The organism is Chryseobacterium sp. Mn2064, assembly GCF_049319685.1.
Taxonomy (GTDB): domain Bacteria; phylum Bacteroidota; class Bacteroidia; order Flavobacteriales; family Weeksellaceae; genus Chryseobacterium.
This window is the reverse complement of the sequence record NZ_JBMOUE010000006.1, coordinates 57,672-266,096: the sequence shown is the minus strand read 5'-3', so window position 1 is coordinate 266,096 and position 208,425 is coordinate 57,672. Positions and strand designations below refer to the sequence as shown.

Genomic DNA, 208,425 nt, shown 5'->3' with positions numbered 1-208,425 from the left:
GTGCGGCAAAGATAACAACTTATAGCAACGCAAAACAAGTTTATTTAACATAAAATTCATCTTGAAGTAATATTAATTCCTTAAACAGCTGATAAACAAAATGAAAAATTTCATATAAAACCTATATTCAAAGTATTTATATAAAGGAGAAAAATAGTAATCAGTATTTAATAGTGATTATTTAGGGTGTTCCTCTTTATAGATTGTACTTAAAAACTCAGCATAAGACTTCTCCAGGCCGATAATATCTCCAGATTTGAGATTCAAACCACCTACACCTGATGTGTCGGACTTAACTTTTAGAGCGGAAATCTGAAAATAGACATTATCATCTCCTGCTTTAGGCTGAATTTTTATTGTAGAACCTAATAATTTCTTTGTAGAGATAGTATATACTTCTCCTGGAACCATTTTTAATCTGAAAAAGGATCTTGGTGGAACGTTGTAGTCTTTTCTGTTAATGCTGATCTTCTGATCTTTTTCTGAGGAAGCAAATATATACATCTCTCCGTGCTGGGCATCCAATTTTTCTTTAGGAGTATAGTATAAAGCAATTTTATAATTGGAAGGATTGAATGGCTGGGGAGTTCCATCGATGTTTTCGAAAGGTTTTAAGGTAAAAGTATTTGCCCCAATTTCTTTCGCCTTTTTATAAATCATTGAGAATACAAGAGCGTCATCTTTAGAAAACCCCTGTACTTCAGCTTCTCCTAAATAGACAGCCTCTGAAGATGATTCTCCTTTTCTATAAAAGAATTTGTCTGAGTTGTCATTCGTTTTCTCAACCTTACTCAGGTATACATTCTGTGCGCTCCAAAGCTGGGTACCTATTAAGGAAAGTATAATTGCTATATTCTTCATATATATTAATGTTGTGAGAGGATATCAACGCATTCTTCAAGGCTGTTTTCCCAATGTTTCGGTTCTATCTTGTAAGCTTGTTCTATTTTATCTAAAGACATTGTACTTCTGACAGGTCTTTTAGCCGGGGTTGGATATTGCTCTGTTGTTAATGGGTTCAGTTGAATTGAAGATTTGGAGAATTCTGCAATTTTTTTGGCAAACTCGAACCATGTAGTTTCGGGGTAGTTTGAAAAATGGAAGATTCCATACGATTTCACTGGGGCCTGAATGATGTCCATTATTGCTTCTGCAAGATCGTTAGCATTGGTGGGTTGCCCGAACTGGTCTGCTACAATTCCCAATTCTGTTTTTTGGGAGAACAGATTCAACATTGTTTTAACAAAATTCTTGTTGAATTCAGAGTAAAGCCAAGAAGTTCTCAAAATAATCGTGTGAGGATTTATTTCCAGGGCAAGCTCTTCTCCTTTTCTTTTAGACTCTCCATATACTCCTATTGGATTGGTAAAATCATCTTCAGCATAAGGCAGGTTGGTGGTTCCATCAAAAACATAATCTGTGGAAACATGAATAAGTGTTGATTTATAATCTGCAGCAGCCTGTGCCAGGTGAGCGACTCCCTCTGCGTTTACCGCAAAAGCTTTTTCTTTTTCAGTTTCTGCAAGGTCTACCGCTGTATAGGCAGAGGCATTGATACAGTAATCGGGCTTGTTATCATAAAAGAAATCATTAACCTGCTCTTCGTTGGTAACATCTAATATGGAAGAGTCTGTAAATATAAACTCATATTGATGTTCAAAGTCCGGAGCAATTTTTCTGATACAGTTTCCTAACTGTCCGTTACTTCCTATTACTGCTATTTTTTTCATTTAAATATTATTAATTTTAATTATCAAAATCTTCTTTATGAAACGATGATCATTAAGAATTTTTTGCATTTTGGGATCTTAGAAATTTTACTCTTGCCTGGAAATCCTTCTGGATTAAATCTACGTAGAATTTATCGAATATCTGCTTTATATCTTCAGGATGAACTTCTGATTTTCTTGTTTTAACATTGAAATAAATAACAGTTACCCAAAGTACAGCGTGAATGGTTTTCTCATCTAAACTTTTCATCAGAATTTCCACTTTAGCGGTTCTGTCCTGTACATCGATGGTTTTGCTACTGATCACCACCTGGGTATTGTATCTTACTTCTTTTATATAAGCAATCTCATTTTGAATTGCAATCCAGGTACAGCCAGTCTGCTTAGTATATTCTTCATAGGTAAATCCGTAAAATGTTTCTACATGATCTTCTCTTGCATTGAACATATAATCCAGATATTTTACATTATTCAAATGTCCGATCGGATCACAATCACTAAACCTAACTTTTACCGTTGTTGATACTTCTTTTTCCATTCCGCAAAAATAAAAAAACCACCTCTAAAAGAGGTGGTTAGTTTTATAAATCTTTGTTAATTTGCTGAAATTACTGAATTCCTAATTCTTTCTTTACAGCTGGTGTAGCATCTGCTCCCGCTTTGTAAAGGAACGCAGGTGAATTTGCATCCATAACGTATTCGTAACCGTTAGCTTTAGATACTTTATCTACAGCATCGTTTAGTTTTTTCTCAATTGGTCCAAAAGCTACTTCTTGTTTCGCTTGTAGATCTTTTTGAGCTTTATCTTGCATTTGAGCTATTTCTTCCTGAATTTTTTGTAATTCAGCTTCTCTAGCTTTGTTTTCGTCTGCAGTTTTCTTGGGAGCTTCTTCAGTATATTGCTTTAATTTAGCTTGTCCAGCGTCAGCTTTTTTCTTGATTTCTGCTTGTTTTGTATCTAAGAATGTTTTAAGATCAGCATCTGCTTTCTTTTTCTCCGGCATTGCATTAAGAACTCCTATTACATCTAAAGTAGCAATTTTTTGAGCTTTTGCCATACCTACCGATACAACCATCATTACTGCTGCAAATAATACACTTAATTTTTTCATAACTGGTAAAATAAATAATTTAATTTGTTTTTAGATTTTAAATTTAAGTAAAAGTTAATTGATAAAAAATTACTTTTTACTTTTAGTGGTTTTATCTTTCTTTTCGGTTCCTTTAAGCAGGATTGTTAATACTTTTTCTGTATAATCATATTTTCCCTGAAGAAAAATAACACTAATGTTATTGCTTTTATCAAGAACCATGCCCAATCCATTTTTTTCCGCCATGGTTTTGATGGCTCCCCAGATCTGATCCTGGAACGGAACAACAAGATTTGTTCTCAGTTTGGTAATCTCACCATTGGAACCAAATCTTAGGCTGGTAGTGGTTTTGATATTTTTATCAAGATCAACAACTTCTTTTTCTCTAAGTTTAAGCTGATCTCCTATTAATAATACTTTTTCACTTTCAAAAGCAGCTTTCTTACGTTCGTATTCTGACTGCAGGTTCTGAAGTTCCGACTGCCAGGTATCAATTTGTGAATTGAGTCTTGCTTCTGCTTCTTTGTACTGAGGCATTTTGTTCAAGATCTCATTAGTATCCACTACTCCTATTTTCTGGGCATTGCTGAATCCAAAAATAAGAAGCATTACGAATGTGAAAGTTACTTTAAAGTTTTTCATGTTTATCATTATAATGTTTGGTTCATCAAGAAGTGGGTTTTTCCACCAGATTTCTCTCCTGAAATTGTTTTATCAAGTCCAAATGCGAAGTCAAATCCGATCAATCCAAATGCTCCCATGTATACTCTTACTCCGACCCCTACCGATCTTTTCAGCTGGAATGGGCTATAAGAACTCCATGAATTCCATACGTTACCACCTTCTGCAAATGTCAATGCATAGATTTTAGCTGTCTGGCTCATTGAAATCGGGTATCTCAATTCTAAAGTAAATCTGTTATAGATTGTTCCCCCTCCGGTTTGCGTAATATCTTCCGGCTGACCTCCTTCTGTACTTGCATTTTCATACCCTCTTAAAGGAACCAATTCTCTACCATCATATCTACCACCGAAAAGTCCGGTTCCCCCCATATAGAATCTTTCAAAAGGCGGAGCTCCCAAGTTGCTGTTATATCCGTCCATGAATCCCATCTCTGCAGATGATCTCAATACAAGTTTTCCTACGATCTCATTATAAACGTCGGCTTTGAACTTGATTTTGTAGAATTCCATCCACTTATATTTGTCAAGTGGAGACATGTTAGCATAGTCTTTTTTCTTAAACAGTGAATATGGAGGTGTCAGTTTTGCTGATAATTCCACATTGGATCCCATTGTCGGGAAGATAGGGTCAATACCCGCTGAGTTTCTGCTCAATCCAAGGTTGATACTAAAGTTATTGGCAGTACCATTATTTTCTGTTGTATTTCCAAACTGGAAAGGATAGTTGTTGAAGTCATACTTCTGGAACTGAAGTCCTGTGTACAGTGAGAAATAATCATCCGGCCAGTTCAATAATCTGTTTAAACCAGCTGATGCGGAGAAAATATTAAGCTTCTGTGCCGTACCGTAAGAATCTGTATACCTAACCCTAGAGTTATTTAAACTTACAGAAAGTGCAGTAGCTCTTGTTCCGAATAACCATGGTTCAGTAAATGAAACACCATAGTTCTGGAAGTATTGTCCTGCCTGAACCTGAACAGAGAAGGTTTGCCCGTCTCCTTGCGGCACTGGTTTGAAGTCTTTAAACTTAAGGAAGTTTCTCAAAGAGAAGTTATTGAACGTAAGACCAAGGGTTCCGATAAAGCTGTTACCACCGTAACCTGCCTGTAACTGTACCTGAGAAGATCCTTTTTCAACAAGCTTCCAGTTGATATCTACCGTATTATCCTGTTGGTTTGGCTGGATATCCTGACCTACCTGTTGTGGATCAAAGAACTGCATCCCTGCCAAATCAAAATAGGTTCTTTTGATTTCAGTTTTCTTGAATAATTCTCCCGGTTTTGTTCTTAGTGCTCTAAGAATTACGTGGTCATGGGTTGTTGTGTTCCCTTGCCATGTTACTTTATTCCAGGTAGCTTGTTCACCTTCGTTGATTCTTACTTCAAGGTTTACAGCATTCCCGTTCACCGATTTTTCAACAGGTGTAACATTGGAGAAAAGGTATCCGTTGTTCATATACACGGATTTGATATCTGAATCATCTTCTTTACCACCGTCTTCACCAACTTTTTTGTTGAATCCTACTGCATCGTAGATATCTCCTTTCTTATATCCTAATAGTCTCTGTAAATATTCCGTAGCGTATACAGTATTTCCGGTAAACGTAATGTCTCCGATGTAATATTGTTTACCCTCGTTAAGTTTTACATTGATCTCGTAGTTGTTTCTTTTGTTTCTCCACACAGAATCTGAAACGATTTTCGCGTCTCTATATCCCAGGGAGTTATAGTAGTTGATAAGACTCTGTTTATCTTCCTGATATTTATCTTCAATGAATTTTGAAGACTTCAAGATTCCTCCGATCCCAAAACGTTTCTGTTTGGTTTCTTTAAAAGCTTTATTTCTAAGCTTTTTGTCTGAAACAGTTTCGTTTCCTTCGAACTCAATATGATCGATTTTGATTCTTTTACCTTTATCTACATTGATTGTCCAGTCTACTAAAGAAGGATCTCCAGCATTTACTTTATCTTCAATAGTGATTTTAGCATCTGCAAAACCTTTTTTGATATAGTCTTTCGGAACATTGGCTTTAAGACTTGAAACCAAGTTCTGAGTGATCTTTGTTCCCGGCTTCAGATTGTTGTCTTTTGCCAGTTTTTCATTTTTAGATTTACCGATTCCTTTTCCTTTGAATTTAACTTCTCCAAGTTCTTTAAGGTCTTCCAGGTAAAATTTCAAAACGACAGTTTGACCTTCAATGCTTTGAACATAAACTTCCACTTCAGAAAAGGATTGGGTATCCCAAAGCTTTTTCACAGCATTGCTGATTTTCTGTCCCGGAATGTCTACGCTCTCTCCTTTGGTCAAGCCTGTAAATCTTAAGATCTGAGCTGGTGTATATTTTTTTACCCCATCTACAACGATGTCTTTAAGTGTATAAGTGCCTGCCTCATTTCCTGCGTGTACAGCATTATTTACTTTTGTGCTGTCTTGTGGAGTTACTTGTCCATAAAAATGTGCAGAAGCAGCAAACATAATGATGGGTAATAGTCTAAACTTCATTTTATCGAGTCTTTCTTTTCTTTAAATTTATTGGCCTTGTATCTGCTCGCCGGTGAGTCCGTATCTTCTTTCTTTGTTTTGATAATCAACAATACATTGGAAGAAAATATCTTTAGTGAAATCCGGCCATAGAATATTTAAAAACTGTAATTCTGCATAAGCAATCTGCCAAAGAAGGAAGTTACTGATTCTAATCTCTCCACTGGTTCTGATCAACAGATCCACAGGAGGAAAATCTTTGGTGTAAAGGTAGTCTTCGAATAATTTTTCGTCAATATTTTCTACGTCTACTTTTCCTTCTTTTACATCGGAACTTATATTCTTTACGGCATTTAAAATTTCATTCTGAGAGCCGTAGCTTATTGCCAATACAAGGTTTCCTTTTGTGTTTTCTTTTGTAAGCTCTACCACACGTTCCAATTGTTCTCTTACTAAAGTGGGCAATTTTTCCAGATTTCCTATAACGTGCATCCTTAATCCTTTGCTGAAAATTTCTTCTGCTTCAAGCAGTAGAGTTTCTACAAGCAAATTCATAAGGGTATTCACTTCTTCTGTTGGACGGCTCCAATTTTCTGAAGAGAATGTATACAGTGTTAAATAGGGGATATGAATCTCATTACAGGCATTAATGGCATTTCTTACTGCATTAATGGCATTTTTGTGACCGAAACTTCTTTCTTCGCCACGAGATTTTGCCCATCTTCCATTACCATCCATAATGATGGCTACGTGTTTTGGTAAATTCTCAGAATTTATTTTTTCTTTAATCAACGACATATTATTCACAATAACATGGAGGTCTTCCGAACGAATATGTCAGGCCTAGACTGAAAGTATTCATCCAGTCATTAGATCTGTCATCTCCAATATTTCTCTTTTTAATAAACTCTTTTTCTCTTTCCTGAGATACTGCATAATAATTTCCTGACTGCAGTAAAGATCCACCTGTAGCGGGGTCTAAAATATCTGCATTAAAAGATGTTTTTACATCTTTGGAAAGAATTTTGCTGTGATCCAACTGATCCGTCAGGGTATATCTAAATGTTGCTTCTGCAAATATAGCCCACGAATGGTTGAATTTATATTTTAAACCTACACCAAAAGGGATATGCATGGTTATTTTTTTCCCTAATGAGTAGCTGGCAGTAGTATTAAAGTCCAATTCATTGATAGGAGCCATTGCTACCCCATCAGCATCCCTTCTAAAGTCATTGACTAAAGTAGCTTTGGGTGCATCAAACATTAAAGCACCAATACCTCCAAAAATGTAAGGGCTCAACATACTTATCTGCTCATTATTCACAGGGAAAAAGTTATATTCAAACATTAAGCTTGTCTCATATACATTGTTTTTCCCGTATGAGTTTCTATTTCTTCTATAGTCTTCTTTTGCCGCTTTATCACTAAACTGGACTTGGTTGTAGCCTACATCCAATCTAATGGTTTGGTGCGGATTAAAATTAAATCTGTATAACAATCCTCCATAAAATGGGATGCCCCAATCTGACACTCTGTTTAAATCCAACGGCTTCTGTAAAATATAATTTGTCCTTCCTACATCTCCCACTAGGTTACTCATACCTAGACGAACCCCCAATTCGTTTCTTTGTGCTTTAACACTTACCACTCCAAGGAAGGCAAGGAAGCTAAACAATAATTTTTTATTCATAAAAGAATATGGATTTATGGTTATTTTAAAATTTAATTTTTGCAAATATAAAACATTTTTATATTAATGATAATCTTAATGTTTAGTTAAAAATAAACAAAAAAACATAATTTGTTATAAAGTAAACGGCAAAGTGTCAAAAATATTCTTTTTTTCATACTATGAAAATACATGAAGTATGAAAAAACCCCCATTAAATGAGGGTTTAATGCTTTATTTTTTATTGAAGAATCTCTGAATTCTGTTTCTGACTCTGATCAATAGAGGCTCTTTATAATTTTTATCTTCATCAAAATAGCCATAGCCATATCCGTAACCATATCCGTAACCGTAGCCATAACCATATCCCTGTTTTGTATTGTAATCATTATAAATAAGTCCAAAATGACTGATTTCATCATTATGATATTTCTCTGTAATCATTTTCAGCATATACTTTTCTGTATACTCATGACGTACCACGTAGATGTTAGCATCCGAATGTTTCATAAGTTCATAAGAATCCGCTACTAAACCTACTGGTGGTGAATCTATAATAATGAAGTCATATTTCTCTTTCAACTCTTCGATGAATTTAATGTTTCTCTGGCTCATTAAAAGTTCTGAAGGGTTTGGCGGAATAGGTCCTGAAGTCGCCACATCAAGATTTGGGATTTTTGTTTTGTTGATAATCTGATCTATGTTTACTTCTCCTGTAAGATAGTTGGATATACCATATTTATTATCAATATTAAAATCTCCAAAGATCTTAGGTTTTCTAAGGTCCATTCCAAGAAGAATTGTTTTTTTATCACTTAATCCTATTACTGAAGCCAGGTTGATGGAAATATAGGTTTTCCCTTCTCCCCCAATGGATGATGTGATGAGGATTACTTTTCCTTTTTCATCTTCATTAGTCATCAAGAACCTCATATTGGCTCTTATTCCTCTGAATGCTTCTGATACGGATGATTTTGGCTGCTCCAACACCGTAAGCATATTTTCGTTACTGTTGTTTCCGATTACTCCAAGAAGAGGAATTTTGGTTGCGCTCAGTAATTCTTTGATGTTTCTGATCTTATTATCCAATACTTCTCCTATCAGAATAAATAATAACGGTAATAGAAGCATCCCTGAAATAATGGCTGTTTTTGCCAGTTTAACATTAGGACCAATAGGGCCTTGTCCTAAATTCTTCGCCGGGTCAATGACTGTAATATCAGATTTATTGGTTGCAACATTCATTTGGGTTTCGTTCTGTCTTCCCAATAGACTGTTGTAAGTAGCTTCAATCATATTATAGCCTCTTTCGGCGTCAAGATATCTTCTTTCCTTATCCGGGAATGTGGCCAGATCTGAATTGGCTGTTGCTACTTCATGATCAATTTTGCCGATCTCATCATTATATTTGGTATAATAGTTTCTCAAGCTGTTTGATGATCCCATTTTTGCCTCATTGATAAGTCTGTTGATCTCCTTCATCGGCTCTGAGCTAGGCTTATAGATGGAAGCCATTTCCTGTCTTTTAGCATACAAAGCTTTAAGTTCTGTAACAGTAGCTGTAAAAAAGCCATCTTCAAAACCAGCTGCATTGGTAGCGATCATTTTATCAAAATTCTGAGACTGCAGGGTATTTCTGATATTATTCAGCGAGCTTAGTTTGCTTAGGATATCCGCTTTTCTTGCTTCAAGATCCTTGATTTTATCTAAAGCTCTTTCGTCTCTGTTTTTGATATTATACAGTTTTTCTGATGTTTTTAAATAATTCAGAACGGCTGCACTGGAATCCAGTTTTTTACGGATATTATCAAGATTTCCTTGTAAATAAGCTTCTGTATTTTTGTTAACAGTATTCTTATCTTCAAGTCTTTTTTTCTGTAATTCATTTACCGATTTATTCAGGAAGTTTACCGTGTTGTTTAGGTTAAATCCTTTTTTGGTAATGATCATAATGGTAGAGATTTCTTTATCAAATTCTACTCCTATGGTTGAAACGATATCATTAACAGTTTGGTTTACAGAACCTAAACTGATAATAATATTGCTTAATTTAATATTAGTGGCTTCCGGGTTTGCTACGAGCTTAAATCTCAGATTGGGAGAAGTATACCACTCGTTAACCTTAATAATTTTGTTGGCAGGTCTGTGATAAGCATTAATATTCTGAAACCCTTCAACTTCGTAGCTATAAAGATTGGTAGACTGCCCTTCTTCCGGTAATACTACCTCATAAGAATTGTTTCCTTTCGGTAATAAAGTAATAGGATAATTGATCTGCTGAAGGTGCTTTTTATCAATTTCAAGAAAGATGGGTGAATCACTCTTATCCAAATAAGTAGATTTGATAACTCCTTTGGTAGAATAATTAACAAAAAGGTCTAGTTCTTTCACCAAAAATTCATTGTGAGACCTTGAAAGAAGCATTTTCTTCAGGTAGATTCCATCCTGATTTCCGCCCTGTCCCCAGATAAAGTTGATCGACTGGTTTGGGGTAAAATAGCTGGAAGTATTGTTGGAAATACTCAACGAGAGATTTGAGGCATATATGCTTTGTGCATAATATTTACTGTATACCCAAGAAATGGAATACCCAATAAACAGCATGAAAACAAACCAATACCAGTTCTTAAGTATTCTTCTTAAAAAATGCTCGATATCAAACAATGCAAACGTGCCAAACTTTTCTTTCTGAGCATCGTTTTTTGCTACTTGCGTGTCTTTTCCTGGAATCATGATTAAAGATTTTTAAGAAGTAAATAAATAGACAACGCTGTAGTAATTGCAGAAACTCCTGTAACCAGAGTCTGAATAGGGTCTTTTCCGAATCCGTTTAAGCTTTTCGCTCTTGTGTTCAGGTAAATCTCGTCTCCGTTTTGTACGTAATAGTAAGGAGAATTCATCAGATCTTCACGGGTAAGGTCTATTTTGGCTATTTTGATTCCTTCAGGAAGTTTTCTGTGGATAACAATCTCTTTTTTATCGATGGTTCTGTTCAGTCCTCCATTAATAGCTAATGCTTCGGTAATGGTAAGTGTATTTTTATGAGCAACTTTTTCACCGGAAAGGCCTGTAGTTTCAACATCTCCAAGGATATAGTAGGTAATACCGTCTGTATTCAGTCTTACTTCAGATTTACCTTCCTGGAAGTTTTCATTTACTTTTTCCTGTATTTCTTTTGTAACATCGTCCAGGGTTCTTCCTTCTGCCTTGATGTATCCTATTCCAAAAACGTTGATTTCACCATTGGTGTCAACTTTCAAGCCATTAAAATAGAAGTTGATATTTCCCCCTCTCATCCCAGCCGACGATCCTGCACCAGAAGCGGCTGTACTCATCACCCCATTAGAGCTTGACCCTCCAGAGGTGTTGTAAGATGAATAAAATTGTGCAGCATCTCCTTTGGGAGTTGTGACAATATTAAGGTTAAGGATATCATTTTTGGTAATCCTGTAGACGGGAATATTGTAGGGAACAAGACCCTCTTCGTTAATCACCAGGCTTTCACTTGGCTGCAAGTACCTTACATCCTTTGTTGTGATACATGAGGTAATTAAAAAAGGGAATATTAAAAATAAATACTTAAAGTTCTTCATCATATTTGAATATTGTTTACAAAAGTAATATTTAATTGTTAATTTTTGTTATTTCTTAATTTATATAGCAAATCTGGCAGATAAGCACCAGAAAAACCTAATGTAATAACTACCAATAATAATAAATTAATATCAATGTGTCTTAAATAATAGGCAATTCCTACAATCATCAGATAATAAAGGATGATATAAAAAGTAGACCTTCTATGAGTAAGGTCAAGTTTCAGCAATTTGTGATGGATGTGATTCTTATCCGCATCAAATGGAGATTTCTTATTATAAAGCCTTACTATAATAACATTCAGGGTATCTACAATCGGAAGAATAAGGATTGCTACTGCAACTACCGGTGCCGACTGTAAATGATATCTGGGTACATTCATCAATTTTTTATCAATAAAAATATCAATAAAACAAATAGAGGTAAAAGCCAGCAAAAAGCCCAACAGCATAGAACCCGTGTCTCCCATAAATATTTTATTAGTTCTGTAGTTTGAAAGGTTATAGTACAGAAAGGCCAATACCGTTCCTATAATGATTACGGAAAGTACAACCAAAGGGTAATTATATTCTCCCAAACGATAATAGCTGATCCCAAACAGAGCACTGCAAATTACAGAATATCCCCCTGCAAGACCATCTATCCCATCAATAAGGTTAAATGCATTGATCAGAATAATAAAGGTAACAATACTAAATACTACACTCACAAAATATCCCAGCTCATAGACTCCGAATATCCCAAAAAGACTCCTGATTCTTATATCTGAGCCGATCACAACGAGGGAAGATACCAGGATCTGAGCAACAAGCTTTTTATAAGCCCGCATCACAACAATGTCGTCCATTACTCCTACATACAGCAGAATAATAAGCGATGCAAATAAAAACTTATACAGATCAAAAAGTTCGTAGGCAAAAATAGACGTACATATTCCTATGGAGTAAAAAATAGCAATTCCTCCCAGATTGGGAATTTTTCTAAGGTGCGAACTTCTTATTCCAGGTTCATCCATAAGATTCTTTCTTCTTGAAATCTTTACGATGGTAGGAACGGAGAAAAAAGTAATTAAAAAGGAGAATACAAAACCTAAACCTATTTTTATATAGAAAATAGGTATCCCCGATGCGCTTAAGAACAATTCAAAATTTTTCATTCTTTTCTTATCCAGTACTTGTTCTCTTCAAAAAAAGACTGTGCAGCCATATAAAAGAACAGGCTCATCATCATTTTCTATTGGCCGAAACAATAGCACTTACATTTGTGTTTATATTAATTTTCTTATCAGTTTTTTCTGCCCCGCAAAAAATAAGAGATAAAAAATCTTTTTCTTCAAGGGCAAAGATAAAAGATAATTCTTACCAAAACGATTATACGTCAATATATCTTGAATTTTTATCTGTCTTTCTTTCATAAAAACAGCCAGCTCCTCAGACATTTTATAGAACAATTCTTCATTTTTCACAAAGGCTATATATGCCAGAAAGGAATATACTCCTTCAAAAATCTGAAAATTTTTCAGTTCTGCTTTTTTGTAGGAATATTGAGATTTCTCAAAACTGAGCTCAACGTCTTTTACGGCTTTAAGCATATCAAGACCTTTCTCTGTATGTGTTTTTGTGATAGAATCTGTACGTTCAAAGTATTGATAATGGAAATTCTGTGTCTGAGCAACAGCATCACATTCCAATAAAAGTTGGGGGATCAGTTGAATATCTTCAAAATGAACCCCTCTTTTAAACCTTTTATGATCAAAAAGTTCTTTCTTAAATAATTTGTTGCATGCGAAATAGCTTACATCAGAAAAAACAGAAAAAAGCTCATCAAGAGCAATTTTCTCAGGCATATTGGGAAGCTGAGTCAGTTTTTGAGTTACCTTTCCTTTTTCATCTACTTTCTGAATATTGCAGATTACCATTTTGGTCTGATACTTTTCTGCCAGAAGATACATTTCTTCAAACATAGTTTCTTGTACGTAGTCATCACTGTCTACAAAACCAATATAATCTCCGGTAGCATGGTCTATTCCAAAGTTACGGGCATCGCTCAAACCTCCGTTTTCTTTAGAAAAGGCTTTTATTTTCTCAGGATATTTCTGTTCAAAATGTTTGATAATTTCATCAGATTGGTCTTTGCTTCCATCATTCACTACAAGAATTTCGATATCCTGAAGGCTTTGGTTAACCAGAGAGTCCAGGCATTTTGTCAAATAATTTTCGACATTATAAACGGGAACAATGATGGAAACTTTTGAGGGAACGTTTGTCATACATTAAAATTTCGTCAATCTTGCATTCAACCAGCCTTTTTTCGCATCATCAAAATCTCGTCTTGAGCAGGGAATGCAATTATCTATATTTTCATCATCACCAAAATACCACAAATTACTGAAAGTATCACGCTTGAATGCATGTTGTCTGTCATCTATCAGAACATAAAACACTTCATAGTGTCTTTCTTTAGGATGTGATTGCTGGATATTAATTCCTTCAATCAAATACCAGAGCATTTGTGCAAGAAGCTGATGGTTTAACTGGTTTTCAGAATAAATATTATAATTAAAAATTCCTACAGATTTTAGATTTTCGCTCAGTCCTATTTCTTTCATGTAAGCACAGACTTCTCTCCTATTCAATCCGTTTACCTGTGGATTCATGGAAAAAGGTTCGCTAAAGCTTTCAATCGCATCACAATTTACAGTAACCAGTTCTGCTTTTCTGAAGAAAGGTTCTGTTTTTTCGGTAGAATTCATCATTTCAGCCAAACGGATGATATCAAATTCCACTTCTTTGATGAGCCTTACCGAATCCATTTCGTTTAAATGTTTCTGATATCCCAAGTGATGGTAATTTTTAATGGAGAAATTCTTCGCTCCAAAAATTTTACTTAAAAAAGTATGTTCATTGATGGTTTCTCCCTGTTGAAGAGAGATAATATTGCTGATTTGTGTATAGTTAATGCTTTTCTGATGAAAATTCAGTGCAGAAAAAAGGGAGAAAGCAAAATCATTGGAGCCACCAATAATCACCGGAAGGGCTCTTTTGTAATGACACGCAGAAAGAACTTCCTGCAAAATATAGTGAGTATCCTGAACCGATCTTCCTGATACCAAATCGCCTAGGTCTACAATGGGAATTTCAAAGTCCAGCTGCGAAAGCTTGTAAAATTCGGTTCTTACGGATGTGAAATCCTGTACTTCTGCATCTCCGCCAGCACCTCTGTAATCGGATATAAAAAGGAGCACAATACTGTCTTCTTTAATATCTTTTGTAATGCGGTTCCCTATCTGCCAGCTTTCTGACTTGAAATTTCTTGGTGAAATAATAAAGTCTTCAAAATCCATATTTTTATTTGAAATGTGATGATTGATTAATTACTTGATATAACAAACATACAAAAAAAGCCTTCCAGGAAGAAGACTTTTGGAAAGATATAGAGTTTTTTCTAAATTACTTTTTTGTAAACTTTGAAACAGATTTTCCTTTTTCAGATTGAAGACCAATAAAATACACCCCAGAATGTAAACTCGTCACATCAATTTTCCCTTCTGACAATTGAGCTTTCGAATGCATTATTTTTCTGCCATTCAGATCATAAATATCATAACTCAGTATTTTTTCATTGGATACGAAATTTAGAAAATCTTTAGCAGGATTTGGGTACAGCTTAGCACTCTTGAATTCTACTTCTGAAGTTTTCAGACTGTTTGTATTAAAGAAGTATTTACGGGCTGTCCCCACATATTGTGTTTGCCAGTTGTACCAAATTGAATAAACCCCGAATAATACGATAGAATTCCCATATAACTCAAATCCTTGACTATATACAGTCTTGTTAAGCATTTGTGGAGTAATAATTTTACCATTAAGGCCAAAAGAATTGTCCAAATCACCATTTTCATCCATCTTTAAAGCATAAGTATTGTACCAACCCGTTCCGGAGATCATAAATGTATTATCCGGCAGACGCACAACTTTTGAAGGAGTTGAATCTGACTGCACAGGAGTGACGCTTATTCCAGTATTCTTAAATGTGGTATCCAAAGTTCCGTTGGCATTCAGTCGATAGCTAATTAAGCCAAAACAATTATTTCCATTGCAAATACTTCCGGAAGTGAATCCTAAGATTTTTCCATTATCCAGAAACATCAAATGAGCGCTGCCATCTACATTCTGACCAACTGAATACAGGAAAGTGCCTGCTGTTCCAAAAGAAGTGTCAAAGCTTCCGTCAGACTGAAGTTTTGTAACAACAATTCTCTGATCACTTACCGCAACCATTTTTTGACCTACCATAAAGATTTCATTATTGTTCTTGACTACTACTTTTCGGTATCGATAAGTAAAGCCTAAAGCCAATGTTCCTCCGTTTCCGAAAGAAGAATCCTGAGTACCATCTGGTAAAAAGCGAACAAGGCTGTAGTCTGATCCTGAATTGGAAGTCGTATATTTCAGAAGGTAGATTCTCCCATTCTGATCGATATCCATATCAGCATAGGAGGCAGACTGAGTATAAGGAGTAAAGCTGCTTATAAAATTTCCGTTTTCATCTATTTTTTGTATTCCTCCAAATCCTATATCCATGATGATATAATTACCATCACCTGCAGGTTTTATACGCCCATAGTTTTTCTGAGAAAACAGTTTATATCCGGTTCCATTGGAAAACGAAGTATCTAAAACACCATTGGAAGTAAAACGGGCAATAAAATTAACCCCTACTGCTAGAACCTTTCCGTCAGGAAGTTGTGTTGTCGCTTGAATTTGCAGCCCTCCAGACATTTGGCTTCCATTATAAAAAGCAAAGTCGGTAGATCCATTGTTTAAGCCATAAGAGGTATCCAGCAGGTTTTCCTGGGCAAAGGTATTGAAAGTGATGAAAAGCCCTAAAATAGATAGAATTTTATACATAAACTCAATTTTAAAATGATGTTTCAGATATTATATTAGTTTTTAAGCCGTCAAAGTTAAAAATTTAATGATCAATCACACGATGAATACATATATTCTTCGCAATAGTTTTGTATTTCCAATAGCTTTATAAAAAACAAATCCGCCTCACAAAGTATGTAAGACGGACTTTTATTTTAATTCGTGTATTTGCCGATTAGCATTTTCCGAATGACTGGCTGATAATTGTAATTCCTCCTATAATGATTGTAACTCTGATTCCTGTTGGAATTCCCCAAGTTGTACATATAGACAAACATGCCTGACCAGCAGTTCCGTTTGGAATACTCAACGGGATGCTGAAACAGTATTTACCAAAACCTAATGGTAGGTTGATGCAAACTTTGTTGTTTTCAACGGTAATGGAGATACATTCTGCTGTTACAAGAAGATATCCTGCGCTTGCATTTGCAAGACTTAAGTCTGAATCTGCACCTGATGAACGACGGTTTGCCTGACTGTCTTCGTGAGATCTTTTTGCTGCTTCTAATGCGTGCGAAATTGCTTCTTCGCTAAATTTAAATTCTGCCATGATTTTTTTAGTTTTGTTTCTTACTCGTTTGGCTTTTCAGAATCCGCCTCGTTTTTAAAGTGGTTTCTGAGCTCCACCTTTTGTAATATTACGATGTAAAACTACAGAATTAAAACACTGTAAATCACAGTTTTAGTACTGAATTTTATATTTAGGTATTTATACTTAAAGCCAAGTGATAGCCGAGTACAGAGAACAATAAATCTCTTTAATGTGAATTTAATTAACGTTTAGCAGAATCATTTTCGTTTTTATTGTAATGATTGCCAATAAAAAAAGCACAGATTCAATCTGTGCTTTCTATTTTATAAAATGCTATTTACTTTTTTGCTGCAGGCTTCTTTGCAGCGGTAGTAGCTTTTTTAGTTGTTGTTGTTTTCTTTGCAGCGGTTGTCTTTTTGGCTGCAGGCTTTTTCTTCTCTGCAAAAGCCTTAGGATCCTGATCTGTGATCCATTTTTTAACCTCATCAAGAGAAATTTCTTTCAACTCTTCTCCTTCATATTTGGTATCATCGGCTTTCTTCGGGATTTTGAACATTGCTTTTCCAAATTTGATGAAAGGCCCCCATCTTCCGTTTTCGATGGAAATTTTTTCTTTTTCCCATTGTTGGATGTATCGGTTGGCTTCTTTTTCAAGTTTGGCGTCAATAAGTTCGTTGATATCACTCTGAGAAAGGTTTTCAAAGTCATATCTCTTCGGAACGTTTACAAAAATATCTTTGTATTTGATGAATGGTCCGAATCTTCCTGATCCTTTTGTTACAGGTTCTCCTTTGTACGTAGCAATTGGCGCATCAGCAATTTTCTTCTCATTGATAATTTCTTCAGCACGTTTCTGATCTACAGAAAGAGGATCTTCTCCTTTAGGAATACTGATATAGGTTTCTCCCCACTTCACATAAGGTCCGAATCTACCTACTCCTACGGAAACCGACTGTCCGTCAACTTCATTAAGATCAAAAGGCAATTTGAACAATTCTAAAGCTTCTTCAAAAGTAATGGTAGCAATGTTCTGCCCTGCCATTAATGATGCAAAGATCGGCTTTTCATCATCATCTGTTTCTCCTATCTGGATCATCGCTCCGAATCTTCCGATTCTGGCATGAACATTTTTACCAGTTTTTGGATCTACTCCTAAAAGTCTGTCTCCTGTTGCACGGTCTGCATTTTCTTCTACATCTTCAATTCTCGGGTGGAACTTTGAGTAGAAATTTGTCATCATTTCTTTCCATTTCTGATCTCCGCTTGCAATTTCGTCAAAGCTTTCTTCTACTCTTGCGGTGAAACCATAATCAAGGATTTCTCTGAAATTATCTGTAAGGAAGTCATTTACTACTTCCCCTATATCTGTAGGAACGAATTTATTTTTATCGCCTCCAAATTTTTCTTCAAGAACTACTTTTTTGATCTTATCTTTTACCAAAGACATTTTGATCACTTCACGGGTATGAGGTTCAATCTCACGTTTATCCACATATTCTCTGTTCTGAATAGTCTGAATAGTTGGTGCATAAGTAGATGGTCTACCAATTCCCAGCTCTTCCAGCTTTCTCACCAATCCGGCTTCCGTGTATCTTGCACTTGGTCTTGTGAATTTTTCAGTAGCTGTAATGGTTTTATAACTTAAAACTTCCCCAACTTTTACTTTTGGCAATAGTTTTTCGTTGTTTTCTTCATCATCCTCTTCGGTTTTTACGATCCCGTAAGCTTTAAGGAATCCATCGAATATGATCACTTCTCCCTGCGCTTCAAAATGATGTGGCAATGTAGCATTACCAATCTCAATGACTGTTTTCTCAATTTTAGCATTAGCCATCTGAGAAGCCAGTGTTCTTCTGTATATAAGCTGATAAAGTTTATTCAACTGTGCATCTCCTATACTTTTCACTCCGAAATCTGTTGGACGGATCGCTTCGTGAGCTTCCTGTGCCGATGCAGATTTTGTTGTATAATTTCTTGGAGCTGAGTATTCTGTTCCGTATTCTGAGATGATTTGTTTTTTAGCGCCTTCAATGGCTTCCTGAGAAAGGTTTACGGAGTCTGTTCTCATATAGGTAATAAACCCTTCTTCGTAAAGCCTTTGAGCCAAACGCATGGTGTTGGTTACATTATATCCTAATCTGGAAGACGCTTCCTGCTGCAATGTAGAGGTTGTAAAAGGCGCTGAAGCAGAACGTGTACCTGGTTTGGTTTCAACATTCAGAACTTTAAATTCTGTAGTTTTGGCCTGTTCAAGGAATTTTTCTGCATCCTGCTCTTTTTCGAAGTCTTTTTTAAGTTTGGCAGCAATTTCCTGCTCGGTTTTATTTAAGAAGATTCCGTCAAGTTTAAAGCTTGCTTTTGGTGTAAAATCACGGATTTCTTTTTCTCTTTCAACAATGAGTCGTACTGCAACAGATTGTACTCTTCCTGCGGAAAGTCCTGGTTTTACTTTCTTCCATAATACGGGAGACATTTCAAAACCTACAATTCTGTCCAGCACTCTTCTTGCCTGCTGAGCATTCACTAAGTTCTGATCTATATCTCTTGGATTGTCGATTGCTTTTAGAATGGCGTTTTTGGTAATCTCATGAAAAACAATTCTTTTTCTGTTTTCCGGCTTCAGTTTCAATTCATCTGCTAAGTGCCATGCAATAGCTTCTCCCTCGCGGTCTTCATCGGAAGCCAACCATACCATTTCTGCTTTCTTTACGGCAGCCTTCAGTTCGGTTACCAATTTCTTTTTGTCTGCTGAAACTTCGTAATCAGGACTGAATGTAGTAAGATCTATCCCCATTCCTTTTTTAGGCAAATCACGGATATGTCCGAAACTGGATTTCACTTCAAAATCCTTTCCTAAATATTTCTGAATAGTTTTTGCTTTGGCCGGGGACTCTACGATTACTAAATTTTTCGACATTCTAAAATTTTTGCAAAAGTAAAGCTTTTTTATTATATACTTTTTGTTAAACGTTTTTAATTTAATAATCAAACGAGATTACATCTGCTTACAACTCCTGTTATATAAGGAACCAACCCCTTTGTAATGTAGCTTTTAGCCAATTATATGATGATATTTATAGAATGATATAGAATTTTTCATCAACCATAATAGATGCAGGAAATATGCTATCTTATAAAAAAGCCGAATAAGACTTCTTATCCGGCTTTTAGCAACGACTTTTATGGTTTATTTTTTTAAAATTTTCACAATCGCTTCAGAATTATTTATTCTTATAACATACATTCCTGCACTTAAGGAGGAAAGCTCTGTCTGGTTGTTGATAAATCTTCCAGATTTTACAAGTTGCCCCAGAACATTAAAAATTTGAAAATTGTAATCTTTATTTTCAGTAGCTCGGATGTAGAGAATATCAGAAAAAGGACTCGGATACAGAGTTATTTCGTTTTTACTCACTTTAGATTTCACATTTTCTTTGATCAATTGAGGGCGACTAGACGTTGTCAAAATTGATAGTGCCGGGCCTTCTTCATTACCATTGGCGTCATACTTTATCTTCACACATCTACATCCCGTTCCGAAGTAAGGATCATTGTTATCGTGAAATACTATTATTCTATTGGTATTAGAAGCCGCATCAAAAAGCATATTAATAGGTCTTCCAATATAATTTGAATTTAACGCAGCCGTCCATACGGCAGGATACTGAAAATTGAGCACATTAAATGTTCCCTGTGCATTCTGATTGCCCGTTACACTTCTGAACCCCCTTGAGCCGGAATCGGGGTAATTTCCTATAGAATATGCTGAATTATTAAAGATATATCCTACTGTAGCATTGGCAGAATTTCTCACTCTTGTTCCTAAAAAATCAGTAGCAATACTGTATGATGTTGCTATATTTTTATCTTTCTTATACCATGGTGTCTGTCCGAAATCAGCTCCTGAAACCAGAGCTGCGCTTGTAAGATCCGGAACTCTCCAGCCTTCCGGGCAAGGATCAAAAGGAGATTTCTTCCCTCCTCTTCCCCATCGGTCTAAAGCAAGATTGGGTTCTTCCGCCAGCCAATCTGTTCCATTGGTATAATTGGGGGTTGTACTGTTAAAAGAAGAAAATGTACTAGGGATCATATACACCAAAGGATTTTTAACGGAATAGGATAGAATTTTAGAGATCTTGTCTATTGTTTTATCATTGCTCAAAACGTTGGATGCCGCAGCATAGGTATTGTAAGGTATAATATAACTCCCCGGCAAAGTATTGTATGCAGAAGAAGTTAATGTAACATAAGACACAGCTCCATTAGCGGCAGTATTTCCGAGAAACATGTTGAACGAGCTTCTGTCATCTACATTCTGAAAGGTAGGAATAGGGTCTTTTCTTCCCCATTGATAGTGCAAGCCTCCAGAAGCCCGTATTTTTGAAAGTTCATCTACTGTAGGAGCCAGAGGATTGGCAACATTCGGAAAAACATCTAATGCTCCAAGATCTCTATCCATAAATGTAGTCTGTAACAAAACATCTGCCTTAGGAACATAGTTCACATAATTTACGGCTGCAGATACCGGAAGCTCTGTAGTATAGGTATAAGATCCTATCGACGAATCTGTCACCCAAATATGCCAGCTCCAATATATAGGAGAAGATATACTTTCATTATGTAATGTTACCACTGCATTTCCACTTTGGTTGGGAGCAATTTCTACGGATATCCTGGAACTGCTGATATCCTGAAGAGATAAAGGAGACGGATTCAGTACTGAAATTTTACTGATAAGGTTTACATTTGTTGTCCAAAGGACATTCGCTTTTAAATTATTAAAACTGGAAGGGTTTAATATATCTGTATTATTTAACAACTGGCTTTGTACAGAAAATGCCTTACTGGTTGGAATTTCAATGGTGGTAGCTGTTCCGCTTTTAACGATCTGATAAGTATTCGGATTATTGAAACCTTCTTTGTATTCGGTGACTGCCGGCAAATACTCTGTGGGAAAATCATAATCATTAATCGTGTATAGTGGATCTTTTATACATCTGCAGCCGTTGGCATCTGAAGTATACATCCCGGACATAGGAAAGTAGTAATAACGTCCTTTAATGTTAGGGTAATTAGCATCCGGGATATCAGGTTGTCCTTTATCAGGAATCATGGAAAGTCCTCTTACCGTAACAGCGGGAGAAGTATCAAACAGCCGGGCCAAGGTAGCCGTCCATAATGCAATATGATGCTGATCACTATACTGCCCTAAATGAGCACCTCTTATAAGCTGTCCATTTCCGGGAAAGATTCCCATATTATAACCCCCGATTGACGAAAGATCAAAACCAAGATTAGGATAAATTCTAAACCCTGTCATAAAAGAAGGAATTCCAGTGTCAGTAGGTTTTATAATATGATATTTATTGGTTTCAAAAACATTCCTCGCCATGTTTGTTTTAACCCCGAAAGGCGAAAAGTCTATTCTTATATCATCTACATACGAGGGAGAAGCCAGATTGGCAACAAGCATAGAAGGAATTCGCCATCCATTTGGGCAGGGATCATAAGGAGATTTGTCTCTATAAGGTTTTGCTTTATCGTCGGTATTGTAAACGGTCTCTACCTTTCCTTGTGCATTATCTGACCAAAGATTCAACTCGGAAAGTCTGTTATTGGGTAATGTTAACGATTTACCAAACCAATTCACAGGTAGATTGACATTATTGTTATAATAAGCCTGCCCAGAATTATCATCTTTATTAACATAAATAAGACTCAAAGGATTTTTCACAGAAAGCCTGATATTATTAGTAACCTCCGCAGCGGAAAGCAGAACAAATTTCCTGAGATCATCAATACTTACAGCATTGGTCATATTTTTTGCTCCTCTATGTCTTACTCTTCCTATAGTTCCTGAAGCTTCATAAAAATCGTTTCCTCGGGTGACTAAGGGCGGAATAGGATCTTTGCGTCCCCACTGATAAAGAAGGCCAATACTTCTATTCCAATCTGCTGAAGTGATAGATGCTGAAAGTGCTCCAAGATTTCTATCCATCCATTTCCAGTCTGAATCCGGAATGACTTCTATGGTACCATCCGATCTCATTCTTTTGATGTTGCTAAAACTTTTATAAGAAACTCCATTGGTAGGATCATCCGTCACCCAGATGTGCCAACTCCAATAGATTTCTCCATCTACCCGTAAAGCAATGACTGCGTTTCCTTTTTTTGCTTTATTAATAGGAACTTTTATCTTCGCATCCTGTCCGGTTCCTTGCATTTCCAGACTGTAATTTGCTCCAGATCTGATAAGCCCATGAGTATCTTCCCAGAGCACATCTGCCGTTACCGCGCCAGCCGGGATACCATTTCCGTTGAGGAATCCTCCTCCTTCCCACATAGCATACGCTTTTCTTACAGGAACCCATAAACCGCTGCTATTTTGGTTTGGATCGAAAATATAACTATTAGGGGCTTTTTTCCAATCTACAAGAACGAGATTGGTATGGACAATTTTGCTCAGAGAGTCTTTCTGGTTGTGATTGAACTCTTCGTTGATACATTCCACTGAGGGAAATTTCTCTTTCAATAAGATGTTACTTTTAAAACAAATTCCCGTCAACACTAGGCATAAAAATACCGCAATTTTTTCAACTAACTGTCTCATTTTTTGTGGTTTTGGGTGTTTCCACATCAACAACAACTTTTAAGCCCTTCTCAATTAAATCAAATGGGTGTTTAAAGCGCAAAAGCATTAGATTTTCATCCAAATAAGACAAAAATCCTATAAAAAAGACAGCCTAAAAAAGCTATACTGAAATTTATTCAAAAGAATACACTTATGGAAGAATATGATTTTTATAACGTTCTATCGAAAATCTTCCCGCATTGATATTATTAAACAATCCAAAGACAATAAAGTTAAAGACAAACAGGGAAATAATAAATGCATAAATCATGTTTCTGGTTCTGTCTGCAACAACATACATCGCATTAGGAATAATGATATAAGAGAAACCGATAAAAGCTCCTGCAAGTCTTGACGAGAATATCGGGTTATTTCTGAAAATAAAGTACAAACAAACTCCTATAACAGCGTAATTTCTGTGGTACTCGTAGTAGGGATAAAACTCTTTCATCTTATTGTCAAAAACAAAAAGGAAAAAGGTAAGAATAGCCATCATTACTTCCGGAATTCCTATTCCTCCGTTTAATCGCTGCACACTTTCATTCATATATCCGTTGAACCCTTCAACAAGTGAACTATCGGCTACCATCCCATCCAGGAAGCTACCAAAAACCCTATAGATTTCAAATGGAGACAGGAAAACAGAACCTATGATCATGATCAGCATAATCGTTTTGTTCAGAGGAACCCGGGCCAGCCAGTACATGGGTAAAAAAAGATAACATACACTATGAATTCCTGATCCTATGAAAATGAAAAAGAGATAATGCCAGAATTTCCGTTCTTTTATATACCGTATCGCAAAATACACAATAAATGTTCCTAAGTTCTGTCTTATCTGCCCACTTTCACCAATGAAAAAGTTGGGAATAAACATAAACAGGGTAAAGGTAAAAGGATAAAAGGTATTATCTTCGGTATATTCTACTTTAAAGATCATGGCAAAGATAGCAATGACGAGCGTCACCATATAAAAAGGTGCATCAAAGACATTGAGCAGTATCTTATTGATTAAAGTATACAGCCACTCCACATCAAGATACTCCGTACCTTCCATATGAAGCATCTTCATAAAAATCGTGTAATAGCTTTTGGTATCAGAATAAATGTAAATTCCTTTATAACTTCCGTAATCCGGACCTACGTCATCCCTCAATCCTACGATAATAATGAAATATACGGCCAAAAACCAAAACCACTTTTTATCTACTTTTTTGCCAAAAACCTCCTGAATACTGAAAAACAGCATATAGACAATCGCAATTAGATAATATGGGTGTAATAAACTCATGCTAAATCTCTGATGTATTTTTAAACTGATGACAGGCTATGATAATTCCTGTAAGAATTAAAGGCAAGAACAGTCTTGCTTCCCAAAAAAGCCCCACTAAGGTAATCATTAGAAGGTATGGTATGGAAAAAAAAAGATATTTTCTAAAAACATCTCGGTTCTCCTCATCCACACAAAGCCTGTATATAAAATAGATCACCACAACAGCAAAGAGAAGCCCCGCCAGGTTGAATGGGCTGGAAAAGTTTCTATTGATATAAAAACCTTCCACAAAAGTAGTTTCTTCCTGCTTAAGCAAAACCCTTAATCCCAAATAAGGAACAATAAAGGCAATCACCAGAGGTATTATTTTCCATACGACCTGAAATTTTCCTTTCTTAAAATCATTAAAACTGAAAAATACCGCAGCGAAGAATGCAATATTAATACACGCGGTTTCTCTTACCAAAGTAGAAGCTGCTATAAGAACCACTAAAGAGTAAAGAAATATATTTTTTTGAGTATGTAAATATTTGAGTGTAAAAAGAACACCTGTAAGATAGCAAAACAGAGCTATAGTATCACAGTTGGTGGGAGCATATTGCGTAATCACAATAAAGAAAATGCTTAAAAGATGAATAACTCTCCTAGCATTAAGATTCAAAATAAAACCTGAGGCTTTACATTTAAATATGGCGTTAAGAACTAAGGAACACAAAATAAAGAACACACTGTTCATAAGAAAAAGCCCATGATAAAATGGAGTTCCGTTCTTGGAAAGAAAATCTTTAAAAAAAGAAAAAGGACCGTTGATCAGGTGATACATAATCTCCGTCATCTGTACGCTAAGGTAATTGGGAATCACTCTGTAAGCGTATACAGACGTGAACAAAAAGTCCGGGGTTTTCTCCGATGTCTTTAATCTGGTATAAGAAGATTCAAAACCATAATAAGACATTGCAAACAGCAGAAGCGGAAGTACTATTACAAATAGAAATCCGTTTATTTTTTCATCATTTCTTTTCAACATATCTAAAACAGATTCTTATTTTCTTAATAATAATTGTGGTTTAAAATACATTTCGTTAAAGGGGAACTTTTGCAAAAGTAGAGTTTTTTTTCATTCTGCCTAGAATATTTTATTGATTTTCAGCCAAAACTTATCGCCTAACTATTTTGAACTAATTCTTAAAAATTTAAATTTGCAGACTTGATTTAAATGCAATGCATCGCTTTTTTATATTTTTATATTATCTGATTTCCAAAAACAAAATCCTTTCTGTATTTACAGCATTGGGAATTGCTGCCGTATGTATTTTCTTTGCTTCGAAGATCAATTTTGAAGAGGATATCAATCAGATTATTCCTAAAAATGAAAAATCGGATCTTACGGCGAAAGTGCTTAAACAGCTCAATTTCTCGGATAAGATCATCGTTATCATAGAAAATAAATCGCGCGAAGACAGTTATCAGCTTTCCGAAACGGCGGATACTTTTCTGCAGAAAATAGAACCTCTAAAAAAATACATTGGCTCTGTTCAGGGAAAAGTAAATGATAATGAAATCTCGGAAACGTTTGATTTTGTCAGCCAGAATCTACCACTATTCCTCAACCCAAACGATTATAAGGAGATTGAGAGAAAGCTCCAGAAAGACAGTATTGCCAAACAAGTAGAGAGTAACTACATTTCCCTGGTATCTCCTACTAGTCTGGTGACTAAGGAATTCATCAAAAAAGATCCTCTTGGACTTACCTTCATGGGAATCAAAAAACTGAATGCACTCAACATCAGCAAAGATTTCAAACTGGAAGACAGCTACATCGTTACAAAAGACGGAAAAAACCTTTTACTTTTCATCGATCCAAAAAATAAAAGTAACGACACCAAAGCCAACGAAGCTTTTGTAGATCAACTCAATACGATAAAAGACAATATTAATAAACAGTTTAAAGGAAAAACGGAGATCAGTTATTTCGGTTCTCCGGTAATTGCCGTTGCCAATGCTAAACAGATCAAAAAAGATATTCAAAATACAGTTGTTATCTCTATGACGGTTCTTTTGATACTTCTTATCTATTATTTCCGAAATTTCTTCACTCCTGTTATTGTTTTCCTTCCCACAGTTTTCTCCGTATTGCTGGCTTTATTGATTTTATACTTTATTAAAGATAAGATCTCTGCTATTTCATTAAGTGTGGGAGCCATTCTTATCGGTATTACCATAGACTATGCCCTGCATATTCTTACCCATTACAAGCATAACAACAATATTGAAGAACTTTACAAAGAAATCACACAACCGATTGTTTTAAGTAGTGCCACTACAGCAGTTTCGTTTCTATGTCTGGTTTTTGTACGTTCCGAAGCTTTAAAAGATCTGGGACTTTTTGCCGCTATTACAGTTATCCTGTCTTCAGTTACAGCTTTGATTATTGTTCCCCAACTTTATACTCCCAAAGAAAAAGGAGAACACATAAATACCAATTTCATTGATACAATAGGATCATATCCTTACGAAAAAAACAAACCCCTGATTATCGGATGTTCTATTATCATTCTTGCCTGTCTGTTTGGATTTCGACATGTGGGTTTCAATGAAGATATCGGTGATCTGAATTATATTCCCAAAGAAATGAAGATCAGTGAAGCCAAATTACAGAAGCTTTCTGATATTACTTCAAAATCGATCTATACTATTTCTTATGGAAATTCTGAGGAAGAAGCTTTGTCCAGAAACTCACAATTGAGTAGCTTTCTCGAAAAAGAGAAACAGGAAGGTAAAATTTTAAGTTATAACTCTATCGGCAGTATTGTTCTTTCAGAAAAAGATCAGCAGAAGAAAATAGAGGAATGGAAGAATTTCTGGGACAATCAGAAAAAAAGCCAGACGATGTACGAGCTTGTGAGCAACGGCAGCAAATTTGGTTTCAATGGTTCCGCATTTGATAACTTTAATGATATTTTAAATAAAAACTACACTTCATTAAGCCTGAAAGACTATCAAAAGGTAAAAGCCCTTCAGATTTCTGAATTCCTCAGCAATGAAAATGGTTTCTATACCGTATCAAATGTCGTGAAAGTAGACGAAAACAAAAGAGATACCTTCATCAAAGATATTGAAAAGAAGCACGATGCTCTGGCGATTGACCGACAGCAGATGAACGAAAACTTTTTAGGTCTTCTGAAAAGAGATTTCAACACGCTGATTAATTATTCTCTTCTGGCTATTATTTTAACCATTATTGTCTTCTTCAGAAACTTTGAATTGACGGTTCTTACCATGTTTCCCATTGTTTTAACGGGAGTTGTAACGGCCGGAATTCTTTATTTTCTGGGATTGGAATTGAATATTTTCAGTACTGTAGTTTGTACATTGGTTTTCGGAGTTGGGGACGATTTCAGTATCTTCCTTACGCAAGCCATGCAAAAGGAACATACAACAGGGAAAAATGAACTTCCTACCTACAGGACGTCTATAATTCTAGCTGTATTCACAACCATTCTTTCCATTGGATCTCTGATCTTTGCGAAACATCCTGCGCTCCATTCTCTAGCCTTAGTTGCTTTAATTGGAATGTTCTCCGTTATCATTATTACCTCTACGCTTTACCCGTTTTGGTTCAGATTACTGATTACCAACCGCGCCAAAAAAGGACTTTCTCCTATTACGTTCAGACTTTTTGTACAGGCTATATTTTCATTCCTCTATTATGGATTGGGCGGATTAATATTTTCTGCTTTTGGAAGTATTTTTGTGAAGAAATCTCAGGGAGGAACTCTCAATATTATTAAGCTGATTCTTGCTAAGTTCCTAACCTCCGTATTGTACACCAATCCTTTTGTGAAGAAAAGGGTGATTAAAAATCCGGCCGAAGACTTTAGTAAACCTGCTGTTATCATTGCCAATCACACTTCTTTCCTTGATACCTTGGCTATTGCTATGGCTACTCATAAAATCATCTATCTGGTTAATGATTGGGTATATGACTCTCCTATTTTTGGAAAATTGGTAAGAGCGCTTGGCTTTTATCCGGTTTCACAGGGAATTGAAAACGGAATGGATCAACTGAAAGAGAAAATTGCACAGGGATATTCTCTGGTAGTTTTTCCGGAAGCGGAGCGTTCTTATACTAATGATGTAAAAAGATTCCATAAAGGGGCCTTCTATATTGCAGAACAATTTGATCTGGATGTACTTCCTATATATATTCATGGAAATTCTGAAGTATTACCTAAAGGAGATTTTATCATTTACAACGGAAGCATTACAGTAAAAGTAGGTAACAGAATCAGTAAAGATGATCTTAGTTTTGGAAAGAACTATTCTGAAAGGACTAAAAAGATCAATGCCTACTTCAGAGAAGAATTTGCTAAACTCAGAGAAGAGTTGGAGGATGAAAATTATTTTAAAAACAAATTATTCCTCAGCGTCCTATATAAAGACAGCGATGTTGTACAGGAAGTTAAAAATGATTTCAACACCAATAAGTCGGTGTATTTCGAACTCAACAAGCACATCCCAGCGGATGCCAATATTCTTCACATTGCAGATGACTATGGACAAAAAGATGTTTTGCTCACTTTATACCAAGCCGGCAGAAAGATTTTTTCATGGATAAAAGATGACGAAAAGAGAGCAGCCGCCGCACACAGCTATCTGGTAAAAAGGAGAAAAATTCATTATATAAAAGACCTTTCTGAAGTGAACAAAAAGATTGATGTTCTTTTGGTTTCAGATGACAACTTTACTCTCAATAACCTTCAGAGCCTTCCAGAAACCATTATTTTTATAAATACTAAAAATGCAGGGCTGGATCATGAAAATTATACATTAAATTGGAGTTCAGAATCACTTAAAATATTTAAAACTCCATAATAAATATGAAAAACATATTTTTGTAAACGCTAAAGAAAAACTAATGAAGAAAAATATACTTATCATATATTATTCACAAACCGGTCAACTCGAAGATATCGTGAGAAATATAGCCCAACCTTTTGAAGCTCAAAAGGAAGAATACGATGTCACTTATTATAACATTAAGCTTAAGGAAGATTTTCCTTACCCATGGCCTGGTGATGTTTTTTTTGATACTTTCCCGGAGTCTTATTTACAGATTCCCAAAGAGATCTTTCCCCCTTCAGAAGACATTCTGAACAAAAAATACGACCTCATCCTGTTTGGATATCAGGTGTGGTTTCTTACCCCATCTATCCCGATTATTTCTTTCCTGAAAAGTGATTATGCAGAAAAGATCCTTAAAGATACTCCTGTAGTCACCATTTCCGGAACAAGAAATATGTGGATGCTTTCCCAGGAAAAATTAAAGGTTTATTTAAGAGATCTTAAAGCCCAACTTGTAGGAAATATAGCATTGGTAGACCGACATGATAATTATACCAGTGTATTAACGATTGTCAGATGGCTTACTAAAGGACAAAAAGAAAAAAGAGGACTGCTACCCGCTGCGGGAGTTTCTGATGAAGAAATTGCAGGTTCAGTAAAGTATGGTACGATCATTGAAAAACATTTTAGAAACAATGATCTGAATAATTTACAGCCAGATCTTGTAAAAAACGGAGCTGTGGAAATACGTGCCTTTTTGGTACGTGTAGAGAAGGTAGGGAACAAGATTTTCACCATATGGTCTAATCTGATTATCAATAAAAAAGAGAAACGTCCATTGCTGATAAAATTCTTTACGGTATATTTGATGGCAGCGATATGGATTATCTCACCTGTCGTCTTGGTATTACACCTGCTTACAACCCCTATATTTTGGTTTAAAAGACAAAAACAAAAACGATATTTACAAGGAATTAATTTAAAATAGAATGTACGACGTATTTATAACAAAGGCTTCAAAATTTTTACCCAATGAGCCGGTATCGAATGCTGAAATGGAGACTTATCTTGGCCTTATCAATGACGCACCTTCTAAAGCAAAATCACTTATTTTAAGAAACAATAAAATTACGACAAGATATTACGCTTTAGATACAGAAGGAAACCCTACGCATTCCAATGCGCAGCTTACAGCAAAAGCAATAGAAGGACTTTTTGATGAAAATTTCAAAAAGGAAGATATGAAATTACTATCTGTAGGAACTACATCTCCGGACCAGATCCAGCCGTCACACGCTTCTATGGTTCACGGTGAATTGAACATCGGAAAATCTATTGAGATTAATACCTCCACAGGACTCTGCAACTCTGGAATGAATGCTCTGAACTACGGATTTCTTTCCGTAAAAGCAGGAGTACAGGAAAATGCAGTTTGCGCAGGTTCTGAAAGAATGTCTGCATGGATGACTGCTGACAAATTCAACCATGAGGCAGAAAATTTAAAATTACTGGAAGAAAGACCGATCATTGCCTTCAAAAGAGAATTCCTGAGATGGATGCTTTCGGATGGTTCAGGAGCTTTCTTATTAGAAAATAAACCAAGAGAAAACAGTACTTCTCTGAAAATAGAATTTATCGACTTCTACTCTTACGCTCATGAAATTGAGGCTTGTATGTACGCAGGCTGCGATAAGCAGGAAGACGGAAGTTTAAAATCATGGGCAGATTATCCTTCAGACGAATGGTTGAAGCAGTCTATCTTTGCTATTAAACAGGATACTAAAATCCTTGACAAATATATTCTGGTAAAAGGTGCTGAAAGTTTAAGATCGTCTTTTGACAAACACAACCTGGATCCAGAAAAAATAGATCATGTTTTAGCCCATATCTCTTCTGGTTACTTTAAAGAAGGTTTGAAAGAAGAATTTGCTAAAAAAGGCATGGACTTCCCTGCTGAAAAATGGTTCTATAATCTTTCTGAAGTAGGAAATATCGGTGCAGGCTCTATCTTTGTAGCACTGGAAGAACTGATGAACTCCGGAAAGTTAAAAACAGGAGAAAAAGTACTTCTTTGTGTTCCTGAAAGTGGAAGATTTGCTTATTCTTGTGCTCTATTAACTGTTTGCTAATGGAAAACAGACTGCCAACATCCGATAAAGATTTTGTACAAAGTCTTATCCCGCAAAGAGCACCCTTTGTAATGGTACATGAGCTCACAGAATATTCTGAAAGCCATCTGATCTCAGGTTTCGAAATACAAGAAGATAATCTTTTTGTTCAGGACGGATCTTTTCAGGCTTCCGGATTGATTGAGCATCAGGCACAGAGCGTGGCTCTTCATACTGGATACAAATATTATTTACTGGGAAAAGATGCTCCCACAGGATATATTGGAGCCATCAAATCTTTTGAAGCTGAAATATTACCCAAAACAGGAGATCTGTTGAAATCTGAAGTCACCATCCTTAATGAAGTAATGGGCGTAACACTTGTAGACATTGTTACCAAACTGAACGGAGAAGTGATTGCAAAATCTCAAATGAAAACTGCTGTAAAATAACTGGAAATGGAAATCAAGGAAGAAAACATCATCAATATACATAACTTTTTACCTCATCGCGATCCGATGCTGATGGCAGACTATATTCTGGAACTGACCCAGGAAAAAGTGGTGACTTCCTTTGAAATAAAAGAAGATAATATTTTTGTTCACAATGGTGAATTTGCAGAAGCCGGATTAATTGAAAATCTCGCACAAACCTGCTCTTCTATCCTTGGGCAAAGTTTCTTCGAAAACCCTGAAGCAGATACCAAAGTAATAGGCTTCATTACCAATATCAAGAAGATTGAAGTTTTTGGCCTTCCTAAGGTGAATGACAAGATCATTTCCAAAGCTTCACTCATCTCCCAGTTTGAAAATATCTGCCACATTTTCTGCGAAACCTTCCATAATGAAGAATTATTGATCCGGGCAGAAATTAACCTGTTTATTCAGGAAGTGAAATCGTAAAATGAAAATAAAATAATGAAAAAGCTGTACGTTTTGTACAGCTTTTTTATTATTTATCACCCCACAAATCTTCCCCATAATGCATCTGCACGTTCGAAGACTTTGGGTGAGGTTTCCTGAATAGCATCGTTAAATGAAGAATAGTTTCCGGAGCTGCAGTGAATCACTTTTTTCATTCTACCATTCTCTACCTCTGATACCAATCCTACATGCCCTATTTCTTTACCGGCCCCATACACCACAATACATCCTACTTCAGGAACAGTAAGTCGATCGAATATCCCTGTATTCCTGTTAATATCATCAACCATTGAATCTGTATAAATCCATCCTCCTGGCTGGTAAAAAGGGATTTTGGTTTTTCGCGACAGTCCAAGTACCCAACAGACAAAACCGCTGCAGTCACATTTTCCGTCTTTAGTAGGAAGATGGTATTTTTCATCCATACCGCCTGCACCCAATTTATATATGATTTTTTTCCCAATGACAGATTTTGCTTTTTTTATGATATCATCAGCTGTAAGTTTCTCAGAAAATTTAAACTTATTGACAGGGATATCCTCAAGATTTGGAATATAAATTAGCTGTCCTTCAAAAATCATATCTGCATTTGTGATGATTGAATTATGAGCTAAGATAAATTGAACAGGTATCTTATACTTTTTTGAAATTTTACCGAGCATATCGCCCTTTTTTACTTTGTAATACATGACTTTAGTTTTTAAATGATTAGTTTTTTTCAGTAATATTATGTGCTTTAATATAGCTTTGGGCCTGACTTTCCTGAAGGTTTTTTATCTCACTGTTAAGCCATCTGTATACGTCTTCATATTCCTTATCCTGCACCGCAACACTAAAGCGTAATTTAGCTTCGTTGATCAGGTATTTTGAATGGATCCTTGCTTCTTCCCGTAGTTCAAATTTTCTTTTAAATCCTTTCTGATTCATATACAATAAAAGAACAGAGGAGATAGAGGGTAATAAAAAGATGCAAACTGTCATCATGAGCTTTACTTCAGCGCAGATATACTCTTCAAGAATTTTCTGCAACCCTATAAGAATCGTAGTAAGAAATCCCATCACCGTTATAAGTACATAAAGACAATTATGTATTTTGCCAAATCGATCAGATTCTCTGTCATAACTTTTATAGTATTTGTCATACACGTGATTAATAAAAGTAACAGTCTGGTCTTTTACTCCCTGTGTAAACCATACATCGCTATGCTTTTCGGGCTTTTTCTTTTTTGAAGTAGAATCCATCATTGTTAGTTTATACTACAAATCTAGGAGGTCTTTACATACGAAGAAATTACCCTTAATCGTGATTTTTATTTCGAATCAAACAATCACAAAAACAATTTTAACAACTGAAAATCAACAATATAAACTCAAAAACAAAATAACAAACGTCTATTATTTCACGTGAAACATTTTAAAAATCCGTGAAACAATGATCATTAAAGAGAAATATATTCAACAATAAAAAAGCGGAACATTTCTGTTCCGCTTTACCTATTATTAAAATTAAAATATTAATACCCGAAGATCTCCTCAAGAGACACTTCCTGGAATTCACCCATCTTGTTGATAGATTCCATATTCAGGTTTTCTTTTTTACCGATGATTGCTGTATTGTACTGTACAGGTTTAACCTCTGTATTGTAGAATCCTGTAAGCTGTGGTAATGTCAGTCCCTGGATCTCAGAATAAATATCTTTTCTGATGTCATAATCTACCCCCAGTTTTTTCAATGCCAATTGATTGAAGAAAATGTTTGTTCTGTTGATTCTGTTGGAAGCAATTTGTTTCAATGCAGAACCTCTAGCATTCTCGAACTGTGCAGGAATCTGTGGTAATGACACCATAAGATCATTCATTGCATTCACTGCCAGAGGAAGCTTGTTAGACTGTGTTCCGATATAGTTGGTAATGTAATTAGCATGGCCTTTCTCTGAAGCGTTACCATAAGAAACATAAGCCGTATAAGCTAATGATTTACTTTCTCTGATCTCCTGGAAAACGATAGAAGATAAACCTCTTCCGAAATATTCATTGAAAACATTAGCTTTTCCAAAGTTGCTAAGGTTTACAGTGCTTCCCTTTGCTACTTTAGACATTTCCATCTGAACCATATCATAGTTTGTGAAATACACTTTACCTGTTGTAGACGGCTCTGCAAATTCTTTCGCTTTTGCAGGCTGAAGACTTGTATTGGTAATAAAAGGTTTCACTGCTTTCTCTAAACCAGCCTGATCCTGTCCGTAAAGGAATACCTGGTAAGGATATTGATTCAGAGTTTTTACTTTCTTCATCAATTCTGCTACATCAATGCTTTCAAGACGTTGCTTGGACACAATATCCGTCATTCTTGAATCTTTCCCATATTTAGCATAATTGGAAAGAGCAGCCATAATTCTTACTTTATCTCTCTTAGCAGAAGCTCGGGCTTCCAGAATAGTTTTCACTGTCTGTGAGTAGATCGCTTTATCTGCTTTTACGTTGGTCATCCAGTGGTTCATCAGCTCTACTCCTTTCTTCATATTGCTTTCAAGACCACTTAATGTAATGATCATTTGATCATTAGATGTTCTTACATTGTAGCTGATTCCTAATTGGAAGAATTCTTCTTTCAGTTGCTCCGGAGTATACTTATCGGTTCCTAAATATTCAAAAGCGATTCCTGCTATAGAAAGTTCTTTATCATTATCCGTTCCGAATGGGAAAATATAGCTTACCTGGGCAATTTGATTATATTTATTTTTTACAAAGCTTACCGTTTTGTCTTTCACCTTTGAAGTCTGAATGGCTGTATTATAGTCAATAAACTCAGGTTTTGTTTCAGGTACTTTTGTATTCAGAATATCTTTAAGGAAAGGAGACTGAGCCTCTCTATTCAGTTTAATAGGGGTAATTCCCGGGTTTTCTACACGAACAAGTTTGTCATTTACTCCTTTTTCTTTGTATACAACCACATAATTGTTTTTGAAGAAATCGTTAGCAAACTTTACTACATCCGCTTTGGTGATCTTTTCATACTGATTGATCTCGTCTAACTCCTGCTCCCATGTTCTTCCTTTAATATAAGAATCATAAAGCTCGGTAGCCAATCCATCAGCAGTTTCCCAACCTTTCATGCGCTGAACTTTTTTATCATTAACGATCGCTTTCAGCATCCAGTCTGGGAATTCTCCTTTTTTAACAAGATCAAGCTGATCCATCAACAATTTCTTGGCTTCATCAAAGCTTTGTCCTTCTTTTGGAGTGATGACCAAAGAAAATGATCCGTACATTTTGAAAGGAGACTCATACGCTCCTGCGCCAAGAGCTTTTTGTTTCTGATTGATATTAAGGTCAATTAATCCCGCGTCTCCTCTGTTGCTTAAAATTTCAGCAACAACATCTGCTAATCTCGCATCTTGACTTCCATAAGAGTCTGTTCTCCAGGCAATAGTCATTCTTGGAGTAGAAGGACTTTTTACCGTTCTGGTTACAACCTGTGTCATCGGCTCTTCTGTAACCATCTTTTTCATTGGAAGCTCTTTATATTTGAAAGCTCCGAAATACTGATCAACTAATTTTATAGTTTTATCAAAATCAAGATCTCCAACCAATACAACGGCCATATTATTAGGCACATAATAGGTATCAAAATATTTGTGGATGGCAACCATTGAAGGGCTCTTCAAATGCTCTGAAGTACCAATAGTTGTTTGCTGTCCGTTTGGATGTTTTGGAAAAAGAGCTTCCATCAAAGCATAGTTTACAAGACGTCCGTCATTATCCTGTGCTCTGTTGTACTCTTCATATACTGCCTCCAACTCTGTGTGGAAAAGACGCAATACCAACTCTGAAAAACGTTCCTTTTCAACTCTAAGCCATTTTTCCAGCTCATTGGAAGGAATATTGTTTTTATAAACGGTTTCATCCAGCCAAGTGTGGGCATTCGTTCCTGTAGCTCCCAATGAAGAGATCGCTTTGTCATATTCATTGGCAATAGCATACTTGGATGCTTCCTGAGAAACTTCATCAATTTTCTTGTAAAGCTCTTTCTTTTTCGCCGGATTTTTTTCTGCTTTATGCTGTTCGTAAAGATCTGAAATCTGCTGAAGCAAAACTTTTTCCTTTGCCCAATCCTGAGTTCCCAGATGTGAAGTTCCTTTAAAAACCATATGCTCCAGGTAGTGAGCCAATCCCGTATTATCACTTGGATCGTTGTTTGATCCCGTTCTTACCGGAATATAGGTCTGAATTCTCGGAGCATCTTCATTTTTAGCCAGATAGACCTTCAGTCCGTTTTTTAGTGTGTATACTCTTACTCCGGCTTGGTCATTCTTTACCGTTTCATAGGTATAGCCTTGAGCATCAGTCAGTTTTTGTGTATCAAATTTCTGAGCCATAGCCATTATTGCACAGAAAAGCGAAACAGAAATAAAAAACTTCTTCATAGTTGTTATTTGTTAGTTATTCTTATCCAATTTCTTTCAACCATTAGTCTTATAATACAGACACTTGTTACAGCACTTTTGTTACAAGCAGATATAATAAGTCTTAAGGATGCTTTTTAAGATACTTTTACCTCCAATTAGTTAAACCATCCCCTACAAATGGGGAAAAATAAAATCCTTGTGGGTACTATACATTCAAAAATATATTCTGCATCCTCTCTATCTCACGGTAATAACTCCCTCATATTTAATATGATTTACATATAATGTATTTTCACTATTTTAGCCACCTGATTAAAAAGAATCAACACAGGTGAACTATTTTTCATCTGGAATCTAAAAAAACGACCATTATTTAGATGAAAAAGCAAGACCTACCCCAAGACGAAAGCAACCTGAAATCCGCCAACATGACAGAAGTTCTGTATGTAACGGATGAGAACGACAACTATACGACAGCAAACAGTACAGGCTGGGATGCCAAAAAAGCTGCGTTGGATGAATCCATGGAACTTATCTATGAAAGGATTGAGGAGGCAAACAACAATGTTGCCCAAAACAAAGTAAGCCCTATCGTTTATTTTATGGAGCTGAACAAGATGGATCTTGGTGTGTTGGCTTCTTATGTAGGAATGTGGCAATGGAGAGTAAAAAGACACTTTAAACCCTCAATATTTAAAACACTAAGCGAAACCCAACTGAAAAAATATGCTGATGCATTCGGGATTTCGGTCAACGAATTAAAAAACTTCGACGGGAAATAATGGGATAAGGCATATTATAATGTCCAATTTCATTATACCCATGAAAAAGATACAAGCTAACAATGAAATTAAACTTTGAACACCATCAGACTGCGCATTGCGAAAACGGTGTTGCTTCCAATCTATTGCTTAATAAAGGCTTAAAGCTGAGCGAACCCATGATCTTCGGAATTGGTTCAGGATTGTTTTTTGTCTATCTCCCTTTTTTAAAGGTGAATTTCGCTCCGGGCTTTAGCTATCGTCCGATGCCAGGGGCTATTTTCAGCAAAGCAGCCAAAAGATTAGGTATTACAATCAAAAGAGAGAAATTCTCAAATCCTCAGGATGCTCAAAAGGCTCTTGAGAGAAATCTAGAACAAAATATCCCTACAGGACTTCAGGTAGGCGTTTTTAACCTTACTTATTTTCCTGAAGAATATAAATTCCACTTCAATGCCCACAACCTTGTTGTATATGGTAAAGAAGACGGAAAATTCCTTATCAGTGATCCTGTAATGGATTACACCACGACATTGACGGAAGCTGAGCTGGAAAAAGTAAGATATGCCAAAGGAGCACTTCCTCCAAAAGGTCATATGTACTATCCTGTTTATATTCCTGAAAATGTTAATCTTGAAGAAGCCATCAAAAAGGGAATCAAAGACACTTGTAAAAACATGCTGGCTCCTGTACCTCTTATTGGGGTAAAAGCCATGAGATGGGTCGCCAAAAGCATCCCGAAATGGGCAGAAAAGAAAGGTACAAAAGTGACGAATCATTATCTGGGACAGCTCATCAGAATGCAGGAAGAGATTGGAACCGGCGGTGGCGGATTCAGATTTATCTATGGTGCATTTCTTCAGGAAGCTTCTGTTATTCTGAACAATGATGAATTAAAAGAACTGTCAAAAGAAATTACCTCTATTGGTGACCTTTGGAGAGATTTTGCCGTAGACATTGCCAGAGTGTATAAAAACAGAAACTCAAAAAGCAATATCTATAACGAACTTTCAAAAACGATGCTGCACATTGCAGACCTGGAAGAAGCTTTCTATAAAAAACTGAGAAAAGCGATCTGATATGGCGGAGAATATGATTGAAATTAAAAACCTATATAAGAAATACAAAAATTCTGATGATTTTTCGGTAAACGATATTTCTCTGAATATCAGCAAAAACGAAATCTACGGAATTCTTGGACCCAACGGAGCTGGAAAAACAACACTTATTTCTATGCTTTCGGGATTAATAAAACCTACCTCAGGACAATTTACCATCAATGGTTTATCTCCGCAGAAAGACGGTTTCAAAATCAGACAGATTATTGGGATTGTTCCTCAGGAATATGCTTTATACCCAACCCTTACTGCTAAAGAAAACCTGATGTTTTTTGGAAGCCTGTATGGTTTAAAACACAATCAGCTCAAAAAAGCAATTGATCATTCTCTGGAAATCATGGGACTTTCAAAATTTGCCAACAAGCAGGTAGGACAATTTTCAGGAGGGATGAAGCGCAGATGCAACCTCATCGCCGGTACCCTTCACAATCCTAAAGTTCTCTTTTTGGATGAACCAACTGTAGGTGTGGATGTTCAGTCTAAAAAAGCCATTATCGACTATCTTTTGGATTTAAATAAACAGGGAACCTGCATTATTTATACTTCCCATCACCTTTCTGAGGCGGAAGAATTCTGTACAAAAATCGCAATCATTGATCATGGAAAAATTCATGCTGTGGGAACCCCGGAAGAACTGGTTTCTCAGATTGCCAATGCCGAAAACCTTGAAGATGTTTTTATTTCATTAACCGGAAAAGAATTAAGAGATGTTGTTGTATAAATTGTGGAGAAGTTTTATTAAGGAAATCCTTTTACTCAAAAGGGACATCGGGGGAATTGTCATTATTTTTGTCATGCCTTTACTTCTGATTGTCACCATCACCCTTATTCAGGATTCAACCTTTAAAAATCTTGAAGGATCAAAAATTCCTATCATTTTTATTGATCAGGACAAATCTGAAGTTTCAAAAAATATAAAAGCTGAGCTTGAAAACAGCAAAACATTTCAACTGCTGACCAATTTCAATGAAAAATCTGCGCAGGAAGCGGTTTTTGCAGGAGACTATCAAATGGCGATCGTCATTCCTGAAAATCTTACTAAAAACCTGAATTCCAATATTGATTCTAAAGTTCAGACCATTGTAAGTTCTTTCGGATTGGAAGGAGATTCAACAAAAGCAAAAACAGAAGCTCCCAAAGCAAAAGAAATCCATTTATATTTTGATCCAGCCACCAACGCAGGGTTCAAAAATTCGGTGATGAACTCTGTTAACAAAATGGTTTTTCAAATCGAAAATAAAAAGATTTACAAAGCTTTCCAGGATCAGTTGGGAACTACTGAAAATCTTGATGAAAATAAAAACCTGATCAGCTTTAAAGAAATCACTCCTAAGAAAGGAGAAATGGACGTTATGCCGAATTCCGTTCAGCATAACGTTCCGGCTTGGACGCTGTTTGCGATATTCTTCATCGTAGTACCACTTTCTATTAATCTGGTAAAAGAAAAAAGCCAGGGAACAAGTGTAAGAGCAAGAATAAGCCCTACTCCATATTTTGTGCATATTTTGGGGAAAACATTTACCTATCTTATCATCTGTATCATTCAGTTTTTACTGATGGTTGCTGTAGGTGTTTATCTTTTCCCTTATATGGATCTTCCGGCTTTTGATGTATCGGGAAAAATGTTCCAGCTTATAACCGTAACTTTATTTGCCGGTTTAGCAGCTATAGGATTTGGAGTATTATTAGGAACTATTGCAGACACACAGGAGCAGTCAGCGCCATTTGGAGCTACTTCTGTAGTTGTTCTGGCAGCCATTGGCGGAATATGGGTTCCCGTATTCTTAATGCCGGAGTTCATGCAGACCGTAGCTAAATTCTCACCTATGAACTGGGGGCTGAATGCTTATTACGATATTATTTTAAGGAATAGCGGTATTGGAGGAATAGCTAAAGAACTGATATTCTTACTACTATTTTACCTTGCCACTGTTTCCATTTCCATTTTTTATGAAAGAAAACAAAATGCAGTCTAAAGAAAATAGATTAACCTGTACCGAAGAAGTAAGAGTACGATTCAATGAGACAGATCCTCTGGGAATTGTCTGGCATGGACATTATATTGTTTATTTTGAAGATGGTAGAGAAGCTTTCGGACGTCAGCATGGTCTCACCTATCTCGATATTCAGAATGCCGGATATGTAACACCTATTGTAAAAAGTACGTGTGAACATTTTCTTCCTTTAAAATATGGAGAAACCTTTAACATTGTAACCACTTTTGTGAACTCTGTTTCCGCAAAACTGATCTACAGATATGAACTCTTCAACCAGGAAGGAAAACTGGTATGCAGCGGTGAAACGATACAGGTATTCCTTGACAGTAACGGCGGGCTATGCCTTTACAATCCGGAATTTTTTCAAAAATGGAAAGATAAAATGGAACTATCATGAAGAAGGAAATCTTTATCACAGACTATAATTGTGTAACTCCATTGGGTTTCAATGTTGAAGCCAACTGGAAGGCTCTTTCAGAAGGAAAATCGGGAGTTGCTCTCCATAAGATCATAGACAATCAGGACGCTTTTTATGCTTCTATGATTGATTCTGAAAAACTGAATGAGGAATTCAACAGATTCTTTACTCAAAACGATAATGAGAGCTTTACAAGACTGGAAAAAATGCTGCTTTTAAGTTTACAGCCTTTGATCGATAAACATAAACCTTCAGAAAATACGGCTTTTATCCTTTCAACAACAAAAGGAAATATCAGCCTGTTAAAGAAACAGTCTGAATTACCGGAAGGCGTTTATTTATCAAAACTAGCAGAGAAAATAGCTCACTTTTTTGGATTCAAAACAAAACCTGTCGTAGTTTCCAATGCCTGTGTATCGGGAGTAATGGCGATAGCAGTAGCTAAGAATATGATTCTAGCCGGAAGGTATAAAGATGCTTTTGTTATTGCCGGAGACGAACTTTCTGAGTTTGTCATCTCGGGATTCAATTCCTTTCAGGCGATAGGATCGGGACCTTGCAAACCTTATGATAAAAATAGGAACGGAATTAATATTGGTGAAGCGGCAGCCGCAGCTTACATTACTGCTGAACCTTCTGAAAATGAAGCAACGATTTTTAAAGTTCTGGGAGATTCTGCCGTTAATGATGCCAACCATATTTCCGGACCATCAAGAACTGGAGACGGATTATACGCCAGCATCAAAAATGCAATGATTGAAGCTCAGGTTTCTTCTGAACAGATTGATTTTATCTCTGCCCACGGAACCGCTACCCTATATAATGACGAAATGGAAGCCATCGCATTCAACAGAATGGAACTTCAACATATTCCTCTCAACAGTATGAAAGGATATTATGGACATTGTCTAGGGGCTTCAGGGCTTCTTGAGAGTATTATTTCAATGGAAAGTGCTCTTTACAACACTTTACTTCCTTCTAAAAACTTTGAAGAAACAGGAGTATCCCAACCGTTGAATATCATTAAAGAAAACCAAACAGCTTCTATCAGATATATTCTGAAAACAGCATCTGGCTTTGGTGGATGTAACGCTGCTATTGTATTGGAAAAATGCTAAAATGAACACCATGAAGAAAACCGCTACCGTTACCATAGAACATTCAAAAATAACAGTCGATGGAGCTCTTATTTTCGAAAGCCCAAGCGAAACCTTTCAGGAATTTGCCAAAGAAGCCTATAAAAATTTAGAGCTCAATTATCCAAAATTTCATAAAATGGATAGCCTGAGCAAACTGGCCTTCCTTGCTGCTGAAACAATTTTAAAAAATGATGACCATAGCAGAACAGCTATCGTTTTTGCCAACAAATCATCCAGTCTCGATACCGATTTCAAATATCAGGAAAGCATCAATGACAAGGAAAACTTTTATCCAAGTCCTGCAGTCTTTGTTTATACATTACCTAATATTTGTGTAGGAGAAATCAGCATTAAACATAAAATGCAGACAGAAAACGCGTTCTTTGTTTTAGATGAATTGGATGAAGAATTTCTAAACAATTATTCTGAGCAAATTCTCCAGTCCGGAAAAGCAGACCAAGTGTTATGCGGCTGGGTTGAATTATATCAGGAAAATTACAAAGCTTTTGTATATTTGCTAACCTTATAAAAATGTAACGATCTAACAATGTAAAAATGTAACAATTTTAGATATTGCTAAACTGTTGCATCAATACATTGGTAAATTAATTAAATTATGGAAAACTTAAAAACAGAATTGAAGCACAAAATTATTGAAGTACTAAACCTTGAAGACGTTTCTATAGAAGAAATCAAAGATACTGATCCATTATTTGGTGGTGGATTAGGATTGGATTCTATTGACGCTTTAGAGCTTATCGTTCTTCTTGACAAAGACTACGGAATAAAATTAGCTGATCCTAAAAAAGGAAAGGAAATCTTCCAGTCTATCGACACGATGGCTAAATTCATCGAAGACAACAGAACGAAATAAATCAATATAAAAATCTAACAGTGTAGCAATGTAGCAATTATTGTCGATTGTTAGGTTGATACATTGTTATATTATTTAACTACAATGAGTCAAAAAATTGCCATAACAGGAATGGGCATCATTTCCTCCATCGGAAACAACGTGGAGGAAAATTTTATTTCTCTCCAATCCGGAAAACACGGAATTTCAGATATTCAAATGTTTGAAACCCGTCATGCCGGAACCATTAAAACAGGTGAGATAAAATTATCTAATGAAGAACTTGTACAGAAACTTCAACTTAACGAAGACAACAATGTCACAAGAACTTCTTTATTAGGAATGGCAGCCGCAAAAGAAGCGGTAGAAAGTGCCGGAATTTCGGATATCAACAGCTGCAGAACCGGTCTGATCTCTTCTACCAGTGTAGGCGGGATGGATGTCACTGAAAAATATTTCTACTCTTACGAAGATTTTCCTGAAAAGCAAAAATATATTGACGCTCACGATGCCGGAAATTCCTCATTGGCCATTGCTGATTATTTAGGATTAAAAGGTATGGTTTCTACCATTAGTACCGCCTGTTCTTCTGCAGCCAACGCGATTATGATGGGTGCCAAATTGATTAAAAACGGAGTTTTGGATCGCGTCATCGTTGGAGGAACAGATTCTCTTTCCAAATTTACACTCAATGGGTTCAATACCCTGATGATTTTGACCGATTCTTACAACACTCCTTTCGACAACGACAGAAAAGGGCTCAACCTTGGTGAAGCAGCCGCTTTCCTGGTACTTGAATCTGAAGAAATCGTAAAAAAAGAAAACAAAAAAGTCTTAGCTTATCTTTCCGGGTATGGAAATGCTAATGACGCGCATCACCAAACGGCCTCTTCTGAGAACGGACAAGGAGCATTTTTAGCGATGCAGCAAGCATTAAAAATCTCCGGATTGGCTAAAGAGGATATCGATTATATCAATGTTCATGGGACGGCAACTCCCAATAATGATTTATCAGAAGGTATTGCCATGATCAGGATCTTTGGAGAAAACCAGGTTCCTGAATTCAGCTCTACAAAAGCATTCACCGGACATACTCTTGCCGCAGCAGCCGGAATTGAAGCTGTGTTTTCAATTTTAGCGATGCAGCACAGTCTTATCTTCCCCAATTTGAATTTCAAAACGAAAATGGAAGAATTTGATTTAACGCCGGTTACCCAACTGAAAGACAAGAACATCAACCATGTACTTTCCAATTCATTTGGTTTCGGCGGAAACTGTTCAACCTTAATTTTCTCAAAGTCATGAGTGCAGTATACATCAACAGTGCAGCCTGTATCTCGGCACAGGACACTTTAAATGACCATATTCTTCAGAATCTTAGCCCTGAAAACTCTTTATCAATCATAAAGGCTATAGAACCCAATTACAAACAATTCATTCCTCCTGCAATGATCAGAAGAATGTCTAAAACGGTAAAAATGAGTTCTGTAGCTTCAACTTATGCTTTGAAAGAAGCAGGTATTGAAAAACCGGACGCCATTATTGTAGGAACCGGAATGGGTTGTTCTCAGGATTCTGAAAAGTTTCTGAAAAATGTGATTGACAATCATGAGGAGTTTTTAACACCTACTTATTTTATTCAGTCAACCCACAATACGGTAGCTGGGCAGATTGCATTAGGACTACAGTGCCATGCGTACAATTTCACTTATGTAAATACTTCTTCCTCTCTCGAATTCTCGTTTCTGGATGCTCAGCTTCAGATTAATGACGGAGAAGCTTACAATGTTCTTGTAGGTTCTACCGATGAGCAAACCGATAGAACAATGGAGCTTTACAGGTTAAATAATACCATTAAAAAAGAAGAAAACCTTCCTGTCAACTATCTGAACTCTGCAACAGCAGGAGTCGTTTGGGGAGAAGGAGCTAGTTTCTTTGTTGTAGGAAAAGATAAAACAGAAAATACCTACGCCCAACTTACTAACATCAAAATAACCAACAGGTTAGAAGTACATGAAATAACAGGTTTTATACAGGATTTTTTAGCCAAGAATAATCTTACAGCCAATGATATTGATGCCGTTATCTTAGGATTCAGCGGAGATTCAGAATCGGATGTTTATTATACTCAAGCGATGGAATTATTGCCTAACTCTTCACATTTGTACTTCAAGCATTTAAGTGGAGAATTTAACACCGCGAGTGGTTTTTCTACTTTTATGGCATGTCATATTCTTAAAGACCAGCAAATTCCTGAAATTATGATGATTAACGCTGAAAAGAAAAATGAAGTAAAAAATGTACTTCTTTACAATCATCTGGCTGGAAATGATCACAGTTTAGTATTATTGGAAAAAGCCTAATTAGCAATTTCATATCTTTAAACAACTTAAAAAATAATTGTGAAACATTATTCATTCATCCTGTTTTATCTTTTCTGTAACGTTTTTATCTATGCGTTTCAGGGGAGTTTTTGGGTGTATCTTTTTTGTTTCTTTGCTTTTTCCGCAGTGGTAGTTTGGGGTGCTTTTGCTATTGAATTGAGATATTTTGTCAACAGCATTACCCATAAACAAACGAGAACTAAAGAAATCGCTCTCACTTTTGATGACGGACCTACTGAGTTCACCCCTTTATTTTTAGACCTACTGAAAGAACATCAGGTAAAAGCAACCTTTTTCTGTATCGGGAAACAAATTGAAAAATTTCCTGAAACATTTCAAAGGATCATTACAGAAGGTCATACTATTGGTAACCACACTTTCTCTCATTCCAATTCAACCGGTTTTTTATCGGCTTCAAAAATGACTGAAGAAATTGAGAAATGTGATACTATCATCCAGCAAACAGGCAATATAAAAACGGATCTGTACCGTCCACCTTTTGGAGTTACCAATCCCAATATTGCCAGAGCCATAAAAAATACTCATAAACAAAGTATAGGCTGGAATGTACGTTCTTTAGACACGGTTATAGATGATGAAAGAAAAATCTATAAAAGGATTACCACGCGTCTGAAAAAAGGAAGCATTGTTCTTCTTCACGACACCTCTCAGAAGACCTATAATGTTCTGGCAGATTTATTAGTATTTTTGACAGATCAAAAGTACTCGACCTTTACGGTTGATTCAATTACAAATTCTAAGAAAAATGATTAAAAATATTGCTTTCGGAGCATTTTTATTAGTTTCAGGCTTATTTTTTGCCCAAAATACGGCAATGTCTGGAGCAGAGGCTAAGGCTTTTGTCACTAAAGTTTCCTCAGAAACCAAAGAGATTAAAACCTTGCAGAGTGATTTCACCCAAACAAAAAAAATGGATTTCCTGGATAAAAGCATCGTGACGTACGGCAAAATGTCTTTGCAGACTCCTAATATGCTAAGCTGGAAATACACCAAACCTTATCAGTACAGTATTGTTTTTAAAAGCAACAAAATCTTCATCAATGATCAGGGTAAAAAGTCATCGGTAGATGCTAAAAGCAAGACCTTCGAAAAGATCAATAAACTGATTGTCGGAAGCTCCAACGGAACCATGTTCAATGATCCTGAGTTTACGGTTACCTATTTCAAAAACGGGAATTTTAACGTGGCAAAATTTGTCCCGAAAACCTCTCAGCTGTTGAAATACATCAAACAAATCGAGTTGTATTTTCCTAAAAACCAATCCACCGTTTCACAGGTAAATATGACGGAAGCTTCCGGAGATACAACCAATATTGTTTTCAAAAACACCAAGATCAATGCGTCAATTCCTGCGTCAGAATTTACTTTATAGCCTTCTATTGGTATTGGCAGTTTCCTGTAAAAGTTACCAGCTTACAGGGGTAAAACCTGTTTCAACGACTGAAAAAACTGTTGAAAACCTTTACTTTTCTTCCCATGAAGATTATGTTTATAAGTGCCAGATGGATATTTATAACAATCATGTAAGCGGTATTCTGATCATCAAAAAAATAAGTGAGACCACTCATCGAGTTGCATTAACCTCTGATTTCGGAAATAAACTGATTGATTTTGAAGTTTCAGACCATGATTTTAAACTGAACTATGTACTTCCTGATCTGGATAAAAAGATTGTCATCAATTTTCTTAAAAATGATTTCCAGCAGCTTTTAAAAAGACAATATCCTGTAAGTGAAAGTTTTGAGAATGAAAACGCCAAAGTTTATCTTTCAAAAATTGATAAAAAAGGATATTATTTATTCTTCAGCAAAGAAGATCATTTACTGAAACAGATTGTTTATACAAAAAATAATAAGGAAAAAATCGATTTTACTTTTGATGCAAAAAAGCATATCTTCGCAGATAGCTTAAACCTACAGCACAGGGATTTTAAGATCAATATAAAACTATTTCAAATAACCGAAACGGAATAAATTCCACATGAAGAAAATATATTTCTTGCTTTTCGCACTCATCTCTGGTTTGTCTTTTGCACAGGTAACATTCAACCCGGGAATCAGGGTAGGTGCTAATATTTCACATCTTTCTGATGGTCCTGCTCAGGATTATTGGTATTATAATGACAGCCAGGGATATCATTATATCAACAATGTATATGATATTAAATCAAAGGTTGATTTTTATGTAGGTTTTCAGGCGAATATTCGTTTTGCAAAATTCTACGCCCTTCAACCGGAGGTCTATTATACCCGTCAGGGGGGTAAGCTTGAAAGCAAAACCCCGGGAATTGATTCTAAAACAGTAAGTCTTTCTTATGTAGGTGCAGCCGTTGTTAATAAATTTTATATTGATAAATTTAACCTTCACTTCGGCCCCACTTTGGAGATTTTGACAGACCATAAAGAGATTGATCACCCTACAGATGCAGATCTTGGGTTATTATTTGGTGCTGGATACGACATTACAAAGAATATTGGTGTAGAAGCCAGAGTAAAAAAAGGATTTGTACATATTTTCAATGATCATACGAATGTAACATTCCAGGCAGGAGTTTATTATACATTTAATCTAAAAAAATAAAAGCATGCAAAGCATTCTTACAGATTTTTACACTTTAACATCGCATGAGAAAGCTGAAGACGGAAAGTTTACGGCTTACATTCATTTAAATAAAGACCATGACATCTTCAAGGGTCACTTTCCGGGAAATCCTGTTACTCCAGGAGTTTGTATGATGCAGATCATTAAAGAACTTACGGAAGAATTTCTAGGTACAAAATTGTTTCTGAAGGCAGCGTCGAATGTAAAATTCATGGCGATTATCAATCCTTTTGAAACACCAGATCTGGTACTTCAACTTGATATTGATGAGAATGGTGAAGATGTTAAAGTAAAGAATACTACATCTTTTGGCGAGACTATTGCATTGAAATTGTCTGTAAGCTATAAAAAAATACCATCATGAAACTTATCTTATCATTCGTAGCAGCATTTATTTTTTTATTTCAATCTGATATTGAAACGCTGAGAAACAGCTATGCCAAGGCCAATGAGTCTAATGCCAATACCCAAACCTTTATTGAAACAGCAGAAAAACAATCCGGTTCGGATGCGGTTACTTTAGGGTATAAAGCAGCGGCAAAGATCATGGAAGCAAAAATTGCCAAAAGCAATAGAAAATCTCTTGTGAAAACCGGAGCTACAAGCCTGGAAGGGATTATTAAAAGTAATCCTAATAATGCTGAACTTCGTTTGATCAGATTAAGTGTTCAGGAAAACATTCCTAAAATTGTAGGCTACCGTGGCAGTCTGAAAGATGATAAAGCATTCCTTCTGAATAATTACAGCAAGCAGAATGCAGCATTAAAAAATTATATTAAAAGGTTTGCTATGCAATCCAAAACTATTACAGAGGCTGAAAGAGCCACTTTAAAATAAAACAATGTCTCTTGCTGAAGTACAAAATGCAATTTCTGAAACGAAAATCTGTGTTTTAATCCCTACTTATAATAACGAGAAAACTCTGAAAAGAGTGATTGACGGTGCTCTTGATTACACCGCAAGTATCATTGTGGTGAATGATGGCTCAACTGATTCTACCCCGCAAATTCTTTCTCAATATCCGCAAATAACAGTCATTACCTTACCGGAGAACCGAGGGAAAGGAAATGGCCTTAAAACGGGATTCAGAAAGGCAAAAGAATTGGGCTATGATTATGCCATTACAATAGATTCTGACGGTCAGCACTACCCAGATGATCTTCCTGTATTTGTGGAAGCTTTGATGCAGGAAACAGAAGATGTACTTCTGATCGGTAACAGAAATATGTCTCAGGACGGAATTCCGAAAAAAAGCAGTTTTGGAAACAGGTTTTCCAATTTTTGGTTCTGGTTCGAAACGGGAATCAAGTTGGATGATACCCAATCCGGATACAGACTTTACCCTTTACATAAAATACCGAAGAAATATTTCACACCCAAATTTGAGTTTGAGATAGAAATCATTGTAAGAACTGCATGGAGACATGTTCCTGTAAAGAATGTTCCGATAAAGGTTTTATATGATCCGGCAGAGCGGGTTTCCCATTTCAGGCCTTTTAAAGATTTTACAAGGATCAGTATTCTGAATACTATTTTAGTAACAATTACTTTACTGTACATTATTCCGAGAAACTTTGTGAATAACTTCAAAAAAAAAAGCTTTAAAAGATTCATAAAGGAAGATGTGCTGGAAAGTGACGGTAGTAATCGTACCAAAGCATTTTCTATTGCTTTAGGCGTATTTATCGGGCTTTCTCCTTTTTGGGGATTTCAGACGCTTCTTGTGATCAGTCTTTCCGTTCTTTTCAAACTGAATAAAGTACTTTCATTTGTGGCATCCAATGTGAGCCTTCCCCCTTTTATTCCTTTCATTATTGCGGCTTCTTTATTTTTAGGAGCTCCCTTTGTACATGGCGACAGTAATATTCTCAGCCAGGATTTGAATTTTGAACTTATCAAAAACAATCTTCTGCAATATATTATAGGAAGCTTTATCCTAAGTACAACTTTATCGGCATTATCCGGTATTGCTATTTTTCTTTTTCTGAATAAGGTAAGTCCTGAGAATAATTAATTAAAATCTTATAAAAAAGGCCCTGAAACAAAATGCTTCAGAACCTTTAAAACTAATTATTATTACTCTTTATTATTTCGAAACTATAATCTTCTGAGTATAGTCAATCGAGTTGTTGTTAACTTTTACAATATAAGCTCCATTGATAAGGTTGGCAGCACTAATTGTAGTTTGTTTGTTAAGGTTAATGCTCTCCTGTGAAATAAGCTTACCTGTGAAATCATAAATAGAAACAGTTGTAATTCCTGATAAGTTCACATTCGATGGCGTTTGAATAGTAAATTCATTTCTTACAGGATTCGGATAAATTGAGATTCCTTTAGAATTCTTAACTTCATTCACAGCCAGTACTTGACAATCAGAAGGTACAGTAAAATCTTCAACCTGATCACTCATTTCCGCTAAAGGTTGGTTAGCTCCAAAAGCTAAACCATTAAGAGCTCCTGCCGATGCATTTACTCCTAATCCTCTCTTAGCAAATGTATTCCAGATAAGACATTTGTTAGCACCATTAGTACTTGCCTGATCAGCTGCTAAAATAGCATCTCTACCCTGTACAAAGGTTGGATTACATGGTTGAAGTTTAAGAGCATCCATTACTAATTGTAATACTTTAGCACTACCACTGTTAGGATCAGCTAATACGTTGCTGTTATATCCATATTTTTCTACATATTTCCAGTTAAGATCCCAAAGCATTGAAGCCCAAATAAATCCGATACTGTGAACGTCTGGTACAGTTACTGCAATTCCTGAAATACTTGTACTGATTTTCATCCCGTTTGTTCTGCCATACGTATAGTTATTAACAGAGAAATCTGGGGAATATTTTGCTGGTCTTATACCCAAACCTGTAGTTGATTGTCCGGAAACATAAGTTCCCATTCCTCTTGCAATATCAGAAGTATCACCAGGTCTGGTGGTCATCATCAAAGCAAAGAAATCAGACCATCCTTCTCCCATCTGTTCATTAGATGAAATATAAGAAAGACAAGAGCTGCCAGTTCCGGTAAGTCGGTTAGTAATACCGTGGCCATACTCATGGCTGATTACTCCATTATCTAAACTTGCATCTTTATAAACAGCATCTGTTTTCAATGAAGCATTTCCAACAATACCATTTGTTAAATCATTCACTAAGAACTGCCCTTCTGATAAACCAACCATAATGGTAGGAATCGTAATTGTAGCATCTGTTCCTCCTAATCCAACAGGCGTATTACTAGCCGGGTGATATTGTATTACTCCTACAGCACCTGCATTTTGTAAATTCTTAGTTTTTACTGCAAAAGCACATCCTGCAGCAGTCACAACAGCAATTTTTCCTGTAAGACTTCCTGCAGCCACAGCAGTACAAGCATCGGCCGGTACAGAAAGAGCCAGGTCACCTGTTACAGGAGCACTTCCCATAATCTGCGGACCAAAATTGGCCGTAGCAGCTGCAGGAGTTCTTGCGATGTATGTTGATGGTGAATTATAGTAAAGATATCTTGCATTGGTAGGTGAAAAAAGGAACATCTGCATTCTACCACTTGTTCCTTCTACTCCAGGATTAAAGTTGGCATTATTAAGACCACTACCATCTCTTGATTCGGAAAGAACAGGGTCGTTTCCTACTCCTCCATTTCCAAAATTATTGGTCTGATAATTTCTTGCTGATTCTGTAAATCCGAATTTATAGAAAACATCATGCATTTTATTCGTATTATAGAATAAATTGGTTACCGCTGCTGAAGTATAAGTAGTATGTGCAGCCGTTATATCCAATGGAAAGTCAAATGCTCTGTTTGCACCTCCATCTGGAGAAAACTGTGGCAAATTGGTATTCGCTTCATCGGTATAAGCAAAAGCATTGTTCCCTCTTGTTATTGTATAATGGTTGGTACCATCAGAATGCCAACCTTCCGGAGACGCTGTAAGATCCCAAGGATTGGTAAGTAATGTTCGGCCTCCAAAAGTTGGAGCTTCAGTAGGAAAAGCAAATACATTATAAGTAGCGTTATCCGGAGATAAAACAAAATTTGCCTGATTTTTTAATACCGAAGTATTTACATTTTGAGGTAAAGTTGCTGCTGGAAGAGATAGATCACTCAAAGAATTTCTAAAAGTCTGATGAACATAAGCATCTTCATGGAAGTCGCAAGAAAGTGTTGTATTTTCCTGATATAGAACAGATCCATCTTCTGCATTTACAATGGTACTCCACACATTGCTTGTTCCTTTTTCTTCTATATTAACCTGATAAGCTAACAGCAGTTCTCCTCCTTTTGCAAAGTAAACCGGATTGGATTGGATTGGAGATTCTTTTCCATCAACGTTTTTTACAGTAGACTGCCCGTTCAGTTTTTGAATTGTCTGTGCTATTAAAGCATCTTTTCTTCCACTTTCTTTCCCTTTAATTGCAGAAGGATACACCTTAACGAATGTATCTGCAAAGCTTAATACTTTTCCTTCTCTGATTAAAACATTAGCAGAACTTCCAAAAACAGGAATACCATTAATAGTCTGCTGTATTCCCACAACATCTCCTTTCAGACTCGCTGAAGGGTCTACATTGATGATTTTAAAAGATTTCAGTTCCGGATTGATTCTTTGAAATGCACTCTGGCTGGAATTAACGTAATCTTTAATTGCCTGCTCGTATTTTTGTGCTGAAAGCGCACCTACGCTAAATAGTGAACAAAACAACAAAAGCTTAACACTAAGTCGAATTTTTTTCATAGTTTTCTTTTTATCAAATATTAATATCCATTTTTCAGTTAGTAGAGAAATAATCAAAAATGTTACACTATTTCATGAAAATTATCTAAAATGAATATCATATCAATTAAAAAAATCTATTTAACATTGAAATTTAAAAAAACTACAAATAGCTAAATTTCTATTTATGAATAAATTAAACTATATCATCTAAACTGATGATTATTTATAAACAACGTCGGCAAAAGATAAAGGTCCCATCAAAACAGTGACAAATATGGCAAGAATCACCAAAGCCAGCTGCGTGATATGATAAATCTTTTCCCGATCTTCTTCTTTGATTTCAAAAGTAAATTTGATGCTATCCGGTTTTCTGATAATAAGCCATATAAAAATTAGGATAATGAGATTAAGCAATATGGGCAAAAAGAGAAAAATTTTACTACCATAACTGTCTTTATTGTTACCATAACTGTGGATAGGGATAATATCAGGCACCTTACTGTATACCGTACACAGATATATAGAATAACAGATAATAATAACAAAAGGAATGCTAAAAAGCAGCTTTATATGTTTAGGAATCATTTCAATTTATTTACGGTTTTCTTCAGGTACTTTTCTACGTTTTTCTTGTCGGGAACTGTAGTAATTTCCTTAGTAAGAGATTTCTCAAATTCGGTTTTGGCTTTGGAATATTCTTTTTTATTAAAGTAATATTTTCCTGTCATGTAATACGTTTTCCAAAAATCTGGATTTAAAGACTTGTAATGGGGCAGAAAATCATCGGTAAGAATCTCTCTGTTATCAATAGCATCTTCCAGTTGTGTATTAAGATTTCGATACTCCTGATAATTTCTAAATTCCTGAGAATCTGCAAAAGGATCTCTCTCAACATTCAGTCCCGATTTTGAAAAGTCATTAGGCTGTAAACCATTATCAGAAAAGATCTTATTAAGATCATAACATACAAATTCGCCCAACTGATAAGGATTTGAAGAAACCCAAACCAACTTTTTCTCAGGAGAAAAAATAACAGCATGATGAGCCAGAAGCTGGTTCAGCGCTTTTTCGTTGCCATACCCAATCTTTTCATCCTTTAATCCTGATCTGTTTCTTAAAATAGATGCCATTTTCTCAGGATTCAGTTTCGGTTCTTGCTGCAAAAGCTCCTGAAGTTTTTCATATCGGTATTCAGAATGACTTTCTTCTTTATGTTTCTGATTTCGTTTATCTTCTTTATAGGGCTCAGACTGGAAATGGTTCGTACAAAATATTTTACTCGTGTTTTCTACTCTATACACACCGAAATTCTTAGGCGATACTTCAATGATTACTGCATTTTTATCTGCTGCACTGCCTACAAGAATAGATTCTGAAACAAAAACCTTTCTTTTTTTAGCAATAGCAATAGCTTCTTCTATATTTCCGGCATATTGTAAAATTTCTCTTGTTACAAGGGAAATAGGCGTTTTGGCTGTTAAAGGAATCTTTGATTTTCCGGCATTGATGGTCACTGTAATCCCTTTTTTATTCATTCCGGATACCACGCCGATCATTCCCGGCCAACTTACAGACATATACGGAATTCCTCCTTCCGGCTCTACAAATTCTACCAGTTTATTTTGCGCAAAATCATCACCCACATAAAAATCGAAATTCCTTCCGATCAGCAGATCACCATCTTCCGTGTTTTCGTTCCAAACTGCTAATGAAGAACATCCTACCATTGCTAAATCCTGCATGGCATGTCCAATATCATGAGCCCCATGGAGATAAAGATTTCTTAAATATTTAGGCGCAATAAAATCGTACTGGTCAGATGAATATTGTGCTAAACCATATAATTCTGCCTGATAATCTTCTCTTACATTCAGATACATTTTTCTGTTGTACCATTTCAAAAAGCCTCTTAACAGCTTTTGCTTGAATTTTGAAGGAACAAAACCTTCTACTTTTGAAAAGAAAATTCCTTCCTGCTTCTGCATCAGACTTTGTGTCAGTGCCCCATTATTATATCCTAGCTGTAGAGGATTTCCTTTAATGTAAAGTTCCCAAAGCTGTTGCTTGTTCTTGGTAAGAAAATTCTGTCGGTAGCTAAACGTTGAGTCATTAATTTTACTGACTGTTGGTACTTCAAGAGTATATTTTTTTACCTCAGGAATATGATGAACAGATTTAGAAACTCCACACGAGAGTAATATCAGAGAGCAAAATGAGTAAAGAACGAATCTTTTATGATATAAATAATTGGTTTTAGTTTTTTTCACTGGGATGGTGTTAAATCATTTCTCTCAATCGGTTATCAATCGTGTCTTTTCCTAAAATTTCTGCACAGGTATTGAAGGCCCCGATGGTTACCCCTAAAATTCCGTGCATATTCACAGTCTGCCCGGTAAGGAACAGATTATCAATTTTGGTGCGTGGAGAAACCATTGTTTTAAGAGGATTTTCTGAACTTTTCATGTAACCGTACATATTTCCATCAAAATTACCGATATAATCCCGATAAGACAGTGGAGAGGATGTATAAATATTTTTGATCGCATGTCTGAGATTAGGAATTCTCTTCTCAAGAGCTTCAATCATTTTTTCGGTTTTTTCAAATTTAAATTTCTCATATGCTTCTCCTCTTTCGTGTTCATTAGCAACTGTATTGAACGTATTTGCCCATTCTTTAACCTCATCAAAATCCATATAAGAGATAGCGGTAAGGCTTTCTGCAAATCCAGGATGATGTTTTGATGCTGTGGAAGATAGCATATAGGTTTCCGGCCACAACTTTTTATTATATTGGAAGGCATTCCAAACCAATTCTTCGGATGAATAATGGTAAATATTATAGTTGAAATTGGGTAAACTCTCAGGTTTTAAAACCAAATAAATACTGAAACACGAAGAAACCGGTTTCCAGCTCATTACTCTGTTCAGAAAAGATTTTTTCAGTCTTTCTTCTCCAATTAATCTGATGGTCGAACGGATCTCAATATTTGAAATAAACTGTTGGGCTGAATATATTTTTCCAGTCTTTGTTTTTACAGAGGTCAATGTATTGTTTTCATTAAATACAAATTCTGAAACCTCGGAATGTTTGTGTACTTCTGCCCCATATTTTCTAAGCTTTCGAATCAGCAGTTTGGAAATTTGACTTCCTCCTTTTACACACTTGTAAGCACTTTGAATATAAGAATTTACCGTTAAAGCATGAACATAAAAAGGTACATTTTCCGAATCTCCGGCGTACAGAAAATTGGATCCTAATAAAACGGATTGCAGTTTTTTATTGTGGGTAACAGATTCTATGAATCGCTTTGTATTGAGGTGAAGAATCTCTTCGTTGTAGTTATCATGTCCTACTACATTATATCTTGGAAACTGGCTGCAGACGTATTGTATTTCTTCACAATAGTTCTCAAGATTTTCTTTTTCTTCAGGGAAATATTTTGTAAGCTGCTCTACAAAGTTCTGATATCCCTGTGCATGAGGATATTCTATTTCATCACCTTCAAAGCTTACCCTATCGTAGCCGTCATCGTCCATTTTCTGAAGTTCCAGATCGTCCATAATCTCCAGATAAGAGAAAAAGCGGTTCAGGTTCTGCCCTTTTGAAAGGCCTCCCAAATAATGAACTCCGGTATCGAAAATAAGTTTGTCACGGGAAAAGGTTTGAAGATTACCGCCATACTGGTTATTTTTTTCCAACACGCACACCTTCATGCCTTCTTTCGCCAAAACAAGAGCCGAAACAAGACCTCCCAATCCGCTGCCGATTACAAGTATGTCATAGTCTTTCTTCAAAAGTGGTTGTGTTTTATTAAGAGATTCTGAACTTAAGAGATCTGAAAATTATTCTGATATCCGCACAAACGGAAATATTATTTAGGCAATACCATTTGGTGGTCTTAAATTCTGTGGAAATCTTAATGGTTTTTAGCTTTTTCGTTAGTTTTTCGGGGTAAAAATAGAAAAATTAATCAATATCATCCCAAAAATCGAAATAATTAAACCATTGAAGCGGATATTTTTTGATCATTGCCTCCAGATTCTGAACATAAGACTGCAGCAATCCTTGGGAATCTCTGTTTTTAATATTCTGTGCTACTCTTGCATATAAGTGATAATGGAGATTATCTTCTTTCATCACATATACATACACAACGGGAACACCTAATCTTGAAGCGATAAGAAAAGGTCCCGCAGGAAATTTTGCACTTTTCCCCAGCAACTCAGCCTCAAGAGACTTAGATCCTTCAAAATAACGGTCTCCAGTAAAGCAGATCAGCTCATTGTTTGATAAAGCCTGATTGATCTCGAAAATGTGAGACACGTCGTCTTTTACATAAATGAATTTGATATTGCTTTTTTTAACGGATACGCTTTCCAGATATTCTTTAATTACGGTTACTTCCTGATCTGTGGTTACCAGGTTGATCTGGCAGTCGAAATCGATATCGGCAAAAAAATGTTCTGCCACTTCAAAATTTCCGATGTGAGCACTGATGAGAACCCCGCCTTTTTTGGCTGCCAAAAGATTTCTGAGATTTTCAATACCGTCAAATTCGTAGGTATATTTTTCTCTCAATCCTGCAGAAATAGCGGTTTTGTCTATAAGGACTTTTCCGAAGGTAAAATAGCTTTTAAAGATGGAAGCTTTTGCTTTCCAGTAGTTATAGTTGAGCCTTTTTTGGAAGTAATAAAGGATATACTGGTTACTCTTCTTCTGAAACAGCGAGTAATAGGCGGCTACAAAGTAAAGCACACCATATGAACTTCTGATGCCGATATTTCTAATACACCAGACGAATATTCTGTATCCTAATACCGTCCCTTTAGATTTACCTTTCCATTTGTTCATAAATACAATTTATCAATATACCAATGTAACAATCTCTTCTGGCATCTTCATGACGCTGTAATGATCATTACATTGGTACATTTTATAGAATTAAGATTTATTCAATAACTAAGCATTTTTTTCAGCAATCTTATTTTCAATCGTTGTGTAGAAATCGTCGAATGTCACCATTTTCTTGAAATCGGCCTCCCCTAATTTCACTCCGAAATTGGATTCAATCACCACCACCATGTCGATATAGTCCAGGCTGTCTAAACCTAATGTTTTTTTAAGGTTAGCCTCATTGCTGATTTCGTCTCCGTCTACTTCGAATTCATTGACCAGAAAATCGTTAACGATGGCCACAATTTTTTCCCTTTCCATGTTTTTAATCAAATTTTTTAACTATTAATGCAGAATTGGTTCCCCCAAACCCAAAAGAATTCGACAAAAATACATCAATTTTTTGATTTTTTGTTTTCGGGACCAAATTTATCTTTTGAGCCTCATTATCAGGGTTTTCCAAGTTGATATTGGGTGCTACAAAATCGTTCTGCATCATCAGAATAGAGTAGATAACTTCACTTGCGCCAGCCATCCAACATTCATGTCCTGTCATAGATTTGGTAGAACTTACGGGAACTTCGCTTCCGAAGATCTCGTAAATGGCTTTGGCTTCATTGGTATCTCCAATTGGGGTAGACGTTGCGTGAGCATTGATATAATCGATGTCCGAAGCCTTTAATCCTGACTGCTTCAAGGCTCTGTCCATTGCCAATGCCGGCCCGTCTACATTAGGAGTAGAAATGTGTCCTCCGTTTGAAGAGAAACCATAACCGATAATTTCCGCAATAATAGGCACTCCCCTTCTTTGGGCAGATTCTAAACTTTCAACGATCAGGGTTGCAGCTCCACCACTGGGAATCAGTCCGTCTCGATCTGAGTCAAAAGGTCTTGAAGCCTTTGTTGGTTCATCTTCTCTGGCGGAGAATACTCCTAATCCGTCAAAGCTTGCCATGGAATATTTGTTGGTTTCCTGAGCTCCACCGCAGATAATCATATCCTGAAAACCATTCTTGATCATCATATAGGCAAGTCCTAAGGAATGTGAACCGCTTGCACAGGCAGCACTAATCGTAAGATTGATCCCTTTCAGCTTAAAAATGGTGGAAAGGTTCATCGTTACTGTTGAATTCATTGACTTGAAGATCGCTCCCGATCCCATCAATGTTGTATCTTTTTTTTCTCTTGCTATATCAATAGACTCTACTACTGCTTTGGAAACACTGTCATTTCCGTATAAGATTCCTACTTCATGAGAATCTAAAAATTCTTCATCCAGATTGGCCTGTTTTAAAGCATCAATGGTTGCCAGATAAGCATATTCGCTTTCTTCCCCCATACTGATACGCTGACGTCTGTTTAAAAGATTTTTAAGCTCCGGCTTTGGAACAACTCCTGTCAGGCCTGATCTGAAACCAAATTCTTTTCTTTCTTCGTCTAAAACAATACCGGATTTTCCTTGATATAGGGATTCCCTGACCTCTTCTAAAGACGTCCCGATGCAGGAATAAATTCCCATTCCGGTAATTACAACCCTATTTTCCATATTATGAATAAATTCCTCCGTTAATGTTGATCACTTCTCCTGTAATATAGGACGATTTTCTAGAGGCTAAAAATGCAACCAGATCTGCCACTTCTTCTGCTTCTCCGAATCGGTTGGCAGGAATCATTGCCTTCAGTTCATCTTCATTGAAATCCTGGGTCATATCTGTTTTAATGAAACCTGGAGCCACAGCATTTACGGTAACATTTCTTTTGGCTACTTCCTGTGCAAGAGCTTTTGTTGCTCCTACCAAAGCTCCTTTTGCTGCAGAATAATTGGTCTGACCTGCCGTCCCTTTTACTCCGGAAACGGAAACCATATTGATGATTCTTCCGTATTTGTTGCGAAGCAGTTTTTGGATAAAGAAGTTGGTTACATTGAAGAACCCGTCAAGGCTCGTATTAATTACGTTATTCCAGTCTTCTTTCTGCATCCACATAAAAAGACCGTCTCTAGTGATTCCGGCATTATTAACAATCACTTCTACTACAGCATCAGGGTTATTTTCCTGCCATGCTGTTAAAACACTTTGTGTTTCTTCTGTATTTCCTACATCAAATTTAAGAATTTCTCCTGTAGCACCTAATTCTTCCACTTTAGCCAACGTTTCTTTAGCTGCCGTTTCATTTGAAGCGTAGTTGATGAGGATGTGATAGTTTTTTTCTTCAGCCAGTTTTATACAGATTGCCCTTCCGATTCCTCTGGAGCCCCCTGTTACAATTGCACATTTCATGCGTTAGTGTTTATATCGTTTTTAGTTTTTTTAAGTTTGGTTTGTTGCCCTTCTTAATAGATAGACAATTTATAGCTGCTAATAATTACAGCGCTTTTAAAAATTTCTTCACTTCCTCCAAATATGGATACATTACCATATCGTCTGAGAAGGCAGGAATAATTTTTCTGATCTCATCATACAACTCTTTGGTAGATGATGAAACCTTATCCTGGAATCCAAGATATTCAATAGCCTGAATAATGGTAATGGCTTCAATAGACAATACTTCAAAAGCATTTTCTATTACTTTTCTGCAGATTACCGCAGCATTGGTTCCCATACTAACGATATCCTGATTATCATTATTGTTTGGAATACTGTGAACATACATTGGATTTGACAGCATTTGGCTTTCTGCCGTAGTGGAAGTTGCCGTAAACTGTACTCCCTGCATCCCGAAATTGAAACCTAATTTACCTAAATTCACAAATGGAGGCAAAATTTCGTTGATTTTAGCATTCAGAAGATAGTTCAGCTGTCTTTCCGCAAGCATCGTCAGCTTAGTTACTACAATCTTAAGTTTATCCATTTCTAAAGAGATATAGTCTCCATGGAAGTTTCCTCCGTGATAAACATGTTGGTCTTCAACATTGATAATTGGGTTATCATTCGCAGAATTGATCTCATTTTCAAGAACTTTTTCTGTATATTCTAATGTATCCAGAACCGGTCCTAAAATCTGTGGAACACATCTTAAAGAGTAATATTCCTGTACTTTTTCCTTGAATACTTTTTCCTGTTCTTCAAAGTGAGTATAAAGGTGGTCTGCTCTTTTTCTGATCAGTTTACTGTCTGCCAGATGAGCGCGCATTCTTTCTGCTACTTTCTGCTGACCGTAATGTTTTTTTGTTCCATTCAAAGCTTCTGATAAGTGATCATCATAAGCCTGAACGATTTCATTGATCGCACAGGAAAGTCTGATAGAAATATCTGTAAGCTGATTTGCTTTATAAGCATTTACAATACCAATTCCTGACATCACCGAAGTTCCGTTCATTAAAGCAAGCCCTTCACGGATTTCTACTTTTATCGGTTCAAGCCCTTCGGTTTCAAAAACCTCTTTAGTAGATTTTCTTTCTCCTTTATAGAAAACTTCTCCTTCTCCAATTAGAACTAAAGCAAGATGTGCCAGCTGAACAAGATCACCGCTTGCGCCTACTCCTCCATGCTCAAAGATCAATGGTGTAATATCTCTGTTGATCAGTTCCTTTAAAAGGTAGATAACAGATTCATGAACTCCTGAATTTCCTAATGACAGAGTATTCAGTCTTGCCAACATACAGGCTTTCACTTCCTGTGGAGGCAATGGATTTCCGATTCCTGAAGAATGGCTTCTGATTAGATTATACTGAAGCTGATGGGTATCTTCGTCGCTGATCTTGAATTGGGCCATCGGTCCAAAACCGGTATTCACACCGTATATTACTTTATTTTTTGAAAATTCCTTTAAAAACTGAAAACTTACATTCACTCTTGACAAAAGTGATTCATCCAGTTCTATTTTTTCATTCTCAATGATAATTTTCTGAAAGTCTTTCAGCTCTAAAAAGTTATTTATTTTCATCAATTAAAAGTAATAGTTGATAATTTTGTAAAATATTAATTATTTGTCACTAATTTTGCGGCAAAGATAAAAGTTATTATTAAAATAAAAAATCAAAGATGATCAAAGAATTTGTTGACGTTCTTGTAATCGGAGCTGGACCTTCCGGATGCGTGTCTTCTTCCTACTTAAAGAAGAATAATGTCAGCGTTAAAGTTGTCGAAAAGACAAAATTTCCAAGACTGGTAGTCGGAGAAAGCTTAATTCCAAGAGTAATGGACCACTTTGATGAGGCCGGGTTGTTCCCTGCTTTAGACAAAATGGGCTTTGAAAAAAAATTAGGTGCACGTTTCCTTCGTGGCGATGAAGTCTGCATTTTTGATTTCAGCAACAAATTCGGGGAAGGCTGGGACTGGACCTGGCAGGTTCCGAGAGCTGATTTTGATAATACACTGGCTCAAGAGGTCATCAACAAAGGAGTAGATCTCGAATTTGAAACTGAAGTTATTGATATTACATTCGAAGGTACAGATTCTATAACAACGGTAAAAACAAAAGATGGAGAAACAAAAGAAATCCATGCCAAGTTTGTAATAGATTCCAGTGGTTACGGAAGAGTTTTACCACGCCTTTTAAATCTTGAAAAGCCTTCAAAACTGTCTCCACACTCTGCTATTTTCTCTCATGTACATGATATTAACAGAGAGCCGGGAGAAGAAGGAACTTTGATTTCTTTTGATATCATCGAAACTGAAGTCTGGCTCTGGGTAATTCCTTTTTCTAATGGAAATACAAGCTTAGGAATTGTAGGTCCAACAGAATATATTGATAAATTATCGGAAAACGGAGATACTGCAGAAGCCCTGAGAAAAGCGATTTCTCTTTCCGACTATTATGTAAAGCGTTTTGGAAATGTAGATTTCCTTTTTGAGCCTAAGCACCTTAAAGATTATTCTTGTTCTGTAAAAAGCTTATTTGGTGACGGATTTGCTCTTACAGGCAATGCTTCGGAATTCCTTGATCCTGTATTTTCTTCGGGAATGGCTTTTGCCACAGAATCGGGAATGTTGGCTGCAAAACTGGCTTTAAGACAGCTTAATGGCGAAAAAATAGACTGGCAAACTGAATATACAGACTATATTTTGTACGGAGTAGATGTTTTCACAACGTATGTAAAAGAATGGTATACGGGTAATCTTCAGGAATTATTCTTCCATCAGCCGGAAAACCCGGATGTCAAGAAAAAAATCTGTGCTGTATTGGCAGGTTATGTATGGAATAAAGATAATCCTTTTGTGAAAAAACATGATACAGTGATTAAAAATCTGGCTAACCTGATTAAACTTGAAAAGCAGGAACAGCAGAATTAATGATAAAAAAAACGGTCTGAAATTCAGACCGTTTTTTGTTTTATTTTTTCAAAGCATCTTTAATGTCTTTCCCTAATTTTTTCCCGGTAACTTCATACGCAGCAGCTATTCTTCCGTATTCCCAGTCAAACTCTTTGTTTCCTTTGTTTCCTTCCACTTTGTCAGCCTGTAGCTTTGCAACTACTTTTGAAGGATCCTCTGTTTCTACAAATGTAAGGGTTGCTGATAATTTCCCCGGTTGAGAGCCTATCATTCCACCGTACCACCCGGCATAGATCCACTTCGCATCTACAATAAGTGTATATTTCGTTTGGACATCTTTTTTGAAAACAATTTTTTTATTCTTTTCATTGATCCCCTTCAGAAAATAATCTCCAAATTCTGAAGATTTGAAATTTTCCCATTGAGATTTCCAGCCTTCCCAAACAGCAGGGCTTTTCTTTTTAACAATATCTTCTTTTCGGTTTTCAAGATATTGTTTTTCTGTAAGATTTTTCTCGTGGTAAGTAGCATTCTCAAATATAAACTGAACATTCACTTCGCTCTGATCTTTCAGAAAGTCAAAATTTCCGGATTCATGGTTAATTTGATTTTGAGCAAAAGCTACTGTTGTAATTGCCGTAAATACCAGCAAAAATAATTTCTTCATGGTTGTCGTATTTTTTTAAAATTTTAAAGTTGCAAATATAGATGAAAAGCCTCTCTTCAGAGATCCCAGGAACTATTTTTCAGGATAATATTTTATTTTAAAGCTCATATACTGGCTTTCTTTGTTTAATATCCCATTATTTATCAGCAAACCAGCCTATCTCAAATCTACAAATGTGATCGGCTTTCTACTGTTGGGATGAAAAACTGTTTTAGATAAAATATCAAAATCAATCACTTCAATTTTCGGACTTACTCTCAGCTTTGCCCGGAAGTGATCTCGGACTTCGTTCACAAAGTTTTCGTTATCACTTGCTGTGCTTACCCTGATAATAATTTCATCCAATCCTATTTCATTAGACTGAATAACAATCTGATAACACAAAATAGTATTGAAGTCGTTCAAAATATCATTCATTGCGGGTGGATACAGAGTCGTGCCTTTGTATTTGATCATCTGTTGCTTTCTCCCTACCACAGGTCCCAACCTCATCGTATTTCTACCGCATTGACAGGGTTCATAGTGCGCTTTTACTAAATCTCCGGTTTTAAATCTCAACAACGGAATCGCTTCCACCCCTAAAGTAGTGATTGTCAACTCTCCGTCTTCACCTTCTTTTACAGGATTTCCATTATCATCCAAAATTTCTGTAATGATCAATTCAGGATGATGATGCCCTCCGACCTGGAACTCACATTCTGTAAATGCAGTACTCATCTCCGTAGAGGCATAGGTCGAGAAAAGCTTGATATTCCACTTCTCTTTGATCTTCTGTGAAAGAATATTATCTGTAAAATCCTGATTTTTGATGCTTTCTCCAATACATACAGCCCCATACACGCTGGAATTTTTATAATCCAAACCATGTTTCTCTGCAAAATCAATCATTTTCAGGAGGAAAGATGGAACGGTAATCAGATATTTCGGTTTATATCTGAAGATAGAATCCCACTGCAATTCGGGAATTCCAGCCCCCATTCTTACAACACTTGCCCCCATTTTTCTTAAGCCCAGGAAGTAAGCAAGCCCTGCCATGAATCTTTTATCAATTGTTGTGATCATCTGTACCACATCACCTTTCTGAATCCCTGCACAGGCAAAAGATATTGCTTCATTGTAGGCAAGCCTTTCAAGATCCTCGTCAGACAATCCGAAGGTAACCGGATCACCCAAAGTTCCGGAGGTGGTACTGTAATCTACAATTTTATCCGGCGTTATACAGAAAAAATCATGATTGTATTGCTGTAAATCGTTTTTTGTGGTTGTAGGTATCGTCTGCAGATCTTCCAGAGTGTGAATATCTTCAATGCAGATATTATTTTCTCGGAAAAGCTTCTGATAAAAAGGTGAATTGTTTTCAAGATAAACCAAAAGTTTCTGAAGCTGTATTTCCTGAAACCTTTTTATTTCCTGAAGGTCTGATCTTTCAATTGAAGGATAAAAGTCCAATGGTTTTTATTTTTAAAGGACAAATTTATTTAATTAAAATGAAAAGATTTAAAGATTCATATGTTAAAAGATGATTTATCGCTGAAATGTAAAAATCTGGGTATTGATATTTCCTGCTGTATTCGTTAAGACGACCTTTAAAGTATGAGCACCCGAGCCTTTTGGGCATTTTTCATCAAACTGATAGACAAAATCGTCTTTTACGCGGGCAAAACGAAGCCATTTCCCATCGAGTTCTGCACGGAATAACACGATATCTCCTATTTTGGTATTGCCTTTAAGACGTATAGAGCTGCTGTTAATCTGCGCATTTTCTTTCCAACTGGCAGAAACAGACGGCAGAGTGTTATCAACAAAGAGTTTTGCAGTACCCAATCTGTTGAACTGAGCTTCTACTCTATCTCCGATCCATTTTCCTTTTACGGTGTTAACATCGTTTCCATAATTAACTTCTATCACTACTTTATCTTTTTCATCAGTATTCAGTTTTCTAGTGGGTTTTATTTTTAAAGTATACTCATTTTGCACCGGAATATAGGGACTTTCCAGTACAATCGCATGGGAAGCAGAATTCATTTCAGCATCTGTTTTTTCGTACATTTTGAAATTTATGGCATCGTAGACTGCATTTTTATCCAAATTAATTTCAGCATTTTCAGTCGTAATGGTTTTAGCTTCGTTGGGAATTACCGTATTATTTGAAGAAGAAACCTTCTCAACCCTATTATTGAGCTGTACTTTTGTGGTTAAACGACTCGTATTTCCATTAATATCTTTCAAAACAATTTCTATATTATGAACCTCATCGTCATCAAGATTGATAATTCCTGATAAGCTGGGAATACTATATCCCTGAAGCTTCATTCCCGGCAATGTCGACAAATGCTGAATTCCTACTTTATCTCTGATGAATTTTGAATAATCTATACAACCATTGATGTAGCGGGTATCATCATAACTTATCTTATCAATAGAGAATCCATATATCAGCTTACCGTCCATCAATAATTCTGTATGGTAAATTCCGAGATTAAATCCTTGGTCGGCTTTATCTACGGCTTTGATTGCAAAGCTTATCATTGGCGAATTGACTTTAACAATATCAGCGGAATATACACTCCCCGTTTTTTTAACAGCGATTCCGTTCGCTCCAGGCTCATAGGTACTGAAACGTCTGTCATACCAATAAAGACCACTGATGATCGGCGCAATATGATCTGGAATAGAAAATCCAAAAAGTAGCGGATTGAGGCATTCTTCAGTTTTGGCATCTCTTATTTCAAAATGAAGATGTGGCCCGGCTGATCCCCCAGTATTTCCACTTAAAGCAATCAATTGTCCTTTCGAAACAGGAAACTGATTGGGTGAAAAAGTGATATCCTGTTCCCATTTTTCATCTTTATATTGTTTTTCTTTCACATATTCATCCAGCTTATCAAAATATTTATTTAAATGAGCGTAGACTGTAGTATAACCATTTGGATGAGTAATGTAAATGGCATTCCCAAAGCCATACCGTTCTATTTTTATGCGGCTTACATAGCCTTCTGCCGCCGCAAGAACAGGTAGATTTTCCTGGCTATTTGTTCTCAGATCCAATCCCATATGAAAGTGATTGGTACGGACTGCTCCAAAGTTGGCTGCCAGCTGCATAGGAATATTCAAAGGATTCCGAAAGTAGTTTTGGGGATAATTATTTTGAGCCTGAATCATGAAATAATGAACAATACAGACAATAAGTAGTATTTTAGGGAAAATTTTCATACAGCATTTGGGTTTGTTTAGTTCTATTTAAATATACGAGATTTTAAGTAATAGTACTCTTTTTCATCCTTTATATTTAGAGGGCTAAACAAAATTTCATCAATCGACTTACCCAATCGAATAAATAATCAAAGTACTAAAACAGATAAATAGTTTAAGGCAAAATAGTAGGGTCATTATAAAAAGTGAACTATTTTTAATGATTAAAACCATGAAACTTATAAAATTTGTTTTAATATTGATGTAAAAATCGTGGTATAAAATACACTCAATTCCCATCCACGATTCATTTTCACCTTATTTTTCCTATATATTTCTGAAATTGAAGTTTTTAATAGAATATATCAAAATAAAACATATATTATAAACCGACAAATTTTAGTAAATTTGCAGACTTAATTAATCAACGATATTGAGATATTACAATGAGCCAATTTAAAGAATACAAAAACCTCAACCTTATTGACGTAGCAGAAAATGTAGCGGAATTCTGGAAACAGAATAAAACTTTCAATAAGAGTGTTGAGATTCGTGAGGGGCAACCTGAGTTTGTTTTTTATGAAGGTCCGCCTTCAGCAAACGGTATGCCTGGAATTCACCACGTAATGGCCAGAGCGTTGAAGGATATTTTCTGTCGTTATCAAACCCAAAACGGGAAACAGGTTTTCCGTAAAGCGGGTTGGGATACACACGGACTTCCTGTAGAGCTGGGCGTAGAAAAAGAATTAGGAATCACTAAAGAAGATATTGGCAAAAAAATTTCTATTGAAGATTATAACAAAGCTTGTCGTGAAGCAGTAATGCGTTACACTGATGTTTGGAACAACCTTACAGAGAAAATCGGATATTGGGTAGATCTTGAAGATCCGTATATCACGTACAAGTCAAAATATATGGAGACCGTTTGGTGGTTATTGAAGCAACTCTACAACAAAGATTTGCTGTATAAAGGCTATACTATCCAACCATATTCACCAAAAGCCGGAACAGGACTTTCTTCTGCAGAATTAAATATGCCGGGAACCTATCATGATGTTTCTGATACAACGGTTGTAGCGCAGTTTAAAGTGAAAAAAGACTCTTCTGCTCTGTTCAATGATGTAAACGGGGATGTACATATCCTTGCATGGACGACCACTCCATGGACGTTGCCATCCAACACAGCACTTACAGTAGGAAGAGATATTGAATATGTTTTGGTAAAAACATTCAACCAATATACATTTGAACCTATAACGGTTGTTTTATCAAGCGTTCTTTTACCTAAAGTATTCGGTAAAAAATATGCAGAAGGTACAGATGAAGATTTTGCTAACTATACTCCAGAAACCAAAGTAATTCCATTCAGAATTTTAAAAGAATTTACGGGTGAAAAACTTGTTGAGACAAGATACGAACAATTAGTACCTTGGTTTACACCGAATGATAATCCTGAAAATGCTTTCAGAGTAATCTTAGGTGATTTCGTTACTACAGAAGATGGTACAGGTATCGTACATACAGCTCCTACTTTTGGTGCTGATGATGCGAGAGTTTCTAAAATGGCTCAACCTGAGATTCCTCCAATGTTGGTAAAGGATGAAAGCGATAATCTTGTTCCATTGGTAGATTTACAAGGTAAATTTATCCAGGGAGCCAATGTTCCTGAATTATTTTCAGGAAAATATATCAAAAACGAATATTACGATGAAGGAACTGCTCCTGAGAAGTCTTGGGATGTAGAACTTGCCATATTGTTGAAAACGGAGAACAAAGCTTTCAAAGTAGAAAAATATGTCCACTCTTATCCACACTGTTGGAGAACAGACAAACCAGTACTTTACTATCCGCTGGATTCATGGTTTGTAAAAATGACCGCTGTAAAAGACCGATTGGTAGATCTGAATAAAGAGATCAACTGGAAGCCAAAATCTACAGGAGAAGGCCGTTTTGCCAACTGGTTGGAGAATGTAAACGACTGGAACCTTTCGCGTTCAAGATATTGGGGAATTCCGTTACCAATCTGGAGAACAGAAGATTTGAAAGAAGAAAAAATCATCGGTTCTGTAGAAGAATTATACAACGAAATCGAAAAATCTATTGAAGCCGGATTCATGAAAGAAAATCCGTTCAAAGGTTTTATCATCGGAAATATGTCTGAAGAGAATTATTCTCTGGTTGATTTACACAAAAATATCGTAGACCAGATTATCATTGTTTCAGATTCCGGAAAAACAATGAAGCGTGAAAGCGACTTGATCGACGTTTGGTTCGATTCAGGTTCTATGCCGTATGCTCAATTGCATTATCCTTTCGAGAACAAGGAAATGATTGACAACAAAAAGGCATTCCCTGCAGATTTCATCGCAGAAGGTGTTGATCAGACCCGTGGATGGTTCTACACACTTCATGCCATCGGAACTGCTGTTTTTGACTCTGTTGCTTATAAAAATGTAATGAGTAACGGACTTGTTTTGGATAAAAACGGTCTGAAAATGTCAAAATCTAAAGGAAACGCTGTAGATCCATTCGAAACGCTTTCAGTATACGGACCGGATGCTACTCGTTGGTATATGATCTCTAACGCAAACCCTTGGGAAAACCTGAAATTTGACATTGAAGGAATTGATGAAGTAAGAAGAAAGTTCTTCGGAACACTATATAACACCTATTCATTCTTTGCTTTATATGCGAATGTTGACGGATTCAACTATTCTGAAAAAGAAGTGGAAAACCGTCCGGAAATCGACAGATGGATCCTTTCTGAACTTAATCTTCTAATCAAGGAAGTGAAAGCGTTCTATGAAGACTATGAACCAACAAGAGTAGCAAGAGCCATCAGTAACTTCGTGAACGACAACTTGAGTAACTGGTACGTAAGATTATGCAGAAGACGTTTCTGGAAAGGAGATTATTCTGATGATAAAATCTCTGCTTACCAAACTCTATATACTTGTTTGGAAACTGTTGCCAAATTATCTGCGCCAATCGCTCCGTTCTTTATGGATCAGTTGTATCAGGATTTAAATAAAGTAACAGGAAAAGATAAAGTAGAATCTGTACACTTAACAGATTTCCCTGTTGCTGATGAAAGCTTAATCGATCAGGATTTGGTTGAAAAAACTCACCTGGCTCAGACTATTACAAGTTTAGTATTGTCTATTAGACGTGCGGAAAGCTTAAAAGTAAGACAGCCGCTTCAAAGAGTACTAATTCCTGTTTTAGATAAGAAAACTGAAGAGCAGATTGCTTCCGTTTCTGAATTAATTAAACAAGAAGTAAACGTAAAAGAAATTCAGTTAATCAATGCTGAAGAAGCATCACATTTAATTGTAAAACAGATAAAGCCTAACTTCAAAGCGCTTGGTCCTAAATTAGGAAAAGATATGAAAGTTGTAGGTGCAGAGATTACAAATCTGAATACAGAACAGATTTCCGCTCTTGAAAAAGAAGGAAAATTGGATATTCAGGGATACGAGATTACACCAGATGATGTTGAAATCTCTACAAAAGATATCCCGGGATGGACGGTAACTTCCGATGGAAAAACAACTGTGGCATTAGATTTGACGTTAACCGATGAGTTAAAATCTGAAGGTATCGCCAGAGAATTTATCAACAGAATTCAAAACTTGAGAAAAGATAAGGATTTCGAGCTTACAGACAGGATCAATATCTCAATAGAAGAAAACTCACCTTTTATTGAAGATATTAAGAAAAATGAGGAATATATTTCTTCCGAAGTCTTGTCAAGTAAAATAGAAATTGTATCTTCACTTTCAAATTTTAACGAAATCGAAATAGATGAGGTTAATTTTAAGATAAATGTTGAAAAAAATTAACATGTAGTTATTATATTTCAAATTCCATTTCATAATTTTATTAAAAAAGAGAAAGAATATGTCAGACGAAAGAGTTAGATACAGCGATGCTGATTTACAGGAATTTAGAGCGATCATTAAAGAAAAAATAGAAAAAGCGGAGAAAGATCTTCAGCTGATCAGAGAAAGTTTCATCAATGACCAAAATAATGGTACTGATGATACTTCACCTACTTTTAAAGCATTTGAAGAAGGTGCAGAAACTTTGAGCAAAGAGCAGAACTCCATTCTTGCCGGAAGACAGGAAAAATTCGTACGTGATCTGAAAAATGCTTTAATCAGAATCGAAAACAAGACTTACGGTGTGTGTAGAGTAACAGGGAAACTGATTCCAAAGGAAAGACTTTTGGCCGTTCCTCATGCTACCCTAAGCATCGAAGCGAAAAACATGCAGAAATAACCGCAAGGTTTGTAAAGATAATATTGGGTTTATATTGTATTGAAGAATACTTTATAAACCTAATTTTTAATGTATACCCATGAGCGAATTATTAATCTTAGGACTTATTATCGCAGTCATTCTTTTGTTTTTCAACAGAGAAGCCCTCAAAAACAGGTTTTTTCCTGAAAAACAGAAGAATTATACGATTGACGATAAGTTTAATTCTGATAAACGCGACCGGGAAAAAGAAATAGACAGACTTTTGAGTAAGATGGGCAAAAACGGAATCAACGATCTTTCTGAAAAAGACAGAAAAAGACTTGACGAGCTGTCCAAAATGTAATTTTTAAATATAAGAAATGGAATCTATCATAGTACATCCCAAAAATTCTATGGAGCTAAGCGCATTGAAAAGCGTTTTGAAAGAAATGAATATTAAATTCGAAAAGGCACATGTAAAAAGTTCGTATAACGGGCAAAAAGTGATCAAGAAGGCAACCGATAATAAAAATGTAAGAGCGACAAAACCTTCAAAACCTAAAGGAGAGTAATGAAAAAGATTCTAGCCATCACATTTTTGGTATTGTTAATTGACCAGGCTTCAAAAATTTATATTAAAACGCATTTCAATCTGGATGACAGTGTTACTGTTTTTCCCGGCTTTAAACTGACTTTTGTAGAAAACCCAGGAATGGCTTACGGGTTTCATTTCGGAGGAATTATTGGAAAATATTTCCTTGTTATCCTAAGGGTTTTCCTTATTGGCGGGATGGTTTATATGTTTAAAAAGTGGTTAAAAGAAGGCGCGTCCAACTATCTTTTGATTCCCATGGCAATTATTTTCGCAGGAGCTATCGGAAATCTTATTGACGGGATGTTCTATGGAATGATCTTCGACAGCGGAACAATATATGATCCAAGTATTGACCGTTGGATTGGTTATGGCGGAATTTCTAAAATGGTTCCTTTTGGACATGGATATTCTACTTTCATGAAAGGATGTGTGGTAGATATGCTTCACTTCCCGCTTGTAGACTGGAATGTTCCTGAAAGTTGGCCCATCATTGGAGGAAAGCATATTGAATTCTTCAAATATATTTTCAACGTAGCAGATTCTGCTATTACAGTTGGAGCTGCTTTCTTGTTGATATTCAGAAAAAAAGCATTCCCGAACGGGCTTGAATTTTAACAGATGTATTTTCGGATGAGAAAAACAATCAAAAATATTTTTAAATTTTTCCTGCTTCTTCTGGTTGCAGGAATTATTTTTATCGCCTGGGCCAATTACAGCATTAAAAAAGAAAGTGCGGCTGATGTATCTTATAATATTGCTGATGTACCGGAAGCAAAAACCGCTTTATTGCTGGGAACAGGAAAACTCCTGAGTAACGGATCCCCGAATGCTTATTTCTATAACAGAATAAAAGCAGCTGCAGATCTGTTCAAAAGCGGAAAAATTCAGTACATCATCGTAAGCGGTGATAACAGTACCCAAGATTATAATGAGCCGGAAGATATGCAACTGGCCTTGGTTCAGAACGGGATTCCACAGGATAGAATTATCCTTGACCATGCTGGATTCAGAACATTAGATTCTGTGGTAAGAGCAAAAGATATTTTCGGACAAACGAAGATTGTCATTATTTCACAAAAGTTTCATAATGAAAGAGCCGTTTTTCTGGCGAAACAGAATGGTATGGATGCCTTTGGTTATAATGCAGAAGATGTGAATAAATATGCAGGTTTAAAGACTAATTTGAGAGAGTATCTGGCAAAGGCTAAAGTATATTGGGATCTTATCCTTGGTGTACAGCCAAAATTTGGAGGGGAAAAGATTTTAATTCCTTAGTATTAAAAACAAATACAATCATAAAAAATGAGTGTCTTCACGTATCACTTAGTAAAAACAGATTACTTTTCTGCACTCAGAATTCTTTTTTCTTCACCAAAGTCAAGAAATATCCCAGGGTTAATTCACGCAGAAATCATGACGGTGATGACTTTAGGCTCTCCTATTTTTTCACCTTCCCGAATGCTAATAAGACAAATCGCTGTATTCGCACAATGGGAAGATGAAAGTGATATCGAAAATTTTTTAGCGAAAGACAACTTAGGAAAAATTTTATCTAAAGGTTGGCACACAAGATTAACTTTTATGAGAAAATGGGGAAAATTCAACAAGTTTGAAATTCCTGATGAAACCGCAGAATTTGAAAATCCGAATTCGCCAGTGGTTGCAGTCACCATTGCCAGAATGAAATTTTTGGAAATTCCCAGATTTATTCATTGGGGAAGACCGGTTGAAAAATTGGTTCGAGACCACCCTGCAACAACTTTGTCTTTGGCCTCCATCAAATTCCCAAATACCGTTTCCACTTTTTCAATTTGGAAAAATCAAAAAGAAATGACCGATATGGTTCATGGACATAGCAAAGTTCCAAAACCAAAAAGGCACACCAATGCAATGAAAGAAAGAGATAGAAAAGACTTTCATTTCGAATTTACAACTTTGCGCTTTAAACCTATTTCAGAATTTGGGGAATGGAATGGGCAACGCAACCTTATTCCATCTCTCAAAACCAACTAAAATGGGATTTGCTTATCCGATACAAAAGTTCCAGGATTGGTTTACTCAGCAATGGGTAATTCTGCGGGGAAGAAAAATTAAGCCTGCAAATTCTCTCTGGCTGATGGGGCCTTTTGGTAATTTGAATCCGATGAGTGAGAGTTTTATTCATCAATTTGCCGAAAAAGAAAATCTAATTGTAGAAAAAGGCTCAGGAGTAAAAGGTATTATTCCTTCCATGCTAAAGCTTAACTTATCTGAAAATGAGTTCTCAAATTTATCCAAAAATGTAATTGATTTCTACGAAAACACCTCAAATTATACCTTAAATTTTTCTATAAAATGGAATCCCTATTTCAAATTTTTTGGAATTTTAATTAATAAATTATTCAGTAATAGAATTAACCAACTGAATATTCCTACGAAAAATATTGACGGTTCAGAATCTCTAAAAAGCGAAATCATCAACCTCACCGACCCCAAGACCAATGAAATAAAATACACGTTTTGGTATCGTTCTAGTGAATCGACCGGGCAAGTTATCTATTCCGGAGTTTACGGTATCAGCAATTTACCTTCAGGAAAAACTTGTGTAAAAGCTGTATTTCCTTTACCCAATGGGAATGCAACAGTGTTGATGCTTCCTAGTGTAGGAAAAAACGGAGAACTGATTTTAGATTCTTCAGGAAAAAAATTTGGAGATGCTGGTTTTTACTTTTTACTTAAAGATTCCAAAGGTGAATATTGGTCACAATTTATACGTTCTTTTCGTGATTGTCTCATTATAGGTTCCGAAAATGACATTATATTAGCAGAACAAGCTTTAACTCTGTGGCATTTCAGGGTTCTTACTTTTATCTATACAATTGAATTAAAGAAATAGGTTTATTGATGAAGAATTTTCATGAGAGAAAATTTATATGAACCGGCAAAAATTTTTGAAAGATATAAGTTCTAAATTTTCACTATTTTTGCAGAAATATTTTTATTAAATGTCAAGAATTCTTACCGGCATTCAAGCCACCGGAACACCCCATCTTGGAAATTTATTGGGGGCAATTATTCCCGCTATCGAACTTTCTAAGCAGGAAGGAAATGAATCATTTTTATTTATTGCAAATCTTCATACGCTTACACAGATTAAAGATGCGCAAACGTTAAGACAAAATACCTACGAAATTGCTGCGGCTTGGCTTGCTTGTGGATTAGATACTGAAAAAACATTCTTCTACAGACAAAGTGATATCGCTGAAACCTGTGAACTATCTTGGCATTTATCATGTTTTTTTCCTTATCAAAGATTAACGCTGGCTCATTCATTTAAAGATAAAGCAGACCGTCTTCAGGATGTGAATGCAGGGTTATTCACATATCCTATCTTAATGGCTGCGGATATTTTACTGTATGATGCAGAGATTGTACCTGTAGGAAAAGATCAGCTTCAGCATTTGGAATTTGCAAGAGACGTTGCTTCACGATTTAATAATCAGATGGGTGAAATTCTTGTATTGCCACAGTCTGAACTTCAGGAGGATACCAAATACGTACCTGGAATAGATGGCCAGAAGATGTCTAAATCCAGAGGAAATATCATTAATATTTTCTTACCGGAAAAGGAACTGAAAAAACAGGTAATGAGTATCGAATCGGATTCTAAGTCTTTGGAAGAACCAAAAGATCCTGAAACGGATAAAACATTTAAGATTTTTGAACTGATTGCGACACCAGAACAAACAGAGGAGTTAAGAGCAAAATATCTTGCCGGAAACTTTGGATATGGTCATGCTAAAAAGGAATTGCTGGATCTTATCCTTACCCGTTTTACTAAAGAAAGAGAAGTATTCTCTTACTATATGAATAACCTTGATGAGTTAGAAGCAAAGCTACAGGAAGGCGCTGAAAAAACCAGACCTATTGCTTCGGAAACTCTTAAAAGAGTAAGAACAAGCTTAGGATTTTAATTCTAAACTTCAGATATAAAAGAACCGGCTGCCTCAATATTGAGGCAGCCGGTTCTTTTTCTACCAATGCATGCATGCTTTTTACTCAGATCTTATTTTTCTCTACCATAAAGTAGTGCATGTTATCTTCAAACTTATAAGTAACCTCCCAGCCTGGATATTGTTTAATAATCGTTTTAATGATCGACAATCCAAGACCTGTAGAAGTATGATCTGAAGCCTGTTTATAAAAGCGGGTAAAGATCTTAGATTCATCCAGAGAGACAGGTGTTCCGCTATTTTGGAAAGTTATTCTGTTATTCTCTATCAAAATGTTAAGAGTTCCTTCTTCATTATTATATTTGATGGCGTTTTTAAGAAGGTTAGAAAGAAGAATATCTGCCAAATCCTGGTTAAAGTCTGCGATAAACATTCCTTTTTCTATGATATTCACCTTTACTTTTTTAAATTCAATGAAATCGTCATAGTTTTGAACCAAACTTGTAATCACAGTATTAAAATCAATTCCGGAGGTTTTATTAAACTGACTGTTTTCTATTTTGGAAAGCATCAGCAAAGATTTGTTGAGGCCTACCATTCTTCTCAGATCGTTTTTTACTTCGGTAAGAAAATTCAGGCTTTTTTTGTCAAGATTGTCATTCTGGATAAGAAGATCAATTTTATTAATGACAATAGCCAATGGGGTTTGAAGTTCATGAGAAGCGTTTTCTATAAACTGTTTCTGCTGATAAAAAACAAGCTCATTACGCTCTATCATTTCGTTGATTTCTTTATTCAGTTCTTCAAATTCTGTGATGGAATATTTTTGCTCTTCCTGTGAAAAAGGGATTCCAAACTGATATTTTTTAAGTTTTTCAAGGATAACGTAGAACGGTCTCATGGCTTTATTCAAGAGGTAGCCATTAACGGCAACAATGCTTATTACCAAAAGAATGTAAAGAACAATCAAAGCTGTTGTAAGGTCATAGATTAGCTCGTCTTCTTCTACCGTTGATGTTCTTATGACCAATCTCTGGCGGTTCTTATACTGATCGATAAAGTCGGCCTCAAGAACTCTGTATGGTTGGTCTTTATCATCATATTCCATATAAAACATCTTATCGTAAAGCCTGCTTCTATTTTGGTATTCTTTTTCTGTAATAGGATTGATTTTAAATTCATTAAACCCAAAATCATTATTTTTCAACAATTGAGGATTCAGGTAAACCGCTTTTATAATCTGTATTTTTCTATCTCTGAGGCCATCGTCCACATTATCATGTACTTCATCCAGAATATAGGCATAAAATAACCCGGCCCAAACTGCAATAATGAGCAGAAGGATCATGATCAGGTACTTTATGGTGTAATATTTTAAGGAAACTTTCATCAGACAAATTTATATCCTATTCCGTAAACCGCCTGAAAGTCGGCTTCTGCATTGAGTGTTTTCAGTTTTTTACGAAGATTTTTGATTTGTGAGTAAATAAAATCCAGACTGTCTGCCTGATCAATGTAATCTCCCCAAATAGCTTCGGCTAGAGTGGTTTTCTGCAGTGTTTTTTCGGGATGGATCACGAAATAATATAAAAGATCGTATTCTTTACGATTGAGAACAAGTTCTTCTTTTCCTACCATCACCTTTCTATGATCCGGATCAATGCTTATGTTTTTATACTTAAGAATATTTTCTCCGTCCTGATGATTTCTTCTGATCACAGATTTTATCCTGGCCATAAGTTCTGCCAAATGAAAAGGTTTAGCAAGATAATCGTCTGCACCAATCTCCAGACCTGCAACTTTATCATCCACGGAATCTTTTGCGGAAAGAATAATAACAGGATCTTTTTTGTGCATCTTTTTGATTTCTCTGAGCAGATCTATTCCATTACCATCTGGCAGCATAATATCGAGGAGAATGCAGTCATATTCATAGGAAATAACCTTATCAAGCCCAGAATTATAATCTGGAGCATATTCTACGATAAAATGTTCTGCTTCCAGAAATTTCTGTACAGTGTCTTTTAATTCTGGTTCATCTTCTACTATTAAAATCTTCATATTTTGGTATTATTACTGTACTGAATACTAAATCTCCTATCAAATATAGGAATAATAAGAAGGAAAAAAGAAGGAAATACTTACGAAAACATGATCAATAAGAGCGTGATATGATACATCACACTTAGAATATCAATGATTCGTAAGTACCCTTCTGTGTTAGTATTTTCAATTCTTTTCATACTACTCAACCGTTTTCATATGATGACCATTGGCATCAAAAATGAAGCAGATTCCATTCATCAAAGAAATTTTATAGGCATTGTATTTCTTTTCAATAGATTCAACTACACTGCATGGGTGATGTTTTGTGATAAAAGACACAATATTCTTTCTAATCTCTGTGGAGGATTTTTTACCTCCGCTATTTTTTATTAAATTCCAGTTGACCATACTATTATTATTTGGTGTTAATGGGTAATGATTGATGTATTAGTCATCAATTTTTTTAAAATTTCCGTTTCTGTCAAACTCCAGCTCCAATCCGTTGGAAAGTTCTGCTTTGTAAGACCATCTCTTTTTTTCTACTTTGATGATGTAAGTATTGGGGAAATTTCTTGTGCTATAGTTTTTGATGGATACGGGAATAAAACCATATGGTAATTTCTGATGTTTACCATCCACTTCTTTCCAGTTTCCACTGCTGTCAAACTCCATTTTCATTCCGTTGCTCAGATAGACTTTATATTCGTCGATACCATAGATTTCCCTGTCTTCAATGGCTGAAGCAACAGGAATTCCTTTAAAATGGAAAGCAAGGAAGTTTTTAACGTTTTTGGGAAGCTGATTAGGATTAATTGCTCTATCTTGAGCGGCAATAAACCCACTAATCAATAAAAACATAATCATTAATACTCCGGTGATCTTCTTTGCATTTTTCATACTTTTCTATTTTCTGTTGTTATTATGAAGCAAAGTTGGGAATCAATTTGGGAAAGAATTGGGAAAGAATTTTTATAAAAACAGGTAAAGGTTAATTTGACCACAGATTGCCGCAGATGAGTACAGATGTTTGTGTTGATTTTTGAAATGTATTATAAACAGAAAAGCCACTAAGAGTATCTTAATGGCTTGTGTATTTTTTATAATCGAATATTATTATAAATATTCTTTAATCTGCTGAAGATGAGTGATGGCTTTTAATCCTTCTTTCTGTTTATCTTCTTTATAAACGTCAAAGAAGATTGCATCCATACCAAAATCTGTGGCTCCCATAGCATCAGCAATCCAATCATCCCCAATCAGGATGCTTTCTTCTTTTTTAGCTTCAGAAAGGCCAAGGGAATATTCGAAAATTTTTGGGTTGGGTTTTCTTACTCCAACAGCATCTGCACTCGTGATGGTTTTAAAATAAGGAGCAATGCCTGAAAGTGTACATTTTCTCTCCGTTACTTCCTGAAAACCATTGGAAATAATATGAAGCGTATAGTTTTTGGCTTTTAAATATTCCAAAACATCTTCTGCTCCTTCTACCAGCTCGTTATGGCTTACAATATTGTCGAGGAAATTTTCTTCAAAATAAAGAGACAATTCTTTATTATCTATTCCAAAATGTTGAAAAGTATCATAAAAACGGTGTTCTCTTAAATATTCTTTTCCGATAATTCCATCTCTGATTTTCTCCCAAAGTTCTTCGTTGATATCGTGGTAAACAGAATGAAATTCTTCAAAGTCGATATTATACTTGGAAGCGATATCCTGCTTTTCAAAAAGTTCTTTAATGGTAAGGTACGCATTTCTGCGGTGATCCCAGAGCGTATTGTCGAGATCAAAAAAAATGTGCTGCATCTTCATACAGCACAAAGTTAATAATTTTAATTTTTTAAAATAGGATAATTTTTGCTCTTGCTTTTCACAACCTCAAGGCTTTTGGAAAAATTCAGCAAAAAATCAATTGTTTGTTTCTTAGGTTTCAAAGTTTTCACTTTTAAAGAATCATTTTTTTTCATAGGCGAAGTATGTTTTCCTTAAAACGTGAAATTTTACGAAATATTATCTATCTGGTTAAGATTATATTATTTTCGTCCATGATTTTTCTCAGGTTAATGAGCGCATACCTTACTCTGCCCAATGTGGTATTGATACTCATATCGGTGTGATCTGCAATCTCTTTGAAGCTTAAACCGTCGAAAAATCTAAGTTTAATCACCTCCTGTTGATTTTGTGGCAAGTATTGCAACATCTTCAAAAGATCTTCCTGAATCTGGTTAGATACAAGCTGATCTTCAATATTTTCTGAAGGTTCTCTGATCAGATCAAAAATGGAATATTCACTGGTTTCAAAAGTAGTTTCTGAAACTTTCACATTTTTGGCTTTGGATCTGAAATGGTCAATGATTAGATTGTGGGAAATTCTTTTGGCCCAAAGAATAAATTTTCCTTCTTCGTTGTAACGGCCTTCTTTCAGCATTACAATAATCTTCATGAAAGTGTCCTGAAAGATATCGTTGGCTAAGTCTTCATCATTAATTTTGTAAAAAATGAATGTAAACAGTTCTCTCTGGTGTCGGTGAATAAGGGTTGACAATGCACCCTCGTCTCCTTTTTGGTAAAGGGAAATTAGTAAACTATCCGATTTTGATTTCATAACTCTTCTCAATATAACATTTGTAGACAGCCTTTCTACCAGATATTCTATCTGGGCCTGCTGTATAAACAAAACAGTTCAAAGTAGAGTTACTTCAATAGGCGGTACAATTATTATGATGTAAATATAATAATTTTTTAATAACTGTTAACCTATTATTAAATTTTCACAAGAAAAATTTAAAGAAAATCACTTAAACATATCGTGAATGAATACGGTAGGGATATTTAATGTAAAATTAATATTTAAACCTTTCATCTCTTTTCCGTTCAAACGGGTGTCTCCTATAGGGAAAGCATACCCTCCTGTAAGGTCTAACATCCCAAAAAGAGTCACTCCTATTTTCGGAGCAATATATTTATTAGTTCCTTCTGCACCAGCCAGAAAATAGTAAGAATGGTAGAAATCTACATCTTTTTGAAAATTCAGCAGGATATCTGCCTGCAATTTGGGCATAATAGCAAACTTCGAATCTGCTGAACCCATCAAAGCGGAGGCTCCTACTCTGTAAATTACGTCGTCATTTTTAAGAAAAAGCAATTTGCCCCCTACTTCCCCAAAACTTTGATTCTGGTACGTATATCCTACACTGATCATTTTATGCATCGTATACTGAGCTTTTGCGGCGGTACTCAGAAAAAATAAGGTAAGGATAGCAACTACAGTTCGAAAATTCATCATCTTTTTAATTTATTATAGTGTAAAATTAAAAAAAACTGCCTTATCAGAAGATAAAGCAGTCCATTTATTCTTAAAAGAAAAAATTAAATTCCAAAAGCGGCTTTAATTTCCTCTACTTTGTCTAGTTTCTCCCAAGTGAAGAACTCAAGGTTTTTTAGCGTCAATTCTTTTTTATGACCTTTATTGAAGGTTTTATCAGCAATATAATGCTCTTTACCCATATGTCCGTAAGAAGCGGTTTCCTGATAGATAGGATTTCTCAGTTTCAGGTTCTGCTCAATAGCGTATGGTCTTAAATCGAAAATTGAAGACACTTTCTTAGCAATATCTCCATCATGAAGATCTACTTTTGATGTTCCGTACGTATTGATGTATAAACCACAAGGTTCTGCGACTCCAATGGCGTAAGAAACCTGTACCAAAACTTCATCAGCTACTCCTGCCGCAACAAGGTTTTTAGCGATATGTCTTGTTGCATAAGCAGCACTTCTATCTACTTTTGAAGGATCTTTTCCAGAGAAAGCACCACCACCGTGAGCTCCTTTACCACCGTAAGTATCTACGATAATTTTTCTACCAGTAAGACCTGTATCTCCGTGAGGTCCTCCAATTACGAATTTACCTGTAGGATTGATATGGTATTTGATCTGATCATTGAATAAAGCTTTGATCTCCTCTGTTTGCTGTGCCACAACTCTAGGAACAAGGATGTTTTTGATGTCCTCACGAATTTTGTTCAACATCTCTTCTTCAGTTCCAAAATCATCATGCTGAGTAGAAACTACGATAGAGTCAATTCTGATAGGTTTGTGATCATCAGAATATTCGATAGTCACCTGGCTTTTCGCATCAGGACGAAGGTAAGGAATTTCCTTATTTTCTCTTCTGATCGCAGAAAGCTCTTTAAGGATCGTATGAGCAAGATCTAAAGCCAATGGCATGTAGTTCGCTGTTTCGTTGGTAGCATACCCGAACATCATCCCCTGGTCTCCTGCACCTTGTGCATTCGCTTTTGCTTCAAAAGACTCATCATTTACAGCTCTGTCCACCCCTTGGTTGATATCAGGAGACTGCTCATGGATAGCAGAGATTACTCCGCACGAATCCCCGTTGAACATGTACTCTCCTTTTGTATACCCTATCCCATTGATTACTTCTCTGGCAATGGTTTGTACATCAAGGTAAGCATCAGACTTTACCTCTCCAGCCAATACCACCTGTCCTGTCGTTACCAATGTTTCACAAGCAACTTTTGAATCCTTATCGTACGCTAAAAAATGATCAATTAATGCATCGGAAATCTGATCGGCAATTTTATCCGGATGTCCTTCTGAAACGGATTCAGATGTAAATAAATAAGACATATTATTCTTTGTTTAGATTTAAAAAATTAATGTTGAAGAAAAAATATGAATAAAAATTGCCCAGAAAAAAGAATACTGTTTTAGCATTTTTTTATAGAGGTTGCAATCAGGTCAAATTTTTCCTCGTAATAAACGTAGCAAATTTAAGTACTATTTTTTTAATACTCAAAGATTTTGTTTATTAATTATAATATTATTTAAATTAATGATTTCTATCACTTTAAAGCCTCTTTACTATTGAGGTTTTATGCTCACAAACTCCTTTGGACTTACATGATAATTCAGTTTAAGCTCTAAAGAATTTTTAATAGAATGAGACAATTCATCAATAATTTTCTGTTTAAAGGTCGGTTTATAATAAATAATACTGATCTCTCTGTAAGGGAAAGGCTTCTTGAATCTGAATACATTTTTCTTTTGCTCTTCAGATAACTGACTTAGCGCAAGCTCCGGTAAAATACTGATTCCTCCTACTTTATCTACCATATGAACCAATGTTTGAATATTGGAAGCCAAGAAATCTAAGTTTTTAGGTTTCAATGTATTTTCTTTCAGGTGACAGATATTTTCAAACTGGTTTCTAAGACAGTTTCCTTCTTCAAGCAACCATACTTTTTCTACGTTCAGTTCTTCAGGAATAATGTAAGCATTCTTTTTATTAGCTTCAGTATTAGAACTATAGATCATCAATTCTTCATTAAATAAGAAGTCCTGATAAAACTCGTCTGCTGTATCATAAGGCGTTGAGATAATTCCCGCATCCAGTTCTCCTGCTTTTAAAGCTTTAATAATATTATCCGTTGTCATTTCTTTTACATTCATCTGAATCTTCGGATTTTCCTCAAGGAATTTGAAGATCTCAGTAGGCAGAATGAAAGAGGAAACGGTTGGAATAATTCCTAAGTTTAAGGTTCCTCCAAGAATATTATTCAATAGGTTTGCTTTATTTTTCAACTCATTGACAGATTCGATGATTACCTTGGCCTGATCAATGATCTGAAGACCCACATCTGTGGTACGAATCGGGTGCGTTGTTCTGTCGAACACCTTCACATCCAGTTCATCCTCAAATTTCTGTATCATGGCACTTAACGTAGGTTGTGTAATGAAGCACGCCTGAGCTGCTTTACCAAAATGTTTATACTTATCAACAGCGATAAGATACTCCAGTTGCTGAATGTTCATTTGATTAATATTATCTATTACAAAGATATAACGTTTTTGCTATTACCAATTAAAAATTCAAGTAAATTTGATATTCATTACCTTTACACTTGGATTTAGAAAAACAAAAACATTTATACAAATCATCAACGATATGGATTCTAAAAAATTAACGTTAAGTAACGGCGCACCTTATTATGAGCATCAGGATTCCCAGACGGTAGGACCAAGAGGCCCGGTATTGTTGCAGGACTTTATTCTTCAGGAAAACCTTGCACATTTCGTTAGGGAAAGAATCCCTGAAAGGATTGTGCACGCCAAAGGAAGTGGTGCTTATGGAACTTTTACCGTAACACATGACATCAGCCAGTATACCAAAGCCCAACTTTTTTCCAAAGTTGGAAACTCGTGCAGAATGTTTGCAAGATTTTCTACAGTAGGAGGTGAAAAAGGGAGTGCAGATACCGCAAGAGACCCAAGAGGTTTTGCCTTAAAATTCTACACAGAAGATGGAAACTGGGATCTTGTAGGAAACAATACTCCTGTATTCTTTATTAAGGATGCAAAAAAATTCCCGGACTTTATCCACACTCAAAAGAGAGTGCCTAAAACCAATCTAAAAAGTGCTACTATGATGTGGGATTTCTGGAGTTTAAATCCTGAATCTCTTCATCAGGTTCTTATATTAATGTCAGACAGAGGAACACCTTACGGTTACAGACATATGCATGGCTTCGGGTCTCATACCTTCTCTATGATTAATGATAAAAATGAAAGAGTATGGGTGAAGTTTCATTTCAAAACAAAACAGGGAGTGAAAAACTTTACTGATGAAGAAGCTGTAAAAATGGCAGGAGAAAATCCTGATTTTGCGCAGGAAGATCTTTGCAATGCCATAGAAAATGGAGATTTCCCAAAATGGACTCTCTATATTCAGGTAATGACTGAAGAGCAGGCAAAAGATTTCAGATGGAATCCTTTTGATGTAACCAAAGTATGGTTCCACGATGACTTCCCATTGATTGAAGTAGGAGAAATGGAGCTGAATGAAGTTCCTGTGAACTACTTTGCCCATGTTGAACAATCTACTTTCTCACCAAGCAGCCTGATTAACGGAATCAGTTTCTCTCCGGATAAGATGCTTCAGGGAAGATTATTCTCCTATCCGGATGCACACCGATACAGAGTGGGAGTCAATGCACACCAACTGGAAGTGAACAGATGCCCTTTTGCTGTTAATAATTATCAAAGAGACGGCTTCATGGCAGATTCAAGTCACTATCAGGACAAGCCGAACTACCATCCAAATAGTTTTGATGATATCAAACCTGATTCTTCTTACAAAAACTATGAATATGAATTAGACAGTGCTCATGTGGCCAGCTACAACAGAAACGATAACGACAGTGATCATTATACTCAGCCGGGGCTTCTTTACTCTAAAGCAATGAATGCAGAAGAAAGAAATCATCTTATTCAAAATATTGTAGGGAGTATGAAAGGCATCACAGGACCGAAAAAGGATGAGATTATCAACCGACAGCTGTGTCACTTTTTCCGCGCCAATATTGAACTTGGCATGAAAGTGGCTTCTCAATTAAATGTGAATATTGATGCAAATATGATGAACCATTCTAAATAATCATATTGAATGATAAATAAAAAAAAAGGAAAAAAAAATAATATTTTTTCCTTTTTTTTGTAAAAAATTCATAATTTGCAAAGGATGATATTTTAAAGTGGAAAAATGAGTTACGACAACATATTATTAAATAAAGAAGATAAATTATCTATCATTACCATTAACAGGCCTGAAAGCTTAAACGCCCTAAATGCCAAGACCATTCAGGAAATCAGTGCAGCATTGGACGAGCTTAATTCCGACCATTCATGCAGAGTAATTATCCTTACAGGTAGTGGAGAAAAATCTTTTGTAGCTGGAGCTGATATTAAAGAATTCAGTGATTTCGGACAAGAAAAAGCTGAAGAACTGGCCAGAAACGGACAAAATACGTTGTTCAACAAAATTGAAACACTTTCTAAACCTGTCATTGCAGCCGTTAACGGTTTTGCATTAGGAGGAGGTTTAGAGCTTGCTATGGCATGCCACATCAGATATGCATCAGAGAACGCCAGATTGGGGCTTCCGGAAGTAACTTTGGGATTGATCCCAGGATACGGAGGTACACAAAGGCTTCCTAAGCTTGTCGGTAAAGGTATTGCCAACGAAATGATCTTCTCTGCCAAAATGATCCCTGCTCAAAAAGCAAAAGAGATCGGTTTGGTAAATGAAGTATACCCTATAGAAGAACTATTAACAAAAACGAAAGAATTAGCGAACACTATTGCCTACAATTCGCCAATGGCAATATCAAAAGCGATTAACGCTGTGAATTTATCTGATACGGATAAAGGTTTTGAGACTGAAATTAAATATTTCGGAGAACTTTTTGACATGGCAGATAAGAAAGAAGGAGTTACTGCGTTTCTAGAGAAGAGAAAGCCTAACTTCTAATCTTTCAAAAAAGATTTTAATCCAAATTATTTCGAAAAACTAATGCTGCGGTATGAATAAGTTTGACAAAGCTTATCTAAAAATGGCCCAAGAATGGGCAAAACTCTCCTACTGTAAGAGAAAACAGGTGGGAGCTCTTATCGTGAAAGATAGGATGATTATTTCGGATGGTTACAACGGAACTCCTTCGGGATTCGAAAACTGCTGTGAAGATGGAGATGGGAAAACACACTGGTATGTATTACATGCTGAAGCCAATGCTATATTAAAGCTGGCGGCTTCTACACAATCTGCAAAGGGCGCAACGTTATATTTAACGCTATCGCCATGTAAGGAATGCAGCAAGCTGATTCTGCAGGCTGGTATTACAAGACTGGTGTACATTAATGAGTATTCGGACGATGACGGGATATCGTTCCTTAGAAACCATAATATTGAGATAGAACAAATATCGGACTGTGAACTAAAAAAATAAGCACAAATGACTTGGGATGAAAAGATCAAAGATTTTGAAATATTTCTTCGTTTCGAAAGGAATTTTTCAGAAAACACTCTCGACGCCTACGTTCGGGACATTAAAAAATTAAAAGATTACGCAAAAGAGGATCTGGAGAACGTCGGTCCAGACTCTATTGGTTACGAAAACCTGCAGGAATACATTTTCAATCTTTCCAAACAGAAATTCAGTGAGAGATCACAAGCAAGATGGATATCTTCCATTAAAGCATTTTTCAAATTTCTGCTTGAAGATGAATATCGTGAAGACAATCCTGCGGCATTACTTGAAGGCCCTAAATTAGGATTATACTTACCTGATACTCTAAGCCTGCCAGATATCAATAAAATTATTGCTGCTATTGAGGTTGATACAGATCTCGGAAAAAGAAATCAAAGCATTATTGAAGTGCTTTATGGTTGTGGACTCCGTGTGTCTGAGCTTATCGATCTGAAGATATCCAATATCAATTTCAAAGAGCAATACATCAAGGTAAACGGTAAAGGAAATAAAACCCGTTTTGTTCCTTTGGCAGATTATACCGCTGAATTACTGGAAAGCTATATCAAGGAAGTACGTTCTAAGGGAAAAATCAATAAGAAATATGAAGATACTCTGTTCTTGAACAGCCGTGGAACTTCCATGTCCAGAGTTATCGTCTTTCTTATCATTAAAGAACTTACAGATAAGGCAGGGGTCAATAAGAAGATATCTCCACATACATTCAGGCATTCTTTTGCCACGCATTTACTGCAAAATGGGGCAGATCTTCGTTATATTCAGGAGATGTTGGGGCATTCCAGCATCACTACAACGGAAATCTACACCCATCTTAAAACAGAAGAGTTGCGGGATGTTATTTTGAGTTATCACCCGAGAAACGTTAATATTGCTCAATGAGCATAAGTTCCATCTGACCTTTCACAACATAATTATAAACAGATGAAATTGTTGAAATATTGCCCAAGCTGTGGCAAAGAAACTTTACATTGGGACGGCGAAAAAAAATGGAGCTGCCCTGAATGCGGATTTACACTGTACAACAACGTGGCAGGCGCAGTAGCGGTTGTCATCAGATGTGGAGATGAAATTTATCTTACCAGAAGAAACCGAGATCCTAAAAAAGGAAAACTCGATCTGGCCGGAGGTTTTGTTGATCCTAAAGAAAGTGCGGAAGAAACCTGCAAAAGAGAGCTTTTTGAAGAACTACAGCTGAATATCGATATTTCCCATCTGAAATACCTTACAAGCCTTCCCAATATCTATCAATACAAAGAGATTGATTATAATACGATTGATCTTTTTTATGAATATAATGTTTCGGAAAAATTTGAGGTAAATCTTGAACTGTCAGAGATTTCAGAAGCCATATGGATCCCTTTACAGGAACTTAACCTGGAAGACATCGCTTTTGATTCTCAGAAAAGGTTTTTTGAACATTATTTAAAAAAATAATTTTTGTAATAAATACTCCCGCAAGTCTCAAGATTTTGCGGGAGTTTTTTTATGGTCAGAAAACAATTTTCCCACAAATTTCACAATCATGATAGAGTTTTATAAAACGTAACTATACAATTGGTGAAACTTGTGGGAAAGTCTTTTTTAAACTTAGTAGGTTTTAGATTTCAGCATTTCTTCAAGATATTGAGTCAGAAGTGTTCTTTCTGCATCTGTAAGTTTAGCTTCATCATGATAAACAATGTAGCCGGGTAAAGGCATTGTTTTATGTTTAAGAGCTTCAATAGATCGATCGAGTATATTCTCCTTTAATTCCTTATTATAGGTTCCCCAAATAGAAAAGTTGAGATGTTCCCTTCCTTCATTCACATGGCTTTTTACAGACCAGGAAATTGGAGCGATAAAGGCATATTTAGGATATACAGTTTCGTTGGAATGACAGTCATAACAGGCATTTTTAAGCATTGTTCTGATCTTATCCGGGGTTTTCTTTGAATCTACAAAATTCACAGAAGAATCAACCGGTTTGTTCACCCGGTCAATAGGAATAAACTGAATGATAGCAAAAGCTACTAAAGTCCAGAATATTATTTTTTTAGCCGTCTTCATATTTTTATTTTACTGGAGTAAGAACTGCAGTATTGGATTTTATTTCCGTTTTCACATTCTGCTTCACCGTCTCAGTTTCTGCAGAAGTGGTAGCAGGTGGCACAGCAGAAGCGGTTGTTCCTTTAGGATTATCAAGACTTCTTGTATCTTTTAAGTCCCATTCTTCCCTGGTTTCCCATAATCCTCTTACAATAACTTTTTTATAGAAAATATAAGCATCTTCGGCAAAAACTTCATTGGCAAAATCTGCTTCGTCCCAATACTTATTTTCGTTGTTATCCACTAATATTCTTACCACATATTCTTGCGGCTTCAGAATATCGAATTTAACTTTATTACCCTTCGTATACTTTTGGTAAACTGCCTTATCAGAAGAATCAAGCAACTGAATCCAATAGCTGGAAGTAGGTGCATTGGTTAATGTAAATTCGAGGCTTCCAAACTGGTCTATCTTCGCCACGTCAAAATCAAAACGTTTCGACTGGGTATTTTTCGTAAAGAAAGAAGATACCGTCTCTTTAGGAATAGTAAGCTGGTAATTTTTTCCGCTTACGAAATCAGACTGGATTAAAATCTTGTACGGGTTGGTTTCAGAAATCCTTGCTTTAAATGGTATTGTATTGATACTGTCTCCTTTAATGTTCAACGTCCATTTAGAAGGATCAATTTTATCAATCATATAATCGGATGATATTCTGAACTCCGAATTGGGAGCCAATGAAGCACCGTCATTATCACTTACGATGTCCATTGCATTTTTCTTATTGTATTTGTACTGCAGGGAAACATTATAAATACTGTCTTTTTTAAGACCGAGATTGTGACTGAATACAAGCTTCTCATTCACTGTTTGCCCTACATCACTTTTTACTGCATCAAACCAGATTCTTACTGAGTCTGATTTCGGAGTATGTGTAATTTTAACATCTTTGATTTTATCATTCAGTGACTGAACTTTTACATCTTCAGGATGTCCTTCAAACAACATTAAAACTCCTCCTGCAATTTCTTTCATCTCTGAATACTTTACCGCTTTTTTAGAAGGATACACCTTTAAATTAAGACCTGAGATCGATTTATCAATATTGATAGCTTCTTTTTGAAACCCAACTTTTTCTTTACCGGGATCATATACAGAATTACCATTATCATCGTCAAAAGCAATAATTTTATATTTTCCTGGTGACAGATAATTCAATTCGTAATATCCATCCTCGTCTACTTTTGTAATATAATAAGGTTTCTGTCTGTAATTGATGGTATCTTTCACCTGATATAGGCCAACAACCAGCTTATTTTCATTACTTCCGGTCTTCTTTTTAATCTCCATTGCATCTTTTACCTCACCACTTACATAGAGATCATCAAGTTTATCTCCTGTAGAGAAAGCAAAATTGAAATAACGAAGAATATTAGATTCGTTGTTATCTACAATAGAATTCCCAAAGTTGAAATTATACGTTGTATTGGCCTGAAGAGTATCTGCCCATTGGATCAAAATAAACTTATTGGCAATATTGGACGGAAGAATTCTCTTGATATTCTTGATGGGTGGAGAAATGATCAGGTTTTTGTTGATATCTTTCAATGTAATATATTCATCAAAATCCAAACGGAGCTCGTGAATATCTCTTTTTACATTAATTCTTGTGGTATCAATGTTTGAACTTAAAAACCTTGGTGCTAATGTATCTTTTGGTCCACCCACAGGCGATCCTACCCTTGCACATGAGTGTACAAGAAAGCAGATAACGAATAATAAAAGAAACCTTTTCATGAAAATGTTTAAGCAAAAATAAACATTATTCTCCAAAAACTTCCTGTCCGGAATTTAAAGTATCTTTATTATCATTCATCACCGTATGAAGCTTATCTTTCTGTAACGGGAAATTTTCAAATAATCCTGATAGGGCAAGTGCTGTATATACTTTATTCGAATACTTGTTTCCAATGGCAACAATGGTAACTTTCGATTTCAAAAGGTGAGCAAATACTGAGTTTGTACCATGCCACCAACCATTGTGGTATGTTAGCTTTTCACCATTATCGAAAATCTTCATTCTGAATCCTAATCCATAATTATTCATCCCCATTTTTTCATTGCTGTATGGTGCAAATACCATTTGCATCAGTTCCGGCTTTAAGAAATTCCTGGAGAACATTGCTTTTGAGAAATTATACAGATCTCTTGGTGTAGTATAAACGTTTTTATCACCATAAATAAGATCTAATCTATCCAACGGATACAATTTGCTTCCTCCATAATAGAACGACTGTGCTGCGGTTGGAATATCTTTTTCCTGGAAAATGTAAGTATTGTTCATTTTCAATGGTGTAAAAACCATTTCTTTCATCGCCTGAGGAAATGGGGTTTTGGTAACCTTCTCAATTAACAAAGCCAATAAAGCAAAGTTTGTATTACAATACATAAATCCCGTATCTGTATCTCTTGCCAAATCCGGTTTGTATTTAACAATCATATTCAGGATATCCTCATTGGTCAAAAACGGTTTTGAAAGTTCCGCCGGAGCGGGCTGTATTTTTGTGATGAAATATTCATATTTAGGAAGACCACTTCTTTGATCGAGTAAAGTCTGAACGGTAACATTAGGATAAGGAAATCCTGGAAAATACTGCGTAAGATGATCAGACATCTTTATTTTGCCAGCTTCAACCAACTTCATCATCGCCATTGCCGTAAGTGTCTTTGAAACTGATGCAACATGCAATGGAGTATTCTTATTTATTGGCATCTGATTGCCCTCTCTTCCAAATCCTCTGTAATTTTCATACAGAATTTCATCTCCTTTAGCCACAAGAATACCTCCACTCAGATCTCCAGCATCCCAGATCTTTTTGTAATACTGATCTATGTAATTAACTGTTGCCTGCTTATTCAAAAGTTCGCCATCTGCTTTAGTAAAAATATTTCCCAAATCTACATTTCCATAATTGGGAAGATTAGTCGTATTTTCGGCTGAAGCTTCTTTTGCTTCAGCCTTTTTTTTGCAGGAAAACAGGGATAAAATTACAGTTAAAATAAGTACCAGGTTGCTCGTCTTCATGAGATTCAAAAATGAGTGGCAATTTAGTAAAACTCAAAAATAAATAGTAAATATGAAGGAATATTATGAATTATTTAACATAAAAATTTGAAAGAGTCAAATAATAAAAAGGTAAAAGTTTCAAAATCTCAAGAAATAATTAAATCTTTATAAAAACAAAGAGAGACAAACTGCCCTAAGGTCAATTTGTCTCTTTATACTTTAGCTTCTAAACCTCGACAGATTTAGGCTATCAATTTGTTCCTATTGCATTTAGCAATACGAGGCAACAATCTTATCTACAATAAACTGAGCAAGTTTTTCCTTACTTTGATGTGTCCAACCTGCAATATGAGGAGTAACAATGGCATTTTCTGAGTGAAGAAGATAGTTTAGATCCTCATTTTCGGTTTCTATGTTTTCAAAGGAAGACTTTTCGTATTCCAAAACATCCAGACAGACCGCTTTTACCTTACCGGATTTCATTGCTTCTACTAAACTTCTAGTTTCCACATTCTTTCCTCTCGCTGTATTTACAAAATAGAAGTCATTTTTCATCTCAGAAATAAACCTTTCATCGATAAGATAATGCGTTTCTGAAGTAAGAGGAATATGCAAACTTAGAACCTCAGCTGATTCTTTTAATTCGTCTAATGTAACCTGTGTTGCAAATTCATCAGAAAGTCCAGGAAGAATATCATGGAAAATGACTTTACATCCGAAGCCAGAAAGCCTTTTAGCGGTAGCTTTCCCCATATTTCCATAACCTATCAATCCTACTGTTTTGCCTAACAATTCGTTCCCTCTGTTTTCTTCACGTTTCCAGATCCCGTTTTTCACTTCTTGAGAGGCAATAAAAAGTCTGTTCATTACGATCAGTAATATTCCTATAACGTGCTCTGCTACTGAATCTCTGTTTCCTTCCGGAGAGTTGATTAATTGAATTCGCAGTTTTTCAGCAACAGGAATATCAATATTTTCCATTCCGGCGCCTACTCTGGCAATGAACTTCAGGTTTTTCCCCTTTTCAAGAAAGTTTTTATCCAAAGGAATTCTACTTCTGATAATGATTCCGTCGTATTGGTGAATTTTATCACAAACCTCATCATAGGATGATGTAAAATCCTCTTCCAATATAAAGTTCTTAGCTAAAAGCTGCTCTGTAATAAGTGGGTGATTTTTATCTAAAAGAAGTATTTTCATAGTTTAAACACAAATGACACTAATAATTTCACAAATAACACCATCTTCATTTTCAGAGAAAGGCGTTCCTAATTTTACTTTATGGATATAAAAATAAAATGCTTTTAATTTGGATATTACCGTATTAAAAGCATTTCAAAGTCTTATTTCTTATCCTTTTTAGAAGTTTGTGGTTCTTCCTGTGGTTCCTGGAATAATTTCTTAAGCTCTACGGATTCCAAAGGTTTCATTCTTCCTGAAAGAATTAATGAAAGTTCTTTTCTACGGAAGGCTGCTGCAAACCTTTCTTTTTCTTCGTCCGTTTCTGGAATCATTTCCGGAATAGGAATCGGGCGGTTAAATTCATCTACTGCAACGAAGGTATAAATTCCTGCATTGGTATGAATTTTCTTCTGATTGATAGGATCATCCAACCATACATCTACATACACTTCCATAGAAGTAGAGAATGCTCTGGAAACTTTGGATTCTAGCACCACTACTCCACCTTCCGGAATGGGATGATTGAAGGAAACATGGTTTACAGACGCTGTTACCACTCTTCTTTCACAGTGTCTTGCTGCAGAGATAGAAGCACAACGATCCATTTTTGCTAAAAGTTCACCTCCAAAAAGGTTTCTTAAAGAATTGGTTTCGTTCGGAAGAACGATATTCGTCATAATAGTCAGAGATTCTGACGCCGTTTTTATTTTTTTTGCCATTGAGTCTTAGTGTTGATTGGAGCGGCCGGTGTTGTTTTTATTTCTTTTCCGGCAGGTTTTACAAGTGAATCTTTTTTCAGAGAGTCTGAAACGGAAGCTTCTGGTGAATGCACCATTAGTTTTACCGTATCTTTTACAATTCTGTGAGTAGAGGTCTGAACAGAAACCTTATCGAAAGATTTTTTACCGAAAAGAAGTTCCTGTTGGGTAAAAGCAAGGTATAAAATTCCTACAACCGGTATAAGCAGTAGGAAAACCCAAAGAATGATCTTCTTGAATTTATAATCTTTCTCGCTGTTTACAGAGGCATTTACCTTTTCTCCGTTATTGATATCCGAGAATCTGATCTCTTCCAAACCATAAAAGTCAGGCCCTCCGGATTCTATTCTTTTACCTTTAAAATGGGTATTTCCTTCTTCAATATAAACAGTTCCCAGGTTTTGTATTTCAAGAACCTGTTCTGCCTGAAGCTTTTTCTTCCAAAAATCGGTCTGGATTTTCAGATCACTTTTGGAGGCTTCTAAAGACATTTGTTTTTGTGCAGCAATAAAAGCCGCAATATTTTCTGCCTGTACCTCGTAGTCTATAGAAAACTCGATCTGACTTGCCGGTGGCAGGATACTTCCGTTTTCGGAATTGATAATTGCCTTAGAATTTTTCAGAGAAAACACACCAAAGCCTGGAACCGTAGCTGTTCCAAATTGTTTTAAATATTCTAAAATGTATGCTGAAATATTCATTTGGTGGCAAATTTATAACTTTTTCATGACTTTTTAAGATATTTAACGGATATAAAAAAAGACTGCCAGAGCAGCCTTTTGATTATTCTGTACTAAAACAGGAATACCATTATTTAAACTTCTTTTTTTCAACTTAACTGTTAATAAAGAGCAAGATGAATGTAATAAAAAGTAAAAGGTTGAATTCCTGCATTTATCTTATCATTATTATTGAATTTTCCAACTCACTCCCACCATAAAATTGGTTCCTGCCTGAGCAAAATAATACGCCTGGCTGCCATCTACCGCTCCATTATTCACATATTTTTTATTGAAAATATTGTTCACTAATAATTTCAAGGCGATATCATTGTTTGCAATTTTAAACTGATACTGTGCATTAAAATCGGTCAGGAAATAATCTTTAAGCTGAAGGTTTTTATCTTCCGTATTATCCAGATATTGTTTCCCAACATATTGGTTCATCAGGGCAAACTGGAAGTTTCTGGTTGGATTATATTTCACACTCAGATTCACAATTACATTGGGCGAGAATGAGATCTGTGTATTTCCTAAGCTCTGAGGAACGGTTCCATTCTGAATATTAAAGTCCTGGTTTCTGTTCTGGCTTAATGTCAAGTTCCCAGACACTTCCCATTGTTTTGAAAGTTTTGCTAATGCACCGATTTCAACTCCTCTCCTATAGCTTTTTCCTGAGTTGGTTCTAATGAATGCTCCAACGTTATTAAGCGTACCATTTAAAACCAATTGATTAACATAATACATATAGTAAAGGTTCGCCGTTACGGATACAATCCCAAATTGCTTCTCCAATCCTGCTTCAAAGTCGTGAAGTTTTTCTGGTTTAATGTCATTATTAGACATGATATCGTCTCTATTAGGTTCGCGGTGGGCATGTGCATAGGATAAGAATACTTTACCTCCATCAATTCTGTAATTTACCCCAGCTTTTGGATTAAAAAACAACCAGTTTTTATCCAGGTTAGCTCCTTCTTTATCACCAGCCATAAGGATTTTGGTGTTGTAGGTAATATTTCTAAGCTGCAAATCTCCGAAAAACTCAAAATTATCTACTCTCAATAAAGCCTTTGCAAAGCCTGAAACTTCATTTTTCACAGAACGGTTTCTGTAGTATTCGCTTTCATCAATTTGTGGATAAAACACTCCGGTAACGTTTCCAAAATGTCTACCGTAATACTGGTTGGCTACTGCTCCGAAATTGATATCTAAGTTTTCAAATTTCCCGTATAGAGTTGAAACTACTCCATAGAAGTCATTATTCAGCCATTTTTTTCGGATAAAGTCAGAAGACTTAATGGTCAACCCGTTTTCAATAATATCAGGAAGATTATATCTTGAAAAAGCATTATCCTGTTTATAATTTTCATAATATCCTTTTCCTTTGGTATAGTGAAAAGTTGTTTCCAAATTCCATCGGTCGTTGAACTTCTGTTCCCATAATAACTGATAGTGATTCTGTCTGTAATTATCGGTTTCATTATTATAAAAACCAACAATATTCTCCCAGTTAGCATCATAAATAGCACCAGAACCATTGAACTTTGGATCGGTTTCCCATCTTTCTTTGGTTACTCCACCCCAAGCCTGATACGTTTTTTCTTTTCCACCAAAAGCCATTAGCCTAAGCTTTGTTTTTCCTTCTTCGAAAAGTGCTGTAAAATTATACGAATGAAGATCTGAGGAAGCTCTGTCTATATAACCATCAGAGTGAATTCTTGTATATCTTCCCATTACAGAAAGACGGTTTTTCCAGAATTTTCCGGAACCAATCTCAGCAGCATATTTGTAGGTATTAAAAGAACCGTAGCTGTCATCTGTTTTGAAATAGAATTTATCTTCCGGATCTTTGGAAATAACATTGACACTTGCTCCAAAAGCAGAAACCCCATTATTAGAAGTTCCGACTCCTCTCTGAATGACAATCTGGGATGCTGAACTCGTTAAATCCGGAACGTTCACAAAAAATGTACCCTGACTTTCCGAATCATTGTACGGAACACCATTCATCATTACATTAATAGAAGACCCCGAAACTCCACGAATTCGGAATCCCGTATATCCGACTCCGTTTCCGGCATCTGAGGTAGAAATAATGGAGGTTTGATTTTTCAAAAGAATGGGAAGATCCTGCCCCAGGTTCTTTCCATCTAAATCTTTCTGAACATTGATAATTTCCTTGGCAACAGGAAGTCGTTTGGTAAAGCTGACCGCTTCAATTTCTCTGATTTTCAGAGAATCTTTATTTTGAGCCTGGATAAAGGCTATAGAGCCTATACTAAGCCCTAAAAAAAATAATCCTTTCATTCTATAAATCTTTGACATTTAATGAATAAAAGGGGATCGATAAGATATTATACAGTGTTGGCTCTCATGGAACCACGTCCCTAAACAGCATTACCTGTTCCAGGTTCATTGGGTATAATCTCAGCCTGTTAAAGCACCCCTTTATTTCAGGTGCAAAATTACAAAAAATATATCAAATGTAAGGTTCTGGTTTAAAAGCTGATTAAGATCAGGAAATCTGCTTTTCAATACCTTTAGTATGTTTTGTTATTGGCGTCAATATAATAGTAGTTTTTACCATCTTTGGTAACTTCAAACATTTTTCCGAGCTTCCAACTGAAATTTCTTTTAATATTGGCATATTCAAAAGGAATGATGATCTTGTTGTTGACATCAATTACTCCAAAACGGTCATTATTGGATGCTACAATCATGGGATTACTCACATCGTCACCTTCCATAATATAAAGATATTGATACTGAGGATAAATTTTAAACTGTCTGTAATCAGCAGCATTCACAAAGGTGGCTTTCTCAATGATACCGTAAAAGCCATTTAAAATATAAGCCTGGAATAGCTGTTGTTTGTATTCTCCAAACTTACATTTTCCGAGATCTGCATCTTTAAACTGATATACTCTTTTCCCGGATTGATCTATTCTATAGGAAATCATGTTCTTTTCTACGGTAGCATAATCGGCGGTTCCGAATTTTCTGACTTTCTCGTTGGGAGAGTTCAGCAAATTACAGTCTTCATAAAAAAATACGGCAATATGATACTCTGGTTGGATAATGAATTTTCCGTTTTGGTTGACATAGCCGAATTCATCTCCTTTCTTCTTGGGAATGAGCAAAGGGAGATCTTTATTGATTATTACAAGATCCGGATTAGGTTTTACAACGCCTGTCGCTTTTCGCACTGTAATTTTAGCAGTGCCTTTAGCCGGATTTTTTTTCACCGCTTTTGTCTGCGAGAAAACGAAAATCGAAATAAAAACACATAAAACATTGAGTATATTTTTCATATTCACCATTTGCCTGCAAAATTACAGCCAAAAATAGAAATTATCAAATTCATATTTATAAACAATCTAAATAATTTCATTCTTATAAAATAGTAAAATTTTGTAAATTTGGGGAAACATTTTGAATTGTTTAATAATTTAAAAATACTTTTAAATAAAGTGTAGATTATCCTGGCTTTACTCCGGTTCATGTTGCCAATTAAAATACGAAAACTCAAAATGTTATTAAATTGTATTTTATTCATACCGGTAAAGAAGTCGCCATACTATAACTTATTTTAATCTGCCTTTAAAATTGAAAGACTTCTATTATGAATATTTATAAGGATTACATCAAGGAAATTGAGGAAAGAAAAACCCAAGGGCTACATCCAAAGCCAATCGATGGTGCTGAATTACTAAGCGAAATCATTACGCAGATCAAAGATTCCGGTAATGAACATCGAGCAGATTCTCTTAACTTTTTTATTTACAACACGCTGCCGGGAACGACAAGTGCTGCGGGAGTAAAGGCTACATTTTTAAAAGAAATTATCCTTGGTGAATCCGTAGTAGAAGAAATCTCCCCTGCTTTTGCGTTTGAATTATTATCTCACATGAAAGGAGGGCCTTCTATTGGAGTTCTTCTTGATCTGGCTTTAGGAAATAATGCTGCTATTGCAAAAGAAGCTGCAAACGTTCTTAAAACTCAGGTTTTCCTTTATGAAGCAGATACCAACCGTCTTAAAGAAGCTTATGAAAGCGGTAATGAAATTGCAAAAGAAATTCTTGAAAGCTATGCACAGGCTGAGTTTTTCACTAAACTTCCTGAGGTTGCAGAAGAAATAAAAGTAGTTACTTTCATCGCTGGTGAAGGTGACATTTCTACAGATTTACTTTCTCCTGGTAACCAGGCTCACTCAAGATCTGACCGTGAACTTCACGGGAAGTGTATGATTACTCCTGAAGCTCAGGAAGAAATCAAAGCTTTACAGGCTCAGCACCCGGATGCAAGCGTTATGCTGATCGCTGAAAAAGGAACAATGGGAGTGGGGTCATCAAGAATGTCAGGAGTAAACAACGTTGCTCTTTGGACAGGTAGACAAGCAAGCCCATATGTACCATTCGTAAACTTTGCTCCAATTGTAGGAGGAACCAATGGTATTTCTCCAATCTTCCTTACTACAGTTGACGTTACCGGAGGTATTGGTATCGACCTTAAAAACTGGGTGAAAAAAGTAGACGAAAACGGAAACGCTGTTCGTAACGAAGCTGGCGAAGTAGTTCTTGAGGAAGCTTATTCTGTAGCTACAGGAACTGTTTTAACAATCAATACAAAAGAAAAAAAATTATATAACGGAGACCAGGAATTAATCGACCTTGCGAAGTCTTTCACTCCTCAAAAGATGGAATTCATCAAAGCAGGAGGATCTTACGCAATCGTATTTGGTAAAAAATTACAGACTTTTGCTGCTCAGGTATTGGGCGTTGAAGCACCAGTTGTATTTGCTCCGTCAAAAGAAATTTCTCACGAAGGACAAGGTCTTACGGCTGTAGAAAAAATCTTTAACAGAAATGCTGTTGGAACCACTCCAGGAAAAGTATTACATGCTGGATCAGACGTTCGTGTACAGGTTAACATTGTAGGATCACAGGACACAACAGGTCTTATGACTTCTCAGGAACTTGAATCTATGGCTGCTACTGTGATTTCTCCAATCGTTGACGGTGCATACCAGTCAGGATGTCACACGGCTTCTGTTTGGGATAAAAAAGCTCAGGCTAACATCCCTAAGCTAATGAAATTCATGAACGAATTCGGTCTAATCACTGCCCGTGATCCTAAAGGGGAATACCACGCAATGACAGACGTTATTCACAAAGTTCTTAACGATATTACCGTAGACGAGTGGGCAATCATCATTGGTGGTGACTCTCACACAAGAATGTCTAAAGGGGTTGCTTTCGGTGCCGATTCCGGAACGGTTGCTCTTGCATTAGCTACAGGTGAGGCTTCTATGCCAATCCCTGAATCTGTAAAGGTAACTTTCAAAGGAGAGATGAAAGAACACATGGATTTCCGTGATGTTGTACATGCTACACAAGCTCAGATGTTGAAGCAATTTGGAGGAGAGAACGTATTCCAGGGAAGAATCATTGAGGTTCACATCGGAACACTTCCTGCTGACCAAGCATTCACATTTACAGACTGGACTGCTGAAATGAAAGCTAAAGCTTCTATCAATATTTCAGAAGACAATACATTGATCGAATCATTGGAAATTGCAAAAAGCAGAATCCAAATCATGATTGACAAAGGTATGGACAACCACAATAAGGTTCTTCAGGGATTAATTGATAAAGCAGATAAGAGAATTGCTGAAATCAGATCAGGTGAAAAACCAGGTTTAACTCCGGATGCTAATGCTAAATATTATGCTGAAGTAGTTGTTGACCTTGACGTGATCGTAGAGCCTATGATTGCTGACCCGGATGTAAACAACGAAGATGTTTCTAAAAGATATACTCACGATACCATTAGAGACCTTTCCTACTATGGAGGAGAGAAAAAAGTAGACCTTGGTTTCGTAGGATCTTGTATGGTTCACAAAGGTGACCTTAAGATCGTTTCTCAAATGCTTAGAAACCTTGAAAAACAAAACGGTAAAGTAGAGTTTAGCGCACCGCTTGTAGTGGCTGCACCAACTTATAACATCATCGACGAACTAAAAGCGGAAGGTGACTGGGAACTGTTAGAAAAATATTCAGCATTTGAATTTAATGACAACGCTCCTAAAGGTGAAGCTCGTACAGAATACCAAAATGTAATGTACCTTGAGCGTCCTGGATGTAACCTTTGTATGGGTAACCAGGAGAAAGCTGCAAAAGGAGACACTGTATTGGCTACTTCTACCCGTCTTTTCCAAGGAAGAGTAGTGGAAGATTCTGAACGTAAAAAAGGAGAATCTCTATTGGCGTCAACTCCGGTTGTTGTACTTTCAGCGATTATCGGACGTATTCCTAATATTGACGAATATAAAGCAGCTGTTGAAGGAATTGATCTGACAACTTTTGTACCTTCTATTAAAGAGTTGACAAGCACAAGCGCTCACTAATACAATTCATAAATAAGTCGCAAGACTTTTGAAAATAATATAATTGAAAGATTTTAGTCCTTTAGGATTTAAAATCTTTCTTTTTTTGTTTAGAATGTTTCTATTTTAAGTGAAATACGATTTTTTTTCGATAAAATCACAAAAAAAGAATCTATTTTTTCTTAAATTGAAAGTTATAAAATCTCTTGGTTTTCTAATCAAAATAAGCCCTATTGATAGATTATAGGAACGTTTTTTGATGTATATAAATGATTATTCTCTTTATGAAATTCAAAGAGAGAGATACATTAACGGAAAAAAGAACTAAACTAAAATAAAATATGACTTTTGATATTGATATGATCAAAAAGGTGTATGAACGTTACCCAGAAAGAATTGCAGCCGCAAGACAAATCGTGGGAAAACCGCTTACACTTTCAGAAAAAATTCTTTACACCCACCTTTGGGAAGGGAATGCTACACAAGCACATGAAAGAGGAAACTCTTATGTAGACTTTGCTCCGGACAGAGTAGCGATGCAGGATGCAACAGCGCAAATGGCATTATTACAATTTATGCAGGCAGGAAAGGCAAAAGTAGCTGTTCCTTCAACCGCTCACGCAGATCACCTGATTCAGGCGAAAGTAGGAGCAGACAAAGATTTACAGGAAGGTATCAACAAAAACTCTGAGGTATTCAACTTCCTAAGCTCCGTATGTGATAAATACGGGATCGGATTCTGGAAACCGGGAGCTGGTATCATTCACCAGGTTGTATTGGAAAATTATGCCTTCCCAGGAGGAATGATGATTGGAACAGACTCTCACACTGTAAATGCAGGAGGTCTTGGAATGGTTGCCATTGGTGTAGGAGGTGCTGATGCAGTAGATGTAATGGCCGGAATGGCATGGGAACTTAAAATGCCTAAACTTATCGGAGTAAAATTAACCGGTAAAATGAACGGATGGACTTCTGCAAAAGATGTGATCTTAAAAGTTGCAGGAATCCTTACCGTAAAAGGAGGTACAGGATGTATCGTTGAATATTTCGGTGAAGGAGCAGAATCTCTTTCTGCCACCGGAAAAGGTACAATCTGTAACATGGGTGCTGAAATTGGTGCTACCACTTCTACCTTCGGATATGATGATTCTATGAGAAGATATCTTTCTGCAACCGGAAGACAGGATGTAGTAGACGCTGCTGATAAAATTGCTGAACATTTAACAGGTGATGCTGAAGTATATGCAAACCCTGAACAATATTTCGACCAATTAATTGAGATCAACCTTTCTGAACTAACACCTCACTTAAACGGACCTTTCACTCCGGACTTGGCAACACCCGTTGCAGAATTCAGAGCTAAAGCTGAAGCTAACGGATGGCCGCTTGAAGTTGAATGGGCTCTAATCGGTTCTTGTACCAACTCTTCTTACGAAGACTTATCAAGAGCAGCTTCTATCGTGGAAGACGCTGTTGCAAAAGGGGTAAAACCAAAAGCAATACTAGGAATCAACCCAGGTTCTGAGCAGGTGAAATTCACAGCAGAAAGAGACGGTTTCCTTGATTCTTTCAGAAAATTTGAAAATGCAAGAATCTTTACCAATGCTTGTGGACCTTGTATCGGACAATGGGACAGAGAAGGCGCTGAAAAAGGAGAGAAAAATTCAATTATTCACTCTTTCAACAGAAACTTTGCAAAAAGAGCTGACGGTAACCCAAATACCCACGCATTTGTAGCTTCTCCTGAAATGGTAGCCGCTGTAGCTATCTCAGGAAGATTAGACTTCAACCCGATTACAGATACTTTAACAAACGAAGCTGGTGAGCAGGTAAAACTTGACGAACCTAGAGGTTTCGAGCTTCCGTCTAAAGGATTTGCGGTAGACGATAACGGTTATCAGGCTCCATCTGAAGATGGTTCCAGCGTTGTGGTAAACGTAAGCCCAACTTCAGACAGACTTCAGTTATTGGAAGAGTTCCCGGCTTGGGATGGTAAAAATATTGAAGGAGCTAAGGTCTTGATCAAAGCTTTCGGAAAATGTACTACCGACCACATCTCTATGGCTGGTCCTTGGTTGAAATACAGAGGTCACCTTGATAATATTTCCAACAATATGTTGATTGGAGCTGTTAATGCTTACAATATGGAAACCAATAAGGTGAAAAACGAACTTACTGGTGAATATGGTGAAGTTCCGGCTGTACAGAGAGCTTACAAAGCGGCAGGCGTTCCAACTATTGTTGTAGGAGACCAGAACTACGGGGAAGGTTCTTCAAGAGAGCACGCGGCAATGGAGCCTAGACATCTTGGTGTAAAAGCTGTATTGGTAAAATCATTTGCAAGAATCCATGAGACCAACCTTAAAAAACAAGGAATGCTTGGAATCACTTTTGCTAATGAAGCAGATTATGATAAAATTCAGGAAGATGACACGGTTAACTTCTTAGATCTTGATCAGTTTGCTCCCGGAAAACAATTGACATTAGAATTTGTTCACGCAGACGGAACTAAAGATATCATCATCGCAAACCATACTTACAACGATCAGCAGATCGATTGGTTTAAGGCTGGTTCTGCTCTGAACCTGATTAAACAACAGGAAAAATAAGATTAATTGTTAGATCGATTAATACATAAAGGCGGCTTCAGTAGAAGTCGTCTTTTTTTGGAATAATACACCCTAAACAATTGTTCTATTTCTATTTTAGTCTTCCCAAAAGATTAGCTCTATAACTTTCTCCGATAGGAATTTCATGTTCAGGGAGTATGACTTTTTTGGTTCCAATACTTTTTATTTTATCAAGATTGACAATAAAAGACTTATGAATTCTTACAAATTGCTCTGAAAGCTGATTTTCCATCGATTTCAATGTATCTAAAACAATGTATTCTTCCGCTACAGTTCGGATATTCACATAATCTTTGATACTTTCAATATAAAGAATATCATTAAAGTCAATACGATGCTGCTGCCCGGAAGATTTAACAAAAAAGTGGGTATTTTCCTCTTCCTGAAAAGAAAAGCGCTCTTTAGCCTTCAAGGCACTTTTCTGAAAGCGTTCAAAAGATATAGGTTTCAGCAGATAATCAATAACATTATGCTCATAGCCTTCCAATGCATATTCCGAATAAGCTGTTGTCAGAATATATTTCTGTTTAACTCCCACAATCTTCATAAAATTGATTCCCGTAAGATCCGGCATCTGAATATCCAGAAAGATAAGATCCGAGTCGTTATTCTGAATATATTCTAAAGCCTCAATGGGATTCTCTGTAGAAAAAACCAATTCTAAAAAGGGAATCTTCTCCACATAATGCTCAAGAAGAGATAGAGCAAGCGGTTCGTCGTCAACAATAATGCATTTAATTTTATTCATTCCTTAAATCAATTTTCAAATCTACAATAAATTCAGTTTCTGAATCTGTTATAGTAAGCTCATGCTTTGGATACAGTATTTCCAGACGCTTTTTAACATTGCGGATACCAATCCCTGAAACAGTATCTTTTTCTCTGTTCTTTTTAAAGTTTAAAAGATAAAAATGCAGAATTCTATTCTCGTCAGAAATCATCATTTTAAAACCTTTCCCCCTAAAATCACCATGCTTAAAGGCATTCTCAACAAATGGAACAAGAATCATAGGAGAAATACTAAGCTGGGGATTATTTATCTTTTTCTCAATGATCAATAGTTCAGGTTCCCTGATTCGAAGCTTTTCAAGGCCAATTAAGCTGTCAATATATCCAATTTCCTTATCCAATGGAATCATATCCCGTTCCAGGTCTTTTGTACTGTATCTCAACAACTGGCTCAATTCTTCAATAGCAGGTAATGCTTTATCAGATTTTTGATAAACAAGCGAATAAATGTTATTAAGAGTATTGAAAATAAAGTGAGGATTGATCTGCGTTTTCAAAGCCTTCAGTTCTGCATTTTTCTTCTCCTCTACTAATTGTAACCTTTCTTCATTCAGAGAAGAATATATATTGAACAAACAAAAAACAGTACTTATAAATATAGACGTTAAACTGTTGTAAATATTATCAAAAAAGTAATATCCAAAATTCGTTCCTTCAGGATAGTTGCTTATACCTCCAAAATAAGGCAGCAAAACCTCATCTGTAAAATATCTTATCACTACAAAACAGGTTACGCTTATAGAAAAACCTATAATGGTTTTATAAAGTTTATTGATATCAAAAAAACGGGGAACAATAATAAAGAAGTTAAAATAAAAGCAAACTAAACTGGTCAGCAAATAGGTAAATTTAAACTCAATATGCTGTATGTCGTACACAAAATGAGGAACAATAATTGTCCCTACCAAAAACATGGCCCAGTAGAAAATATGGAGGAAAATCAATTGTTTTTGTTTCATAACACAAAAATAATTTTTCCAACGTATCCAGCACCCTGTTTTCGACAAACCCGGCAATTTTATCGATGAAAATAAATTCGAAGGGTAAATAATCCGCTTTGTCTAAAGGCTATTTTGAGATAACGCGACCAACAATACCTTTGCTTCAGAAAAGAAATCGATCATTATAATAATTCATCAAAAACAAAAACCATGAAAACCATTATTTATATTTTCTTACTTTGTCTTCCAACTTTTATTTTAGCACAAAAACAACCTTCAGAGTATTTCAAAAATCCAAAAACTAAGGTATTAGTGGTAGGCTCTTTCCACTTCGATTATCCTAATCTGGATGCTATCAAAATAAAAAAAGAAGATCAGGTTGATGTTTTATCTCCTAAAACGGCTCAGGAAGTAACGGAGCTTGTAGAATACATCAAACAATTCAAGCCAACAAAAATTGCCATCGAGGCATGGCCGGAATGGAATGCCAATGAAAAGCTAAAAGAATACAATAAAGGGAAATACAGAGATCAGAGGGATGAGCGTTTTCAACTGGCTATCCGTATTGCTAGCGAAATGAAGATCAATGAAATTTCAAGTATTGATGCCGGATCTATTTTGGAAGATCTTCAGGAAAAATTTGGTAAAACAGATTCTCTATTTTTTAAGAAAATCTCGCAGGATTACGATTTTAAAAGTGAAGACCCGGTTGCCCAGCAATTTGTTACCTTCTTTAAAAGTTCTGATCCAAAAAACTTCACTTCCTTGCTGAAAACATTTCAGTATATGAACAGTAAAGAAAGTCATCTTTATGGCTATGGAGCCTACCTGAGCGGAGATTTTAAACTGAGAGAACACGATGGTGCAGATATGCTTGCGCTGTATTGGTATAACAGAAATCTAAGAATGTTTCGCAATATTCAGAATATTCCTCACACTGCGGAAGACAGAATCCTTGTGATTGCCGGAAATGGCCATGCCGCAGTATTACGACAACTTTTTACCTATTCAGCAGAATATGATTTTGTAGAGTTTTCATCCCTGAAAGAATAAAATTATATAGATACTGTAACAAAATTCGATTTTGGGTGTCTAACTAAATAGAAGTAAAAAAACATTATGAGAAAAACTATATTCGCTTTATCACTCTTGAGTTCTATCTTTGCCTTCTCTCAGGAAAAGCAGAATAACACTCCTAAAGAGAAACAAATTGAAGGTGTTGTCATCACCAAAACTAAAAAAGCCGTTGAACAAAAGGCAGACCGTACTATTTTCGATTTTTCTGAACAACCTCAACTGAATAACGGAAACGTTCTGGAAGGAATTAAAAAACTTCCGGGACTTGTTGCAACCGATATTGCAGGAATGATGTATCAGGGAAAAGTGCTGGAAGTATACCTTAACGGAAGACCTTTAAACATCACGTCTAACGACCTGAATTCTTTTCTTGAAGGGATGCCTGCCAATTCTGTAGAAAGAATAGAAGTGATCACCCAGCCAGGTGCAGAATTTCCTGCTACTTCCGGAGGTGCGATCATGAATATTATTACGAATAAAAATGCTAATAAATACTTAACAGCAACGTATTCCGGAAACTATTCTTTTACCAATTATGATAAATACAGAAGCAGAACTACCAATTCTGTGAATTTAAATGCAAGAAATAAATATTTTGGTTGGCAGCTAAATGTAGGCCAGAATTATCGTGAAAGTATGCTTAACGGGCAACAGGATGAGCTTTTAAACAGTCATACGGATAGATATGGGCGCGGCTATTTTGCAAAATCAGGATTGACCTTTGATTTAGGACAAGATAGATTGTTATTAAACTACGATATCTATCACAACAATAACGACAACTACACACTAAGTAACGGCCACGGAGATCTACCTTTCAACAGAGATCTGAACGATTTAAGAGAAGCTTTTTATACGTCTTCGGATGTAGCTCATACAAATAATTTGAGACAGGAGGCTGTTGTAACGTATCAAAAACGTTTTGCTGACAAATCACAAAAACTGGATTTCCAATTTGGATATACAAGGTCTGACAGCAAATTTTCGCAGGACAACTTCTTTCAGGATGGTAATTTCGCACAAAGTCCATACTTACCCATCAATAGCGAACAGAGTGGTTTAAAAGACATTCTGAACAATAAATCGGTGATGAATATTGCCAACTTTAAAGTAGATTATGCTCAGCCTATCAAGCTTCTGGACGGAGGTAAAGTAAGTTTTGGTGGATTATATGAAAGACAGGATTATGATACGGAAAGTTTTGGATTAACGAACCTTAAGTATCAAAGACAAACCGCTTCTACTTATTTGGAGTTTCAGGCTAAACTGAAAAAGTTTGATTTCACATTAGGTTCCCGAGCGGAAAACTACGATATCTCAGGGATAACAAGATTTATTAAGGATAAAAAAGTGGTGGAAGCTGATTTAATTCCTTTTAATAAGTTTAAACTTTTCCCGAACGCAAGTATCCAGTATAACATGATGAGTCAGGTTAATGTTTCTGCGAATTATAACCGAAAAATCAGTTTGCCAAGTATTTCTGCCTTAAACCCGAATAACGTAACATTTGCAGGGCCAAGTACACAGGTAAATGGTAACCCGAATCTACAGCCTACAATTTTCGATAATTATGAAGTAAAAATTTCAGCTTTTGATTATGCATTTATTGGGTACAGCGTAAGTTCAGCAACCAATCAGGTAGCACAAATTATCAGAAAAGACGGAAGAAAGCTCTTCAATGAGCAGGTGAATATCTCTAATATGAAAATTCACAATTTCAACGTTGGATTACCGATTCCTTTTATGGTTTTCAGCAAACCTTTAAGTGAGATCATGAAATTTAATTTTAACCCTGATAAGATTAACTTCATGTATTTATATGCCGGTTATCAGAAGCATGAAATTGACAATTTGAATAATAAAGGTTTTTGGATCTTTAATATCATGACTCAAATTATTTTACCTAAAGATATAAAACTAACAGCCAACTACAGTTATTTGACTCCAAAGGCAGGCTATTTTTACTTCACTGCAGAGAAACCATTCAACAACTCGTTTGATCTTACACTAACGAAGAAGTTTATGAACAACCGTTTGACGCTTTCTGTTTTTGCTAATGATATTTTCAACGGTCAGGTAATGCAGGTAGTTTCTAATCCGCCACAAGGAACGCCTGTGATGATCAGCAGTAAGTATGATACGAGAAACTTCGGAATTTCTATCAACTATAAAATTCCAACGAAGAACAAACTGGCAAAAGAGGATTCAAGTATCCTAAACCAGACTAAAAAAGAAGATAATGGCGGCGTAATGCAACAGGGACAATAATCTTTCTTTATTATAAAATAGAACAGGCGGTAAAATAATTACCGTCTGTTTTGTATTGATGAATCTATTCTTATTAAATATTTTAAAAATCTATCGTCTGAAATCTCCAGTTCATGGTATCTACCAAAGTCAGCTGATTTAAATATACCGGAAGACTTGTAATAATTTTTAATGCTTGCAGAGCCATCATACTTCCTATTATTCCTGGCAGGGTGCCTAAAACGCCCAGACTGTCACAATCCGGAAGATCTTCTTCAAAAGGAGGTTCCGGGAAGATATCTCTAAGGTTTTTGCTTCCGTTATGGTTGAATACAGCGATCTGTCCTGAAAATCCGAGAATACTGCCGTATACCAAGGTTTTGTTAAGTTTCACACAGGTATCATTTACCAAATATCTTGTTGAAAAATTATCAGAACCATCAATGATAACATCGTACGTAGACAGAATATTCTCTGCATTTGATTCGTTTATCTTTTCTTCAATCGCAACAAATTTCACCTGATGATTGAGATTTTGCACAAATTTCTCTGCACTTTTCACTTTGGATATTCCTACACTATTTTCGGTATGAATAATCTGTCTGTTTAGATTATGAAGTTCTACAAGATCGAAATCGGCAACTCCTAACATTCCTACTCCTGCTGCGGACAAGTATTGTATAACAGGACTTCCCAGCCCTCCAGCTCCTATAACCAATACTTTTGAAGCTATGATTTTCTTTTGTCCCTCCAATCCTATTTCTTCAATAAATATCTGACGGCTGTACCTTGATAGATCGTCTGCTTTTCCCATTCTTTCCGTTCAATTTAAAAACCACTGTACACAGAATCCCAATCTTTCATTACCGGGTCATATCCTGATTGTCTGATCATCATTTTGATCTCTTCCATACTTCTTTCATCACTGGTTTCAAACTGTTCCAGAGATTCTTTATCTACAGCATATCCTCCGGGATTGGTTTTGGATCCGGCACTCATTGCAGTAGCTCCTAAAGACACGATATTATTTCTAAACACTTCGTTTTCTCTGGTAGAGATTGATATTTCAAGATCTTCATTCCAGATTCTGTAAGCACAGATCAATTGAAGCAGATCTTTGTCTTCCATAATGAAATTGGGTTCAATAATACCTTCTGCAGGTCTGAGCCTTGGAAACGAAACCGAAAATTTACTTTTCCAATACTGTTTTTGAAGGTAATCAATATGAAGCGCATTAAAAAAACTATCTACACGCCAATCTTCCAGCCCGAGCAAAACTCCCAGTCCTATTTTATGGATGCCTGCTTTTCCTATCCTATCCGGAGTATCTAAACGGAAGTGAAAATTAGATTTCTTTCCTTTCGGATGATATTCTTTATAGACCTCTTCATGATAAGTTTCCTGATACACCAAAACAGAATGTACTCCTTCCTGATGAAGAAGGCTGTATTCCTCTTCCATTAAAGGTTGTACTTCTATAGAGATATTGGAAAAGTGAGGTTTAAGCATCCGAACTGCATTTTGAAAGTAAGGAACACCAACTATTTTATTAGCCTCTCCACTTACCAACAGAACATGGTTTACCCCCATTGATTTCAAGACTGAAGCTTCAATCATGAGCTCTGTATCAGAAAGGGTTTTTCTCTTTAAATGATTATCCAAGCTGAATCCACAGTACGTACAGATATTCTGACATTCATTACTGAGATATAAAGGAGCATACAGTTGAATGGTCTTTCCGAAGCGTTTTTGTGTCAGTGATCGGGTCATTTTTGCCATCAGTTCCAGTTCCTGTGAAGCAGCTGGGGAAAGCAGGTTCAAAAAGTCTTCTATTGTTTTATTTTTTTTCTGAAGGCTGTTATGAACTTCTGATAAACTTACTTTATCGACCCTATTTTTTATTTCATTCCAGTCGTATTTTTCAAAAACGTCTTTAAAGCTGTTCATTTTTCTGGTTTTATTCGAATAAAAATGAAGTAAGCGGACTGGATGCTTCGGCATGATTGGCAATTGCTCCTAATCCTGATTCAAAAGCCCTTCTTCCGGCAATAACTCCTTCTTTGAAAGCAATAGCCATATTAACCGGATTTCCGGCCACAGCAATTGCGGTATTAACAAGAACGGCGTCAGCCCCCATTTCCATAGCTTTAGCAGCATCAGACGGGGCTCCAATTCCAGCATCTACTACCACAGGCACGTTACTCTGACTGATAATTATTTCTAGAAAGTCTAAAGTTCTCAATCCCTTATTTGTCCCAATGGGAGCTCCTAATGGCATTACAACTGCTGTCCCTGCATCTTCGAGACGTTTACACAATACAGGGTCTGCATGAATGTAAGGCATCACCACAAATCCTAATTTAGCAAGTTCTTCTGTCGCGTAAAGGGTTTCTATCGGATCGGGAAGTAAATATTTAGGATCTGGGTGAATTTCCAGTTTTACCCAGTTGGTTTCGAGGGCTTCTCTGGCCAATTGTGCTGCCAATACAGCTTCTTTTGCCGTTCTGGCTCCAGAAGTATTGGGTAAAAGGTGCACGTTTGTTTCTCGTAAAGAATCCAGCAAATCATCTTCTGCTGATTGTGCATCGATTCTTTTGAGTGCCATTGTTACCATATCTGTTCCTGAAGCGATAACAGATGAGGTCATATCTCTAAGACTTCCGAATTTTCCTGTCCCCAAAAACAGTCTGGATTCAAAAGTTCTTCCTGCTATAACTAATTGTTGATTATTCATATCATTGCTTTTTTTAAATCATTAATAATGGATGGCTTCTTTGTTATTTCTCCGGAAATGGAAGCTCCATAGATCCCGATTTCTTGTAAAATGTGAAGGTCTTCAAGGGTAACGCTGCCTATTGCAAAAATCTTGGGAATCACTATTGAACGTTCTTTTAGACTCTCAATGATAGATTGATAGCCTTCAAATCCTAAAACAGGGCTCAATTTTTCTTTGGTATTGGTAAATCTCAACGGTCCAAGTCCGATATAATCACAGGATTCGTTGATCCTTTGAATAACATCATCAAGCGTGTTGGCTGTACCTCCGATAATTTTGTTTTCACCCAGGATCATTCTTGCCTGTTCAATAGGAGTATCGTCCAAACCGAGGTGAACACCATCCGCATCAATGTTTTTTGCCAACTGAACATGATCGTTGATAATGCATACCGACTGATATTCTGCACAAAGTTTTTTTGATATTTCACAAAGGACGGCTAGTTCATGCTCAGGAGCATTTTTCCATCGGACCTGTATCCATTGTATTCCATGATCTAGAGCTTTGCGGATATTAGTTTCCTGTTCCTGTTGTGTGTTTCCCTGTGATATGTATTGTAATTTTTCCATATGCCTATGAATGTAGAATTACTTTTTAATTTCTATTTTTATCTTTTTCGGCTGATCTATAAATGATGTTCTTCCTACATTCTCTAAAAACCCGTAAGGCATCTTCATTTTCCCAGATTGCTCCCAGTAAAGCGACTCCGTCGGCACCAGCATCTAGAACCATCTCTATATTATCAGAAGCAATTCCTCCCAACGCTATTAATTTCACATCAGAGTTTTCTTTATGGTTTACACTCTCCATAACCGTTGAGTTTTCGCCATATCCTTTTTTAGAAATACTGGGAAAGAACGGGCTTATAAAAGCATATTCCCATTCTTTTCCCAATGTATTGTAGGTTGTAATATCATGTACAGAAGTTGAAAGAATGTTTTCCCCCACAAATCTTCTGCATATTCCCTCCTGTCGATCCGGCTCTCTAAAGTGAAATCTTGAAATACCATACCTTTCCCCCAATTCATGATGGTTATGAAGAACCAATTGAGGATAAAATGAAGCATCAATCTTATCGATAAAACGAATCATTTCATGTCGGCTTATTCCAGGTTTTCTGATATGGAGCAAATCCAGACCTTCCTGAAACAATTGATTGATAATCTCTGCTTCATAGGAAACGATCTTCTCAGGAGTGATGACAAGGATCATATATAGATTTCTTTTCCTTTTTCAATGAATTCCTGTGACTTATCCAGCATTCCTTTTTCTGCAGATTCACGAATTTCCTGTGTAATTTTCATTGAACAGAATTTAGGACCGCACATTGAGCAGAAATGTGCAATTTTAGCACCGTCAGCAGGAAGGGTTTCATCATGGTATGATCTTGCTGTATCCGGATCTAAGGAAAGATTAAACTGGTCTTCCCATCTGAATTCAAATCTTGCTTTACTCAATGCATTATCCCTGTACTGTGCTCCCGGATGTCCTTTTGCCAAATCCGCAGCATGAGCTGCCAGCTTATAAGTAATAACTCCAACTTTTACATCTTCTTTATTCGGAAGACCCAAATGTTCTTTCGGGGTTACATAGCAAAGCATCGCACATCCGAACCATCCGATCATGGCAGCTCCAATTCCGGAGGTAATGTGATCATATCCAGGAGCGATATCCGTTGTCAAAGGGCCTAATGTATAGAAAGGAGCTTCATGACATTCTTCCAATTGTTTTTCCATATTTTCTTTGATCATATGCATTGGAACGTGGCCAGGACCTTCAATCATCACCTGTACGTTATGTTTCCAGGCGATTTTTGTCAGTTCGCCTAAAGTTTCCAGTTCTGCAAATTGAGCCGCATCATTGGCATCTGCAATAGAACCGGGACGAAGACCGTCTCCTAACGAGAAAGCCACGTCATATTTTTTCATGATCTCACAGATTTCTTCGAAATGGGTGTACAAAAAGCTTTCTTTATGATGAAACAAGCACCATTTTGCCATGATAGATCCTCCTCTTGATACAATTCCTGTTACTCTATTGGCTGTCAAATGAATATAACGCAATAAAACACCGGCATGGATCGTGAAATAAGACACTCCCTGCTCCGCCTGTTCAATCAGCGTATCTCTGAATATTTCCCATGTAAGATCTTCAGGAACTCCTTTTACTTTTTCCAAAGCCTGATAAATAGGAACGGTACCAATGGGAACAGGACTATTTCTAATGATCCATTCTCTTGTTTCATGAATATTCTTTCCGGTTGAGAGATCCATAATCGTATCTGCTCCCCATCGGCAAGCCCACACCGCTTTTTCAACTTCTTCTTCAATACTGGATGAAACAGCACTGTTTCCGATATTGGCATTAATTTTTACTAAAAAGTTTCGCCCAATAATCATGGGTTCGCTTTCCGGGTGATTGATATTGTTTGGAATAATGGCTCTTCCGGCAGCAATTTCGTCTCTTACAAACTCCGGAGTAATTTTTCCTTTTGGAGTGTTAGCACCAAAGCTGTGCCCGGCATGTTGGAATGCCATTTCCTTTGAAACGGTGCCCAACTGTTCTATTTTTTGATTTTCTCTGATAGCCACATATTCCATCTCAGGGGTAATGATTCCCTGTTTTGCATAATAAAGCTGGGTAAGTTCTTTACCTTCCTGTGCTACTTTTGGCTTGTGGTCATATGAAAAACGCAGTTCATCAAGGCGGGAATCTGCTAAACGGGCCTTTCCATATTCCGAAGTGATTCCTTCCAGGATATTGACGTCATTTCTGTCAAGAATCCATTGTTCTCTGATTCTTGGAAGCCCTCTCTGGATATCAATTTCTGCATTTACGTCTGTATAAGGTCCTGAGGTGTCATAAATGGTCACCGGAGCATTATTTTCAAAACTTCCATTGGTAAGCTTGGTTGGGCTAAGCTGTATTTCACGCATTGCTACATTGATTGGGTGAATTTTTCCTTCAACGTAGATTTTCTTTGAGTTCGGAAATGGCGAACATGTAATTGAATGAGCCATAGATATTGGTATTAAGTATGAGAATTAACCGCCCTGAGTGGCAGTAATGATTAAAACTGAATCTTTGTCGTTAAGGATGGTTTCTGCCCAGGCAGACAGCGGAATAATACGATTGTTAAGAGCGACAGCAATTCCCTTCTTCTTTCCGGGAAGTTCAATAGCTAATAATGCTTCCAGATTTTCAGGAAGTACATCGAATGTTTTTCGGGTGTGGTTGATTATAAGTTCCATTCCTAATGATTTATATACACTTTAGGAATGGCCATTATTGTACAATAGAATGCACAGCAAAAGTCATCTGCTTTTCCCTACGCTGGTATGATCCAGATCAGGTTCAAAGGGTAAAGTCTCAGTCTGTTGGTAACAGACACCCCTAAAGTCTGGGACGAAGTTAGACATTTTTTCAGAATGGGCAAAATCTGAAAATGATTTTAAACAAAAAGCCCATTTCAATTTCAGAAACGGGCATTATTGATATTTAAACCAAAGAATATTTTAGTAAAAAAGCTTTAAGCGGCCATTATTATATTGGTTGGTCCAAGACAATTCTTTTGTAGAACTTACCTGTCCAGAGTAATCAAACTCTTTTATAATTTGCTTTTGAAAATTATTTTTAGATAATGACAAATAAAAATAATCTGTAAAAATTCCAAGATTTTTAAATGGATTTTGAGCCCCATCAAAATTACTAAACTGTAATTCCTGAGTTGTCTTAAAGACCATACTGTTATGTCTTTCTACCCTAACCGCTTTTTCTAAGTTTCCCACACTGTTATAAGTGAATTTCTCTAGAAATGTTAAAACATAATCATCCGGATCTGTAGAATCATAAGGCAAATTTGGGAATTCTGTCAAAATTTCTATAAGCCTTCCTGAGGTATCATAAGTATATGTCAAATGCTTTTCCTGTTGGATATTATAAGTTGAAGGAATGACAGATTTTATGATTCTTCCAAGATTATCAAAATCAAATTTTCTTTCATTCAATTGAACATTAAATGATGGATCAGAGCTATAATCATCTATGACAGCAGTATTTCCTGTATAAGTTACTTTAGTATAAATCAGATTCGTAAAATGATTCAGTCCTCCTGAAGCTCCTGACGACAGTACAACACCTCCATTTTTCTTAGTAACTCTACCTTGAGAATCATATTCGAACATATAATTTTGTTCCAATCCATTAAAGACAGGTGACAAAACAGGATAATTCCACGATATTTTACTTGTATTTTCAGTAATCGTCTGTTCTGAATGATCAACTGGCAATTCATCATTGTCTGAACAAGATGCCATAGCCAGCAACGTGGCTAATAAAAGTGATTTGAATTTCATGGTATAGTTTTATGATATGTTATTCTTCACAAGCTCTCCAGATCGCGTCATTCTGCGGAACAGGAGCTATGATCTCAATATTTTCTTTGGTAACGGGATGAACAAATTCCAGTTTTCTTGCATGAAGATTGATTCCTCCGTCAGGATTGGACCTTGGAGCTCCATATTTCAGATCTCCTTTAATGGGCACTCCTGTTTTAGATAGTTGTGCACGAATCTGATGATGTCTTCCGGTTTCAAGGTCGATTTCGAGAAGAAGATAATTATCCAGTGTTTTAATCACATGATAGGTAAGAATAGCTTCTTTTGCTCCTTCTGTAGCTTTAGGGAAAACGATCGCCTTATTATTCTTTTCGTTTTTCTTCAGATAATGCACCAATCTTTGAGTTTGCGGAATCATCTCTTTCCCTACAACCGCCCAGTAAGTCTTCTTTACTTCACGGTTTTTCACCATTTGAGTAAGGCGGGAAAGTGCTTTGGATGTTTTAGCATAGATAACCAACCCAGAAGTCGGGCGGTCTATACGATGAACCAAGCCGAGAAAAACATTTCCCGGCTTAGCATCTCTTATTTTAATAAAGTTTTTGATCGATTCTAATAGTGATTCATCGCCGGTTTTATCGCCCTGTACAAGCTGACCAACCTTTTTGTTAATCACCATAAGATGGTTGTCTTCATATATGATCTGCTCCTTCATACGCTTCCTGCCTATCTTTTTCTATTTGACATTGAGAGGATAATTCCACCCAGAAGACCGATCGTTTTCACGGATGAAAGCTTTGAATCTTCAGGTAAAAAAGCTCCAAATACACAAACGGCAGCAGCAGCATACATAGCATACACAAAATTTCTATTGGTAAGCAAAGGTGCCTGAATAAAGAAACTTGCTCCTATCAAAACATAGAAAACTTTTCTTGAAAGTAAATGATTGATATCCTCGGAAAATAAATTGAACCACCCCACCGCAAGACAAATTAATGCGGCAATGGATAAAATTCCCTGGATAGATTGTTGTTGATTTTGCATTGATTAATAACTTTCGTTTTCGTTCGGAAATTCCACGCTCTTTACATCTTTTACATATTGAGCAACAGCCCCTGTAATTTCTGTGTAAAGATCAAGATATCTTCTCAAAAATTTCGGACTGAAACCTTTGTTCATTCCTACCATATCATGATATACTAAAACCTGTCCGTCGCAGTCTGCCCCCGCACCAATTCCAATAGTTGGAATAGAGATGCTTTCCGTTACTTTTTTAGCCAATTCTGCCGGAATTTTCTCTAAAACAACAGAGAAACAGCCTAATTCTTCCAAAAGTTGTGCATCAGCGATCAGTTTTTCAGCTTCTGCTTCATCTTTAGCTCTTACTTTATATGTTCCGAATTTGTAAATAGACTGTGGTGTTAATCCTAAATGTCCCATTACCGGAATTCCTGCATTAATGATCTTCTTGATAGATTTGGAGATCTCTTTACCTCCTTCAATCTTCACTGCATGAGCGCCTCCTTCCTTCATCATTCTTACGGCAGATTCCAGAGCTTTTTCAGGATTACTCTGATAAGTTCCGAAAGGTAAATCTGCTATAACCAAGGCCCTGTCAGTACCTCTCACAACACTTTGAACATGATAGATCATTTGGTCCAGAGTAATAGGTAATGTAGTTTCAAAACCTGCCATTACATTTGCTGCAGAATCCCCAATCAAAATAGCATCTACTCCACCTGCATCTACCATTTTTGCTGTGGTAAAATCATAGGCAGTAAGCATTGTAATTTTTTCCTTGTCGAATTTCATTTTACGCAAGGTTTCAGTCGTAACTTTTTTAATTTCAGAGTGAACAGACATAATTTATCTATTTTTAAAAGTTAAAAAGTCGGCCTGTAGCCGACTTAAATTTTTATATGATTTTTATAAAACTACGTGACCGAGTTTCATGAGTTTATCGTGATTTAGAATCTTGATATTTCTTCCGTCTACTTCAATCAGGCTATCCTGTTTGAATTCTGAGATCAGTCGGATGGCACTTTCTGTAGCAGTACCGATGATGTTGGCAATTTCTTCTCTTGTTAAAGAAATTTTGATAAATCCTTCAGGATCTACTCCCAGCTTCTGTTCTAAAAGCAAAAGGATTTCCGCCAGTCTTTCTCTTACTGTTTTCTGAGCTAAGAAAGTAATAGTGTTGGAAGATTCTCCCAATTCGTACGAAATTTTCTGAAGCATTACGAAAGACAGCTGTGGATCTACCTCCAAAAGATACATGAATATATCTGCAGGTAAGAATACGCACTCAATGTCTGTCATAGCTTCTGCTTTGGCCTGGAAATTTTCCCCGCAAAGCAAAGAACGATAGCCGATGATATCCCCTTCTTTGATAAATCTTAAAATCTGGTCTTTCCCGAAGGCACCCGATTTCGAAAGTTTAGCGGCTCCTTTTTCAAGAACAAACACTCCTTTCGGAGTTTCTCCATCCTCAAAAATAGTATCGTGTTTCTGAAAACTCAATCTTTTTTTACCGTTAATATATTTTTCAAAATCTGCGCTAGAAAGTCTTTCCTTAAATGATTTATCATTAAAAACTCTGGCGAACCTCTCTTCAATTGCTATCTGTTGTTCCTGCGGCATTTTATATGATATTTATCACAAAAATAGAACTTTTTAACACGATAAACAAAAAAAATTGTTATAATTTTGTAGTTCAATATTTTATGGGGTGAGCGAGAACTGTTTTCATTGTGGTCAAGGTATCGAAAAAGAGAGAATTTTATTTGACGAAAAGACTTTCTGTTGTAATGGATGTAAATCTGTTTATGAGATTCTGAATTTAAATAATTTAAGTAATTTTTACGAACTGAATAAAGGAGCCGGAATTCGTCCTGGTGATGAGAATTCTACTCAGTTTGATTATTTGGACACACCGGAGATCTTTGAAAAAGTTACAGATTTCTCGGAAGGAAACACCAGTCTTGTTACGTTTAAAATTCCTGTAATTCACTGTTCTTCTTGCATCTGGCTATTGGAAAGCCTTCATACGTTGAATGAACATATCAAATATTCTCAGGTTAACTTCACCAGAAAGACCTTACAGGTTTCATTCAATCATAACGATCTAAAATTAAGCGAACTAGCTAATTTTTTAACCAACCTGGGTTACAAACCTGTCATCAGTCTTGAAACTGCTGAAAAAAATGTTGATCATCTGGATAAATCACTTCTTGTAAAATTTGCCATTGCAGGTTTTGCTTTTGGAAACGGAATGTTTCTGGCATTCCCGGAGTATGTAGGAGGTGAAGATTACTGGATGGAACATTATAAAGGGCTCTTCAGAACATTGATGTTCCTATTAGCCTGCCCTGTTGTTTTCTACTCTGCTTCAGACTATTATAAATCTGCATGGTACGGTTTAAAAAATAAAATTGTTAATATTGATGTTCCTATTGTACTGGGAATATTCGTTCTTTTCGGAAGAAGTATCTATGAGGTAGTTACAGATTACGGTCCGGGATACTTTGATACACTTTGCGGGCTTCTTTTCTTCATGCTGATGGGGAAAATATTCCAGAAAAGAACATACAGTGCCCTTTCTTATGACAGAGACTACAAATCATTCTACCCTATTGCTGTTACGAAAGTAGATTTTGAAGGAAAACAGGACAACATTCTTCTTTCGGAAGTAAAAGTAGGTGACAGAATCTTAGTAAGAAACCAGGAAATCATCCCGGTAGATGCCATTTTGATTAACGGAGAAGGAAATATCGACAACAGTTTCATCACTGGAGAAAGTGAAAGCATCAGCAAACAGCCTGGTGATAAAATATTTGCAGGAGGAAAACAGATTGGCTCTTCTTTGGAACTGGAAGTGATCAAGGATGTTGACCAGAGCTACCTCACCCAGTTATGGAATAAAGAAGCGTTTAAGAAACACGAAACGGGGCTTGACACCCTTACCAACAACATCAGTAAATATTTCACCTTCATTATTTTAGGCATTGCAGTAGCTTCTGCAATCTACTGGTCATTTATCGATCTTGAGAAAATGTTCCAGGTTATTTCCGCCATTTTGATCATTGCCTGCCCATGTGCGCTTGCATTGTCTGCACCATTTACTTTCGGGCACATTATGAGGATTTTAGGTCGAAATAAGTTCTACGTAAAAGATACTTTAACGATTGAAAAAATCGCTAAACTGGATACGATTGTTTTTGATAAAACAGGGACTATTACCCACCGAAAAAAATCCAATATCAAATACGAAGGAGCAGAAATTAACGAATTTGATTTACTGAATATCAAAACGTTATTAAAAAACTCAAACCACCCGCTTTCAAAATCGTTATATGAATTCATTGAAGTAAGTGATGATTATTACCCAGTGGAGAAATTCGTAGAGACTTCCGGAAAGGGATACGAAGCTCAGGTAAGAGGTAATCTTTACAAAATCGGTTCCGCACGTTACAACAACCAGGAACCTAAAAATCTTGAAACAGCCGTTTACATCAGTAAAAATGATCAGTTTGTAGGAAAATTCATCTTTAAAAATGAATATCGTCCGAAACTGAAAGAGCTTTTCAACAAAATTTCCAACTACAAAGTTTTCATTCTGAGTGGAGACAATTCTTCGGAAGAAAACCAGCTTAAAGAGCTTATTCCAAACTATAAAGGAATGGCCTTCAACCAAAGCCCGGAAGACAAACTGAATTACATTAAAAACCTTCAGGATCAGCACATGAGAGTCGCCATGCTTGGTGACGGACTGAATGATGCAGGAGCGTTAAAACAGAGTAATGTAGGTATTGCCATTGCAGACGACACCAACAGTTTTACGCCATCTTCTGACGTGATTATGAATGGAGAAAAGGTAGTGACTCTGGACAATTATCTGAATGTTTGTAAGGGTTCTATCACTATTGTGAAAATGACATTTATAATCAGTTTTCTTTACAACATCATCGGGTTAAGTTACGCTGTTACAGGACATATGCATCCTCTTTTTGCTGCGATCATCATGCCAGCGAGTTCAATTACCGTGGTAACCTTTACGACAGTTTCAACCTGGATTTTGGGACGTAAATATTTCAAAAAACAAGCTTAAACGCCCTTATTTAGACTGATTTTAAATTAGCTGAAATCGGCATTTCGTGATGAATGTCATTATTTTTCACTAAATTTGAACCCCGAAAATAGGTTAATTTTGTTGTCCAATGGATATTCTATATTTAATGATCCTCTGCAGTGTTTCTTTAGCTGCGATTTTCTTGGTCGTATTTATAGTGTATGCCCGAAAAGGACAGTTTGAAGATGATGAATCTCCTGCTGTCAGAATCCTTTTTGATGATGGAAAAATCAAAGAAAAAGATGAAAGCGGCGACAAAACTAAAGACGAAAAAGAAATAGGAGAAAATAATAAAAATTGAGAAAAATAGTGAATAGTTGATATGGAAACACAAAAGTTTAGTTATGACAATAGTATTGTCCGTGCGTTCCTTTATGCGACCTTAGTTTTCGGTCTCATAGGATTTACGTTCGGGCTTACGGCGGCATTAATGCTTTTCTACCCGGAATTACCTGAATTCTTCTTCGGGACAGATGATACAACCATTAAAAGTTTGGCATCTGGTAATATTCAAGGGTTAATAAACACTCATGGTGCATTTGGTTTTGGTAGAATCAGAATGTTGCACACCAATACAGTAATCTTTGCATTCGTTTGTAACATCGTTTACACGGGTATTTATTACTCATTACAAAGATTATTAAAAACAAGAATGTACAGTGATACATTATCTTGGTTACATTTCTGGACTTGGCAGTTTATGATCGTTGCTACGTTCGTTACATTCTTTATGGGGATCAATACCTCTAAAGAATATGCTGAACACGAGTGGCCGATCGACATATTGATTGCTTTCTCATGGATCATTTTCGGGATCAATATGTTCCTGACTATTTCAAAAAGAAGAGTGAGACACCTTTATGTAGCAATTTGGTTCTACATCGGTACTTGGATTGCGGTAGCAATGCTTCACATCTTCAACAACCTTGAAGTACCTTTATCTTTCACAGGCTGGAAATCTTATTCAGCATATGCAGGGGTAAAAGATGCAATTGTACAGTGGTGGTACGGGCACAATGCGGTAGCATTCGTATTGACAACACCGGTTCTTGGTTTAATGTATTACTTCCTTCCGAAGGCTGCAGACAGACCGGTATTCTCTTATAAACTGTCTATTATTCACTTCTGGTCATTAATTTTCGTATATATCTGGGCTGGTCCTCACCACCTTCAGTATACAGCTCTTCCAGCTTGGGCTCAGGCGGTAGGAACAGGTTTCTCTATCATGCTTATTGCACCATCTTGGGGAGGTATGTTAAATGGTCTTCTTACACTAAGAGGAGCTTGGGATAAAGTAAGAGAAAATCCTATCCTTAAGTTCTTCGTAGTAGCTGTTACTTGTTATGGTATGGCAACGTTTGAAGGTCCGCTTTTAGCAACTAAAAACATCAACAAAATTGGTCACTTTACAGACTGGGTTATCGGTCACGTACACTTAGGAGCTCTTGGATGGAATGGTTTCATGGCATTCGGGGTTATCTATTACCTAATACCAATTATGTGGAGAACAAAACTTTGGTCTGTAAAATTAGCTAACTGGCACTTCTGGTTAGGAACTCTAGGAATTATTTTCTATGCAGTACCAATGTATATTTCAGGATTCACACAAGGATTAATGTGGAAGCAGTTCAACCCAGACGGAACCCTATTATGGAAAAACTGGTTGGATACTGTAACAGCTATTATCCCTTACTTCAAAATGAGATTCGTAGGAGGTTTATTCTATATCTCAGGAGCAATCCTAATGATTGTAAACGTAATCGCTACAGTAAGAAAAGGATCATTCCAAAAAGAAGTTCCTGCTGAGGCTCCTGCGTTGGCAAACATCAGTAAAAACAGAAAAGAAGGAGAAGGTACTCACCTTTGGCTGGAAAGAACTCCGGTATTACTAGGTATTTTATCTTTCTTCACCATTTCAATCGGTAGTTCCATTGAAATTATCCCTACACTATCTCTTAAGAAAAGTGTACCTACCATTTCTGCGGTAAAACCTTATTCACCGCTTGAACTTGAAGGTAGAGATATCTATATCCGTGAAGGATGTAACGCTTGTCACTCTCAAATGGTAAGACCGTTCAGAGATGAGATCGTAAGATTCAACGGTAAAAACGGACAATACTCTAAAGCTGGAGAATTCGTATATGACAGACCATTCCTATGGGGTTCTAAGAGAACAGGACCGGATTTACATAGAGAAGGAGGCAAAAACCCAAGTTCTTGGCACTACAAGCACATGTATAACCCAAGATCTACTTCTGCAGGTTCTATCATGCCACGTTACCCTTGGTTGATCGCTACTGATTTAGACAGAACTAAAATGGTAGACAAAATGAAGTTGATGAAGAATGTATTTGATGTACCTTACACTAAGGCTCAAATTGATTCTGCAGACAAATGGGCAAACAACCAGTCAGCGAAAATTGTAAAAGATATCTTCTCTGAAGCAAATGACTTGAAAGAGGCATATGCTAAAAAACCTCAGGGAGAACTAGAGAAAAAAGAAATTGTAGCTCTTATTTCTTATCTTCAGAGACTGGGAACTGATATCAAGACAACTGAAATCAAAACAGCAAGTAATAACTAAAAACATTAAAAGGTTCATATGATTCCTCAGAACTTTAAAGATATATTATCCAATACAGAAAATGCTGGTCTCTACCAGACCCTGGCTCTAATTTTCTTTATGCTGTTCTTCGTAGCTCTAGTGATCTATGTTTTTAGCAGACCTAAAAAATATTACAAAGAGGAAGAAGAAGCACCACTTGGGGATGATGAAGATGACAATTTTAATTTAAAAAATTAAACTATTTTTATGAAACAAAGAACACCTGTTATCGTAAACATCTTAATAATAATAGGACTTTTAATAGTTTTTTATTATTTATTTGTACAGAGCTACGCGTTCCTAGGTTCGCCTTACTTCTGGGGAACAGTTGTGATCGCTGGTATCTTAGCTTACATTCACAGTGCTATTGGAGATTTGATTGAAAACAACAAATTCAAAAAATTATCTCCGGAAGAAAAAGCAGCGTATTTGGCTGAAAAGAAAGTTCCTTTCTTAAAAAGAATGTATGATGCAGCATTCAAAAAGCAATCTGAAACTGAGGAGAAAGATATCCTTATCGACCACGGTTTCGACGGAATTATGGAGTTGGATAACCAATTACCGAAATGGTGGGTAGGTTTATTCTATTTTGGGACTGCTTTTTGTATTGTATATATCGCAGCGTTCTCTTTCACAGATTTCGCTCACCCGCTAAGCGAATATGATAAAGAATATAAAGAACAACTTGCAAGTATCGACAAGTATATGAAAGAACAACCTCCTGTAACTATTGAGTCAGCTAAATATTCTGCTGATAATATCGCTGCAGGTGAAGAGATCTTCAAAACAACTTGTATTTCTTGTCACTCTGAAGGAGGAAGAGGAGGTATCGGACCAAACCTTACCGATAACTACTGGCACAACCAACCTGAGAAAACATTGTTCAAAAACGTATTCCACGTTGTAGAAAATGGTGTAGCAGGAACTGCAATGCAGGCTTGGGGTAAAAATGGGGTTTTAACAGGAGCTGATATCCAAAATGTAGCAGCATATGTTTACCACATCAACCAGGAACAGAAACCAATTACTCCGGCTCAGGGAGGTGCTCCACCATATGGTGAAGAAGCTCACTGGGAAAAAGAATAATTTAAAATTAGAAAATATATGAAAAAAACATAATTTGTTATTACCTTAAAAATAGTAACGAATTATGTTTTTTCTTTTTTAAAACCTATACAGATATGTCAGACATAGAAGAAATAGAAGTACGCGGTGGACAGGGACAGGTTCTGGACCCTGAGACTTACAGAGATTCTATTGGGACAATGGAGCAATCCGGAAAAAGAAGATGGGTGTTTCCAAGAAAACCAAAAGGGAAATACACCAACTACAGAAACATTGTAAGCTACCTTCTACTCATTATTTACTTTTCATTACCGTTCATCAAAATCAATGGTAACCCGTTATTATTATTCAATGTAATAGACAGAGAATTTTTCATCTTTGGGCAGCCATTCTATCCACAAGACTTTTTTATCCTTACTTTAGGAGCTATTGCATCCTTAATCTTTATTATCGTTTTTACGATTGCATTCGGAAGAATTTTCTGCGGGTGGATTTGCCCTCAGACAATTTTTATGGAATCGATCTTCCGTAAAATCGAATATTTGATTGAAGGAGACAGAAATAAGCAAATGAAGCTGGACAGACAGGAGTGGAACAGTGAAAAGATCTGGAAAAGAAGCTTAAAATGGACTGTTTACATTGTCATTTCATTGATCATTACTCACTTTATGTTCATGTATATTGTGGGGTATGAAGAAGTATTTAAAATTGTTTCCGAAGGACCATTTACCCATCCTACCAATTTTATCGTAATGATTCTTCTTACCGGAGCATTCTATTTTGTATTTGCATGGTTCAGAGAGCAGGTTTGTACATTAGTTTGTCCTTACGGTAGACTTCAGGGAGTATTGATAGACAAAGATACCATCAACGTATTTTACGATTTCAAAAGAGGAGAAGGAAGATCCAAATGGAGAAAAGGAGAAGATAGAAAAGCAGCAGGAAAAGGAGACTGTATCGACTGTCATCAATGTGTAGTCGTATGTCCAACAGGAATTGACATCAGAGACGGCCAACAGCTTGAATGTATCAACTGTACCGCTTGTATTGATGCCTGTGATGAAGTGATGGAAAAAGTAGGTCTTCCAAAAGGATTGGTAAGATATGCTTCCGAGAACGAAATTGAACAGCAAACACCATTTAAGTTTACGGGAAGAATGAAAGGATTCTCTATATTCTTACTGCTTCTTGTAGGATTCCTTGGGTACTTGTTATACAGCCGTGGTGAAATGGAAGCTAAATTCATTAAACCAGCCGGAAGTACATTCTTTGTGAGAGATAATAAGATTATCAATACTTATAACTATACCTTCCTGAATAAAACCAACGAAAAGAAAATTGTTACCATTAAGGTAATCAGCCCTTCTCACGGTGAGATCACATATAGTGCATCAAGCAAAATTCAGGTAGACAGAGATAAAATTTCAAAGGGAACCATCAATATCAGCTTCCCTGAAGATGAAATGAAACTCTCTAAACAAAATATTACTATTGGTGTTTACGATATGAAAGGCAAACTGATAGATTCTTATCAAACCTATTTCGAAGGACCATTTAAACTACAATTTTAATTTAATAAGATGAAGAACTTTAGTTGGGGACACGGCGTTGTAATTGCATTATTAGCATTTATAGTTTTTATATTATCCATGATGTTTCTTTTCCCGAACGGACAGAAAAACTCGGAAATGGTTACCGACAATTATTATGAAGAAGAGCTGAAGTATCAGGATGTAATTGATGCTAAAAAGAAAGCCGATGATCTTCAGGAGAAACCTGTTTACAGCCAGGATAAAAACGGAATAAAAATCACTTTTCCAAAAGAGTACGATAACTCTAATACTACGGTAAAATTTGTTTTGAACAGAACCGACGATCAGAATTTAGATATTAAAAAATCTGTACAGCTTGATGCCTCAAAGTCATTTGTAATCCCTTCTCAGATACTGAAAGTTGGAAATTACACACTAAGACTTACATGGACAAAAGACAAAACAGACTATAGAATGGATTATGATGTGATATGGAAATAGGACTTGTTATATCGGCTATTGCTTTAGGCTTTGCTTCCGGCTTTCACTGTATCGGAATGTGTGGTCCTATTGCTTTATCGATGGGATTAACAAAAAAACAGGCTGCCAATTTCTATCTTCAAAATCTTACCTACCAATTTGGCAGAATTTTCACTTATGCCTTATTGGGTGGCATTTTGGGGATCATAGGACAAGGGTTTGAAATGGCAGGATTTCAGCAGTATTTGACCATTACAGCAGGGATTCTATTGATCATTATGGCAGTTTTTTCTTTTGGTGGAAAAGATTTTGCCTCAAAGATTCCATTTTTGTCTAAGTTTCTTTACAGTGTAAAAATGAATTTAGGAAAGTTACTTCAGAAAGCGGATTACCGTTCCAGATTCACAACAGGCCTACTGAATGGTTTTCTACCATGCGGAATGGTTTATATGGCTCTTACCGCCAGTCTCGCAGGAGGAGGAGTATGGCAGGGAGCTTTATACATGGCATTATTTGGTTTGGGAACCTTACCATTCATGTTTGCCATTGTTTTGGCTGGAAATCTAATGAATCAGGCTTTCAGAGTAAAAGTTTTGAAAGCAGTTCCAGTGATTATGATCATTCTGGGTGGATTATTTATTTTAAGAGGAATGGAGCTTGGAATACCCTATGTTTCTCCAAAAGCTGAAGCAATGACAATCTCTAAGGATAATCAAGGCGGTTCTATGAACCATTCCAATAATAACTGTCATTAGAAGCTCACTATAGAATATTGAATTTCAACAATTATGACAATTGTTTGTAATAGTTAATCGCTTTTTGTTTAAGTTCACTGGTTGACCACTCTTCCCACTCTCCTGTATAGGGATCGTAGCCACATTTTAACGGTTTAGAAACGTCAAGGGAATCTGCATTCATTTCAGATCGCTCGGTAAAAGCACGGCAGTCTGTACATATATACCGGAATTCACAGTCTTTGCAAACGGCAATTTTATCTTTTGTAACCTCCCAATATTGTTTGAAATTCTTTTCCTGAAGAGCTTCATTTAAGGTTATATCTTTTATATTACCAAAGCTTTCAGGCATTGCAGGACAGTTTTTTATATTCCCATGGATGTCGATTGCCATTTTCTTATTAAGGCAGGAATTGTGATTTCTAGCTTCTAAAAACTTGGGAAGATTGGTTTGAAAATGATTAGAAGATATTCCCCCACAAAAACTAAAATTGGTATATTTTTTTTGAGAGAAAGTGACTTCACAGTATTTCTTCTTTGATCTCATATTCATTTTAGGAGGACAATTAAACAAAAACAAAGAAGTAAGTCTTTTAAATTTCAGACTGATGTCCGCAATAAGATTTTCAGAGATACGATTCGAGTACTGAGAAATGATTTCAACTGAATGAATAATAGTATGATCAAAAAGCAATCTTATTTCTTCAAAATCTTCCGGCTCTAAACCTTCATAGCACACCAATGCAACAAATTTACAGCCAAGTTTTTCAACCTGAGGAATTGTATTTCTCAGAGAAGCCAATTCATTTTTTTTAAATTCAATAATTAGATTTGATACTCTATCCGGGTTTTGATACCGTAAGTCTAAGTCGACAAACATATCAAATTCTTCTCCTGTACAGTAAAAGCCGTATTCTTCCAGAACTAGAAACTCCAGATATTCATCTATTACTGCCTTATTTTCTTTACCATATTCTTTATAAATGGAACCAAGACTCTCTTTTTGATTCAGTCTTTCTATAATTTCTGTTAAAGAATTGGGGATAAAATCCGACTTTTCGCGCTGTATGTCACTGATAATAGATTGGGTATACCCTTTTGTAACAATACAGTTGGTAAAGACTCTAAAATAATCGTGCTTCATTTTTCAATTCTTAAAATAGGCTTGTAGAAGGTAGTAACATCTAATTTTCGGGTATGGTAATGACTTGATGTAATTTTTCGTTCGGAAGTTTTACTTGCTTTTATCTGCTTAAATTCCAGCTCTTGAAAGATTAGAGGGAGTTCGCTATGACTGGCCTCAATTTCTTTTATAATATCGTCAAGTTTATTTTTCTGTTTCATAGTCGCTATTCAAATGTAACGCAATTTCTTTCTCTAAGTGATAATTACAGGGATAAGATACCATATCAAATTGTCCAACCGGATTCACTTCTAAAAAATAAAACTGATGATCTGTAGAGTACATGAGATCAATAGATCCACTTTCTAAAGAAACCCTTTTCATAAGCTGATCAATCATATTTTCAATAGATTCCGGGAGTTTAAAAGGAACCGTTCTATTCGGCAAATCATTATTATATCTCCTAAAATCGACTTGGGTTTTAAGGTCTCCCTGTGAGAGTATTGCCATACTCCAGCATTTCCCAAGAAGATAAAAAGTCCTTATCTCGAACTTCTTTTCAATATATTCCTGAATTAAAGAAGTACTGAAACTTTTTATACGATCCTTTTGCAGGATTTTTGTATAAGAATCTATTTTTATATCGTCAATACCTCCTACAAAACTCGGCGTAATGGGCTTCGTGATGGCTTTCTTATATTTTTTGTCCTTCAGTACCTTATTATCTATATAAAATTCCGGGATCTTCAGTCCGACCTCCTTAGCAATATCATTGACAATCAATTTATTGACATTCGCTTTACTAAAGGAATTAATCTGTCTTTTTTTTGATAATTTATATTGAAGATATTCATGTAAAACGCCCTTATTATGAGACAAATAGGAATTAAATTTGGAGATTCCCAATTTTTCGAAGTTCCCTATAGAAATAAAACCTCTTCTATACCAGACGGCCTGTATGTCATCTACATCAACAGTGATATTTGTAAGCTTGATCCATGTTTTTGAATCTACAACCGACATTTCACATTCGTCTGTATCATTGATTCTTATCCAGTTTATTTGAAATGAATCCAGCCAATCAATAACGATATTGGTTGACATATCATGTTCGTCCGAAATTATTAGTATCATATATAAAAAAGACTACCAAAATGGTAGTCAATTAATTTTAAAGTGATTATCTTAACACCCTGACCAGCACTCAGTACCTAGTAAATGTCCATCCTCGTCGTAAGTATATAAAACAGAGTCAGCACCTCCAGTTGAACGTGTTGTCTGGCGGATAACTCTTTTACCTCCAGCAATGCTTTTCATTGATTCTCTTGAAATTTTTTTGTTTTTGATTTCAGCTTGGAAACCCGATAGTGATTTTAAATTTTTCATAGTAATTTTTATTATTTAGAATAAGCCATTAAGAAAATTAAATATTTCAACAAATTCATTACAATCATGCAGCCGCGACAATTACATTAATCGCAAATTAAATACAGTTTGAATAAATAATACTCAACACTTATTCCGTTTCTTTTTCAAATGTATAAATAAATTCTACAAACCAATACAATTTAACAAAATTTAACATTTTGATTATGAATAATTTATTGAATAAAAATCAATAAAATTGAATAAAAAATAAAATATTAAAAAAAATATTAACTCATTACTTCAAAATAAATAAAAATAATTCCATATCTATACAACGTAAGTAAAACACTTTTTAGTGTCTTAAAGTAATTTTTAAGTCAAAAAAAACTCAATTTTCTTGAAAAATTAACGAAAAAACTTCTCTCAGAAACTTAAAAATCCTATCCAAAAAACCAAAATTATGATGGTTCAATTAGAAAAAGATCATTTTCTACACAGGTAACGTATCAGAACTACAATTTTACATACTTATCCGTCAGAAAGTATATCTTTGCTTTTTTATCAGAATGAGAACCGTGAAGAATACTATTGTCTTATTATTAATAAGCCTTTTTATACTGCAATCATGCAGCATCAATTCAGAAATCATCTATCATAAAGATTCTTCCTCTACTTCCGTCACAGATATCGATACAAGGGAATTCATGGCTGAAATGATGGCTATGACACCAGATTCGTTGCAACAGAAAGAGTTTGGTGAAATAGAAAAAATCCCAACAACATGGACGAGCATGTATGATCTTGCTAAGAAAGAGGGAAAATTAAAGACAGAAAATCCTGATTCTGTAAAGATTATGCAGAAGATCTTTATGAAATCAACCAAAGACGGGAATAAACTGGCAGGCTTTTCTTTTAAACTGGAAAATTTCAACCCTGAAGATTATCTGCTTCTGAAAAATTTTACAAAAACGGAAAAAATTCCTTTAGATCAGAATATTTATAACCATTGGGACGGGAAAACCCTCACGATTGATACAGACAATTTTAATCTTAAAAGCATTGAAGAAGCCATCCGCGCCAAAACCTCAAAAGAAGAGGCTGAAAAAATGGCTGGTATGATGATGATGTTTTTTAAAAATATTGGTACTACTGTAAGGTTTGAAAACACTATAAAATCAATTTCCGGAAAGCATGATTGGGTGAAGCAGATCGATGATCATACCATAAGGATAGATTACGACCTGAAAGCCATTTATAATCAAGATACAAAGCTAAAAAAAGCTGATAAAAAGGTTATCATTGTTACAGAATAAAAAAGTAAACCCCATCGGAATCCGATGGGGTTTTATAATAGCTAAATTGATATTCAAATTAGTTGATAACTTCGAATCTCGCGTATTCTGCAATTTTCTTAGGAAGTTTGATTCCTTCCGCTGTTTGATTATTCTCAAGCAAAGCTGCAATAATTCTTGGTAATGCCATAGCAGAACCATTTAATGTATGAACCAATTGGGATTTACCATCTCCTTTGTAACGGCACTTTAATCTATTAGCCTGGAAGGTCTCAAAGTTTGATACAGAACTTACTTCTAACCACATTTCCTGAGCAGCGCTCCATACTTCAAAATCATACGTCATTGCAGATGCAAAACCAGTATCCCCTCCACAAAGTCTCAATACTCTGAATGGAAGCTCAAGATCTGTAAGAATCTCCTTGATATGCTCTACCATTTCTTCTAAAACAGCGTAAGAGTTTTCTGGCTTCTCAATTCTTACGATTTCCACTTTTTCAAACTGGTGAAGACGGTTCAATCCTCTTACGTGAGCACCATAGCTTCCCGCTTCTCTTCTGTAGCATTGAGAAAAAGCAGTATTTTTAATCGGAAGATCTTTTTCATCCAACAATACATCACGGTAAAGGTTGGTAACAGGAACTTCAGCAGTAGGGATCAGATATAATTTATCTTCGTTGATATAATACATTTGCCCTTCTTTGTCAGGTAATTGTCCTGTTCCGAATCCTGATGCTTCATTCACAACGTGAGGAGGGTTTACTTCCGTATATCCTTTCTCTACGTTTTTATCTAAGAAATACTGAACCAAAGCTCTCTGAAGCCTTGCTCCTTTTCCTAAATAAACAGGGAACCCGGCACCGGCAATCTTCACTCCTAGTTCAAAATCGATCAGGTTATATTTTTTTGCCAGCTCCCAGTGAGGAATTGCTCCTTCACCAAGACCTTCTACAGGATGAGACTGGAAGATAATCTCGTTGTCATCCGCAGAAGCACCGCTTTTTACCAATTCGTTTGGAATGTTTGGAAGTTGATACAGAATATTCAGTAAATCATTTTCTTTAACTTCCAGTTGAGATTTCAATTCTGAACTCGACTCTTTGTACTGTGCTGTTTTAGATTTTGCAGATTCCGCTTCTTCTTTCTTTCCTTCTTTCATCAAAAGTCCAATTTCTTTGGAGATTTTGTTGATCTCGGAAAGCTGGGAATCTAGCTCAAACTGGATTCTTTTTCTTTCGTCGTCAGCAGCGATTGCTTCGTCTACCAACTCAAGATTTTTGAATTGTCTTTTCTTAAGACCTTCTAAAACGCGTTCCTTATTGTCGCGTAAAAAATTGACTTGTAACATTTTATTTAGATGTTAAATATTAGAAAGTTAGCTTCATATAAGCCAACAATTATACAAATTTAAAATTATTTTATGATAGTAACGTTATTTATCGAATTTGGTTGATCTGCTCCTTTGGTAAATACAGCAGTTCCGTCATACAATACTTTCGAAACCTGAAATAAAGTAGGAGTATTACGATACTGAATTTCCAGTGTACCGGTAACATTATCACTTGCGTTAGTACTTTTTACAAAAGTAATCTGCATTCTGGAAAAATAAGAGGTTCCTGTCCCGGGATTATCAGGGCTGATGGAGTCCATTCTTATTCTTTTGGCACCACCAATATATTCCATATAAAACAAGGAGTCTGCTGTTACTTTCAAAGGAATCGAAACCGGAGATACATCTTTAGTTCCAAACAAATCGTTGACTGAATAGCTTGTAAAAGAACCTTTTTTCTTAGCGTTTAACAAATCCTGGCCAGCACTGTCTTTCATATAAATGTTCATGATCTGATCAATTCTCTGTAAAGAATCGTCCTCACTTTTGCAACTGATAACTGCAAAAAACACAATAAGTAACCCCCAAAAATATCTCATCATGCTACAAAGGTAAAATATTAATCTTTAGACCGCTTCTATTTCTCAAAATATTTCTGATACCACAATTCAAAAGTGACCAATTGCCAGATTTTCACCCAGTCGTACTCATGTTCCTGATGTTTCCACCATTCGTCAATAGTTTGGGAGTTGAAAAAATCTCTCTTTTTTAAACTTTCTAAATTTAACGTGATAAAATCTCTGACTCTTTTTTCATTCTTAAGAAAGTGATGAACGGGAAATGAAAAGCCTTTTTTCGGCATATTTAAAATTTCCGAAGGAAGGTATTTTTCTGCCGTTTTTCTCAGCAAGGGTTTGTTTTCAACTCCGTTAAATCTTATATTTTCAGGCAAAGCAGCCACATAATCAATAAGTTTATTGCTTAAATAAGGGTAACGGAACTCTACTCCGTACTTCATGGCGCTCAGATCATCCCTGAACACGTGATGTGAAGACAGCGAATATTTCATATCATATTCAAAATATCCTGTATAACTTTTGGTTTCTGAAGTATGATAAAGGGAAAGATCTGTAGTAATTTGGTTATAAATTTCAGGTTTCAGAACATCTTTCACCTGGAGTGACATCATACTGATTTGGCTCTGACGGAAAAAATCAAACATATTATCTTGTGAAAAATAGTTTTTAACTCTCAGAGAAAATGAATCTTTTGTAAAAATAAGAGGTTTTAAAAAGTTAAAGTTTCTCATCAGAAGCCATCTTTTCAATTTTAAAGTATGAGAATATCCGGCAAAAAGTTCATCGGCTCCATTTCCACTTAACACGACTTTAAATTCATGATCCTGCGCAAATTTTGCGGCATTAATGAGTACTTCAAAGCTGCTGTAAGGTTCTTCAAAATGTTGAATATTTTCTTTCAGATTTTCTAACGCTTCACCATCATTTACTTCTTTTATCTGGTGTTTTACTCCAAAATGTCTGGCTGCTAAAGAGGCTTTTTCAACTTCTTCTTCCGAAAAAGGATAAGATATAGTGTATGTATTTACATTTTCGCTAAACGGAGTGGCTTTTGCAGTAATAAGGGTAGAATCTATCCCTCCGCTCATCATAACGGCTACAGGAACGTCCGCATAAAGCTGTTCTGATATGCTCTCTGCTAATAATTCATCAATTTTTTTGACGGCATCTTCTTCAGAGATACTTTCCTTACTTTCTTCAGGCAGATTCCAGAATTTTTCCTTTGCTATTGTATGATCTTTTAAGTCAATCGTCATAAAAGACGCTGGTTCCAGCGAAAATATATTCTGAAAACAAGTATAAGGAGATAATGTTGTCTGAAAAAGGAAATTGGTATAAATGCCGTTCCAATTAATCTCCGGTTTTACCCATTCATTTTTAAGAATGCCTTTTATTTCGGAAGCCCAAACCAATCCTGCATCGCTTTGATGGTAGAAAAGAGGCTTCATCCCTACTCTATCTCTGCTTAAAATAATTTTCTGTTGAGCAAGATCCACAATGCAAATAGCAAACATACCATCTAACTTGGCAAATACAGAACTTCCCCATTCCTGATAGGCTTTTAGAATGACTTCGGTATCGGAATTACCTCGAAAAGAATATCCTAATGCTTCAAGATCCTTTCTTATATTTCGGAAATTATAAATTTCTCCATTGAAAGTAATAATGATTTTCTCGTTTTCTGAGAGCATCGGCTGGTGCCCCTTTTCAGAAAGTTCAACAATCGATAGTCTTCTGAATCCCAGAGCAATTTCTGTATCTTCGTCTTTTATCACAGGAAATTGTTCTTTAATCTTGCGAGTAGAATCCTTCCCAGAAAAAGAATCACCATTATTTTTGTTGTAAAGCCAGAATCCTTCATCATCCGGGCCACGGTGCTTGAGGGAATGATTCATTTCCATAATATTTTTGGAAGAAATACTTTTATGAAATGAATAATAACCGCTGATTCCGCACATAATAAAAATTAATAGAACTGTAAAAATAAGGAATATCTTTTTTGATAAAAAGATTTTTCACATCCATGGAGAAATCGTTCTTAATAAAGACATGTGAAACAAAATAATTTTCACAACACTCAACTTCGAATAAATGGGTTACTTCTTTAAAAACTTAGATTTCAGAAGTTCTATTTCTTCTTTTGAAACCATAAAATCTTTTAAATGAAAAGCTGTAGAGCGATAAAACTTATAAAATAAGAGAAAAGCTGAAACCAGGTAAGAGGAAGTAGTAGCAAGACATGTCCCTAAAATTCCCCATCGAGGTATGGCAATAAAAGAGAAAACAACAGTAACAATAAGGCCTACGATTGATTTTACATTAAGAATTCTCAGTTCCCGAACTCCTGAAAAATAATGCCCAACCATATCACTTACTGCAATGGCAAAAATGCCGGGAGACAGAAGAAGCATAATTTCTTTGGTATCCCTGAATTCTTTCCCGAAGATTATTTCATACACCTGCGATGGAATAATAATGATTCCCAATACAAAACCTATCATCAGAAAAAAAGTCAGCTTGAGTGAAGATTTTGTTTTTTCCACGGATTCCTCCTTGCTTTTGCTATTGACTACATCGGAATATAAAACAACGGCAATACTTCGGGTAATTGTCCAAATGGCTTCTGAAAAAGTAACGCCAATGGAAAAAATCCCTACGCTGGCTATACCTTCAAAATGTTCAAGAAAGTAAAAAGAAAGTCTATAATTAAGAAACTGGATAAAGGCACTTAGCTGAGTTTTCCAGCCGTATTCAAACATGTTAATGGCTACTTCTTTAGAAAAGGAGATCTCAGAAATAGTACATTTTTTAATAATCTGAAAAAAACTTGTTATAAAAAGCAGGGCAAGGCAAGCGATCTGAGCAAGAAAATATACTGAAACATCTTTTTGCTTAAATACATACACCAATAACCCTATAAAAATAATATGGACAAGCTGCTGTAAAACGGTATAAAGATTAAACCTTTTAATATCCTGTGTTCCAATGAATAAACTCACATTGGTAGACAGGAGGGACGAAAAAACAGAAATACCAATAAGGTAGACCAGATATTCCCCTTGAATGGATGCCCAACTGAATAAAAAAGGAACCAAAAGACCAATGAAAAGTGACCAAAGATAGGAATAGAGTACTATTTTTTCAATTTTAAATCTTGAAGCAAAGTAAGAAGTACTGCTTCCAGAAAAAATATTGCTGAAAAAGCTTACTGCCGCTGCATTTGCTATCACAATAGAGATCGTTCCCTTCCCTTCACTTCCCCACATATTAGTCGTATAGATCACCAACCCGAAACTTAAGATCAGGATGAGAAAACGTGAAATGAAAGTTTTAATAATAGTAAGCTGCATTTATTTATCAATAGATCTATTTACAAAACCAATAAAGAAGTTCCTGATGAGAGTCCAATTGTACCTTTCTTTAAATTCTGTGATGGCATTAATGGCATGAGAACGGTATAATTCCGGATTTCTTGTGTAGTTGATCACTATTTCAGCAATATGATCTGCATTTCTGGGATCCACAAGATTTACAAATGAGAGTTTTCCCATATGCTCTCTTATTCCCTTCAAATCGGAATATACAACAGGTTTGCCTACTCCCATAAAGTAAAACAGTTTTATCGGCAATGAATGATTGTTCTCAAAGTTGATTTCCCGGAGATCAAAGCAAAGATCTGCATCTGCAAAAACTTCTGTAAATTTTTCAAAAGAAGTAGGTTTTCTGATATCAATCTCTGCAAAGGTATTTTCATTGAGTAATTTTGAAAAATACACTTCATCGCTTTTCTCTTTTGTGGAACCTACAATAATGACTTTTATTTTAAGTTCAGGAGATTTTTCATGGATTTTACGAATAGCGTTGAAAAAATTTCCAATCCCTTTATCCTTTGAAATTTGTCCCGTGTAACAGAGAGAAATAGTTCCGGGTTCGAGGGGCTTTATATTTTCTTTTATATAAACCGGATCCGGATAGTAAGGAAGAATCATTTGTTTTTTTAAGCCAAATAGGTAAGCCAATGGAAATTTCTTGGTAGATTCACCAAAAATAAAGTGAGTACTTAAAAAACCTGCATATATCTGAATCAGTGAGAATTTTATTGCCTGAAAAATTTTATTTGGAAAACGATATTCTTTCATCATTGACATGGAAGGATACCATTCTGTAATATCATAGATACAACTGATTTTTTTCTCTTTCACAAAGTCCTTCACAGCCACTACAGCCAAAGGTTCGGAACAAATGATACAATCGGGCAGAAAATTCATACAAACGTCCTGAAACGTCTCCGTTTTCTTTTGTATACTTTCTTCCAGTACCGCGTAAGATTCTATCTTTATGCCTTCAATAGCTCCTTTATAATCTTCGTACAGGCTGCAAATTTTCACTTCATACCCGGAGTTTTTAAGAGCCTTCGCCTGATGATGGAAAATCCGGTCATCATTATAATTGTGGGAAGTGGTTAAAAAAAGTACTTTAGGCATTAGCTTTCATTCGAGTCTTTACAAAGATACATTAAAACAAAAAAGTGGAAAACAGGTTTCCACTTTATGATGTACAAGCTTTATCAGCTCATTAGTATTTATTTTATAGAAGCCGCCCAGCTCTTATCTAAAGGAAGAAGGAAGTGACTCAAGAAGTCCAGATATGTATTTTTGGAAAAGTCAAAAACCTGAATATCTCTGGAGATTTCTCCGTTTCTCAATTTTGTTTTGAAGTCGATCAGTTTCAACGTTTTTACGTCTCCGTTTTCTACGAAGCTTGCCTTCATTCTGTCGAAAAGTCCCAGTTGGTACTCTTCATCAATTTCTCTCATTATTTTTCCTAAAGCATCAATGCTGCATCCTGAAGCCATTTCTTTTTCTTCATCTACACAAACCACAATAAACTGGTTCTTTTCGATTTTAAAAGAGGAAGAAAGAGGTTTCCCATGAGCTGCCCACGTTGCAAGGAAGTCAAATAGTTTTTCTGTGATTGCTTTTGCTTCTTTAGTTTCGAAAGGTCTTGAAGCAGGATATATAATGACTCTGTAGTCGCTGGTTTCTACAATATTAGATTCTTCGATTTTCATAATGTAATTATTTATTTACCAAGGAAATATACAATCATTTCTTTCTTCGAGATAGGATCCGGGAGTTTCTTGATGATGATTGTACGACCTTATATTTTAAGAAACAAAATTACGCAATTTTCCCGAGTTTGAGATCATTGTATTTTTGACTCAATGCATAAAGCATCATCATGAAAATCGGAAAAATAAACGGTAAGAAAAATCTTAACACTGCAGACTGCGGAAAGAATAAGAATTTGATATAAAGATTTATCACAAAAAGAACGGAGATCATCCTTGTCCATTTATCTTTTGAACTCCAGAAAATAACAGCGGTCATTATAATAACTGACAGTGTTACTTTTTTAAAGTAAAGAATTTTTGGATAAAGAATCTGCAGGTAATCATTCAAAGTGACTTTTACCGGATGAGCTGAAATAATAGGTCTTCTGTCTATAAAAGTATCATAAAAGACATCTTTCCAGCCTGGGTAATGATAGAATTTAATGATTACAAGATACATCAACAAAAGAACGCCTCCCTGTGCGATGAGGATAAAGTTGATTTTTTTTTTTTCAAAGTATTGAAATACAAATACTGCAATAAGGTAAGTAAGTGTAAATGTAATATAATCCGGACGGATGAAAGTAATCACCAATAAAAGCAAAAACATCGTCCATAGGCTCCATTTCTTTAGTAGGCCTAAGAGGAGAATCAGAATAAACATAAAGATAAACATATCCGGCATTGAAACTCTTGCCATATACGTTATAGGGGGTAAAGCTAAGGTTGCAATTGTAACGATAGGAGCAAGCCAGTATTTTTTTTGGAAAATAGTTTTAACGGTATAAAAGATGAGTAATCCTGATAGGAAATAAGAAATAAGACTGATCAGTAAAACCGACATGGGAGGAGTAATTCCCATCTTATACAAAGCTGTAATCGTTAAGATATAGCCTATTTTTATCTGATAATAAGGCAATTGTTCTGTAAAAGCCTGAGTATTTTTTTCGAAATACTGCCTTGGAATATCCTGGGGCTTTTTTCCGATAATGTCTGCATAATGATCTGCAGGTGCTTCTTTTTGTATGGAAGTGTAAGTAAGTATGCGAACTTTATCTGGGGAATCTGGAAATTCAGAAGTAAAAATACTTCCTAAATATCCGGGCATATCCCAATCGTATATTCTATTCTTATAGTTCCATGAGGTCAGAAATATAAGGACAGATAATACAAAGAAGAAGGAGATCCCCCATTTTAGTTTCATAGTGGGTAAAGATTGTGTCTATAAATCTTCTGCTTCCGCAAGAAGTTCTACAATATCCTTTACGGCAACTTCTGTATTTTTATTAAAGTGTTTTACACCATCTGTCATCATCGTATTACAGAAAGGACATCCGGTTGCAATCACTTTAGGTTCAAAAGACAAAGCTTCTTCTGTTCTTTCGATATTGATGTCTTTGTTTCCTTTTTCGGGTTCTTTAAACATCTGTGCTCCTCCTGCTCCACAACAAAGTCCGTTGGTTCTGCAACGCTTCATTTCTACGAGCTCAGCATCAAGCTTTTCAAGTAACATTCTTGGAGCTTCGTATTCGTCATTGGCACGTCCCAGGTAGCAAGGATCATGAAAAGTGATTTTTTTCCCTTTGAAAGCTCCGCCTTCAATTTTCAGCCTTCCTTCTTCCATAAGGGTTTTAAGGAACTGCGTATGGTGTACTACATCAAAGTGTCCTCCTAAGCTTGGATATTCGTTTTTTAAAGTATTGAAACAGTGCGGGCAAGCCGTTACGATTTTCTTTACTTCGTAAGCATTCAGGACTTCAATATTGGTAAGGGCCATCATTTGGAAAACAAACTCGTTTCCGGCTCTTTTTGCAGGATCTCCCGTACAGCTTTCTTCCTGTCCCAGAACGGCAAATTCAACGCCTATTTTATTTAATATCTTGCAAAATGCCTTTGTAATTTTTTTAGCACGGTCGTCAAAACTTCCAGCACATCCCACCCAAAATAAAACTTCGGGAGCTTTTCCTTCGGCAGCGTATTCTGCCATTGTTTTTATATTGAAATCCATTTCTTTTTCAATTTGAAAATGTGAGAATTTGGAAATTTGAAAGTGATACAGACTCTAATCAATTTCAAATTTTCAAATCGATTAATTATCTAGTTTTCCGTTGCCCAGTTCAGACGGTCAGCCTGGTTGTACTGCCAAGGAGCAGCATTGTTTTCCACGTTGGTCATCATCAGGTTCAATTCCTGTGGTGCTGCAGATTGCTCCATCACCAGGAATCTTCTCATTTCAAAAATAATGGAAAGCGGGTCTAGCAATACCGGGCAGGCATCTGTACACGCATTACAGGTTGTACATGCCCAAAGTTCTTCTTTTGTGATATAATCGTTCAGTAGTTTCTTACCGTCATCCACAAATTTACCATTCTTATCGATGTTTCTTCCTACTTCTTCAAGTCTGTCTCTGGTTTTCATCAGGATCAATCTCGGAGAAAGTTTTTTACCAGTAATATTAGCCGGGCAAACAGAAGTACAACGTCCACATTCTGTACATGAATAGGCATTGAGTAACTGTACCTGATTCAGGTCAAATATATCTTCTGCACCAAATTTTGAAGGAACATCAGCTTCTGCACCTTCAGCCGGAGCGGCATAAGGGTCTGCATTAGGATCCATCATCAGTTTGATTTCTTTGGTTACAGAATCAAGGTTATTGAATTTTCCTTTTTTATCAAGATTCGCATACCAAGTGCTTGGAAACGCAAGAATAATATGCAAATGTTTTGAGTAATAGAGATAGTTCATGAAGAAAAGGATTCCTACAAAGTGGAACCACCAGGCTCCTTTTTCGGTAAAGAAAAGGAATCCATCTCCAAAATTATTGAAAACAGGACCTAAAATGGCAGAACTGATTGGGAAACTTCCTACCTCATGAAGTAATCCTCTCTGCTGCAAAACCCAGTCAGCAGCATTCATTTTGAAGAAAGCCATCATTAAGGCAAATTCTATAATAAGAATCCAGTTGGCATCATGTTTTGGCCATCCGAAAAGTTCTTTCATGGTTAATCTCTTAACACCATAAAAGTTTCTTCTGATGAAAAATACAACAACTCCAATTACGACAAGAAGTGCTAGCACTTCCAATGTTGCTGTAAAGAAGCTGTAAAAACTGTGTCCGAAGACAGACGATAGAAAACGGTGTGTTCCGAAAAGTCCATCAACAATAATTTCAATAAGTTCTATATTGATAATAATAAAACCTACATATACAAATACGTGCAGAATACCGGCAACAGGACGTTTCACCATCTTGCTCTGCCCCATAGCCACTCTTGCCATGGTGCTCCAACGTTCAGATTTTCTGTCGCTTCTATCTATTTCGTGGCCTAGTCTGATATTTCTGTAAATTTTCAGTAAGCTCTTGCCAAACAGGCCAAAGCCGGCTACTAATAAAATCAGGAAAATAATGTTATCGATGTACTGCATAAGGGGTATTAGTCTTTATTGTTTTTACCGAAAACAGAGAAATTGATATATCTCTTAGGATGAGCTTTCATATCTTCGATCAGGGAATTCAGGTTAGAAGACGCTGAGTTCAGATTATTATAAAGCTGCTCATCCTTCATTAGTTTACCTAAACTTCCTTCTCCTTTATCTATTCCGCCAATTACCTGATTCAGTTTTCCTACGGTAGCATCCAGATTAGCAATTGTTGCGTTTAATTGTTTTGTATCGATGCTTTGTGCAAGATTCCCATATTTATCCAGTGTTACTTTTCCGCTCTGCATGGTAAGACTTGCATCATCCAGTACTTTCTGAAGTTTCGGATCATTGTGCCCTACCAGGTTATTTACGCTTGCCGCAGTTGTTTGTAATGCTCCAACGGTTTTATTAAGATTGGATAACAAAGCTTTAATTTCTGCTCTGTTTTGGGCATCTACAAGCATATTGGCATTGGTCATCAGGGAATCTACTCTATGAAGAACAACCTGTAACTGATCTTTTACGGGTCCAACCTGAGAAGAAAGGCTTCCTAATGTTCCAAGTTTAAAAGCACCTTTCAAGGTATCACCGTCTTTTGCAGTCGCTCCACCATAGGTAAGATTTACTCTCATCTCTTTTCCGGACATTAAGCCTGGTTCAAAAATTTCTAATGTAGAGTTTTTTGAAAATTCGAATTTATTATCAACCGTAATTTTCACTACGAAACTGATTTTACCGTCTTTTGCAGTTTGAGGGATAATCTTATCAACCTGCCCTACTTTAAGACCATTAATAGAAACTGCTGAAGACTGTGCCAGCCCTTCAACATTCTCATATTTTGCGTAAAATATATTATCGGTAGTAAAAAGGCTTTTCCCTTTCATGAATTGAAACAATACCACAAAGCCTACGACAGCTAGCAGTGCAATCACACCAGCTTTTAATTCTTTACTGAACTTCACTTGCTAAATTTTTTCTAATAAGCAAATATAGTACATTTTAAATAAATCTTTTCCCTTATTGCTCTGCGTTAAATACAAAAAAAAGCGACAAATAAATTTGTCGCTTTTTTATATCAATAAAATGATTTCTTATTGTTGTTGATTTCCGATTTTATTCCAGATTTCAATTCTGAAATCCTCGATATCGGCATTGTCCTGAAGGCTCTTCATCCAAGCCTGACCGAACATCCCTGCATTTCTTTGAGTAATAGACTCTGTGAACTGCTTAAGATCTCCAGGTTGTTTGTTTACTGTTTCTGATTTTTTGATCAGTACATAAACTCCTGTACCTCCTTCAATAGGGTTAGAAAGTTTTCCTTTTGCAACTCCAAATGCAGCTCCTGCTACTTTAGGCTCCATAGATCCTGCTACTGAAGGGTTCAATAAGTTAACCTGAGCAGTTTGTTTTGTTGATGCAAATAATTTAGCAACCTGATCTAAGTTTGAAGCTTTCGCTGCTGTAATTTTATCAGAGATCTGCTTAGCTGCCAATTTATTTTTAACAATTACTTCAATCTGATCTCTTACAGATTCCGGATCAGCAAGACCTGCGTCCTGTTTTCCGTTCATGTACACTACAATTTTGTCTCCTGTACCTTCTACAGTGAAAAGTTCTGTATCTCCTTTTGATCTTTTCTTATCGAAAGCCCAAGTTAGGATTTCAGCATCTTTTTCAGTACCTAAGCCTTGAAGCTGACCTTCAAATCTTTTTGCTGCTTTAGGATTGGTGAACTGGTAGTTATCTTTCTTAGCAATATTCACGAAATCGTTGAAAGATTTCCCTTGAACCTGCTGAATGAATTTTCTAGATTTTTTATCTACTTCCGCTTCGGTTGCATCTGAAGGTTTGATTGCTTTCACTAGGTTAGCAACTTTATAACCCATAGATCCTGATTTCTTATCTTCAATATTGATGATATGATAACCGAACTGAGTTTCTACTACCCCTGTAGCTCCTTTAGGATTGTTAGCAAGGTAAGTAAGGAATTCCGGTACGAAAGGAGTTTCCGGAGTTGTCCAACCTAAGCTACCTCCTTGTGCTGCAGAATTAGGGTCGTTAGAAAGCTTAAGGAATTCTGTAAATTTCGCTGGAGTAGCTTTTACAATAGCTCCGATAGAGTCTGCCAATTTCTTAGCCTCCTCTTTAGATCTTGTTACTCCTTGCCCTGCAGGGCTTCCTTTGAAAGCGATAAGGATATGTCTTGATAATGTAGAGTCAGAAGTCTTTTTATTTAAAAGTTTAGAAACTACATAGAAATCTTGTTCTTTGTAAGGACCGAAAGTCTGCCCGATTGCTGCAGTAGCAATTTGACCTTGTATCGTTGCCGGCAATTGATTAGGCGTCATATACTGAGGGTTGAATGGCATATCAGAATTTGCCATTACAAACATCGAATCGTTTTTCGTATTCTGGAAGTTTTCTGCACCTCCGCTAGCATCTGTACCCCCTGAGTATAATTTTGTAATTTCTTTCAATGCTGCTGCATCATCTGCTGCACTAGGCTTAGACGGGAAAAATACAATTCCTAAGTTTCTGCTAGGCTCAGCTTTGAACATTACAGGGTGCTTCTTGATGTAATCAGCAAGATCTTGTGTAGTAACATTGATCTTTGTTTTCTGAAGATAAGCAGCATAATCCACTTTCACAAAGTCGATATCAGCCAACTGATCTCTCTGCTTCATCAATTCTTCCCCTTCTTTTTTACCGGTTGTAATACCTGCTGAAATATTGGTAAACACCTGTCTTGCCATTAGTCTGTACTCTACGGTTTTTCTTGTTTTCAACCATTGAGCATATCCTTGAGGATTGGTGTTCTGTAATGTTTCAATTTCTTTTTTAAGCTCTTGAGTTTTAAAATTACCTTTCTCATCAAAGAACTGTTGATTCTGAGCAAACATCTGATCATACTGGATCTGACTCCAGAAGTAATCGTCTGTCATTTCAAAGCCCAGTTTCTCAAACTGTTGCTTGATAAGTTTAGATTGTACAAGTAACTGCCAAGCCTGCTCCTCAAGTCCGTTTTTTGGACGACCTTGCTGTTCAGCCTGTTGCTGCAACACGAAAAGCTGATCATTGAACTCTTCGCGGGTGATTTTCTCACCATTTACTTTTCCTAAAACGTCAGGATTTTTACCAAAAACCTTGTCGATACTATCTGGGTTCACCAAGAACGCCAAAAGCGCTAAGGCTATTACTCCCATTAAAAGCCAAGGCTTACTCCTAATCTGTCCTAAAATTGCCATTTTATAAATTATAGTTTTTTATCAGTTTGCGAAAATACACATTTTTAAGAAATTACAGAAGCAGAAGTTCTTTATTTTAATTTTTATTCGTAAAGATTATTCAAAAAAGGAAATTTTGACCGTATTTTTCGCTAAAAAACAAATGGCATAAGTATTGCGCGTTTTATAATATCATAATATGCTACACGTTTTCAGAGCATATTTATAGAAAATCACTTTAACGATTAAAAACGAAAATGACAATTTGTCATCCGATTGACTATGACAGAATTTGAAGATATGAGTTTAGAAGAAATGATCAGCGACGGATTTGATATCGTAGCTGAAGAAATCAATCTTTCGGACTTCTCGGAAACTGATAAAAATTCCGAACAGAAAATATTCCCTATACTTCCTGTAAGAAATATGGTAATGTTCCCTAATGTGGTGATTCCCATTACTGCGGGAAGAAAAACATCCATACAACTTCTTGAGGAAGCCCAAAAGAATGGCGATTTTATTGGAATTGTAAGCCAGAAGAATTCAGATCTGGAACAACCTACAGAAAAAGACCTTTACCTTACCGGAACTCTTGCAAAAATCATCAAGATCATCAAGTTACCGGAAGGAAATATTACAGCCATCACAAAAGGCTTTCATAGATTTAAGATTAAAAAAATAACTGAAGTACAACCTTATTTCAGAGCGGAAATATCAAAATTAAAAGACAGCAGACCTAAAAACCAGGAGGAATATGAAGCATTGCTGGATAATATCAAAGATCTTGCATTAAAGATCATTGAGCTGGATCCTAATATTCCTAATGCGGCCAATTTTGCTATCAAAAACATCAACAACAATGATGATCTTCTGAACTTCATCTGCACCAACGCCAATTTCTCATCTGAAGTTAAGCAAAGACTTCTTGAGGAAAAAAGCCTGATGGAGAGAGCCAACAAATGTTATGAAATGATGCATGAGGACTTCAGAAAGCTGGAACTTAGAAACCAGATTCATCAGAAGACTTCAAAAGATCTTGATAAACAGCAGAGAGAATACTTTCTGAACCAACAGATCAGAACGATTCAGGAAGAGCTGGGCGGAGGACCCGAAAGTGATGTAGAAGATTTTATTGCTAAAGCGAAGACAAAACAATGGAGCCAGGAAGTGGAAGATCATTTCCAGAAAGAAATAGGAAGATTACAACGCCAAAATCCTAATTCTCCGGATTATAACGTTCAGAGAAATTATTTGGATTTCTTTACAGATCTTCCATGGGAAACCTATACCAAAGATATTTTTGATATTGCTAAAGCTGAGAAAGTTTTAGACAAAGCTCATTTCGGACTTGAGGATATCAAGAAAAGAATTCTGGAACACATGGCTGTTTTGAAATTGAAAAACAACATGAAGTCTCCTATTTTATTATTGGTAGGTCCTCCGGGAGTTGGTAAAACGTCTTTAGGAAAGTCGATTGCAGATGCATTAGGCAGAAAGTATGTAAGATTATCTTTAGGAGGTCTGCATGACGAGAGCGAAATCCGTGGACACAGAAAAACGTACATTGGTGCGATGGCCGGAAGAATCCTGCAATCCATCAAAAAATCGGGAACTTCCAACCCTGTCATTGTATTGGATGAGATCGACAAGATAGGACAAGGTCTTCATGGGGATCCTAGCTCTGCGCTATTAGAAGTTCTTGATCCTGAACAAAATAAATCTTTCTACGACAATTTCCTTGAGATGGGCTACGACCTGTCGAAAGTGATGTTCATCGCAACAGCCAATTCGCTTTCTACAATACAGACTCCGCTTTTAGACAGAACGGAAATTATTCAGATCGCTGGATATACCTTGGAGGAAAAAATTGAAATCGCTAAGAGACATTTGATCAAAAAGCAACAGGAAGAGAATGGTTTGGATACTAAATCTTTCAAACTTGGAAATGCTGAACTCAAGCATATTATAGAAGCCCACACGTCAGAAAGCGGCGTAAGAACCCTTGAGAAAAGAATCGCTTCTATTGCAAGATGGGTAGCTCTCCAAACAGCTTTGGAAAAAGAATATGATTCTAAAATCTCACTGGAAAAAGTAGATGAAATTCTTGGAGTTCCAAGACCGAAAAGCTTATCTGAGATCACCGGAGTTCCTGGTGTAGTAACAGGTCTTGCCTGGACGAGCGTAGGAGGAGACATTCTTTACATTGAAAGTATTTTAAGCAACGGTAAAGGATCTTTAACCATGACAGGTAACCTTGGTACTGTGATGAAAGAGTCTGCAACAATCGCTTTGGAATATATTAAAGCAAGACACGACGAACTGGGTATTCCACAGGAAGAACTGGATAAGAAAAATATTCACGTCCATGTACCTGAAGGAGCAACACCTAAAGATGGTCCGTCAGCGGGTATTGCTATGCTTACCTCAATGGTTTCTTCTTTCAAAAATAAAAAAGTAAAACCCCATCTTGCGATGACCGGGGAAATTACATTAAGAGGAAAAGTACTTCCTGTAGGAGGTATTAAAGAAAAGCTTCTTGCAGCTACCAGAGCAGGAATCAAAGATGTTATTCTTTGTGAGGCCAACAGAAAAGATGTAGAAGAAATTAAAAAAGATTATCTAAAAAATCTAAAAGTACACTACGCTAATAGAATGGAAGAAGTGATTGACATCGCCATTGAAAAATAAACAACTTATAACATATTAACTTCTCAATAAGGAAACACGTTCTGGTCACCGGGACGTGTTTCTGTTTTATACCCGATCCTCTACTGAGATGGATGGAATGAAATTTGATGTCCTGAAAGAAAACTCAATACGGATTGAATAAAAAATTCCTCAATTCGATGGGTTTTCTTATTTTTATTCCATCCACAGATTTAAATTATGAATTTTCTTAGACTTCCTTTCCTTGTCAAGCTTACGCTCGTTGTAATTTCCATTATTGGACTTGGCTACCTTCTGGCATTAGGACAGAGTATTCTGGCACCGTTTTTCCTTGCATTCCTGATGGCAATGCTTTTTCTACCGGCCGCCACTTTTATGGAAAGGACCCTAAGATTTCCAAGATCGATGTCTACCATGACTTCGGTTTTCATCATGCTGGTTATTTTAAGCGGAATCATATATTTCTTCACCAATCAACTTTCGGATTTCAGTAAGGACCTCCCTCACCTGAAAGATCAGTTTACTACTGTATTTAGTGGGTTACAACATTGGGTATCAAAGACATTCAATGTTAAAGTTGATGAACAGGTGGATTACATCAACCAGGGACTGAATAAATTACTTTCTTCTTCAGGGGCTATTTTAGGATTTACTTTTGGAATTTTTTCAACCGGATTTGGCTTCATCATCTTCTTTACCCTGTTTTTTATCTTTATTTTGAATTACAGAAGACTTTTGAACAATTTTATCGTTACCGTTTTCAATGAAAGACATAAAGCAAGTGTACAGGAGGCAGTCAACGAGATTCGCATCATGACCAAAAAGTACATTTTCGGACTTTTTCTTCAGGTAATCATTGTATCTATCCTTACTTCTATTCTTTTAACTATTTTAGGGGTGAAATATGCTATTCTTTTAGCAGTGCTTACGGGTTTATTAAATGTCATTCCTTATCTGGGAATTTTTATTTCACTTTTAATATCCTGTTTTATAGCATTTGCAACATCCACTCCCTCAACATGCATTTATGTAGCGATGGGCTATATTGCGGTTCATGCGGTGGATGGAAATATCGTTCTTCCATTTGTTGTGGGATCAAAAGTAAAGATCAATGCTTTGTTTTCTTTTATAGGAATTCTTTTGGGAGAACATCTTTGGGGAATTGCAGGAATGTTTCTGTGCATTCCGGCTATTGCAATCATCAAAATTATCTGTGAAAGAGTGGATGACCTGAAACCTTGGGGGAAACTACTCGGAGAGGAACAAAAACCCAACAAAAAGAAAAAAAGTTATAAAATTTCTAAGAATATCACTCTGAAAGAGATGGATTAAGCAGGAACCTATCCTATGTAAAAATTAAAAATATTTACAATAAAAAAGACCGTCTTTTTCAGGACGGTCTTTTTATTATTTACTAAGGAAGCGCACAGTAAGGGCTCATTCCGTTCGGGCAAGTTTCTGTACACGGAATATAAGATTGGTTATCCGGGCAGTATCCTAAATCAGGGCCAGGATTACCTCCACCGGTACCTCCACCTCCTAGGCAAGGATCACCAGGTGGAATTTTACATGGGCAGCCAACAGGGCCAATATCGCATAAACCAATACCTACTCCTCCCTGAATCTCTTTTAAATGAGAGCGATCTAATTTTTTAAGATTTTTCAACATGCTATTTATAATTTTAGTTTGATTTTCTAAGATAGATAAAAAAATTACTCAAAAACCAACATTAACCTACCATTAACGTTAATTACGTATTTTTTATAAAAAATCAATCAACGAATCCTATTTTTATTTTACATTTGATATAAAATCATCAATCATGAAAATAGTAAAATTCATTTTATGTTTACTTTTCGGACTTATGTTTATCAATGCAGGATTAAACAAGTTCTTTAACTATATGCCGATGGAAAAACCTACTCCGGAGCAGATGAAACTGTTCACGGCTTTTAGCGAGATCAGCTGGCTAATGCCATTGGTGGGTACTGTAGAAGTAATTGGCGGACTATTATTTATCTTCCCTAAAACAAGAGCATTGGGCGCTATCGTTATTTTACCTGTCATGGTAGGAATTGTTACCCATGTTTTCACTATGGATAAATCTCCAATGGGAATGAGTATTGCCGGAATTATGTTCCTTATTAATCTCTGGATATTAATTGACAATAGAGAGAAATACAAACATTTAGTTTCATAAGGCAGCAGGTGATAGGTTGCAGCGTCTACAATCTATCACCTGTTGGCTATTTCCTACACAAAAGCACTAAATCCTGTAATCGATCGTCCTACAATGAGCGAGTTGATTTCTTTTGTTCCTTCGTAAGAATAAATGGCTTCGGCATCTGCAACGAATCTGGCCACATCATATTCCAGTAGAATTCCGTTACCGCCCATTACTTCTCTCGCTCTGGAAACAATATCTCTTGTTCTTAATGTACAAAATACTTTAGCCAGAGAAGCGTGTTCGTCTTTTAAAATTCCTTCATCCTGCATTTCAGACAATCTGAAAACCATGGTTTGCATTGCAGTAAGATTGGATAGCATTTCTACCAGATGCCCCTGAATCATCTGAAAAGAAGCAATAGGTCTCCCAAACTGTTCTCTGTTTCGGGTATAGTTAAGAGCACTTTCATAAGCTCCTCTTGCACATCCTGTGGCCATCCAGGCAACTCCGGCACGCGTCATTCGAAGCACTTTTCCTGTATCTTTAAAAGAATTGGCATTCTGCAAACGATTTTCCTCGGTAACGATACAGTCTTTTAAAGTAATAAGACCATTCTGTACAATTCTCAACGCCATTTTCCCCTTTATTTTTTCCACAGAGAATCCAGGATTATCTTTTTCTACAATAAAACCTTTCACTTCCCCGCTATCCAAATCTCTTGCCCAAACAATAATAAGATCTGCAAAGGTTGCGTTACCAATCCATTTTTTCTGACCGTTAAGAACCCATCCTTCCGGAGTTTTTTTACAGGTTACCGTAAGACCACCTGCGGCTCCTGATCCTACTTCTGGTTCCGTAAGTCCAAAAGCTCCAATTTTTTCAAATTTCTGCATCTGAGGCAGCCATTTTTGTTTCTGTTCTTCTGAGCCACAGATATAAATAGAACCCATTGCCAACCCGGACTGAACTCCAAAAAAAGTAGCAATAGACGCATCCACTCTGGCCATCTCCATAGCAATAACTCCTTCCATAAGAAAAGGCATTCCCGGACATCCGTATCCTTCGTACGTAACCCCGCAGATATTCAGTTTTTGGAATTTTGGGATTAGTTCGAATGGAAATTCGTCACGAAGCCAATAGTGATTAACCAAAGGCTTAACTTCTTTTTCCATAAAAGCTCTTACCTGGAGTTGAATTTCCCTCTGTTCGGGAGTAAGGGTGTGATAGATATCGTAAAAATCTCCGTCAATAGGAGGCAGTTCTCTCTTTTTCTTTTCCGGATTAAGCATTTTCATAAGTCCGGAAAGTTGCTTATCATCCAATTTTGAAAAATTCTGCATCAGTTTGGGCAGGTCTACTTTTGAAGAAATGGTGCTCAGCTGATCAAAATCTATGGATCTGAATAGTTCTATTGCATTTCTGATTTTGGAGAAAGTATTTGACATAAGCTATATTGTGATTTTGGTTTGTAAAAGATAAGCAAAAATTACTCCGAAAATAAAAGGGAAACAAGCGTTCTATTTTACAAAATACTCAATTTCAAAACGATACTATAGAAAATTTCGTTTACAAGTTTTTTACTTTCAATATTCAAGCGTTACAAAAGATCCTGTCAGAACTTTGGTTCAAGCAAAAAATAAAAAATCAACGCTATGAAAACCACTTACATTAAATTATCACTATCAGCAGTTATTTTACTAGGAATTTATTCATGTAAAAAAGGAGAAGTTTCAGCTACTGAACTTGCAAATTATGCGACTACAGATTCTGCAGCAGTAGTAGTATCCGATAGTATTTCTTCTGTTGCCAGTATGAAAGTGAAAGACAAGCAATTTATTAAAACGGCAGACGTCAATATGGAGGTGAAGGATGTATATAATGCCACCATTGCTATTGAAAAATCGGTGCAGGAACTGGGTGGTTTTGTTACGAACAGCAACTTAAAAAGCAATGTACTTTCTGAAGACAGCTACAATACCTCTGATCAGGAAGCGGTTCTGATCAAAAAATATCAGACTGAAAACGCCATGCAGGTTCGCATTCCTACCGAAAAATTAGGAGAATTGCTTACAGCAATCAATAGCCATAAATTATTTCTCAATTCAAGATCCGTCAATGCTGAGGACGTAACTGCCAATATCAAATATTCTGAGCTGGAAGGAAAAAGAAACCAAAAAACGTCAGAAAACATCAGTAAGCTGAAGATCAATAAAGACAAAGTAAAGCTGGATGATGAAAATATGGGAGAAAGTAATCTTCAGAAATTACAAAGCATGAACATGACAGATGATCTCAAATACAGCACTATTGACATTTACATTAAAGAACCAAAGCTACGCATTGCAGAAATTCCGGTCACCAACACAACAAGCATTGATAATAAATACAAATACAACTTCATCTACGATGCAAAAGATGCTTTTGTATATGGTTTCTACCTGATCCAGAGAATCATAGTAGGTCTCATCAACATCTGGCCGATCTTACTAATCGCTGCTGCAGTTGTTTATTTCCTGAGAAAAAGAAGAATAATCAAACCTCGATCTTCTAACGCCAAAGAATAAAAACTATCCTAACTAATTAGTTATCATCATAATTTTAGATTTTACAACCTCCTGTTTATAGGAGGTTTTTATTTTTTTGAAAAAAAACTGTAACGATTGTAACCCCTGTTTTACCTACTGTTTAAAAGAACAGAAAATCAAAAAAATTAATACTATGAAAAATTTAGTAAAACTTGGATTCGTAGCATTATTATCTGTAAGCACGATGACAGCAAAAGCACAGAATACAGAGATCGCTAAAGGCAACAGCCTTCTTTGGGAAGTTTCCGGAAACGGTCTCTCTAAGCCTTCTTATATTACCGGAACTTTTCATATCTTATGCAGTAAAGATTTTGAGATAAAACCGAAAGTATTGAAAGCTCTTGAGAAATCTGACAACTTTGTCATGGAAATCAATTATACAGATCCTGCTGAAATGACGTCGCTACAAAAAATGTTTCAGGCAGATAAAAAGATATCGGATCAGCTTTCTCCCGAAGAAGCTAAAGAATTGAATACCATTCTTGCCAACTACGGAACAGATTTGAAAAGTGTAGACTCTTCAAGTCCTCAGACACTTTATTCTCTGCTTTCCACCAAAGCTATTCCTTGTCCTAAAACTGAAATAAAGCTTTATGAAATGGAACTTCTGCAGAAAGCAATTAAAGATAAGAAAAGTATCAAAGGACTGGAGAAAGTGGAAGATCAGATGAAAGCCATTAATAAAGCTTATGATCTGAAAAGCACAATTGCTCAGCTGAAAATGGACAAGGAATATGAGATATTATTCAAACAGATGATAGACGCTTTCAAAAATGAAAATGCACAGTCACTTTATAGCCTTTTCAAAGATGAAAGATTTATGAATGCTCAACAGGAAAAAGCAATGCTTACTGACAGAAATCAAAGCTGGGTAAAAATAATGCCGGAAATGATGAAAAAGGAAGGTTCTTTCTTTGCCGTGGGAGGATCTCATCTTATGGGTGAAAACGGAATTATCCCTCTTCTTCAGGCAAAAGGTTACACCGTAAAACCTGTAACAAGTTTATAATCACAATCAAACCAGGAAACTATTGTGAGCAATCCAACTGAAACTGCTTTTTTAAAGCTTATCAACCAACACAAGGGCATTTTATATAAAGCCTCGCGAATCTATGCAGATTCTGTAGAGGACCGAGAAGACCTGCAGCAGGAGATTCTTATCCAGCTTTGGAAATCCTATCAGAACTTTAAGGGAAACAGTGAATTTTCTACCTGGATGTATCGGGTTGCCATCAATACGGCGATAACCTATTTGAAAAAAGAAAAGCAGAGATCCAATCATCATAAAGGTGTTCCCTCACACTTTGAAGTACAACAGGAAGACTATAATACTACCAAGGACACTCAATTGGAAATATTCTACAATGCCATTCAGGAACTCAATTCCTTGGAAAAAGCCGTCATATTTTATTTCATGGAAGGAATGTCACACAAAGAGATTGGAAACAATTTAGGACTTAGCGAAGGCAATGCCCGAGTAAAACTCAACAGAACAAAAGAAAAAATACAGCAAATCATAAAAAAATCAGGTTATGAATTTTGATCAATTAAAAGAACAGTGGAATAAAGAAGACAGCAACGTCCATATTCCTGATACCATACAGCAATTAAAAGAAAGCAAACATCCCATAGAAAAGATCCGGAAGAATATGAAAAAAGAATTTCCGATGCAGATTGTAGCCATTATTCTGATCGCTTTTTTCCCTCTTCAGTTTCAATTTCCTTCTTCACAATACATCATTTACTATGTGTCTTATACCATGATGGTGGTTATTTCATCATATTATCTGTTTGGATTCTATAAATTCTACAAGCAGACCGAATTCTATACAGGAAACACCAAACACAGCCTTTGGAAGATATACCACGAACTGAGACTTAATATGGAAAGATATCAGTCTTTCGGATTTTTATTACTCCCTCATTTTCTCGTAACAATTGGTCTCTACATTTATAACATAATGGAAAAGCAGGGAAAATCATTAACAGCACTCAATTCTTCTCTGCAACTGGGGTTAATCATTGCAGTACTAATAGGAACTTTAACAATTATTACAAGCATCGTACTTTGGACAAAATATATCTATGGTGCCAGTGCCAAACAATTGGAAAACATCCTGAATGAAATAGATGAATAATATCTAATATCCATCGCCAAATCCTATTTACAACATCTCAGATGAACTCTGAGGTGTTGTTTTTTTAAAAAAATGTTATTTATTGTCTCCAAATTGATATGAGGTTTTATTTTTCCTTAAATTTGCAAATCAGAAATAAATCGTTATGGATTTTTTGAAATTCTGATCCAACTTATAAATATTCTGAACCCATAAATTCCCGAAATATGCTATCAAAAATAAATCCTATACAAACCAACAGCTGGAAAGCTCTTGATGAACATTTTGCAGGAAACGACTTTGATCTTAGAAGCCTTTTCCAATATAACCCGAACCGTTTTGAAGAATTTTCTTTACAAAAGGACAATTATCTTTTTGACTATTCTAAAAATTTAATTGATAGCAGAACGAAGGAACTTCTATTACAACTGGCTGAAGAATCTCAGCTGAAAGATGCCATTTCTAAAATGTTCTCCGGTGACAAAATCAACGAAACCGAAGGAAGAGCTGTTCTACATACAGCTTTAAGAGATTTCTCCGACCGTGAAATTATAGTGGATGGTGAAAACATCAAACCACAGATTAAGAAAGTTCTTGACCATATGAAGTCTTTTTCTGAAAAAGTAATTTCAGGAGAACACAAAGGTTTCAGCGGAAAAGAGATTACTGATGTGGTAAACATCGGAATTGGAGGTTCGGATCTGGGACCAGTAATGGTTTGCTCTGCTTTAAAGCATTTTAAAACAAGACTAGATGTTCATTTCGTTTCCAATGTAGACGGAAATCATATTGCTGAAGTTGTTAAAAACTTAAATCCGGAAACCACTTTATTCATTATTGCTTCTAAAACGTTTACCACTCAGGAAACAATGACGAATGCCAATTCTGCAAAAGATTGGTTCCTTAAAGCCGGAAACCAGGAAGATGTAGCCAAACACTTCGTAGCTTTATCCACTAATATTCAGGAAGTTAAAAAGTTCGGAATCGCAGAAGAAAACATTTTCGAATTCTGGGATTGGGTAGGTGGAAGATACTCTCTTTGGAGTGCTATCGGACTAAGCATCGTACTTTCTGTAGGATATGAAAACTTCGAGCAGCTTCTAAGAGGTGCTTTCGATACTGACCAGCATTTCCAAAACACAGAGTTTTCTGAAAACATTCCTGTATTAATGGGGCTTTTAGGAATTTGGTACCGTAATTTCTATGCAGCCACTACCTATGCAATCTTACCTTATTCTCAATATCTGGACAGATTTGCCGCTTATCTTCAGCAAGGAGATATGGAAAGTAATGGGAAATGTGTAGACAGAAACGGAGAATTTGTAGAATACGAAACAGGACCTATCATCTGGGGAGAACCTGGTACCAACGGACAGCACGCGTTCTATCAATTGATTCACCAAGGAACAGAATTGATTCCTGCTGACTTTATTGCTTATACAAAAAGTCCGAACAAAGTTTCGGATCACCAGGATAAATTATTAGCTAACTTTTTCGCTCAGACTGAAGCACTTGCCTTCGGAAAACTGGAAGAAGAAGTAGAAGAAGAGCTTAGAAATGCAGGAAAGTCTGATGAAGAGATAGACCGATTGATCAATTTCAAGGTCTTCCACGGAAACACACCTACTAACTCTATATTATTCAAAGAATTAACTCCATTCTCATTAGGACAGCTTATCGCTTTATATGAGCACAAAATCTTTGTACAAGGGGTAATCTGGAATATTTTCAGTTTTGACCAATTTGGAGTGGAATTAGGAAAAGTTTTAGCCAATAAAATTCTTCCGGAATTGGAGAATAATGACACAATTAGCTCTCATGACAGTTCTACCAACGGGTTGATCAATTACTATAAGAAGTTTAAATAGTAAATAAAAAAGAAAGTAAAAGTAAATCTAATAAAAGTAATAAAAAGTAAAAATGGCAGAAATTCTTGACGGACTTAAAGTATCCAAGGAAATAAAAGCAGAGATCAAGGCGGAAGTGGAAAAAATCCTTGAAAGCAAAAGAAGAGCTCCGCATTTGGTGGCAATTCTTGTTGGAAACAACGGAGCTAGCAAGGCTTATGTAAACGCTAAAGTGAAAGACTGTGAGGAAGTAGGATTTCAATCCAGTTTAATTAAATTTCCAAGTACAGTTTCAGAATCTGAATTGCTGGAAAAAATTGACGAGTTGAACAAATCTAAAGCCGTTGACGGATTTATCGTTCAGTTACCTCTACCAGACCAAATTGATCAGGAAAAAATCATCAATGCAATTGACCCAAGAAAAGACGTGGATGGTTTCCACCCTGAAAACTTTGGAAAAATGGCATTGGAAATGGACACTTTCTTACCAGCTACTCCTTTCGGAATCTTAACGTTATTAGAAAGATATAACATTGAAACCAAAGGAAAAGACTGTGTAATCATCGGAAGAAGTAAAATTGTAGGAAGACCAATGAGTATTTTGATGGGAAGAAAAGATTTCCCAGGAAACTCTACGGTAACTCTTACACACTCGTATACAAAAGACATCGAAGAATATACAAAAAAGGCAGACATCGTAATTACAGCATTGGGAGATCCTCACTTCTTAAAAGGAGATATGATTAAAGATGGCTCAGTAATTGTTGACGTAGGAATCACAAGAGTAGACGATGACTCTCCAAAAGGATATTACCTTGCAGGTGACGTAGATTTCGAGAGCTGTGCCGCTAAAGCAGGCTGGATCACGCCGGTACCTGGAGGAGTAGGTCCAATGACCAGAGCAATGTTGATGAAAAACACCATCATCGCTTACAAAACTTCGGTCTATAACGACTAATTTTAAAATGAATAAAGAAGAAGATATTTTATTAAAAGAAGGTAAAATGCTCCCCGTAATGGAGCATTTTTACACTTTACAGGGAGAAGGAGCACACACCGGAAAAGCCGCCTATTTTATCCGTTTAGGAGGATGCGATGTAGGATGCCACTGGTGTGACGTAAAAGAAAGCTGGGACCCGAAGCTTCACCCATTAATGAATACTGAAGAGATTGCAGAGACGGCAGCAAAACACTGCAAAACCATTGTTCTTACAGGAGGAGAACCTCTGATGTGGAATCTGGATATCCTCACCGCCAAATTGAAAGAGCTAGGATGTACCGTTCATATCGAAACATCAGGAGCTTACCCTATAAGCGGGCAATTGGACTGGATCACCCTTTCTCCAAAGAAAACAGGACTTCCTAAAGAAGAAATTTATCAAAAGGCCAATGAGTTGAAAATGATCATCTTCAATCAGCATGATTTCACCTTTGCTCAGGAGCAGGCAGCAAAAGTTTCTGAAAACTGTAAACTGTACCTTCAGAGTGAATGGAGCAAAAGAAATGATATGTATCCTAAAATTACGGACTTCATCCTGGAACATCCTGAATGGCAGGCTTCAGTTCAGACTCATAAATATCTGAATATCCCGTAAAAATATGTACCTTAGCTCGCTGTTTCTTTAAAACACCGATAGATGCAGAGAATTCGATACTCTAGATACCTGAAATCGATCATTATTTTGCTTGACCTTATGGTTATTGCATCTATCTTTATATTCTTTTTTATAAGCAGAAATGAAAATTTAAAATACCACAAAGAAACCTGGTATCAGAATGTTTTTTCGCTGATTTTACTGTTTTTGTTCTGGGTGCTTCTCAGCGGTAGGACAAAAATATACAATATCCCGAGAAACCTTACCTATACCCTGTTTCTGGAAAGGCTTTTAATTCACTTCCTGTTCTTTATACTGGGAGTGCTGCTTATAGGAAAGGTGAGCAACAACGTTTTCTTCAACTCAGATATTTACTGGCTTTCGTTCTATCTTTTGGTTTTTATTTTTCTCGCAAAGTCACTTATTTATTTTGCGATCAAATATCTCCGATCACTCGGGATCAACCATCGAAATGTAATGTTTCTGGGAGATAACGATTCTACGGAGATTCTGAAAAATATATTTAAAGACCGTAAAGATTACGGATACAGGATATTTGAATATGAAAACCCGGAAATTAAAGTACCCGACTTAGTCAGTTTTTGGAAAAAGAACGGAATCCACACTTTGTTTTTATCTACAGAAAATTCTTACGACGAAAAAACAGAAACGGAATTATTCAAACTGGCAGAAGACAATAAAGTTCATGTCTCATTGATCCCGAGTATTACACAGAGCGATTTTTTCCTTTATGATCTCGGTTACATACAGACACAACCTGTTCTCAGCCAGGCCAGATATTCATTGGATTATTATTCCAACTTTCTAATGAAGAGAACATTCGATCTTTTCTTCTCCATCTTTGTTTTGGTATTTATCTGCTCGTGGGTATTTCCAATTATAGCTCTATGTATTAAACTGACCTCTAAGGGACCTGTTTTCTTTTTACAGAAGAGATACGGTTTTCATGAAGAAGTATTTAGCTGCATTAAATTCCGGACCATGGTGGTAAATGACGAATCTGCAACAAAAACCACTTCAGAAAATGATTCAAGAATTACCAATATTGGTAAATTTTTAAGAAAAACCAGCCTCGATGAGCTTCCTCAGTTTATCAATGTACTGAAAGGAGAAATGTCTGTAGTGGGTCCTCGCCCTCATATGCTGGCGGTTGATAATTATTACAAACCAAAAATCGGAAGATATAGCTTAAGAAGTATGGTAAGCCCGGGGATTACAGGACTTGCACAGGTAAGCGGTCTTCGCGGTGACTTTGGAGATGTGGAAGTAGAAATGAAAAAAAGAGTATTGGCCGATGCCTTTTATGTAAGGAACTGGAGTTTTGTACTGGATCTGGTGATTATTTTAAAAACCGTTCTATTGGTAATAGGTGGGGATAAGAATGCAAAATAAAAACGGAAGGTAAAAATTAAAGACAGGAAAATTTTAACATTATTCCGCCCTTCAGTCTCATCTTCAACCCTAGCCTAATTCAATAAAAAAGTCTAATTTAGCAGTATGTTAAAAAAGTTTTTCACAGCAGTAGGGGAATACATGATCCTTTTAGGAAAATCCCTGCAGAAACCCCAAAAAATGAGGGTTTTTTGGAAGCTGTTCATGAGAGAAATTAATGATTTGGGAGTAAATTCTTTCGGACTTGTAGTCTTCACTTCAATATTCGTGGGGGCTGTAGTGGCGATCCAGATGTTCAATAATTTTGATGCATCTTCGTTTCCCATTCCTCCATCATTTGTAGGGTATGCAACAAAAGCAGTCCTTGTACTGGAATTTGCCCCTACTATTATCAGTTTGATTCTAGCAGGTAAAGTAGGATCTTATATTGCTTCCAGTATTGGAACAATGAGGGTTTCCGAGCAGATTGACGCCCTCGATATTATGGGGGTAAACTCACCCAACTTCCTGATTTTCCCTAAAATTATCGCCTGTATGCTTTTTAATCCTCTCTTGATTGCCATCAGTATTGTGTTTGGTATTGCAGGAGGTTACATTGCAGGGATATTAACCGGCAACTGGACTACAAACGACTATATCACGGGTATTCAAATGTATATGCCTAACTTGTTTATTTATTATGCATTTACCAAAACCACCGTTTTTGCATTTATTATTGCAACGGTCCCTTCTTATTTCGGGTATTCTGTAAAAGGAGGATCTCTTGAGGTAGGTAGAGCCAGTACACAGGCTGTGGTATGGACAATGGTATTTATTATCATTTCTGAATTAATTCTAACCCAATTAATATTAAGCTAATGATTGAGGTAAAAGATCTTAAGAAAAGTTTTGATGATGTTGAAGTACTTAAGGGAATATCAACATCATTTGATAAAGGAAAAGTAAACTTAATCATTGGGCAAAGTGGTTCAGGGAAAACCGTATTTCTAAAAAGTCTCCTGAATGTTTATATGCCTTCATCCGGAGAAATCCTATTTGATGGCAGGGATATCAACACGATGACCAGAGATGAGAAGCAGCACCTCCGTTCAGAAATCGGAACCGTATTTCAGGGAAGTGCCTTATTTGATTCATTAACAGTGGAAGAAAACATTATGTTTCCACTGGATATGTTTACCAACCTTACCTATAGAGAAAAGAAAAAAAGAGTGTTTGAGGTGATAGGAAGAGTTCACTTAGACAAAGCAGATAAAAAATACCCTTCAGAAATTTCCGGAGGAATGCAAAAAAGGGTTGCCATTGCAAGAGCCATTGTAAACAATCCTAAATATCTGTTCTGTGACGAGCCCAACTCAGGTCTTGACCCTTACACGTCTAAAGTAATTGATGATCTTCTGTACGAAATCACGAAAGAATATAACACCACAACCATCATCAATACACACGATATGAACTCCGTGATGACGATTGGCGAGAAAATTGTATACCTGAGACTAGGAATCAAAGAATGGGAAGGTAACAAAGACATTTTGATTACTGCAGGCAATAAAAATCTGATTGATTTCGTTTATTCTTCAGAACTATTTAAAGAGCTGCGAGAATATTTACTTGAGAATAATAAAACGATTGAAAATACAATTACAAAAATAGACGATAATGAAAAAGGTACTTAGTGTAGCGTTAATAGGGTTTTCAATGTGGGCTTCAGCCCAGATTTCTCTGGCAGGTAAAGCCAACCTGATATTTCCGACAGGTTCTCCTTCATGGTCAAATATTAAAGGGACTGTGAACGATGCCATCAGCGGATCAGGAAAAAACAATGTAGGTTTCAACGTGGGACTTTCTTTGAAAGTTGGTCTTCCTACCTCACTGTTTGTAATGCCGGAAGTTTATTATACTCATTTTAAGAATGAGTTCACAACGGAGAATACTACTTTCGATGTTAAAAGCAATCGTATTGATGTTCCTGTTTTATTAGGATATAACCTTTTAGGCAATATGTTAGGCGTTTTTGTAGGTCCGGTTGGAAGTTTTAACCTGAGCAAAGACAATACCTACAATGATTTCAAGGAAAATGCTAAAAATAATTTTACGGTAGGGTATCAATTTGGTGCTCAACTTGAAATTAAAAAGCTTATTCTTAATGCAAGATATGAAGGAGCTTTTAGTAAAGATGAAAGAAACTTCATCAATAGAGTTTCTGGTTCGGAAATCAGATACGATAACAGACCTAACCTGTTTATGGTAGGTTTGGGATACAAATTCTAATCCACACTATCGAAAATAACAACTATAAAACCCTGAGATCTAGATCTGAGGGTTTTTATTTTGACTTTCAAGCTCTGCCTGACGTTTTGCAATTTCGGCAGCCTGCTTTTCAAGCTCTTCTTTGTCTTTTTGCAGTTGTTTGAATTCTTTTCTTTTCTGTTCTTCTTTTATCGCACTTCCTTTACTTACATATCCTACCATTCCGCCGATGATAAGACCAATTCCAACTCCAGCCATCACTCCCATAATATGAGACATGGTAATTTTTTCAACGGTAAAGTCAGTCGTCAGGTAAAAAAGTAATGCAGATACTGCTAAGAGAATAAGTCCTGTGATTGATAAACTCTTCATAATATTGTGTTTAGGTGTTTACATAAAAAAGCCTTACCAAATTTACTAAAAATTTAATAAGGCCTTACTCAAGATTAAAATTCTAATTATATTTTTCCTCCCGCAGCCTTATAATACTCTAATGCTTTCGGTAGATCTTTGTTGATATCAGAGATTCTGGTTTCCGGATTCGGGTGAGTAGACAGGAATTCCGGCTGTCTTGATCCTGAAGATGAAGCTTCCATTCTGTTCCAGAAAGGAATGGCCGCTCTTGGATCATATCCTGCCATAGACATTAGGTAAAGCCCCATTTCATCTGCTTCTGACTCCTGACCTCTTCCATATTTTAACAAAGCAACCTGAGAACCGATAGGGTATACTTTTTGGAAAACACTAGCCCACTGTGCATTCGAAATAGCCCCTCCAAGCAAAGCTCCTCCATACTGAGCCATCATAGCCTGAGAAATTCTTTCGTTACCATGTCCTGCCAATGCGTGAGAAACCTCGTGTCCCAATACTACTGCAAGTCCGTTATCATCTTTTGTAACAGGTAAAATTCCTGTATAAACGGCTACTTTACCTCCCGGCATACACCATGCATTTAGCTCATTGCTTTGCAGAAGATTAAATTCCCAGCTATAATTCGCAAGGTCCGCAGATCTTCCAATATTCTGATAATATCTTTCTGCAGCACTTTTAATTCTGTTTCCTACATTTACCACTCTCTTTGCATCTGCTGTGCCGGTAATCACTTTACCTTTAGACAATGTCGTCTTATACTCCTGAGCAGACATTGTTAAAATTTCTGAATTGTTGGCCAGCTGTAATGAGGACCTTCCCGTAATCGGGTTGGTAGTACAGGCAGTGACCGATAGAGCAATTGCTCCAATTCCTAATAGATGTGTAAATTTCATACGTTTGAGTGTTAATAATTCAACTTTAACAATTTTTATTCCAAAATAATCAAGAAAGGATATATTTGCATACATTTTGCTATTTAAATTTAATAATTATTTCAGTTATGAAAAAGTATATTCCCATTCTGATGTTTTTTGGATTTCTGTTCTTTTTTCAGAGCTGTGCCTCTCAGAGCTCAGCAGATCCAAAGATAGTGAACGCGTTAATAGATTCTCAGGAGTTTACCTTCCATGCGGAAAGAGCGAACCCTACCAACTATGACGTAATCAATGTATTGGGCTCTATGCCCAACGCTACCTCTACAAGGATGCTGAACCTGGACGGAAGCTATACGATAGATGTAAGCAAGAATAATCTGGATGTGACTTTGCCTTATTTTGGAAGATTGTTCAATGCAACATATGGAAACACAGCGAATAACAGCTACAGATTTACTTCAAAAGATTTTACCATCAATAAGTCTCAAAATAAAAAAGGAAAATGGATCTTAAGAATTAAGCCGAATGATGTGAGAAATGTAGATGAAATTATTATTGAAATCTTCAAAAACGGTAAAGCATTTGTTTCTATGAAAAGCAATGACAGACAACCGATTAGCTATGATGGGTATATTTCAAAAAGTGAGGTAAAACAGGAGAAGGAAAAACCTTAACCTTTATTTCTATCAGATAAAAATTTTTCAACAAATAATTTTGCTTCAGTACTTGGATTGGAAACCATTTCTGAAGCATTTTTTTTGTGCATAAAGTAAGCTTCTTCTACCTCATTATTCCTTTTCATTAAAGAAAGAACATATTCCTGCACCCAGTATTCAAACCGTTTCTCTGCCTGCTGAACGCGGACTTCTTCAAAACGGCCGGTTTTCTTTTTCAGATCAATAAATTCCGAAATTTTATCATAAATATCTTTCAGGCCTTCATTGTGTAAGGCTGAGCCCAGTAAAACGGGTATTTTCCACTCTTTTTCTTTGGGAGGAATAAAATCCAAAGCTCTTTTTAGCTCAAGTCTTGTATTTTTAGCTTTTTGAAGATTATCCTGATCAACTTTATTGATGAAAATAAGATCTACCATTTCCATGATGCCTCTTTTTATCCCCTGAAGTTCATCACCGCCTCCAATGATTTTCAGAAACAGGAAAACATCTGTAATATCGGCTACAAGAACCTCAGACTGTCCTACTCCTACTGTCTCAATAAGAATATAGTCGTATCCTGCGGCTTCACAGATCATCATCGTTTCAAAAGTTGTATTGGCCACACCTCCTAAAAATCCTGAACTTGGAGAAGGGCGAATGAAAGCGTTTTCCTCTTTAGCCAGTTCCTCCATTCTGGTTTTATCTCCTAAAATGCTTCCTTTATTGATGGAAGAGCTGGGATCAATGGCGAGAACAGCTACTTTTTTACCTTCTTTAATAGCCAATCTTCCGAAACTTTCTATAAAAGTAGATTTTCCAGCTCCGGGAACTCCTGTTACTCCTACCCTTACAGAATTTCCGGTAAGCGGCATTATTTTTTTGAGAAGTTCTTCTGCCTGTATTCTATGTTCTGCTTTTTTACTTTCAACCAATGTAATAGCTTTTGCAATCAGGCGTTTGTTTCCTGATTGTATTCCTTCTATTAGCTCTTCTGTAGAAAATTTCATTGATTCAAAAGTAATAATTAAAATGGGAATGGTCAATAGCCAGAATCCAATGAATAAATAAAATGTTTATGTAGAAAATTATCATTTTATTATAGGGTATAATTTTAATTTTATTTCTTCTAAATTAAAACTGCAACCGCCTGTATCAAGGGCTTTAGGAATTTATTACATTTGTTATATAGCAAAAATAAGAAACATGAAAAAACTCTTCGCTGCGGCATCGTTTACAGCCATTCTGTTGGTATCCTGTACACCGAAGGCAAGCACCTCTTCTGCAACTCCAGGGACTATAACATCTACTGCAGAGCAAATTGCTCAGGGAAAAACAATTTTTGAAAACTCTTGCGGAAGATGCCACAAACTACCGGATCCGGCCTCCCACAATCCTGTACAATGGGTAGGAATTATGAATTCCATGGCTCCAAAAGCGAAACTGACAGATGAGCAGCATCAGTGGGTTTACGACTATATTGTTTCTGCAAAGAAATAATCATCAACAAAACAAAATATGGGTATGAAAAAATTAATCTTAAGCGGCTTTGCAGCATCTGCCTTTTTGGTTTCCTGCGGGCCTAAAAGTACGGCAGTAACAGGGCCAAAGTATACCTCATCCGAGCAATTGGCTCAGGGAAAAACGATCTTTGAAAATTCCTGTGCAAAATGCCACAAATTACCAGAACCTACGAAGCATGACAACCAGGGATGGATCAACACTTTAAGCAGAATGGCTCCTAAAGCTAAGCTTAATGATGAGCAGCATCAAATGGTGTATGATTATCTGATCTCTGTGAACAAAAAATAAGCTTTCTAAGGAAAGCTTATTTCTTTTAATTTTCAATAAGTTTAAACTGATTAGTCAGTTTTTTTTACCGTTCTTGTTCTGGTTACTTTTGCTTTAACCAATTTTTCTCTGTCTTCAATGATTTCAAGTGCTGCACGGTTGTAAGCAAATTTTTTAGCTTCTTTAAGGGTTACCAAAGCCTGCTTGTATTCAAATTTTCTTTCTTGCAGAAGAGACAGGCAGTTCAATATTTCCGACTTATCAATCCCTTTGAGTTGTAAGGCAAACTCAATTAGTTTTTCTGCTTCTTTGTAATCTTCGTTACTCAAAAGACATTCAATATAATATTTGGGGGTATTGACATTTCCGATATTGCTCTGCATGGCTTCATCGAAGTATTTTTTTGCGGTTTCATAATCCTTTAATTCCTCTGAATACACTCTTCCCATCAGGCAAAGACTATCTGCATCTTCAGGTTCATAGGATAAAGCATAATTGAGCGCATCCATACATTCAGAAAGATTGAATGAGAAATAGTCCAGCGCTTCAAAATAATATTTACTTTTAGTTAAGGTCATTTTCGTAATTTTTTAATTCATTTTTCAGGACATTTCTCTGTTTTTTGAAAGACCTGTCTACATAATTTTTCTTAAAATCTGTACCGGAAAATGTTCTCACAGGATTTCCCCTCTGTACCCTCAGATGGTGGTTCCAGGTTTCCTTCATCTTCTCTTCCAATGCCTGAATATAACCTGCCATTAACCTTTCTTTTAATCTGATAACAGACAGTCTTTTATTCTCCAATTGTGAACGGGAGTCCTGTACAAAGACAGATTCTTTACTCGGAATATGGGTTGCCCGCACGGCAGTATTTACTTTATTAACGTTCTGCCCACCACTTCCCTGGCTTCTGACTGCCTGAAATTGGATGTCTTTTTCGTTGAATTCAATTTTTTTTATATGTTCAAGTTCAAAGATTCCAATAAACCAGTTGCTCCTTTTATGAAGTTTTCTGAATGTACTTTTGCCTATCCAGCAAATACTTCCCAGCCAGTTCTGTAAGAAATCCGGAACTTCTTTTCCTTTTAAAAGCAGGGTTACTGATTTTAATGTTAGATTTTCATCACCATTTTCGCGGTGGATGATTTCGTATTCTATATTATTGTGTTTCGCTTCTTCAAGAAAGGTCTTCAGCACTTTGGCTGTCACCCACTGGCATTCTAAAGGCCCTCTTCCCGAAGTGATCTGTATTAATTTTTCCATGTTATTTTGGGATTTTGCTTAATAAGGGATTTCCTACCGGATCTATTCCCTTCTGTAATAATTCTTTTGCAGCCATTACTGCCCAACACTTATCGCTGGAGTGGATATTTCTGTAGAATGAAAGTAAAACATCGGGCTTTACCACTGTAAATCCGTTTGCTTCGATGGTTTCGAGATCATTCTTCTCAAAAAAATCGATTGTTATTCTATGAAATTTACCATTCTCCAGTTCTACTGTTTTTTCATATCTGCGAAAGTTTTCCTGGCTTGGCAGATGATCGTAGCGCGTCCAGACTTTCTGAAAGCCTTCTTCCTGCAAGGTCATCACAACCGTAGTGACGTTTTCTTTTTTTACAAAAACATCAATATCTTTATGATCATGAGCGTGTTTATATTCAGTATGTCCTTTTTCAGACATAAAATGCCACGCCCAACCTCCTGATATGATGACATTATCTTTTAATTGATTTAAAATTTCAAGTCCCAGCCTGATTCTGAATTCCGGCCAGACTTCTCCGTATCTTTTTATATTATGTGGTGCTCCCATTTTTTGATTCTTTATATTATCGATCCATTCTTACAATTCTCGGTTGAAATGTTCCCAGAATGTCTACCAGTTCACTTTGAGCATTCATCACTTCATGAATGTCTTTGTAGGCCATGGGTGCTTCTTCTGCATTTCCGCCCATTAAAGTGACATTCTTCAGTTTGAGCTCTTTCTTGATATCATGCTGAGTGAAAAGGCTTCTGCATTCTCCTCTTGAGTGTGCTCTACCCGCCCCATGTGAAGCGGAGTTCAATGAATCCGGATTTCCTTTTCCGCGAACGATAAATCCTTTTGCGGTCATCGATCCGGGGATCATTCCCAATTCATTTTCATTGGCAGGTGTAGCTCCTTTGCGGTGAACAATCACTTCTTTTCCGTTGTGAATTTCTTTCCAGGCAAAATTGTGATGGTTTTCTATTCTGGCTTTTACTCTTCCCCCGACTGCTTTTACAAGTCTCCTGTGAATATCATCATGACATGCTGAAGCATAATCTCCTGCAAGATTCATGGCTGTCCAGTATTCCAGGCCGAGATGAGTATTCAGATCTAGCCATGCGAAATTTTGTGCTTCTTTAGGCAACGGACACTGTTCTGTAGCCATTCTTGAATAGTACTGGGCAATTTCAGCTCCCAATCCTCTTGAACCGCTATGTGAAAGAATACCCAGATATTTACCTTTTGGTAATCCTATCTGCTCGTCTTGTTCTGTGATTTCCACTTCTCCGAATTCCACGAAATGATTTCCTCCTCCTGAGGAGCCCATCTGCTTGATAGCTTTTCCTTTTAGTCTTCTCAGAATAGGAATCATATCGAACGTATCCCTATCGAAAATCTCATGATCTATATGAGATTTGTGCGTTTCATACATTCCGAATTTTGTGTGCTCGGCAATAGCTTTCTCATATTTATCTCTTGCTCCTTCAAGATATGAAATAGGTGTATCCAAAATACTAAGGCTCATTCTGCAGCCGATATCCATGCCCACTCCGTAAGGAATCACGGCATTTTCTACGGCAAGAACACCTCCGATCGGAAGCCCGTAACCGCTGTGCGCATCGGGCATCAAAGCGCCCTGCATTGAAATTGGAAGTTTCAAGGCGGTGTACAGTTGATTTTTAGCTTCCTCTGAAATATTGTTTCCAAAAATCTGAAATGACGCACGGTTTGCATTAAGCATTCTTTTCTCGGTTTTCTTGGATAAAAGCAAAGCTTCTGCGATTTGTCCAAAGGTTAAATCCTTTTCGAATTGCTCCGGATTCAACAAAATTTCTTTCAAAAGAGATTTTACATGGTGTATATTTTTGGTTGCAAAATTTCTTTTCATGACTTCCAGTGCTACATTGATACTTTGATTGTTTGGATAGCCTAATTTTAATATATCTTTTCCTTTTAGTTTTAAATTTCCCATTGTTTTTGTTTTAAATAATAGTGGACTCACAAGTCCAAAAAGCTTTCTGCAATTTCTGTTGCAGACATTGCGCAGGAGCTATATTTCCTGCTTGTGATAAGATCAGTATCTTCTCTTTTGGTTTGCCATGCGTAAGATTTACCATAAATAGTTTTATGAATAATCCCTGCAACTTTGTATTGCCCTAAATAAGCCTCAAGCTCTGCAGTTTCCTTTTCCAATTCAAAGTCTACAGGTTTATAATGAGTAATCATATTGGGTCTTATTCTTAAGATAAATCTCCATGGTTCAATAAATTTGTAGTAAGTATCTTCCCTTTTTCTGATAGGACAGTATTCATCTTCTCTTAAAAAGTACTGCCTTTCTCTGGCTGTAAGTACAAATTTTGTATCGGTCCAGGAGGTGAAAGAAATACGTTTAAGCTTCTGGTCTTTTTCTACATACATTCTTCTTCCCAATTTTCTTTTTTTCTTTTTCAGAAACTGGCGGCTTTCGGAATACATATACGTATTGATCTTCTTTAAAACTTCATCAAAGAATTCTCCATCTTTGGATCTCATCACATCATCTCTTACAACAAAGAACCTTACAAATCCTCTTTGATAAGGATTTTCTAAAGGAATCCAAGGAATATTTATTTTTATATTCCTCAGTTCTTCACTACGCCGATATCTTTTTATTATCTGCTTTATTACATCTTTTTTTATCGTTCTTTTTCTGCTTCTCACACTTCTAAGGAGGAAAAGCAAAAGGTTATTATTTTCCATATAAGACACAAGACGTCAGTTACAAGATCCAAGGTTATGGATTTGTTCTGCATCTTATCTCAACTAATTTGTTAGTTGAATGGTTTAACAATGGACACTAATAACATGAGGATAAAACCTCATCTACCATGCCCTTAAAACACTAAAAAGATTTCGGGGGAAACTAAATTTGAGTTTGAAATATTGCGCAATAAAAAACCCGAAATCTCTACGACTTCGGGTTTTGATATTTCGATATACTGTTATTCTATGAGTGTACCAAACCACGAAGCCTCGCCTTTGCAAAAGGCAATCCTACTGTTGAATGTAGATTAAATTTGAACATTGCTTCGTTGTTTTTAAATGGTTAAACTTGATTTTCAGATGCAAATATATAAAATTTTCTGATAATCAAAATATTTTTTTCACTTAAGGTGAATAATGCTGAGGAAAACAGCGTCAAAATGCGCTTTTACTTTTTCAATATCAGCAGTGACTTTGGAAATCTGTATATTTTGTTCTTTTTTACTTAACCCCATACAAGAGCAATGATAAAAAAGAAGCCTACATAAAGAATAATCTTCTTTGTAGGCTTTATATTATTTTTAAAATTCATGGGTTGTGCTTTATTCTCTGGATTGAAATTAAAGCTTTTTTAGTTTTATTTTCCTAAAAATCTTTCCAGAATTTCTACTGCACATTTAGGAAGGTTGGTACCAGGGCCGAAAATAAAGTCTGCTCCATTTGCATAGAGGAATTCATAATCCTGCTGTGGAATAACGCCTCCTACAACGATCGTAATATCATCTGCACCGAGTTTTTTCAATTCTTCTACGACTTGAGGAACCAGCGTTTTATGTCCTGCAGCCAGGGAAGATACTCCTAAGATGTGGATATCGTTTTCAATAGCCTGTTTGGCTACTTCTTCCGGAGTTTGAAACAAAGGAGCAACATCTACGTCAAATCCCATATCTGCAAAGGCGGTAGCCACTACTTTTGCGCCTCTGTCGTGTCCATCCTGGCCCATTTTAGCCACCATTATCCTTGGGCGGCGTCCTTCTTCTTCTTCAAACTTTTGAGTAAGATTAAGGGCTTTTTCAAAGTATTCATTTTTACCTGCATTCATGGCGTATACTCCAGAGATGGTTTTGATGTTTGCTTTATATCTTCCAAAGGTTTCTTCCATAGCATCGCTCATTTCACCAAGAGTCACTCTTCTTCTTGCGGCTTCAATACACAGTGCCAGAAGATTTCCTTTTCCTGTTTTTGCACTTTCACGGATTTCGTTTAGAATTTGTACTACGGCTTCAGAATTTCTTCCTGCTTTTATCGTATTCAGTCTTTCGATCTGTTTTCTGCGAACTTCTGTATTATCAATATCAAGAATTTCTATTGCTTCCTGTTTTAAAGAAGATTTGAAAGAATTTACCCCAATAATGAATTCTTCTCCACTATCGATCTTTGCCTGCTTTTTTGCGGCGGCTTCCTCGATTCTCATTTTTGGAATTCCAGCTTCGATCGCTTTTGTCATTCCCCCTTCCTGTTCTACTTCATCAATATACCTCATCGCTTCTTCAATCATCTGTTGCGTAAGGCTTTCTACGAGATTACTTCCTCCCATTGGATCTACTACATCACAGATTCCGCTTTCCTGCTGAAGAATAATCTGCGTATTTCTTGCAATTTTTGCAGAATAGTCTGTTGGAAGGGCAATCGCTTCATCCAAAGCGTTGGTATGCAACGACTGCGTTCCTCCTAATGCGGAAGATAGTGCTTCGATGGCTGTTCTTGTGATATTATTGAAAGGTTCCTGTTCTGTCAGAGACCATCCTGAAGTTTGTGAATGGGTTCTTAAGGCAAGGGATTTTGGATTTTGCGGATTAAACTGTTTTAAAAGGTTAGCCCAAATATATCTTGCGGCACGCATTTTAGCGATTTCCATGAAGTGATTCATCCCGATTGCCCAGAAGAATGATAGTCTTGGAGCAAAATCGTCAACGTTCATTCCTGCTTTAATTCCTGTTCTTACATATTCAAGACCGTCTGCTAATGTATAGGCCATTTCCAGTACGGGGGTGGCTCCAGCTTCCTGCATATGGTATCCTGAAATAGAAATAGAGTTGAACTTCGGAATATTCTGTGAAGTGTATTCGAAAATATCTGCAATAATCTTCATGGAAGGGGCTGGCGGATAGATGTACGTATTCCTCACCATAAATTCTTTCAGAATATCGTTTTGAATGGTTCCTGAAAGAAGCTCCTGCTTTACTCCCTGTTCTTCAGCTGCAACGATATAAAAAGACAAAATAGGAAGTACGGCCCCGTTCATCGTCATGGAAACAGAAATCTGATCTAGAGGAATCTCATTGAAAAGAATCTTCATATCTTCAACAGAATCGATGGCTACTCCGGCTTTTCCTACATCTCCTACAACTCTTCCATGGTCTGAATCATATCCTCGGTGGGTAGCGAGGTCAAATGCTACGGAGAGTCCTTTTTGACCTGCAGCAAGGTTTCTTCTGTAAAAGGCATTGGATTCTTCTGCAGTGGAGAAACCGGCATATTGGCGGATCGTCCATGGTTTTTGTACATACATTGTAGAATACGGCCCTCTGAGGTAGGGTTCAATTCCTGGAGAAGTCTGTGTTAAAGATTCGTCTTTTACATCTTTTTTGTCATAGGATGATTTGAGTTCAAGTCCGTCTTTCTCAAAGTTATAGATTTCTCTCTCTTGAGGTAACACTTTAAAATCCGGAGTTTTCACAGAAATTGTTTTTCGCATTCCAATTATTTTTGTCCCCGTAAAGTTAATTTTTTTGAACGAAACACAAAATATCCGTTAACATTCAGTTTTTCTGATGTTTATTACACAAAAAAGGCCGGACAAATGCCCGGCCTTCTGTTATTTGTATAAGGTTTACTTATTTTTTGATAAGCTTAGTATTGTAAGTGTCTTTCTCGTCTTTGATTGTCACTACATACATTCCTTTGATTAAAGAAGCAACGTTAATTCTTCCCTCAATTTTACCTTCCTGAACTAGTCTTCCGTCAGCAGTGTAGATTTTGTAATCTGCCTTTCCTTTAAGGTTTCTTACTTCTACGAAAGTGTCCGCAGGGTTAGGATAAATAGATACTTCTGATGCTTTTGGACCTTGTGCTTCGTTTACTGCAAGGTTAGTATCTGTAATTTTTACAGAGAAATCTTTAAATGATCCCTGTGAAATTACTCCACCTCCCTGTACAGGAACTGAAGGGCTACCACATGGACCAGTAGCAGCATTAAAGAAAGTATTCGCAACTCTCATTCTCAATAGTTTATCTCCAGCATATGCAGTAGTAGGAACAGTGAATACCATAGTACCTGTATACTGCCCATTTGAAGGAGGAACAGTTGTCTTAGAACCTACTTTTTCAGAAGCTTCAAAAACTCCGTTTCTGTTAAAGTCAATCCATACTTCCATTCTATCGTTATAACCTGCTGTGTTACCAACATTGAAATAAGATAATGTATACTGAGTTCCTTTTGTTAAGTTAACAATTTTAGTTACATCTTCTGTAAAGTCCTGATAAGTACTGAAGATAGTCTTATATGTCAATTGAGAATATGCTAAGTTCGCCAAGTTTAATTGAGCCAAACCACTGTTAAAGCTAAAGCTTGCAAAACTGTTTCCACCTGTTGTCATTAGACAATAGTCTGAACCAGTTCTCAATCCTTTTGTTTTAAAAGCATACATTGAAGAGAATGCACCTGATACACTGTTTACAACAGCGGCAACTTGCGTTTCATAGCTTGTTTCGTCTTCGAGACCTGATATTAACACAGAATTTGTAGGACTTGTTGTATTCTGCCAGTTTGTCTCCCCTGCTTTTCTGTAGTTAATTGAATAAGTAGCTCCCGGTACACTATTCCAAGATAGTCTGGCGGAAGTTCTGAATATCTCTTTATCCTGAGCAAAAACTCCGAGAGGTGCTGCTGTAGAAGATGTTGGCGCTGTTGCAACATTCACTTGAGGAGATACTGCATAGAATATATTGCCCACAGCCGATATTCTTAATTTTATATTTCCAGTTAATCCGGATGGCATCTGTGCAGTATAGCTTCCAGTATTGGGAGTAGAAGCAACAAGTTCTGTCCATGATGATCCATTAGTAAGATCGGTAGTATACTCAATCTTTACATTAGATACATTATAAGGTGCTGCATTTGTATTAGCAACATCCCATAATATAGTATTGGAGGCATTATTGTAAAGCACAGTAGAAATTGTAATACCATTAAATTTAAATGGTCCATCATTCCCTACTGTAACTGTTGTTTCAGCAGATACCAACATTGGTTTATCTACATTCTCATCTCTAACAGTTACCGCATATTTAAGTACCCTTGGAATATAAGAAACAGTTTCCCACTTTGTTTTATCTGTTAAAGATCCACCCATTACTATTGGAAGACTTGGGAAATATCTTCTTCCACTTGTTGTTCCGAAATAAGATCTTGTTATAGCACCTTGAGCATTATATCCCCAACCGCTATCCCCAGAGATCGAGTTGTAAGAATCAACACTATCATACTGCTCCCATGTATATTTAATAGGATCATTATCTGTAGCTGTAGCATCTAAATAATATGCTGTACCTTTTGGAATACTGTAAGCCGTAAGAGGAGAGATTACAGGCGGTGTATTAGTTGTGATATTTTCTGATGTACCACATGTAGTCTTACTATCTAAGCTATTAAGAACCTGGTTAATAGAAGAATAATGAAAATAAGCATCCGTATAGTCTTGAACATTATCTCCAGTAATTCCGGCATACCCCATAATAGTTGTTCCACCTCCTGGTTCAATGTTTACACCAGAACCTTCCGATACGTGTGAAAAGGTGTGGTTACCTCCCAATTGGTGACCCATTTCATGGGCAACATAATCAATATCAAAAGAATCCCCTACTGGGTTTGTATTTTGTGTAAAAGCAGAACCTTTTGCTAATGTAGTATTAGTAGCCGGGTTAACACATGTAGATCCTATTGAACCTGCATTTCCATTTCCTCCTGCCGCATGAAATACGTGTCCCATATCATAATTCCCATTTCCTACCTGCTGAGTAAGCATCTGTTGAAGCTGAAGATTCAGAGAAGGATCTGTAGCGGTTACTGGAGGTGTATAAAAGTCAGTAGCTGGGTCGGTAGCAATAATATTAGGAAGATCTTGAATAATTAGCTTAATTCCAAAATCTTTCTGAAAAATACCATTTACACGACTCATTGTAGCATTCATTTGCGCTACCGTATTGGCAGTTCCGCCATTTGGATCGAATTTCTTAGTATATTCACCTGTAACAGCTAAGGCTAATCTGTAAGTTCTGAATTTTGTACTTGCAGGTCTATTTGTAATCCCTACGTTAGAAAGGCTTTTTTTACCATTAAACTCTAAAGCTTTTATATCTTTAATGTTTTTCTCTTCTGTTGTACATTCAAAGCCATGATCTCCTTCAGTTCTTTTCGTTTTATAGAAAACACCATATACCTGTTTATCTGTAGTAATAGGCTCTATAAACTGAAATTTCCCATCTTTAATGATCATAGACTGCATCTCAGTAGGTGCAGTACTGAATCTAATATATTTAGCGGGATCGTCAATTCCTACCCCTACATAAGATCCTAACTGATATCTGTCAGCCATCGATTTCTCCATTACAGGATCACTGTATACGGCAAATCTTTCAATTTTCCCTTCTGCTGTAGGTAAAGAAACAGTAACAGCCTGAGCTCCTTTTCCTGTTTCTACAGCATTCTTTAAAATATTTCTAAGAGATTGTAAATCTACTCTGTAGGAGTACTGAACTTCTACTTCTTTTCTGATTTGAGACGTTTTTTGCGAGGCCGGCTCCCACCTTTGTGCATTAACATTGGACAACCCTGCCGCCAATGCACAAACTAGTAAAATTCTTTTTTTCATAATTACCTAATTGAGTAAAAAATAGTAAAATTTAAATATCCGAGCTAAAATTAATAATTATATTCAAATAACCACTATAAAAAAGCGACTAATTTCAATAAATCAGTCGCCAAAGTTTTATTTTAATATTTTCAAATTATTTCTTAATTCCCATTTCATACAATGCAAATGATATAAGATCTGCATTTTCACTAATCACCTGATCGGTTGATCTACCAGCGCCATGACCTGCATTTTTTTCAATTCTTAATAAAATAGGATTTTTACATGATTGTTTTTCCTGAAGTTCTGCTCCAAATTTGAATGAATGGGCAGGAACTACTCTGTCGTCATGATCACTTGTAATGATCATTGTAGATGGATAACATGTTTTTGCTTTTACATTATGCACCGGAGAGTAAGATTTAAGGTATTCAAACATTTCTTTGCTATCTTCTGCTGTTCCGTAGTCATATGACCAGCCAGCTCCTGCAGTAAATTTGTTGTACCTTAACATATCCAACACTCCTACTCCAGGGAAGGCCACTCTTGCCAGATCAGGACGGATCGTCATTGTTGCTCCCACTAGCAATCCTCCGTTTGATCTTCCGGACAATGCCATATATTCTTTAGAAGTATATCCTTTTTTCTGTAAGTATTCTCCTGCAGCGATAAAGTCTTCAAATACGTTTCTTTTCTGCATTTTTGTTCCTGCATCATGCCATTTTTTTCCGTATTCACCACCTCCACGGATGTTTGGAACGGCATAGATTCCTCCATTTTCCATCCAAATAGCATTCACTACGGAGAAAGAAGGCTGTAAACTGATATTAAACCCTCCGTAAGAATATAAAATCGTAGGATTTTTTCCGTCAAGTTTAGTTCCTTTTTTATAGTTGATCATCATCGGAACTTTTGTACCGTCTTTTGAAGTATAGAATACCTGCTCTGAAACATAATCGTCCGGATTGAATTTCACTTTAGGTTTCTGGTATACTTCTGATTTTCCGGAATCTACATTAAATTTATATGTAGTTCCCGGCGTGATATAATTGCTGAAAGAGTAATACACATCTTTCTCTTTTTCCTTTCCTCCAAAACCGGAAATATTTCCTTTTCCAGGAAGAGAAATTTCTCTTACCAATTTCCCAGTTTTATCAAATTGTTTTACCTGATCAATAGCATCAATCATGTAAGTTGCAAAGAAGTAGCCTCCTCCTGAAGATATTCCCAACACGTTTTTTGTTTCAGGAATAACGTCTTTCCATGTATCAGGAGCCGGATTGCTAATGGTTGTTTTCACAAGACGCATATTTGGGGCCTCTTTATCTGTGAAAATGAAAAGGTTATCTCCTTCTGTGTCTACGATACTTGCATTCACATCAAAACCTTTGGTAATCTGTACAAAGTCCCCTCCATTCTTTAAATCTTTGATATATAATTCATTTCCATTCGTTGCATTGGCGGCAGAAATGATTAAAAATCTCTGATCTTCAGAAACTCCTGCGCTCAGATATCTTCTCGGTGTTTTGTCTCCTCCAAAGATCAGTTTATCCTCCGACTGTTTTGTTCCCAGTTTGTGAAAATATACTTTATGCTTATCTGTCATTCCGGAAAGTACAGTTCCTTCCTTAGGTTTATCATAGCTTGAGTAATAAAATCCTTCATCTCCCTGCCAAGAAATTCCACTGAATTTCACGTCTAAAATAGTCTCGTCGATCTGTTTTTTTGTGATGGCATCAATAATGATAATTTTATTCCAGTCACTTCCTCCTTCTGAGATGGAGTAAGCTGCCAAATTTCCTTTTTTGTTGAATGAAAGATTGGAAAGTGAAGTAGTTCCTTTTTCTGAAAACTTGTTCGGATCTAAAAATACTTCTGTCGCTTTTGTTGTATTATTGGTTCTGTATAAGACAGATTGTGCCTGTAAACCGTCATTCTTATAATAATAGGTATAATCTCCTTCTTTGAAAGGGGCTGAAATTTTTTCATAGTTCCAGATTTCTTTCAGCTGATCTTTAATTTTATCTCTGAACGGAATTTTCGAAAGATAATTCTGGCTGTATGCCACTTCTTCATCTACCCATTTTTTGGTGGCTTCAGAATCATTTTCAAGATCTCTGTAAGGATCTGAAACGGCACTTCCGAAATAAGTATCTGTCTGACTTCCCTTTACGGCTTTAGGATAATTCATTTTTTGAGAATAAAAAGATGCTGAAAACAAAACTCCAGCAGTTAATAACATTGGTTTAAAATTCATAGTGAACGGTTTTCTCAAAAATACGTAAAGTATGTGAAATAAAAAAAATCCTGAAAAATCAGGATTTTGTATGTTCAATGATCGTTGTTTATGATCCGAAACTTTCAAAATAAAAATCGGTCAGGTTGCTGACAATTTCATCGGGACTTCCATTCCAGTAGTAGATTTTACCGCCTTCTTTCAGTTCATAGAGTTTAAACTCCTGGTCTGTGGTTACTGTTTTATCTGCATTTTTAAAATCCTGAACGGCCTGAGTCAGATATTTTTTAAGATCTTCAGGTTTTACTTTTTGAATATCTCCTTCCGGCCCCGATGTAAGCTTTGATGGAACTTTGAAATTAACAGTATAACTTATTTCTGCAATTTTCTGCCCTTCTACAGATTCGTTAGGAACTACTTTTACATTTTTAACGATAAGTTTTCCTTTTTTAAAGTTGGCGAACATCGCGATGAAATATTCTTCTGCTTCTTTTTTACACGCCACAGCTGTGGTTTTAGGAAAAGCTGCCAGAAAGTTTTCTACGCTGGTATTGATCATCTCTTCCGAGGTTTCTTTAAAGTTTACCTGATAGGCAATCTGGCCGTCTACAGTGGGTTTCAGGTATTCATTAAGTTTATTGAGTGCTGTGTCTTCATTATTCACAAAGGTTCCAAAGAACATTTCAAATGCTTCTGCCGGTTTCTTTACTTCTGTCTGGGCTGTAAGATATTGGCCCATCATCGTGAGTAAAAAGAGTAAGATTATTTTGTAGTTTTTCATTGTTTATATTGGATTTTCATTGTCTTAAAAAAGAAAGACCCCTGAAAGAATCAGAGGTCTTTTTATATTTTTAAAAACTTTAGTAGTTTTCTTCTTCTCCTTTCATTTTTTCTGCATTTTCTGCCATGATCACGGCATCAATCATTTCAGAAATATCTCCATTCATGTAAGCATCCAGATTATACATAGATTTGTTGATTCTATGATCTGTTACTCTACCTTGCGGATAGTTGTACGTTTTGATCTTTGCAGAACGGTCTCCGGTAGATACCATAGATTTTCTTTGTGCAGCAATGTCTCCCTGTACTTTTTGAAGTTCGATATCGTAAAGTTTGGTTCTAAGCATTTCCATTGCTAACTCACGGTTTGCTAACTGAGAACGTGCCTGCTGACAAACCACTACAAGTCCTGAAGGCTTGTGCGTAAGCTGAACTTTAGTTTCAACTTTGTTTACGTTCTGACCTCCGGCTCCTCCTGAACGTGAAGTCTGCATTTCGATATCCGCAGGATTCAGTTCGAAGTCTACTTCTTCTGCTTCAGGTAAAACGGCAATGGTAATGGCAGATGTGTGAACTCTACCCTGCGATTCTGTTTCCGGTACACGCTGTACACGGTGAACTCCTGATTCGAATTTCATGATTCCGTATACGCCTTCACCTTCCACCTTCATAATCAATTCTTTGTAGCCTTTTGCAGCTTCGTTGGAATCGGTTACTTCATGTCTCCAGCCTTTAGATTTGAAATACATGGTGTACATTCTGTAGATATCTTCTACGAAAATAGCAGCTTCATCTCCTCCGGTTCCGGCACGTAATTCTACGATAACGTTTTTGTCATCTGCAGGATCTTTAGGGATCAGAAGTACTTTAAGCTCTTCTTCCAGCCCAGGAATTCTGGATTGTGCCTCAAGCTTTTCTTCTTTAGCAAGATCTACCAAATCTCTGTCTGATCCATCTGCGATGATTTCATCAGATTCTTCGATACTGTCTAAAGCGCCTTTGTACTGATCGTAAACTCTTACAATTTTTCCCAAATCACTATATTCTTTGTTCAAAGAAGAATATCTTTTTTGGTCTGAAATAACATCAGGCTGTATAATAAGGTCAGCAACCTCATTATATCTTTGTTTTATAGCTTCTAATTTTGGAATTAATGATTTAGACATTGTGGAATTTTTGTGGGTGCAAAGATAAGAATTATTAATTCAAAATTAAAATTACTATTCAGCATAAATTTTTGAGCATGAGGAGTAAAGAGAACAAGAAGTCCTTTTGACAATCTTAAAAGTTATTTTTGAGCTTTCTTTGAGAGTCTTCGATCTATTAAAAATAATATAATTCCTACGGCGACAATTCCTAATCCTATGATACTTTCTCTAGGATTATGGATAAGCGTGAAATAGAGAATGTATATACTGAATAATAAAAAAACAGTCGGAAAAATGTAAAAAGCATTGGATTTAAAGATTTTTCGGTCTTCTTTTTTAAGAAAATAGACGGTTGAGATTGCCAGACTTGCAAAAAGCTGTAGAATAAAGGCTGTATAAACAAATATTTCTTTAAAGCTTCCTGTTAAAATAATAATGACTGCTATAACGGCATGGGCAAAGATGGCTTTCACTGGAATTCCTTTTTTATTCCCTGTTGAAAGAGGTTTCCAGATAACGCTGTCTTTGGCAAAAGCTTGAGTAAGCCTTGAGCCTACCCATAAATATCCGCTGATAGTCGCTATAAGCTGCAAGGCAATAAAAATATTGACTATTTTTCCAAAAGAGGTTCCCAACATATTGACAGCTGCTTCTCCCATAACATCTTCTTTTCCTTCCAACTGACTTACAGGAGCATGTTTCAGCATGATATAATTGACTAAAATATAACTAATTGTCACAAAAACAGTTCCTATAATCAATGATTTTGGAAGGTTTTTTTGAACATCTTTAATTTCTCCGGCAATATAAGACGCTGAGTTCCAGCCTGCGTAAGAATAGGTCACAAATACTAAGGAGGTTGCAAAGGCAGGAAGCATGATTTCCCCTTTCCAACTGTCATTGAAATTGAGGCTATTGCCAATCTCAGAATTTCCCGAGACCATTACTCCTACAATAACCAATATAATGATAAAAGCTACTTTGATGAATGTGAAGAAGTTGTGAAACCTGCTTGATGTCTTTAAACTAAATGACAACGAAAGCGTGACAAGAAGAATAGCGATAATGGCAAAACCGTTTCCAAAACTGTAATCAAATACAGAGAGGTATTTAGACATTGCCAAAGCTGCCAGCGCCACAGGGGATGAAAACCCGATAATTAAAGAAATCCAACTGATTAGATACCCAAATAGCGGATGGTAAGTTTCTTTAAGATAGATAAAATCACCTCCGTTTCCTTTAAAATGAGAACCGAGCTCGGCATAACAGAAAGCTCCAAACAGAGCTAAAATACCACCAATCATCCATAGCAGAAAAATACTGTAGGTGTTGGTAATATCGGACAGCTGAAATCCCAGCGTGGTAAAAACCCCTGTTCCGATCATGTTGGAAACTACGATTGCTGCAGCGGTTTTCCAGCCGACCTGATGTGATGCAGTACTCATTTAATAATTAAAAATTAAAGTTAAGACGTCCAAAGAAATAACTTCCCAGTGTTCCCATTTGAACCGGCGCATATTTGAATACTCCATAGTAAGAGTTTTGATAAATCTGAAGATCTGGAAAGACATCAAAAACGTTGTTTGCTCCTACAGTAAAGTTTATATTTTTTGTAATATCATATCCTACGCTTACGTCTGTTACAACTTTTGGTGAAAATTCCTGAACTCCTCCAAAAGGGAAGCCGTCTCTTATGACTTTACCAAAATAGGTATTTCTCACGAGAAAATTAAATTTCCCGATGCCATAATTAAGCCCCAATGACGCTTTGGTTTTTGGAGATAATGTCTCAATAATATTGATCTGGTCTGGCCCGAAATACTGTTCCTGAGGGGTTTTTATACCTTCAGGGAAATGAAAGTCCGTAATTTTGGTTTCTGTATAATTTCCTGCAAGGTTGATGTTTAGGTTTCCTTTTCCAAGTTTCCAGTCATAGGATACCACAAGGTCAACCCCTTTGGTTTCCGTATCAATGGCATTGGCAAAGAACCTCCCGCTCTCTACCTCATTTCCAACTCCAACAATAGCAGGGTCGGATAATCTTTCATCGGTAATGTTTCCGGTAATGACAATTCTGTCTTTTACTTTAATGATATAGGCATCTAAGGTAATAAAAAGCCCTTTTGCTGGTTTTAAAGTAAATCCGGCACTTCCGTTCACAGAAGTTTCCTGTTTTAAATGATTAAATCCAAGAACCTCAGCGGCTTTACTGTCATTACTAAAAATTCCTTTGGTAACAATTTTAGATCCGGTAGTTGAAATATCCGCATAAGAATTGTTAAAGTACTGCTGCTGAAGTGAAGGTGCTCTAAAACCAGTTCCCACAGCTGCCCTTACAGCATAGTTTTTAACAAATTCATAGCGTATGGCAAGCTTTCCGTTCAAGGTACTTCCAAAATCTGAATAGTTTTCAAATCTTGCCGCAGCATCAATATTCAACTTTTTATCTAGATCATAAGAAACATCGGCATATACTGCAGTGGAATGTCTGTCTTTTCTAAGTGCATTTTTTGGAGAAAAACCAATAAAAGATTGTGAACCCCCAGCTGCTTCAGTTACTACCGATCCTTCTACCGCAACGTTACCATTAACATCATATTTAGCATAAGAAGCCTCATCTCCTGCCTTGATCTGGTACTGTTCGAACCTGAATTCTCCTCCAAAGGCAAAATTGAATCTGTTGATATTTTTAGAAACATCAAGATTGATTGTATTCTGAAGAAAGCTATGAGCTCCCGCATAAAAACTGGTTGGAGATTTAGCCCCCAATGAAGCATTATTGGTATTGCTTACGTTATAATTGAAGGTATTGCTTCCAAAAGTATTGCTCAGATCGATCAACCAATTATTTACATTATATTTTGCTCCTAAAGCATAGGAAACATCATAAATCTGAGAGTTTAATATGGCCTGAAATCCATTAGGATAGATGGATGAAACAATATTATTTTTTTCACTGGGAAGTCTTCTGAAGCCAAACCCTTTTCCTTCTTTGATGCTGAAACCTCCAAAAGAATAAAGTTTTAATCTGTCATTTAAAGGATATTCTGAGTTGAAAAACAATTGCCCCTGTTTAATCTGAGCATCTCCAATCTGGAAGTTGAAATCATCCCGGGTTAACCCTCTTGCTTTTATTTCAGCATCATCTGCATTTTTAGCATCGTTAAAGTTAGGCGCAAATTCATACGCAAAATTGTCTCCGAAAATATCAAGATCATGATTCTGCGTTCTTGTTGTTTTTCCTCTGTGGCTCAACTGTAACGATAGGTTAACATACCCTCTTTCCTTTCCAAGGGAAGCTCCGTAGTTGGCACCAGCCTGATAAGTATCTCCATCGTTTCTCCCACTCAATCCATAAGTGATACTCGCAGAAGCTCCCGGATTTTTTTTAAGGATAATATTAATGACTCCGGCAATGGCATCAGACCCATATTGTGCTGCAGCACCGTCTCTCAGAACTTCTATTTTTTCAATAGCAATGATAGGAATGGTACTCAAATCTGTCCCTACAGAACCATTTCCTACGGTATTCTGATAATTGACCAGAGAAGTGGTATGTCTTCTTTTTCCATTTACCAGAACCAGAACCTGATCCGGCCCCATGCCTCTTAAAGTAACAGGATCTATATGCTCTGTACCGTCTGAAGCAGATTGTCTCACGGAGTTAAATGAAGGAATCACGTAATTCAGTAAATCCTGAACCGTAATTTGAGGAGATGCTTTTTGTATTTTTTCGATATTGATAACATCTACAGGAACTGGTGTTTCCAGTTTTGTTCTTTTAGCATTACGGTTTCCGACGATAATGATATCTTCGATCTGTTTTCCTTTTTCCTCCTGTTCCTGAGCTGCTATTCCAATAGTTCCAAGCAGTAATACAGCTATGCTTAATTGTTTCATTTTTTGTTTTGTCCATTAAAAATAAATCCGGCGAAATTTCTCCGCAGATATTTAAGACTTCAAGAAATGGAATTCATATAAGAATGTTGACTTCACTTATCTCCCCCAACGGGTTGGAATTAGCACCTTTACACCTTTGGAATAGTGTCGGTTGCTAAGGTTTCATTGGGCCAAATCCCTCCACCTTTCTTGATAAATCTACTGCAAAGGTAGAGTATTTTTTTTATATGTAAAAAGGCAAATCTGCTAATTTGCAAATTTGCCCTTTTATGTGTTTGATATCGTGAATATTAATTTATCTCACAATCATTTTCTGAATCGCAATTCCTGTATCTGATTTTAATTGAACCAGATACGTCCCGGCAGGATAATTTACTTTCCATTCGTAAGTTCCGTTTTCCTGGTTCAATTTAAACGAGTCTAATTTTTTTCCACTCATATCTGAAATGACAATCTCTCCGTTCTTAGCTTTGTTAAAAACCAGTTGTACCTGCCCGTTCTTTATAGGATTATCGGCAATCTGAAGCGAAAGTCTGTGGGTCGCATTTACATCTGCTGTTGACAGCGCTCCTGCATAGTTTCCAAAGATTCTGAACTCTCCGGGTTGCAGGCTGATAGGAGTAGTTGTAGAAGCTATATTAGAAACAGTGTTATCCATAAGGTTCTGCCATTGCCCTGTATAAGGAAAATAAGGAACAACATTTTGTACAGAAGTGCTATAATTAGCCAAAACCACTATATTTTTCATTCCAGTAAGCGCATCATCATATACATAGATTCTTGTAATCAATCCATCCGGATCATTGGTAAGATTATTAGATTCTATGGTATACGTTTTAGATTTAAACACCTGATGAGCATTTCGGATGTCAATAATTTTTGCCCATGTGTCATAAACCGCTTTTCTGGCAACATCAGTATCATATCCTAAACTAAAAGCAACAGGTTTCTCATCTGTTCTACATCCATTATCAATAGTTCCGTTTGCACATCGGTTGATACTGAATTCATAGCCAAGTTCACCAAACTGCCAGATCATTTTTGGGCCGGGAACGGTGAAGAATGTAGCTCCGAACGTTTTCATTCTGTCAAGCGCTGTATTGAGGTTTTTAACGTTATAACTTCCATTAACAGCACCGTAAGCAAGATTTTTAAACATGAGTCTTTCTTCGTCATGGCTTTCACCATATCCTACCGCACGCATATTCGTAAACCCATGAAGACTGTGGTTCATTCTGTCATAATTGCTGTTCTCTTTATAGCCCATGGTATTTTGGTTGTAAGGATCGGTCTGTTTATTCCAAAGCAGTACACCTTTTCCTTCTGAAACTCTGTAATTGGCCCATTGCTGCTCTTCGGCATCTGTTCCCAAATGTTCAAAAATCATATAGGAATTCGGATCTATAGCCCACTGTCTGTCTGCATAGTGTTTCAGAATGTCTACTCTATCCTGCTGATAAGCGTTGGTACAGGCTTCATCATTTTCAGAACAGCTTTGGGTGAATCCTTTTGTAAGATCCCATCGGAAACCGTCTATATGATATTCTGTAAGCCATTGCTGCAGACATCTTTCAACGTAATATTGAGTGGAAAGGCTGGTATGGTTAAAGTCATTGAAGACATTATAAGAATGTTTCGGAACCTGGTTGAAATAAGGATTGTCTGCCGCTACGTCTCCATAGCCATCACCATCCGGATCAATATTCCAAAGTCTTACTAAAGGAGATCTTCCTGTTGCATGGTTGAAAGCTACATCCAGAATAACGGCAATTCCGTTTTGATGACAGAGATCTACAAATTCTTTAAATTTTTCAGGAGTTCCATAGGCTTTATCCAGCGCATAATGGAAAGAGGTATTATATCCCCATGAAAGATTTCCGTCAAATTCCATGATAGGAAGCAGCTCGATAGCGTTAATTTTTAAGTTTTTTAAATACGAGATCTTGCTAATCAATGACTGCCAGTTTTTTTCCTGTGTGAAATCTCTTAATAACAACTCATATACAATAAGATCTTCTTTGGCTGGTCGCTGAAAATTGGTTACCTGCCAATTGTATGAAGCCTGGCCTGTTTTGAAACTAGACACTTCGAAACCCTGACCTGACGGAAATGTTGGTAAATTCGGATAAGTGGTTGCGGAAATCCATTGATCATCATAAGAAGATAAAATTTGGGGAGAATAAGGGTCTGCTACTTTTCTCAAATCGTTTGTTCTGTACTGGAACGTATACAACTGTTGAGGTGTAAGGCCTGTAAGCTCTATCCAGTAAAGATCAGGATTTGTGGTATCTTTTTTCATTAAATAACTATCATTCACAGTCCAGTTATTGAAACTTCCGATCACATGAACAAAATTTTTACCGGGTGCATATAACGCCAGTCCTACTCTGGTCTGGTCTGTAGGATGGTAATTAATTCCCTGCTTTATCCAGCTTGGTATCACTTCAGAAATTACATTCCTGGGAGTCTGGAGCATAAATGATACACTTTTGGAACTTGAACCCTGGGTTGCAATAAGTTCCATATTGGCATCTTGCGAAACGGTATAACTATAAGAAAATGATGGTGAAGGAGTTGATGTAGAATTTACAACAGCTCCGTTAGCTTTTAACTGAAATGTTGCATTGACGTTGGTAGTTGCAGTGATATTGATTGAATTTCCTGCCGCAACCGAGGTAAGGCTATTGGCCAAAGGGTTGGTAAGAGTAAGATTTAAAATCCCAACATTCACAAAAATATCCGGTGACGTTTGGTGACTCCCGGTTTTGTCTTTTAGTAAAAATCCAAATCTTCCAATTCCTGTCCTGCCGAAAAAAGCAGTCGGAGTAAAGGTTAAAGAATACGTATCTGTTCCTGCGTTGTAAACAAGTTTATTAAGATCATTGGAATTGTTCCAGCTTCCATTGGTAGGACAATCCTGAGTGTTCTGATAATTGGTGTCAAAAGACCACGACCAAATATATACAGAATGGTCTGAAATTCCCCATGCCGTTTCATCAATCTGGCTTCCGGGAACGGTGAGCGTAATGAAATCGGTTTCATTGAATGGACTGGGTGAAATGCTATAGCTGATCTGCCCGAAAGAAACCATCGCAATAAGCAGAAAAACAATAGAATAAAACTTTTTCATATCTTTATTTTTATCGAATATAGTATTAATTTTCCTTTTGTTGTATCAATTTTTATTTGTTAACCGGCAAATTCTTTCTCATACATAAAAAGAGACCCATGAAAATTCATGAGCCTCCAACTAAAAGTAATTGTAATGAACTATTATCTGTTTTTCACAAGCACCCAGCCTATAAATATAACTTCTGTTTTTTCTTTGTTGGATTCTTTCCAGAAAACATGGTACCAGTACGTTTGTGTAGGTACTTTTCTTCCCTGAATCATCCCATCCCAGGTATAATTATTAAATTTTGTCCCTGTAAAGATCTCTTTACCATACCGGTCATAAATCTTAAATGTAAAATCTTCTTTATAAGCCAGAGCTGAGTAATCGATTGCATCATTGACCCCGTCACCATTCGGAGTAATCGCGTTGACCAATGCTGGAACTGTAGCGGTCACTTTAACAGGCTCACATTGGTAAAAGTCTCTTACATAGAACGTATTTTCTCCTCTGATAAGATTGGTAAATACATTCGAATTCTGCCACTGTACTCCATCCAAAGAATACTGATAAGAAGGTTTTCCTCCTTTTACCTCAATAGTTGCTGTTCTTTCATCAATTTGAATGCCTTTAATCACAGGCGCTTCTGCAGGCAATACCTTCACCTCTTGCCTTACTGTACAAGCTCCTGTTTTAAGCTCTACCCAATAATTTCCAATGCCAACCTGAGTAATCGTCTGAGTAGTTGCTCCTGTGCTCCACAGATAGCTGTTGAATCCAGAACCTGCATCCAAAGTTGTTTTATCTTCGATACAGATTGTTTTATCTTTTAATACCGCAGAATATACTGGTGAAATTACTGTTAGTGTCACTTTGGCAATACTTCCGCAACCATTGGAATTGATGACTTTGATATAAGCATATCCTGAAACTGAAACATAGGCTGTAGGAGTCTGTATTTCGTTATTCCCTGATAAAGCATCATTATAATTTGAAAAATATTTTTTTGTAATCCCTGCTTCTGAAGTAACATCTGCCAATGTCAGATTGAATGTTCCTGTTGAAAGATCATTTTGATTAAAACATTCTCTCATGCTCGTATCTTTAACAACCGGAGTAGCATAGTGCAAAAGTGTGATCTTTGCTATAGCAGTACACCCTGATGAAGTCATCATCTGAACATATATTGCAGCTTGCCCTGAAGCGTAGGCTAATGGATTGGATATCTCGTTGATTCCTGCATTAAGATCTGCCAAGGTTGGGTAAAACTTCTTGGTCACATTCGTTAAACCTGTCACATTCGCCTGGAAAAGATCGTATGTGGCAAGTCCATTCACAGGACATCCGAATAAAGCGGCATCTTTCTTTTCAATCTGCTGAGGGGTTAGAATAATTCTGGCATCCGGGTTATCACACAAAACACCGCTATTATCTTTTACTACAACACTAATGGTTGTATTGGCAGAAAACTGAAAATTGGAAGGATTGGCAATAGGAGTAGAATTCCCCAAAACATAATAGGTAAAAGTATAATTTCCCGGATTGTTCACAAACTGAGAATTATACGAGGTAAGATCAACCGTTACAATTCCGGAAACAGGATTAGGACATGTTTCTGAAGGAGAAATTGTATTCTGAAGGAGGGCAACTTTATCTACATATACTTTTACATTTTTAATAGAGTGTCTTGCGCTTGCTGCTCCTGTAGATGCCGAAAATCCAAAATATCCCTGAGACATGGTAACCGCTCCCCCTGAAGGCGTGAAAGACTGATCTACAACGATAGTATTATCTATTTTCACCGTAATAAACCATGCTGCGGGATTAGCAGGATTGATTTGCCCATTCACCTCAACATGTCTGAAGTTGTTTCCAGTAAAGGGAATGGTTGACAAAAGATCCGGTGTGTGGAAAGTACTTCCTGCAGTATTATTAAATTCAATATTGGATCCTGCAGGGTTGGTTCCGTACAGAACATGAACTTTGCTCATCTGTGCTTCTGAACTGTTGTTGAAAATATCAAAAGCAACCATTAGCCCGCTTGCATTGTCTGGAATTCCTAAGCCTCCTCCCTGTACGTAAGATGCCGGTGGATTGGCCAGATACCAAAAGGCGAGACCATCTCCCTTTCCATAACTTGTTGTCCCGTTTCCATCAATTCTAAAATCAAACTCGACCTTCCATTTATCACAATACTTTAGATTGATCGGATCATTAAGCCGGATCCCTCCAACCTGGCTGATCTGATCTGCTGTAAGCTGTATAAAATCATTGTTAATAGAAGCAGAAGGCACCAGACTCCAACCTGTAGTATTAACCGGATTTCCGGCAAGCTGGTACGTCTGAGCTTTGAAAAACTGAGTGGCAGACAGTATAACAATTAAGCTTATTATATAAATCTGTTTCATAAAAAAAATTTGAGTTGTATACCGAAAAAAAACAAAGACTTAAAAGCCTTTGTTTTTTAATCAAATATCTATGTTTCTAGTTTTTAATTATCTTTTTAGAAATTATTTGTCCATTTTTTAATTTTAGTTCAACAATATAGACTCCGTTAGAAAGACCTGTCATATCCACCTGATTATTGGAGAACGACACATTCATTCTTTGACCGACAGCGTTTGTAACATTTACATTTTCTACATTGGAATCTGCTTTAATGTAAAGAAGACCTTTGGTTGGGTTCGGATAAATTCCTACTGAAGCCTTATTCAACGTTACTTCTGAAGTGCTTAGTGCTGAAGAAGGTTTAACACATCTGACAGCAGAACCCTGTCCTCTCATTGCTCCTGCAGAAGGATTACCAATAGCGGTTCCTACATACAGGTATTTTCCTCCGGAAGTTGAAGTATCAGAACTCCAGTAATATCCTCTTTGGCCTACGAAACTAAAATCACCTGTACTTGAACTTCTGCTTCCTCCTGCCGGCAATTTCAAGCGGCTTGCAAAAGCATTGGCTGGGCTATTTATTCCTTCTGCCCCAACTATGGCAGTCCAATCTGCAACAGATGGCATTTTCCAGTCTGTACCAATTGCTTTACATGGATCTATTCCTACAGATTGACTTGCCTGAGAAGCCGATCCTGCACTCCATTGATCTGTAGCAGCGAAGCCTGCCCACCAAGCCGGTGATCCTGCAATAAAAGCACCCGCAGCCGCAGCCACTCCTTCAGGATTATTAGGCGTAGGCGCAAATGTAACAGAAGAATTTCTAAGCTGGTGCCCGTCATCCCATCTTCCCCATTGGAAAAGATCTCCATATGAAGTAGCATCGTCCACAGATGTAGCTACCTGAGAGCTTCCTAAGTTCTGCTGAAGCCATACTTTCCCATCACCTCCTCTTACCGTTGTATAAGCAACCTGCTGTCCTTGGTAAGTAAAGCTAACGCAACCAACATCTCCAGGATTGTTTCCAGGATCTGTATTGCTACATGTTTGTGGATTGGTAGTATTGGTAATTGAAATTCTTTTCACTTTTGTTGCTCCGTCAGAATACGCTAACACAAGATAGTTATGAATCTTATCTATAGCCAGATCATTGTATTTTGCCTCACCATCTGAAATAAAATCACCTCCAAAAGCAGTCCAGTTCTGAGAAGCATCCAATTTATAGACTGTATTTCTCAGCAGGTTATCATCTTCGAAACGGCTTGCTACAACGTAAGGAGTTCCTGAAGATGTTACCGCTAAAGCAACATGCTGAACTCTTCCATCTGAAAAATTGGCATTTCCAACCTGTACCCAAGAGTTTCCATCGAATTTTTTAACATTCAGTTTTCTTCCTCCTGCTGAGTTTGAAACATATGCTACATAAATGGTGTTTGAACCATCCAATGCAATATCAGAATTATACTGTTCTCCTGATGAAGCTGCATCTACAGCTGCCCCTCCTACAAGAGTCCAGTTCTGAGAAGAATCTGCTCCTGTAGAATTTTGATATACTTTTATTCCACCAGATACATTGGAGGTATATACCATATTATTGGTTCCAATCACCATTTCTGCAAACTCAGCTCCAGATGAAAAACCTGCATTTCCAACCTGTTCCCATCCGCCGTTCATGTATCTTTTAACAGTTCCCGAACCATAAGATCCGTAGGTAAATAAAATATTATCCTGAGATACCGCAGAAGCCTGATAATTCACAGAACTGTCTGTAGCTTTAGGAAGTTGAGACCATAAAGAACCACTGTACAAACGAACCTCCATACCGGTACCTGGATAACCAAGTTGGTTGGTATAGTAAAGACTACTTCCAGAAGGGTTTATAGATAATGAATTATACGTTGCCGTTCCTGTTGTAACACCTGCACTTCCACCAAGGTAAGACCAAGTTGCCCCATCAAATTTCTGAACAGATCCTTTGGCTACGGAAACATCATAATATGACAGGTAATAATTTCCTGTATTATCTACAACCAAATTATTGAAGCTGCTTCCTCCTGCTGATACATTCTGAACCCCTCCTACATTCTCCCATTGCTGGGCGTATAAATAACTTCCTGCAATAGTCAGCAACGCGATTCCCGTTCTGATTTTCTTTATTGCAAAATGTAAATCTCTAAACATATTAAATATTATTTTTAATTATTCTAAATTTAATTTAATTTTGCGCAAAAGTACCTCACATTATTAACCCAGAGTTATCATTTTCAAACTTTTGGTTATCCTGCGCAGTACTTTTACCTTAAGATATTTGTACCATGGCCGTAAATATGTGTTGTATGAGGAATCAATCTAAAAGTGGACTTTTGTTCAGATCCGAAGACATCAAAATCACTATGCAGGAAGACCTGTGCCCTGATCAGTCCTTCAAATCTCATATGTTGGAGGGAAAATCAAGTTTTAATCTACTTTTCCTTCTGAGCAGTAATGTTAATCTGGAAGCACATGATTGCGGTACGAAGTTTTTATTCAAAAAAAACCAATACATCCTGCATTATTCTCCTCAGGAAAGTATTGCAGAACTATGGACAGAGAATCAGGAAATTCTCAAATATCTGCAGATTCAAATTAACTACCAGTATATTTTCAACCTCATCAATCCTGAACTTAACCGGGAGAATGCGGATATTCTGGAAAGTATGATCTCCAACAATTTCATATTTCTTCATAAAGAAACCCCTCCGGATATGACGGTTGAGATGCATATGATTGTAAAAGAGATCATTGGCTATACGAAGAAAGGAATTATGCAGAAATTATTCATTGAGGCCAAAATTATCAAACTTCTTATCCTGATCTTTGAGCAGTTCAATGAGAAAGACACCCAGGAATTTATGCCTAAGACTCCTGAGATGATTAAGAAATTCATCGATGAAAATTATCACAGAAATATAAAAGTTGAAGAAATTGGAAAGCTGATGGGTATGAATCAGAATACAATAAGAAAGGAGTTCAAAGCGCAATATCATATTACCATTTCAAATTACATTTCGGAACTCAGAATGCTGAAAGCAAAAAAACTGATTGCCGACAAGGAAATCATGATCAAGGAAATCGCTATAGAATGCGGATATGAATATCTTCAGAACTTCACCCGTGCCTTCAAGAAAAAATTTGGTATTTCTCCGGAAAATCTAAGGAATAACAAATAAGAAAAACCGCCTAAAAAATTAAGCGGTTTATATATGTTGTTTTGCTTTGATATTACTTTTTCAGAATTCAGGTGAAAAAGCAATGACAATCAATTAATGATGATGTCCGTGATCGTGAAGGAAAGGTCCGTTTCCTTTAGGTTGGTTATAGATAACTTCTACACCTTCCTGCTCAGTAACAAGCTTTCTTCTGATATCTTCAGGATCGAAAGGCTTTACTTTTCCAAAATACTCTTTCAAACCTTCAGTTAGCCACATTGGGATTACCAATCCGAAGAACATGAAAATACACCAGAATCCTACTAAGAACATAGTAATGAAGAAAATAGTCCAAAGGAACTGGTAGAACGGCCAAAATGCTGATAATATCGTTATCATTCTCTTAAAGATTTTAGGCAAAAATAGAACTTTTTTCTTTTTTACACAAAAGATCAGCGTCCTATTTTATTATTTATTTTTATTTTAAACTATTTAATGGGCAAGATCTGCGAAGAAATCGTTTCCTTTATCATCGGTGATGATGAATGCCGGGAAGTCTTTTACTTCGATTTTTCTTACTGCTTCCATTCCTAATTCCGGGAAATCTACTATATCTACAGAGACAATATTGTCTTTTGCAAGAATAGCAGCAGGACCTCCGATAGAACCAAGATAGAAACCTCCATATTTACCGCAAGCATTGGTTACATCTTTACTTCTGTTTCCTTTCGCAAGCATAATCATACTTCCTCCATGGCTCTGGAACTCGTCAACATATACATCCATTCTTCCTGCTGTTGTAGGTCCGAAGCTTCCTGAAGCCATTCCTTCCGGAGTTTTAGCTGGGCCAGCATAGTAAATTGGGTGGTTTTTGAAATATTCCGGCATTGGTTTTCCGCTGTCGATAATTTCTTTGATTTTTGCGTGAGCAATATCTCTTGCTACGATCAATGTTCCGTTAAGCTTCAATCTTGTTTTGATTGGATATTTTGAAAGCTCAGCCAGAATTTCCGGCATTGGCTTGTTCAAATCTACTTCAATAGCTTCTTCAAGGTGTGGCGGAGTATCCGGTAAGAATCTCTTTGGGTCTTGTTCCAACTGTTCAAGGAAAATACCTTCTTTGGTAATTTTTCCTTTGATGTTTCTGTCTGCAGAACAAGAAACCCCCATTCCTACAGGGCAAGAAGCAGCATGTCTTGGAAGTCTGATCACTCTTACATCATGCGTAAGGTATTTTCCTCCAAACTGAGCTCCGATTGCACTTTCCTGGCAGATTTTCTGAACTTTAGCTTCCCACTCAAGATCTCTGAAAGCCTGACCTGCTTCATTTCCTTCTGTTGGAAGATTATCGTAATATTTTGCGGATGCTTTCTTTACGGCTGCAAGGTTTGCTTCTGCGGAAGTTCCTCCAATTACCAAAGCCAGGTGATATGGTGGGCAAGCAGCTGTTCCAAGGTCTGAAATTCTTTCTTTAACGAATTCTTCAAGAGATTTTTCGTTCAGTAAAGATTTTGTTTTCTGATATAAGAATGTTTTGTTGGCAGAACCTCCTCCTTTGGTTAAAAACAGGAACTCATAATAATCTCCTTTTTTAGCATAGATATCAATTTGTGCAGGAAGGTTTGAACCTGAGTTCTTTTCCTCGAACATCGTTAAAGGAACTACCTGAGAATATCTTAAGTTTCTTTTTTGATAGGTGTTGTAGATTCCTTTGCTTAAATATTCTCCGTCATCTACTCCTGTATATACGTTTTCACCTTTTTTCCCCATTACAATAGCAGTTCCGGTATCCTGACATGAAGGAAGAGCTCCTTCTACTGCCACCGCTGCATTCTGCAAAAGATTATAAGCAACAAATCTGTCATTATCTGTAGCTTCAGGATCATCAATGATTCTTCTAAGGCTTTCCAGGTGTGAAGAACGAAGCATGAAAGAAACGTCTGCCATTGCTTCCTCAGCCAATAGCTCCAATCCTTTCGGGTCTACGGTTAAAATTTCTCGGTCACCCAGTTTTTCAACTTTTACATAATCTGATGTAAGCTTTTTGTACACCGTATCATCTTTCTGAATAGGATACGGATCCTGATATCTAAAATCCATTCAATTTTTGTTTCTACAAAATTAAGGATTATAGTACTTAGAATGATTTTAGATTAAGACTTCTTTCATTGTCATTCCTACGGTACAGAAGCCTTTCCGGGATAAATTCCTCAGAAAAAACATGAGCAATATCAGCCTTTTACAATAATATTTATAATGATTATAAATTGCGTGATTCTTAGTTTATAAGTAACTTTATACGAGATAAATAAATCAGGCCACAAAATCCTTTTTACGACTTTCCTTAACTCAAAGCGTTGAAAATCTTTTATGGCTGTGTATAAAAACTGATTATAAAAAATCAATCATAATGAATTACAGAATAGAAAAAGACACCATGGGTGAAGTACAGGTGCCTGCAGACAAATTTTGGGGTGCGCAAACAGAACGTTCCAGAAACAATTTTAAAATCGGTCCTGAAGGTTCAATGCCCCATGAAATTATTGACGCATTTGCTTACTTGAAAAAGGCTGCAGCCTACACCAATACAGATCTTGGAGTGCTTTCAGCTGAAAAAAGAGATATGATCGCAAAAGTATGTGATGAAATTCTGGAAGGAAAACTTAACGACCAGTTTCCTTTGGTGATCTGGCAGACAGGTTCCGGAACTCAATCGAATATGAACGTGAATGAAGTGGTTTCCAACAGAGCCCACGTTAATAACGGAGGAACTTTAGGAGAAAAATCGGAAATTCACCCGAATGATGACGTCAATAAATCTCAGTCTTCCAATGATACTTATCCTACTGCCATGCACATTGCTGCTTATAAAAAGGTAGTTGAAGTGACCATTCCAGCGGTTGAAAAACTGAAAAATACGTTAGCAGAAAAATCTAAGGCTTTCAAAGATGTGGTAAAAATCGGAAGAACGCACTTGATGGATGCTACTCCACTTACACTTGGTCAGGAATTTTCAGGGTATGTAGCGCAGCTTGAGTTTGGGCTTAGAGCGTTAAGAAATACATTACCTCACCTTTCTGAACTGGCATTAGGAGGAACGGCTGTAGGTACGGGATTAAATACACCAAATGGTTACGATGTAAAAGTAGCAGAATACATCTCTAAATTTACCAATCATCCTTTCATTACCGCAGAGAATAAGTTTGAAGCACTAGCCGCTCATGATGCTATTGTAGAAAGCCACGGCGCATTGAAGCAGCTTGCAGTCTCTTTATATAAAATTGCTCAAGATGTAAGATTACTGGCATCTGGACCACGTTCCGGAATTGGTGAGATTCATATTCCTGAGAATGAGCCGGGATCTTCTATCATGCCAGGTAAAGTAAATCCTACTCAAAATGAAGCAATGACTATGGTTTGCGCGCAGGTTTTAGGTAACGATACTACAATTTCTTTTGCGGGAACTCAGGGAAATTATGAACTGAATGTTTTCAAACCGGTAATGGCTTACAATTTCTTACAATCTGCACAACTTATTGCTGATGCATGTATTTCATTTAATGATCACTGTGCCGTAGGAATTGAGCCTAACCATGAGAGAATTAAAGAGCTTGTAGACAAATCTCTAATGCTTGTTACGGCTTTAAATACTCACATCGGGTATGAAAACGCAGCAAAAATTGCCAAAACAGCTCACAAAAACGGAACCACGTTAAAAGAAGAAGCCATCAATCTTGGTCTGTTAACTGCTGAGCAGTTTGACGAATGGGTAAAACCTGAAGATATGGTGGGAAGTTTAAAATAATTAGATTTAATTTTTATTCATAGACTTGAAATAGAAACTCCGGAGATGGTCTCCGGAGTTTTTAGTTAGCTGTCAGTATCAATTATTATTCTAATCCAATGGAGATTCCAAATATCAATGCTTTATCATTATTGAAGCGGTTATCTTTAAAGAAGTTGCTGAAATCTTTCTTTACAAAAATGCTCACGCTGTTATAAGAAAGAGTAAGCTGGGCGCCATACACATAAGGATTTACCTGATAATTGTCTCGATTTCTCAACTCTCCGTTGTTTCCGTCTATGATATTATTGGTAGACATTCTCGCTCCTCCATATACATTAGCCCCGATCTTCAACCCTTGGTAATAGTTTCTGTACTGAACATCCATTCCGGCATTTTTAAGCTTAGAGAAATTATACTGAATTCCCAGAGGAACGATAATATAGCCTGTTCTCAGCTTACTTTTACTTAAATCACCGTTATAATGCTCCAAGTACACATTATTATCAGCATTTTTGGCGAAAACCATGTTGTTATCAAGACGAACGGTTCTCCAGGAGAATCCTAATCCGGAAATAATAGCCCACGGACTGGTTCTGCTAAGCTGGTAGTTCAGTTTTAATCCAAATTCCAGGTTATTGGAATATCCTATATTTTTGTCCAGATCATTATCTGAAAGACTATTGGTTAAAGTCATGATCCCATAAGAGAAATATCCTGTAATACTTCGGCTGGGATGAAATTTTCTCAGAAGTTTCTGCTTCAGCTCTTCTTTGGATGCAGCATCAGTATTCAACAGAGAGTATCTTACCTGTTTTTGTATCACTCCATCAAGATCAAAACCAAGTTCTTCTATTCTTTTGTCGATTTTCTCGGAATAACGGTCAGCAATCTGAGCTTTTTCCTTATCAAATTCCGCTTTGTCTAAATTTTTAGTTTGAAGAGATAGCAATTCTGCTTCCATGAGTTTCTTTTCCTCCTGAATAATCACATTGATCTGCGTGGCATATTCTTCTATTTTATCTTTTACGATAGGACTTACTTCGGTGTCTTTTTTAGATGCAAGATTGATATTTAAAGCCTTTTGTCCGTACATTGAAGAGGAAAAAAGACATACCAATCCCATCAGGAAAAAATTCTTGATCATAGTATTAATTTTTTAAAGTTTAAACGGATTATTTTCTATTGAGTTCTATAGTAGCAACGTTACTTCCATCTTTGGTTTTTTCAATGGCATCTTTATGCTCTACCGAGAAAAGCAAAGTAGAAGGATCTACATATTTTTTCTTTTTGGCTGGAATTTTTGCGGAATCAGCTTTTGCGAGAATTTTTGGTTCGGATAACTTCATCAGTTCAAGCTTTTTCTCCGGAATAGTTGTTGTAGCCATATTGTTTTTCTTATCCGGTTGAGAAATAGCGGTTAAATTCTCTGTCTCATTCTTTGGAGCAACAATATTTCTTACTGCTTCTTTTTTTATGTTCTCTGAGGCTAGCTGAGAATTCTCTGTGTTTACATTTACCGCTTCCTGAGCTTTATCCTGAGGTTTTACTTCTTTTACTATTTTGGGGGATTCTGCCGAAGGTTCTTTCCTAAGAAAAAATAATACTGTGCCCAGACTGAACGTCAGAATAAGACATGCTGCCACCAACACCCAGTTCATTTTTGATTTCGGGGCATGGTTATTTTGGGTTTGCCACTCTATTTCAGACCATAGATCTCTGGAAGGGGCAATTTCTCTCTCCTCGATCTGCTTTTTGATCTGCCACTCAAGATTATCTTTAGACGTGTTCATTTTTCATTTTTTTTTGTTGTTGAAAGTAGATCTTTCTCAATTTTTCTTTTGCTCTGAACAATTGGGTTTTGCTCACTGCAAGAGAAATTTGTAAGGTATCAGCGATTTCCTGATGCGAATAGCCTTCAATAACGTAAAGGTTGAAAACCATCCGATATCCATCCGGAAGCTGATCCAGAAGTTCCTGCGCATTAAAATCGAAAGCAATGTCCGGATCGTGGATATCTTCCTGAAAAGAGTGATTGATCTCATCCAGATAGAAAACCGTTTTATGACTTTTAATAAAGTTCAGGCACTCATTCACAACAATTCGCCGTGCCCAGCTTTCTAAGTTTCCTTCTCCTCTGAAGCTTTCAATATGTTTAAAAATTTTACAAAATGCTTTAATGAGACAATCTTCTGCCTGATACAGATCATTTATATAACTTCGGCTCACACTCAGAAATCTCTTGGCATTCTGTTCATAAAAAAATTTCTGTGCGGCCGGGTCCTGATTCTTCAGGCGGCTTAATAGATCTTCTTTTTTATTTCCGAACAAAAATTTCATTCTAATGCTGTTTCTATTATAAAGACAGTGAATATTGAAAAAGGTTACACAAAAAAAATATTTTTTTTCTAATGATATAGTTGGGTAACAAAAAAGGCAGAAGATTAGCTCTTCCGCCTGTAGTCTGTTTTATTTACAATACTGATTCTTCGGGGCTTGAAACCTGATCTGCGAAATACTGCTCAAGGTCTTTCAACGTTTCAGGATTGGTCTGGATGTCTTTTACAAGCTGACCTTTATTCACCACTACAATTCTGTTGCAAACTTCCGTTGTGTGAGAAAGATCGTGGCTGGAGATTAGAAAAGTAACGCCGTCCTGTTTTGACAATTCTTTGATCAGATTTTTAAGTTTGATCTGTGTGGATGGATCAAGATTGGCAAAAGGTTCATCAAGAATGATAATTTCCGGGTTTCCGATGATAGCTCCAACGATTCCTACTTTTTTCTGGTTTCCTTTAGAAAGGTCTCTGATATATTTTCCGGATTTAAGAATTTCTCCGTTAAAAAAATCATGAAAGGGTTTTAAAAATTCATCTACAGAAGCTTTGTTCTGACCTCTCAACTCACCAATAAAGTAAAAATATTCTTCGGGAGTAAGATAGCCAATCAAAAAGGTATCATCTACAAAGGCTGAAACTTTGTTTTTCCACGCTTCAGATTCATTTACTTTAATACCGTCAATGCTTACAAAACCTGTTGTAGCCTGAATCAAATCCAGCATCAGGCTGAAAAGTGTTGTTTTTCCGGCTCCGTTATTTCCTACCAGGCCAAATGTTTCTCCGTTAGGAATTTCTAGCTGTTCAATGTTGAGAACGGTAGCCGTTCCGTATGTTTTGGATAAATTATTTATACTGATCATGGCTTAACCTTTATTTTTAAATGCATCGAGTGTGCTGTATTTTTCTTTTTTGTAATGTTTCACAATAATATCAAAGATTTTTTCTCTGAACATAAACCCTATTGCCCCTAAAACGGCAATACTGATGACCGCAACGGTAATGTCTGTGAAGTATTTCACCACTGCAAATACAGCCATTGGAAGTACCATTTTGGGAATCAGGAGAAGCAACGCAACCATGTTGAAGCTTCCTTTCTGTCCTAATCTTTTTTCTTTGGAATTAAGATCTATCTGAGTTTTATTAAAAGCTCCGGACCAAAGGGTAAACTGAGAATTCACTCCAATATTATAGAGTCCTGCAGCGAAGAATGTCACATAAATTTCCCATCCAAAATACACGTAGAACAGCGCAACGATGATTGAAGCTCCCGTTACGATATTCATCAGCCACCATTTTGCTTTCAGATATTCTTTGTAAGGAACGTTCAGGGTCATCATTAAAGGATAATAGGAACTGTCAAATGCCGGAACTCTCTGCCCAAAAAGGAACTGGAATCCTCCTGTTACAAAAAGTCCCATGAACATAATCATTGCAGGAGTTTTATACATTACAGAAGTATACATCAGCAGACCATAAAAAAGAAACATAAAGCTTCCCAAAAGCACTCCTTTGGTCACTTTATTACGTCTCAGCATTTTAATATCGTTATTGATAAATGTTCCGGTTACACCGTACTTATTCAGGAAGGCAATATTTTCCGTTTTTCCGATTGTTTTCTTTGCTTCAAGACCTTCATCAAGATAAAATTCTTTACGCAGGTATTTAAAACATAAAAACCAAAGAGCTATAAATAATGCAACAGGGATCAGAGCAACATAAGGCTTTTCATAAAAGCCATAAAACACGGCTTCTGAATAAGACAGCACCGGAATAATTTTATAGTAGCCCAAAGCTCCTACAACAGCAAAACATATCCCGATAATGATTGCCAGTGTCTCTTTACCATTGATAAAGATATTGATAAAGTTATTCAGATACAGAAGCATAGAGATTCCTATGAACCAAGGAAGTACGCCCAAGAAACTATAACCGTTGAACAAAGCCAATATAGAAAAGGTAACAAAAAACAAGGAGCTCAGCCAACTGAATGCAGATAAGAAGGTCTTAGCCAGCATATAATTGACCAGCGTATTCTTCCTGATATTCAGGGTGAGAAACGGCTTGATGTTCTGTGTGGGAATTTCCTGCCATAAGTATTTTAGCATCAGATCTATCACCCAGGCAATAATCAGGAATTTAGAAACCACTTTTATAGGGTTCTGGTGCATTTCTTCCTGTACATAGAAGAAGGAAATTGCAGCTCCTGCAATAAGGCATATCATGAAGTAAACAATCCCGAAGATCCTCATAATCTTCATCGTAAGATTGATTCCTAAAGAACTGCCCCGGAAGAAGCTTTTGAATTCCAACTTAAGGAACTTTAGAAACATATTGTTAGTTTTTAATATTAGTAGCTATCTTATTAAAAACGTTACGAAAAATTAATGCTAAAAACTATTTTATTGGATATTCTATATCTAATAAAGGTATATTTTTATATCTTTTTTCCAAATTCTTCATCCATTCCTTTCTTTCATTTGGATTATTAAATATAACAACTCCATCATCAGCTGTTTGTATCTTAAATCGATTCTGATTAAAGTTGCTTTTTGATGCGAATTTATATTTACTCTCATTAGGCAATTTTATCTTCTTGGATTTCTTTTTGAATTTCTGAAGGGTGAAGATAAATTGATTCTTTTCATCAACGACAGATACAATTAACCCAGGTAGGCCATTGAATTTATATGGACCAAAGTCTATGGGCGTTTCTTTACTAAACCATGCATACCATGTTCTTCCATAGGCATTTGTTTTGGCCAATTGCAAGGTTACATTATCCTCTTTTTTTATTTTATCTAATATCTGCCAGTTTAAACTTTGGTTTTCTGTATAAAAAAGTTTAGCATCAATTATATTCTCATATATCTTAAAAGCTTTTTTTTCGTACAAAATTTTTTCATTAAAATCACTTTCATAACTTGCTAATTGTAAAGGATCAGATATACTGATTGTATCCTTAGCATAATTAATCGAACTTTGGAAAAATGATCTGTTATTAATGGCATCAATAAACATGATAAATTGTTCATTTTCCTTTTTACCATTTATTGAATAATCTAGTTTATAACTACATACATAATTAGATTTTAATTCTTGACCCAAAAAACAACCGTATATAAAAAACAGTAAAAAAAGACCTATTTTTTTCATCATATAAATATTTACAAAATGGTTTGTTAATTTTTTGGCAAACCAGCTTTTTACTAAGGCTCAAGTGATAAATTTATTTTAGCAGGTCTAACACCACACTGATTGTAGTTGTACTGACTTACTGCCTGAGCGACTTGTTGAGTTGTTGCATTATCTGCAATTTGAATACTCCCTACTACACCGCATGTAGTAGTTACCGTCCAAGTTGCAGCGTTCAGTGCAACTGTAGCTAGGATAAATCCAGATAGAAGTAATTTTCTCATCTTTTTAGTTGTTTAAAGGTTATTAATTTTCGTAAATGAAGAATCGCTAAAAATCTTCGATACAAACATAAAATTTAAAGTTTAAATTTTTAGAATAAAATATATTCGAATATAGCCGAATATATTTTTTTTTTGCAAAAAAACAAGTGATCAAAGGAAAATTAATAATGAAAAGGAATGAGAAAGCCTTTACTCAAAAAGATTTAGCTGAATATTTAAACATAAGCCAATCACAATACAGCAGAAAAGAGAAAGGCAATATAGAAATTACCAATGATGAATGGAAAAGAATTTCAAAACTGTTGGATGTTGATATTTAAGAAATAAAAGAAACAAGTAACCTCGATAATTACTTAAATTTTTCTTACAATATTCCGGAGTTTTTACTCGAAAATCAAAAAGAATTTATTCAAATGCTAAAGAAAGAAATCCTTCAGAAAGATATAGAGATAGCAAATCTCAAAAATATAATTGAAAAATTAGAACAATAATTTCTGAAAGAGGTTTTAAATAACTTAACTACCCAATCAATTCTTTGGCCTGTGCCAATGCTGCTTCTGTGATCTTGCTTCCTGAAAGGAGTTGAGCAATTTCGTTAAGCTTTTCAGCATCATTCAGAGGAATGATGGTGGATTGTGTTTTTCCTGAAACATCCTGCTTCACCACTTTATAATTGTTATTTCCTTTAGCGGCTACCTGAGCCAAGTGGGAAATAACGATCAGCTGCATATCTACAGACATTTCTCTCATCAGATTTCCTATTTCTTCAGCCACTTTACCAGATACTCCGGTATCAATCTCGTCCAAAATTAGGGTAGGAAGTTCATCACTTTCTGCGATAATTTTCTTTACAGCCAACATTACTCTGGATCTCTCACCACCGGAAATAGCAGTCTGGATAGGTTTTAGCGGGAAACCTGAGTTAGCCTGAAATAATAACTGAATGGTTTCTTTCCCGAAAGGATTAAATTCCTGAGCATCTTCCAGTTCTATGTCTACTTTTGCTTTTTCAAGACCCAGTTGCTTAAGAAGTCCTTCTGCTTTTTTCACGAAAACAGAAACATTTTTATGACGGTTCTTTGAAAGTTTGCCCGCTAAGCTTTGAAGTATTTTTTCTTTCTGAACGATATTCTCTTCTGTCTCAGAAATCTGTTCTTCAAGGTCGGAAGCTCCTTTCTGATCTCCAGCTAATTCGTTTCTGATATCAATCAACTCGCTAACATCCGAAACGTTATGTTTAAGGAATAAAGCATTGATTTTATTATTAAGATCGGTAAGGTATAATAGATTTTCCGGATTGATTTCTACTCTTTCGGCTTCATTTTCAAGTTCAGAAATGATGTCTTTTATTTCTACAAAAGAAGTTTCAAATCTTTCGTCAAGTTCTGCAAAACTGGTGGAAATTTCTGAAATTTTCGAAAGTTTACTTTTCGCTTCATTAAAAAAAGAAAGCATACCAATCTCTTCCTGATGGAAGCGGGACAATATCTGGCCTACATTATCGGAAATCATTCCTGCATTTTCCTGAATAGAAAGCTGGTTCTGAATATCTTCGTAATCTACATCATCCAGTTTCAGTTCAGTAAGCTCATTAAGCAAAAATTCTTTATAATCACTTTCTTTAGTAGATTCTGAAAGTTGAGTCCTTAGTTTTTTCAGATGCAGTTTCAGATTTTGAAAGTCTGAAAAATTCTGTTGATATTCTTCAATTATTGTTTTATTCTCAGAAAGTCCGTCGATAATCTTAAATTGATATTCTGAAGTAAAAAGATTAGACGTTTCAAACTGGGAATGAATATCAATAAGCTGCGAAGAAAGTTCTCTGAGAACATCAAGAGTTACAGGAACATCGTTGATGAACGCTCTGGATTTTCCGGAAGGAAGAATTTCTCTTCTGATAATGGTGTGAAGTTCATAATCAAGATCATTTTCGATGAAAAACTTCTTAAACTGATTATTGAGATTGAACTCAGTTTCCACCACACTTTTTTCTTCGGTTTTGGCAATAGATTTTACATCTGCTCTTTCTCCTAAGATAAGTCTTAATGCTCCTAAAATAATAGATTTCCCTGCACCTGTTTCACCGGTTATTACCTGTAAACCATTTTTCAATGATACTTCAAGGGTATCAATTAAGGCAAAGTTTTTAATATAAATTCTGGAAAGCATTGATAATCCGGGTTATGATCCAATTTGAGTTTGAACTGTAAAAATAAGTTTTTTTTTAATGAATAAAGAAAATGTTTTTGGGAGAATTTTCTCTGCTACACTTTCCATTTATTCCATTTGTTCTCAATGTTTTTTGGAGAAAGGATGATCATATTCTGCTTTAAATCGTTAAGAATCAGTCCTCCATTATTTCCAGAATTGAAGATATTGAAGATCTCATCGCTTTTTGTATCCATAAACAGGTTAAAGAAGAATCCTTGCTGGAAAGTATTTTCATACATTTTCAGCTGCATCAGAGCGTCGAAGATTACTTTTTTACCAGCGGTCTGATCCTGATTGAAAAGATTATCTAACCCCGCTCTGTGGTAAGTATAAATAGTGGAACGCAACTGGCTCCAGTTTGGATTTAAAATTTCATTGATCAGAATTGTACGGCTTCTCGGTTCATTGATGGTATTCCATCCTTCATAGCTTCTGTTCTGTGAATTTTGAGCAATTTGTTGAGCTTTTGAGAACCATTGGTTCCCTCCCATAGATTGGAAACTGTCTGCATCATACCCCAGAATCAGGTAGATATAATAACTGATAACATCTGTAAGATTCTTTCCCGAAAACTGTCTCTCATTAAATATAAGATTCTCATTTTCAATATATTCAAAAGCAAATCTCTGATCCTGAAGATTTAGCAAAGGGGTTTCATAAGTAGTATTGTAAACAGGGCGTACAGCCTGAACAACGATGGATCCTTTGAATTTATTAACGTCTCTTTCTGCAATAACAATGGAAAAACCACATTTGATTTTTTCAAAATTCTGGAGCTTCTTTCCAGTCCAGCTCGTGTTATTGATAAAGTCTCTGAGACTTTTTTCCAATGCTTTAAAAGCTTGCTGGTTACTCCCTCCTATCTGTTGAGAATTTACCTGAACCGTTGCCAGCAGTTCCTGTGAAAAACTTTGGGTATATAGAAATAACAGAAAAAATAAACTTATAATTTTTTTCATTGTCTATTAAAAATTGAGAACGGAAATTTATTAAAATTATTTTAAAAGCTGAGACTCAACAAAATTAAGAATATCTCTGGCTACATCATCTTTCGATTTAAGATCAAATTCTACCTTTTCTGTCTTGGTAAATATTTTGATTTTATTGGTATCATTTTTAAACCCAGCTCCTTCATCTCTGAGAGAATTCAGAACAATCATATCAAGATTTTTCTTTGCCAGTTTTCCTTTTGCATTTTCTTCTTCATTTTGGGTTTCTAAAGCAAATCCTACCAAAAACTGGTGTTTTTTCTTCTCGCCCATTGTTTTGAGAATGTCTGGATTCTTTACCAACTCAATGGTCAGATTTTCATCGTTCTTCTTAATTTTTTCTTTAGCAACTTCTTTCGGAGCATAATCGGCTACTGCGGCGCTTGCAATTCCTATGTCTATCTTATCATAAAACTCAAATACCTTTGCCAGCATTTCTTTGGCCGAGGTCACTCTATATACGTCTACATTGGGATCGATTATCGTTTGAGCGCTCGGTCCCGAAATAAGGATAACTTTTGCTCCTCTTTTGGCAGCCTCTTCAGCAAGGGAAAAGCCCATTTTACCTGACGAATGGTTTCCAATAAATCTTACAGGGTCTATCGCTTCGTATGTAGGTCCAGCAGTGATCAAAAATGTTTTGCCTTCAAAATTATTTGAGTGGAGTTCCTCTTGAAAATACTTCTCTACAACATTATAAATTGTGGAGGGTTCTGCCATTCTTCCCTGCCCGATCAAACCACTTGCCAGTTCTCCACTTTCTGCTGGAATGATGGTATGGCCAAAACTTTCTGCCAGTTCAAGATTTTTCTTTGTAGAAGGGTGCACATACATATCCAAATCCATAGCCGGAGCAATCAATACGGGACATTTTGCTGACATATAGGTTGCGATAACCAGATTATCGCACATTCCGTGAACCATCTTAGACAGTGTATTCGCAGTACATGGCGCCACAACCATGACATCAGCCCATAAGGCCAGTTCTACATGACTGTTCCATGTTCCGTTTTCACCGTAAAAGTCTGAATAAACAGGTTTTTTGGATAATGTTGATAGGCTCAGCTTTGTTACAAACTGCTCAGCATCAGGAGTCATAATAACCTGCACATCAGCTCCTTTTTTCACGAAATCTCTTATCAGAAAATGAATTTTATAAGCTGCAATTCCTCCAGAAACGGCGATCAGTATCTTTTTACCGGAAACACTCATTGAGTTTTAATTTTTTGAAAGACTAAATTACTTATTTTTTCCCACAATCGGGCTTTAAAACAAGAAAGGTCATAAAAGAACGTACTTCCTTTATGACCTTTTGTTTATAGAAAACACAGAAATTATTTTCTGTCTTCTGTTTTTCTGAAATAGATATCTTCGTTTAACCATTCTTCAATAGCAATTGAAGTTGGCTTTGGAAGCTTTTCGTAATGTTTAGAGATCTCAATTTGTTCTCTGTTTTCGAAAACCTCTTCTAATGTAGAATTGTGAACGGCAAATTCATCCAATTTGTTGTGAAGTTCCGTACGGATCTCCGCATTGATCTGCTCTGCTCTCTTTCCCATGATAACAATAGCTTCATAGATTGAACCTACTTTATCTTCAATCTTATCTTTGTCGTAAGTAATAGTATTTACTTCTGCTTTTGTATCTTTTACACTCATTTTGAGAAAATTATTTTTATTTTAAGATGGCAAATTTACGAATTATCTTTGAATTTTGAAAGTCGCTGCAGGTGGAGGGGTCTGAAGTGCTGCACTATCCCTCTGGATCTGCTTTGCCTGCTTTTCGTTACTGATCTGATCTTTGATTTGTTGTTCAGTTTTATTCTGAGCAGCCAGTCTGTCCGCTTCTTTTTTCTGTCTTGCCGTTAAAGCTGCAATTTTAGCTTCTGTATCTTTCTTTACTACTACAAAGTGCTGTTTTTCTTTTTCAAGTTTATCTCTAAGGTCCACTGCAGTTTTAGAGTATTCTGTATTAGGAAGTTCTTTTTCTACAACTTTAGTGTATGTTAAAGCACTTTCTATACGCTCTTCTTTAAGATTATATACAGATTTCATCGCCAGTTCGTAACGTGATTTCATGATATAATCATAAATTTTCGAACGAAGTTTAGTACTTGGGAAATCTTCCAGAACATTTTCTAAAGCAACACTTGCTGCTTTATACTGCCCCATATTGTAATATTGACGTCCGTTTTCATAAGCTTTAAATTCTAACTTATAAGAAAGCTCGTCAATAAGCTGAGTAATATTCTTTGATCTTTCGGAATTTGGATAGTTATTCAGGAAGTCCTGAAGTTCGTTAATCGCCAATTCTGTACTGGACTGATCCAAGTTATAATCCATAGAACCTTCATAGTAACATAGAGCCGACATATAAGCAGCTTCTTCTGCTCTCGGGTCTTTTGGGAAACTTACTGCAAAATTTTTAAACTGATGACCAGCCAATTTGTAACTTTTGTCATAGTAGTTAGCATAAGCAGTATTGAAACCTACATTAGGAAAATCATCTGTTCCTGCCACAAGGTTAGCCAATCTGTCGTAAAGAGCCAGTGCATTTTTCCACTTTTTCTTAGCGAAGTTTTCGTTAGCTGCTTTCAAGATAAACTCTTTATCAGCACTTCTCATTGCTCTTTCCTGCTGGCTTACGCAAGATGAGATAACCGCTACAGCAAAAAGACCTAAAATATATTTTTTCATATAAAAAATTCAACAGTTTACGGATTATACAGCCGATTTACTAATTTGCAAAAATATAACTTTTTTGCCAATAGATTTTTTTTTATGAATATTTAACGTAATTTTAGTCTGCAGCGTATCCTAAAATTGCAAAAACACTCAATAAAAGATTCATCCTCACCTTTTTTTCTGCTTCTTTGGTATAGGTTTCGTCGTTTTTACTCGGAACATAAAGCTCATAGAAATTTTTATTTCTGATTACAAATAAGGTAGAACCGATGATCATGGTAAGAATATCTTCAGGTTTGGGAGTAAAGGTAAAAACTCCGGACGCAACTCCTTTTTTAATAACTTCATCCAGTTTTTTAACGAATAGCTGGTAGAAATCAAGCAGCTCATCTTTTAAATTTTCTGTATGACGAAGCTCCTGGGTAACAAATCCGTGGAAATAGTTGTATTTAAATAGCTGGGAAACGATATATTTAATCATTTCACGCATCTGCATTTCTGGTTTGCCGTCTTTTATTGTGTCTGCAAATTCTGAAAAATTCTCTCTCGTCTTCAATACTCTGTACTGATAGAGGTACGACATCATCTTTTCTTTGGAACCGAAGTAATAGGAGATCATTGCGACGTTGATATTCGCTTTGGAACAGATATCTCTTACAGATGTACCTTCATATCCTTTTTTCGCAATGAGTTCTTCTGCAATATCAAGTATATGAATCTGTTTTTCCGTAAATTTTTTTTTCATAGAGTGTACTTTGAGTAAAGTTAAGAAATTTTTAACACATTTATAAACGATCGTTTAATAATTTTAAATTAAATCTGAAAAACACTATTTTTGAAAATGGATTTTTTTGATTTTCATCATCATAAGAAATATATCAGAAACGGAGTTTACAATCTCGATATTGAAAGAATTCCGCCAGATTTTCCCTATTCCATAGGAATTCATCCTAAAGATATTGATGTAAAGAACCTCAAAATGCAGTTCAATTGGATGGGAAGCATGATGTTTCAATCCTGTTTTGCGATTGGCGAGTGTGGATTGGATTCTCTGGTGCCTATTGACCCTAAAATTCAGGAGGAAGTTTTTTTAAAACAAATAGAAATATCCAATGAGGTAAAAAAACCCATAATCATCCATTGTGTAAGAAAATTTTATGAGGTAATTTCTTTTAAAAAGAAGGCAGAACAGGCCATGATTATTCATGGTTTCAATAAAAAACGACAAGTTGCGGAAGATCTTCTGGCTAATAATTTTTATCTGAGTTTTGGAAAACCAATTTTGTATAATTTATCTTTGCAGGATATTTTAAAAACAACTCCATTAGACAAAATCTTTTTAGAGACTGACAATGATGATTTTACTATCGAAGAATTGTATATTAAAGTTTCGGAAATAAAGGGAATTTCTGTGGAGCGACTGAACGAACAAATTGTAGAAAATTTACACACAATAAAAAATGGATAAATACTGGCTGGAAAGAACTGAACTTTTGATAAAGGATGAAGGGTTGGATAAGCTTATAAAAGCTAATGTCCTTGTTGTAGG

General features: G+C 36.3%; 186 protein-coding genes and 2 riboswitches (1 of these 188 cut by a window edge). Of the genes, 72 read left to right on the top strand and 114 right to left on the bottom strand.

Annotation, left to right across the window (positions count from 1 at the left end):
* Positions 1–177: 177 nt before the first annotated feature.
* From ACL9RH_RS20825 to ACL9RH_RS20735, 19 genes are all read right to left on the bottom strand, one after another.
* On the bottom strand, positions 178–861 hold the full coding sequence (locus ACL9RH_RS20825; protein WP_422695256.1) for a hypothetical protein: 684 nt from the start codon (positions 859–861) through the stop codon (positions 178–180).
* 5 nt (positions 862–866) lie between these two features.
* Positions 867–1,730 carry a dTDP-4-dehydrorhamnose reductase gene (rfbD, locus tag ACL9RH_RS20820; protein WP_422695255.1) on the bottom strand — a complete coding sequence of 288 codons (864 nt, stop codon included), beginning with the start codon at positions 1,728–1,730 and terminating at the stop codon, positions 867–869.
* 52 nt (positions 1,731–1,782) lie between these two features.
* Positions 1,783–2,268 carry an acyl-CoA thioesterase gene (locus ACL9RH_RS20815; RefSeq protein WP_422695254.1) on the bottom strand — a complete coding sequence of 162 codons (486 nt, stop codon included), beginning with the start codon at positions 2,266–2,268 and terminating at the stop codon, positions 1,783–1,785.
* 70 nt (positions 2,269–2,338) lie between these two features.
* Complete coding sequence (locus ACL9RH_RS20810) at positions 2,339–2,842, bottom strand: OmpH family outer membrane protein (protein ID WP_422695253.1); 504 nt, start codon at positions 2,840–2,842, stop codon at positions 2,339–2,341.
* 69 nt (positions 2,843–2,911) lie between these two features.
* A complete protein-coding gene (locus tag ACL9RH_RS20805; RefSeq protein ID WP_422695252.1) occupies positions 2,912–3,463 on the bottom strand; it encodes an OmpH family outer membrane protein in 552 nt (183 codons plus the stop codon).
* Positions 3,464–3,471: 8 nt separating this feature from the next.
* A complete protein-coding gene (bamA, locus tag ACL9RH_RS20800) occupies positions 3,472–6,006 on the bottom strand; it encodes an outer membrane protein assembly factor BamA (protein ID WP_422695251.1) in 2,535 nt (844 codons plus the stop codon).
* 27 nt (positions 6,007–6,033) lie between these two features.
* Positions 6,034–6,783 (bottom strand): isoprenyl transferase, encoded by a 750-nt coding sequence (locus ACL9RH_RS20795; protein ID WP_422695250.1) that lies wholly within the window; start codon positions 6,781–6,783, stop codon positions 6,034–6,036.
* Position 6,784: 1 nt separating this feature from the next.
* Positions 6,785–7,675 carry a DUF6089 family protein gene (locus ACL9RH_RS20790; protein WP_422695249.1) on the bottom strand — a complete coding sequence of 297 codons (891 nt, stop codon included), beginning with the start codon at positions 7,673–7,675 and terminating at the stop codon, positions 6,785–6,787.
* Positions 7,676–7,888: 213 nt separating this feature from the next.
* A complete protein-coding gene (locus ACL9RH_RS20785; RefSeq protein WP_422695248.1) occupies positions 7,889–10,387 on the bottom strand; it encodes a polysaccharide biosynthesis tyrosine autokinase in 2,499 nt (832 codons plus the stop codon).
* A 2-nt stretch (positions 10,388–10,389) separates the two neighbouring features.
* The gene (locus ACL9RH_RS20780) at positions 10,390–11,250 is read right to left on the bottom strand and encodes a polysaccharide biosynthesis/export family protein (protein WP_422695247.1); all 861 of its coding nucleotides are present in this window, start codon (positions 11,248–11,250) and stop codon (positions 10,390–10,392) included.
* Between the two features lie 35 nt (positions 11,251–11,285).
* Positions 11,286–12,404, bottom strand: coding sequence for a glycosyltransferase family 4 protein (locus ACL9RH_RS20775; protein WP_422695246.1), 1,119 nt, complete (start codon positions 12,402–12,404; stop codon positions 11,286–11,288).
* 111 nt (positions 12,405–12,515) lie between these two features.
* Complete coding sequence (locus ACL9RH_RS20770) at positions 12,516–13,517, bottom strand: glycosyltransferase family 2 protein (RefSeq protein ID WP_422695245.1); 1,002 nt, start codon at positions 13,515–13,517, stop codon at positions 12,516–12,518.
* A 3-nt stretch (positions 13,518–13,520) separates the two neighbouring features.
* Complete coding sequence (locus ACL9RH_RS20765; RefSeq protein ID WP_422695244.1) at positions 13,521–14,591, bottom strand: formimidoylglutamase; 1,071 nt, start codon at positions 14,589–14,591, stop codon at positions 13,521–13,523.
* 106 nt (positions 14,592–14,697) lie between these two features.
* The gene (locus ACL9RH_RS20760; protein WP_422695243.1) at positions 14,698–16,158 is read right to left on the bottom strand and encodes a T9SS type A sorting domain-containing protein; all 1,461 of its coding nucleotides are present in this window, start codon (positions 16,156–16,158) and stop codon (positions 14,698–14,700) included.
* A 196-nt stretch (positions 16,159–16,354) separates the two neighbouring features.
* Positions 16,355–16,729 carry a hypothetical protein gene (locus tag ACL9RH_RS20755; protein ID WP_309434149.1) on the bottom strand — a complete coding sequence of 125 codons (375 nt, stop codon included), beginning with the start codon at positions 16,727–16,729 and terminating at the stop codon, positions 16,355–16,357.
* A 319-nt stretch (positions 16,730–17,048) separates the two neighbouring features.
* Positions 17,049–19,628: a type I DNA topoisomerase gene (gene topA / locus ACL9RH_RS20750; protein ID WP_422695242.1), complete on the bottom strand. Its 2,580-nt coding sequence runs from the start codon at positions 19,626–19,628 to the stop codon at positions 17,049–17,051.
* A 270-nt stretch (positions 19,629–19,898) separates the two neighbouring features.
* A complete protein-coding gene (locus tag ACL9RH_RS20745) occupies positions 19,899–23,321 on the bottom strand; it encodes a T9SS type A sorting domain-containing protein (RefSeq protein ID WP_422695241.1) in 3,423 nt (1,140 codons plus the stop codon).
* Positions 23,322–23,493: 172 nt separating this feature from the next.
* The gene (locus tag ACL9RH_RS20740; protein ID WP_422695240.1) at positions 23,494–24,633 is read right to left on the bottom strand and encodes an EpsG family protein; all 1,140 of its coding nucleotides are present in this window, start codon (positions 24,631–24,633) and stop codon (positions 23,494–23,496) included.
* 1 nt (position 24,634) lies between these two features.
* Entirely contained in the window at positions 24,635–25,642 is a 1,008-nt protein-coding gene (locus ACL9RH_RS20735) for a hypothetical protein (RefSeq protein ID WP_422695239.1), read from the bottom strand.
* A gap of 194 nt (positions 25,643–25,836) precedes the next feature.
* On the opposite strand from ACL9RH_RS20735, the gene ACL9RH_RS20730 reads away from it, so the two are divergent.
* From ACL9RH_RS20730 to ACL9RH_RS20710, 5 genes are read left to right on the top strand one after another with little or no spacing between them, the layout of a single operon-like run.
* Entirely contained in the window at positions 25,837–29,490 is a 3,654-nt protein-coding gene (locus ACL9RH_RS20730) for an MMPL family transporter (RefSeq protein WP_422695238.1), read from the top strand.
* A gap of 43 nt (positions 29,491–29,533) precedes the next feature.
* The gene (locus ACL9RH_RS20725; protein ID WP_422695237.1) at positions 29,534–30,448 is read left to right on the top strand and encodes a dialkylrecorsinol condensing enzyme DarA; all 915 of its coding nucleotides are present in this window, start codon (positions 29,534–29,536) and stop codon (positions 30,446–30,448) included.
* Position 30,449: 1 nt separating this feature from the next.
* Positions 30,450–31,589: a beta-ketoacyl-ACP synthase III gene (locus ACL9RH_RS20720; RefSeq protein ID WP_422695236.1), complete on the top strand. Its 1,140-nt coding sequence runs from the start codon at positions 30,450–30,452 to the stop codon at positions 31,587–31,589.
* Positions 31,589–32,020: a hypothetical protein gene (locus tag ACL9RH_RS20715; protein ID WP_422695235.1), complete on the top strand. Its 432-nt coding sequence runs from the start codon at positions 31,589–31,591 to the stop codon at positions 32,018–32,020. Before ACL9RH_RS20720 ends, ACL9RH_RS20715 begins: the two co-directional genes overlap by 1 nt.
* Positions 32,021–32,026: 6 nt before the next feature.
* Positions 32,027–32,470 (top strand): ABC transporter permease, encoded by a 444-nt coding sequence (locus tag ACL9RH_RS20710; protein ID WP_422695234.1) that lies wholly within the window; start codon positions 32,027–32,029, stop codon positions 32,468–32,470.
* A 56-nt stretch (positions 32,471–32,526) separates the two neighbouring features.
* On the opposite strand, the gene ACL9RH_RS20705 is transcribed toward ACL9RH_RS20710, so the two are convergent.
* The 3 genes from ACL9RH_RS20705 to ACL9RH_RS20695 all read right to left on the bottom strand — a co-directional run bounded on the left by ACL9RH_RS20705 (position 32,527) and on the right by ACL9RH_RS20695 (position 36,918).
* Positions 32,527–33,180, bottom strand: a complete 654-nt coding sequence (locus ACL9RH_RS20705; protein WP_422695233.1) for a LysM peptidoglycan-binding domain-containing protein — start codon at positions 33,178–33,180, stop codon at positions 32,527–32,529.
* 19 nt (positions 33,181–33,199) lie between these two features.
* The gene (locus ACL9RH_RS20700) at positions 33,200–33,733 is read right to left on the bottom strand and encodes a hypothetical protein (RefSeq protein ID WP_422695232.1); all 534 of its coding nucleotides are present in this window, start codon (positions 33,731–33,733) and stop codon (positions 33,200–33,202) included.
* A 272-nt stretch (positions 33,734–34,005) separates the two neighbouring features.
* Positions 34,006–36,918 carry a M16 family metallopeptidase gene (locus ACL9RH_RS20695; protein WP_422695231.1) on the bottom strand — a complete coding sequence of 971 codons (2,913 nt, stop codon included), beginning with the start codon at positions 36,916–36,918 and terminating at the stop codon, positions 34,006–34,008.
* A gap of 359 nt (positions 36,919–37,277) precedes the next feature.
* Here ACL9RH_RS20695 and ACL9RH_RS20690 point away from each other — a divergent pair, with 359 nt between their 5' ends.
* The 17 genes from ACL9RH_RS20690 to ACL9RH_RS20610 all read left to right on the top strand — a co-directional run bounded on the left by ACL9RH_RS20690 (position 37,278) and on the right by ACL9RH_RS20610 (position 50,206).
* On the top strand, positions 37,278–37,682 hold the full coding sequence (locus ACL9RH_RS20690; protein WP_422695230.1) for a hypothetical protein: 405 nt from the start codon (positions 37,278–37,280) through the stop codon (positions 37,680–37,682).
* Between the two features lie 62 nt (positions 37,683–37,744).
* Positions 37,745–38,740, top strand: a complete 996-nt coding sequence (locus tag ACL9RH_RS20685; protein ID WP_422695229.1) for a BtrH N-terminal domain-containing protein — start codon at positions 37,745–37,747, stop codon at positions 38,738–38,740.
* Between the two features lies 1 nt (position 38,741).
* Positions 38,742–39,500 (top strand): ABC transporter ATP-binding protein, encoded by a 759-nt coding sequence (locus ACL9RH_RS20680; RefSeq protein WP_422695228.1) that lies wholly within the window; start codon positions 38,742–38,744, stop codon positions 39,498–39,500.
* A complete protein-coding gene (locus ACL9RH_RS20675) occupies positions 39,487–40,755 on the top strand; it encodes an ABC transporter permease (protein WP_422695227.1) in 1,269 nt (422 codons plus the stop codon). The genes ACL9RH_RS20680 and ACL9RH_RS20675 overlap by 14 nt, the downstream gene beginning before the upstream one ends.
* Entirely contained in the window at positions 40,730–41,173 is a 444-nt protein-coding gene (locus tag ACL9RH_RS20670) for an acyl-CoA thioesterase (protein ID WP_422695226.1), read from the top strand. Before ACL9RH_RS20675 ends, ACL9RH_RS20670 begins: the two co-directional genes overlap by 26 nt.
* Positions 41,170–42,312 (top strand): beta-ketoacyl synthase N-terminal-like domain-containing protein, encoded by a 1,143-nt coding sequence (locus tag ACL9RH_RS20665; protein ID WP_422695225.1) that lies wholly within the window; start codon positions 41,170–41,172, stop codon positions 42,310–42,312. The genes ACL9RH_RS20670 and ACL9RH_RS20665 overlap by 4 nt, the downstream gene beginning before the upstream one ends.
* Positions 42,313–42,322: 10 nt before the next feature.
* Positions 42,323–42,862: a 3-oxoacyl-ACP synthase gene (locus tag ACL9RH_RS20660; RefSeq protein WP_422695224.1), complete on the top strand. Its 540-nt coding sequence runs from the start codon at positions 42,323–42,325 to the stop codon at positions 42,860–42,862.
* An 87-nt stretch (positions 42,863–42,949) separates the two neighbouring features.
* Complete coding sequence (locus ACL9RH_RS20655; RefSeq protein ID WP_047381552.1) at positions 42,950–43,207, top strand: phosphopantetheine-binding protein; 258 nt, start codon at positions 42,950–42,952, stop codon at positions 43,205–43,207.
* Between the two features lie 84 nt (positions 43,208–43,291).
* On the top strand, positions 43,292–44,491 hold the full coding sequence (locus ACL9RH_RS20650) for a beta-ketoacyl-[acyl-carrier-protein] synthase family protein (RefSeq protein ID WP_422695223.1): 1,200 nt from the start codon (positions 43,292–43,294) through the stop codon (positions 44,489–44,491).
* Positions 44,488–45,549, top strand: a complete 1,062-nt coding sequence (locus ACL9RH_RS20645) for a beta-ketoacyl synthase N-terminal-like domain-containing protein (protein ID WP_422695222.1) — start codon at positions 44,488–44,490, stop codon at positions 45,547–45,549. Before ACL9RH_RS20650 ends, ACL9RH_RS20645 begins: the two co-directional genes overlap by 4 nt.
* A gap of 39 nt (positions 45,550–45,588) precedes the next feature.
* Positions 45,589–46,344: a polysaccharide deacetylase family protein gene (locus tag ACL9RH_RS20640; protein ID WP_422695221.1), complete on the top strand. Its 756-nt coding sequence runs from the start codon at positions 45,589–45,591 to the stop codon at positions 46,342–46,344.
* The gene (locus tag ACL9RH_RS20635) at positions 46,337–46,963 is read left to right on the top strand and encodes a LolA family protein (protein ID WP_422695220.1); all 627 of its coding nucleotides are present in this window, start codon (positions 46,337–46,339) and stop codon (positions 46,961–46,963) included. The genes ACL9RH_RS20640 and ACL9RH_RS20635 overlap by 8 nt, the downstream gene beginning before the upstream one ends.
* Positions 46,929–47,564: a hypothetical protein gene (locus ACL9RH_RS20630; RefSeq protein ID WP_422695219.1), complete on the top strand. Its 636-nt coding sequence runs from the start codon at positions 46,929–46,931 to the stop codon at positions 47,562–47,564. The genes ACL9RH_RS20635 and ACL9RH_RS20630 overlap by 35 nt, the downstream gene beginning before the upstream one ends.
* A gap of 7 nt (positions 47,565–47,571) precedes the next feature.
* Positions 47,572–48,171, top strand: coding sequence for an outer membrane beta-barrel protein (locus ACL9RH_RS20625; RefSeq protein ID WP_422695218.1), 600 nt, complete (start codon positions 47,572–47,574; stop codon positions 48,169–48,171).
* Between the two features lie 4 nt (positions 48,172–48,175).
* The gene (locus tag ACL9RH_RS20620) at positions 48,176–48,556 is read left to right on the top strand and encodes a 3-hydroxyacyl-ACP dehydratase (protein WP_422695217.1); all 381 of its coding nucleotides are present in this window, start codon (positions 48,176–48,178) and stop codon (positions 48,554–48,556) included.
* Positions 48,553–49,029, top strand: a complete 477-nt coding sequence (locus ACL9RH_RS20615) for a hypothetical protein (RefSeq protein WP_422695216.1) — start codon at positions 48,553–48,555, stop codon at positions 49,027–49,029. The genes ACL9RH_RS20620 and ACL9RH_RS20615 overlap by 4 nt, the downstream gene beginning before the upstream one ends.
* Positions 49,030–49,033: 4 nt before the next feature.
* Positions 49,034–50,206, top strand: a complete 1,173-nt coding sequence (locus ACL9RH_RS20610; protein ID WP_422695215.1) for a DUF2062 domain-containing protein — start codon at positions 49,034–49,036, stop codon at positions 50,204–50,206.
* Positions 50,207–50,278: 72 nt separating this feature from the next.
* Here ACL9RH_RS20610 and ACL9RH_RS20605 read toward each other — a convergent pair whose 3' ends face one another.
* The 9 genes from ACL9RH_RS20605 to ACL9RH_RS20565 all read right to left on the bottom strand — a co-directional run bounded on the left by ACL9RH_RS20605 (position 50,279) and on the right by ACL9RH_RS20565 (position 61,688).
* Positions 50,279–52,927, bottom strand: a complete 2,649-nt coding sequence (locus tag ACL9RH_RS20605) for a T9SS-dependent M36 family metallopeptidase (RefSeq protein WP_422695214.1) — start codon at positions 52,925–52,927, stop codon at positions 50,279–50,281.
* A 201-nt stretch (positions 52,928–53,128) separates the two neighbouring features.
* Complete coding sequence (locus ACL9RH_RS20600) at positions 53,129–53,494, bottom strand: hypothetical protein (protein ID WP_422695213.1); 366 nt, start codon at positions 53,492–53,494, stop codon at positions 53,129–53,131.
* On the bottom strand, positions 53,491–55,176 hold the full coding sequence (locus ACL9RH_RS20595; protein WP_422695212.1) for a C45 family autoproteolytic acyltransferase/hydolase: 1,686 nt from the start codon (positions 55,174–55,176) through the stop codon (positions 53,491–53,493). The genes ACL9RH_RS20600 and ACL9RH_RS20595 overlap by 4 nt, the downstream gene beginning before the upstream one ends.
* A gap of 10 nt (positions 55,177–55,186) precedes the next feature.
* Positions 55,187–56,704, bottom strand: coding sequence for a phytoene desaturase family protein (locus tag ACL9RH_RS20590; protein WP_422695211.1), 1,518 nt, complete (start codon positions 56,702–56,704; stop codon positions 55,187–55,189).
* 172 nt (positions 56,705–56,876) lie between these two features.
* Positions 56,877–57,761, bottom strand: coding sequence for a lipid A biosynthesis acyltransferase (locus ACL9RH_RS20585; RefSeq protein WP_422695210.1), 885 nt, complete (start codon positions 57,759–57,761; stop codon positions 56,877–56,879).
* Positions 57,762–57,869: 108 nt separating this feature from the next.
* Complete coding sequence (locus ACL9RH_RS20580; protein WP_422695209.1) at positions 57,870–58,124, bottom strand: acyl carrier protein; 255 nt, start codon at positions 58,122–58,124, stop codon at positions 57,870–57,872.
* A 4-nt stretch (positions 58,125–58,128) separates the two neighbouring features.
* On the bottom strand, positions 58,129–59,349 hold the full coding sequence (locus ACL9RH_RS20575) for a beta-ketoacyl-[acyl-carrier-protein] synthase family protein (RefSeq protein WP_422695208.1): 1,221 nt from the start codon (positions 59,347–59,349) through the stop codon (positions 58,129–58,131).
* 1 nt (position 59,350) lies between these two features.
* Complete coding sequence (fabG, locus tag ACL9RH_RS20570; RefSeq protein ID WP_422695207.1) at positions 59,351–60,082, bottom strand: 3-oxoacyl-ACP reductase FabG; 732 nt, start codon at positions 60,080–60,082, stop codon at positions 59,351–59,353.
* 85 nt (positions 60,083–60,167) lie between these two features.
* The gene (locus ACL9RH_RS20565; protein ID WP_422695206.1) at positions 60,168–61,688 is read right to left on the bottom strand and encodes an HAL/PAL/TAL family ammonia-lyase; all 1,521 of its coding nucleotides are present in this window, start codon (positions 61,686–61,688) and stop codon (positions 60,168–60,170) included.
* Between the two features lie 98 nt (positions 61,689–61,786).
* Between ACL9RH_RS20565 and ACL9RH_RS20560 the strand changes: the two genes are divergently transcribed.
* A complete protein-coding gene (locus ACL9RH_RS20560) occupies positions 61,787–63,037 on the top strand; it encodes an NAD(P)/FAD-dependent oxidoreductase (RefSeq protein ID WP_422695205.1) in 1,251 nt (416 codons plus the stop codon).
* Positions 63,038–63,077: 40 nt separating this feature from the next.
* Here ACL9RH_RS20560 and ACL9RH_RS20555 read toward each other — a convergent pair whose 3' ends face one another.
* From ACL9RH_RS20555 to ACL9RH_RS20545, 3 genes are all read right to left on the bottom strand, one after another.
* Entirely contained in the window at positions 63,078–63,686 is a 609-nt protein-coding gene (locus tag ACL9RH_RS20555) for a hypothetical protein (protein WP_422695204.1), read from the bottom strand.
* 156 nt (positions 63,687–63,842) lie between these two features.
* Complete coding sequence (locus tag ACL9RH_RS20550) at positions 63,843–65,135, bottom strand: phenylacetate--CoA ligase family protein (protein ID WP_422695203.1); 1,293 nt, start codon at positions 65,133–65,135, stop codon at positions 63,843–63,845.
* A 75-nt stretch (positions 65,136–65,210) separates the two neighbouring features.
* The gene (locus tag ACL9RH_RS20545) at positions 65,211–66,899 is read right to left on the bottom strand and encodes a M23 family metallopeptidase (RefSeq protein WP_422695202.1); all 1,689 of its coding nucleotides are present in this window, start codon (positions 66,897–66,899) and stop codon (positions 65,211–65,213) included.
* A gap of 425 nt (positions 66,900–67,324) precedes the next feature.
* On the opposite strand from ACL9RH_RS20545, the gene ileS reads away from it, so the two are divergent.
* The 9 genes from ileS (at position 67,325) to trpS (ending at position 75,668) form a co-directional block, all read left to right on the top strand.
* Positions 67,325–70,720 (top strand): isoleucine--tRNA ligase, encoded by a 3,396-nt coding sequence (gene ileS, locus ACL9RH_RS20540; RefSeq protein ID WP_422695201.1) that lies wholly within the window; start codon positions 67,325–67,327, stop codon positions 70,718–70,720.
* A 58-nt stretch (positions 70,721–70,778) separates the two neighbouring features.
* A complete protein-coding gene (locus ACL9RH_RS20535) occupies positions 70,779–71,159 on the top strand; it encodes a TraR/DksA family transcriptional regulator (protein WP_045501318.1) in 381 nt (126 codons plus the stop codon).
* A gap of 79 nt (positions 71,160–71,238) precedes the next feature.
* Complete coding sequence (locus ACL9RH_RS20530) at positions 71,239–71,484, top strand: DUF6576 domain-containing protein (protein ID WP_422695200.1); 246 nt, start codon at positions 71,239–71,241, stop codon at positions 71,482–71,484.
* 16 nt (positions 71,485–71,500) lie between these two features.
* Positions 71,501–71,692, top strand: coding sequence for a DUF2683 family protein (locus tag ACL9RH_RS20525; protein ID WP_422695199.1), 192 nt, complete (start codon positions 71,501–71,503; stop codon positions 71,690–71,692).
* Positions 71,692–72,330, top strand: coding sequence for a lipoprotein signal peptidase (locus ACL9RH_RS20520; protein ID WP_422695198.1), 639 nt, complete (start codon positions 71,692–71,694; stop codon positions 72,328–72,330). The genes ACL9RH_RS20525 and ACL9RH_RS20520 overlap by 1 nt, the downstream gene beginning before the upstream one ends.
* Before the next feature lie 15 nt (positions 72,331–72,345).
* Positions 72,346–72,990 (top strand): SanA/YdcF family protein, encoded by a 645-nt coding sequence (locus ACL9RH_RS20515; RefSeq protein ID WP_422695197.1) that lies wholly within the window; start codon positions 72,346–72,348, stop codon positions 72,988–72,990.
* Positions 72,991–73,017: 27 nt separating this feature from the next.
* Positions 73,018–73,728 (top strand): hypothetical protein, encoded by a 711-nt coding sequence (locus tag ACL9RH_RS20510; protein WP_422695196.1) that lies wholly within the window; start codon positions 73,018–73,020, stop codon positions 73,726–73,728.
* A gap of 1 nt (position 73,729) precedes the next feature.
* Positions 73,730–74,590 (top strand): hypothetical protein, encoded by an 861-nt coding sequence (locus ACL9RH_RS20505; protein ID WP_422695195.1) that lies wholly within the window; start codon positions 73,730–73,732, stop codon positions 74,588–74,590.
* A gap of 109 nt (positions 74,591–74,699) precedes the next feature.
* Positions 74,700–75,668, top strand: a complete 969-nt coding sequence (gene trpS / locus ACL9RH_RS20500; RefSeq protein WP_422695194.1) for a tryptophan--tRNA ligase — start codon at positions 74,700–74,702, stop codon at positions 75,666–75,668.
* Between the two features lie 85 nt (positions 75,669–75,753).
* Here trpS and ACL9RH_RS20495 read toward each other — a convergent pair whose 3' ends face one another.
* From ACL9RH_RS20495 to ACL9RH_RS20455, 9 genes are all read right to left on the bottom strand, one after another.
* Positions 75,754–77,037, bottom strand: coding sequence for a sensor histidine kinase (locus ACL9RH_RS20495; protein ID WP_422695193.1), 1,284 nt, complete (start codon positions 77,035–77,037; stop codon positions 75,754–75,756).
* Complete coding sequence (locus tag ACL9RH_RS20490; RefSeq protein ID WP_422695192.1) at positions 77,037–77,708, bottom strand: response regulator transcription factor; 672 nt, start codon at positions 77,706–77,708, stop codon at positions 77,037–77,039. Before ACL9RH_RS20490 ends, ACL9RH_RS20495 begins: the two co-directional genes overlap by 1 nt.
* 183 nt (positions 77,709–77,891) lie before the next feature.
* Positions 77,892–78,101 carry a hypothetical protein gene (locus ACL9RH_RS20485; RefSeq protein ID WP_422695191.1) on the bottom strand — a complete coding sequence of 70 codons (210 nt, stop codon included), beginning with the start codon at positions 78,099–78,101 and terminating at the stop codon, positions 77,892–77,894.
* Positions 78,102–78,140: 39 nt separating this feature from the next.
* Positions 78,141–78,590: a PepSY-like domain-containing protein gene (locus ACL9RH_RS20480; RefSeq protein WP_422695190.1), complete on the bottom strand. Its 450-nt coding sequence runs from the start codon at positions 78,588–78,590 to the stop codon at positions 78,141–78,143.
* A gap of 216 nt (positions 78,591–78,806) precedes the next feature.
* The gene (locus ACL9RH_RS20475; RefSeq protein WP_422695189.1) at positions 78,807–79,502 is read right to left on the bottom strand and encodes a YjjG family noncanonical pyrimidine nucleotidase; all 696 of its coding nucleotides are present in this window, start codon (positions 79,500–79,502) and stop codon (positions 78,807–78,809) included.
* Between the two features lie 202 nt (positions 79,503–79,704).
* On the bottom strand, positions 79,705–80,295 hold the full coding sequence (locus tag ACL9RH_RS20470) for an RNA polymerase sigma factor (RefSeq protein WP_422695188.1): 591 nt from the start codon (positions 80,293–80,295) through the stop codon (positions 79,705–79,707).
* A gap of 189 nt (positions 80,296–80,484) precedes the next feature.
* Positions 80,485–80,976: a hypothetical protein gene (locus tag ACL9RH_RS20465; protein ID WP_422695187.1), complete on the bottom strand. Its 492-nt coding sequence runs from the start codon at positions 80,974–80,976 to the stop codon at positions 80,485–80,487.
* A gap of 83 nt (positions 80,977–81,059) precedes the next feature.
* Positions 81,060–82,340, bottom strand: a complete 1,281-nt coding sequence (gene metK / locus ACL9RH_RS20460) for a methionine adenosyltransferase (protein WP_422695186.1) — start codon at positions 82,338–82,340, stop codon at positions 81,060–81,062.
* 234 nt (positions 82,341–82,574) lie between these two features.
* Positions 82,575–83,525 carry a LysR substrate-binding domain-containing protein gene (locus tag ACL9RH_RS20455; RefSeq protein WP_422695185.1) on the bottom strand — a complete coding sequence of 317 codons (951 nt, stop codon included), beginning with the start codon at positions 83,523–83,525 and terminating at the stop codon, positions 82,575–82,577.
* 133 nt (positions 83,526–83,658) lie between these two features.
* Here ACL9RH_RS20455 and ACL9RH_RS20450 point away from each other — a divergent pair, with 133 nt between their 5' ends.
* The 5 genes from ACL9RH_RS20450 to ACL9RH_RS20430 all read left to right on the top strand — a co-directional run bounded on the left by ACL9RH_RS20450 (position 83,659) and on the right by ACL9RH_RS20430 (position 87,970).
* Positions 83,659–85,146, top strand: a complete 1,488-nt coding sequence (locus ACL9RH_RS20450; protein ID WP_422695184.1) for a catalase — start codon at positions 83,659–83,661, stop codon at positions 85,144–85,146.
* A 105-nt stretch (positions 85,147–85,251) separates the two neighbouring features.
* The gene (locus ACL9RH_RS20445) at positions 85,252–86,019 is read left to right on the top strand and encodes an enoyl-CoA hydratase/isomerase family protein (protein ID WP_422695183.1); all 768 of its coding nucleotides are present in this window, start codon (positions 85,252–85,254) and stop codon (positions 86,017–86,019) included.
* Between the two features lie 52 nt (positions 86,020–86,071).
* Complete coding sequence (locus tag ACL9RH_RS20440) at positions 86,072–86,494, top strand: deoxycytidylate deaminase (protein WP_089794503.1); 423 nt, start codon at positions 86,072–86,074, stop codon at positions 86,492–86,494.
* A 6-nt stretch (positions 86,495–86,500) separates the two neighbouring features.
* Positions 86,501–87,415: a site-specific tyrosine recombinase XerD gene (gene xerD, locus ACL9RH_RS20435; protein WP_422695182.1), complete on the top strand. Its 915-nt coding sequence runs from the start codon at positions 86,501–86,503 to the stop codon at positions 87,413–87,415.
* Positions 87,416–87,457: 42 nt separating this feature from the next.
* Positions 87,458–87,970 carry an NUDIX hydrolase gene (locus ACL9RH_RS20430; RefSeq protein WP_422695181.1) on the top strand — a complete coding sequence of 171 codons (513 nt, stop codon included), beginning with the start codon at positions 87,458–87,460 and terminating at the stop codon, positions 87,968–87,970.
* A gap of 153 nt (positions 87,971–88,123) precedes the next feature.
* Here the strand turns inward: ACL9RH_RS20430 and ACL9RH_RS20425 are convergent, their stop codons facing one another.
* The 8 genes from ACL9RH_RS20425 to ACL9RH_RS20390 form a co-directional block, all read right to left on the bottom strand.
* Complete coding sequence (locus ACL9RH_RS20425) at positions 88,124–88,582, bottom strand: heme-binding domain-containing protein (RefSeq protein ID WP_422695180.1); 459 nt, start codon at positions 88,580–88,582, stop codon at positions 88,124–88,126.
* Between the two features lie 4 nt (positions 88,583–88,586).
* The gene (locus ACL9RH_RS20420) at positions 88,587–90,359 is read right to left on the bottom strand and encodes an Ig-like domain-containing protein (protein ID WP_422695179.1); all 1,773 of its coding nucleotides are present in this window, start codon (positions 90,357–90,359) and stop codon (positions 88,587–88,589) included.
* Positions 90,360–90,384: 25 nt separating this feature from the next.
* Entirely contained in the window at positions 90,385–91,647 is a 1,263-nt protein-coding gene (locus tag ACL9RH_RS20415; RefSeq protein WP_422695178.1) for a serine hydrolase domain-containing protein, read from the bottom strand.
* A 252-nt stretch (positions 91,648–91,899) separates the two neighbouring features.
* Positions 91,900–92,829: a 2-hydroxyacid dehydrogenase gene (locus ACL9RH_RS20410; protein WP_422695177.1), complete on the bottom strand. Its 930-nt coding sequence runs from the start codon at positions 92,827–92,829 to the stop codon at positions 91,900–91,902.
* Positions 92,830–92,972: 143 nt separating this feature from the next.
* A complete protein-coding gene (locus ACL9RH_RS20405) occupies positions 92,973–93,530 on the bottom strand; it encodes an acyl-CoA thioesterase (protein ID WP_422695176.1) in 558 nt (185 codons plus the stop codon).
* Positions 93,515–94,270, bottom strand: a complete 756-nt coding sequence (locus ACL9RH_RS20400; RefSeq protein ID WP_422695175.1) for a hypothetical protein — start codon at positions 94,268–94,270, stop codon at positions 93,515–93,517. The genes ACL9RH_RS20405 and ACL9RH_RS20400 overlap by 16 nt, the downstream gene beginning before the upstream one ends.
* A 207-nt stretch (positions 94,271–94,477) precedes the next feature.
* Positions 94,478–96,595 carry a TonB-dependent receptor gene (locus tag ACL9RH_RS20395; RefSeq protein ID WP_422695174.1) on the bottom strand — a complete coding sequence of 706 codons (2,118 nt, stop codon included), beginning with the start codon at positions 96,593–96,595 and terminating at the stop codon, positions 94,478–94,480.
* A gap of 233 nt (positions 96,596–96,828) precedes the next feature.
* A complete protein-coding gene (locus ACL9RH_RS20390) occupies positions 96,829–97,599 on the bottom strand; it encodes a WG repeat-containing protein (RefSeq protein WP_422695173.1) in 771 nt (256 codons plus the stop codon).
* Positions 97,600–97,910: 311 nt separating this feature from the next.
* Between ACL9RH_RS20390 and ACL9RH_RS20385 the strand changes: the two genes are divergently transcribed.
* Positions 97,911–100,694, top strand: coding sequence for a bifunctional aconitate hydratase 2/2-methylisocitrate dehydratase (locus tag ACL9RH_RS20385; RefSeq protein ID WP_422695172.1), 2,784 nt, complete (start codon positions 97,911–97,913; stop codon positions 100,692–100,694).
* Positions 100,695–101,014: 320 nt separating this feature from the next.
* Positions 101,015–103,282: an aconitate hydratase gene (locus ACL9RH_RS20380; RefSeq protein WP_422695171.1), complete on the top strand. Its 2,268-nt coding sequence runs from the start codon at positions 101,015–101,017 to the stop codon at positions 103,280–103,282.
* A gap of 91 nt (positions 103,283–103,373) precedes the next feature.
* Here ACL9RH_RS20380 and ACL9RH_RS20375 read toward each other — a convergent pair whose 3' ends face one another.
* Together ACL9RH_RS20375 and ACL9RH_RS20370 are read right to left on the bottom strand one after the other, a co-directional pair.
* A complete protein-coding gene (locus ACL9RH_RS20375) occupies positions 103,374–104,051 on the bottom strand; it encodes a LytR/AlgR family response regulator transcription factor (RefSeq protein WP_422695170.1) in 678 nt (225 codons plus the stop codon).
* Positions 104,044–105,051, bottom strand: coding sequence for a sensor histidine kinase (locus ACL9RH_RS20370; protein ID WP_422695169.1), 1,008 nt, complete (start codon positions 105,049–105,051; stop codon positions 104,044–104,046). The genes ACL9RH_RS20375 and ACL9RH_RS20370 overlap by 8 nt, the downstream gene beginning before the upstream one ends.
* A gap of 192 nt (positions 105,052–105,243) precedes the next feature.
* Between ACL9RH_RS20370 and ACL9RH_RS20365 the strand changes: the two genes are divergently transcribed.
* Both ACL9RH_RS20365 and ACL9RH_RS20360 read left to right on the top strand, forming a co-directional pair.
* Entirely contained in the window at positions 105,244–106,086 is an 843-nt protein-coding gene (locus ACL9RH_RS20365) for a DUF5694 domain-containing protein (protein WP_422695168.1), read from the top strand.
* Positions 106,087–106,152: 66 nt separating this feature from the next.
* A complete protein-coding gene (locus tag ACL9RH_RS20360; RefSeq protein WP_422695167.1) occupies positions 106,153–108,378 on the top strand; it encodes an outer membrane beta-barrel protein in 2,226 nt (741 codons plus the stop codon).
* 82 nt (positions 108,379–108,460) lie between these two features.
* Here the strand turns inward: ACL9RH_RS20360 and ACL9RH_RS20355 are convergent, their stop codons facing one another.
* The 12 genes from ACL9RH_RS20355 to ACL9RH_RS20300 form a co-directional block, all read right to left on the bottom strand.
* Positions 108,461–109,171 carry a HesA/MoeB/ThiF family protein gene (locus ACL9RH_RS20355; RefSeq protein WP_422695166.1) on the bottom strand — a complete coding sequence of 237 codons (711 nt, stop codon included), beginning with the start codon at positions 109,169–109,171 and terminating at the stop codon, positions 108,461–108,463.
* A gap of 14 nt (positions 109,172–109,185) precedes the next feature.
* Positions 109,186–110,304: a 2-iminoacetate synthase ThiH gene (gene thiH, locus ACL9RH_RS20350; RefSeq protein ID WP_422695165.1), complete on the bottom strand. Its 1,119-nt coding sequence runs from the start codon at positions 110,302–110,304 to the stop codon at positions 109,186–109,188.
* Between the two features lie 10 nt (positions 110,305–110,314).
* A complete protein-coding gene (locus tag ACL9RH_RS20345) occupies positions 110,315–111,091 on the bottom strand; it encodes a thiazole synthase (protein ID WP_422695164.1) in 777 nt (258 codons plus the stop codon).
* On the bottom strand, positions 111,088–111,702 hold the full coding sequence (locus tag ACL9RH_RS20340; RefSeq protein WP_422695163.1) for a thiamine phosphate synthase: 615 nt from the start codon (positions 111,700–111,702) through the stop codon (positions 111,088–111,090). The genes ACL9RH_RS20345 and ACL9RH_RS20340 overlap by 4 nt, the downstream gene beginning before the upstream one ends.
* Positions 111,703–111,727: 25 nt before the next feature.
* Positions 111,728–112,345 carry a thiamine phosphate synthase gene (locus ACL9RH_RS20335; protein ID WP_422695162.1) on the bottom strand — a complete coding sequence of 206 codons (618 nt, stop codon included), beginning with the start codon at positions 112,343–112,345 and terminating at the stop codon, positions 111,728–111,730.
* Positions 112,342–114,153 (bottom strand): phosphomethylpyrimidine synthase ThiC, encoded by a 1,812-nt coding sequence (thiC, locus tag ACL9RH_RS20330; protein ID WP_422695161.1) that lies wholly within the window; start codon positions 114,151–114,153, stop codon positions 112,342–112,344. Before thiC ends, ACL9RH_RS20335 begins: the two co-directional genes overlap by 4 nt.
* Before the next feature lie 24 nt (positions 114,154–114,177).
* The gene (gene thiS, locus ACL9RH_RS20325; protein ID WP_422695160.1) at positions 114,178–114,384 is read right to left on the bottom strand and encodes a sulfur carrier protein ThiS; all 207 of its coding nucleotides are present in this window, start codon (positions 114,382–114,384) and stop codon (positions 114,178–114,180) included.
* A 57-nt stretch (positions 114,385–114,441) separates the two neighbouring features.
* A riboswitch (TPP riboswitch) is annotated at positions 114,442–114,538 on the bottom strand.
* Between the two features lie 110 nt (positions 114,539–114,648).
* Entirely contained in the window at positions 114,649–115,488 is an 840-nt protein-coding gene (locus ACL9RH_RS20320; RefSeq protein WP_422695159.1) for a hypothetical protein, read from the bottom strand.
* 19 nt (positions 115,489–115,507) lie between these two features.
* Positions 115,508–116,185 carry an RluA family pseudouridine synthase gene (locus tag ACL9RH_RS20315; RefSeq protein WP_422695158.1) on the bottom strand — a complete coding sequence of 226 codons (678 nt, stop codon included), beginning with the start codon at positions 116,183–116,185 and terminating at the stop codon, positions 115,508–115,510.
* Between the two features lie 11 nt (positions 116,186–116,196).
* Positions 116,197–116,514, bottom strand: coding sequence for a hypothetical protein (locus ACL9RH_RS20310; protein WP_422695157.1), 318 nt, complete (start codon positions 116,512–116,514; stop codon positions 116,197–116,199).
* 3 nt (positions 116,515–116,517) lie between these two features.
* Positions 116,518–117,333, bottom strand: a complete 816-nt coding sequence (panB, locus tag ACL9RH_RS20305) for a 3-methyl-2-oxobutanoate hydroxymethyltransferase (protein WP_422695156.1) — start codon at positions 117,331–117,333, stop codon at positions 116,518–116,520.
* A gap of 63 nt (positions 117,334–117,396) precedes the next feature.
* Entirely contained in the window at positions 117,397–118,110 is a 714-nt protein-coding gene (locus tag ACL9RH_RS20300) for a Crp/Fnr family transcriptional regulator (protein WP_065400912.1), read from the bottom strand.
* A gap of 88 nt (positions 118,111–118,198) precedes the next feature.
* Between ACL9RH_RS20300 and ACL9RH_RS20295 the strand changes: the two genes are divergently transcribed.
* The 8 genes from ACL9RH_RS20295 to ACL9RH_RS20260 all read left to right on the top strand — a co-directional run bounded on the left by ACL9RH_RS20295 (position 118,199) and on the right by ACL9RH_RS20260 (position 127,035).
* Entirely contained in the window at positions 118,199–120,577 is a 2,379-nt protein-coding gene (locus ACL9RH_RS20295) for a heavy metal translocating P-type ATPase (RefSeq protein ID WP_422695155.1), read from the top strand.
* Positions 120,578–120,686: 109 nt separating this feature from the next.
* On the top strand, positions 120,687–120,899 hold the full coding sequence (ccoS, locus tag ACL9RH_RS20290; RefSeq protein ID WP_422695154.1) for a cbb3-type cytochrome oxidase assembly protein CcoS: 213 nt from the start codon (positions 120,687–120,689) through the stop codon (positions 120,897–120,899).
* A 21-nt stretch (positions 120,900–120,920) separates the two neighbouring features.
* Positions 120,921–123,182 (top strand): cytochrome-c oxidase, cbb3-type subunit I, encoded by a 2,262-nt coding sequence (gene ccoN, locus ACL9RH_RS20285; RefSeq protein ID WP_422695153.1) that lies wholly within the window; start codon positions 120,921–120,923, stop codon positions 123,180–123,182.
* Positions 123,183–123,200: 18 nt separating this feature from the next.
* Entirely contained in the window at positions 123,201–123,401 is a 201-nt protein-coding gene (locus ACL9RH_RS20280; RefSeq protein ID WP_422695152.1) for a cbb3-type cytochrome oxidase subunit 3, read from the top strand.
* A 9-nt stretch (positions 123,402–123,410) separates the two neighbouring features.
* Positions 123,411–124,289, top strand: coding sequence for a c-type cytochrome (locus tag ACL9RH_RS20275; RefSeq protein WP_422695151.1), 879 nt, complete (start codon positions 123,411–123,413; stop codon positions 124,287–124,289).
* A gap of 95 nt (positions 124,290–124,384) precedes the next feature.
* On the top strand, positions 124,385–125,839 hold the full coding sequence (gene ccoG, locus ACL9RH_RS20270) for a cytochrome c oxidase accessory protein CcoG (RefSeq protein ID WP_422695149.1): 1,455 nt from the start codon (positions 124,385–124,387) through the stop codon (positions 125,837–125,839).
* A 9-nt stretch (positions 125,840–125,848) separates the two neighbouring features.
* Positions 125,849–126,301: a FixH family protein gene (locus ACL9RH_RS20265; RefSeq protein WP_422695148.1), complete on the top strand. Its 453-nt coding sequence runs from the start codon at positions 125,849–125,851 to the stop codon at positions 126,299–126,301.
* Entirely contained in the window at positions 126,292–127,035 is a 744-nt protein-coding gene (locus ACL9RH_RS20260) for a sulfite exporter TauE/SafE family protein (RefSeq protein WP_422695147.1), read from the top strand. The genes ACL9RH_RS20265 and ACL9RH_RS20260 overlap by 10 nt, the downstream gene beginning before the upstream one ends.
* 31 nt (positions 127,036–127,066) lie before the next feature.
* On the opposite strand, the gene gwsS is transcribed toward ACL9RH_RS20260, so the two are convergent.
* The 3 genes from gwsS to ACL9RH_RS20245 all read right to left on the bottom strand — a co-directional run bounded on the left by gwsS (position 127,067) and on the right by ACL9RH_RS20245 (position 129,523).
* The gene (gene gwsS / locus ACL9RH_RS20255; RefSeq protein WP_422695146.1) at positions 127,067–128,158 is read right to left on the bottom strand and encodes a grasp-with-spasm system SPASM domain peptide maturase; all 1,092 of its coding nucleotides are present in this window, start codon (positions 128,156–128,158) and stop codon (positions 127,067–127,069) included.
* A 183-nt stretch (positions 128,159–128,341) separates the two neighbouring features.
* Positions 128,342–129,271, bottom strand: a complete 930-nt coding sequence (gene gwsG, locus ACL9RH_RS20250; RefSeq protein ID WP_422695145.1) for a grasp-with-spasm system ATP-grasp peptide maturase — start codon at positions 129,269–129,271, stop codon at positions 128,342–128,344.
* A gap of 51 nt (positions 129,272–129,322) precedes the next feature.
* Positions 129,323–129,523 (bottom strand): hypothetical protein, encoded by a 201-nt coding sequence (locus ACL9RH_RS20245; RefSeq protein WP_422695144.1) that lies wholly within the window; start codon positions 129,521–129,523, stop codon positions 129,323–129,325.
* Between the two features lie 557 nt (positions 129,524–130,080).
* Between ACL9RH_RS20245 and ACL9RH_RS20240 the strand changes: the two genes are divergently transcribed.
* Complete coding sequence (locus ACL9RH_RS20240; protein ID WP_422695143.1) at positions 130,081–130,818, top strand: hypothetical protein; 738 nt, start codon at positions 130,081–130,083, stop codon at positions 130,816–130,818.
* A gap of 58 nt (positions 130,819–130,876) precedes the next feature.
* On the opposite strand, the gene serS is transcribed toward ACL9RH_RS20240, so the two are convergent.
* The 11 genes from serS to ACL9RH_RS20185 form a co-directional block, all read right to left on the bottom strand.
* Complete coding sequence (gene serS / locus ACL9RH_RS20235) at positions 130,877–132,145, bottom strand: serine--tRNA ligase (RefSeq protein WP_422695142.1); 1,269 nt, start codon at positions 132,143–132,145, stop codon at positions 130,877–130,879.
* A 65-nt stretch (positions 132,146–132,210) separates the two neighbouring features.
* A complete protein-coding gene (locus ACL9RH_RS20230; RefSeq protein WP_422695141.1) occupies positions 132,211–132,729 on the bottom strand; it encodes a hypothetical protein in 519 nt (172 codons plus the stop codon).
* A 35-nt stretch (positions 132,730–132,764) separates the two neighbouring features.
* Entirely contained in the window at positions 132,765–134,663 is a 1,899-nt protein-coding gene (asnB, locus tag ACL9RH_RS20225; protein ID WP_422695140.1) for an asparagine synthase (glutamine-hydrolyzing), read from the bottom strand.
* 138 nt (positions 134,664–134,801) lie between these two features.
* Positions 134,802–136,055, bottom strand: a complete 1,254-nt coding sequence (locus ACL9RH_RS20220; RefSeq protein WP_422695139.1) for a polysaccharide biosynthesis C-terminal domain-containing protein — start codon at positions 136,053–136,055, stop codon at positions 134,802–134,804.
* The gene (locus ACL9RH_RS20215; protein ID WP_422695138.1) at positions 136,056–137,189 is read right to left on the bottom strand and encodes a glycosyltransferase; all 1,134 of its coding nucleotides are present in this window, start codon (positions 137,187–137,189) and stop codon (positions 136,056–136,058) included.
* A gap of 98 nt (positions 137,190–137,287) precedes the next feature.
* Positions 137,288–137,776, bottom strand: coding sequence for a hypothetical protein (locus ACL9RH_RS20210; RefSeq protein WP_422695137.1), 489 nt, complete (start codon positions 137,774–137,776; stop codon positions 137,288–137,290).
* Between the two features lie 109 nt (positions 137,777–137,885).
* On the bottom strand, positions 137,886–139,022 hold the full coding sequence (locus ACL9RH_RS20205; RefSeq protein ID WP_422695136.1) for a hypothetical protein: 1,137 nt from the start codon (positions 139,020–139,022) through the stop codon (positions 137,886–137,888).
* Positions 139,023–139,040: 18 nt separating this feature from the next.
* The gene (locus ACL9RH_RS20200) at positions 139,041–139,826 is read right to left on the bottom strand and encodes a (Fe-S)-binding protein (RefSeq protein WP_422695135.1); all 786 of its coding nucleotides are present in this window, start codon (positions 139,824–139,826) and stop codon (positions 139,041–139,043) included.
* Positions 139,827–139,915: 89 nt separating this feature from the next.
* Positions 139,916–141,247: a 4Fe-4S dicluster domain-containing protein gene (locus tag ACL9RH_RS20195; protein WP_422695134.1), complete on the bottom strand. Its 1,332-nt coding sequence runs from the start codon at positions 141,245–141,247 to the stop codon at positions 139,916–139,918.
* A gap of 8 nt (positions 141,248–141,255) precedes the next feature.
* Positions 141,256–142,206 carry an MlaD family protein gene (locus tag ACL9RH_RS20190; RefSeq protein ID WP_422695133.1) on the bottom strand — a complete coding sequence of 317 codons (951 nt, stop codon included), beginning with the start codon at positions 142,204–142,206 and terminating at the stop codon, positions 141,256–141,258.
* A 129-nt stretch (positions 142,207–142,335) separates the two neighbouring features.
* Positions 142,336–144,489 carry a SurA N-terminal domain-containing protein gene (locus ACL9RH_RS20185; protein WP_422695132.1) on the bottom strand — a complete coding sequence of 718 codons (2,154 nt, stop codon included), beginning with the start codon at positions 144,487–144,489 and terminating at the stop codon, positions 142,336–142,338.
* Positions 144,490–144,750: 261 nt separating this feature from the next.
* Here ACL9RH_RS20185 and lon point away from each other — a divergent pair, with 261 nt between their 5' ends.
* Together lon and ACL9RH_RS20175 are read left to right on the top strand one after the other, a co-directional pair.
* On the top strand, positions 144,751–147,156 hold the full coding sequence (gene lon, locus ACL9RH_RS20180) for an endopeptidase La (RefSeq protein ID WP_422695131.1): 2,406 nt from the start codon (positions 144,751–144,753) through the stop codon (positions 147,154–147,156).
* Between the two features lie 198 nt (positions 147,157–147,354).
* Positions 147,355–148,467, top strand: a complete 1,113-nt coding sequence (locus ACL9RH_RS20175; protein WP_422695130.1) for an AI-2E family transporter — start codon at positions 147,355–147,357, stop codon at positions 148,465–148,467.
* 82 nt (positions 148,468–148,549) lie between these two features.
* Here ACL9RH_RS20175 and ACL9RH_RS20170 read toward each other — a convergent pair whose 3' ends face one another.
* Positions 148,550–148,804, bottom strand: coding sequence for a bacteriocin-like protein (locus ACL9RH_RS20170; protein ID WP_422695129.1), 255 nt, complete (start codon positions 148,802–148,804; stop codon positions 148,550–148,552).
* A gap of 154 nt (positions 148,805–148,958) precedes the next feature.
* On the opposite strand from ACL9RH_RS20170, the gene ACL9RH_RS20165 reads away from it, so the two are divergent.
* On the top strand, positions 148,959–149,336 hold the full coding sequence (locus tag ACL9RH_RS20165; RefSeq protein ID WP_422695128.1) for a DoxX family protein: 378 nt from the start codon (positions 148,959–148,961) through the stop codon (positions 149,334–149,336).
* Positions 149,337–149,389: 53 nt separating this feature from the next.
* Here the strand turns inward: ACL9RH_RS20165 and ACL9RH_RS20160 are convergent, their stop codons facing one another.
* On the bottom strand, positions 149,390–150,748 hold the full coding sequence (locus tag ACL9RH_RS20160; protein ID WP_422695127.1) for an acyl-CoA dehydrogenase family protein: 1,359 nt from the start codon (positions 150,746–150,748) through the stop codon (positions 149,390–149,392).
* A 207-nt stretch (positions 150,749–150,955) separates the two neighbouring features.
* On the opposite strand from ACL9RH_RS20160, the gene ACL9RH_RS20155 reads away from it, so the two are divergent.
* The 11 genes from ACL9RH_RS20155 to ACL9RH_RS20105 all read left to right on the top strand — a co-directional run bounded on the left by ACL9RH_RS20155 (position 150,956) and on the right by ACL9RH_RS20105 (position 161,128).
* Positions 150,956–151,867 carry a DUF4349 domain-containing protein gene (locus tag ACL9RH_RS20155; RefSeq protein ID WP_422695126.1) on the top strand — a complete coding sequence of 304 codons (912 nt, stop codon included), beginning with the start codon at positions 150,956–150,958 and terminating at the stop codon, positions 151,865–151,867.
* Between the two features lie 154 nt (positions 151,868–152,021).
* Complete coding sequence (locus ACL9RH_RS20150) at positions 152,022–152,897, top strand: TraB/GumN family protein (protein WP_422695125.1); 876 nt, start codon at positions 152,022–152,024, stop codon at positions 152,895–152,897.
* Between the two features lie 99 nt (positions 152,898–152,996).
* Positions 152,997–153,431, top strand: a complete 435-nt coding sequence (locus tag ACL9RH_RS20145; protein ID WP_422695258.1) for an RNA polymerase sigma factor — start codon at positions 152,997–152,999, stop codon at positions 153,429–153,431.
* Complete coding sequence (locus ACL9RH_RS20140; protein WP_422695124.1) at positions 153,421–154,026, top strand: hypothetical protein; 606 nt, start codon at positions 153,421–153,423, stop codon at positions 154,024–154,026. The genes ACL9RH_RS20145 and ACL9RH_RS20140 overlap by 11 nt, the downstream gene beginning before the upstream one ends.
* A gap of 206 nt (positions 154,027–154,232) precedes the next feature.
* Positions 154,233–155,873: a glucose-6-phosphate isomerase gene (pgi, locus tag ACL9RH_RS20135; protein ID WP_422695123.1), complete on the top strand. Its 1,641-nt coding sequence runs from the start codon at positions 154,233–154,235 to the stop codon at positions 155,871–155,873.
* Between the two features lie 52 nt (positions 155,874–155,925).
* A complete protein-coding gene (locus ACL9RH_RS20130) occupies positions 155,926–156,810 on the top strand; it encodes a bifunctional 5,10-methylenetetrahydrofolate dehydrogenase/5,10-methenyltetrahydrofolate cyclohydrolase (RefSeq protein WP_422695122.1) in 885 nt (294 codons plus the stop codon).
* 7 nt (positions 156,811–156,817) lie between these two features.
* Positions 156,818–157,447 carry a 7-carboxy-7-deazaguanine synthase QueE gene (locus ACL9RH_RS20125; RefSeq protein ID WP_422695121.1) on the top strand — a complete coding sequence of 210 codons (630 nt, stop codon included), beginning with the start codon at positions 156,818–156,820 and terminating at the stop codon, positions 157,445–157,447.
* Positions 157,448–157,489: 42 nt separating this feature from the next.
* A complete protein-coding gene (locus ACL9RH_RS20120; protein ID WP_422695120.1) occupies positions 157,490–158,860 on the top strand; it encodes an exopolysaccharide biosynthesis polyprenyl glycosylphosphotransferase in 1,371 nt (456 codons plus the stop codon).
* A gap of 105 nt (positions 158,861–158,965) precedes the next feature.
* On the top strand, positions 158,966–159,718 hold the full coding sequence (locus ACL9RH_RS20115; RefSeq protein WP_422695119.1) for an MlaE family ABC transporter permease: 753 nt from the start codon (positions 158,966–158,968) through the stop codon (positions 159,716–159,718).
* A complete protein-coding gene (locus ACL9RH_RS20110) occupies positions 159,718–160,533 on the top strand; it encodes an ABC transporter ATP-binding protein (RefSeq protein ID WP_422695118.1) in 816 nt (271 codons plus the stop codon). The genes ACL9RH_RS20115 and ACL9RH_RS20110 overlap by 1 nt, the downstream gene beginning before the upstream one ends.
* Complete coding sequence (locus ACL9RH_RS20105; RefSeq protein ID WP_422695117.1) at positions 160,517–161,128, top strand: outer membrane beta-barrel protein; 612 nt, start codon at positions 160,517–160,519, stop codon at positions 161,126–161,128. Before ACL9RH_RS20110 ends, ACL9RH_RS20105 begins: the two co-directional genes overlap by 17 nt.
* 39 nt (positions 161,129–161,167) lie before the next feature.
* Here ACL9RH_RS20105 and ACL9RH_RS20100 read toward each other — a convergent pair whose 3' ends face one another.
* Positions 161,168–161,479: a hypothetical protein gene (locus ACL9RH_RS20100; RefSeq protein WP_422695116.1), complete on the bottom strand. Its 312-nt coding sequence runs from the start codon at positions 161,477–161,479 to the stop codon at positions 161,168–161,170.
* 86 nt (positions 161,480–161,565) lie between these two features.
* Positions 161,566–162,372 (bottom strand): M48 family metallopeptidase, encoded by an 807-nt coding sequence (locus ACL9RH_RS20095; RefSeq protein WP_422695115.1) that lies wholly within the window; start codon positions 162,370–162,372, stop codon positions 161,566–161,568.
* Between the two features lie 107 nt (positions 162,373–162,479).
* On the opposite strand from ACL9RH_RS20095, the gene ACL9RH_RS20090 reads away from it, so the two are divergent.
* Positions 162,480–163,028, top strand: a complete 549-nt coding sequence (locus tag ACL9RH_RS20090) for a DUF4251 domain-containing protein (protein WP_422695114.1) — start codon at positions 162,480–162,482, stop codon at positions 163,026–163,028.
* On the opposite strand, the gene meaB is transcribed toward ACL9RH_RS20090, so the two are convergent.
* Positions 163,025–164,017, bottom strand: coding sequence for a methylmalonyl Co-A mutase-associated GTPase MeaB (gene meaB / locus ACL9RH_RS20085; RefSeq protein ID WP_422695113.1), 993 nt, complete (start codon positions 164,015–164,017; stop codon positions 163,025–163,027). The genes ACL9RH_RS20090 and meaB overlap by 4 nt on opposite strands.
* A 196-nt stretch (positions 164,018–164,213) precedes the next feature.
* Here meaB and ACL9RH_RS20080 point away from each other — a divergent pair, with 196 nt between their 5' ends.
* Entirely contained in the window at positions 164,214–164,507 is a 294-nt protein-coding gene (locus tag ACL9RH_RS20080) for a c-type cytochrome (protein ID WP_422695112.1), read from the top strand.
* Positions 164,508–164,531: 24 nt separating this feature from the next.
* Positions 164,532–164,819, top strand: a complete 288-nt coding sequence (locus ACL9RH_RS20075) for a c-type cytochrome (RefSeq protein WP_422695111.1) — start codon at positions 164,532–164,534, stop codon at positions 164,817–164,819.
* A 50-nt stretch (positions 164,820–164,869) separates the two neighbouring features.
* On the opposite strand, the gene ACL9RH_RS20070 is transcribed toward ACL9RH_RS20075, so the two are convergent.
* The 15 genes from ACL9RH_RS20070 to ACL9RH_RS20000 form a co-directional block, all read right to left on the bottom strand.
* Positions 164,870–165,376, bottom strand: a complete 507-nt coding sequence (locus tag ACL9RH_RS20070; RefSeq protein WP_422695110.1) for a tetratricopeptide repeat protein — start codon at positions 165,374–165,376, stop codon at positions 164,870–164,872.
* A complete protein-coding gene (prfH, locus tag ACL9RH_RS20065) occupies positions 165,363–166,061 on the bottom strand; it encodes a peptide chain release factor H (protein ID WP_422695109.1) in 699 nt (232 codons plus the stop codon). The genes ACL9RH_RS20070 and prfH overlap by 14 nt, the downstream gene beginning before the upstream one ends.
* A gap of 1 nt (position 166,062) precedes the next feature.
* On the bottom strand, positions 166,063–166,608 hold the full coding sequence (locus ACL9RH_RS20060) for a hypothetical protein (RefSeq protein WP_422695108.1): 546 nt from the start codon (positions 166,606–166,608) through the stop codon (positions 166,063–166,065).
* 16 nt (positions 166,609–166,624) lie between these two features.
* The gene (locus ACL9RH_RS20055; protein ID WP_422695107.1) at positions 166,625–168,016 is read right to left on the bottom strand and encodes an RtcB family protein; all 1,392 of its coding nucleotides are present in this window, start codon (positions 168,014–168,016) and stop codon (positions 166,625–166,627) included.
* 26 nt (positions 168,017–168,042) lie between these two features.
* Positions 168,043–168,783, bottom strand: a complete 741-nt coding sequence (locus ACL9RH_RS20050) for a hypothetical protein (RefSeq protein ID WP_422695106.1) — start codon at positions 168,781–168,783, stop codon at positions 168,043–168,045.
* 640 nt (positions 168,784–169,423) lie between these two features.
* Positions 169,424–171,544, bottom strand: coding sequence for a methylmalonyl-CoA mutase (gene scpA / locus ACL9RH_RS20045; protein WP_422695105.1), 2,121 nt, complete (start codon positions 171,542–171,544; stop codon positions 169,424–169,426).
* A 139-nt stretch (positions 171,545–171,683) separates the two neighbouring features.
* Complete coding sequence (locus tag ACL9RH_RS20040) at positions 171,684–174,719, bottom strand: reprolysin-like metallopeptidase (RefSeq protein ID WP_422695104.1); 3,036 nt, start codon at positions 174,717–174,719, stop codon at positions 171,684–171,686.
* Between the two features lie 136 nt (positions 174,720–174,855).
* Positions 174,856–176,958, bottom strand: a complete 2,103-nt coding sequence (locus ACL9RH_RS20035) for a prolyl oligopeptidase family serine peptidase (RefSeq protein WP_422695103.1) — start codon at positions 176,956–176,958, stop codon at positions 174,856–174,858.
* Between the two features lie 88 nt (positions 176,959–177,046).
* The gene (locus ACL9RH_RS20030; RefSeq protein WP_422695102.1) at positions 177,047–177,718 is read right to left on the bottom strand and encodes a hypothetical protein; all 672 of its coding nucleotides are present in this window, start codon (positions 177,716–177,718) and stop codon (positions 177,047–177,049) included.
* Positions 177,719–177,797: 79 nt separating this feature from the next.
* Positions 177,798–178,883 (bottom strand): peptide chain release factor 1, encoded by a 1,086-nt coding sequence (gene prfA, locus ACL9RH_RS20025; protein WP_422695101.1) that lies wholly within the window; start codon positions 178,881–178,883, stop codon positions 177,798–177,800.
* Between the two features lie 122 nt (positions 178,884–179,005).
* Positions 179,006–180,310: an APC family permease gene (locus ACL9RH_RS20020; protein WP_422695100.1), complete on the bottom strand. Its 1,305-nt coding sequence runs from the start codon at positions 180,308–180,310 to the stop codon at positions 179,006–179,008.
* A gap of 7 nt (positions 180,311–180,317) precedes the next feature.
* On the bottom strand, positions 180,318–182,765 hold the full coding sequence (locus ACL9RH_RS20015; protein ID WP_422695099.1) for a TonB-dependent receptor plug domain-containing protein: 2,448 nt from the start codon (positions 182,763–182,765) through the stop codon (positions 180,318–180,320).
* Between the two features lie 93 nt (positions 182,766–182,858).
* Positions 182,859–182,964: riboswitch (SAM riboswitch) on the bottom strand.
* Positions 182,965–183,060: 96 nt separating this feature from the next.
* Positions 183,061–185,895 carry an alpha-amylase family glycosyl hydrolase gene (locus ACL9RH_RS20010; RefSeq protein ID WP_422695098.1) on the bottom strand — a complete coding sequence of 945 codons (2,835 nt, stop codon included), beginning with the start codon at positions 185,893–185,895 and terminating at the stop codon, positions 183,061–183,063.
* A 143-nt stretch (positions 185,896–186,038) separates the two neighbouring features.
* The gene (locus ACL9RH_RS20005) at positions 186,039–188,285 is read right to left on the bottom strand and encodes a T9SS type B sorting domain-containing protein (protein ID WP_422695097.1); all 2,247 of its coding nucleotides are present in this window, start codon (positions 188,283–188,285) and stop codon (positions 186,039–186,041) included.
* A gap of 76 nt (positions 188,286–188,361) precedes the next feature.
* Positions 188,362–190,446, bottom strand: coding sequence for a T9SS type A sorting domain-containing protein (locus ACL9RH_RS20000; protein WP_422695096.1), 2,085 nt, complete (start codon positions 190,444–190,446; stop codon positions 188,362–188,364).
* A gap of 155 nt (positions 190,447–190,601) precedes the next feature.
* On the opposite strand from ACL9RH_RS20000, the gene ACL9RH_RS19995 reads away from it, so the two are divergent.
* Entirely contained in the window at positions 190,602–191,474 is an 873-nt protein-coding gene (locus ACL9RH_RS19995; RefSeq protein WP_422695095.1) for a helix-turn-helix transcriptional regulator, read from the top strand.
* Positions 191,475–191,567: 93 nt separating this feature from the next.
* Here ACL9RH_RS19995 and ACL9RH_RS19990 read toward each other — a convergent pair whose 3' ends face one another.
* Together ACL9RH_RS19990 and ACL9RH_RS19985 are read right to left on the bottom strand one after the other, a co-directional pair.
* On the bottom strand, positions 191,568–191,852 hold the full coding sequence (locus ACL9RH_RS19990; protein WP_422695094.1) for a hypothetical protein: 285 nt from the start codon (positions 191,850–191,852) through the stop codon (positions 191,568–191,570).
* Positions 191,853–191,945: 93 nt separating this feature from the next.
* Positions 191,946–193,553, bottom strand: coding sequence for a fumarate hydratase (locus ACL9RH_RS19985; RefSeq protein WP_422695093.1), 1,608 nt, complete (start codon positions 193,551–193,553; stop codon positions 191,946–191,948).
* Positions 193,554–193,863: 310 nt separating this feature from the next.
* Between ACL9RH_RS19985 and fumC the strand changes: the two genes are divergently transcribed.
* Positions 193,864–195,258 carry a class II fumarate hydratase gene (gene fumC / locus ACL9RH_RS19980; protein WP_422695092.1) on the top strand — a complete coding sequence of 465 codons (1,395 nt, stop codon included), beginning with the start codon at positions 193,864–193,866 and terminating at the stop codon, positions 195,256–195,258.
* An 85-nt stretch (positions 195,259–195,343) separates the two neighbouring features.
* Here fumC and ACL9RH_RS19975 read toward each other — a convergent pair whose 3' ends face one another.
* The 7 genes from ACL9RH_RS19975 to ACL9RH_RS19945 form a co-directional block, all read right to left on the bottom strand.
* Positions 195,344–196,384 (bottom strand): outer membrane beta-barrel protein, encoded by a 1,041-nt coding sequence (locus ACL9RH_RS19975; RefSeq protein WP_422695091.1) that lies wholly within the window; start codon positions 196,382–196,384, stop codon positions 195,344–195,346.
* Between the two features lie 28 nt (positions 196,385–196,412).
* The gene (locus tag ACL9RH_RS19970) at positions 196,413–197,030 is read right to left on the bottom strand and encodes a hypothetical protein (protein ID WP_422695090.1); all 618 of its coding nucleotides are present in this window, start codon (positions 197,028–197,030) and stop codon (positions 196,413–196,415) included.
* Positions 197,017–197,577: an RNA polymerase sigma factor gene (locus ACL9RH_RS19965; protein WP_422695089.1), complete on the bottom strand. Its 561-nt coding sequence runs from the start codon at positions 197,575–197,577 to the stop codon at positions 197,017–197,019. Before ACL9RH_RS19965 ends, ACL9RH_RS19970 begins: the two co-directional genes overlap by 14 nt.
* 133 nt (positions 197,578–197,710) lie before the next feature.
* On the bottom strand, positions 197,711–198,436 hold the full coding sequence (locus ACL9RH_RS19960) for an ABC transporter ATP-binding protein (protein WP_422695088.1): 726 nt from the start codon (positions 198,434–198,436) through the stop codon (positions 197,711–197,713).
* 3 nt (positions 198,437–198,439) lie between these two features.
* Positions 198,440–199,906, bottom strand: a complete 1,467-nt coding sequence (locus ACL9RH_RS19955; RefSeq protein WP_422695087.1) for a DUF5687 family protein — start codon at positions 199,904–199,906, stop codon at positions 198,440–198,442.
* A 64-nt stretch (positions 199,907–199,970) separates the two neighbouring features.
* A complete protein-coding gene (locus ACL9RH_RS19950; protein ID WP_422695086.1) occupies positions 199,971–200,729 on the bottom strand; it encodes a GLPGLI family protein in 759 nt (252 codons plus the stop codon).
* Positions 200,730–200,782: 53 nt separating this feature from the next.
* Positions 200,783–200,992, bottom strand: coding sequence for a hypothetical protein (locus tag ACL9RH_RS19945; protein WP_422695085.1), 210 nt, complete (start codon positions 200,990–200,992; stop codon positions 200,783–200,785).
* 167 nt (positions 200,993–201,159) lie between these two features.
* Between ACL9RH_RS19945 and ACL9RH_RS19940 the strand changes: the two genes are divergently transcribed.
* Positions 201,160–201,312 (top strand): helix-turn-helix domain-containing protein, encoded by a 153-nt coding sequence (locus tag ACL9RH_RS19940; protein WP_422695084.1) that lies wholly within the window; start codon positions 201,160–201,162, stop codon positions 201,310–201,312.
* 199 nt (positions 201,313–201,511) lie between these two features.
* Here ACL9RH_RS19940 and ACL9RH_RS19935 read toward each other — a convergent pair whose 3' ends face one another.
* The 6 genes from ACL9RH_RS19935 to ACL9RH_RS19910 form a co-directional block, all read right to left on the bottom strand.
* Entirely contained in the window at positions 201,512–203,161 is a 1,650-nt protein-coding gene (locus ACL9RH_RS19935) for a DNA repair protein RecN (protein WP_422695083.1), read from the bottom strand.
* Positions 203,162–203,256: 95 nt separating this feature from the next.
* Positions 203,257–204,162 carry a DUF4835 family protein gene (locus ACL9RH_RS19930; protein WP_422695082.1) on the bottom strand — a complete coding sequence of 302 codons (906 nt, stop codon included), beginning with the start codon at positions 204,160–204,162 and terminating at the stop codon, positions 203,257–203,259.
* Between the two features lie 36 nt (positions 204,163–204,198).
* On the bottom strand, positions 204,199–205,404 hold the full coding sequence (gene coaBC / locus ACL9RH_RS19925; RefSeq protein ID WP_422695081.1) for a bifunctional phosphopantothenoylcysteine decarboxylase/phosphopantothenate--cysteine ligase CoaBC: 1,206 nt from the start codon (positions 205,402–205,404) through the stop codon (positions 204,199–204,201).
* Positions 205,405–205,526: 122 nt separating this feature from the next.
* Positions 205,527–205,850, bottom strand: a complete 324-nt coding sequence (locus tag ACL9RH_RS19920) for a DNA-directed RNA polymerase subunit omega (protein WP_027372958.1) — start codon at positions 205,848–205,850, stop codon at positions 205,527–205,529.
* 42 nt (positions 205,851–205,892) lie between these two features.
* Positions 205,893–206,888 (bottom strand): outer membrane protein assembly factor BamD, encoded by a 996-nt coding sequence (locus ACL9RH_RS19915; RefSeq protein WP_422695080.1) that lies wholly within the window; start codon positions 206,886–206,888, stop codon positions 205,893–205,895.
* Positions 206,889–206,991: 103 nt separating this feature from the next.
* Entirely contained in the window at positions 206,992–207,621 is a 630-nt protein-coding gene (locus tag ACL9RH_RS19910; protein ID WP_422695079.1) for a TetR/AcrR family transcriptional regulator, read from the bottom strand.
* A gap of 96 nt (positions 207,622–207,717) precedes the next feature.
* On the opposite strand from ACL9RH_RS19910, the gene ACL9RH_RS19905 reads away from it, so the two are divergent.
* Positions 207,718–208,344, top strand: a complete 627-nt coding sequence (locus tag ACL9RH_RS19905) for a TatD family hydrolase (RefSeq protein ID WP_422695078.1) — start codon at positions 207,718–207,720, stop codon at positions 208,342–208,344.
* A protein-coding gene (locus tag ACL9RH_RS19900; protein ID WP_422695077.1) for a tRNA threonylcarbamoyladenosine dehydratase crosses the window boundary here: on the top strand, positions 208,337–208,425 show its 5' end (the start). The gene runs 637 nt beyond the window's last position; only the first 89 of its 726 coding nucleotides appear in the window; its start codon is at positions 208,337–208,339; its stop codon lies off the right edge, out of view. The genes ACL9RH_RS19905 and ACL9RH_RS19900 overlap by 8 nt, the downstream gene beginning before the upstream one ends.

Coding starts and splice junctions, on each gene's coding strand:
- ACL9RH_RS20710 (WP_422695234.1), top strand. CDS start 32,027: ATGGAAATCAAGGAAGAAAACATCATCAATATACATAACTTTTTACCT.
- ACL9RH_RS20105 (WP_422695117.1), top strand. CDS start 160,517: ATGAAAAAGGTACTTAGTGTAGCGTTAATAGGGTTTTCAATGTGGGCT.
- ACL9RH_RS20035 (WP_422695103.1), bottom strand. CDS start 176,958: ATGAATTTTAAACCAATGTTATTAACTGCTGGAGTTTTGTTTTCAGCA.
- ACL9RH_RS20395 (WP_422695174.1), bottom strand. CDS start 96,595: ATGAAAGGATTATTTTTTTTAGGGCTTAGTATAGGCTCTATAGCCTTT.
- rfbD (WP_422695255.1), bottom strand. CDS start 1,730: ATGAAAAAAATAGCAGTAATAGGAAGTAACGGACAGTTAGGAAACTGT.
- ACL9RH_RS20535 (WP_045501318.1), top strand. CDS start 70,779: ATGTCAGACGAAAGAGTTAGATACAGCGATGCTGATTTACAGGAATTT.
- ACL9RH_RS20245 (WP_422695144.1), bottom strand. CDS start 129,523: ATGAAAAATTTAAAATCACTATCGGGTTTCCAAGCTGAAATCAAAAAC.
- ACL9RH_RS20230 (WP_422695141.1), bottom strand. CDS start 132,729: ATGATGAGATATTTTTGGGGGTTACTTATTGTGTTTTTTGCAGTTATC.
- ACL9RH_RS20265 (WP_422695148.1), top strand. CDS start 125,849: ATGAAGAACTTTAGTTGGGGACACGGCGTTGTAATTGCATTATTAGCA.
- ACL9RH_RS20415 (WP_422695178.1), bottom strand. CDS start 91,647: ATGAAGACGAGCAACCTGGTACTTATTTTAACTGTAATTTTATCCCTG.
- fabG (WP_422695207.1), bottom strand. CDS start 60,082: ATGAAATGTGCAATTGTAACAGGGGGCTCCAGAGGAATCGGAAGGGCA.
- ccoG (WP_422695149.1), top strand. CDS start 124,385: ATGTCAGACATAGAAGAAATAGAAGTACGCGGTGGACAGGGACAGGTT.
- ACL9RH_RS20565 (WP_422695206.1), bottom strand. CDS start 61,688: ATGAAAATAAATAACTTTTTAGAGCTGAAAGACTTTCAGAAAATTATC.
- ACL9RH_RS20805 (WP_422695252.1), bottom strand. CDS start 3,463: ATGAAAAACTTTAAAGTAACTTTCACATTCGTAATGCTTCTTATTTTT.
- ACL9RH_RS19955 (WP_422695087.1), bottom strand. CDS start 199,906: ATGTTTCTAAAGTTCCTTAAGTTGGAATTCAAAAGCTTCTTCCGGGGC.
- ACL9RH_RS20600 (WP_422695213.1), bottom strand. CDS start 53,494: ATGATTCCTAAACATATAAAGCTGCTTTTTAGCATTCCTTTTGTTATT.
- ccoS (WP_422695154.1), top strand. CDS start 120,687: ATGGATATTCTATATTTAATGATCCTCTGCAGTGTTTCTTTAGCTGCG.
- ACL9RH_RS20430 (WP_422695181.1), top strand. CDS start 87,458: ATGAAATTGTTGAAATATTGCCCAAGCTGTGGCAAAGAAACTTTACAT.
- ACL9RH_RS20705 (WP_422695233.1), bottom strand. CDS start 33,180: ATGTATTACAAAGTAAAAAAGGGCGATATGCTCGGTAAAATTTCAAAA.
- gwsS (WP_422695146.1), bottom strand. CDS start 128,158: ATGAAGCACGATTATTTTAGAGTCTTTACCAACTGTATTGTTACAAAA.
- ACL9RH_RS20280 (WP_422695152.1), top strand. CDS start 123,201: ATGATTCCTCAGAACTTTAAAGATATATTATCCAATACAGAAAATGCT.
- prfH (WP_422695109.1), bottom strand. CDS start 166,061: ATGGAAAAATTAATACAGATCACTTCGGGAAGAGGGCCTTTAGAATGC.
- ACL9RH_RS20725 (WP_422695237.1), top strand. CDS start 29,534: ATGAAGAAAAATATACTTATCATATATTATTCACAAACCGGTCAACTC.
- ACL9RH_RS20580 (WP_422695209.1), bottom strand. CDS start 58,124: ATGGAAAGGGAAAAAATTGTGGCCATCGTTAACGATTTTCTGGTCAAT.
- ACL9RH_RS20680 (WP_422695228.1), top strand. CDS start 38,742: ATGGCGGAGAATATGATTGAAATTAAAAACCTATATAAGAAATACAAA.
- ACL9RH_RS20490 (WP_422695192.1), bottom strand. CDS start 77,708: ATGAAGATTTTAATAGTAGAAGATGAACCAGAATTAAAAGACACTGTA.
- ACL9RH_RS20670 (WP_422695226.1), top strand. CDS start 40,730: ATGAAAGAAAACAAAATGCAGTCTAAAGAAAATAGATTAACCTGTACC.
- ACL9RH_RS20555 (WP_422695204.1), bottom strand. CDS start 63,686: ATGAAGAAATTATTTTTGCTGGTATTTACGGCAATTACAACAGTAGCT.
- ACL9RH_RS20100 (WP_422695116.1), bottom strand. CDS start 161,479: ATGAAGAGTTTATCAATCACAGGACTTATTCTCTTAGCAGTATCTGCA.
- ACL9RH_RS20210 (WP_422695137.1), bottom strand. CDS start 137,776: ATGAAAATCGAAGAATCTAATATTGTAGAAACCAGCGACTACAGAGTC.
- ACL9RH_RS20360 (WP_422695167.1), top strand. CDS start 106,153: ATGAGAAAAACTATATTCGCTTTATCACTCTTGAGTTCTATCTTTGCC.
- ACL9RH_RS20505 (WP_422695195.1), top strand. CDS start 73,730: ATGGGATTTGCTTATCCGATACAAAAGTTCCAGGATTGGTTTACTCAG.
- ACL9RH_RS19930 (WP_422695082.1), bottom strand. CDS start 204,162: ATGAAAAAAATTATAAGTTTATTTTTTCTGTTATTTCTATATACCCAA.
- ACL9RH_RS20650 (WP_422695223.1), top strand. CDS start 43,292: ATGAGTCAAAAAATTGCCATAACAGGAATGGGCATCATTTCCTCCATC.
- lon (WP_422695131.1), top strand. CDS start 144,751: ATGACAGAATTTGAAGATATGAGTTTAGAAGAAATGATCAGCGACGGA.
- ileS (WP_422695201.1), top strand. CDS start 67,325: ATGAGCCAATTTAAAGAATACAAAAACCTCAACCTTATTGACGTAGCA.
- ACL9RH_RS20380 (WP_422695171.1), top strand. CDS start 101,015: ATGACTTTTGATATTGATATGATCAAAAAGGTGTATGAACGTTACCCA.
- ACL9RH_RS20760 (WP_422695243.1), bottom strand. CDS start 16,158: ATGTATAAAATTCTATCTATTTTAGGGCTTTTCATCACTTTCAATACC.
- scpA (WP_422695105.1), bottom strand. CDS start 171,544: ATGCGAAAAACAATTTCTGTGAAAACTCCGGATTTTAAAGTGTTACCT.
- ACL9RH_RS20785 (WP_422695248.1), bottom strand. CDS start 10,387: ATGATTCCAGGAAAAGACACGCAAGTAGCAAAAAACGATGCTCAGAAA.
- ACL9RH_RS20030 (WP_422695102.1), bottom strand. CDS start 177,718: ATGAAAAACTACAAAATAATCTTACTCTTTTTACTCACGATGATGGGC.
- prfA (WP_422695101.1), bottom strand. CDS start 178,883: ATGTCTAAATCATTAATTCCAAAATTAGAAGCTATAAAACAAAGATAT.
- ACL9RH_RS20790 (WP_422695249.1), bottom strand. CDS start 7,675: ATGAATAAAAAATTATTGTTTAGCTTCCTTGCCTTCCTTGGAGTGGTA.
- ACL9RH_RS19905 (WP_422695078.1), top strand. CDS start 207,718: ATGGATTTTTTTGATTTTCATCATCATAAGAAATATATCAGAAACGGA.
- ACL9RH_RS19940 (WP_422695084.1), top strand. CDS start 201,160: ATGAAAAGGAATGAGAAAGCCTTTACTCAAAAAGATTTAGCTGAATAT.
- ACL9RH_RS20185 (WP_422695132.1), bottom strand. CDS start 144,489: ATGGCAATTTTAGGACAGATTAGGAGTAAGCCTTGGCTTTTAATGGGA.
- ACL9RH_RS20775 (WP_422695246.1), bottom strand. CDS start 12,404: ATGAAAAATTTTGAATTGTTCTTAAGCGCATCGGGGATACCTATTTTC.
- ACL9RH_RS20390 (WP_422695173.1), bottom strand. CDS start 97,599: ATGAAAAATATACTCAATGTTTTATGTGTTTTTATTTCGATTTTCGTT.
- ACL9RH_RS20420 (WP_422695179.1), bottom strand. CDS start 90,359: ATGAAAAGGTTTCTTTTATTATTCGTTATCTGCTTTCTTGTACACTCA.
- ACL9RH_RS20005 (WP_422695097.1), bottom strand. CDS start 188,285: ATGAAACAGATTTATATAATAAGCTTAATTGTTATACTGTCTGCCACT.
- ACL9RH_RS20015 (WP_422695099.1), bottom strand. CDS start 182,765: ATGAAACAATTAAGCATAGCTGTATTACTGCTTGGAACTATTGGAATA.
- ACL9RH_RS20635 (WP_422695220.1), top strand. CDS start 46,337: ATGATTAAAAATATTGCTTTCGGAGCATTTTTATTAGTTTCAGGCTTA.
- ACL9RH_RS20455 (WP_422695185.1), bottom strand. CDS start 83,525: ATGAACATTCAGCAACTGGAGTATCTTATCGCTGTTGATAAGTATAAA.
- ACL9RH_RS20685 (WP_422695229.1), top strand. CDS start 37,745: ATGAAATTAAACTTTGAACACCATCAGACTGCGCATTGCGAAAACGGT.
- ACL9RH_RS20495 (WP_422695193.1), bottom strand. CDS start 77,037: ATGAAAGTTTCCTTAAAATATTACACCATAAAGTACCTGATCATGATC.
- ACL9RH_RS20060 (WP_422695108.1), bottom strand. CDS start 166,608: ATGGGAGCACCACATAATATAAAAAGATACGGAGAAGTCTGGCCGGAA.
- ACL9RH_RS20510 (WP_422695196.1), top strand. CDS start 73,018: ATGAGTGTCTTCACGTATCACTTAGTAAAAACAGATTACTTTTCTGCA.
- ACL9RH_RS20040 (WP_422695104.1), bottom strand. CDS start 174,719: ATGAAAAAAAGAATTTTACTAGTTTGTGCATTGGCGGCAGGGTTGTCC.
- ACL9RH_RS20055 (WP_422695107.1), bottom strand. CDS start 168,016: ATGGGAAATTTAAAACTAAAAGGAAAAGATATATTAAAATTAGGCTAT.
- ACL9RH_RS20620 (WP_422695217.1), top strand. CDS start 48,176: ATGCAAAGCATTCTTACAGATTTTTACACTTTAACATCGCATGAGAAA.
- ACL9RH_RS19995 (WP_422695095.1), top strand. CDS start 190,602: ATGAGGAATCAATCTAAAAGTGGACTTTTGTTCAGATCCGAAGACATC.
- ACL9RH_RS20530 (WP_422695200.1), top strand. CDS start 71,239: ATGAGCGAATTATTAATCTTAGGACTTATTATCGCAGTCATTCTTTTG.
- ACL9RH_RS20700 (WP_422695232.1), bottom strand. CDS start 33,733: ATGGATTCTACTTCAAAAAAGAAAAAGCCCGAAAAGCATAGCGATGTA.
- ACL9RH_RS20370 (WP_422695169.1), bottom strand. CDS start 105,051: ATGAAACAAAAACAATTGATTTTCCTCCATATTTTCTACTGGGCCATG.
- ACL9RH_RS20645 (WP_422695222.1), top strand. CDS start 44,488: ATGAGTGCAGTATACATCAACAGTGCAGCCTGTATCTCGGCACAGGAC.
- ACL9RH_RS20010 (WP_422695098.1), bottom strand. CDS start 185,895: ATGAAAAAGTTTTATTCTATTGTTTTTCTGCTTATTGCGATGGTTTCT.
- ACL9RH_RS19945 (WP_422695085.1), bottom strand. CDS start 200,992: ATGAGAAAATTACTTCTATCTGGATTTATCCTAGCTACAGTTGCACTG.
- asnB (WP_422695140.1), bottom strand. CDS start 134,663: ATGTGCGGAATCAGCGGTTATTATTCATTTCATAAAAGTATTTCTTCC.
- ACL9RH_RS20320 (WP_422695159.1), bottom strand. CDS start 115,488: ATGAAATTCAAATCACTTTTATTAGCCACGTTGCTGGCTATGGCATCT.
- thiS (WP_422695160.1), bottom strand. CDS start 114,384: ATGGAACTTATAATCAACCACACCCGAAAAACATTCGATGTACTTCCT.
- ACL9RH_RS20405 (WP_422695176.1), bottom strand. CDS start 93,530: ATGGCAAAAAAAATAAAAACGGCGTCAGAATCTCTGACTATTATGACG.
- ACL9RH_RS19910 (WP_422695079.1), bottom strand. CDS start 207,621: ATGAAAAAAAAATTTACGGAAAAACAGATTCATATACTTGATATTGCA.
- ACL9RH_RS20020 (WP_422695100.1), bottom strand. CDS start 180,310: ATGAGTACTGCATCACATCAGGTCGGCTGGAAAACCGCTGCAGCAATC.
- ACL9RH_RS20375 (WP_422695170.1), bottom strand. CDS start 104,051: ATGAATAAAATTAAATGCATTATTGTTGACGACGAACCGCTTGCTCTA.
- ACL9RH_RS20545 (WP_422695202.1), bottom strand. CDS start 66,899: ATGAAAATTTTCCCTAAAATACTACTTATTGTCTGTATTGTTCATTAT.
- ACL9RH_RS20215 (WP_422695138.1), bottom strand. CDS start 137,189: ATGCCTAAAGTACTTTTTTTAACCACTTCCCACAATTATAATGATGAC.
- ACL9RH_RS20755 (WP_309434149.1), bottom strand. CDS start 16,729: ATGGCAGAATTTAAATTTAGCGAAGAAGCAATTTCGCACGCATTAGAA.
- ACL9RH_RS20410 (WP_422695177.1), bottom strand. CDS start 92,829: ATGAAAATACTTCTTTTAGATAAAAATCACCCACTTATTACAGAGCAG.
- ACL9RH_RS20335 (WP_422695162.1), bottom strand. CDS start 112,345: ATGATCCTTGTCATCACTCCTGAGAAGATCGTTTCCTATGAAGCAGAG.
- ACL9RH_RS20205 (WP_422695136.1), bottom strand. CDS start 139,022: ATGAAACTAAAATGGGGGATCTCCTTCTTCTTTGTATTATCTGTCCTT.
- bamA (WP_422695251.1), bottom strand. CDS start 6,006: ATGAAGTTTAGACTATTACCCATCATTATGTTTGCTGCTTCTGCACAT.
- ACL9RH_RS20195 (WP_422695134.1), bottom strand. CDS start 141,247: ATGCAGTACATCGATAACATTATTTTCCTGATTTTATTAGTAGCCGGC.
- metK (WP_422695186.1), bottom strand. CDS start 82,340: ATGTCTTATTTATTTACATCTGAATCCGTTTCAGAAGGACATCCGGAT.
- ACL9RH_RS20175 (WP_422695130.1), top strand. CDS start 147,355: ATGAATTTTCTTAGACTTCCTTTCCTTGTCAAGCTTACGCTCGTTGTA.
- ACL9RH_RS20425 (WP_422695180.1), bottom strand. CDS start 88,582: ATGAAGACGGCTAAAAAAATAATATTCTGGACTTTAGTAGCTTTTGCT.
- ACL9RH_RS20720 (WP_422695236.1), top strand. CDS start 30,450: ATGTACGACGTATTTATAACAAAGGCTTCAAAATTTTTACCCAATGAG.
- xerD (WP_422695182.1), top strand. CDS start 86,501: ATGACTTGGGATGAAAAGATCAAAGATTTTGAAATATTTCTTCGTTTC.
- gwsG (WP_422695145.1), bottom strand. CDS start 129,271: ATGATACTAATAATTTCGGACGAACATGATATGTCAACCAATATCGTT.
- ACL9RH_RS20610 (WP_422695215.1), top strand. CDS start 49,034: ATGTCTCTTGCTGAAGTACAAAATGCAATTTCTGAAACGAAAATCTGT.
- ACL9RH_RS20715 (WP_422695235.1), top strand. CDS start 31,589: ATGGAAAACAGACTGCCAACATCCGATAAAGATTTTGTACAAAGTCTT.
- ACL9RH_RS20605 (WP_422695214.1), bottom strand. CDS start 52,927: ATGAAAAAAATTCGACTTAGTGTTAAGCTTTTGTTGTTTTGTTCACTA.
- ACL9RH_RS20585 (WP_422695210.1), bottom strand. CDS start 57,761: ATGAACAAATGGAAAGGTAAATCTAAAGGGACGGTATTAGGATACAGA.
- ACL9RH_RS20515 (WP_422695197.1), top strand. CDS start 72,346: ATGAGAAAAACAATCAAAAATATTTTTAAATTTTTCCTGCTTCTTCTG.
- ACL9RH_RS20160 (WP_422695127.1), bottom strand. CDS start 150,748: ATGTCAAATACTTTCTCCAAAATCAGAAATGCAATAGAACTATTCAGA.
- ACL9RH_RS20770 (WP_422695245.1), bottom strand. CDS start 13,517: ATGACAAACGTTCCCTCAAAAGTTTCCATCATTGTTCCCGTTTATAAT.
- coaBC (WP_422695081.1), bottom strand. CDS start 205,404: ATGAGTGTTTCCGGTAAAAAGATACTGATCGCCGTTTCTGGAGGAATT.
- ACL9RH_RS20165 (WP_422695128.1), top strand. CDS start 148,959: ATGAAAATAGTAAAATTCATTTTATGTTTACTTTTCGGACTTATGTTT.
- ACL9RH_RS20220 (WP_422695139.1), bottom strand. CDS start 136,055: ATGCAGCTTACTATTATTAAAACTTTCATTTCACGTTTTCTCATCCTG.
- ACL9RH_RS19960 (WP_422695088.1), bottom strand. CDS start 198,436: ATGATCAGTATAAATAATTTATCCAAAACATACGGAACGGCTACCGTT.
- meaB (WP_422695113.1), bottom strand. CDS start 164,017: ATGAAATTTTCTACAGAAGAGCTAATAGAAGGAATACAATCAGGAAAC.
- ACL9RH_RS19965 (WP_422695089.1), bottom strand. CDS start 197,577: ATGAAATTTTTGTTCGGAAATAAAAAAGAAGATCTATTAAGCCGCCTG.
- ACL9RH_RS20140 (WP_422695124.1), top strand. CDS start 153,421: ATGAATTTTGATCAATTAAAAGAACAGTGGAATAAAGAAGACAGCAAC.
- ACL9RH_RS20090 (WP_422695114.1), top strand. CDS start 162,480: ATGAAAAAGTATATTCCCATTCTGATGTTTTTTGGATTTCTGTTCTTT.
- ACL9RH_RS20450 (WP_422695184.1), top strand. CDS start 83,659: ATGGATTCTAAAAAATTAACGTTAAGTAACGGCGCACCTTATTATGAG.
- serS (WP_422695142.1), bottom strand. CDS start 132,145: ATGTTACAAGTCAATTTTTTACGCGACAATAAGGAACGCGTTTTAGAA.
- ACL9RH_RS20275 (WP_422695151.1), top strand. CDS start 123,411: ATGAAACAAAGAACACCTGTTATCGTAAACATCTTAATAATAATAGGA.
- ACL9RH_RS20475 (WP_422695189.1), bottom strand. CDS start 79,502: ATGAAGATGCAGCACATTTTTTTTGATCTCGACAATACGCTCTGGGAT.
- topA (WP_422695242.1), bottom strand. CDS start 19,628: ATGTCGAAAAATTTAGTAATCGTAGAGTCCCCGGCCAAAGCAAAAACT.
- ACL9RH_RS20575 (WP_422695208.1), bottom strand. CDS start 59,349: ATGGAAAATAGGGTTGTAATTACCGGAATGGGAATTTATTCCTGCATC.
- ACL9RH_RS20745 (WP_422695241.1), bottom strand. CDS start 23,321: ATGAGACAGTTAGTTGAAAAAATTGCGGTATTTTTATGCCTAGTGTTG.
- ACL9RH_RS20740 (WP_422695240.1), bottom strand. CDS start 24,633: ATGAGTTTATTACACCCATATTATCTAATTGCGATTGTCTATATGCTG.
- ACL9RH_RS20000 (WP_422695096.1), bottom strand. CDS start 190,446: ATGTTTAGAGATTTACATTTTGCAATAAAGAAAATCAGAACGGGAATC.
- ACL9RH_RS20310 (WP_422695157.1), bottom strand. CDS start 116,514: ATGCAAAATCAACAACAATCTATCCAGGGAATTTTATCCATTGCCGCA.
- ACL9RH_RS19975 (WP_422695091.1), bottom strand. CDS start 196,384: ATGATCAAGAATTTTTTCCTGATGGGATTGGTATGTCTTTTTTCCTCT.
- ACL9RH_RS20445 (WP_422695183.1), top strand. CDS start 85,252: ATGAGTTACGACAACATATTATTAAATAAAGAAGATAAATTATCTATC.
- ACL9RH_RS20525 (WP_422695199.1), top strand. CDS start 71,501: ATGGAATCTATCATAGTACATCCCAAAAATTCTATGGAGCTAAGCGCA.
- fumC (WP_422695092.1), top strand. CDS start 193,864: ATGAATTACAGAATAGAAAAAGACACCATGGGTGAAGTACAGGTGCCT.
- ACL9RH_RS20780 (WP_422695247.1), bottom strand. CDS start 11,250: ATGATGAAGAACTTTAAGTATTTATTTTTAATATTCCCTTTTTTAATT.
- thiC (WP_422695161.1), bottom strand. CDS start 114,153: ATGGCTCATTCAATTACATGTTCGCCATTTCCGAACTCAAAGAAAATC.
- ACL9RH_RS20260 (WP_422695147.1), top strand. CDS start 126,292: ATGGAAATAGGACTTGTTATATCGGCTATTGCTTTAGGCTTTGCTTCC.
- ACL9RH_RS20810 (WP_422695253.1), bottom strand. CDS start 2,842: ATGAAAAAATTAAGTGTATTATTTGCAGCAGTAATGATGGTTGTATCG.
- ACL9RH_RS20070 (WP_422695110.1), bottom strand. CDS start 165,376: ATGACCTTAACTAAAAGTAAATATTATTTTGAAGCGCTGGACTATTTC.
- ACL9RH_RS20365 (WP_422695168.1), top strand. CDS start 105,244: ATGAAAACCATTATTTATATTTTCTTACTTTGTCTTCCAACTTTTATT.
- ACL9RH_RS20520 (WP_422695198.1), top strand. CDS start 71,692: ATGAAAAAGATTCTAGCCATCACATTTTTGGTATTGTTAATTGACCAG.
- ACL9RH_RS20345 (WP_422695164.1), bottom strand. CDS start 111,091: ATGAATAATCAACAATTAGTTATAGCAGGAAGAACTTTTGAATCCAGA.
- ACL9RH_RS20080 (WP_422695112.1), top strand. CDS start 164,214: ATGAAAAAACTCTTCGCTGCGGCATCGTTTACAGCCATTCTGTTGGTA.
- trpS (WP_422695194.1), top strand. CDS start 74,700: ATGTCAAGAATTCTTACCGGCATTCAAGCCACCGGAACACCCCATCTT.
- ACL9RH_RS20660 (WP_422695224.1), top strand. CDS start 42,323: ATGAAGAAAACCGCTACCGTTACCATAGAACATTCAAAAATAACAGTC.
- ACL9RH_RS19915 (WP_422695080.1), bottom strand. CDS start 206,888: ATGAAAAAATATATTTTAGGTCTTTTTGCTGTAGCGGTTATCTCATCT.
- ACL9RH_RS20050 (WP_422695106.1), bottom strand. CDS start 168,783: ATGGAAAATAATAACCTTTTGCTTTTCCTCCTTAGAAGTGTGAGAAGC.
- ACL9RH_RS19920 (WP_027372958.1), bottom strand. CDS start 205,850: ATGAGTGTAAAAGATACAAAAGCAGAAGTAAATACTATTACTTACGAC.
- ACL9RH_RS20115 (WP_422695119.1), top strand. CDS start 158,966: ATGTTAAAAAAGTTTTTCACAGCAGTAGGGGAATACATGATCCTTTTA.
- ACL9RH_RS20465 (WP_422695187.1), bottom strand. CDS start 80,976: ATGATGAATTTTCGAACTGTAGTTGCTATCCTTACCTTATTTTTTCTG.
- ACL9RH_RS20730 (WP_422695238.1), top strand. CDS start 25,837: ATGCATCGCTTTTTTATATTTTTATATTATCTGATTTCCAAAAACAAA.
- ACL9RH_RS20355 (WP_422695166.1), bottom strand. CDS start 109,171: ATGGGAAAAGCAGACGATCTATCAAGGTACAGCCGTCAGATATTTATT.
- ACL9RH_RS20130 (WP_422695122.1), top strand. CDS start 155,926: ATGGCAGAAATTCTTGACGGACTTAAAGTATCCAAGGAAATAAAAGCA.
- ACL9RH_RS19985 (WP_422695093.1), bottom strand. CDS start 193,553: ATGGATTTTAGATATCAGGATCCGTATCCTATTCAGAAAGATGATACG.
- ccoN (WP_422695153.1), top strand. CDS start 120,921: ATGGAAACACAAAAGTTTAGTTATGACAATAGTATTGTCCGTGCGTTC.
- ACL9RH_RS19990 (WP_422695094.1), bottom strand. CDS start 191,852: ATGATAACGATATTATCAGCATTTTGGCCGTTCTACCAGTTCCTTTGG.
- ACL9RH_RS20735 (WP_422695239.1), bottom strand. CDS start 25,642: ATGTTGAAAAGAAATGATGAAAAAATAAACGGATTTCTATTTGTAATA.
- ACL9RH_RS20665 (WP_422695225.1), top strand. CDS start 41,170: ATGAAGAAGGAAATCTTTATCACAGACTATAATTGTGTAACTCCATTG.
- ACL9RH_RS20795 (WP_422695250.1), bottom strand. CDS start 6,783: ATGTCGTTGATTAAAGAAAAAATAAATTCTGAGAATTTACCAAAACAC.
- ACL9RH_RS20655 (WP_047381552.1), top strand. CDS start 42,950: ATGGAAAACTTAAAAACAGAATTGAAGCACAAAATTATTGAAGTACTA.
- ACL9RH_RS20695 (WP_422695231.1), bottom strand. CDS start 36,918: ATGAAGAAGTTTTTTATTTCTGTTTCGCTTTTCTGTGCAATAATGGCT.
- ACL9RH_RS20690 (WP_422695230.1), top strand. CDS start 37,278: ATGAAAAAGCAAGACCTACCCCAAGACGAAAGCAACCTGAAATCCGCC.
- ACL9RH_RS19950 (WP_422695086.1), bottom strand. CDS start 200,729: ATGAAAAAAATAGGTCTTTTTTTACTGTTTTTTATATACGGTTGTTTT.
- ACL9RH_RS20150 (WP_422695125.1), top strand. CDS start 152,022: ATGAAAAATTTAGTAAAACTTGGATTCGTAGCATTATTATCTGTAAGC.
- ACL9RH_RS20675 (WP_422695227.1), top strand. CDS start 39,487: ATGTTGTTGTATAAATTGTGGAGAAGTTTTATTAAGGAAATCCTTTTA.
- ACL9RH_RS20155 (WP_422695126.1), top strand. CDS start 150,956: ATGAAAACCACTTACATTAAATTATCACTATCAGCAGTTATTTTACTA.
- ACL9RH_RS20340 (WP_422695163.1), bottom strand. CDS start 111,702: ATGGAAAAATTACAATACATATCACAGGGAAACACACAACAGGAACAG.
- ACL9RH_RS20480 (WP_422695190.1), bottom strand. CDS start 78,590: ATGAAAAATGCAAAGAAGATCACCGGAGTATTAATGATTATGTTTTTA.
- ACL9RH_RS19970 (WP_422695090.1), bottom strand. CDS start 197,030: ATGAACACGTCTAAAGATAATCTTGAGTGGCAGATCAAAAAGCAGATC.
- ACL9RH_RS20300 (WP_065400912.1), bottom strand. CDS start 118,110: ATGCCGCAGGAACAACAGATAGCAATTGAAGAGAGGTTCGCCAGAGTT.
- ACL9RH_RS20200 (WP_422695135.1), bottom strand. CDS start 139,826: ATGGATTTCAATATAAAAACAATGGCAGAATACGCTGCCGAAGGAAAA.
- ACL9RH_RS20825 (WP_422695256.1), bottom strand. CDS start 861: ATGAAGAATATAGCAATTATACTTTCCTTAATAGGTACCCAGCTTTGG.
- ACL9RH_RS20120 (WP_422695120.1), top strand. CDS start 157,490: ATGCAGAGAATTCGATACTCTAGATACCTGAAATCGATCATTATTTTG.
- ACL9RH_RS20095 (WP_422695115.1), bottom strand. CDS start 162,372: ATGAAATTTACACATCTATTAGGAATTGGAGCAATTGCTCTATCGGTC.
- ACL9RH_RS20815 (WP_422695254.1), bottom strand. CDS start 2,268: ATGGAAAAAGAAGTATCAACAACGGTAAAAGTTAGGTTTAGTGATTGT.
- ACL9RH_RS20170 (WP_422695129.1), bottom strand. CDS start 148,804: ATGTTGAAAAATCTTAAAAAATTAGATCGCTCTCATTTAAAAGAGATT.
- ACL9RH_RS20625 (WP_422695218.1), top strand. CDS start 47,572: ATGAAGAAAATATATTTCTTGCTTTTCGCACTCATCTCTGGTTTGTCT.
- ACL9RH_RS19935 (WP_422695083.1), bottom strand. CDS start 203,161: ATGCTTTCCAGAATTTATATTAAAAACTTTGCCTTAATTGATACCCTT.
- panB (WP_422695156.1), bottom strand. CDS start 117,333: ATGTCTGTTCACTCTGAAATTAAAAAAGTTACGACTGAAACCTTGCGT.
- ACL9RH_RS20560 (WP_422695205.1), top strand. CDS start 61,787: ATGATCAAAGAATTTGTTGACGTTCTTGTAATCGGAGCTGGACCTTCC.
- ACL9RH_RS20385 (WP_422695172.1), top strand. CDS start 97,911: ATGAATATTTATAAGGATTACATCAAGGAAATTGAGGAAAGAAAAACC.
- ACL9RH_RS20615 (WP_422695216.1), top strand. CDS start 48,553: ATGAAACTTATCTTATCATTCGTAGCAGCATTTATTTTTTTATTTCAA.
- pgi (WP_422695123.1), top strand. CDS start 154,233: ATGCTATCAAAAATAAATCCTATACAAACCAACAGCTGGAAAGCTCTT.
- thiH (WP_422695165.1), bottom strand. CDS start 110,304: ATGAACAGCTTTAAAGACGTTTTTGAAAAATACGACTGGAATGAAATA.
- ACL9RH_RS20315 (WP_422695158.1), bottom strand. CDS start 116,185: ATGAAGGAGCAGATCATATATGAAGACAACCATCTTATGGTGATTAAC.
- ACL9RH_RS20470 (WP_422695188.1), bottom strand. CDS start 80,295: ATGAAATCAAAATCGGATAGTTTACTAATTTCCCTTTACCAAAAAGGA.
- ACL9RH_RS20630 (WP_422695219.1), top strand. CDS start 46,929: ATGCGTCAATTCCTGCGTCAGAATTTACTTTATAGCCTTCTATTGGTA.
- ACL9RH_RS20075 (WP_422695111.1), top strand. CDS start 164,532: ATGAAAAAATTAATCTTAAGCGGCTTTGCAGCATCTGCCTTTTTGGTT.
- ACL9RH_RS20440 (WP_089794503.1), top strand. CDS start 86,072: ATGAATAAGTTTGACAAAGCTTATCTAAAAATGGCCCAAGAATGGGCA.
- ACL9RH_RS20400 (WP_422695175.1), bottom strand. CDS start 94,270: ATGAATATTTCAGCATACATTTTAGAATATTTAAAACAATTTGGAACA.
- ACL9RH_RS20485 (WP_422695191.1), bottom strand. CDS start 78,101: ATGGTCAACTGGAATTTAATAAAAAATAGCGGAGGTAAAAAATCCTCC.
- ACL9RH_RS20765 (WP_422695244.1), bottom strand. CDS start 14,591: ATGGATTTTGAAGACTTTATTATTTCACCAAGAAATTTCAAGTCAGAA.
- ACL9RH_RS20125 (WP_422695121.1), top strand. CDS start 156,818: ATGAATAAAGAAGAAGATATTTTATTAAAAGAAGGTAAAATGCTCCCC.
- ACL9RH_RS20110 (WP_422695118.1), top strand. CDS start 159,718: ATGATTGAGGTAAAAGATCTTAAGAAAAGTTTTGATGATGTTGAAGTA.